The sequence below is a fragment of the Microbulbifer sp. ARAS458-1 genome (assembly GCF_045348205.1).
Lineage (GTDB): Bacteria > Pseudomonadota > Gammaproteobacteria > Pseudomonadales > Cellvibrionaceae > Microbulbifer.
This window is the reverse complement of sequence record NZ_CP155838.1, coordinates 1,555,655-1,786,340: the sequence shown is the minus strand read 5'-3', so window position 1 is coordinate 1,786,340 and position 230,686 is coordinate 1,555,655. Positions and strand designations below refer to the sequence as shown.

The following is a 230,686-nucleotide window of genomic DNA, read 5'->3' as shown; positions in this document are numbered from 1 at the left end:
CAGCTCAAAGCTCAGGCTCGGTCTGATGACCGCTGCCATGCTCACTGCGGGACACGGCTACGCCGCCGTCGACTGCACGTCACTCCCGGTCTGGGAAGCCGCCACCGCCTACTCCGGGGGTGCGGAGGTCCAGCATAACGACAACGCCTACAAGGCAAACTGGTGGACTCAGAATCAGAACCCCGAACAGCACTCCGGCCAGTATCAGGAATGGAGCCTGCTGGGTGTCTGCGAAGATGGCGATCCCCCCCCGCTCGCACCGCCACAGGGATCGATCACCGCGCCGACCGCCGGCTCTACCCACAACGAGAATGACAGCGTTGTCTTGTCCGCATCTGCATCCGACTCCGACGGCACCGTTACCTCCGTTGAATTCTTTATCGACGGAGCACTGGTCGCCACCGACACCGCCGCGCCCTGGCAAACTACCTGGACTGCGGTAGCCGGAGAGCCCACTCTCACCGCCCGCATCACAGATAATGACAATCTCACCACCACCACCGCGCCGGTCACTTTTACCGTGGAAGAAGATGTCGTGGTCGGGCCGGTTGCTCCGGAAATCAGTATTACGGCACCCGCCAACGGCTCTACCCATACCACGGGTGACAGTGTGAATATCAGCGCCAGTGCCTCCGACAGCGACGGCAGCGTAACCCAGGTAGCCTTCTACGTTGACGGCAACCTGATCGGTACCGATTCCACCGCACCGTACACAGCTTCCTGGACCGCAACGCTCGGCAACCACACGATTTCCGCCGTCGCCTCCGATAACGACGAGCTGGAAGCTTCCGCAGAGGTGCCGATTACCGTAGAAGATGAAGCGGTGGTGATCGGGGATCACCCCTGTCGCCCGGATGGGCTCTACACCACACCCGGCACGGCACCCAATTACTGCGCCATTTATGACGCGGACGGGCGCGAAGATATGGGCGCGGACCACCCACGCCGCATCATTGGCTACTTCACCAGCTGGCGTAACGGCGCCAACGGGCAGCCGAGCTATCTGGTTAAAGACATTCCGTGGGGGAAAATCACCCACATCAATTACGCCTTCGCCCACGTAGGCAGCGATTACTCCGTTTCGGTAGGCAATACCAGTGACCCCGGCAACCCCGCAACCGGAATGGAGTGGAATGGTGTCCCCGGTGCCGAAACCGACCCCGACTACCCCTACAAGGGCCACTTCAATCAGCTGTCCAAATTCAAGGACCAGTATCCGGACGTGAAGACTCTGGTCTCCGTGGGTGGATGGGCAGAAACCGGTGGCCACTTCAATGAAAACGGCGACCGAGTGGCCGATGGCGGTTTCTACACCATGACCACCAACGCCGATGGCAGTATCAACCACCAGGGTATCGAGGCCTTCGCCAACTCTTCTGTGGACTTTATTCGCCAGTACGGCTTCGATGGTGTCGACATCGACTACGAATATCCCACCAGCATGAACGATGCCGGCAACCCGCTGGACTTCGGCATATCCAACCCCATGCGCGGCGCCCTGATGGAGTCCTATGTGGAGCTGATGCGCGTTCTGCGAGAAAAACTGGACGAAGCCGGTGAGCAGGATGGCACCCACTACATGCTGACCATCGCATCACCATCTTCCGGCTACCTGCTACGCGGCATGGAGACCATGCAGATCACCCAGTACCTGGATTACGTCAATATCATGACCTATGACCTGCACGGCGCCTGGAATGAATATGTCGGTCACAACTCCGCGCTGTTCGACAACGGCAATGATCCGGAGCTGGCAGCCGCTAGTGTCTACAGCACCTCCCAGTACGGCGGTATCGGCTACCTGAATATCGACTGGGCGGTGAAGTATTTCCGCGGTTCGATGCCCGCAGGCCGTATCAATATCGGCATCCCCTACTACACCCGCGGCTGGCAGGGTGTTTCCGGCGGCACCAATGGCCTCGGCGGCTCGGCACCACTACCGGCTCAGTCAGAATGCCCTGAGGGTACTGGTGGCGCTTCCGATTGCGGGAACGGCGCTGTCGGTATCGACAACATGTGGCACGACAAAAACAGTATCGGTGAAGAGATGGGCGCGGGCTCCAACCCCATGTGGCATGCCAAGAACCTGGAAAACGGCATCCTCGGCAGCTATCTCACCGATTACGGCCTGAACCCGGCCAACGATCCCGAAGATGCCCTGGTAGGCACCTACGAGCGTAACTACGACAGCGTCTCTGAAGCCCCCTGGCTGTGGAATGCTCAGAAGAGCGTCTTTATCTCCACCGAAGACGAAGAGTCCATGGACGCCAAGGTGCAATACGTTATCGACGAGGGCGTCGGCGGCATCATGTTCTGGGAGCTGGCCGGCGACTACGACTGGGATGCGTCCAAAGGTGAGTACTTTATGGGTGACACACTCACTACCCTGGCCTACGACAAGTTCGCCAACGCCAGTGAGTACCGCCACCTGCGTACCGATCGCGTGGTGCCGGATGAAGCACTGGATATCGGCATCGAGATCACGGATTTCAAGTTAGGCGATCAGAACTACCCATTGAATCCGAAGTTGTTTATTACCAACAACACCGGTGGCGTACTGCCCGGCGGTACTGTGTTCGAGTTTGACATGCCCACCTCCACATCCAACATCATCACCGACCAGAGCGGTGCCGGATTGGAAGTCATTGAGGATGGGGCCAACGCCGGTGGGGGTAACGTGGGCGGCCTGGAAAATGAGTTCCACCGTGTGCGCTTCAGCCTTCCAGAGTGGCAGGACCTGGCGGATGGTGAATCCTGGGATATGACTCTGAATTATTACCTGCCGGTCTCCGGCCCTCAGGCTTACACCGCAACGGTCAACGGAACCACCTACGCACTGGCCTTCGAATACCCCGATCTGCCCATTGCCGAGCTCGGCAGCGGTGGCGGTTCCTCCGGTGGCAGTTCTGGGGGCGGTAGCGGTGAGAGCTGTAGCGATGCGGGCGTGGATACCAGTGGCCTGGTCACCTACCCCGAGTGGCCACGGGGTAATCACGCAGCGAGTGGTGACCAGATCATCCACAACAACAGTGTATTCGAGGCCAAGTGGTGGACTCAGTCCGAACCAGGCACTGCGGACGGCAGCTGGAGCTTCGTCTGCAATCTCTGAACTCCGCCAGATAACCAGACTAACCGGGCCGGCGACGCAGCGCCGGTCCAATCTCACAGGATGGGCAGCTCGACAAAACAGATATTCAACAATTCTCTCTCTGCGTTGTGACTGATAGGAACTCCTGTACAGGATTTGCTCCTATGTTCGCCCCGGCTCCGGTCGGGGCTTTTTTTGGTTTTCATCCATGAGAAATCTGAAACAGGGTTACCTTGGGAAATTGCCACAGCGCGTTTACATTCAATTTTTGATTAGCAGTAACAATCATGGTCAGTAAAAAACAACGACTTGCCTCCGTCGATGCCCTGCGCGGCTTCGATATGTTCTGGATTATCGGCGGCGAGGCGCTGTTCCTGCCGCTATTTGCGCTCACCGGCTGGTCCATTTTCCAGTTTGGGCACGGGCAGATGCAGCATACCGAGTGGCACGGCTTCAGTTTTTACGACCTGATCTTTCCACTGTTTATTTTTCTTTCCGGTGTCACCCTCGGACTTGCCAACAAATCTTTACAGGGGCTGCCGATCAGCCAGCGGGCACCAGTTTACCGCAAGGCTATCAAGCGCCTGTTTTTACTGATATTGCTGGGGGTTCTTTATAACCACGGTTGGGGTACCGGCATCCCGGCGGACCTGGGTGAAATCCGCTATGCCAGTGTGTTGGCGCGCATCGGTTTTGCCTGGTTTTTTGCGGCGATGATCGTTTGGCATTTCGGCATTCGTACTCAGTACGCGATTACTGCCGGCATCTTGCTGGGATACTGGCTGATTCAGGCTGCCGCTGGCGATTACACACCGCTGGGCTCGGTGAACGCCTGGGTGGATCAACATTTCCTGCCGGGAATCACTTACCAAAACCGCGCTTACGACCCGGAAGGTGTTCTCTCCACTATCCCAGCCATTTCCAACGCCATGTTCGGCGTCTTCGCCGGCCGTTGGCTCAGCAGGAATGCGGGTGATCACGGAGCCATTCTCAAAGGCCTGTTTATCGGCGCTGCGGCCTGTCTGCTCGTAGGATTTTTATGGCACTGGATTTACCCGGTGAACAAGGAGCTGTGGACCAGCTCGTTTGTATTGATCACCTGCGGTTGCTGCTTGCTTCTTTTAGGTATTTTCTACCTGGTTGTGGATATGTGGCACTGGGAAACCTTCACCTACTTTTTCTCGGTGATTGGTTGTAATGCGATTCTGGTGTATCTCGGTACCAGCCTGGTGAACTGGACATATTCCAGTAAGAGTGTGTTCGGTGGGATTGCTTCAGCCTTGCCCGAAGCGGTGGGGATTTTGGTGATTGCCTGTGGTGTGATTTTGCTGCAGTGGTTGGTGCTGCGGTTCTTGTTCAAGCGTGGGATCTTTATTAGCCCTTGAGTTTCGGGGCTCCGCTTGACTGGATTGGTGGCGGCTGAGCACCAGGTATTCGATTTAAACTCTGTGCACAGATTAAGCAGAATTGAACAATCTCATTGCCGCTACGAAGTGATTATTTTGATGTGAAGGAAAAGTGCTGGGTGCGGGTTTTCAGGAGCGTCGCAAACAGGGATGTTTGCGACGCAGCGTACAGGGACGTATTCACAGCGGTCCTGAAAACCCGTACCCAGTGCTTTTCCGCCACCAATCCTGCAGAAGAACTTAGCGGACCCCGTACTTAACCAAGGCGCTCGAGCAAAGCCTCAACAATAGGCTGATTAGCATCCGGAAAACAAAAATCCGGTAATTCTGAAACAGCAACCCAAGCCAGCTCCTGCCCCTCAACACCGCGCTCTTTTCCGCTGAACTGGGTAACAAACCAGGTATCCAAAAACACCTGCTTATCCCCATAGTCATGGCGAACCTCGATTAGCGGCTCCATGGCTTTCACTTCAATATCGAGCTCTTCTTTCAGCTCTCGACTCATCGCTTGTTGAATGGTCTCACTGTCCTCGACCTTGCCGCCCGGAAACTCCCATCGGCCACCCATATGCAGGTGGTCGGGACGCTTGGCTAACAGGATTCGACCATCGACGCCGAGAATGACACCGACTGCAACGTGAATATGCTTGATCACCGACGCGTCCATCAAGTGCGGTACTCTGCATTGATGGTCACGTACTCGTGGGAGAAATCGCAGGTCCAGATGTGTTCACAAGCATCACCCCGTTGCAGGTCCACGGTAATAGTGAATTCCGCTTGCGCAAAAATTTTCTGCCCAGCTTCCTCGGTGTAACTATCTGCGCGACCGCCGGCTTCTACAATCTGGACATCATCGAGAAACACACTGATCTTACTGGTATCCAGGTTCTCGGCACCCGCATTACCAATCGCCATTACCAGACGACCCCAGTTCGGATCAGATGCGTACATCGCGGTTTTTACCAGTGGTGACTCACCTATTTCAAACGCCATACGCAGTGCTTCAGTTGGGGTGGCCGCGTTGTTCACCCGCACGGTAACAAACTTGGTCGCACCCTCACCGTCTTTCACAATGGCTTGCGCTAGCTCGATATGCACATCCACAATGGCCGCCTTCAACTGTGCAAAGGCCTCGCTACCCCTTTCAATTTCACGGCCGGTGGCGCCACTGGCAATCAGCACGCAGGCGTCGTTGGTGGACGTATCGCCATCCACACTAATGCGGTTGAACGAAGCATTCACCGCTTCCTTAACCAGTTCGTCCAGCACTGACTGCGCAATGCACGCGTCGGTAGCCACATACGCCAGCATGGTCGCCATATTCGGCTGGATCATACCAGCCCCCTTGGCGATACCAGCGATGGTGACGGCCTCACCGCCGATATCGACAGTACGACTGGCCGTCTTGGGACGGGTATCGGTGGTCATGATGGCTCTGGCCGCACTGTCCCAGGCATCCGCCTGCAGGTTATCCACAGCCGCTGGCAACGCGTCGAGAATCTTCTGTACCGGCAGGTGCTCACCAATCACCCCGGTACTAAATGGCAGTACTTGCCGCGCTTTGATTTCAAGCGCGTTCGCGACCCCTTCACAGCTTTGTTGCGCGGTTTTCAGGCCTCGCTCTCCGGTGGCCGCATTGGCATTGCCAGCATTGATCAAAAGCGCGCGAATTTGCCCCTGGCGAATGTGCTCCTTGGCCACCAGCACCGGTGCCGCGCAGAAGGCGTTCTGGGTAAAGGTCGCGGAAACACTGGCACCTTCGGCGATTTCGATCAGCAACAGGTCGTCACGCTGCCAGTTTTTGATTTTGGCGGGAACGGCGGAAAGGCGGATACCGGGAACCGGAGGAAGTGGCTGCGCCATGAGGTTACGTCCTTGAGCAAAAGCGGGTAGTGCGCGAATTATAAATAAAAAGGCCCGCCGGGTAAGGGCGGGCCTTTACAGAATCTAATGCGTCAATAACGACTGCACAATAGTTTTCAGGTAGGAGTGGAGGAAGTCAGCTTGCCGTGGCACTGCTTGTACTTCTTACCCGACCCACAGGGACAAGGGTCGTTGCGGCCAACACGGGGCCCACGACGTACCGGCTCCGGAGTTGCTTCCGCCGTGGCGGTTTCTGTTTCCGGCAATGCTGAAGCCTGGGCATGTTGCAACTCCAGTTGCTGACGGCGCTGAGCCTCCAGACGACGCTGCTCCATTTCTTCCATCTGCTCGCGGGTCATCGGCTCTACATGGGCCAGCACGCGGATTACCTCGTGCTTGAGGTTTTCCAGCAGGGTCTGGAACAACTGGAAAGACTCGCGCTTGAATTCCTGCTTGGGGTTCTTGTTGGCGTAGGCGCGCAGACCGATGCCCGCGCGCAGATGATCCATGCTGGACAAGTGCTCTTTCCACAATTGATCCAGCACCTGCAACATCACCTGACGCTCGATTGTGGGCATCAGGTTTTCATCGCCTGTGCTCTCGGCAATACGTGCGAGCTTCTGCTGATACGCCTTCTGTGACTCTTCAACAATTTTTTCCCGCAGGCTTTCCTCGTGCAGGGTGCGGTCTTCGTCCAGCCACTGCTGTATCGGTAATTGCAGCCCCAACTCGGATGCCAGCTGTTGCTCAAGCGCGGGAATATCCCACTGCTCTTCCACACTCTGCGGGGGCACATGGGCAGAAATCACTTCGTTTACCACATCGTCGCGAATGGCGGTAATGGTGTCACTGATGTTCTCTGCTTCCAGCAACTCGTTGCGCTGTGAGTAGATCACCTGACGCTGGTCATTGGCGACATCATCGTATTCCAGCAGCTGCTTACGGATATCGAAGTTGCGTCCTTCCACACGGCGCTGGGCTTTTTCGATGGCGTTAGACACCATGCGGTGCTCGATGGCTTCGCCGCGCTCCATACCCAGCATCTGCATAAAGTTCTTCACCCGATCGGAGGCAAAGATACGCATCAGGTTGTCTTCGAGGGAAAGGTAGAAGCGGGTCACACCCGGGTCACCCTGTCGACCGGCACGGCCCCGCAGCTGGTTGTCGATGCGGCGGGATTCGTGGCGCTCGGTACCGATGATGTGTAGGCCGCCAGCCTCAATCACGGTTTCGTGGCGCTTCTTCCACTCGAATTTGATCTTCTCGATCTCTTCCGTAGTTGCCTCTCGCCCTTCGCTCTGTTGCAGCTCTTCGACTTCCGCTTCCCAGTTACCCCCCAACACAATGTCAGTACCGCGGCCCGCCATATTGGTGGCGATGGTCACGGTACCCGGGCGACCTGCCTGAGCGATGATCTGGGCTTCTTTTTCGTGGAACTTGGCGTTCAGCACCTGGTGCTCGATCTTGGCTTTCTGCAGCAGTCGGGACATTTCCTCAGAGGTCTCGATGGACGCGGTACCGACGAGAATCGGCGCCTTTTTATCCCGGCAGTACTTGATGTCCTCAATAATGGCTTCGAGCTTCTCTTCCTTGGTGAGGTACACAAGATCATTGAGGTCTTCGCGCTGCTTCTCGCGGTTGGTGGGAATCACCACCACATCCAGACCGTAGATCTGACGGAACTCGAAGGCTTCCGTATCCGCGGTACCGGTCATGCCGGCGAGTTTCGGATAAAAGCGGAAGAGGTTCTGGAATGTTGTGGAGGCGAGCGTCTGGCTCTCACTCTGGATCTGAACGTTCTCTTTGGCCTCCAGCGCCTGATGCAGGCCCTCGGACAGGCGGCGGCCCGGCATGGTGCGGCCGGTGTGCTCATCGATCAGCACCACCTGACCGTTTTGCACAATGTAATCCACATCGCGGTTGAACAGCACGTGGGCACGCAGGGCAGCATTGACATGATGCAGCAGGCCCAGGTTACCGGGAGCATAAAGTGATTCGTCTTCCTTCAGCAGGCCGTTGCGAGTCAGCAGATCTTCGATCAGCTGGTGCCCCTCTTCGGTCATCTCTACCTGACGGCTCTTCTCGTCCACGGTGTAATGACCTTCGCCACCTTCTTCGCCGCGCTCCAGCTGCGGCACAAGCTTGTTCATGGCCATATACAGCTGAGAAGAATCTTCCGCGGCACCGGAGATAATCAGCGGGGTGCGGGCCTCGTCGATCAGGATGGAATCCACCTCATCCACAATGGCGAAATTCTGCGGGCGCTGGGTACGATCTTCCTTGCGCAACACCATATTGTCGCGCAAATAATCGAAGCCGAACTCGTTGTTGGTACCGTAGGTGATGTCTGCCTGGTAGGCCGCTTTCTTGTCTTCCGGATGCTGCTGAGAGACCACGATTCCAACCGTGAGGCCGAGGAACTCGTATACCGGGCGCATCCAGTTGGCGTCGCGGCTGGCGAGATAGTCATTCACGGTTACGATGTGAACACCCTTCCCTTCCAGCGCGTTCAGGTAGGCGGGTAATGTCGCCACCAGGGTTTTACCCTCACCGGTGCGCATCTCGGCGATATGCCCTTCATGAAGGGTCATACCACCAATCATCTGCACGTCGAAGTGGCGCATTCCCAGGGTGCGGTCACTGGCCTCGCGCACCGCGGCAAAGGCTTCCGGCAGGATCTTGTCGAGGGTCTCACCATCCGCCAGACGCTGGCGGAACTCATCGGTCTTGGCTTTCAGCGCGGCGTCGTCCAGCGCTTTGTAGTCGTCTTCCAGCGCGTTAATCTTCGCGACAACCTTGCGCATGCGCTTCAGTTCGCGGTCATTTTTTGAGCCGAAGACCGTTTTTATCAGTTTGCCAATCATTATTCAGAAACCACATTAATGCTGATTATGCCTGCAGGGCCAAAAATGGGGCCTCTGCGCAGAAAAGAGTGCAAGTAAACAGGAAGGCGCCAGACGCCGCAACAGTCTAACTTGGTGCAAACACCAGAGTTGCGGGCGCCATTACGGGATTACAAGGGCCCCGTGCGCAAGAATAGAGGATAGTTGTTATCTGCCGGTACGGCGGATATAGCTGGCAGGATCGACCGGTCGGTCGTTTTTATACACTTCGAAATGCACATGGGGTCCGGTGGAGCGGCCACTGGAACCCATCAGGGCGATCACCTGGCCGCGCTTGACCACATCACCAACCTTGACCTTGAGTTCACTGTTGTGCCCGTAGCGGGTCTTATAGCCATTGCCATGGTTGATTTCCACCAGCTGGCCATAGCCATAACGATCTTCCGCCCAGGTCACCACGCCGGCCGCCACGGACACAACATCAGAGCCCTTCTTGCCGGCGAAATCGACACCTTTGTGCCAGGAGCGGCGGCCGCTGAACGGATCGGTACGGTATCCGTAGCGGGAAGACATCCAACCGCGAGTAATCGGGCGGCCGGCGATAAACTGTTCGTCCTGCAACTGGCGGCGCGCCATCAGGTTATCCAGCGTCTGCAGCTGCATCTGGCGGTCTTCGATTTGATCGGACAGATCGCCGATGACTTCGAGAAACTCGGGGGGCTGGTAGGGGAGCTCGCTGGCACCACTGATACCCGGGTCTTCCGGGCCGCCCACAGCGGGCATACTGCCAAACTGAAACTCACCTTCATCCAGTTTGGCCATGGTAGTAAGCCGCTCACCCAGCGCGTCCAGGCGGGTCAGCCGAGCCTGCATCTCCGCAAGCTTTACCGTCAGTGCGGTGAGCTGCTCACGCGCCTGCTGATCCGCTTCCTGAATCTGATCCTGCTGTTTGCGCAAGGCCTTGTTCCACGCCTTGACCGCGCGGGAGTCGAATACGTCGGATTCTGTAGCGGGAAGGTTGGCCCCGATAAGCAACGCGCCAACGGGCAGGCCCAACAGACAGAGGCCGAGCAGAGCTTTACTCAGGCCACCGAAGTTGAAAGTGCGCGACACACCGCCGCGGTCATTGACGAGGATAACTTTCATTTCAGGCGCATTTCTGACGTACAAGGTTTGCGACAAATTGTTGTTTTAGTATTCGGCCCTCGACAGTCTTTCAGTCACAGCATCGAGACCAGAAGTTTCCAGTCAAAACGCGCACGAGCCCGTTACACACGGCTCTTCAGTGACTTCTGTCGGAGGCCGGGACTGCCGCATCCTGCTTGCCCCGGGCGCCATCCTCATGGCGAGTGCCAGCCAATGTAACACGCACTGGCGGCGAAATAAGAATACTGGCGCACAAATCATTGCTCGCCACAAACAAAAAAGCCGGCAATTTTCGTGCCGGCTTTTGCGTCAAGTGCTTCTTACACCGCCAGAATCGGCTTGACGTAAGAGATTGGCGCTTCCTGTTCATCTTCGAAAGTAACCATTTCCCATGCGTCTTCCTGAGCCATCAGGGTACGCAGGGATTTGTTGTTCAGAGCATGACCGGATTTAAAGGCTTTGAACTCACCGATCACACTGGTACCCAGCAGATACAGGTCGCCGATGGCATCGAGAATCTTGTGCTTCACGAACTCGTCTTCATAGCGCAGACCACCCTCATTGAGGATACGGTACTGGTCGATAACGATGGCGTTATCCACACTGCCGCCCTGCACCAGACCTTTGGAGCGCAAATACTCGATTTCGTGCATGAAGCCAAAGGTACGCGCACGGCTCACTTCCTTCACGAAGGAGGTGCTGGAGAAATCTACAGAGGAGCTGAGGTTGCGCCCCTCGAAAACCGGGTGATCAAAATCAATGGTGAAAGACACCTTGAAGCCGTTAAACGGCAGGAAACTGGCAACCTTATCGCCCTCTTCCACAGTCACCGGCTTCTTGATCCGCAGGAATTTCTTGGGAGCGGCCTGCTCCTGAATACCTGCAGACTGAATCAGAAACACGAAAGGACCGGCACTGCCGTCCATGATCGGCACTTCCTGGGCGGACAGTTCGACAATCGCATTGTCGATACCCAGACCAGCCATGGCGGACAGCAGGTGCTCAACCGTGGCTATACGCACGTCACCCTTCACCAAAGTGGTGGAGAGCAGGGTGTCGCCCACGTTTTCAGCACGCGCTTCAATCTCAACCACCGGATCCAGATCGACCCGACGGAATACGATACCACTGTTCACCGGCGCCGGTTTCAGGGTCAAAATGACCTTCTTACCGGTATGCAGGCCAACACCAGTGGCACGAATAGCGTTTTTGAGAGTGCGCTGTTTGATCATCTATATCTAGGTTCCCAATCGGTGAGCTGCGCACGAACCGCAGCGAGCCGGCGATAGTAACAGAAAATATACGCCAAAACTACAGAAACCCGTTCGGTCATTTCCCGGAGTGTCTGCAGTTACGGCACACCATTTCCACCCTGCTTCCCAAAAGCATAGTCCACTGAGAAGACTATTGCGCCAGATCGGCGCACAGGCCGGAAACAATCTGGTGTTTATTGTACGCCTTTACCAGGCTGCTGGAGGTTAACAAGTGTTAACTTACGCCCAAAACCTGAAGGTCACCACATTTTATGGTCGGGTTGCTGAATTCCCCCTGAATGCCACCGCCTTCCTGCGATGTACTACCAGTTTCTTCCCTGTCTGTTCTTATCCAAAAGCTGCGCTTTCGGCCCTGGGGGGAGCGGTACCTCAGGTTAGGAAGGTTCCGCTCTCCTCGCCGGAGTGGGCGAATGCCCGGAATTTCGCCGGGCACAGACATGAGCAGATGCCGCCGCTGCTCCAGCGAGCCCCTCACAGGGTGATGAATACCCTGCTGGACCCAAAGAGCCAAACGGTATCAGTCCGCCTGACGGCGCAGGAATGCAGGAATATCCAGGTATTCCATATCCTGATCCGGGCTGAGGGACGGCATGGCGCGCTCGCGCTTCACCTCAGCGCGGGCGTTGTTGCGCACTTCTTGCGTCTCGCGGGCAGTCTCTGCCGGCGCCGCTGGACGAACCGACTCACGGGGCTCAGCGCGACGGGTGTTATCAACCACTTTAGTCGGGCGGGCGACCTGGGCACCGGCATCACCGAGGCCCGCGGCCACGACAGTGACACGCATCTCGTCACCCAGCTTGTCGTCCACCGCGGTACCAATAACCACGGTGGCGTCGTCGGAGGCGATCTCCTGAACAATCTGCCCCACTTCGGAGTATTCGCCCAGAGTCAGCTCCTGACAGCCGGCCTCTTCGCTTCCGGTGATGATATTCACCAGAATGCCGCGAGCGCCCTGCAGGTTGACGTTGTCCAAAAGCGGGCTGCGCACCGCTTTTTCTGCCGCCTCGCGGGCACGGTTTTCACCGACCGCAGAGCCGGAGCCCATCATCGCCATACCCATTTCAGACATTACGGTACGCACATCCGCAAAGTCGACGTTCATAATACCGGGACGGATCATCAGGTCGGCAATCCCCTGCACCGCGCCCAGCAGTACATTGTCAGCTTCCTTATAGGCGGCCTTCATGGTGATCTTGTTGCCGAGCACTTCCAGCAGGCGATCGTTGGGGATGGTGATCAGAGAGTCCACTTTGTCGCGCAGCTCGAGGATGCCCTCTTCTGCCACGGTGGTACGCTTGCGCCCCTCGATCATAAACGGACGAGTGACCACAGCAACGGTGAGGATACCCAGGTCCTTGGCAATTTCCGCCACGATTGGAGCACCGCCGGTACCAGTACCCCCCCCCATACCCGCAGTGATAAATACCATGTCTGCACCGGTCAGTACTTCCGCGATGCGCTCGCGATCTTCCAACGCAGACTGACGGCCCACATCCGGATTCGCGCCCGCGCCCAGGCCTCGGGTAATCGTGTTTCCCAACTGCAGGATGGTCTGCGCTTCCACATCTTTCAGCGCCTGAGCATCGGTATTGGCACAGATAAAGTCCACGCCGTCTACTTCACTGGCAATCATGTGCTTGACGGCATTACCGCCGCCACCACCGACTCCAATCACCTTAATGACAGGCTTATCCTGTACGCTATCTACGAGTTCGAACATTGCTGTTCCCCTTTTTTGCTCATGTCCAAATTTATTAATTTGTCCGGGTATTTATTTTCGGCATTAGGGCCCCCTGCTAAAGGTTGCCTCTAAACCAGTGTTTAACCTTGTCCCACCACTGGTTTTCGTCGTGCTTGACTCGGGGCTGGCTACCCTTGCTCTCTTCCGCCTTGATGGCATACATCAGCAAGCCCACCCCAGTGGAATAGATGGGGTTGCTAACGATATCGGTCAGTCCGGCAATACCCTGTGGTACGGCCAGGCGCACAGGCATATGGAAAATTTCTTCCGCCAGTTCGACGGCACCTTCCATTTTTGAAGAACCGCCCGTTAATACAATGCCCGCAGCACACAGGTCTTCAAAACCGCTACGGCGTAACTCCGCCTGCACCAATGTGAACAATTCGTCGTACCGAGGCTCCACCACTTCCGCCAGCGCCTGGCGGGACAGGTCCCGCGGCGCGCGGTCGCCCACGCTCGGCACCTTGATGGTTTCCCCTTCACGGGCGAGCTTTGCCAACGCACAGGCATATTTGATCTTCAGGTCTTCCGCGTGAGGCGTCGGTGTACGCAATGCCATGGCAATGTCATTGGTTACCTGGTCGCCGGCAATAGGAATCACCCCGGTGTGTCGAATAGAGCCACCGGTGAAAACCGCAATATCCGTGGTGCCACCACCGATGTCTACCATGCAGACACCGAGCTCCTTTTCATCATCGGTCAACACCGCATAACTGGAAGCCAATTGCTCCAGAATGATGTCTTCCACTTCAAGGCCACAGCGGCGGATACACTTCTCGATATTCTGCGCCGCATTCACCGCGCCACTGACTAGGTGCACCTTTGCCTCGAGGCGTACACCGGACATCCCCAGAGGTTCTTTCACCCCTTCCTGATTGTCGATCAGGTATTCCTGCGGCAGGGTGTGAAGGATTTTCTGATCCGCGGGGATCGCCACCGCCCGCGCAGCGTCAATTACACGATCCAGATCTTGCTGGGTCACTTCGCGGTCTTTGATCGCCACGATACCGTGGCTATTCAGACTGCGAATATGACTACCGGCAATACCCGCATACACCGAGTGAATCTCACAGCCCGCCATGAGCTCGGCTTCTTCCACCGCGCGCTGAATAGACTGCACTGTGGATTCAATATTCACCACCACGCCCCGCTTCATACCGGTAGAGCGGTGAGAGCCGATTCCGACGATATTCAATTCGCCGTCTCCGGAAACTTCACCAACGATCGCCACCACCTTGGATGTACCGATATCCAACCCGACGATCATGCGTGGTTCTGAGGACTGTGTCATTCGTATTTCAACCTCGCGGAACATTGCGCCGATCCACATTGTGCATGTCGGATCAGGGCCAGGTACCGCTTTTTATCTGCCTGTTTTGTTGTCAGTTTTGTTTGTTTTCCGTTGCCTTCCATTGCACCGCAACTGCGTTGTTATAGCGGGCATCCACCCCCGCGACTTTTTGCAGATGCGGCGCCAGTACGCCGCGTGTCAAACTGAGAAAGCGATCGACCCGCTCCAGCAGTTCATCGTGCCCGAGCTGCAAATGAATACCGCTCACCAGCTCCAGCTGCCAACCCGCCAGGTCATCGAATGAGAGGCGGCGCACTTCCATATCTTTGGTGGTCAACAGTCCAGCCAAGGCCTGGTACTGCATCATGATTCGATCCACCAGATCTGCGTCGCCAGCCAACTCCGGCAACCGCAGGTCTTTCAAATTTTCCGGTCGTGGCAACAAAGCCCCGCTGGCGATCAGAAGTTGGTCTCCGCCCCAGATCGCGAGCGGCTCTGCTTCCTCAACGACGACCTCAATCCCGTTGGGCCACCGGCGACTTACCGTTGCGTTAACAATCCACGGATCGGCCAACAGCGCATTGCGTATCTCATCGATATTCATTGCGAAGAAGCCGTTACTCAGGTGCGGTAGCAATATATCTTCGACCGCTTTCTCACTGACTGCTCGGAACGGCGCCTTCACACGCACATTTTCCAGGGCATCCATGCGGCTCAATTCCACCGCAGGGGCCTTCTGCCAGAGCCAGTGCGCGGTGTAACCCAGCGCACCGGCGACCAGCAACAACATGCAGACCGTACCAAGAACACGCAGCACCCCTGGTGCGGACTGATGATCCGGGTTCGGTAAAGCGCGAGCGCCACGCACCGCCTTCTTCGGTTTTCTATTCTTCGCCACTTTTTCGCGGGACGATTTTGTTTCTCTACCCACTGCCGGCTACCGTTACTTGTCGCCGAGGCGCCATTCCGACAATTGCTGGGCCAGGCCACCAACGTTACCTGCCCCCTGGGTAAGCACGATATCCCCAGGCTCCAGAAGATCCGCAAGGATTGGTGGTACCTGGTCAACTTTTTCAGCAAAAATCGGATCCACCTGCCCGCGATTGCGAATGCTACGCGCCAGAGTTCGCCCATCGGCACCCGGGATTACTGCTTCGCCCGCGCTGTATACATCCAGAAGAACCAGCTTGTCGACCTGTGAAAGCACCTGCACAAAATCTTCGAACAAATCCCGGGTACGGGTATATCGATGGGGCTGGTACACCATCACCAGCCGCCGCTCTGGCCAACCGTCACGCACCGTCTTGATCGTCGCGGCCACTTCTCGGGGATGGTGGCCGTAGTCATCCACCAACATGACCTTGTCCGCATCCGGGTCGTCACTGACTGGGTACTCACCGTATATCTGGAAGCGACGCCCAACGCCCTGGAAGCCTTTCAGCCCTTCGCGGATAGCGGCGTCGCTTACCCCTTCTTCAGACGCCACTGCGATAGCTGCCGTCGCATTCAGTACATTGTGGATACCGGGTACATTGACGCATACATCGATTACGCTGCCATCGGGGCGCAACACATTAAAGAAACTGCGCAGCGGTTCCTGGCGCACATCACTGATGCGAAAGTCATTACCCTCATCGAATCCATAGGTGGCGACCGGTCGCGCCAGCTTAGGAATAATCTCCTGAACATTTGCATCGTCACCACACATCACCGCCAGCCCATAAAATGGCAGGTTGTGAATAAAGTCGATGAAGATCTGTTTGACCTTTTCGAAATCTCCACCATAGGTTTCCATGTGATCCGCATCGATATTGGTCACTACGGTAACCATCGGCTGCAGATGCAGGAAGGAGGCATCGCTCTCATCCGCCTCGGCCACAAGGTAGCGACTCTCACCGAGCGCGGCATTTGCGCCGGCACTGTTCACCAACCCGCCAATCACAAACGTGGGATCCTTGCCGTCAGCGGCAAAAATTGACGCAATCAGACTTGTAGTCGTGGTCTTACCATGGGTTCCGGCAACCGCAATGCCGTAGCGATACCGCATCAATTCACCGAGCATCTCCGCACGGCGCACCACAGGGATGCGGTTCTCCCGCGCCGCAGTCAACTCGGGGTTATCACCGTAGATGGCCGAAGAATTGACCACGACATCAACGTCCCTGACGTTTTCGGCGGTGTGGCCTATCTGCACTTTTACGCCCAGGCCGCGCAGTCGCTCGGTTACCTTGCTGTCGCGCAGGTCCGAGCCTGATACTTCGTAGCCCTGGTTCTGCAGCACTTCTGCAATACCACTCATTCCCGCACCACCCACACCAATAAAGTGGATACGGCGTATACGACGCATAGCGGGTACGTGATAGTGGCGCTCGCCCGTTTCGCTCATAACAATTCCTGATTCGGCGCTTCCGGCTTTTCCGTCAGTCATCTCAGCACCTTAACTCTTCGCGGCACACGGACAGCACTCGACTGGTTGCGTCGGGTTTAGCCACGCGACGCGCAGCTTCAGCCATGGCCAGTAATTTTTTGGGATCGGCGAACAAACTGTTCAACAACTTCGCCAGCTGGTCCGCATCCAGATCATCCTGCTGGATCACACGAGCGGCGCCCGCCTGCTGCAACCACTCTCCGTTTTTTGTCTGGTGGTCATCAATGGCGAAAGGGAAGGGCACCATGATTGCACCCAGCCCCGCCGCCGCAATTTCGGAAACCGTCAGAGCACCTGAGCGACAGATCACCAGGTCGGCCTGGCGATATGCCGCCGCCATATCAGCGATAAACGGCACGACATCCGCCGCCACACCTACACGCTCGTAGGCCTCTTTCGCCACATCCAGGTGTCGCTGCCCGGCCTGATGCACCACCAATGGCCGGCTGTCCGCCGGTATTTTTGCCAGCGCCTGAGGTACCAGCTCATTAATCGCCACCGCTCCCAGGCTGCCCCCCAGAATTAACAGATGTGGAGGCTGCCTGGTGCCAACGCGCTGGGCAGGCTCCGGCAGACTGGAGATTTCCTCACGCACTGGATTTCCGACCTCTTCCGCCTTTGGGAGACCGCTGGGGAATGCTTCCAGCACACGGTTCGCAACTTTGGCCAACAGCCGGTTGGTCGTGCCCGCCACCGCGTTCTGTTCGTGAATAATCAACGGGACTCCGGCAAGCCGTGCGGCCACCCCACCGGGGCCCGTAGCAAAACCGCCGAATCCAAGAACCGCATCTGGTCCCACGGCTTTCACAACCTTGCGCGCCTGCCAAATCGCTTTAGTGATCTGCAGCGGTGCTTTCAGCAGTGCCGCCTTACCTTTGCCGCGAATGCCTTCAACAGTAATAAAGTGCAATGGGATATCCGCCGCCGGAATTAATTGCGACTCAATACCGCGCATAGTCCCCAACCACTCGATCACAGCACCCTGTTCCCGCAGAGCATTGGCCACCGCCAGTGCAGGGAATACATGACCACCGGTGCCACCGGCCATCATTAGGATTTTCTTGCCGGCAAACGGCTTGGCATTGTCGCTCGCGCTCATCACGCTGCCTCCCCGGTTTTCCGATCGCCCAGTTGCAGTGGGTTGAAAATCGGCAACTGACTTATTTTGGCGAGACGACCCTGGTCCTCTCCTTCGTCACTATTCAGTTCTCTCTGCGCGCGCCAGGCGAGTGCAAACAATCCGAAGCACACCACCAGGCTGGAACCACCAGAGCTGACAAACGGCAGCGTCAAACCTTTTGTAGGCAAAAGGCCCGATGCCACCCCCATATTCACGAACGCCTGCCCAGCTAACAGCACGGCAATACCGAAGGTCAGCAGTGCGGCGAAATAAGCCTGCTTTTGCAACGCCTTGCGCACCAGCCTCAGCAGGGACCAGGTCAGTGCGCTGTACAGGGCGATCACCAGCAGGCCACCCACCAGGCCCCACTCTTCCGCGAGAATCGCAAACACGAAGTCGGTGTGCGCCTCGGGCAGGTAAAACAGCTTCTGCACGCTGTTTCCAAGCCCCACGCCAAACCACTCACCACGCCCAAACGCAATCAGCGACTGAGTGAGCTGGTACCCGGCCGCGTACTGCTCGGCCCAGGGGTCCCAGAAAGTCGTCAGGCGCTGTAATCGGTAGGGACTGAAAATCGCCATCATCACCAGGCCACAGGCCGCCAGAGCTACCAGCATAAAGGTGTGCGGCAGGCGCGCACCAGCGAGAAACACCATCGCCAGTGCGGTGCCGGCAATAACCACAACGGAACCAAAATCCGGCTCCAGCAACAGCAGAATCGCCACGATTCCCAGCACGGAAATCGGCACCATAAAGCTGCTCCAATGGCGCAGCTTTTCCTGACGCCGGGTCAGGAAACTGGCGAAAAATACCAGGCAGCAAAATTTGGCAATTTCCGCTGGCTGCACGGTAATCGGCCCCAGTGCAATCCAGCGCATACTGCCGTTGACTGCACGGCCAACACCTGGAATCAGCACTACCACTAACATGGCACAGGCAAAAATCAGCAATGTCCACGACAGGTTTGACCAGGTACTGAGGGAAATTCGGCTCAGCACAAACGCACCCAGCACACCCACAGCAAGAAATACCAGATGCCGCTTTAGAAAGTGCCACTCGTCATTGTATAGATCCGAGGCGTAAGCAACCGACGCTGAGGCGACCATCACCACACCGATACTGGCCAATGCCGCGACACAGAAAGGCAGCACCCAGCCATATGGATCGACTTCCTGATTGGCAGCACTCAGAGGCAACTTACTCACTGCGCACCTCCATTTGCCGGACTGGAATACAAGTGGTCCTCTACAACACGTCGAAAGGCTTCACCACGCGCTTCAAAATTTCGATACATATCAAAACTGGCGCACGCCGGTGACAGCAGTACATAGTCACCAGAATGCGCCAGTGCACGGGCTTTGCTTACCGCATCAGACATATCCACAGCGGTTTGCTGTGGAACCTTGCCATCGAATACCCGAGCGATCGCTGGACCATCCACGCCAATGGTCACCAGCCCACGCAAGGTATCCGCCGCTTCCACCAACGGTGAAAAATCAGCGCCTTTGCCATCGCCGCCAGCAATCAAAACAATCTTACGCGCATCGTCAGCCAAGCCATCGAGTGCCGCGCGCGTGGCACCGACATTGGTACCTTTGGAATCGTTCACATAAATGACGCCGTCTTTCTCGCCCACGCGCTCACAACGATGCGCAAGCCCTGTAAAAGTGCGCAACACGTCAAGCATTGGCGCCATGGGAATTCCCACCGCATTGCCCAGTGCCAGCGCAGCGAGCGCATTGGCCGCGTTGTGACTGCCCACCATGGCCATCTCATCGCTGCGTATCAGTTTCTCAGCGCCTTTGGCCAACCACTGGCCGTTTTCCGCGCTGATCACACCGAACTGACGTAAGTCCGGTCGGTCAAGGCCAAAACTCCACTCGAGCCGATCTTTCCCGAGAGGACCGCGGGTGAGTGGATCTGCCCGGTTGACCACCAGCTGCTCTGCATGACGGTACACTCGCTGCTTCGCTTGGTGGTAAGCCGCAAGATTGGCATAGCGATCCATGTGGTCCGCGCTGATGTTAAGGATGGTGGCGACATCCGGCGCGAGAGTACTGGTCGTTTCGAGTTGAAAGCTGGAAAGCTCCAGAACAAATACATCCGGCAATACGGGGCCACATCGATCCAGCATATCCAGCACCGGCACACCAATGTTCCCACCCACTGCCACACGCATCCCCGCGGCTTCGACCATCTTCCCCATCAGGGTGGTCACGGTGCTTTTACCATTGGACCCGGTTATAGCAATAATCTTCGGTTTTACTTCAGCGCGATTGATTTCCCGCGCGAACAATTCGATATCGCCAACCACCGGGATACCAGCCTTCACCGCAGCCGCAATCGCCGGTTCCGCTACTCCGATACCCGGGCTCACGATGATTTCGCTGGCCGCAAGTAAGGTTTCCTGGTTCAGCGGGCCACACTCCACTGGCACGTCCGGAAATTCTGCGCGGAACTGAACCAGTGCGGGCGGCGCCTCGCGGCTGTCAACGACCACAGGAGAAATACCCTGGCGCAGCAGATAGCACACCACCGATTGTCCGGTAGCGCCCAGTCCGATCACCACTTTTCTCTCTGAAGTTGCGATTAGGCTCATTGGTTTTATATAAATTCCGCGATTTACTTTGTTTTGTTGCTTAACGTAGTTTGAGAGTTGCCAGCCCTGCCAGTACCAGTACTACGGTGATAATCCAGAAGCGCACGATCACGCGCGGTTCCGGCCACCCTTTCAGTTCAAAGTGATGGTGCAGCGGCGCCATGCGAAAAATACGTTTTCCGGTCAATTTGAAAGACGCCACCTGCAGAATGACCGACACAGTTTCCATCACGAAGACACCACCCATGATGAACAGCACTATCTCATGGCGGGTAATCACCGCAATGATGCCGAGCGCCGCACCCAGTGCCAGCGCGCCCACATCGCCCATAAAGACCTGCGCCGGATAGGTGTTGAACCAGAGGAACCCGAGCCCCGCGCCACCCAATGCCGCGCAGAACACCGCCAGCTCACCCGCCCCGGAAATAGACGGAATATGTAGATACGTGGCGAATTCCACATGACCAACCAGGTACGCGATCACACCCAGAGCGCCGCCAACCATGACAGAGGGCATGATCGCCAGACCATCGAGACCATCTGTCAGGTTCACCGCATTACTGGAACCCACTACCACGAAGTAGGTCAGCAGGATAAAAGTGACCGGCCCCAGATTGATCGCTACATCCTTGAAAAAAGGTACGAACAACTGGGTTTCCGCCGGCGAAGTCGCGGTCATATACAGGTAAATCGCCGCTCCAAGCCCCGCCACGGACTGCCAAAAATACTTCCAACGGGCGATCAGCCCCCGGGAGTTCTTCTCCACCACCTTTTTGTAATCATCGACAAACCCCACCGCACCAAATACAAAGGTGACCAGCAGGGTGACCCATACCAGGCGGTTGCTGAGATCAGACCAGAGCAGCGCGCCGGAAAATATCGCCGCGAGAATCAGCGTGCCCCCCATGGTCGGGGTACCAGACTTGCTCAAGTGCGATTGCGGACCGTCGTCACGAACCGCCTGCCCAACCTGCAAACGGTTTAACCAGGTGATCATGCGCGGCCCCACCAGCAGGGATATACCCAATGCGGTGAGGGCACTGAGGATTGCCCGTACGGTCAGGTAGTCAAAGACCGCAAAGCCCTTCTCATATTGTTGTAGATATTCGGCCAGCCAAAGCAGCATGAATTAAACCTTCTCTTGATTCCCGTTGGTCAGTGCCTGCACAACCAGTTCCATTCGCGCACTGCGGGAACCTTTCACCAGCACAGTGGTGCTTCCATCCAGTTCCGACGCCAACGCCTGTATCAGCGATTCGCGTTCAGAAAAATTCCTTTGTCCGTTGTGACGACCGGTCGCAAACTCCACGCTCGCCGCGCGGCTCAATGTGCCCAGAGTAAACAGCTGGTCGATGCCGCGGTCGCGGGCAAGTTCACCCATATCCCGGTGGGCACGGTCCGCTTCTGGCCCCAGCTCCGCCATATCGCCAAGTACCAGAATCCTTTTACCGTCGCGCTGGGCAAGCAGCTCAATGGCTGCACTCACCGATCCTGGGTTGGCGTTGTAGCTGTCGTCGATAACCGTTGCCCCATTGCGTCCCTGTAGCGATTGCATGCGCCCACCTACGCCGCTTGCGGCACTGAGACCACCGGCGATTTCAGCTCCGGGTATTCCCGCCGCATGCGCACAGCCCGCTGCCACCAGCGCGTTGTGAACATTATGCTCACCCAGCACTTGTAACTTGACCGGGTGAGACACGCCTTCGACCACGAGATCAAAAGAGGCGCAACCCAATGCATCCATCTGGATATTATCGGGATGGATCGCACACTGGTGCCCGAAGCCGACTTCCAGGGTGCGAACGCCTTCCGGCATTTCACCGCGCCAGTAATCGGCATAGCTGTCATCTGCGTTCACCACCGCGATCCCATCCGGACCGAGGCTGGTGTATATCTGTCCTTTGGCGGTGGCGATACCATCTACGGATCCGAAGCCTTCCACGTGGGCGGGCATCACATTGTTGACCGCAGTGATGCCGGGCTTTGCAATTCCACACAGATAGCCTATTTCGTCGGGGCCGCTGGCCCCCATCTCAACGATCAGAACTTCGTGCTCCGCGGACAGGGAAAGCAGGGTCATGGGTACACCGAAATGGTTATTCAGGTTCCCTTTTGTCACACAGACACGATGGCGCTGCCCGAAAATGGCCGCCATCATTTCTTTCACCGTTGTCTTACCACAGGAACCGGTAATACCGATCACCGGCCCAGTGAACTGTTCACGGCACAAGCGGCCAATCTGCCCCAGCGCGATATTGGTATCTGCCACCAGCCACTGCGGCATGCTGGAATTTTCCAGGCGCTTTTCGGTAACCACGCCGAGCACCCTGCCGTCGACATCCGCGAGAAAGTCATGCGCATCGAACGTCTCACCACGCAGCGCTACAAACAAGGCTTCCGCGTCCAAGTTGCGCGTATCCGTACACACCGCATCAAAGGTCACCGGGCCATTGATCAGCTCGCCACCGAACCGCTGCTGTAATTGTTCCAGAGAGAGCGGTGCAATCATTGCTCGCTCCCAGCGGTCGCACGCTGCTCCAGAGCGGCAGCGGCCTGTTCGCGATCGCAAAAGTGCAGTTTTTCACTACCGATCAGCTGATAATCCTCATGGCCCTTGCCGGCAATCAGCACGGTATCACCGGGTTCGGCTTGCGCGATCGCATAAGCAATGGCTTCAGCACGATCGACTTTTACTACGCACTGGTGACCATCAACTCCCTGCAAAATGTCATCAATGATTTTCTGAGGGTCTTCACCGCGAGGATTATCGCTGGTGACCACCGCGCTATCGGACAACTCTGCGGCAATTCTTCCCATAGGGGCGCGCTTGCCGGAATCGCGATCCCCACCACAACCAAATACGCACCACAGCTTGCCACGACAATAGGGGCGCGCTGCTTCCAGCGCCGCGCGTAACGCGTCTGGGGTATGGGCGTAATCCACCAGTACGCTGATATCCCCTGCGACGCGACCGGCAACACGCTCCATCCGCCCCGGTACCGGGCGGATATTTTCGAAAGCGACAAGTATTTCCTTGAGTGGTATTCCAGCGGCGCCAGCCGCAGCAACCACTGCCAGGGCGTTGTGAAGATTGAAATCCCCGATCAATGGTGCTTTCAGCTCACCCTCACCCCAGGGAGTGATCAGGTGCACAGAAAAACCGCTATCCAGACGCTTGAGGTCACGGATCTGCAGATCACCGGATTGCAAGCCATACGTGATGGTTTTCAGGCCGCGCAGTCTGCAGCGCTCGACCATCTGCGCACCGAAGGGATCGTCAATATTGATAACGCCACGCTTCAACTTCGGCAGGCCAAACAGTTTTTCCTTGGCGGCACCGTAGGCGGCCATATTGCCGTGGTAATCCAGGTGATCGCGGGTCAGATTGGTGAATACCGCGGTATCAAATTCCAGCCCGTGCACCCGCCCCTGCGCCAGGGAATGGGAAGACACCTCCATTGCGCCAGCGCGGGCACCCTGAGCAAAAAATTCTGCGTAGTCTTTTTGCAGGCGTACCGGGTCGGGGGTAGTGAGACCGGTATCCACCAGTTCGATATCCCCCTCTCGCCACACACCGTTGCCGATGGTGCCCATTACTGCGGCGCTGCCAAAATGTGCCGCCAGCACTTGCGCAGTCAGATAAGCACACGTGGATTTGCCATTCGTGCCGGTCACCCCCACGAGATACATGGATGCACTGGGGTTACCGTAAAAACGTGCAGCAATCTCACCAACCCGGGCTGCGAGACCGGGCACGGTGACGACCTGGACACCACTGCGCTCCTCGGTGCCGAGCGCCTCGCCGTCCGCGAGCACTACGGCTGCTCCGCTGGCAATTGCGCTGTCGATATACTCCCGCCCATCTACCACTGTGCCGCGCAGCGCCATAAACACATCACCCGGCAGCACCTGGCGGCTGTCCAGGGCGACACCGGTGACAGAAATATCAGGAATACCTGCGTAGCCTGGCACCAGTGTGGCCAGGGATACGCTGTGCACCTCAATCCCGCTCGGCGCGCCAGTTTGCGTCTGTTTTTGCTGGGTCACGATGTAGTACCTCTCTCGTCCAGCTGCGTCGCCAACTGCTGATCAGCCGGCGCAATTTTTTCCGGTGGAACCTGCAGCAAGCGCATAGCACCCGTCATCACTTTTCCGAACACCGGCGCGGCGACTTCACCGCCGTAATATTTGGCACTGGTGGGGTCGTCAATCACCACCACCGCCGCGAGCCGCGGATTGTCCGCTGGCACAAACCCGGCAAACACCGAACGATAGCGGTTGTCCGCGTATCCCTCGCTGCCCACCTTGTGCACAGTGCCGGTCTTTCCCGCCACCCGATACCCTTGGACAGCAGCGTGCTTCCCGGTACCCTCGGGGCCAATTACGGTTTCCAGCATCGCGGTCACTTCCCGCGCCAGCTCAGACTCCACAACTCGGTCGGCATCTTGCGACTTTTTGCCGTTCTCCAGAATCAGCGAAACCGGGCGTTTGAGCCCGGCGTTTGCAACGACACTGTAGGCCTGCGCCAGCTGCACGGCGTTCACTGTTAAACCGTAGCCGAAAGCAAAGTTGGCCAGCTCAATGGGGTGCCATCGTCCTCGCGTTGGCAGTATTCCGGGCGCCTCCCCGGGGAATCCACTGCCAACGGCCTCACCCAACCCGAGCCGATAAAAGAGTCCACGCAAGGTTTCCGGCTCCAGATCCATCGCCACCTTGGTGATCCCCACCTGGCTGGACTTGGTAATCACCCGGGTCAGGTCGATTTCGCCGTAGTTGACCGGGTCCAGCAGGGTTTTGCCGGGCAACCGGATATAGCCGGGACTGGTATTGATCCGGGTGTGCGGTTGCCAGCGCCCGGTCTCCAGAGCGGCCAGTGCAGTCAACGGCTTGATCGTAGAACCCGGTTCAAACTGATCAATCAGGGCCCGATTACGCATGGCGGCCGCTTTTACCCCGGCACGATTGTTTGGGTTGAACGAGGGCTGATTGGCCATCGCCAGCACGTCGCCGGTACGCGTATCCAGAATCACCATATAACCCGAGGCGGCACCATTTTCGGTGACCGCTTTTTTCAGCTCGCGATAAGCCAGATACTGCAGGCGCATATCGATGGTGAGCTGCAGGTCACGCCCCGGACGCGCCTCCTGTTTCACCGCGAGATCGCGCACGGTGCGGCCTTTCAGGTCTTTCACCACCTGACGCTTGCCCGGCTCGCCCGCCAGAGACTGCTCGTAGGCAAGCTCGAGCCCCTCCTGCCCAAGGTCGTCAATATTAGTAAAGCCCAGTAGCTGCGCCGTGACTTCACCGGCAGGGTAGAAGCGGCGATATTCTTTTTTGCTGTAGACGCCCGCAAGATCCAGCTGCAGCACCTTTTGCGCGCCCTCCGGCGTCATATGCCGGCGCAGATACATGAACCCCTTATTGCGGTACTTCTCCAGGCGCTTGGCCAGTTTTGCCGGCGGCGTACCCAGCGCAGCCGCAAGGCCGCGCAGTTGCTCGGCATCCGCCTCCTTCAACAGCTGCGGGTTGGCCCAGATGGTGTGTACCGGAGTGCTCACCGCAAGCAATTCGCCATTGCGATCCAGAATACTGCCGCGGTATGCGGCAATCTCTTCGGTCCGGATAGTGCGGGCACGCCCCTGATCCTGTAGGAAGCGGTAACCTTTATCCTGCTCCGGCAACACCTGAAGGCTCGCCAGATGCACCACCAGTGCCGCCGCAAGCGCACACAGCAATCCCGCCACCAACGCAAAGCGCCAGCGGGCGATACCCTGCTGCTGTTGTTGCTGCTTTTTCACGGCACCCATCGAGGCTTCCCTGAATCCCTGTTGTTATCGGCTTGACGACCACTAATTTGCAGTTACCAGCACACGCTCCGACGGTTTGGGCGCATGCATTTTCAGTTTTTCTTTCGCTACCTGCTCGATGCGGCTGTATGCCGACCAGGCGCCGCGCTCCAGAAGCAGGCGCTCCTGCTCGTAGCGCAACTCATCCCGGTAGCGCTGCGCTTGCTCGAGCTGCGCAGTGAGCACCCGGCTCTGATGTGTGGTGTGCACCACTCCCAGAGCGGAAACCATGACGAGCCCCCAGAGGCCTGCCACCCACCACTTACTGTTTGTATTCGCAGCCATGGCCAGTAATCAGTCCGCCAGACGCTCGGCAACTCGCATCACCGCACTGCGCGAGCGCACATTTTCACCCACTTCCTCCGCCTCGGCCTTTACCGCTTTACCAACCGAGCGCAGCGTCTTGCGAATCTGGCTGTCCATCACCGGCAGCCCGCGGGGCAGCTGAGGCCCCTTCTCCTGGTCGCGGATAAATCGCTTCACAATGCGATCCTCCAAAGAGTGGAAACTGATGATCACCAGGCGCCCACCGGGCTTGAGTAACGCCAGAGACTTATCCAGGGCCTGGTACAGGTCGTCCAGCTCTCCATTTATATGAATCCGAATCGCCTGGAACACGCGGGTGGACGGGTGCTTACCCTTTTCCCATGCGGGATTTGCCGCCTTCACCACCTCCGCCAGGTCCAGTGTCCGCTCGAACGGACGCTCCACCCGCCGCCGCGCAATAGCGCCGGCCATACGGCGCGCAAAACGCTCCTCGCCGTACTCCTTGAATACCCGCGCCATTTCGGCTTCGGACTCCGTATTCACCCACTCCGCGGCGCTCATACCGCGGCTGGTGTCCATGCGCATATCCAGCGGGCCGTCCTGCATAAAGCTGAAACCGCGCTCCGCCTGATCCAGCTGGGGCGACGAGACCCCCAGATCCAGCAGGATTCCGGATACCTGCCCAGCACGACCGGCGACGGCCTGATCCATATCCGCAAAAGAGCCATGCCAGATCGCAAAACGCGGCTCGCCAGCGAAGCGTTCACGGGCAAACTCGATGGCCTGCGGGTCTTTATCCACCGCCACCAGACGGCCCGCACCATCCAACTGCTCGAGCACCGACGCACTGTGACCACCGCGACCAAAAGTGCCGTCGATATACAAGCCGCCCGGATCCACCACCAGGGCGTCCACAGCCTCGCGCAACAACACACTGCGATGCAGATCCTGGGACACCCCACTCTCCTGCAATTGATTAGTTTCGGTTACAGGGAAAGAGAAGCCATTTCTTCCGGCATTTCTCCATCCCCCTCACTGTCATCGAGCCAGTCCATCCAACGGTCCTCACTCCACAACTCCAGTTTTTTACCCTGCCCCACCAGCATCAGCTTCTTCTCCAGACCGGCGTATTCGCGCAGGGTCGGCGGAATCAGCACGCGACCGTTGGCATCGACCTGAAGCTCGCAGGCGTATCCGATCAACAGTCGCTGGGCCCGCCGGGCCACCTTGTTGAAGCTGGACAGCGCCTCAATCTTTGGAAGAATTTCACGCCACTGGGCATCAGGATAGACGAGCAGACAACGCTCTTCCGTATGTGCCGTCACAACCAGGCGACCACCACAATCTTCCAGCAGCGAATCTCTCACCCGCGCCGGAATCGCCAGACGCCCTTTGGCGTCCATATTGATTGCGTGACTGCCCAGATACATGGATCAGCGATTGCTCAGTTGGTAAACAGTTATGTGCTTGAGGGCTGGCACTTATTGCCACCGAGCGGCGCGATAATGCGTGAATAACCACTCACCACCACACCAACTCCACTTATACCCACATTTTTCCACTTTTCTCCACTTACGACACTATAAATCTGGGCACAACAAAGTCAAGGAAATAGAAGGGATAAACACGGAAAAAGCCCAGTAATTTCGCGGGCTGCAGGCGAAGTGTTCACATTTCAGGCAGGACACTAACTGTGCAAAACGACAGCAAAGCAAGCACTTACTCTGGCAACTTGATAATTCACTTTAAGTTTACGCGGAAGCCCCATGAGAGACCTCAAAAACTCCAAAGGTAAGCGGGCACTTACAGGCGGTCGCCAACCACACCTCAACACCAGGAAAAACGCGCCAATACAGACTGTCGCGTCACGCCTTAATATTGAGAGCGCGGGGAGAGTTTCAGCGCCAGATAACCTGCAATCAGGCGGATATGGCAGGGGTTAGAACAGGGAGGCATATAAAAATCAGCTTTTATTATTTTTAATGGACATCGACACGCTGTAGCTTTGCCCTATTCAAAATTCAGCAGGAATTTATCGACATGGGCCTAACAGCCGGACTGAGTAAACAAAGCGCGCCCTCCCGCACCTTCCATCACGGTGCCGATCTGGATGCGCTCAACCAGCGATTCAAAGGCAGCAAGCCCAGCGAGATCATGGCGTACACCATAGCGGAAGCGGAAAACCCGGTGGTCTTCACCAACTTCCGCCCACTGGCCGTGGCCTTTCTGCACTTGGTCACCCGTGCAAAACCGGACATCCCGGTCATCTGGGTCGATCACGGCTACAACACGCCGGAGACCTACCGCCATATCGAGAAGGTCATCAAACTCCTGGATCTGAACCTGTACACGTATTCGCCGAAAATGTCCGCAGCCCACTACAACGCCGTATACGGCGGCATCCCGCCCCTGGACACCCCGGAGCACGACTTCTTTTCACGCACGGTGAAGCTGGAACCCTTCAACCGCGCCATGCAGGAGTTGAAGCCGGATGTGTGGCTAAATGGTATCCGTCACGATCAGAACGCGCACCGCAAGGGGCTGGATGTGTTCACCAAGGGCAACCACGGCACCATTCGCGTAGCGCCGATGTTCCACCTCAAGGAAATTGATGTGGAAGAGTATGTTTACGAGAACGATCTGCCGGATAACGATGTGTACTTCGACCCGACGAAGGGTGAGGAGCATCGTGAGTGTGGGTTACTGCTGCAAAAGTAGCACCAAATAGTCGATGCGAAGGGGCTGATATCGGGTATGGCCTTGCGAGACCTTCTGCGACAGGGATGTCGCGGAAGAGCCCCCAGGGATGGGTTCACGGCGTGTCTCGCAAGGCCATGCCCGGTAGCAGCACCGCCACCGGACCTTTCAAGTACTAACACCGCCACCTGATTGAACCAGCAGCAAAATGCACCACTGCTACTAAGAATAAGTCGAGTCAGCCGATAAGCCGGGTTCTGTCGCGGACAATCATTCATCTGGGATGCCTGTCACCAGACACCTCAAGCGACCTACCCGCCCCCAGTGCGGGTCACACCTTTTAGCTTTCGCTATAGGGGGCCTATTTGGTCTTGCTCCGAACGGGGTTTACCGTGCCACGAACTGTTGCCAGTCGCGCGGTGCGCTCTTACCGCACCCTTTCACCCTTACCTGTGCTTCCGAAGAAGCCATCGGCGGTCTACTCTCTGCTGCACTTTCCGTAGGCTCGCGCCCCCCAGGCGTTACCTGGCGTCCCACCCTATGGAGCCCGGACTTTCCTCCATCTCATCGCCCGAAAGCGGTAAAACAGCGATTGTCTGGCTGACTCGGGCGCGAAGGTTAATGAGCACTGACTGAGGATGCAAGCCAAATCCCTTAACGACTTCGAAAAGAGCCTGTGGCGGCACCGCTACCGGGTATCGCCTTTTGAGACCTTCGAAAACAGGGATGTTTTCGCAGAGCCCCCAGGGATGGGTGCACGGCGTGTCTCAAAAGGCGATACCCGGTAGCAGTACCTTCGCATCCAAGCGCAGTCGCACCTCGCTACTTCTGCGACAGTGACCAGTTGTACAAAACCTTTTTATTCACCCCGGTGATCTCCGCGGCCACCGCTGCCGCCCGCTTGGGCGGCAATTCCGCCAACAGCAGCTTCATCACTCGCTCGGACTCACTATCCAATTCCGAGGCCTTCGCCGCCTCTGCACCGCGCACCAACAGCACAATCTCACCGCGCTGCTGATTGCTATCCGCCCTCACCCACTCCACCAGTTCAGCGAGCGGCAACAGCTGAATCGTCTCGAATGCCTTGGTCAGCTCTCGCGCAATCACCGCCTCGCGCTGCCCGCCGAAGCTGTCGACCATCGCCTCCAAGGTCTCCAGCACCCGGTGCGGGGCCTCGTAGAACACCATGGTGCGGGTTTCACCCGCCAGTGCAGAAAGCGCCTTTTCCCGAGCCAGGGATTTGGCAGGCAGGAAACCCTCGAAGGTAAAGCGGTCACTCGGCAGCCCCGCCGCAGACAGGGCAGCAACGAAAGCGCAGGGGCCGGGGATAGGCACGACCTGGAAGCCCTGCTCGCGGGCTTCGCGCACCAGGCGGTACCCCGGGTCGGAGATTAACGGGGTACCGGCGTCGGAGATCAAGGCGACAGTCTGCCCTTGGGCGAGCCGCTCGAGGATCTTTCCGGTACGAACGTCGTCCGAGTGGTCATGGTAGGCAACCAGCGGGGTTTCGATGGAAAAGTGGGAGAAAAGTCTCTGACTGTGACGGGTGTCTTCCGCCGCCACGAGATCCGCGGATTGTAGAACTTCAACGGCTCGCGGTACCATATCCGCCAAATTGCCAATGGGCGTCGCGACGATATAAAGCACCGCTGTATCAAGCCCCATAGTTCACTCCAGAATAAGTTTTGTGGGAGAAGAATATGTCCGCCCTTTCCCGGCGCATTCCTTTCATTTTAAATAGCCTGGCCGCAGGCACCCTGGCGCTGGCCCTGGCCGGCTGCCAGACCCCGAGCACCCGACCGGGAACGCAGATTCCGGCCGCTCCAGGCGATGCGCTCACCGCCAACCGCCAGAGCGCCATGCGCCTGATCGACGAGGCGCGACAGCTGCCATCCCCGGCGAAGGAGCAAACCCAGCTGCAGGCGGCCGCCATTCTATACGGATTGGGCGATAACGCGACGGTCAGACAGACTGCGAGCGATATCGACCCGGAGCAGCTTACCGATCCGGAATACGCCCAGTACGCGCATATTTACGGTAGTGCGCTGGCCGCCGACGACGAGTTTTTCACCGCCCTGGACCTGGTCAGTGCGCCGCGCCTGGAACAGTCCTGGTTCCAGATTCCCGCCACTACCGCCCTGCCCCTGCGCAATCTGCGTGCAGACCTGTGGAGCCTGATGGGAGACATCGACAGCGGAATCAAGGAGCGTCAACGCATCGCCGGTCTGCCCCTGGATGAGCAGACGACCTACACCAACAACAATGGCCTCTGGCAGCTGCTGACACAGCTCCCGTCCAAGGAATTGCGCCTGCGTGCGGAAGAGAGCCTGTCGCCAGAAATGCGAGCCTGGTATCAACTGGCACTCCTCGGGCGCGACACCCAGGCTGATATCAGCACCCAATTGAGTGCGCTCAGTCGCTGGCGCCAGCAATGGCCGACCCACACGGCGGTGCAGTACCCACCCCAGGCGCTGCAGCTACTTGAAAAACTGGCATCGCAGCCGGCGCAGAATGTCGCCCTGCTGCTGCCGTTGTCTGGTCCACTGGGTTCCGCGGGACACGCCATTCGCGACGGTTTTATGGCGGCCTACTACAGCGCACTGGATGCCGGCGCGCCAACGCCCCAGGTACAGGTTTACGACACCGGCACCGAGCAGCCGTTTGAAGAAATCTACCAGACCGCCATCAATAACGGCGCTCAGGCGATTGTTGGCCCACTGGACAAGAGCAAGGTTGCCAACCTGCTGGCCACGGAAAGCCTGCCGGTGCCCACCCTGGCACTCAACTACGGCGATGAAGGGCGCCTGACCGACGATCTGGTGCAGTTTGGCCTTGCAATCGAAGATGAGGCCCGGCAGGTCGCACAGCAGGCCTACCGCCAAGGACATCGCCAAGCGATGATTCTGGCTCCGGAGTCCGGTTGGGGGCAGCGCGGCCTGCAGGCATTTACCGAAGAGTGGAACCGCCTCGGTGGCAGTGTCAGCGTTAGCCGCAACTACAAAGACAGCACCAATTTCTCCCAGCTGGTAAGCGACGCCCTATTGATTCCGGAAAGTAAAGAGCGCGAGCGCGCCCTGCGTAGCAAACTGGCCGCGCCGCTCAAATTCACCCCACGCCGCCGCGGCGATGTAGATATGCTGTTTGTGCTGGCGCAACCGCAACAGGCCCGCCAGATCAAACCCATGCTGTCGTTTTTCTATGCCGGTGAGTTACCGGTGTATTCCACCTCCCAGGTTTTCGCGGGAAATGTCGACCGCCAACGCGACCGGGATATCAACGGTGTGCGCTTTACCGCGCTACCGTGGCTGTTCGAAGACGACAACCAGACCAAGCAGAATATTGTGAAGCAGGCGGCACCGGCCCCGGCGTTTGCGCGCCTCTACGCACTCGGCGCCGATGCTTTCCGCCTCTACCCACGACTGCCAATTCTGCGACAGTTCCCAGATCAACAGGTATATGGCTTGACCGGCGCCCTTAGCCTCACCGCGGATGGGCGTATCGTGCGGGAACAGATTTGGGCGAAAATCGACAAGGGGGCACCGGTGCCGATCACCACAAGCGAGGCCCCGCCGCGGCTCACCGACAACAGCGCGCGCAACTGAACCCTGATTATCTCGGCGTCCCGCCCTTTGGCGGGCACCCAATAAACACTGCTTTCCACGGAACAGGAAAGCCTGGAAAACGCGTATGGATACCACCAGTATTGGCACCCAAATGGAAGCGGAGGCGGAGCGGTTTTTGATTGCTGCGGGCCTGCGCATTGTGCAACGGAATTTTCGTGGCCGCTTCGGTGAGATTGATCTGATCGCGCGCGATGGCAATATGCTGGTTTTTGTGGAGGTACGCTTTCGACGTAACCGGATATTTGGCGGAGCAGGAATGTCCGTTGACCAACGCAAGCAGCGCAAGCTGCTGCTTACCGCCAACAGCTACCTGCAACTGCGCAAGCTGGATTGCCCATGCCGCTTTGATGTCATCAGTATCGAGCAGGAAGGGCCCGGTAAACAGCTGAAACTGGACTGGATACAAAACGCCTTCGGGCAATAAGCTCACCCCCGTTAGTTCACCCACAGGAAAAAACAGAGTACATGGAACAGAGAGTGGTAACGCTGTTTCACCACAGCATTGAAGCAACCATGAATGCGGGTGAACTTTTGGCACCTTACATTGCCGAAGCGAGCGAAATGATCGTGCATACGCTGTTGGCAGAAAACAAGCTCCTGATCTGTGGCAACGGGTTGAGCGGCGCTCTGGCACAGAGCTTTTCCGCACAGCTGATGGGCGGTTTCGAGCGCGAGCGCCCGGGGCTGCCCGCCATTGCCTTGAATGGAGATGCGGTCACCACCAGTACTGTCGCACGCAAACATGGCCGCGCCGAGTCCTACGCGCGCCAGATACGCGCATTGGGGCAACCGGGCGATTTACTGGTGATCATCAGCACAGACGGCCAGGACTCCAATCTGGTCCAGGCAATCCGCGCCGCTCACGACCGGGATATGGGCGTACTCGCTCTGACCGGAGGAGAAGGCGACAGCGACTGTACCGCTCTGCTCGATGTGCACGATATTGAATTGCGCGTACCCTCTCCGGTGGCACCGGAAGTGCACCAGGTACACCTACTGATTCTGTTCTGCCTGTGCGACCTGATAGACAGCAGCCTGTTTGGCGGATTCGAGGAGTAATCCATGCAACCGAGCATCAATAAGAAAGTTTTCACCTCACTGAAGCTGGCCCTGGCCGGCGGTTTACTGGCGGCCCTGAGTGGTTGTGCCACGGTACTGGACGCCACCCACGACGGCCCCATCCAGCCCGATCCCGGCGAACGCAGTTTCGGTACCTATATCGATGACCAGCAGCTGGAAACCATCACCAAGGTCAACCTACGCAAGGCACACCCGGAACTGAAAGAGGCCAATATCGACGTCACCAGCTTCAACGGTGTGATTCTGCTCACCGGCCAGGTTTCCGATAACGAACTTCGCAACCTGGCCGGCCGCACCGCCCAACAAGTTCACTCGGTGCGTCAGGTCTACAACGAAATTCAGGTGCGCGGTACTACCTCGGTACTGGCACGCACCAGCGATACCTGGCTGACCACCAAGGTGAAAAGCGTGCTGCTGACCGATAAGGAAATTGACAGTGGTCGCATCAAGGTAGTGACGGAAAACGGGGTCGTTTATCTGATGGGACTGCTTACCCGGCAGGAGGCTGAGAATGCTGCAGAGAAAACCCGTACCGTTGGCGGGGTGCAGAAAGTTGTAAAAGCCGTGGAATATATCGACTGACTTCCCCCCTACATAGCAACAAAAAAACGGAGGCAATGCCTCCGTTTTTGGTTACACCAGACAAATATATTATCAGGGGGTTACGGGCGTTCGATCGCGATCGCCGTGGCCTCACCACCACCGATACACAGGCTGGCCACGCCTTTTTTCAGGTCGCGATTTTCCAGCGCTGCCAGCAGGGTAACAATCACTCGAGCCCCGCTAGCCCCCAGCGGATGCCCCAACGCGCAGGCGCCACCGTTAACATTGACCTTGTCATGGGCAAGGTCCAGCTCTTTCATGGCCGCCATGGTGACAACGGCAAATGCTTCATTGATTTCATACAGATCGACATCCGCCGCACTCCAGCCGGTCTTATCCAGGAGGCTGTTCATCGCCGATACCGGTGCCGTGGTAAACCACTCCGGCGCATGGGCGAACTGGCTCTGACCGCGCAATACGGCAAGTGTCTTGATACCACGGGCCTTGGCTTCACTCTCACGCATCAGCACCAGAGCGGCGGCGCCATCGGAAATCGAACTGGCGTTGGCCGCAGTGACGGTACCGTCTTTCCGAAACGCCGGCCGCAGCTGGGGAATCTTGTCCGGGCGGGCGCTACCTGGCCCTTCGTCCACGGACACTTCATGGTCACCTTTGCGGGTGCTCACGGTGACCGGAGAAATTTCTCGCTCGAATGCACCGGATGCGATGGCGGCATTGGCACGGGCAAGCGACTCGATGGCAAAGGCGTCCTGCGCTTCCCGGGTAAAGCCATACTTATCGGCGGTACTCTCGGCAAAATTGCCCATCAATTGGCCGTCGTACGCGTTTTCCAGACCATCGGTAAACATATGATCGAGCACCTCCCCGTGCCCGAGGCGCATACCCCCACGCGCTTTGGGCAGCAAATATGGCGCATTGCTCATGCTTTCCATACCACCTGCCACAACCACTTTGGCATCACCAGCAAGCAGGGCGTCACGCGCCATCATCACCGTCTTCATCCCTGAGCCGCAAACCTTGTTGACGGTAGTGGTCGGCGTACTCTCCGGAATACCAGCGCCCAGCGAGGCCTGACGCGCAGGAGCCTGCCCAAGCCCCGCCGGCAGCACACACCCGAGTAAAACTTCATCCACATCCGCCACATCCACTCCGGCGTCAGCAAGGGCACCGCGAATCGCCACCGCGCCCAGCTCCGGGGCACTCAGGCCAGATAAAGCACCCTGCATGGCCCCCATTGGGGTACGGGAGATACCTACGATGACTACAGGGTCTTTTGATTGCTCGCTCATGCTGTTTTCTCTCCATATTTAACGGAAACCGCCGCAAATGGCTGACCAATATTGCGTCAAGTCCTGATTTGGTGGTGAATTATAACCCAGACACCCGGTGAGATTACCATCCACCCTTCGTTGTATTGCTCATGGTAGTATCAGGCGCAATGGTGGAATAAACCGATAAAGATCAATCGCACCGACCGATCTGCCAATCGCGGATTCCACCGGCTTTAGCACTACAAACTGGAAACCGGGACCCTATGGAAATTTCGACCATCATCTGGCTTGTGATCATCGCCGCTCTGATACTGTACGTCATCAGTATTTACAACAAGCTGGTATCACTGAAACACCGATATGAAAATGCCTTTGCACAGATCGAAGTCCAGCTAAAACGCCGCTACGACCTGATCCCCAATCTGGTGGAATCTGCCCGCGGCTACCTCAAGCATGAGCGCGAGACCCTCGAAGCGGTCATTGCGGCCCGCAACTCCGCCCTTGCTGGCCTGAAAGCGGCGGCAAACAACCCCGGCAGCGCGTCTGCGATTGCGGATCTTGGGAATGCCGAAGGGCTGCTCAGCAACGCGCTTGGGCGGCTCAACGTAGTGATGGAAGCCTACCCGGACCTCAAAGCCAACCAGACCATCCAGCAGGTCATGGAGGAGCTGACCAGTACCGAGAACAAGGTGGCCTTCGCCCGCCAGGCATTCAATGATGGGGTCACCACCTACAACATCTTCCGCCAGAGCTTCCCGCCCGTGTTTTTTGCCGGCTTTTTCGGTCACCGTGAGAATGGCGAACTTCTGGAGTTTGCGGACTCCGAGGTTATACAGGCCGCCCCACGGGTAGAATTCTGAGCCGGGACCGGTAACACCAATGAACTTTTTTGAGTATCAGGATCGCGCCAGACGTAACAGCACCCTGCTGATCGCACTGTTTTTTGCCGCGATCATCGGGCTGGTTGCTGTCACGACCCTGTTCGTGGCATTTCTTACCAGCTATTCCGACCTGCGCGACCCATCCACCGAGACATCGCTCATGACGATGCTCAGCAGTCTCGGCTGGGACACTATCGCCGGTATTGCGATCACCATTACTGCAATTATCGGTCTCGCCAGCCTGTTTCGGTTGCGCCAGCTCTCCGCTGGAGGCCAGGCCGTTGCGGAATCTCTCGGTGGACGCAAAATCAACATTTCCCCGGCAAATCCCGCAGAGCAGCGAGCGCTCAATGTCGTAGAAGAGATGGCACTGGCGTCGGGCACCCCGGTGCCGGATGTCTATATCCTCGATGACAACGGGATTAATGCCTTTGCCGCAGGTTATGCCCAGGGCGACGCCGTCATTGGTCTCACCCGAGGCTGTATAGAACAACTGAACCGCGATGAGCTGCAGGGTGTGGTCGCCCACGAGTTCAGCCACATATTCAATGGCGACATGCGCATGAATATCCGTATCGTCGGCCTTCTTCACGGAATCCTCGTGATCGGCCTGCTGGGCAGCTGGCTGCTGCGGGGCAGCTACTGGAGCAGCGGGCGAGATAATCGGGGGCGGGCAGCCCTGTTTGGCATCGGCGCCGGGCTGGTGGTCATAGGCTATACCGGCACTTTCTTTGGCAACCTGATCAAATCGGCAGTGAGCCGCCAGCGCGAGTACCTGGCGGACGCGTCCGCAGTACAGTTCACCCGCAATAGTCAGGGTATCGCTGGCGCGCTGAAAAAGATTGGCCAGCACGCCGGTGGCTCTCGCCTGCAGGCCGCCAATGCCAGTGAATTCAGCCATATGTACTTCGCCAGCGGGTTGAAAAACAGCCTGCTCGGCCTGTTTGCCACCCACCCCCCACTCAATGCCCGAATCACCCGCCTGGACCCGCAATGGAGCGGGAGCGGCGAAACAAGTCCCCCAGGGGAGCTCCCGGCATCTTCAGGTAGCAACGCGGCGTCTGTGCAAGCATCCCAGATACATGCAGGCACAGGCAGCCCGGGTGACGAGAACTACCAGACCCGACTCGAAAAAGTCCTCGAAGTCGTGGATAACAACATTGCCCAGCCCACACACCAGCAACACCTGCTGGGTCAGGCCATACTGGCAGATATTCCATCACCATTGAAAACTGCCGCGCACGATCCATTTTCCGCGCGCGCGCTGGTGTATGGCCTGCTACTGGACAACCGAAGCAATGGTGGCGCGATGCAGGAGCGGAACGATGCGGAGTCTTCGGAAACCGGTCACCGGGAGAAGCAACTCACCCTGCTCACCGAGATTGCCCACCCGGCCGTTCTGCGAGAATTCAACAAGCTGGCGCCACTCCTTTCCAGCACACCACAGCACTATCGCCTGCCGTTGATTGACCTGTGCATCCCGGCTCTCAAGTCCCTTGCGCCGCAACAGTTTCAGATATTCAAACGCAACGTCATCAAACTGCTGCGTGCCGATGGCAAGGTGGAAATCTGGGAGTGGGCTCTTTACCGCGTGCTCATGCACGGCCTGGAGGCGAACCCAGACCGCCACCGCGCGCTGGGCAGCCGAAAGGGGAACAGCCAGGCCATCGCAGATGCGCAACAGTTTCTGCTGGCCACCATGGCACACGCGGACTGCGACAATTATCTGAACGCGAAACGTGCGTTCGAAGCGGGCACTCGTGCGCTGGGGCTGCCTGCGGCCCCTCTGCCCGCCAGGACCGATATTACCCTACAGCGCCTGGACAAGGCGGTGGCCATTGCGCGGGATATCTCACCACTGCAAAAGCCCCGGCTGCTCAAGGCCCTGGCTACAACTCTGGCCCACGATGGCGTGATTGGCGGAGGTGAAGTGGAGTTGCTCAGGGCCATTGCCGATTGCCTGGATTGCCCGATGCCCCCTGTTCCCGGCAGCCACGATCCGATCTCGCCCCAGGCGAGTGTTGCCTCGCCCAGAGAAACAGCCACGGTCAACTGATCGGCCAAGGCCACAATATCCATAAAAGTGAAAGCCGGCATAAATGCCGATTGCTGTTCACTTAACGTAGCCGAGGGCGAAGGTGACGATACCGGGTGTGGTCCTTTGAGACCTTCACCGCCAGGGATGGCGGTGCGGAGCCCCCAGGGATGGGTTACCGGGGGCGCCTAGCTCGTGCCTCACAAGACCGCACACGGTAGCGGTGCTGGAACTGAGCCACGAACTAATAGTGATGCTGATAGACCGGACCGACCCCCATGGTCCAGATGATCACAGAGCAGATCATGATCGTGACCATTCCCACCAGGCCGATGGTCAGCACCGCACTGGCGTAAAGGAATGCACGCTCCTTACTCATATTCATCAGGATGGGGATACCCTCATAGAGCAGATAAACGGAATAAATGGCCGCCAGCCCCATTACTGTCACCACCAGCCACAGATGGGGATAAATCATCACAATCCCCGACAGAAGCACCGGCGTAGTCACAAATACAGCGAGCGCGGTGCCTTCATAGTGACGAGTGGGCTCATCGCCTTCAACACCGTAGGCTTTGGCCATCCAGTTGATAAACTCTCCAACCAGATAAATCCCGATCAATAGCGCTAGATAAGTCACGATCGCCAGGCTACCGGCACTCGCTGGTGTCAGCTTGGACACGTGCCCGCCCAGTTCGAAGCCCACCTGAGTCACACCGATATAACCGGCAATACAGGGAATCAACGCCAGGATAGGTACATGACTGAGAAAAACCTGCAGAAACGAGTGCTTGTCCGCGCGAATGGACTGCCACTCTTTATCCGGATTGGTAAATATGCCAATGGTATGGCTGAGTAATTTCACTTGGGGTCCTCCTGTATACCGCTTGTTTGCAGTATCGGAAGGGCCGGGTCAATTCACCAATGAATAACAGGATTCTGGCGTCAATTTTTACGCCAGCAGATCAAATGCGCCAAAAAGGTGATGAAAAGAGCAACAACGGAGGGGAGAAGAGCGAAGCGCCGGCCGCCGGCTCGTCACAGAGCTTTTGGCCAGCATCGACGTTTGTACTACTTGACGACGCGCAAGGCCGGCTTCTTAGAGGGCTTTTTAAGGGTGGTTGGCGGTGTGGGCTCCGGTGGCTCTGGAGTTTCCTCTGGCTCAAACACCATTCCCTGACCATTCTCGCGGGCATAGATCCCGACCACCGCACCCACCGGCACCTGAATATCGGTAGGCACTCCACCAAAACGCGCATTAAAGCGGATCGCGTAATTGTCCATAGTAAGACCCATCACCGCGGTTTCCGACACATTCAGCACAATCTGACCATCTTCATTAACGTGCTGCTGGGGTACCAGAACGCCGTTCAGGTGAGTATCCACCAGTAGATAGGGAGTGCACTTGTTGTCGGTAATCCACTCGTAAAACGCCCGCAACAGATACGGGCGGTTGGACGTCATTGGCGGTTTATTCAATCAGCACCTCACGCGCGCATTTCGCGTTCGTACTCGGTCAGGCTCTGCTGGAAGGCTTCGCGCGCGAACAGGCGATCCATATAGTCCAACAGGGGTTTGGCCTGCTTGGTCTTCGGCAGGGCAATTTCAAGCTGATCCAGACGCCAAAGCAGCGGCGCCATGCAGCAGTCCACCAGTGAGAACTCTTCGTTGAAGAAGTACGGCAGGTCCGTAAACATTGGCGCAATGCCTACAAAGCTGTCGCGCAGGTCTTTGCGAGCGGCGGCAACATCTTTGCCACCAGCCAGAATCTTATCCACCAGCGGACACCAGTCACGCTCGATCCGGTGCATGATCTGGCGGCTCTGCGCGCGCGCAACCGGGTACACCGGCAACAGCGGGGGATGCGGGAAACGCTCGTCCAGGTACTCCATCATGACCTTGGTCTCAAACAGCACCAGGTCGCGATCCACCAGGGTCGGCAGGGAGTTATACGGGTTGAGGTCGGCGAGTTCCGCCGGCTTATCATCGGGGTCGACGTCGATGATCTCTACGGAAACACCTTTTTCCGCCAGCACGATACGTACCCGATGGCTGAAGTGACAACGACCGTCGGAAAAGAAGGTCATGGAGGAGCGCTTGTTGGTCGGCACACCCATTATGGAACTACCTCAATCTACTGGCCGGAACGATTCCGGGCCAACTATTCAAAACGGAAAACGGGCGGCGGGCTGATACCGGTAAACCGGCGGCCCACCACCCGGAAATGTCACAGGCTTACGTTTAGTGGTGCACGTCTTTCCAGTATTCGCGGTTCAGCAACCAGGCGAAAATAAAGAACACCAAAATAAACGCCAGCACGTAAAAGCCGATACGCTTGCGGGTTTCCGCCATCGGCTCGGCAATGTACTCCATGAAGTTGACCAGATCATAGACGGCCTGATCATACTCCACATCGGTCATGGAGCCCTTTACGCTACCCACCTTCAGGCTGCCACAGTTGGCATCCATAATCGGATTGCCCATCTCATCGCGCACCACCTTGCCGTGATCGCGCTTGGGCCCGGGGGCGCACTCCGGCAGCCCCTGCAGTTCCATCAGCACATGGGGCATACCGACATTCGGAAATACTTTGTTGTTTACACCCAGAGGACGGCTGTCGTCTTTGTAAAAGCTACGCAGGTAAGTGTACAGCCATTCGGGCGAACGGGCGCGAGCCACCAGGGTCAGATCCGGCGGAGTGGCGCCAAACCAGACTTTCGAGTCCTCGGGTTTCATGGCGATCTGCATCAGATCGCCAATCTTGTCGTCCCCCAGCACCAGATTCTGCAGCATCAGTTCATTGGGAATACCCAAGTCTGTCGCCACCCGCTCCCAGCGGGAGAAGTTGGCACTGTGACAGCCCATGCAGTAATTGACGAAGTATTTGGCTCCGCGCTGCAGTGATGGTTTGTCGGTCAGGTCAGTCTTGATGTAATCCAGTTCAACAGAACTCTCCGCGCCCACCGCCTTGATGGGAACAAAGGTCAGCAGCAGCACAGAGATAATACCGGTCATCAGCAGGATGAACGACTTGGTGCTGGACGGGCTGGTAACACGCTCCGGCTCCGGATGCACCACATCACGGCTGGTCAGCCACGGCAGCACCGCAAAGAACACCGCAAACACCATGGACATGGCGAACACAAACAGGCTCGCTTTGAAATTGACCACAGCCATCCACAGGAACAGGAAGCCGAAAGCTCCACTCACAATCCAGGACGCCAGGCCTTTTCGGGTGGTCGGATTGGTCCAGATCGGCATAGTCACGAAGAACGCAAAATAGAACAGGGTTGCCACCTGAGCCAGGAAGTTACGCCCCGGTGTTGGAGATTTCACACCCAGGTAGCCCAGGATAATGAAGATCGCCGCAAACACCATCAGCAGCACTTTTGGCAGCCAGCCCTTGTAGCGGATGGAGCGCACCGGGCTCTTGTCGAGCCAGGGCAGCACGAACAGAACCGCGATCGCCGCACCCATGGCCACCAGGCCGAGGAACTTCGCGGTCAGCGGACCAATATCAATGGTCACCGCGCGCAGAACCGCGTAGAAAGGAGTGAAGTACCACACCGGCGCGATGTGCTCCGGGGTTTTCAGCGGGTTCGCTTCCTCAAAGTTGGCGTACTCAAGGAAGAAACCACCCATCTCCGGGAAGAAGAACACCACCACACAGAAAGCGAACAGGAATACCGCTACACCCACCAGATCGTGCACGGTGTAATAGGGGTGGAAGGCAACGCCGTCTAGCGGTACACCGTTTTCATCTTTGTTCTTTTTGATCTCGATGCCGTCGGGGTTATTGGAACCCACTTCGTGCAGCGCCAGGATGTGCAACACAACCAGCAGCACCAGCACCAGCGGCAGCGCGATCACGTGCAGGGAGAAGAACCGCGTGAGGGTAATACCGGAAATCAGGTAGTCACCGCGAATCCACTGCACCAGGTCTTCTCCCACCACAGGAATAGCACCAAACAGAGATACGATTACCTGTGCACCCCAGTAAGACATCTGTCCCCAGGGCAATACGTACCCCATAAAGGCTTCTGCCATCAGCACCAGGTAGATACACATACCGAATATCCACACCAGCTCACGGGGCGGCTTGTAGGAGCCGTACATGAGGCCCCGGAACATGTGCAGGTAAACCACCACGAAAAAGGCAGAGGCGCCGGTGGAGTGCAGGTAGCGAATTATCCACCCCATTTCCACATCGCGCATGATGTATTCCACAGAGGCAAATGCACCGTCTGCAGTGGGTGAATAGCTCATGACCAGCCAGATACCGGTCAGCAGCTGGTTCACCAGAACCAGCATGGAGAGCACGCCAAAGAAATACCACAGGTTAAAATTCTTGGGCGCGTAGTATTTACCCATATGGGTATCCCACGCGCGATAGATCGGCAGTCGCTGGTCGACCCAGTCCCCCAGTGCGGTTAGCCAGTTCATGCGCTGCCCTCCTGATCCACGCCGATTACGATTACGTCATCCCCTTCATAGGAATAGGGAGGTACTTCCAGGTTATACGGCGCGGGTACACCGGTATATACACGTCCGGCCAGGTCGTACTTGGAACCGTGACAGGCACAGAAGAAGCCGCCCTGCCACTGATCGCCGCCCAGGTCGGCAGTGCCCACTTCAGGGCGATACATGGGCGCGCAGCCCAAGTGGGTACACAGACCGACCAGCACCAGAATCTGCGGTTTGATCGCTCGGTTTTCCGGATTCACGTAGGCGGGCTGAGTAGATTGTTCAGAATTGGGATCGCGCAGATACGGATCCACTTTGACAAGGTTGTCCAGTACTTCCTGGGTGCGGCGAACCACATACACAGGCTTGCCACGCCACTCGACGGTGACCATCTGGCCCGGCTCCAGCTTGGCAATATTGTACTTAACTGGCGCGCCGGCGGCTTTCGCCTTGGCACTCGGATTCCAGGAGGCGACAAAAGGTACAGCGACTCCCACCGCTCCGGCACCACCTACAACGGAGGTAGCAGCGGTCAGGAATCGACGACGCCCCACATTTACACCGTCATCACTCATGACGTAGATCTCCCATCACAGCGCCCCGTAACCTGCAAATACACAGCTCCGAGACTGACTGGCCCAAACCCAAAATTCCGGGAAACCTCTGCCAAGTATCCAAAAGCCACCCATTGCGGTAATCCAGGGTTAACCGCAATTCGGTAGCAACGGTGCAGCCTCAGTGGCCAAAAACCAGAGAGAACAGAGCACCCGCGCAACAACAGCAAGAACCTATTGCCGCGAAATCAGAGACTTAAACAGAAACTCCCCTACAACTGGCCCGCTCGCCTGACCCGAAAACAAATTGGCCAAACCCCATGTGCAAGCGGATAGAAATTCGCGCAATGTTAAAGAAAATGCCAAATCGATACAAGGCGAATGCCGGAGCGAACGTCGGCAATCTCGCGGCGAACTGGCGGGATTTTAAACAGATCACAAAACGCGCACCGACGTACCACCAGAGGTGCAGGCAAAAAAAAGCCCGGCATTTGCCGGGCCAGAAAAAAGTAATTCTCGCTTAACGCTTGGAGAATTGCGGCTTCTTACGCGCTTTACGCAAGCCGACTTTCTTACGCTCGACAGCACGAGCGTCACGCGTTACATAACCAGCCGCACGCAGCGGCTGACGCAGAGACTCGTCGTACTGCATCAGCGCACGGGTCAGACCGTGACGGATCGCACCCGCCTGACCGAAGGAACCACCGCCCTTCACAGTTACGTTGATGTCGAATTTCTCGACCATGTCGACCATTTCCAGCGGCTGACGCACGATCATGCGTGCCACTTCGCGGCCGAAGTATTCGTCCAGGGAACGACCATTAACGCTGATTTTACCCTCACCCTGCGCGATGAATACGCGAGCGGTGGAGGTCTTGCGGCGGCCGGTACCGTAGTATTGAGTAGTTGCCATGAGAATGATTCCGTTTAGATCGACAGTTCAATCGGCTGCTGGGCCGCGTGAGGATGTTCGCTACCCTTGTACACCTTCAGTTTCTTGAACATGGCGCGACCCAGAGGGCCTTTGGGGAGCATGCCTTTCACAGCACTTTGGATGGTGCGCTCAGGCGCCTTGTCGATCAACTTCTCAAAGCTGATGGATTTAAGACCACCAGGGTAGCCAGAGTGGCTATGGTAGATCTTGTCTTTGGCCTTGTTGCCGGTCACGCGGACCTTTTCGGCGTTGATTACTACGATGTAGTCACCGGTGTCCACGTGGGGCGTGTATTCAGGCTTGTGCTTGCCGCGCAGGCGGTGAGCAATCTCGGCGGAAATACGGCCGAGAGTCTTGTCCGCAGCGTCAACAATGTACCAGTCGCGAGTGACCGCTTCCGGCTTGGCACTGTAAGTCTTCATGTTATAAAACACCTGTATATGGCTCCCGAAATGGGGGCCGTCCCACGAAAAGAGCGCGAATACTACATAAGCGCCATGGGCTTTTCAAGCAGAAAATTGAGCAACTTGTGAACAGCCCACTGCGGCCATCCGGACCTCAATCCACCCGGTGCTGTCGCGCCAGATACTCCCGGGACTGCATCTCTTGCAGACGACTGACGGTGCGCTGGAACTCGAAGCGCAAGTGACGGCCGCCGTACAGTGACTCCGCAGGCTCCTCTGCAGAGATCACCAGGTTGACGCAACGGTCATAGAACTCATCGATCAGATTGATGAAGCGCCGCGCCTGACTCTCGGTGCGCTCGTCAAAACACGGCACATTGGCCAACAGTACCGTGTGGAACTCCCGCGCCAGCTCGATGTAATCGTTCTGGGAGCGTGGCCCATCACACAGTTCGGAAAATTCAAACCAGGCCACATCGTCAGACACCCTGGAGGCAACGATCGGACGCCCCTCAATATCCAAAGCGACCTGCTCGCGAATCTCCGCCCCTTCCACCATCAGGCTATTAAAGGAACGGGCGAGACTGGCATCCGCGTCGGCATCCAGCGGGTGATGATAAAGCTCGGCCATTTCCAGCGCCCGCAGCCGATAGTCCACCCCGTTATCCACATTGACCACCTTGGTATGCTCAAGCAGCAGATCAATGGCCGGCAGGAAACGTGCCCGCTGTAGCCCATCTTTATATAACCCCTCAGGGATAATATTGGATGTGGCCACCAGCGTGACCCCGCGCTGGAACAGCGCCTCTAGCAGATTGGCAAGAATCATGGCATCGGTAATATCCGAGACGAAGAATTCGTCAAAGCAGAGCACCCGGGCGCGTTCGGCAATGCGGTCGGCCACCTTTTCCAGAGGATTTTTCTCCCCCGCCAGGCTTTTCAGCTGGCGGTGCACTTCACGCATAAAGCGATGAAAGTGGGTGCGCTGCTTGCGCTCGAACGGCAGCGCCTCATAAAAGGCATCCATCAGATAGGTTTTGCCGCGCCCCACCCCACCCCAGAAATACAGCCCGGTTTCCGGCGCTCCGTCTTTTTTCCACAGGCGACGCAGGCCGCTGAGAAAACCACCACTGCTATGCGCCGCCAGCAGACGCTGGTAGAGATCCTGCAACTCCTCAACCGCCGCCCGCTGCGCCGGATCTTCCACAAAATCCGGGCGCAGCAGGTCCCGCTCGTAGCGCTGCATGGGTGATAGAGGCGAGGATGCCAAGTTTGAGTCAATCTGGTGCTGATCCGTGACCATCTAATTGAAACCGTTCATAACATTTTGTGGCGACACCGCCAGGCGGGAACTGAGAAGTCGACCAACTGCCGATTGGCGCGCACTTTACCAAATCCATCACGCCTTGACACAAACCCCATGACATATGGGATCCGCAGGGCGCGTCGTGCGCGACGGAATTGCGTATAATAAGGTCACCGCCACGGATGGGCTGGTGCCACTTTTACTTTGAGGAGAATGTATCGTGCACTCAACTTCGGTTTTAATTCTGGTCGGCGTTATCGGCCTGGCCCTCGGAGCCCTGCTGGCCTTTCTGGCCACCCGCAGCCGCCAGAGCGTTGACCGCACCCAGGAACTGGAACTGCGACTGAAAGAAGCCAACAGTAAGCTCGAGGACTTCCAGCAGGAGGTTAATGAGCACTTCGACCAGACCTCACAGCTGGTGAACAATCTCACCCAGAGCTATCGCGAGGTGCACGAGTACCTGGCCAACAGCGCCATGCGCCTGTCCAGCCAGGATATCGGCCGCCAGATGCTGGAAGCCGGAAGCGGGCAGCTGAGCGACAACGACGAGAACCTGAGTGTACTCCCTCCCCGGGACTGGGCCCCCAAGGAGCCCGGCGCCAAAGGAACGCTGTCTGAAGAGTTCGGCCTGGAAAAGGAAGCGCAAGCCCCTGCGCCCGCACCGTCATCGGAGCCTGTGATCAATCGCTGATCTCGGCTGGCACACGAAAAAAGGCGGGGTAGCAACCCCGCCTTTTTTGTATACGCGCGCATCCTGACAAAGTACTGCGCGACCGCCAGCCGGATGCATGCAGCCCCGGCCAGCCGCCACCATCGCCTTACAGGCTCTGGTAATAATCCATCAGAATCTGAGCCACTTCCGGACGAGAAAATTCCGGAGGCGGTGCAATACCATTCCCCAACATCTCACGCACCTTGGTGCCAGATAGAAGAATAAAGTCTTCTTTGGTGTGATCGGGCACATCGCGCATCATCACTACACGATTCAACTTCTTCGAGTAAGCGGTATGGTCCGCGCGGAAAATCTGAATCTCCAGCGCCCCTTCCGGCACCTTCTCATCGAAAATGGTCTGTGCATCGAAGGCACCGTAGTAGTCACCGACTCCAGCGTGGTCACGGCCGACGATCAGGTGGCTACAGCCACAGTTCTGGCGGAATACCGCGTGCAGCACCGCTTCGCGCGGGCCAGCGTAAAGCATGTCAAAACCGTAACCAGTCACCATTACGGTGTTTTTGGGGAAGTACTCTTCCACCATCTTGCGGATAGAGGCATCACGCACGTGGGCGGGGATATCACCGGGCTTCAGCTTGCCCAGCAGCATATGAATCAGTACGCCGTCGGCGTCCACCGCTTCGAGAGCCATTTTGCACAGCTCTTCGTGGGCACGGTGCATGGGGTTACGGGTCTGGAAGGCGACAACCTTGCTCCAACCGTGCTCCACAAACTCGTTGCGGATCTCGACCGCGGTGCGGAAGGTGTCCGGGAAGTCGGCCTGGAAGTAGCTGAAGTTCAGCACTTCAATGGAACCGGAGATCAGCTGGCGGCCGGCCGCCTTGAAGGTGGCCACACCCGGGTGCGCATCGTCCAGAGTGCCGAATACGTGCTCGGCAATGGTGTTCACCTGCTCGTCGGACACCGTCTCAATGGCATCTACGTCCATCACCGCCAACACCGGGTTACCCTCGACATTGGGATCGCGCAGGGCGATGCGCTTGGCGCCGGCAATGGCGGAAGCGTCTTCCACCATGTTCACTACCGGCACCGGCCAGAACAGACCGTCTACGGTACGCAGGGTTTCCGCAACACTCAGGGTATCCGCCAGGTTCATGTAGCCGTGCAGTGGGTTGAAGTAACCAGCACCCAGCATTACGGCATTGGCCGCAGCAGCAGAGCTAACCACGATGGACGGCAGGGATTCCGCTTCGTGGGCCAGCTGGTGATGGCGCTCGCTATCGTAAACAAAGCGGGGTTGCAGCTCGACACTGCCGTGTGGACGAACCAGGGACATAGACACTCCTGCGGTAGTTCTGGGAAAGAGAGTTCTGAGGAAAATTTTGAGCGCCACATTATACGGATAACCAGGCACACACCAAGCGCCGAGCGTGACCCGGGTTAGATCATCTGGTGAGGACACAAGAACCTAAAGACGTATAATGATCCCAAACCAAGGAGCCTCAGGTGTCATTACAACGATTTCTGCAAGACTGGGCGATTCCGGCCGCGATTGGCCTGGCGATGGCGGCCGCACTACTTTTCCTGTTTCCCCATTTGCGTGAAAGCACGGGAAGCGACACTCCTCGAGCCATCACCGCCCCAGAATCTTATGCCAGCGCGGTCAATCTGGCAGGGCCGGCGGTGGTAAACGTCTTCAGTAAACGGGCACTGCGCAACCACCCCCTTGCCAGCCATCCTCTGTTTCCCTACTACCTGAACAAAATGACCCCGCTGCAACGGGAACGCATGCAGCAGAACCTCGGCTCGGGCGTTATCGTCGATGAAGCGGGTTATGTGCTCACCAACTTTCACGTAATCTCCGGTGCCGAACAGATCGCTGTGGTGCTGGCCGACGGGCGTGAGGCCCGCGCACAACTGGTCGGGTCGGATGCAGATTTTGACCTGGCGGTACTCAAGATCGACCTCCCCAACCTCACCGCAATTGAAGTTGGCGACCCGGATAGAGCCCAGGTCGGCGACGTGGTGCTGGCCATCGGCAATCCGTTTGGCGTTGGGCAAACGGTGACCCAGGGCATCATCAGTGCAACCGGCAGGGACGTGGGCAATACCGGCGTCGGTGGTTACCTGCAAAATTTCCTGCAAACCGATGCGGCCATCAATCCGGGCAACTCCGGTGGCGCTCTGGTGGACTCCCGGGGTCGACTTCTCGGCATCAACACCACGTCGGTATTGAACCAAACCGGATTGAATCAGAGCGGCACCAGTGGCGGCATCAGCTTCGCGATTCCCGCTACCATCGCCCTCAAGGTCATGCAGGACCTTATCGAGTTTGGCCGGGTGGTACCCGGCTGGCTGGGGATTGAGGCACAGAACCTGAACCCCCTGCTGGCGCGCTCTTTCAATCTCGCCTCCACCGATGGCGTCATCGTCACAGCCATTTACAAGGAAGGGCCGGCGCATCAGGCAGGGCTAAAGCCAGGTGATGTCATCACCCATATCAACGCCACCCCGATCAATGATGGCAAACACGGCAATGCCGCCATGGCCACTCTGCGCCCGGGTGAAGTGGTAACCATTACCTATATTCGCGACGGTGAAACGCTGACCACCCGTGCAACGGTATCCGAACGCCCCCAGGCAGAACGCAACCAGGCACAGGAAGAAGGCTAGCCTCGCGCTTAACACCAGAGGAAAACGTGATCGTGCTATTAAAAGCTCTTGGCCTGAAAGCAATACTGGTGCTGACACTGTTTCACCACAGCGCCGCCGCAGATGACCGCGAGACACTGGACAACCTCTTGAGTCAGTTTCTCACCGGTGCCGCAGATGATATCCAGGTACACGAGCGCTTCTGGGCCGACGACCTGATCTACACCAGCTCATCCGGTCAGCGCTTTGGCAAATCCACGATTATCGAAGGAATGGAAAAGGCGGAACAAAAGGAAGGGAACAAAGAGAAGAAAGCGGCTTCTGCTCCAATACGCTACCGTGCGGAAGACACCGATATCCGCGTGTTGGGCGAGACCGCTATCGTTGCGTTCCGGCTGATTGCAGAGCCGGCTCCGGGTGGTGACAAGCCGGCGGAGAAGATGGAGTTTTTTAACACCGGCACCTTCGTCAAACGCGATGGCGAGTGGCGGGCATTGGCCTGGCAAGCCACGAAAATCCCAGCGCCAGAGCCCGCCAACGGCTAATTTGTTCACGTCACTCTATCCGCGCGAATCAGTCCGCGTCTGGCCGCACCCGGTATTCTGCAGAGCGGGCGTGGGCGTCGAGCCCCTCCCCTTTCGCCAGGGTGGACGCTACCCGACCCAGAGTATCCGCTCCATCCGGCGAACAGAAAATGATCGAGCTGCGCTTCTGGAAATCGTAAACCCCAAGCGGCGAAGAGAAGCGCGCAGTGCCACTGGTAGGTAGCACGTGATTCGGCCCTGCACAATAATCCCCCAGCGCCTCTGCCGTATAACGACCGAGAAAGATGGCCCCGGCGTGGCGAATCTGCGGCAGATATTGCTCCGGATTATCCACAGAGACTTCCAGATGTTCCGGAGCTATCCGGTTGGAGACCTCAATCGCCTGCTCGATATCCCGCACCAGAATCAACGCGCCGCGATCGGCGATAGAGCGACTGGCAATGGCTTCCCGCGGCAGCTCAGCGAGCAGTTTCTGCAACGATACTTCCACTGCCTCCAAAAACTCCGCATCCGGGCTTAACAGGATTGACTGGGCCTGTTCGTCGTGTTCCGCCTGGGAGAGCAGGTCCATGGCAATCCAGTCCGGATCGGTTTTGCCGTCGCAGATTACCAGGATTTCCGAAGGTCCGGCGATCATATCGATGGCCACCTGACCGAAAACCGCGCGTTTCGCAGAGGCCACAAAAATATTGCCAGGCCCCACGATCTTATCGACACGAGCAATGGACTCTGTTCCATAAGCGAGCGCGGCCACAGCCTGAGCACCGCCAATGGTAAAAACCTTATCCACACCCGCAATGGCGGCCGCTGCCAGCACCAGATCACTAAGCTGGTTGTCTGGAGCCGGCACCACCATCAACACCTCCTCAACACCGGCTACCCGGGCGGGAATTGCGTTCATCAGAACCGAGGAAGGATAGCTGGCCTTGCCACCGGGCACGTAGATACCCACGCGCTCCATCGCGCTAATCTGCTGCCCCAACACCGTGCCGTCCGCCTCCTGGTACTGCCAGGAAGATTGCAGCTGATGCTCGTGATAGGCGCGCACACGTTCAGCGGCCGCCTCGAGGGCCGCACGCTTGTCTGCAGGAATTCGCGCCAGCGCTGTCTGCAGCTCCTCCGCCTGTAGGCAGAAATCCCGCGCCTGCCGCAAATCGCGCCGATCAAAGCGATTGGTGTATTCGATTACCGCGGCGTCACCGCGGGATCTCACTTCGCGCAAGATATCCGCCACCGTCGCTTCGACACCAGGATCCGCGACGGACTCCCAGGCTAACAGGGCATCCAGCTCGGAAGAAAACTCGGAATTACCGGCATCCAGCCGGCGCACAGAAAAATCACCCATGGAAATTACCCTGCGCTCCGCGTACGCACCGCTTCAGCCAGCTGTTCAATCAACGCACTGATCGGACCATACTTCATTTTCATGGACGCCTTGTTGACGATGAGTCGACTACTGATGTCCGCAATCTGATCCCGCGCCTCCAGCCCATTGGCCTTGAGGGTGTTGCCGGTATCCACGATATCCACAATCTCATCCGCCAGATCCATCAACGGCGCCAGTTCCATAGCCCCGTATAGCTTGATGATGTCTGCCTGGCGCCCCTGAGCGGCGTAGTAGCGCTTGGCAGACTGTACAAACTTGGTGGCCACCTTGATGCGACCACTGGGGAGCGGGGCGCCCTTGATGCCCGCTGTCATCAGCCGGCAGCGGGCGATATTCAGGTCCAGGGGTTCATAGATATTACTGTCGTCATGTTCCAGCAGGTTATCTTTGCCCGCCACACCCATATCGGCAGCACCATGCTGCACATAGGTCGGTACGTCCGACCCACGCAGGATCAGCAGGCGTACATTTTCCTGATTGGTAGGGAAAATCAGTTTGCGACTCTTGGCAATATCCTCCGCCGGCTCCAGGCCAGCGGCCGCCAGTAGTGGCAGGGTTTCCTTGAGAATTCGGCCCTTGGTCAGGGCAATAGTGATCTGCATAGCGTTTATGGTTGTGTGATATCCGCCCGCTGTCTACGGGCCAAAATGTACGGGCATGCCCCAAATCCCCCGGGAGCTTATCGGCTCTTTACGAACCGCGCCAATACATATCCAGAATAGCGCTAGAAGGAAACGGGTGAACACCCGCTCCCGCTTTTGGCAAAAAAAGAAGTAAAACCGTCAATCAGCCCGGTACACGGCGAATATTCGCCCCCAACTGCTGCAGTTTTTCCTCGATACACTCGTAGCCACGGTCAATATGGTAAATACGATCCACCATTGTGGTGCCCTCAGCCACCATTCCGGCGATGACCAGACTGGCAGAGGCGCGCAGGTCCGACGCCATCACCGGGGCACCTTTCAGCTTCTCTACACCAGTGACAATCGCCGTATTCCCCTCCAGCACAATATTCGCCCCCATGCGATTGAGCTCGTGCACCTGGATCAGACGGTTCTCGAAAATGGTCTCTACTACGGTTCCGGTGCCCTCCGCTACCGCATTCATGGCGGTAAACTGGGATTGCATATCTGTGGGAAACGCAGGGTACGGCGCGGTGCGGAAGCTCACCGCTTTGGGGCGATTGCCCTTCATATCCAGCTCGATCCAGTCGTCACCAATACTCAGGTGCGCGCCGGCCTCCTCAAACTTCACCAGCACAGCATCCAGAATGTCGGCGCGGGTATGAGTCAGGCGTACCTTACCGCGAGCGGCGGCGGCGGCAGCGAGGAAGGTTCCAGTCTCGATCCGGTCAGGCATGACCGAGAAGGTACACGGATGCAGACGCGGTACACCCTGCACACGAATGGTATCGGTACCGGCACCCTCGATCTCGGCCCCCATGGCGATGAGAAACTCCGCAAGGTCGACAATCTCAGGTTCCCGTGCGGCATTTTGCAATACGGTTGTGCCCTCTGCGAGCACAGCCGCCATCAGCAGGTTTTCGGTACCGCCCACGGTGACCTTTTCCATCACGATATCGGCACCCTTCAGGCGGCCATTACTGCGCGCACGGATAAAGCCTTCATCGATCGTGATTTCTGCACCCATGGCTTCCAGCCCCTTGAGGTGGATATCCACCGGGCGGCTACCGATGGCACAACCACCAGGAAATGACACGTTGGCGACCCCGTGGCGGGCCAGCAGCGGGCCCAGTACCAGGATGGACGCGCGCATGGTTTTCACCAACTCATAGGGAGCGGTGAGCTCATTCACCGAACGCGGATCAATCTCCACTCCCAGTTTTTCATCAATGGTGATCTCGGTTCCCATGCACCGCAACAGGGTAATCATGGTGGTGATATCGTTGAGGTGCGGCAGATTGTGGATCTGCACGGGGCCATCCGCCAACAGCGCCGCCGCCAGAATCGGCAGTGCAGAGTTCTTGGCTCCGGAAATTTTCAGGGTTCCGGAAATGGGGCTGCCCCCTTCGATAATCAGTTTATCCATTCGGTCTGGTATTCCTAAACGACGGTGCAAAAATCATTGAACGATCAAAAAAACCCCGGGAATCGGGCCCGGCTACTGGCCTGCTTCTTCCGGGGTAAGTGTTTTCATCTGCACCGCATGCAGGGTGCCATCGGCAATCTTGTCGGAAAGAGCGCCGTAAACCAGCTGCTGTTTCTTGAGGCGGCTGAGGCCATTGAACGCATCACTGACCACGGTGAGCTGCAAGTGACTGCCCTCAAACGCCACTTCTACCTGACTACCGGGAATTTGCCCTTCAATCAGGGACTTGATCTGATCTGGTTGCATAGGTGGGACTACTTATCGGCTAAAAAGAGCGCGCAAGTGTACTGGAATCACCACCGGTGCGCAGCCGCGATACCGCTGAGCACCGGCACATAACATCAACTTCGCATCAGTTGCCGGCAACCTTGTCCGCGGCGGACCAACCGGCAATCACCTTGTCGATATCCCCGTTATTGGCCTGCATCGCCTGGGAGAATTGGCCGCGGAAGGTTTTGCCCAGATTGACTCCGTTCAGAATCACATTGATCAACTTCCACTGGCCACTGCGGTTGCGCACCAGAGTGTAGGAGACTTTGGTCAAGCCTTCCTTGCTACGCACTTCCTGCAATACGTTGACGCGGTTTCCGCTGGGGGCCGAACCCGGGTTGATCACTTTCACATCCAGGTTGCCAAAGGTCGCCACGCCGCGGGCGAAGGTTGCCACCAGGTCGCGGCGGAACGTGCTGGCAAATTTGGCGCGCTGCGCCGGTGTTGCCTGCTTGGCGTAGCCACCCATCACCCCGCGGGCAATAAAATCGAAATCGACCACCGGTTCGAGCACGCGGTCTACCGCAGAATAGTAGCGCTGCGGGTTGGAATTGAGATTTTTGCCTTCGGTCCGGATAACGTTGAGCAACTGTCCGGAAACCCCCTCGATCATGCTATAGGGGTTTTGCGCTGCTGAAGCCATTGGAGCCAGAAAGCAAAGTGCAACAGCAGATACCCACAACGAGAATTTGCGCGCAAGTTTTGCGATAGCAGTAGCGGAATCTCTCCGCACACTGTGCGTAATAAAGGTAAAACGAGAAGTGAGTGCGCTCACAGATAATCTCCCATTGGCAATTCGTCCCTTGGATACCCACAGCGCCAAAAAGTGTCGTGGGACGCCGAAAAAATCATGCTGGCGGTCGTGGATCAGACAAAGCGTACTTCGCCCGGCCTCCACAGCTGACAATAGCGGCGGCAAACTATACCATGGCGGCCCTCCGGACAAGCGGCACTGGGTCACTTTGCATCGAGGCGCCGTTTTTTGAACCAGTATTAATAGGTTAGCACCTATATCCTCCCTGCACGCGGGTCCACCATAGTCGCCCGCGTTCCCAGGTGGGGCGAACACGAGACACACCATGGGTAAAGATCTGATTATCCAGGCCGGACGCCGTACCATCTCCATGGAAGCCGCCGCAGTTACGGCACTGGAGCCCCGCATTGGCGAAGATTTCCACCGCGCCTGCGAGCTGATTCTCAATTGCCCCGGGCGGGTGATCGTCTCCGGCATGGGCAAGTCCGGGCATGTGGGCCGCAAGATAGCCGCCACCCTGGCGAGCACCGGCACCCCCAGTTTTTTTGTCCATCCCGGTGAGGCCAGCCACGGCGACCTGGGCATGATCACGCGCCAGGATCTAGTAATCGCCATCTCAAATTCCGGTACCTCCGCCGAAGTGCTAACGCTGTTGCCGCTACTCAAGCGACTGGGTATTCCGCTAATCAGCATGACCGGCAAACCGGATTCGCCCCTGGCGCAGTCTGCCGACGTCAATCTTGATATCGCGGTAGAGACCGAGGCCTGCCCACTGAACCTGGCCCCGACCTCCTCCACCACCGTCACCCTGGTGATGGGTGACGCCCTCGCCGTTGCGCTGCTGGAGGCACGGGGCTTTACCGCCGAAGACTTTGCCTTTTCCCACCCCGGAGGCGCGCTCGGTCGGCAGCTGCTGCTGAAGGTGGAAGATGTGATGCACGCGGGGGATGAACTTCCGCAGGTCACCCCACAAACACCGCTCTCCAAGGCACTGCTGGAAATGACCAGCAAGGGCTTTGGCATGACCACCGTGGTGGATGATCGCGGCCAATTACTGGGTGTCTTTACCGACGGCGACCTGCGCCGGGTGATTGACCAGAGACTGGAAATGGATACCGCCACCATGGAACAGGTAATGAGCCGCCGCCCCAAGACAGTGAGTGCGCACACGCTCGCGGCGGAAGCACTGCGCATCATGGAAGACAACAAGATTACCGCACTGGTTGTGGAAGACCCGGAACACCACCCCATCGGCCTGCTGCACATGCACGACATACTGCGCGCCGGTGTAATCTGATCCCACAACCGAAGAATGCCACCACCAAAAGGAAAAAAAACCTTGAGCCAGACATCCGTCAGCGACCAGCAGATTCAGGACAAGCTGAGCCGGGTACGCCACCTGATTCTCGATGTGGACGGCGTACTCACCGACGGCCGCCTGTACTTTGACAATCAGGGCAACGAGCAGAAAACCTTCCACACTCTGGACGGCCACGGTATTAAAATGCTGCAGCAGTCTGGCGTTGCGGTTGCTATCATCACCGGCCGGCGCAGCGCCCTGGTTGAAAAACGCGCGCATGACCTTGGTATCACGCGACTGATTCAGGGGCGCGAGGACAAATACACGGCCTTTCTGGAGTTGTTTGACCGCGAACCCTACAGCCTGGAACAGATCGCCTATGTCGGTGACGACTATCCTGATCTGCAACTGATGACCCGCGTGGGCTGCCCGATCGCGGTTCCCAACGCGGCTCCACCGGTACAGGAACGCGCCCTGTTCACCACGGAACGCAGCGGTGGCCTGGGCGCAGTGCGAGAGGTTTGTGATCGCATTATGCGTGCCCAGGGAACCTTCGACGCTGCTCTGGCTCCTTATATAGCGCAGTAAATGAATTACGTTAAAACCTGACACAGGAATAAGGAAGAAATATCGGATGCGCACCTGGCTTCCCCTGGTGATCGTAGTAGCGCTGATCTCCCTCGGGCTCTGGTTTACCGAAAGCCCGCCGGAGCAGTTGTTGGGCAAGCGCCCCACTCAGCAAGAGCACAACCGCGCCGCGGAACTGATTGTCCGCGACGCGCGTACGCGCCATTACAGCATCGAGGGCGACTTGGCCTACGAAGTGGACGCCAAACGTATTACTTTTTTCCAGTTCGCCCGCCGCGACCGAGCTGACCTTACCGAGCCGCGGATGATGTTTTACCAGGGCGATGACACCAAGTGGCGCACAGAGTCCCGCACCGGCGTGGCTTATGACAACGGACAAAAGGTCGTTCTGGAGGGCGATGTCACGGTTATGGAACTGCCCCAACCCGGCATTACGCTGCGCACCCCGAAAATTGTCATCAAACCCCGCGAGGAATTCGCCGAAACGGACAAAGTTGTTACCATTACCGATGGCCCCAACCTGACCACCGGCAAGGGTCTGCGCGCCGATCTTAAAAAAGACAAGGTAGAAATACTGTCCGATGTGGAAAGCCGCTATGAAATCCGTTAGTACCCGCCGTCGCCTGTCCGCACTGGCACTTGCCCTGGCCTGCGCACTGCCGGGCACGCTGGCCCAGGCGCTGCCCGATGACCGCCAGCAGCCCGTGAAAGTCTCCGCCGATAATCTCGAGGCCAATCGCAACAAGAATCTGTCCGTATACAGCGGCAACGTGGTGATTAGCCAGGGCTCGCTGCAGATTCGCGCCGACCGGGTTGAAGTGCACGGCAACAGCAAGGGGGAGATCAACAAGGTGATCGCCACCGGTAAACCTGCGCACTTTCAGCAACAGGTGGAAGAGAGCACCTCGCCGGTAAAGGCCCGCGCCGCGCGCATCGAGTTTCTGGTAGCCAGCGATGCCCTGCAATTAACCGGCGAAGCCTTTGTCGATCGCGATGGCAACACCCTGTCCGCAGAGCGCATTGACTACGACCTCAACAGCGAGCAGATGAAGGCCCGCGGCCAGTCCGAGAAAAAACGTGTGGAAATGATCTGGAAACCCGAAGGGCAGTCCGGAAGTAACGACGAGTAGCGGGGTAGACCGGCACCTTGCCAGCCCCCCCAAAGCAGAATTTTCAGGCGCGGCCTCCAGCCGCCCCTCAGCCGGAATTGAATAATGGCAACGCTCAAGGCGCTTCACCTCGCCAAGCAGTACAAAAAGCGCAAAGTCGTGCAGGACGTGTCCGTCAGTGTCTCCAGCGGCCAGGTTGTCGGCCTGCTCGGCCCCAACGGCGCCGGTAAAACCACCTGTTTCTACATGATTGCCGGCCTGGTGCAGGCGGATGCAGGCCAGGTGATGATCGACAGCGAGGATATTACCGGCCTGTCGATGCACGGCCGCGCACGCAAGGGTATCGGCTACCTGCCCCAGGAGGCCTCGGTCTTTCGCCGCCTGTCAGTCCAGGACAACATTCTTGCGATCCTGCAGACGCGCAAGGACCTGAGTAATACCCAGCGCAAAGAGCAGCTGGAAGCCCTGCTGGAAGAATTCCATATTACCCATATCCGCGAGAGCCTCGGCATGGCCCTGTCCGGGGGTGAGCGGCGACGGGTGGAGATTGCCCGCGCCCTGGCGACCAACCCGGCCTTCGTCCTACTCGATGAACCATTTGCCGGTGTAGACCCGATATCCGTCAACGACATCAAGCAGATCATTCGCCACCTCAAAGACCGCGGCATTGGCGTATTGATTACCGACCACAATGTGCGCGAGACCCTGGATATCTGTGAGACCGCATTTATTGTCAGCGAGGGCCATATCATCGCTTCTGGCGCCCCCCGCGACGTCGCCGAAAACAAACAGGTGAAAGACGTCTACCTGGGACATGAGTTCACGATTTAACCCTGAAAGCGGAAAAATTTCCCCGTTTTGCACTGTGGAGCGGACGTAAGTCACAGGATTTCACCCGTGACCAAATGCTTGCATTTTTTCGGCACACTTATTGCTTAACCGCCCCCTTGTCTTCCGCCCCGCCCCGGGGTAGTCTGCATGAAATGAGCTTTACCCCGCCGCAGGGAACATAAAATTCTCCGCAGCGGATCCACGCCAGACTTTTCTGCCGGCATACCCCTATGAAGCAGTCACTCCAGTTAAAACTCGGCACTCAGCTGACGATGACGCCACAGCTGCAGCAGGCCATCCGTCTTCTGCAACTGTCGACCCTGGACCTGCAACAGGAAATCCAGTCCGCACTCGACAGCAACCCGCTGCTGGAATCGGACTTTGACGAACACGCCGGCGAATCCCATCAGGATCAAAACACTCCCGCCGAGCGCAAAGAGGAAGCCCCGGAACGGTCCACTGAGGCGCAGAGTGAATCCGCCGCAGACGGAGACTGGAACAGCGACATTCCCGACGACCTGCCGGTAGACACGCGCTGGGATGACATCTACTCCAGCGGCAGCCACAGTGGCGGTGAAGGTGACGAATATGCGCTGGAACAGCGCAATGCCGCCTCGGAGAGCCTGCAGGATCACCTGATGTGGCAACTCAACCTTACACCGCTGACCATTGAGGACAAGCTGATCGGCGAAGCCCTGATTGACGCCATTGCACCCAATGGTTTTCTGGATACCCCCATCGAAGAACTGGCGGAATCCATGGAGCTTGAGTTGGATGAAGTAATGGCGGTACTCAAGACCATCCAGCAGTTGGAACCCGTGGGCTGTGGTGCGCGGGACCTGCGGGAAAGCCTGCTGCTGCAACTTCACCAGCTGCCAGAACACACTCCCTGGCTGCCCCAGGCCGTGACCGTTGTCAGTCAGCACCTGGATCTGCTAGGCAAAAGGGATTTCCGCCAACTGAGCCGCCGCACACGTCTCAGTGAATCGCAGCTGGGCGAGGTAATGCGCCTGATCCAGACCCTTACCCCCTACCCCGGCGAAGCGTTTGGCGGTGAAGAGCCCCAGTATGTAGTGCCGGATGTGATCGTCAGCCGCAAACACGACCGCTGGGTAGTAGAACTGAACCCCGAGACCACGCCCAAGCTGCGCATCAACGACGCCTACGCGGCAATGATCAAACGGGCTGACAATTCCAGCGAAAACAATTACCTGCGCGACAATCTGCAGGAGGCCCGCTGGTTTCTGAAGAGTCTGCAAAGCCGCCACGAGACACTACTGAAGGTGGCAAGCAGTATTGTGGAAAAGCAGCAGGGCTTTTTCGAACAGGGCCCTGAAGCCATGAAGCCCATGGTGCTGGCAAATATCGCCGAGACCATTGGCATGCACGAATCCACCATCTCACGGGTAACCACCCAGAAGTACATGCTCACCCCTCGCGGTGTGTTCGAACTCAAGTACTTCTTCTCCAGTCACGTCAGCACCGATTCCGGCGAAGACGCCTCCTCCACCGCCATCCGGGCACTGATCCGCAAGCTGATCGACGGGGAACAGCCGCGCAAGCCGCTATCAGACAACAAAATCACCCAGGAGCTGGACGCCCAAGGCATCAAGGTCGCACGCCGTACCGTGGCCAAATACCGAGAGTCCATGGGCATCCCCTCTTCCAGCGAACGCAAGCGACTGGTTTAACGACTCCGGTCACAGAATGCCTGTGACGCACCTCTGATGTCACCCCAGTCCTCACACTTGCGGTTTGCGCCCCTTTTTTGATCAATTTCCAGGCAACCAATAGCCTTGCGGCGAGTGTATCCTTCCATTCTGACGCACTTCCTAGTAGGGTTGCCGCCCTGTGCGGGGGTGCGACCAGATTGTGTTGTACCCGATGAGGAGAAATCCATGCAGATCAATATCAGTGGCCACCACGTAGACGTTACTCCGGCCATTCGCGATTACTGCCTGACCAAACTGGACAAGCTCTCCCGCCATAATGACCTGATCACCACAACGCAGGTTATCCTGTCCGTCGACAAACTGATCCAGAAAGCCGAAGCCCGCGTTCACGTGAACGGCAATAAGGATATTTTTGCCGATTCGGAATCTGAGGATATGTACGCAGCGATCGACTCGCTCACGGACAAACTCGACCGGCAGCTGCTGAAACACAAAGAGAAGTTACGCGGTCACCGCTAGGCTCATACCCATACGAGCCAACGGCTGATTCGCACCGCTAGATCATCTGTACGTTATGACATTGGAAGCATTACTCTCTCCCCGCCTGAGCCTTTGCCACCTGGCGGGGAGTAGCAAGAAGAAGCTGTTGCTCAATATCGCCCAGGCGATCTCGGATCAATACCCCGAACTGGACACCGACACAGTGTTCAACCAGCTGGTCGCCCGGGAGCGCCTGGGCTCTACCGGCATTGGCGAAGGTGTCGCCATTCCCCACTGCCGCCTGCCTGGCAGTGAAAAGCCAATCGGCGTGCTCTGCACCACTTCACCCGCGGTGGATTTTGATGCGATCGACCGCCAACCGGTAGACCTGCTGTTCGCCCTACTGGTACCGGAGGATTCCGACCAGGAGCACCTGGATACTCTGGCGGAAATTGCCGCTCTGTTCAGCGACAGCCGGGTCCGTGAAAAACTGCGTGAAGCCACCACCAGCGATGAACTCTACGCACTGGCGATCAACAGTGCCGCGGCAGCCTGATTTTTGTTGAGCTAGCGCTCAATGGCGCAGTTTTCGACCCCGCCGGTTGGGGTGACTGATTTATACTGGCCCGACGATTCAACAGAGCCTGCTCAACCTGCAAGGAGCGCGAGTGCAATGCGATTGGTCATCATCAGTGGTCGTTCCGGCTCGGGCAAAAGTTCTGCCCTGCAATTGCTGGAAGACGTCGGCTTCAACTGTATCGACAACTTGCCCGCCAGCCTGCTGCCGGAGCTTGTCCGTCGGGTCAGTGAGCAGACGCCCCAGGAACCCAGTGAAAATACCCAGCTGGCCCTCGGTATCGATGCCCGCAACCTGTGGCAGGATGTCCGCCACGCCCCCCAGGTTATCAATAACCTGCGCGACAGCGGTATCGAGTGCGATGTGGTCTATCTGGATGCGCGCTCGCCGGTGCTGGTTCAGCGCTTTAGCGAGACCCGCCGCAAACACCCCCTCAGCGACAGCCGCACCCACCTGCTGGAAGCCCTGAATCGGGAGAAGGAAGTCCTTGCCCCTCTTGCGGCCATGGCCGATCTGGTCATCGATACCAGCAGCCTCAGCCTGCATCAGTTGCGGGATCAAATTAAAACCCGGGTCGTAGGGAAGGACTCTCCCGGCATGGCGGTGTTGTTCCAGTCCTTTGGGTTCAAACACGGTGTACCGGTAGATGCGGACCTGGTCTTTGATCTGCGCTGCCTGCCCAACCCCTACTGGGTCGCGGAGCTGCGGGAAAAAACCGGGCTGGATCCGGAGGTGGCAGACTTCCTGCGCTCCCACCAGGAAACGGAAGATATGCAGCGGGACATCACGGCCTTCCTCGAGCGCTGGCTACCGTCGTACCAGCAGAGCAACCGCAGCTACACCTCGGTGTCGATCGGGTGTACCGGAGGCCGACACCGCTCGGTCTACATGGTGGAACAATTGGCGAAGCACTTTGCCGACACCTTTGAAAACATCCAAGTTCGCCACCGCGAGCAACAAAAAAAACGCAGCTGACCGCTCCACACCGGCGCCAGCTAAAAATCAGATCAAAGACCATCGAGCATGCCGAAAAGTCGTATCACCATCATTAATAAACTCGGACTACACGCCCGCGCCGCCAGCAAGCTCGCGCAGACCTGCGCTCGCTATTCCTCAGATGTAAAAGTGCACTGTCATGGCAAAGCCGTAGACGGTAAGAGCGTAATGGCACTGATGCTACTCGCCGCTGGCAAAGGCGTGGAACTCGAACTGGAAGTGACAGGTCGAGACGAAGATGCGGCACACGAGGCGATTTGCACCCTGATCAATGACCGGTTTGGCGAAGGCGAATAAAAAGCGAAATAGCCCAGAGAACCAAGAGGCAAACAAGCTGCCATTTGCCGGTTTCGCACTATAATGCCGGCACCCGCCACTCTATCCAGAATCAGGACCCTCCGTGCCCAAACCCGTCAACGCCGACATCAATTTCCGCGCCCAAAACCAGCTCGGTGAGCTGTATGCGGCACTGGATAGCGGTACCGGGCGCGAAGTCCAGCGCATGCTGGCATCCCTCTCCCCCCCCAGCATCGCCCAGCTACTGGAAAGCTCCCCGCCACGTATCCGTCAGGTGCTGTGGAAACTGATCGATCGCCAGATCGAGGGTGAGGTTCTGCAGGAACTCCCGGACGAGGTTCAGAGCCAGATTCTCTCCACCATGGACACCGAGGAAATGGTGGCGGTGATGGAGGGGCTGGACGCGGACGATGTGGCGGACATCCTGCAACAGCTGCCGGATCGGGTGATGGCGGAGGTGCTGTCGGCGATGAGCGAACGCGATCGCCAGCGGGTAGAGAGCGTCCTCTCTTACGATGAGGAAACCGCCGGCGGCCTGATGGACACGGAGATTGTCTCCGTGCGCCCGAACCTGCACCTGGATGTGGTACTGCGTTACCTGCGCCGCCACGAACAACTGCCGGAATCCACCGATAACATCTTTGTAGTCAACCGCAAGGACCGTTTTATCGGCCTGCTGCCTCTGGCCAAGCTGCTGACCACAGACCCGTCGGTTACGGTGCGCGAGATTATGGTGACCGATATCGAGCCGATTCCCGCGGATATGCCGGACGATGAAGTGGCGCGACTGTTCGCCAAGTACGACTGGATTACCGCGCCGGTTGTCGATGAGGAACGTCACCTGTTGGGCCGCATCACCATCGATGACGTGGTGGATGTTATCCGCGAGGATGCGGATCACTCGCTGATGAGCCTGGCGGGTCTCGACGAGGAGGAGGATACCTTTGCCACGGTCAGACGCACGGCGCCGCGCCGCGCCATCTGGCTGGGCATCAACCTGCTCACCGCACTGCTGGCGTCCTGGGTGATCAATCTGTTTCAGGGCACCATCGACAAGGTGGTGGCGCTGGCGGTTCTGATGCCAATTGTGGCGAGCATGGGCGGTGTTGCCGGCAGTCAGACACTGACGGTGGTCATTCGCGGTATGGCACTGGGCCAGGTGGGCCGCAGCAACCTGGGCTGGCTGTTGTCAAGAGAGCTGGGTAGCGGTGCGTTAAACGCGATCCTGTGGTCGGCGGTAATGGGAGTCATTGCGGCACTCTGGTTTGGGGATCCGCGTATCGCCTGGATTATCATTGCGGCCATGGTCATCAATCTGATTACGGCGGCGCTGGCGGGGGCAATTCTGCCGGTGGCGCTGCGGGCGATGCGGATCGATCCGGCGCTGGCGGGTGGTGTGGCACTGACGACGGTGACGGATGTGGTGGGCTTTATGTCTTTCCTTGGACTGGCCACAATATTTTTTGCCTGATGATTGGGTACCCAAATTACCGGGTACTGCCATTATTGGTTGAATTCAGATCTCGAGATTTTCTATGCACAATTCTGATGAACACACTCCGTATGATGAGTTTGATGAGGACCTTCCGAAAAGCAAAACTCAAATCAAGGAGGAGATGCACGAGCTGCAGGCGCTCGGCAAAAAACTGACGGAGCTGAATGCGGCGAAGTTGGCGGAGGTGCCGATGGATGCGACGCTTGAGGAAGGGATTGCGACCTTTCACCGGATCAAGTCGCGGGAGGCGCGGCGGCGCCAGCTTCAGTACATTGGTAAGTTGATGCGCAAGGCGGATGTGGAGGCGATTGAGGCGGTGCTGGAGAAGCACAAGGAGCAGGACCACCACCATTTGCGCTTTGACCGGATGGCGGAGGAATGGCGGGAGCGCTTGCTGACCGAGGGCAAAGAAGGCCAGAGTGCATTTTTTGATGCGTTCCCCGGTGTGGATATCCAGCAATTGCGCACGCTGATTCGCGAGTCCAATAAAGAGATCGCCAATAAAAAAGCCCCGACCAACCAGCGAAAACTGTTTCGCTACTTGCGGGACTTTTTTATGCAGGTGGACTGAGCGGGACTTCAAAGCTCAATTCGCACCTTCTTTTCGCGCCCAGTGGCGGCAAGCCACCGGGGAAGGGTTTTCAGGACCACTGTAAACCCTTCCTTGGGCGTTGCGGCGCAAACGTCCTGTTTGCGACGCTCCTGAAAACCCTTCCCCGGCAGCGTGCCTTCGATTCGAACTTCAGCTGCGATTAAGCGATTTCCAACTTCTCTATCCCGACTTCAACCCGGGCAGGTTTCAGCCGTTAGCGGCTTTCCCGGCTCATTCCCCTCCGCTGGATTCTTCAGCGGCTTGAACAAGACCAGCAGCAATGGCAGCAGTGCCAGTGAGCCCAGCAGGGCCGCCGACATGGCCAGTGCGGTCAGCAATCCGAAGTAAATCGAGGGCACGAATTTGGACAGTGCCAGTATCGAGAAGCCGGCGATAATCGTTATGGCGGTGTAGAACATGGCGCGGCCAATGGTGGCGTGGCTGCGGTGCATGGTGGCGATGTAGTCGCCGTCTTTGGCGAATTCTTCGCGGAACCGGTACAGGTAGTGGATGGCGTGGTCGACCCCGATGCCGACGGTGATGGCGGCAATGGTGATGGTCATCATGTCCAGCGGGATGTTTGCCAGGCCCATGCCGCCGAGGACCACGCAGGCGGCGAGCATATTCGGCACCAGGGCGATAATTGCGATGGGCAGTGAGCGGAACAGCACCAGGAACATCAGCAGGATGCCGGCGAAGACGGCGCCCAACGTGAGGATCTGGGATTTAAACAGGCTCTGCAGCATATTGTTGTACAGCACCAGCATACCGGTCTGGCGGATGTTTTCCGGGGCGATGCCCATTTCATTTTCCGCATAGGTGTAGATACGCTGGATCAGTTCGTCCCGGCGCAGGTTGGGGTCGGTTTCCATCACGCGCATGGTGATACGCGCCTGTTGCTCTTGCGGCGACCAGTAAGGGTTGATCAGTACCTGATTGATTTCCTCCGGCAGGCTCTGGCGGGCAACGGCCAGCTCGAAGTCGTTGAGGCCGCCGTCGTTCAGGTCCTGAGCCACTTTGTACAGGGTGGCGAGAGACTGCACCTTGCCTATTTCCGGCTGGGCCTCGAGGAAGTCGTGCAGTTGCTCAATCTGGTTGAGGCCGGCTACGGTAAACCAGTAGGCATCCGGGGCCTGGCTCTCACCGCCGTCTGCGGCGAAAGGATCGTCCGCAGCGAAGGGGTCTTCGGTGGCAAACGGATCCGCCTCCTCATCCGCGCCCTCCTCTGCAATCTGATCGCCGCCAAAGTCAGCGCCGAACGGGTCTTCTTCCCCAGCATCCGCTCCATCAAAAGCCGGTACCGTGTCTTCCGGTTTATTGAGTATCACATCCAGGTTGATGGTGCCGCCAAGACGCTGATCGATGACCAGCATGCCCTGGTGTATCTCGGTGGAGTCATCAAAGTAATCGATAAAACGGTTTTCCACTTTCAGGCGCGAGATACCCACGGCACTGATGATGGCCGCCACCACCGCAACACCGAGCACGATGCCTTTGTGGTTTTCCGCAAAGCGGGAAAACACCTGAGTGAATGCGTGAGAGTTGTCCGCGCCCTGGCCGCCATCGCGTTTTTTCAGCAGCATAAGGCTGGCGGGAATAATCAGAAAAGACAGTACCAGTGCCATGGTCACACCAATGGTCATCATCCAGCCGAAGTCGATCACCGGGCGAATACCGCTCACGACCAGGGAGATGAACGCGACCATGGTGGTGAGGCCGGTGTACAGGCAGGGTTTGGCCATAAACGCAACGGTGGCAGACGCCAGCTGGAAGCGATCCCACTCCGGGTGCTCGGAGAAATACTCGCGGTAACGCACCGCCAGGTGAATGGTGATGGCCAGTGTAATGATCAGTAGCAGGGCGACAAAGTTGGCGGAGATCACCGTCATGCGCCAGTCGAGCCAGGACAGCAGCCCCAGCATCATCACCGCGGTGGTCACACAGGTAATCAGCGGCAGCAGTACCCAGCGCGGCTGGCGGAAAATCAGCAGTAGGGTGACCACGATGAAAATCAGAATACCAGCGCCGAATACCATCAGGTCACTCTGGATAAACGCGATCATATCCGAGGTGATCATGGTGAGACCGCCGAGGAACAGCTCGGCGTTGTCGTCGTAATGGGCGAGGATCTGCCGCACCTCGTCTACGCGATTCCGCGCGGCGGCTTCCTGGGCGGTGCGATGTTTCAGGTATTCTGCACTTACCGCTTCCAGGCGGCTTGCCTGTTCTGCATCCAGACCCTGCTCATTACGCAGGCGACGGAGCGCATCGCGCTCGCGCACCAGGTCAAGCCCTTCCTTGTCCAGTTCCAGATTGAGCATCATTGCGGTGGTCTCACCATCGGGGCTCAATATCAGTTCTTTGTAAATCGGACTTTCAAGGAATTCTTTACGGGCCAGGCTCTTGTCGACACCAGGGCTCGACAGGGTGCGAATACCACCGGCCACCTCGGTAATGGAAAGCTTGGGACTGTACAACAGCGGTACGTTGAGGATCGACTGCACCCCGGTGACACCGTCCACCATGGCAAGCTCGTCCTGCAGGCGACGCATGGTAGCGAGGGATTCATCGCTGAACAGATCTCCGTTGTTGTAGCGGTAGGTAACCACCAAAAAGTCACCGGAGTTGTAGCGCTCGGAAATCTCGCGGAAATAGTCCAGCGAGTCGTCAGTTTCCAGCGTCAGGGAATCTGCCGAGGCATCCAGTTTGAATTTCGGCAGCCCGGCCGCAGCGGCGATGGTGAGCAGTGCCACCAGTGTCAGAACGGTTTTCGGATGTCCGAGAACCAACTTTTCGTACCAGGTTTTCAAGCCCAACAGCATAATCAATTCGCTTTGTTCTGATCGAAATCAGGCAGCGCGTGATGTTTCCATTGTGCGCGTTGCCGAATATTCGAGAGTCATCTAAAAGTCTGTTTACTTGTCCACGTGACCGAGGTCGCGCTCGGGAAACAGTAGGTCCCGCACTTTCTGCTTCAGTTCTTTCGGCCCGGGAAAGCCGCCATCGCGTTTACGCTCCCAGATCAGCTGGTCGCCTACGTGAATTTCGAACACACCCCCACTGCCCGGCTTCAGTGCAACCTGGTCCAGGTCTTCGGCGAAGGTGTACAGCAGCTCCTGGGTCATCCAGGTGGCGCGCAGCATCCAGTTGCACTGCACGCAGTAATGGATGGTGACGGTCTTTTGCATAGCGCAAGGCTCTCAGCAGTTTCCCCAGGGGGGCAACAGGGTTTGTTCGATCTGCAGCTGACTCAGGATTCTGGCCACCACAAAGTCCACCAGATCCTCGATGGTTTGCGGCTTCTGATAAAACCCCGGGCTCGCCGGCAGAATGACCGCTCCCATGCGGGTGAGCTTCAGCATATTTTCCAGGTGAATTTCTGAATACGGCGCTTCCCGCGGAACCAGAATCAACTGCCGGCGCTCTTTCAGGGCCACATCCGCTGCGCGTTCAATCAGATTATTGGACGCGCCCGTGGCGATGGCAGACAGGGTGCCACCGCTGGCCGGGCAAATCACCAGACTGCTGGCGGCACCGGTGCCCGAGGCGACCGGGGAAAACCAGTCGCGCTTGCCGAACAGGGTTAACTGTCCTGCTTCCGCAGCATACAGTGCACGCAGAAAATCTTCCGTGCGACCTTCGTCTTCCGGCAGGGAAACGTCGGTTTCGGTATCGATCACGATGCGCGCCGCATCCGACAGCAGCAGCCATACCCGCACCCGCGCCGCCAGCAGGCATTGCAACAGGCGCAGGCCGTACTGGGCGCCGGACGCGCCGGTAATTGCCAGGGTTACTGTTTTGGGAAAAGTGGGCTCAGCCAATGAGGTATCCGTCTCCGCCCCGGTGCGGGGCTATTTGCCGTATCTCTGCTCCAGCGCGTGGAGCAGTCGCTGGTGTACTCCGCCAAAGCCGCCGTTGCTCATCACGATAATGTGACTGCCAGGGCCGGACAGTTCGAGCACGGATTCTACCGCAGCGTCGATAGTGTGGAGAACCTTTGCCGGCACGGTGGAATGGTGAACCACCTCATCCAGGGACCAATTCATCCCTTCCGGCTGGTACCAGAGCACCAGATCGGCGCCCGAGCAGGCACGCGCCAGCTGATTCTGATGGTGTCCCATACGCATGGTGTTGGAACGCGGTTCAATCAGGGCGATGACTTTGTCACTCCCGACCTTTGCGCGCAGGCCATTCAATGTGGTCTCTATCGCCGTGGGGTGATGGGCAAAATCATCGTACACGCGAATCCCCTGGATATCTCCAAGGCACTCCATGCGTCGCTTGACACCGCCAAATTTGCCCAGAGCTTCCGCTGCGGTTGCCGGCTCGACCCCCACGTGGCGGGCGGCGGCGATCACCGCGAGGCCGTTTTTCACACTGTGCAGGCCGGTCTGCTGCCACTGCACGCTGGCCACGGTTACGCCTTCCAGCTGGACATCGAAGTGGCTGCCGTCCGCCGACACGTTCACCCCACACCAGTCACCGAATCGCACCCCGTCGGCCTGCTCCACGTCGAAGCGCTGCACCTCACTCCAGCAGCCTTTGTCGAGCACTTGGGATACGGTGTCTTCCTGCGCCGCGATCACCAGCCCGCTGGCGGGCACGGTGCGCACCAGGTGATGGAACTGCTTCTGGATGGCCGCCAGGTCGTCAAAGATGTCCGCGTGGTCAAACTCAAGGTTGTTGATTATCAGGGTGCGTGGGCGGTAGTGGACAAACTTGGAACGCTTGTCGAAAAAGGCCGTGTCGTACTCATCGGCCTCCACCACAAAAAACGGCGTACGGCCGAGGCGCGCCGATACATCAAAATTCTGCGGCACTCCGCCGATCAGAAAACCGGGGTCCATGCCCGCATAGTCGAGCACCCACGCCAGCATACTGGCAGTGGTGGTCTTGCCGTGGGTACCAGAGACCGCCAGTACCCAGCGCCCGCCGAGGAAATGATCGCACAGCCACTGAGCGCCGGAGGTATAGGGCAGGCCCTTTTCCAGCACCGCTTCCACCGCCGGATTACCGCGGGACAGGGCGTTGCCGATAATCACCAGGTCCGGGGCCGGCTCCAGCTGGGCCGGGTCATACCCTTCGGTCAGCACGATCCCGGCATTTTCAAGTTGGGTACTCATGGGCGGATACACATTGGCATCGGAGCCGGTGACGGTGTGCCCCTCAGCCACCGCCAGTTGCGCAAGGCTACCCATAAAGGTGCCGCAAATGCCTAGAATATGAATATGCATGCCAGTTGTTCACTCTGTTCAATACGGATGCGCGCCACCTCCGGGGCCCATAGGCCACACGTGGCGCCGCCTGAGACTGCCCGTTCACGCAATCATTCCCCATATTTGCGGGAATATCCGAGGCCATCTGCGGCCCGGCGCGCTTTTTGCTTCTGCTTTGGTCAACGGCAGGAAGTATCAGCAGTGCTCGAAAAATCGACGACGCGCAAGCTTATCACGGCCTTTTACCACAGTAAGTGTCGAATGCCCGCAATTCCATGCAATTGCCATATGAATACATTAGACTTCGCGCCGCGTGAGGTAGCCGCCAAGAGCCGCCCGCCGCTCCCACCCCACGCTACGGGTGACTTTTGACGAGAAGCCATAGGATAGACATGTCGAAGAAGAACGCTTTTTACGCGCAATCTGGCGGTGTGACCGCCGTTATCAACGCCTCCGCCTGCGGAGTCATCGAGACCGCCCGCCAGCACAGCGACAAGATCGGCAATGTCTACGCCGGCCTCAATGGCATCGTCGGCGCCCTCAAGGAAGAACTCATCGACGTCAGCCAGGAATCCACCGAGACTATCGCAGCCCTGCGCCACACCCCGTCCGGTGCCTTTGGTTCCTGCCGCTATAAACTGAAGAGCCTGGAGCAGAACCGCGCGGAGTACGAGCGCCTGATCGAAGTGTTCAAGGCCCACAACATCGGTTACTTCTTCTATAACGGCGGTGGCGATTCCGCCGATACCTGCCTCAAGATTTCCCAGCTGTCGGAAAAGATGGGCTACCCCATCCAGGCAATCCACATTCCCAAGACGGTGGATAATGACCTGCCGTTTACCGACAACTGCCCGGGCTTTGGCTCCGTGGCCAAGTACGTCGCCGTCTCCACCAAGGAAGCGGCATTAGATGTGGCCTCCATGTGCGCCACCTCCACCAAAGTTTTCATCGTTGAAGTGATGGGCCGTCACGCGGGCTGGATTGCCGCCGCCGGCGCCCTCGCCCAGGAACAGGAAGGCGATGCCCCGCACATTATCCTGTTGCCAGAAGTGGCTTTTGATAAAGAAAAGTTCCTCGCCAAGGTGCAACAGACCGTCAATGAAAAGGGCTACTGCGTGATCGTCGCCTCCGAAGGTGCCCAGTACGAAGACGGCACCTTCCTGGCCGACGCCGGCAGTGTGGATGCCTTCGGCCATAAACAGCTGGGTGGCGTAGCACCCACTCTGGCCAAAATGGTCAAAGACGAACTGGGCCTCAAATACCACTGGGCCCTGGCGGACTACCTGCAGCGCGCTGCGCGCCATATCGCTTCCGCCACCGACGTAGAGCAGGCATACGCTGTGGGCAAGGCGGCGGTGGAAGCGGCGGTGGCCGGCAAGAATGCCATCATGCCGACCATTGAACGCAACGGCACCAGTGCCGCCGACTACAGCTGGACCATTGGCGAGGCTCCGCTTTCCGAGGTGGCCAACGTCGAGAAGTTCATGCCCAAGGAATTTATTTCCGATGACGGCTTCGGCATCACCCAGGCCGGCCGCGACTACCTGGAACCACTGATCCAGGGCGAGGACTACCCGCCTTACAAAAATGGCATTCCGCAATATGCGCGCCTGAAAAAGGCCCTGGTGGATAAAAAACTGAAGGAAGGCTTTGACGTTTAATCGTCACAGGCTTTGCTAATGAAAAAGGCCCCAACCGGAAACGGATGGGGCCTTTTTTGATGGCGACTCTACGTGCAGTAACTATACCTTCAGTAACTAGACGTTCAGCAAAAGGTGTTGCCGCTCCCACGGGGAAATCTCCCGGTGGAACAGGCGCATCTCCTCGTACTTTACCGCCGCGTAGAGCTGGCAGAAGTCCTCCCCCATTGCCTGGCGCAACTCATCGGCGTCGTCAAAGATGCGCAACGCCTCATCAAAAGTCAGCGGGATATAAAAGTTTTCTTCCTGCGCCTCATCCAGTTCCGACGCGGCCGGCGCACTCGGCTCGATACCGTTGATCATGCCGAGATAACCACACACCAGACTTGCCGCAATCGCCAGATAGGGATTCGCATCCACGCCAACCACACGGTTTTCCAGGCGGCGATCCTGGGCGCCGGAGTTGGGTACCCGCAGGCCGGTGGCACGGTTGTCGTAGCCCCAGCCGATGTTGGTGGGCGCACTGGAATTGTCCGACAGCACGTAGCGGCGGTAGGAATTCACGTTAGGCGCGATAAACGGCATGATTTCCCGCAGGTGCTTCTGGGTTCCGCCGATAAAGTAGCGGAACAGATCCGAGGCACTACCGTCTTCGGAGGAAAACACATTTTTGCCGGTATCGATATCCACCACACTCTGGTGAATATGCATGGCGCTGCCCGGCTGGTCGCGCATGGGCTTGGCCATAAAGGTCGCAAACATACCATTCTTGAGCGCCGCTTCACGGATAATACGCTTGAAGTAGAACACCTGGTCCGCCAGTAAAAGCGGGTCGCCGTGGGTGAGGTTGAACTCCACCTGGCCGGCACCGTCTTCCTGAATCACCGAGTCGATATGCAGGCCCGCGGCCTCGGCGAACTCGTAAATGGTATCGATGACCGGGCCATACTCGTCGATGGCGGTCATCGAATAGGACTGCAGGGAAGTTCCCGAGCGTCCGTTGCGACCGATGGGCGGCTGGATAGGCTCATTGGGGTCCACGTTCGGGCGGGTCAGATAGAACTCCAGCTCCGGCGCCACAATCGGCTGCCAGCCCCGCTCCCGGTACATGCCAATCACCCGTTTCAGAACATTGCGCGGCGCACAGGGGATGGGGTTGCCGTCCAGGTCCTGCAGGTCATGAATAATCTGCAGTGCCGGTGTTTTCGCCCAGGGCACCGCCATAGCGGTGGACATATCCGGCACCAGCGCCATATCGCTTTCCGCCCACTGGTTTTCGATATCCATCTCCACATCCTGACCGGTGATGGTCTGGTAAAAGATAGAAATAGGCAGGAAGATCGGCGTTTCCGGAGAGAACTTATTCAGCGGCATCGCCTTGCCCCGGGACATGCCGTTCAGATCCGGGACAATGCACTCCACCTCATCCAGGCGACGGCCGTTCAGATAGGCGAGAAAAGCTTCGGGGAGATTATCCAGCCAGTTACTCACATCGGGCTGACTCATACAGGCTCCAGGACATTAGCCAAGGGATATGGTTAATGAATAGCGTTAATGGATAGAATCATTCGATAGGATCAAAGCACGCAGTGTAATGCAAATTTTCGGTTAAAGATGCTGACCCGATAAAACATTCACTGGCCCAACCCAAGCACCCTTATATCCGCTCGACCCCGTCTTCGGTTACCAGAACCGTATCGATAATTCCGTTGGGTGTATCGGGATCGAGAGTACCGACAAACGTGGCTTCCCGCTGAATGGCAAATACCGCCGGCTTGGGTTCCACACTCGAGCTTTCGCGATGGTATTCCAGCAGCGGGTCGCAAAAGTAAGCGTTGCAAATATCCGAGCGCAAGGTTTTCGGCAGGCTGCATCCACTGGCCGTCTGGTTGATGCAGGCATGCTCGATAGACTCGGACGGTAGGCGGGATAGGTACAAGGAGACTATTTCGGCGGTATCGAGCGCCGGGTAAGCGTCACTCGCCTTGCGTAAACTCAGTGGGGACAGATACGCGGTCTCGCCTCCCGAAGAACAGCATGCCCCCCGGCAGGCAGCGCACAGGCGATCGCTGATTTTCTGAACCCGGGAATCCTGCGTGAAGCGCTGCTCATGTAGGGCCCGGTTGACGGATGGGCGCAGGTTCTGGTCCTCACAAACTTCCGCCACCGACAGGTAAGTTTCGGCTTCCGCGGCCACGGCCAACAGGTGCTCGCGATACTTTTCGATACGCGCACTGGATAGTGGCACCACTTTACTGCGCCCTACGGGAATCACCATCGGATGAACATCACGACGATCCAGGTCTGTGCGCATGGCCAAAAAGGAATCCAGCTGGCGTCGATTCTCGTCCGCCTCCCCCTCGACCCGCGCCAGAATCCTCCGCTCACGGTCCTGCTGGTAAACCTTGCGGTCTCGAATCCGCGACTTTAACCCGGTCAATTGGGCGAGAAACAGCGGTTCCGGCATGCTTTCCCGCTGCGAAAGAAATCGGGCGCATTCGTGGGCACCACAGTGAGGCCAGTCTCTCGAGGCCATGGTTTGCCGCAAGTGAACCGGAATAGGTTCTTCGCAGACACAGCAACGTTTATCCGTGCCGCCCCGCAACCGATCTTTATCGTTCGTAAACTCCATTTACCGTCACCAGCTCCTTTGGCATTACTTGCTCATTTCTATCGACGAGTGTCTTGTACATCACCAGCGCATCCACAAATCCAGCAGTGGGATGATTGAAAGCGCCGGGCAGGCGACCCACCTCGTCAAAACCCAACTTCTTCCACAGGCGCACCGCGCCCTGATTAGTGGAGGCAACAAAGTTGAACTGCATCGCCCGGTACCCCAGCTCACGTGCTACATCTTGGGAGTGTTCACACATGGCGGAGGCCAGTCCCCTGCCGCGGGCAGAGGCTGCCACCATGTAGCCACAGTTACACACATGGGATCCCGGACCGGCCTGATTGGTTTTCAGGTAGTAGGTACCCAGAATCTCCCCGGCCTCTTCGCACACGTAAGTCTTGCGCGGCACGTCCATCCAGATTTTGTAGGCTTGATCCCGTGAAGTGTCCGGCGCATAGGCGTAGGTATCCCCGGCGCTGACCACCTGGAAAAAAATTGGCCAGATTTGTTCGAAATCCGTTGGCAATGCTTTGCGTATTTCCATTTCAGGAGACTTCTTTTTACTGATAAAACGCGCTCGATCTTCTGCACGAGGCAGGGCACACTCCAATTGTTTTCCGAACAAACGATACCGGTTGCGCGCGACCCGGTCGTATATCCAGTCGCGCACCGAGGGTGGTATCAGTCGAAAGCAGCTGAGTGCCGGCCAGGGAAAAGGGAGCAGTTTTAGAATACGCAGTATCGCATCCGATTTTACATACATCTGGCCACTTTCAACCAGAAGCAGGGTTTCGTATTCATCGAGGGGCATAGCGAAAAACGACAGGATCGCCTGCCCCTCTTCCGATTGCACAGTGGCGAGTTTCAGGCGGCGATGGCGATCGAACTTCAGCAGAAAGCGCGCCCAGAAGGAACACAGCCGGCAAACCCCATCGAACAGGACCACGCGTTCGCCTTCCTGAAGATAGGGCACGGTAGCGTTCCGTTTTCCCTTGGACATCTGCGCAGGTCCCTCGCCAGAATCTAGAAGTAATAAACGACTATAACAAAAAAGGCCGCTCCGGAGTTTCCGGAGCGGCCTTTTGAAAGCTGCGCCTGTTTAGCGCGGCTTCACTCAGGAATCCAGCACACTGCGTACGAAGTCGGTCAGCTCCTGGTCCTGGCTGTTTTCAAAGAAACAGGCCTGGAAGCGCTCGCCGGTTACGGCGGTTTTCACCAGCTCCGGATCGATGGCTTTGAGGCCGTCCAGGTAAGCTTTGCCGGTGGCTTCCTTGATGTGGTTCAGGATACCGGCGTTGGCCACCTGGGATTCTTTACGCTCCGGCGGGTAGCCCTGGCCTTTTACGCCGGTGAAGGCTTTTTCGAACATGTAGCGAATATTCAGCTCCGCACCCCAGCCGAAGCCCTTGGCGAAGGGAATGGCCAGCGCGTTGCCGTTGTTGATCTGGGCAAACAGGAAGGCATCTGCCGGGTCAATGCAGTAGCCACAGGTTACGCCAGGATAGGCGTTCAACGACATGAGCGCGCCCTGGCCGGTGCCACAGCCGCTTACCACGAAGTCCACGGCTTTGGAGTTAAGCAGCAGGCTGCCCATGATGCCTAGGTGGATGTAGGTCAGGCGGTGATCGTTGTCGTCGCTCATACCGGTGTTGTACACGGTGTGGCCCAGTTCGCCGGCAACGTCCTGCAGCTCTTTTAGAACCACGGCGTTTTTGGATGCCTGGCTGAATTCGTTCATCAATGCGATTTTCATCAATCGATCTCCTGTTATTCCCGCCTGTGCAGCGAAGTGCGCATCGCGACCGACCCGCTCGAAAAACGAACAGACCAAATCGATGCGGTTTGTTTATTGGGGCAGGATTATACGTGCCTGACCAAAAATTAAAAACCGGCCTGACAGAATAATCGAGGGGGAAGGGCAATCTATCGCCCAGGCCGGGCTAACACGACGCGAGACTGCCCAATCAGGCTGCCAACAGCCACGGCAGCTACCGCAAACAGAGCTCCCCACCAGGGTGCCTCGAGTACCTGCAGGGTGAGTGCAGATAGCGTGATCCACAGCAGGGGGACCAGGCAGGTCAACCACTGAGCCCAGCCGCGCAGGGCGATCATAAAAATACCCAGGCTCACCACCCCTGTGGGGTCCGGATGCAACCCAAAGACTTCCGCCTGTGTCCAGCTGGTATCAAGCACCGGCGCCAGCAACGGAAACATCAGTAAACCAACCAGGGAAATCAGCACACCGGTGATGTTGTTTGCTGAATGGGACTCCACGGGACCCGCAGTGCCGCGCCCTGTCGCCGCAAGCAAAACCAACAGCGCCGCCTGCGCAATCCAGACCCAACCGAGAATTTGCCCAATCCAGTTCAGATTCGCATATCGCTGTGCGAAAAAAGCCACGCCGACAAATACCCATACCGGCGCAAGAAGTAGAAGCGCTATGCGGGATTTTCCGCGCAATGCGAGTAGCAGCGCCGCAACCCCTACCGCCAGAGTGAACAGCTGCAGCGGCCAGAAGGTTTCCCCCATTCGTTCCAGCATGCGGAAGTACACGTCCGCACTGAAGGGAACAAAATCCTGGATCTGGTAGCTATTCCACTCGCTCATGGTGCGCCCACTTATTCGGTACTTTTCTGGGGAGAATGGATTTACAGAGATTCGATATACGCGACCATTTTCTGTCGTGTCTTTGCATCCGGCAGCGGCGCAGCGCCCGCCGCCATATTTTCGTTCATGTGCTCCACCCGCGAGGTTGCCGGAATGGCACAGTTCACCGCAGGATGACTGACAATAAATTTGAGCAGGAAATCCGCCCAGGTGCGACAGCCAAATTCCTCCGCTGCCCAGGCGGGCACTTTTTCCCTGCGCTTCAACCCCTTGATCAGGCTCCCTCCGTCGTAGGGGCGATTGGCGATAACAGCAACTCCTCTCTCCTTCGCCAGCGGCAGCAGCCGCGCCTCCACCTCGCGGTGGGTGATGTTGTAGGTCATCTGGGCGAAATCGATTTCCGTGCTCGCCACCACCTGTTCAAACTCCTGGTGACGGCGGCCGTGGGAGGTGGTGATACCGAGATAGCGGATAACACCACTCGCCTTCAGTTCACGCAGCACTGCCAGGTGTTCCTGCCAATCGTCCAGGTTGTGCACCTGCACCAGATCAAAGGTTTTCAGGCCCCAGCGTTCGGCGAGGCTTGTCACCTGTTCACGGGTGGTGCCACCGGCAGGGCTCCAGACCTTTTCCGCACTGAACAGTGTTCTCGGAATGCCCAGTTGTTTCAGTGCAAAGCCGAGGGTATCGGCTGCGGAGCCATACATGGGAGACGAATCGACCAGGCCACCACCGCTGGCAAAAAATGCCTTCAGTACCTGAGTGCGCGCGGCCAGCAACTCCGGATCGTTGCCCACATTAAACGTGCGCCAGGTACCCATACCGATCACCGGTAATGATTCGCCACTGCTGGGGATCGGCTTGGACAGCAATGCCGGCGACTGAGCACTGGCCAACCCCGGAAAGCCCCAGGCACTGACCACACCCGCCCCGAGCATTTTGAGAAATTGACGGCGTAGCAACTTACCTTCCATGGTGGCTTCCTCCATTTATTGGGCACTTAACGCGCGCGGTCGCGCCAGTGCAGTCGCGAGAACAAGAATAAAACAGGTGAGCACAAAAACCTTGTTAACGAACCAGTTGGTTCGCCAGATATCCCAATCGGGCTCGGCCAGAAACAGCGCAAACTTGGTGACGATAATCACAATCTCCACCACGGACATTACGATAGCCAGAGTGCGCAGGTAACCCGGCTGCCTGAGTAGCGCCCAGCCCAGCCACAGATGCGCCACCGGCCAAAGGTCCCAGTACACATGACTGTCCCAGGGCGCACCGCTGGAATGCGCAACCGCGATGGGGAACAGGTACTTGATAAACAGCGTCCAGGCCACCAGCACAAACAGAAAGTGGGCGAGGAACCATCGCCAGTGCATCGGACGATCGATCTGGGCAGTTTCAGCCATCCACTCGCTCCCGCAATACATCGGCTGCCAGTTCGAAGGAGCGCAGGCGCGCACTGTGATCATAGATAGCACCGGTGACGATCAGCTCGTCCACCCGGGTCCGCGCCACAAAACGATCAATCCACTCGGCGACGGTATCCCTCGTACCCACCGCGCTCTCCGCCAGTGCCTGGGCCACCTGCATGCGTTCGGCGGGGCCGGCGATGGATTCCGGATCGTCCACCGGCGGTTTGATTTTCCCGGGGGTGCCCCGGCGCAGGGCGACAAATTGCTGCTCGATGGAGGTCATCAGCTTGCGCGCCTCAACCGCGTTGTCCGCGGCAAACACATTGATCGCTGCAGCGGCATAGGGTTCAGCAAGCGATTCCGACGGTTGAAACTGAGTCCGGTAGAGATGCAACGCCTGATCCAGCATCGCTGGGGCAAAGTGAGAGGCAAAGGCAAACGGCAGTCCCATGGCCGCAGCCAGCTGCGCGCTGTAGAGACTGGAGCCCAGCAGCCAGATCGGCACCTGAAGCCCTGCCCCCGGCACTGCGCGCACCCGCTGCCCCGGCTTCTCCGGGGCAAAGTAGTGCAACAACTCGCGTACATCTTCCGGGAACTGATCGGCGGCGTGCAGCGGATCCCGGCGCAGTGCGGTCATGGTGGCGCCATCGGTACCAGGCGCCCTGCCCAGCCCCAGATCTACCCGGTCCGGGTAAAGCGCGGCCAGGGTGCCGAACTGCTCGGCAATCACCAGTGGCGCGTGATTGGGGAGCATGACACCACCGGCGGCAACGCGAATCTTGTTGGTGCCCGCGGCGATATGGCCCAGCGCCACTGCCGTCGCTGCACTGGCTACACCGGTCATATTGTGGTGCTCCGCCATCCAGTAGCGCCGGTAACCGAAACGTTCCGCGTGCTGTGCCAGATCCAGGGAGTTCATCAACGCCGTACGGGCGTCACTTCCCTCGGTGATGGGCGAGAGATCCAGTAGTGAAAAAGCGCGCATATCAACTCCTGTACGCGTTTGGCCTTGCGCGAAAAAGCACAGTAGGCGATTCAGATATGACCATCCTATCGAAGCTGTTCTCCGTGCACACCACAGTTCCTGACACTTCGCTTATCTGATAGGATCGCGCCCGCAAAAAACTCATGCACAACCTAAGGGGTGGCGAAAGCCTGAGATGCCTTCATCGGCAAACCCTTGGGAGCCTCTGGCGAAATCAGAGTCTCCCTGAAACCTGATCCGGCTAATACCGGCGTAGGAATAGGTAGTCCACCAGCTCCCCTCTTCACGTCGCGCTCCGGGTCTCTCACTGATTTGTACGAGAGAGCCATGAATACCAATAACGTTTTCAAACCACTCGCCCGCGCTATTGCCGCTGCAACCGCGCTGATCAGCACTGCCGCGCTCGCAGACACCGCCATCGAGGAAGTGGTGGTCACCAGCCAACTGCGCGCCACCAGCCCGCTCGACACCCCCACCAGTGTTTCCGTACTGGATGCAGCCGCCATCGAAACCCGCGGTGCTACCAACCTTGAGCAACTGCTGAATCTGACCCCCAACGTGAATTTCTCCAGCGGTGCATCTCGCGGCCGTTTCATACAGATCCGCGGTATCGGTGAGCGCAGCCAGTTTATCGACCCGGTCAATCCCTCTGTCGGCCTGATCGTCGACGGCATCGACTTTACCGGCCTCGGCCTCGCCGCCAGCACCCTGGATATGCAGCAGGTTGAGATCCTGCGCGGCCCCCAGGGCACCGTGTACGGCGCCAACGCGTTGGCCGGCCTGGTGAGCATGACCAGCAACGCACCGACCGCGGAAACCTTTGCAAAGGTATCCGCCGACGCCGCCCGCTACGGCTCCAGCACTCTGTCTGCCGTGACCAGCGGCCCGCTTTCAGAACAGCTGAGCTACCGCTTCGCGGTGCAGAATCAGCAGTCCGACGGCTATGTTTACAACCGTTACCTGGATCGCAAAGACACCAACAAAATTGACGAGACCGTGGCCCGCGGCAAACTGCGCTATCAGGCCAGCGACGACCTGCAGCTGGACTTCACCCTCTTCTATCTGGACGCGGACAACGGTTACGACGCCTTTACCCTGGATAACTCCCGCAACACCCTGTCCGATCAGCCGGGCTGGGATCGCCAGGAGACCCTCGCCGGTGCGGTAAGTGCACAGTGGAGCGCCAGTGAACTGTTCACCATCAATTCCATACTGAGCGCCGCCAGTTCCGATACCGAATACGGCTACGATGAAGACTGGACCCATGTAGGCTTCCACCCATGGGAGTACGTATCCACCGACAACTACCTGCGCGACCGCGACAACCTGAGCGCCGATGTGCGCCTGGTCTCCACCGAGGAAAGTCGCCTGTTTGGCGGCAGCACTGGCTGGGTGGCCGGTGTTTACCTTCGCACGGAAGAAGAAGCGCTGGAGCGCAACGCCAGCTTCGCCAGCCAGTTCGATACCGATAACGCTGCCGTGTACGGGCAGCTGAATACCGCCCTTGGCGCGCATTTCGAATTGATTACTGGCCTGCGCCTGGAGCAGCGCCGCGCGGATTACAGTGACTCACTCGCGGTGACCAGCGACACCAGCGAAGACCTGTGGGGCGGCAATATCACCCTGCAGTTCAGCGCCACGGACAACACCATGCTGTACGGCACCCTGTCCCGGGGCTACAAGGCGGGCGGCGTCAACGGCCGTATTATTTCCGCCTCAGAAAACAATCCGGCCATCGGCAGCGAGACCTTCCTGTTCGATACCGAGAGCATGATGAACTACGAATTCGGGATAAAAGGTGACTGGCTGGAAAGCCGCCTGCAGGCCCAGGTCGCCGCCTTCTACCAGGACCGCAGCGACGTTCAGGCCAAACAATCCATTTTCAACCCGGAAGACTTTTCCTTCGATGACTACCTGGCCAATGCCGCCGGCGGTCATAGCACCGGTATCGAAGCGGAGATCAACTTCCAGGCCAGCGATAGCCTGCAACTCTTCGCCACCTTCGGTTGGCTGAATGCGGAATTCGAAGATTTTGTCAGCAGCACCCACGTCGACGGCCGCGATGACAACACCGGCGAGACTTCACCGGTTGATCTCAGCGGCCGCGACCTCGCCCACGCGCCCAACTACCAGTATTTCACCGGAGCGGAATACGCGCTGACCAATAACCTGAGCGCGCGCGTAGAACTGGAAGGCAAAGACGACTTTTACTTCTCCAACAGCCACAATGAGAAGTCCACCGCCTACGAACTGGTCAACGCACGCCTCACCTACCGCGGCGACAACTGGGATCTGTCCCTGTGGGGCAGAAACCTGACCGACGAAGTGATCTACACGCGCGGTTTCTACTTCAGCAACCAGTTCGGCAACAATCCGGCCAACGGCTACGCGCCGGAGGCTTACTACCAGCTGGGTGAACCGCGCACCGCGGGTATCTCCGGCAGCTACACCTTTTAATTGGGAGTCTTGATATGCAACTCTCCGTAGAAATCAGCATGTACCCACTGAAAGACGAGTACATCCCGGCGATCAAGGATTTTATCCAGCGCCTGAACGAGCAACCGCAACTGCAAGTCATCTCCAATACCATGAGCACCCAAGTGTTTGGTGATTACGATGTGGTGATGGACGTGCTCAAAGCGGAAATGCGCAAGTCCTGGGAGCAGTTCGGGCGCGCGATCTTCGTGTGCAAGTTTATCGACGGTGACCTGAACCCAAACATTGGGCTCTGATCCATGTTCTCCCCGGAAATCCGCGAAGCCATCGCCTCCGCCTACGCCGCCATGACCCTGTGGGAAGTGGCGGCGGTAGTGCTGGCACTGACCTATCTGCTGCTCGCCATGCGGGAAAATATCCTATGCTGGTACGCCGCCTTTGCCAGCACCGCCATCTATCTGTTCCTGTTCTGGGATGTCAGCCTGTTGATGGAATCGGCGCTGCAGATTTTCTATCTGGTGATCGCAGTGTACGGCTGGTGGCAGTGGCGGCATCGCAATAGAGAAGGTGAAAAGCTGCATATTCACCGCTGGTCTGCAGCCATGCACCTTTACGCATTCGCAGGCGTTGGCGTGCTCACCCTGATATTTGGCTATGTGCTGGATAACTACACCAGCGCCGCCCTGCCCTACCTGGATTCCTTCACCACCTGGGGCGCGGTGGTAACCACCTATATGGTCACCCGCAAGGTACTGGAGAACTGGCTTTACTGGATCGTGATTGATGGCGCAGCCATTTATCTGTATATCGACCGCGGCATGTATCTCACAGCCCTGCTGTTCCTACTGTATGTCGTACTTGTGATCATTGGCTTCTTCCAGTGGTATGCGCTGTATCGCCAGCAACAATCCGAGCCGGAGCAACCGGTCGCGGTATGAATGCACAGGTCGACAAACTGCTCGCTGATGAATGGCGACACTGGAGCGACCAGCAACCGGAGATTATTCGCCCGCTCGGCGGCGGGCTGACCAACCAAAGCTTTCTTGTTCAGGCCGGCAACGACAGACTGGTACTGCGCATCAATGCGAAGAATTCCGGTGCGCTGGACCTGAACCGAGCCACAGAAGCGGAAGCCCTGACACTCGCCAGTGCCGCGGGCCTGAGTACCCCGCTGGTGTACGTCGACCCCACCCACCGTTACCTGGTCACACACTACATTGACGGCGGGCCACTGGAGTTGACCGCGCCGGACGCGATCGCTGAACTGTCGCGGATGCTGCGACGAATACATCAGCTCCCGCCAATCTCAAAACACCTCGACTACGCCGACAAAGACGCAACCTACTGGCAGTCAATCAACATAAATGATCCTCTGTCCCCGTCGCTGAAATTACTGCGGGAAAAACTCCGGCCGCGGCTAATAGAATGCAGCCAGATCACGAACAATTACTGCCTGTGCCACAACGACCTGCTGCCCGCGAACCTGCTCGTGGGTGAATTTGCGGGGCTGCGCGCAATCGACTGGGAATACGCGGCCTGCGGCCACCCCTATTTCGATCTGGCCACGGTAACTCTCGGGTTTGAAATGGAGAATGATCAGCAGCAGGCGCTGCTCGAGGGGTATTTACAACGCCCGGTCACGGACGGGGATCTGGAAAAGCTCAAGCGGTGGCAGCAGGTTTACCGCTATCTGGCGATACTCTGGTACACAATTCAGATTCACAATAAAGAAACGCCGCCAATGTCACGGGCAGCGCTCAAGTCTGAAATTAATGCCCTTTTGGCGGAACTGGCTTGATGCCCTCGACCCGTTAAAGATTCCCACGGCAGGCATCGAGAAAAACGCCCCGGTAGTCGTCCACAGACAGTGGCAGCGGATTCCCCGGTGCCGAAGGATCCACCGCAGCCATATTTGCGATCCGATCCGCGTCTTCCTCACCAATACCGATTTCCACCAGGGTATTCGGGATGCCGAAGTCCCGCCGCAAAAACAATACCCAGTCCAGCACCCCCGCAAAACCCGCACCTGGCAGCGCCAGATAGCGGGACAATCGGCTCATGGGCTCCTCGATGGCCACCCGGTTGGCAGTCAGCACATAGGGCATCAGAATCGCGTTCAACAGACCGTGGTGTTTGTCATAGAGCGCTCCGAGCGGATGGGCCAGCGCGTGCATGGCACCCAGACCACGCTGGAAAGCGGTAGCGCCCATACTGGACGCCACCAGCATCTGCATGCGTGCTTCCAGATCATTGCCATCGGCCACCGCGCGCGGCAGATACACATTGATCAGGCGCATGGCCTCCAGAGCGATCCCTTCCGCCATGGGGTGAAAATTGCTCGCACAGAAGGCTTCCAGATTATGGGAAAGTGCGTCCATTCCGGTCGCGGCGGTAATCGGCGCTGGCAGTCCCAATGTAAGTTCGGGATCGAGGACAACGATTTCCGGCAGCATACGCGGGTGGAAAATAATTTTTTTAAGCTTGGCTTCCTCGTCGGTAATTACCGACGAGCGCCCCACTTCTGAACCGGTTCCTGCGGTGGTGGGTACCGCAATTACCGGCACCATGCCGCGAGTATTTACCTTGAGATAGTTATCCCCCACATCCTCGAATTCCCAGATGGGATGAGTCTGCCCCACCATCAGCGCAATCGCTTTTCCCGCATCCAGTGCAGAGCCACCACCAAAGGCAATCACACCGTCGCAACCGTGGGCCTTGAACACCGCAACACCGTCGCTCACATTTTTGCCGGTGGGATTGCCTTTGATCTCACTGAATACCGTAAGCGGCACACCTGCCACCAGGCAGTTTTCCACAAGACTTTGAATCATTGGCAGCGCTGCAAGGCCCGGGTCGGTGACCAGCATGGGGGTCGCCATGCCCATTTCCCGGCAAAGTTGCGGCAGTTCGCCAACCCGCCCGGGGCCGACACGCATGGCGGTCGGGTAATTCCAGTTGGTAAAAAAATGATTGTCGGACATGGTCTGACTCAGGGCTCTAGTTTGAAGTGGAAAGATTTCGGGCGGGTGAGATGTTCGAAGCCGACACCGGATAGGGTGCAGCCGCGGCCGGAATTTTTGACCCCGGTCCAGGCCAGTGCCGGGTCGAGATAGTCGCAGCGGTTCAGGAATACCGTGCCGGTCTGCAGCTTATCTCCCAGTGCCAGTGTGGCCTCTGGATCTGCGGAATAGATGGCGGCGGTGAGGCCGTATTCGCTGTCATTCATCAGCGACAGTGCGTCGGCATCACCCGCCACCGGCATCACTCCCAACACCGGGCCAAAAGATTCCTCACTCATCACCCGCATATTGTGATTGACGTTGGTAAACAGCTGCGGAGCCATATAGGCACTGCCGCGCTGGTCCAGTTCAAAATCTCCGCCATCAATATGCGCCTGTGCGCCCTGTTCCACGGCCTCATCAATCTGGTCGCGCACGAAGTCCGCCGCACTGGCGCGTACCAGCGGACCCAGTGTTGTAGACTGCTCATCCGGGCGGCCCAGGCGATATTCGCGAATCAGCGCCGTCGCACGCCGCACAAAATCGTCAAAAAGTGACTCGTGCACGTAAGCCCGCTCGATGCCACAGCAGGACTGACCCGAGTTGAAAAAGGCCCCGTCCACAACCGAGGCTACCGCATATTCGAGGTCCGCATCCGCGCGCACGTAGGCCGGATCTTTTCCGCCAAGCTCCAGACCAACAGAGAGAAAACGTCCGGCTGCCGCACTTTCCACCGCAGCCCCACCGGCGACGGACCCGGTAAAGGCCACATGCTGAACGCCGCCGTTGATAATAATCTGCTCGGCATCCCGGTGATCCAGATGCAGGAACTCGAAGACACCGTGCGGCAATCCCGCCTCAATGAAGGCTTCCACCAGGCGCTCCGCACAAAGCGGTGTTTGCGCGGAGTGTTTGAGTATCACGCTGTTGCCGGCCAGTATTGCCGGCACTACGGCATTGACGGCGGTGAGATAGGGGTAATTCCAGGGAGCGATCACAAAGCTGGTGCCCAGTGGCTCCCGGCGAATAAAGCGGGTAAAACCCGGTTTCTCTGGTAACTGTATATCGGCCAGTGGCCCGCCTTTTGTTTCGGCCAGATCTGCCATCATCAGCGCGCGCTCGGCCAGGCCGTCGATTTCACCACCGGCGTATTGAATCGGCCGCCCCATCTGCCAGCAAATTTCTTCGGCCAATTGTGCTTTTTTCTGCTGCAGTATTTTTACCGCTGCCCGTACCAGTGCCGCGCGCTCAGCAACCGGCACCTGCTTCCAGCTGGGCTGGGCGCCGTGCGCGTTGCTCAGCGCATTCTGGATTTCGTATTCTGTTGCCAGTGGGCGCTCGACATAGACGCTGTTGTCGATGGGGGAAATACATTGGAGTTTTTGCATGTGTTTGCCTGGCTTCCTGCCTCAATCGAACGAATTAAATAATCTCGAAGTAACGCTGCAGTTCCCAGTCACCGATATGCTTGCGGTATTCCCGCTCTTCCCACTCGCGACTCGCGGCAAAGTGTTCTACAAACGCATCGCCAAACAGATCTCGCGCCGCCTTGGATTGCTTTAGTCTTTGCGCCGCATCCCAGAGCGTGCGCGGCAACGCCAGCTCCCCGGGGTGCTCCGCCTCGTAGGCATTTCCCTCCACGGCTTCGCCCGGTTCCCAACCCTGCTCGATGCCGTAAAGACCGGAGCCCAGCGCGACGGCCAGGGCAAGATAGGGATTGGCGTCGGCGGCGCCGAGCCGGTACTCCTGACGCTGAGACTTGTCGCTACCCGGAATTACCCGCAGCGCGGCGGTGCGATTTTCCACACCCCAGGTGGCGTCGGTAGGCGCCCAGAAGCCCGGGATCATGCGCCGGTAACTGTTGATGGTGGGCGCGACCATACACAACAATTCCGGCATCAATCGCTGCTGACCGGCGAGAAAGTGCCGCTGGATATCGCTCATGGAGTAGAGCTCGCCTTCGGCATAAAACGCTGAGGCGTTGTCTTTTTTATTGCGCAGAGAGACGTGAATATGGCCGCTCTGGCCGGGATAATCATTGGACCACTTGGCCATAAACGTCGCCATCAAACCGCGCCGTTGCGCCAGCACCTTGATAAAGGTTTTGAACAGCGCCGCCTTGTCACCGGCCGCCTCCGCGTGATCCACCGTGATCGCCGCCTCCAGCACCCCGGGACCGGTTTCTGTGTGCAGCCCCTCGATGGGAAAATCCATCTGCTCGGCAAACGCCAGAATCTCGTGGTACAGGTCCGCGTGCACCGAATTGCGAATCATGGAATAGCCGAACCAGCCAGGTGTAAACGGCTTCAGATCCCGATATCCCTTGGCGCGGGCAGAATCCGGCGTCTCATCAAACAGGAAAAACTCGTATTCCAGCGCCGCAAACGGCACAAACCCCGCCTTCTCGCAGCGCTCGATAACCCTGCGCAACAGAGCCCGCGGACACACCGCCTCCGCCGCCCCCTCAAATTCCGCGAGAAACAGCAACATACCGTCTTCAAACGGCAATTCACGGCAGGTATGGGGCAGAATCCGCACCGGCGCATCCGGGTAGCCGGTATGCCAACCGGTATAGCGGGCGTTGTCGTACAACTGGTCCTGGATATCCCAGCCCAGCACCACATCACAGAAAGCAAAGCCCTTGTCGAGAGCGGAGAAGAACTTCTCCCGGCTCATATACTTGCCGCGCATCACCCCGTCGTTATCGAACAGGCCCACCTTCACATGGGTCAGGTTGCGCGCCTCCACGATTCGCCGGGCGTCGGCCACCGTGCGCACCTCACGGGGATTCAGCGCCCGGGGAGTGCCATTGGCCGCGGGGGACGGGGAAGATACAGGGGTGGTGACAGATGCCGGCGAGGATGGCGGCAGTTCGGTGGACTCGTCCATGAGAAGCTCCGTTATTGTGACCACCGCGTCATGCGATCAAGGCAGGTGGATTCTTGCCCTCAAGCATAGTCAACGCAGCGATCTACCGTGCGAAGCCGCCGATCCCGGGTACAACCTTGCGAGACCTTCACCGCCATGGATGGCGGTGCAGAGCCCCCATGGACGGGTCTACGGCGTGTCTCGCAAGGTTGTACCCGGGAGCGGAGGCGCCACAGGATCTAATAGTAGTGACTATGTTAGCGACCGCTCAGGGTATATAATCCGGCCTCCAAATTTTCCGATCACACATTAGTCAGGACCAGCAATGAGCTTCGACAAGGTTTCTCCAGGCAAAGACCTGCCCAACGATATCAACGTAATCATCGAGATCCCGGCCAACCACGATCCGATCAAATACGAAGTCGACAAGGACGCAGACGCGGTATTCGTAGACCGTTTCGTAGCTACCCCCATGTTCTACCCGGCCAACTATGGCTACGTGCCCCAGACCCTGTCCGAAGACGGCGACCCCCTGGACGTGCTGGTTGTAGCCCCTTACCCGGTAATGGTTGGCTCCGTCATCCGCTCCCGCGTGATCGGCGTGCTGAACATGACCGACGAATCCGGTGTAGACGCCAAACTGCTGGCGGTACCGCACACCAAGCTGACCAAGCTGTACGACCACGTTAACGAAATCGGCGACCTGCCGGAGCTGCTGATCAAGCAGATCGAGCACTACTTCGAAAACTACAAAGCCCTGGAAGCGGGCAAGTGGGTAAAAGTAGACGGCTGGGCCGACGCGGAAGCAGCGCGCAAGGAAGTCATGGCTTCCCGTGAGCGCTACCTGAAAGAAGAGGGCTAAACCGCTTGCAAAGCATCGCTTTGCAAGCGGTTTAGCGACCCGCCAAGGATGGCGGGGCCGGGGCCAGATCGAACACTCTTGAGTCTCGCCATGGATGGCTGTCGAGCGGCTGTTACCCGCACCGTTTACCGGTTGGGTAATCTCCTCGATTACAAGAAGCCGGCCTTGCGCCGGCTTTTTTGTGCCCGTTAAATAGCCGGGTCTATTTATTCGGAGCAGCTTTCATGCCAACCACCATCAATGGTCCCGACGGCAAGCCCCGTTGCGGCTGGTGCGCCGCCACCGACGACTTCTTCCCATACCACGACAATGAATGGGGTTTCCCGGTGGACGACGACCAGCGCCTGTTCGAGAAGATCTGCCTGGAAGGGTTTCAATCGGGGCTGAGCTGGCGAACCATCCTCGCCAAGCGGGAAAATTTTCGCAAAGCGTTCAAGCAGTTCGACTTCAACAAGGTGGCAAGGTTTTCCGAGAGGGACGTGGAACGACTGCTACTGGATGCGGGGATAGTGAGACACCGGGGGAAAATAGAGGCGGTCATCAATAACGCCCAGCGCGCCCGGGAAATGGTGAAAGAGGAAGGGTCACTGGCGGCCTATTTCTGGCGCTTTGAGCCAGAGGAGTCGGAAACTACCGTGCCGCAAAGTGTTTCCACTTCCGATGTCTCCAAGGCCATTTCCAAAGACCTGAAAAAACGCGGCTGGAAGTTCGTCGGCCCCACCACCGTTTACGCTTTTATGCAGGCAATGGGACTGATCAACGACCATGTGGAAGGTTGCGTGACCCGCAGCGCGGTCGACAAGGCGAGAAAACGCTTTAAACGGCCTTCAGTCCGGTAGCTTGAACGACGCCTTGCCAGTGATATGGCTACCCAGCTGCCAGTTGGGCACCTGCACCTGTACAGGTGGGGGCGCCTGCTGCTCACTGGCCTCAACCAGATTTCCACCGGCGGGCTTCAGGCTCAGGTGGCTCACCGGCACCTGAACCGGATCCACCTTGGCGCGCTCGTGGTCCTTGAGCAGATACCCCTCCATCGGGGCCAGAGAGAGACCGGTTTCGGAATCCACCTTCTCGGCTGCTGGCGGCTGGAGCTGCGGTGCGGGGCTGGGCGCCGGGGCAGCTTGCTGCGGCTCACCTTCCGGTTTGAGGGAAGACAGCGCGCCATGACGGGACAGGGTGGCCTGCAGCTGCTCGGCCTGCGCCTGGCTCAGCCCTTTCTTGATGGCGAGCGGACGACCGCTGAACAGTTTTTCCACGGTGTCCGGGCCGGCCTTGAACAGGCGTGCGAAGTTGGCTTTCACGTCCGCCACCGTGTACCCCGGCTCCAGGTCGCCGCGGAAAATCACACTGTACGTTGATTCGGTCATTGCCTTACCTCACTGGTAATCTCGATAGTGATGCCGCTCGTAGTGGGGCCTGCTTATTGTGCTGGCGTCGCTGGCGCGAGCAACAACTATTCAAACCAATTTAATTGTCAGAATCCAGTGTCTGATCCATGGTGTAAGCCGGAGCGCCTTCACACTTGCCTCCCACTACTCGCGCCGGCACACCGGCGACGGTGGAATGGGCCGGCACGTCTCGCAACACCAGGCTGCCCGCGGCGATCTTTACGCCTTCACCGATCTGCACGGGCCCCAGTACCTTGGCGCCAGCACCGATCATCACGCCACGGCCAATTTTCGGGTGGCGATCCCCGCCGCCGCTGCCGGTGCCACCCAGGGTCACCGAGTGCAGAATGGATACATCATCCTCTACCACGCAGGTTTCCCCCACGACAAAGCCCGTGGCGTGATCAATCATGATGCCGCAACCAAACCGCGCCGCCGGGTGGATATCCACAGCAAACTGCTCCGACACCTGACTCTGAAAATACAGCGCCAGGGTATGGCGCCCTTTTTTCCACAACCAGTGCGCAATACGGTGAGACTGCAGGGCGTGAAACCCCTTGAAATACAGAAACGGCATCAGGTACTGATCGCACGCGGGGTCGCGGTCGAACCAGGCGCAGATATCCGCCTGCATGCACTGAGAAATAGTGGGGTCATCCGCAAGCGCTGCGGCGATCACTTCCTGCAGTGCGGTGGCGGTCAGTGCTGCGTGATCCAGGACCGACGCCAACTGGTAGGCCAGAGCTCGATCGATACTGTTGTGACGCAGCACCGTATTATGGAAATAGCTGGCCAGCACCGGTTCCCCAGAAGCGGCCGCTGCCGCTTCCGCTCGCATTGCGGTCCAGATATCACGCCCTTTTAGCGCGCTGCTATTCACGTCGTTAAGAGAAATGGTATTCACTCCTTTACACACTCTATGTCACAGCCGGGTGATATTTGTGGGATAAGCAGAGTCGGGGATGGCGATAAACCGCGGATAGATTTCCGGCATCCGCTCGCAGATGGACTCCGACAGCGACAGCCCCTGGTCGGATTCACAACTGAGAATCATTTCTACCAGAGCCTGCTCGGTCAGCAGATCCTGGAATTCCCGCGCGCGCGGGGCGTAACTCAAGTGCCAGCGCTCTGGCGCCACTCCACCGCGGTCTACGGCATAGGGGCGAAACAGCCCGCGACTTTCACCGGCGGCAATTCTTTCGTCCAGCCAGCGGTGGAAAGGACCAAAAACGCCGTCGTCTGCAACCTCCTCGGGGGTTAGCTGAACCCGGTAACCTTCCTCCACCGCGGCGGCGTCGATCACGTCGAAATCGGTCCCCCAGTGGTGACGCGACGCGCCCGGTAGCGCGGACCAGCGCAATATAGCGAAGAGAATGTCGTCCGGCGACATCTGCGCCACATCCAGAGGCTTTCCTGAACTGTCGAGTAGCGGCCGTTGCCCGCACGCCTTGGCATTCCAGATCATTCTCTGACGCTCAAATCCACGAAACCCGGAAACCACTCTGGGCTCGAAGCCCGCATTGCGCGCGTCGCGTCGCAGCTGGTCAAATGCGCTGAGCGCTTCCGGGTGCATCAGCTGCCCGGATTCGGGTTCCAGGATGACATGCGCATCCGTGAGTCCGAACAACATGTCACGAATTAATCGGTGCATCGAATTCCCAATCTCCAGACTCCAGAACCCGGAGCCTCACCTAACTGACGGCTCCAATCCGAAACGGGTGCCCTGCAAAAAACCAAAATGCAGACTAGGCTTTTTCAACAGGCCTGACTAAATAGCACAATTTTACTCAACAATGGTTTCGACCAATGTCGAGGTATCGTCACTGTACTGTAATTGATAACGTTCGTCAGGCACCGCTCAGGGCCACGCCCGATAGCCGGAAGCAGGACAATGCATCCACAACCTGTGGCGGTTTGGCCTTTTATTTTTTTGTGCTATGTTGAACGCCCGTTACAGTTGAGCTGGTAGGAACACTCGTATCCAAGGTTCTCCGGGTTCACTCAGGCAGGCGCAAAAGGAATCGCGGTTGTCGTACTGTCAAAAAGTTCAGGGAAGAATTTTATGCACCCAAGTCAGTCAGAGTTGTTGAAACTGAAAAACCTGGGACTTGCCTCCGTAAACATCCTGCATTCTATCGGCATCCGCACTCTGGATGATTTGCATCGCGTCGGCCCAGCCGAAGCCTTTGCCAGCATTCGCCGCCGGGGTATCAATGCCTCGCGGGTTCTACTATACGCGCTGCAAGGGGCGATACTCGACATACACTGGAACGATCTCGACCCAGACCTGAAAGCCAATCTGGTCAGTGAAGCTGAGCAGCTGCTGGCACGCAAAGACAGCGCCTGACCTCCTGCGCGCCCTCCGGTCAATTTTGCGCCCTTTCCACTTGTAAATGATCCGACCCGACCCTATCTAGTGCGAGATCCTATCGCGGGGTCATTTCGGAACCACTTTCCCCACACTGAGGTCTTATGCGCCCGGTGGGGCCGGTGGTTTCACCTTATTATTATTCGGTTTCTGCTTACCCTTCGGAGAATGCACATGCTGCGAATAGGGCTTTTCCTGCTAACCAACCTGGCGGTGATGGTGCTGGTTGGCATCATCTTTAACCTGCTGGGCATCCAGGGAATTCTCGATGCCAACGGCGTCAACCTGAACCTGCCCGGACTACTGCTGATGTGCGCCATTTTCGGCATCGGCGGCTCTCTGATTTCCCTGCTGCTGTCGAAAACCCTCGCGCGCATGTCCACCCGCACTCAGATCATCGACCAGCCGCAAACTGCAGACGAGCGCTGGCTGGTGGAAACCGTACGCGAATTGTCACAGAAAGCGGGCATCGGCATGCCAGACGTGGGTATTTTTCCCATGCCACAGGCCAATGCGTTTGCCACAGGCTGGAACCGCAACAACGCCTTGGTGGCAGTAAGCGCAGGCCTTCTGCAACGCTTCAATCGGGATGAGGCCCGCGCGGTGATTGGTCACGAAATCGGCCACGTGGCCAACGGAGATATGATCACGCTGGCCCTGATTCAGGGGGTAGTGAACACCTTTGTCATGTTCTTCGCGCGCCTGGTAGGCTTTTTTGTCGACCGTGTGCTGCTGCGCAACGAACAGGGCCTGGGTATTGGCTACTACATCACTTCCATCGTGATGGACATTGTTTTCGGATTCTTCGCCATGATGGTGGTCGCCTGGTTCAGCCGTCGCCGCGAATACCGCGCGGATGCCGCCGGTGCACACCTGGCGAGCCCGGATGCGATGATTGCGGCACTGGCGCGCATCAAGGCCGAATCGGAAGCGGGCCGCGAGGAGCCGCTGCCGGCCAACATGAAGGCGTTCGGTATTTACGGCAACAGTATGGCCGCCCTCCTGGCCAGCCACCCGCCGCTTGAGGATCGTATCCTGGCGCTGCAAAATTCTGCTCGCTGACCGTATCTTTTGCAGAGCGTCCCTGGTGTGGGCGCTCTGTTTGCTCCGGCCCTGTGGCCACGTAATCTGCGGTCGTATAAATAGCCCACGCAGGAAACCGCCCACACCATGTACCTGACCAGACTCTTATCGCGTTTCGTTTTCGCCACTGTTCTTACCTGCCTCGCCATCGGCGCGACTGCCGATTCCCGCGTTCCCCAGTTCGCTACCGACGATGAAACCAACACCATGCAGGTGTTCAACTTCGCCAGTCCGTCGGTGGTCTTTGTTACCAATGAGACCCTGGTGCGGGACCGCTGGACCCTGCGCCTGCACTCGGTACCCAAGGGTTCCGGCAGTGGGTTTATCTGGGATGACCAGGGCCATGTGGTGACCAACTTCCACGTGATCGAGAAGGCGCGCAAGATCACCATTACCCTGCAGGATCGCAGTGAGTGGCCCGCGCAGTTGGTGGGTTCGGCGCCGGAGAAAGATCTGGCGGTGCTGAAGATCAATGCCCCTCGGGAACTGCTGAAGCCGCTGGTGGCGGGTGAATCTGCGGGCCTTTCCGTTGGCCGTAAGGTGCTGGCGATTGGCAATCCATTCGGGCTGGATACCACTCTGACCACGGGAGTGGTGAGCGCGCTGGGGCGGGAAATTGAGGCCGCGGGAAACCGGACCATTCGCAATGTGATCCAGACGGATGCGGCGATCAATCCAGGCAATTCCGGTGGCCCGCTGCTGGATAGCAGTGGGCGGCTGATTGGAGTGAATACGGCGATTTACAGCCCGAGTGGTGCGAGTGTTGGTATTGGCTTTGCGATTCCGGTGGATACGGTGAAGAAAATCGTGCCGGAGTTGATTGCCCACGGTCGTTTGGTGCGGCCGATTCTGGGGATTGAGTCGGCGCCGGACCAATGGGCGAGTCGCTACGATTTTGAGGGTGTGGCGGTGTTGCGCACGGCGCCTGGGTTGCCGGCGGAGAAGGCTGGGCTGCGTGGGGTTTATCGCGGTAGTCGTGGTGGCTGGCAATTGGGAGATGTGATTGTGGGGATCGATGGTCAGCCGGTGAATAATTACGACGATCTGATGAATTTGCTGGAAAACCGGCAGCCTGGGGATCGGGTGCGGGTGGATTATTTGCGGGATGGGGAAGCTTATCAGACTTCTCTGATTCTAGCGGCTCCCTAATCAGCTTCGATTCAATCTCCGGTGGCGGCGCCGCTACCGGGTAAGGCCTTGTGAGACACGCCGTGCACCCATCCCTGGGGGCTCTGCAAAACACCCTGTTTTTGACAAAACGGTAATCCGTTTTGGACGCCAAAGGCGCCCGCAGGGTGAGGGCAGGAACTGCCCGAATCAACGTCTCGCAAAGCCATCCCCGGCATCGAGACCTTCGCCCCGACTCTCCAGGTAGTTTTCCCTGCCACCTTTTCGCTACACTGCGTGCTCAGTTATCACTTATTAAGCGTTAGTTATCCCCATGCAAAAACATTTCCTCTGCGGCTACGAAGACCTAAACGAAGGCGATTCCAAAGGCTTTTCTCTGGGTGAGAAAAGCGCGGGGATGGACAATGTTTTTGCGGTAAAGAAAGATGGCGAGGTCTACGCCTACAAGAACGTGTGTCCGCACCGTGGGATCAATCTTGAGTGGCAGCCGGATCAGTTTCTGGATTCGGAGAAGGCGTTGATTCAGTGTGCTTCCCACGGTGCCTTGTTTGAGATCAGCACCGGGGAATGCATTGCCGGTCCCTGTGCAGGGGATGCGCTGACTCCAGTGCCGGTGGAGTACGCGCAGGACGGGCTCTATGTGTTGCTGGCGGACTGATTAATCCGCTCGATTATTCGACGGGCCGATAGGGTACCGGCTCGGTGAGGCAGATTTCTTCTGCGTCGAGCTTGGCCCGGTAGGCAATGACTTCTACGCCCGCGGCGACGGCTTCTTTCAAAGCGGTGGCGTAAGCCGGGTCAATTTCGGCGGCAGCTTCTACGGTTTCGATGGCGCTGTGCTGGACGCAATAAAACAGTACCGCGCGGGTACCGCTCTGGGCGAGTTTCTGCAACTCGCGCAGGTGTTTGCTGCCCCGTGCACTGACGGCATCGGGAAAGAGTCCCCGGTTACCTTCCGCGAGAGTGACATTTTTCACTTCCACATAGCAGTCGCCCTGCTCGCCGCTGAGCAGGAAGTCGATGCGGCTGTTTTCCTCTCCGTATTTCACTTCCCGGCGCAGACTGTTGTACCCCTGTAATTCTTCCACTGCACCATTGTTGATGGCTTCTTCCACCAGGTGGTTGGCACGGCCGGTGTTGACGCCGGCGAGAGCGCCTTCAGAAGTGGTACTGATCTCGAGGGTATGGCGGTACTTGCGTTTGGGGTTGCCGGAGTCGGAGTACCAACAGGGGGTGTTTTCTTCCCAACAATTTTTCATCGAGCCGGTATTGGGACAGTGGATGGTTATAATTTCACCATTCGGTAATTCAATATCGGCCAAAAAACGCTTGTAGCGGCGCAGGAGTTTGCCCTGGGCCAGTGGCGGGCTGAGTTTCACGGGGACTTCTCGCTTTTTTGCTCAAAAAGTCATCACTTGTAGATGTGGACGACAAGTTGGGGAAATTTTGGCCGCCAGAATACACCAATCGGGTCATCCGTTGTGGGAGGATCGTCGCCGGCACGCGGGTACGGCAACATTTTGTGGCGCTGTCGGGAGAGATTTGATAGTTTCCACGGCTTGGTCGCGATAGCGGCTTTAATACAGCCTGAGGTCCAGGCTTTCGCCTGCTAGGCTTGAATTTGGTTGTAGTGCCCCTATTAAGTAGGGCCCGATTTACGAGAGAGGCAATGACTATGCCCAATACTGCTGCGAAATCCGATTCTCTGCACGGCTTTGAGCCCTATCAGGAACAGAAGGGCGAGGAGTACATGAATGAGAAGCAGCAGGAGCATTTCCGCAAGCTGCTTCTGGCCTGGAAGGCCGAATTGATGGCAGAGGTGGATCGCACCGTAACTCATATGAAAGATGAAGCTGCGAACTTTCCGGACCCAGCGGATCGCGCCAGCCAGGAGGAAGAATTCAGCCTGGAACTGCGCACCCGCGACCGCGAGCGCAAGCTGATCAAAAAAATCGATTCCACCATCGAGCTGATCGATCAGGACGACTACGGCTTCTGTGAAGCCTGCGGCGTCGAAATCGGCATCCGCCGCCTGGAAGCCCGTCCCACCGCAACCCTGTGTGTGGACTGCAAAACCCTGGCGGAAATCAAAGAGAAGCAGATCTCGGGCTGATCGAACACTCTTCGGGTAGCGTCCAACGGCGCTGCCCGGCTCCCCCTTCCTGCATCAAACACACTCCAACCTTTCCCGTGTCTGTACCCGCTTCACAGCCAGCACACTACACCGGACGCTTCGCGCCCTCCCCCACCGGCCCTCTGCATTTCGGCTCGCTGGTTTGCGCCCTCGGCAGCTACCTCGATGCTATTGCCCACGGCGGACACTGGCTGGTACGCATGGAAGACCTTGACCCACCCCGTGAAATGCCCGGCGCCGCCGAGCGCATCCTCAAATCCCTGCACGCCCACGGCCTGCACAGCCACAGCCCCATTGTCTGGCAAAGCCGACGCCACGCCCTGTATCAACAGGCGCTCGACGGGCTGCGCGCACAGGATCTTGTGTACCCCTGCTCCTGCACTCGGGAACAGGTACGCAAGGCCGGCGGCCACCGCCGCGCCAACTGCATCGGTGAGCAGGGCCCATACGCCCTACGCTTTCACTGCGCCGGCGCTACCGAAAAGTTTCACGATATCTGGCAGGGCGAGCAGATCCAGACGGTTACCGAGGACCCCATCCTCAAACGCAAAGACGGCCTCTACGCCTATCAGCTCGCAGTTGTCGTCGACGATATCGCACAGGGTGTGAACTGCGTGGTGCGCGGCGCCGACCTGCTGGATTGCTCCGGAGTGCAACGCCAACTCTTCCGCGCCCTCGGCGCCGAGCCACCCGAGTTCGGCCACCTGCCGCTGGTGATGAACGAGGGCGGTCAGAAGCTCAGCAAACAGAACCACGCCGCACCGCTGGATGACGACAGGGCATCGGAAAACCTTGTTCTGGCGCTGGGTTTTCTCGGGTTTCACCCGCCACCGGGACTCGAATCCGAAACGCCGGCGCGTGTGCTTTCGTGGGCCAGTGCGCACTGGCATAGAAAAGCCGTTGATATTCGCAACCGATTGCTCAACTAGCAATCAATGGCTCAACGTGGTCAGGGATAAGGTGGCGATACCGGGTATGTCTTTGCAAGCCCTTCACCGCCATGGATGGCGGTGCAGAGCCCCCAGGGACGGGTTCACGGCGTGTCTTGCAAAGACATACCCGGTAGCGGCGCCGCCACTACACCCAAAAGATTCACAAAAGTTGAACTCCACCCCAACCGCGCATTAACATTTTGCGCCAGTTTTCCCGAGATCGATCTGCCTCACCGCAGGACACCCCCCAACAGGCCATCAATGAGCAACCGCACCCTGTTAATCCTGCTGGTACTGGTGGGCTACGTATTCAGCCCCACCGTATTCACCTGGATGATCAACCCCACCGGCGCCTGGTATCGCCCTTTTATCCTCTGGTTCGTCCTGATCCTGCTGGCCATATTTATACAGCGGAGGCGCAAACCCGATGACCTTTGAGATCGTCAATATCGCGCTGATCGGTGTCGCCTACATATTCGCCCTCTTCTTCGTCGCCTTCGCCACCTCCAAAGGCTGGCTGCCGACCAACTGGGTACGCCACCCGTTTTTCTATGTACTGTCCCTCGGCGTCTCTCTCAGCGCCTGGACCTACTACGGCATCATCGACCTCGCCTGGCAACACGGATATGGCGTACTCGCGTACTACCTCGGCACCGGCGCCATGTTCCTGTTTGCCCCCGTCGCCATGGAGCCCCTCGCGCGGCTCGCACAGCGCTATCAGCTCACCTCCCCCGCCGACCTGCTGGTATTCCGCTACCACAGCCGCGAGGCCGGAACGCTCGCAACCCTGTTTATGTTGCTCGGGCTATTACCGCTGATCGCCCTGCAGATTCAGGCCGTCGCCGAAACCCTCGCACTGCTCTCCCGCGACAACGTCGCCGCCATGGCTCTGCCCGATACCGGAGTCACCAGTAAAGACCTCATTGCCTTCTTCTACTGTGTTCTGCTAGCGGTGTTTACCAGTACTTACGGCGCCTCGCGCAAACGGCGGGCCGGCCTCGCCAGTGCCATGGCGCTGGAATCTGTCGTCAAACTGGTGGCCCTGCTCGCGGTAGGTCTCTACGCCGTATACGGCGTCTTTGGCGGACTTGGCGGGCTGGACAACTGGCTGGCAGACAATAGCGATATGCAGCAATTGCTGTATTCCCCCATCAAACAAGGGTCTTCACACACCCTGCTGCTGGTGTTTATCGCGACCGCCGTCGCCATGCCGCACATTTTTTACCTGAGTATTGCCGAGCGCCCCGCCACGCAGGGGTTGCGCACGGCCAGCTGGGGCTTCCCCCTGTTTATGCTGCTGATGGCACTGCCGATTTTCCCGATCATGTGGGCAGGCTTCGCGCTGGATGTGACAGAGCCGGTGCAGTACTTCACACTGGCAGTGCCTCGCGCCAGCGGCTCTGCGACGCTGACCATTCTCGCGTTTGTCGGCGGTCTGTCCGCAGCCACGGGTGCATTAATCATGATTACCCTGGCGCTGGCCACCATGGTGATGAACCACTGGCTGCTGCCCGGCACCCGCTGGCAGTCGGACGACAACATGTACCGTCAGCTGCTGTGGCTGCGCCGGGCCCTGGTGGCCGCGCTGTTCCTGGCCGGCTTCGCTTTTTACCTGCTATTGAACAATCGCCTGTCCCTGTCCGATCTTGCAATTATCGCGTTTATCGCCTCGCTCCAATTTCTGCCGGGCATTTTCGCAGTGATCCACTGGCCCCAGGGCAATCGGCGGGGGTTTATCGGCGGCCTGCTGGCCGGCATGCTGATCTGGGCAGCGGGGCTGCTGTTCCCCGCCATAGTCGGAAACAGCGGGATCGCCATCGGCAGCTATCGGGTTCCGCTGGGTATGGAGATCTGGCCTCAGATCACCACCCTGTCCCTGTCCGCGAACATTCTGCTGTTTGTCTGCCTGTCGATTTTCACCCGCACCTCCAGCCTGGAGCGCTACGCTGCCGACCTGTGCAGCGACGACTCCATCAGCCAGGCCCTGCGCCTGGAACTGGACGTACAGACCGCGGCTGAATTCCGCCTGCGCCTGTCGGAAAGCCTCGGTGCGGCCACCGCCAGCCAGGAAGTCGGGCGCGCCCTGCGCCAGTTAAATCTGACCGAAGAGGAGCGGCGTCCCTATGCCCTGCGCCAGTTGCGCGACCGTCTCGAAGCCAACCTCTCCGGATTACTTGGACGAGTACTCGCCGGCCAGATTCTGGACCGCCACCTGCCGTTTGTGACCGGCGATCAGCCCGCCAATAAGGACATCAACCTGATCGAAACCCGCCTCAGCCGGTATAAAAACCAGTTAACCGGCCTCGCGGCGGAGCTGAACAACCTGCGCCTGTATCACCGACAGATGCTGGAAGAACTGCCCATGGCGGCCTGCTCGCTCGGCCGCGATGGGGAAATACTGCTGTGGAATTACGCCATGGCCGATCTCACCGGTATCGCCGCCAGCGAAGTTATCGGCTCCAAGCCCGAGTATCTTCCGGCGCCCTGGCGTGACCTGCTGACCGAGTTCGCCCGCTCAGAAGAAGGCAGCCAATTCAAACAACAGGTGGATATTGACGGTGCCAGCCACTGGCTGAACCTGCACAAGACGCGACTCAAGCAGCGCGTTGGGAAGTACGGACGCGACAATGCCGGCCGCAATAAAGAAAGCCGCAACAGGGACAACCGCGGCGATGGACAGATGCTACTGGTGGAAGACATCACTGAAACCCAGCTGCTGGAACAAGAGTTGATGCACAGCGAGCGACTGGCATCGGTCGGCCGCCTCGCCGCAGGCGTCGCCCACGAAGTCGGCAACCCGGTTACCGGGATCGCCTGCCTGGCGCAGAACCTCCAGTTCGACTCCGACAATCCGGAGGTACTGGAAACCGCAGATCAGATCCTGAGCCAGACACAGCGCATCAGCCGCATTGTGCATTCGCTGGTGAGCTTCTCTCACAGCGGTAACCAGGACACCGAGAAGGCACCGGTGGATATGCGCGCATGCGTGGAAGAGGCGGTGCAACTACTTTCCCTGCAGCGAGATAAGACCGAGGTCACCTTCGCCAACCAGGTCCCCGAGGGTTTGATTGGCCTGGGGGATAATCAGCGTCTGATCCAGGTTTTTATCAACCTGCTGAGTAACGCCCGCGACGCCAGTCCGGACGGGGGACACATTGAAGTAGACGGCTACACCCGTGCGGGCCTCGCCTGTATCGCCGTCACCGACAATGGCCCCGGCATCTCGCCCGCGCACCGAGAGCGCATTCTCGAGCCCTTCTTTACCACCAAAGAACCGGGAGAAGGCACAGGCCTTGGCCTCGCCATGGTATACAGCATTGTGGAAGAGCACGGCGGACAACTGGAGCTGGTAAGCCCCGCCCACATCGAGACAGGGCGAGGCGCGCGCTTTATCGTGCAAATACCCCTGGCACAGGGGTGAACAGTGAGTCACAGGGCCCAATGGAAGGCACAACAATGACCAAATGGTTACCAATAGACATCAATTTTTGGATATTTTTTGACCATGCAAGCGACTCTGGGTTGCATCGAAACGCCCAAAAGGTAAAACTTAGCTCCCCCTGCACACTTTGTAACCAGGCGTAACACATGAGCCACATTCTGATCGTAGAAGATGAAGCCATTATCCGCACTGCCCTGCGCAAACTGCTGGAGCGGCACCGCTACAAGATCAGTGAAGCTGGCTCGGTCCGCGAGGCCACCACAAAATACCGCCTCGCGGATATGGACCTGATCATTTCAGATCTGCGCCTGCCCGGCGCCCCCGGTACCGACCTGCTCAAACTCGCCGGCGATGTACCGGTGTTGATCATGACCAGCTATGCGAGCCTTCGCTCGGCGGTGGACTCCATGCGTATGGGTGCTGCCGACTATATCGCCAAACCCTTTGATCACGATGAGATGCTCGCCACCGTGCGCCGGGTCATCGGCAAGGCTGAGCAGAATCGTGCCGCCGGTGCCGCTGCCGCAGACAGCAAGGCCGAGGGCCGTGCAATCTCCGGCATGATCGGCGACAGCCCGGTGATGCGCGAGCTCTATGCACGTATTCACAAAGTGGCGCCTACCGATGCCACCGTACTGGTGCATGGCGAAACCGGCACCGGTAAAGAACTGGTGGCGCGCGCGATCCACGAAGAGAGTAAACGCAATGGCAAACCACTGATCTCGGTAAACTGTGCCGCCATCCCGGAAACCCTGATCGAAGCCGAGTTGTTCGGTCACGAGAAGGGGGCCTTTACCGGTGCACAGACTGCCCGCGAGGGGCTGATTGCCGCTGCCGATGGAGGCACCCTGTTCCTGGATGAAATCGGCGAGCTTCCCCTGGAAGCCCAGGCCCGCCTGCTGCGAGTACTGCAGGAAGGCGAGGTTCGCCCCATCGGCGCCATCGAATCGCGCAAAGTGAACGTACGCCTGGTGGCGGCCACTCACCGCAACCTGCGCCAGCTGGCAGCGGAGCACAAGTTCCGGGAGGACCTTTACTACCGCATCAATGTGGTACAGATGACTCTGCCCCCGCTGCGCGAACGCGGTAAAGATGTTCTGACGATCGCGGAAAAGCTGCTGGAGAAGTTCTGCGCCAAGGTCAGTCGCGCCACCCTGAAACTGTCACCGGAAGCGATACAGGCGGTAACGACTTACACCTGGCCCGGTAACGTGCGGGAACTGGAGAACGCGATTCAGCGGGCAGTGATCCTCACCGACGACACCACCGAGATCGACCACCGCACACTGGATATCGACCTGGACCTGGTGCCCATTGATGAAGCAGACCCAGAGCGGCGCCCGCGCAACAGCCTGCGGGAGGACCCGCGTGAAGACCTCTCTCTTGAAGACTACTTTGCCCGTTTCGTTCTCGAGCACCAGGAAACCATGAGTGAGACAGAACTGGCCAAAAAGCTGGGGGTCAGCCGCAAGTGCCTGTGGGAGCGCCGCCAGAAGTTGGGAATACCCCGCAAAAAGGCCAAGCGACTGGCAGAAGCCTGAGATACACCGCTGCACGCAGAAAGCCCGGCAGGAAACTCCCGGGCTTTTTTGTGCCCAAAAAACTCATGATTTTCAATAAGTTAGCGAAACCATAAGCCGCTCCGGAAGCTGTGACAAGACAGTCGCCCAAGAAAAAATTGGTAACAACTGAAAGTGTTACCCCCCGCCGCGAACAAGTAACAACTACCGCACCATGTGTAACGGAATACTGTGTTCCGGCGCCAGATAAAAGTTCCCCAAAAAGTTAAGCAATTGATTTTAAAGGGTTTTTTAAAGTTGGCACGCTATCTGCTTTGTATAGGTCAAACAACAAGAACAGCCAAGAATAAAAATAAATGACTGTTTAAGCCCTAATAACAACTGACAATAAGCGGGCGCCACACAATAAAAATAATAACGGGCAGATCGATAATAAAAGCCAAAGTGATCGATTCCGGAGCAAAACAGGGCCAATAACAATAATAAGGCCCAGGACAACAATAAAAATAAACTAAGAAAGGTTACCTTCGGGTAGCGAACAAAAGCTAATAATAAAAATAAACAATAAGAATAAAGAGAAATAACAAAAACAATAATTTGTAGAAGACAACAAAAATAACGACAAGCACGTGACAAACTGACTGATTGTGCCTGGGAGAGGGTTTGCTGAGAAGCAAATTGATAGCGCAAGGAAGCCGCTGCCTTCATACCGAATAAGAATAATTCCCTTCTTTTCTTCTTTTCATCGATGCACATTGGATGCTGGTCCCCACAGGAGTGGGTCCGGCAGCTGTGCATTGTGCTGCATGTGTTAGAATCCGCCCTCATACCGCATCCGTCGCCCGGTTCCCGATAACCAGCCTGCGGAGCACACCGGTTCCCAATCAGGTATCTTTGACCAATACGCACCCGACGCTACGCGCTCACCGAGCGGGATGCTGAGAGAAGGTACACCGATATAGATACAGCGGCCCCATGCAGAGGGCGCGGACAACACAGATAGACGTATGCTCAATACCCTGATCAGCAGCATCAAGCGCTGGCACAACAAATCCAAAGCCGCCGAAGGCGAAGCCCATGGGGACTCAGGCCAATCCGGTTCCGGTCAGCCCCCTACTTCCTCATCCCGCCCCCCGCGCTCCAGCGGCAAGCCCGCAAATTCTTCCAGCCATTCCCGCACCGTGGTTTCCCGCAGCGACCACTGCCTGTCGCGCCGGGATGTCAGTCGCGCCGCATTGACCGTAATGAAGCGGTTACAGGAAGCGGGTTTCGAGGCCTATATCGTTGGCGGCGGTGTGCGCGATCTGCTGTTGGGCGGTCACCCGAAAGATTTTGACGTAGCCACAGATGCCACACCGGAACAGGCCAAGCAACTGTTTCGCGGGGCGCGTATTGTCGGCCGCCGCTTCCGGATCCTGCACGCTCGCATCGGCCGCGAGGTTATCGAGGTCACGACCTTCCGCGGCCACCACAGCGATGGCGAAGCGCACGAAGCGCAACAGTCAGAGCACGGCATGCTGCTGCGGGACAATGTCTACGGTGATCTGGAAAGTGATGCTGTGCGCAGGGACTTCACCGTCAACGCCCTTTACTACACCACCAACGGTTTCGAGATTCACGATTACACCGGGGGTATCCAGGATATCGAACAACGCCTGATCCGTATGATCGGCGATCCCGAAACCCGCTACAAAGAAGACCCAGTGCGCATGCTCCGTGCGGTACGCTTTGCGGCCAAACTGGATTTCGACATCGAACCCAACACTGCGGCCCCATTGCGAGAGCTGGCACCACTGCTGCGCAACATCGCCCCTGCACGCCTGTTCGATGAGGTATTGAAGCTGTTGATGAGCGGTCACGGTGAGCGCACCTTCGAGCTTCTGCGTGAATACGAGCTGTGGCCCCACCTGTTCCCCGACAACGCGCGCATGCTGGAGCATCCGGAGGCCCTGGCCCTCACCCGCCAGGCGTTGCGCAATACCGACACCCGCATCCGCTCGGATCAGCGTGTTACGCCTGCATTCCTGTATGCGGCGCTTTTATGGCCCGCGGTCAACAGCGAGCAGCAGTTTCTGGAAAGTAAAGGGATTCCGCCGGTACCGGCGCTGGCGCAATCCGCACAGAAAATTACCAGTGCGCAGTTGGCGCACACAGCCATCCCCAAGCGCTTCTCCATGCCCATGCGGGAGATCTGGGACATGCAGTCGCGCCTGCCCCGCCGCGGTGGCGAGCGCGCCTTCCGCCTGATGGAAATGCCGCGTTTCCGCGCCGCTTACGATTTCCTGCTGTTACGGGAAGACAGCGGCGAAATTCCCGCGGGCCTCGGCCAGTGGTGGACAGATTTCCAGCAGGCTGATGAGGAACAGCGCCAGCTGATGGTGCGCGAGGTACCCCGCAACGGTCCCCGTGGAAATAAAAACCGCGGGCGCCGCAGTCGTGGCGGACGCAACCGAAATCGCAGTAAGCGCCCTGGCAGCGGCACGGAACGCCCGGCAGATTGAGCGGAATTCCCAAGTGATTCGCTGTTATATTGGCCTCGGCAGCAACCTGGCCAACCCGCTCGCGCAGTTGCACAGCGCACTGGAGTCTATTGACCGGATTCCAGTGACCCGTGTGGTAGCCAGCTCACCGTTCTACAGCAGTGCGCCGGTCGGCCCCGGCGAACAGCCGGATTACGTCAATGCCGTGGCTGCGCTCGACACGGAGCTGCCCGCAGAATCACTGCTGGATGCGCTTCAGGCCATCGAGAACGATCACGGCCGCGAACGCACCGTGCGCTGGGGAGCACGCACGCTGGACCTGGATATACTGCTGTTTGGCAGCGAAAAACTATCCACAAAGCGACTGACTGTGCCGCACCCGCGTATTCCGGAACGCAATTTTGTACTGGTTCCGCTGGCCGACCTGGCCCCGGACCTGGTCATGCCCGATGGCACACCATTGCAATCACTGCTGCAGCAGTGCCCAGAGAACAGGTTACACCGACTGTAACGCTTACTTGTAACCAGGGAACAATAAGGAGTAATCTCGGTGCCCCCGATTTCCGCCCCAGACGCCCCTGCAGGCGAAGACTACCGAGCAGAAAACCTTTCACACGAACTGGAACTCAATGGCCGCGAACTGCCGCGCTTTATTGCCGTGGAAGGCAACATCGGCGTAGGTAAAACCACGCTGGCCAAAAAGCTCGCTGCCACCTTCAATTACGATACGCTGCTCGAGCTCCCGGAAGACAACCCCTTCCTGGAGCGCTTTTACCGCGACCCGAAAAGCACCGCCCTTCCCACTCAGCTTCACTTCCTGCTGCAGCGCTCGCAACAGATTCAGGCTCTGCGCCAGGACGATATGTTCAAACCGGTGCGGGTAGCGGACTTTTTGATTGAAAAAGATCACCTGTTTGCCGAGGTCACCCTCGACAGCGACGAATTACTGCTCTACCGCCAGGTGTATCAGCACCTCACCCTGGAGGCTCCGAAGCCAGACCTGGTGATCTACCTGCAGGCACCGTTAAACGTACTACAGGAACGTATTCACAAGCGCGGTATCGCAGCCGAGCGCAGCATCAGCAACGATTACCTGGCCACACTAAACGAGGCCTATACCAATTTTTTCCACTACTACGATCAGGCCCCATTGTTGATCGTCAACTGTGCGGAAATCGATATCGTCGATCAGCAAAGTGACTACTTGCAGCTGGTGGAATACCTGTTGAACGTAAAAAGCGGCCGTCACTACTACAATCCCGGGAAATAAACCTCTGACCCGGCGCGCTCGAAGCGCGACGCCCACAAGGCGTTGCAGCCGTTAACCTACAAAGTCAGGGCCGAATGCCCGCAACGCGAGAAAACACCATGCCCTATGGATCCAGCGAGCTGAGTAAACCCGTTACGGTACAGACTCTGCGAAAGATGAAAGCAGACGGCGAGAAATTTATCTGCGTCGCCCTGTATGACGCGCCCATGGCGGCAATGGCCCAGAAAACCGGCGTGGAAACCTTACTCATTGGCGACTCTCTCGGTATGACAGTGCTCGGTTACGACAGCACCATACCTGTCACCATGGAGCAGATGATCTACCACGTGGAAGCGGTGGCGCGAGGCAATAAAAAGTCGCTGATTATGGGCGATCTGCCCTTTATGACTTACGCCACCCCGGAGCAGGCACTCACCAACGCCACCCGGATCATGCAGGCGGGCGCGCACATGGTGAAAATCGAAGGCGGCGCCTGGCTGGCGCCCACAGTAAAAATGCTGACCGAACGCGGAATTCCCGTGTGTGCACACCTGGGGCTCACACCGCAGTCTGTTCACAAGCTGGGAGGCTTCCGCGTGCAAGGACGGGACGACGAACGCGCTGGCGAGATTCTCGATGATGCGGTGCAGCTGGATGAAGCCGGGGCGGACCTGCTGGTACTGGAGTGTGTGCCCTCAGACCTCGGCAAACGGATCACCGAAACCGTCACCATGCCCACCATCGGTATTGGTGCGGGCCCACACACCGATGCCCAGGTCCTGGTAATCAACGACATTCTGGGACTTACCGAAAAGCCGCCAAAATTTTCCAAAAATTTCCTGGTGGAGGCCGGTGATATTCCCGGCGCGCTGCGCAAATATGCCGAAGACGTGAAAAACGGTGTTTTCCCAGACACAGACCACAGCTTCAGCTAACAACAAGATTCCCGATAACAGGTAGGCAGCATGGATTTCGAGACCACTATCCAACATGCGCGCAATAGCGATCAATGGGAGATTCCTCCAGGCTGGAGCCAGGGGCGCGCCACTTTTGGTGGCCTGGTGGCCGCCATGCTGTACCAACCCATCGAAGCAGCCCTGGAAAAAGCCACCGGTGAAGATGCACAAAATACACCGCTGCGCTCCCTGACCCTCTCTTTTGTTGCCCCCGCAGAAGCGGGCCCGTTGAACACCTCGGCGCGCGTTTTGCGCGCCGGTCGCTCAGCGGTGCAGATCGAGGCTCATGGGGCCCAGGGCGACCAGGTAACCACCGCCGCCCTCGCCAGTTTTGGCAAGCCCAGAGAATCTACGATTTCGGTGGGCGCGGGCAAGGCGCCGGACTTTCCGCCGCCTGATGACTGCCAGGCACTACCCTATATCGAGGGACTGGTGCCGGAGTTTACCCAGAAGTTTGATTATCGGCTGGGCGCCGGTGCCCTGCCTTTTACCGGTAGTGATGAAGGGCGTATCGGTGGCTGGATCCGGTTTAAAACAGACGACGAGGAGCCCACAGGCAGGCCCGCCAGTATCAGTCACCTCCTGGCGCTGATCGATGCATGGCCCCCGGCGGCGCTATCGATGCTGAAGACCCTGGCCCCCGCCAGCTCTTTGACCTGGACGGTGGAGTGGATGCCTGTGGCCCACACGATCTCTGCCGGCCCGAGCGACTGGTGGCAATACCTGGCGGAAGTGGAACAGGCAAAAGACGGTTACGCGGTCATTGCGGCACGCCTGTGGGATTCAAATGGGCAACTGATTGCACTCTCCCGCCAGACGGCCACTATTTTCGGGTAAGCAGATATCTTAAACCGTTGTAAGCGGGCGGCTGGTGGTGGCCGCCGGACGCCGCCAGCGCAGTAGGTTTAAAGCCACTTTTTCCAGCGAAATACCACCAGTTGGATAGCCACCGTAACGACCAGTAACGCGCTGAAAATCACAAACGCCTGGGGGTTCTCGGAACCCGGGATCCCTCCGACGTTCACCCCCAACAGGCCGGTTAAAAAGCCAAGCGGCAGGAAGATCGCGGCGATAATCGACAGAACATACATGCGGCTGTTGAGTTGCTCGGAAATACGGCTCATCAGTTCTTCCTGGGTCACCGCTGCGCGCTCGCGCACCGCATCGATGTCTTCGATATGGCGAAGCAGGCGATCGCTCACTTCCCGCAGCTGCAGTCGATCCTGTTCCTCAATCCAGTCCAGTTTCTCCACCATCAGCCGCGCCAGAGCCTCCCGCTGCGGGGACAGATAGCGCCGCAGAGTGATGGTCTGCTTGCGCAGTACAGCGAGATCCAGGCGCAGACTGCCACTGGCGCCGGTCACGACCCGGTCTTCCAGATCGTCGATGGTGTCTTCAAAGGTATCCACGGTGTCGCTCATCCGCCACACCAGCAGATCCGCAAGCTCCACTACCAGTCCAGCGATAGTGCACGGGCCGCGGCCACTTTCGAGCTGCTGGCAAAGGTCGTTAATGGAAAGCAGTTGACGCTTGCGGGTGCTGATGACCCGAGACTCCTCGGCCCACAGGCGAATGGATACCATGTCTTCCGGTTGCGACTCCGGATTGAGATTGACCCCGCGCAGGGCGATCAACAGACCCTCGCCCATGGAGGTGGTGCGCGGGCGGGTTTCCTCGGTGAGCAGTGCTTCGGCCACCAGGGAGTCCAGCCTGGCGCGGCCGCTGATCCAGGCGCGAGCATCAGTATCCGTATAATCCAGGTGCACCCACAGGCGACCTTGTGCCGCGTTCCAGGTCTCGACCTCGGCCCAGCTCAGGCGACGGCCGCGCCCGTTGCCATCGAGTAAATAGGCGTGAATAAGGCCCGTCTGCATGGGATAGCTCCCGCCTTAGCGGCTCAACTGGAGACGCGCGCTGGCGGATTCACCGGCGCCCAGCCGCCAGCTATTGGCAAAGGCGTTGCCGTGCTCGACACATACGAAGCCAGCATAGTCCGCGCCAATATCGCCAATGGTGGCCGCCAGCTCGGCTCCCGGATTCCAGGTGATCACTGTGTGGCAGTTTTCACTGCGGGCCTTGATCGGGTTGGGTGTGATAATGGTCTGTTCTGCCGATGCATGCTCGAACACCCGATCCACCTCGCCGGAAAAAGTCTGCTTCCCTTCAAGTCGGTCGCGGGCGAAGTCCCGGGTTTTATCCAGATACTCTACACCGGACAACCCCTCCACCTGGACCTGATTGACATCGGCAACCGCGAAATAGCTATGCAGCGCCCAGCTAAACTCCACGGTGCGATCAGCGGTATTGGTCAGCTCCAGCTCAAAGGTCAGTGACTGGCCCAGGCCAATGGTCAGCGCGCAGGCAAAGCTGTCCGCAAACAGCGCATCTCCAGTATGCTCGAATGATAATTTCAGCTGCACCTCGCCATCGGCGCGCTCCTCACTAGTGTCCAGGGTCCAAAGGCGCGAGCGCACCAGACCGTGCTTGGGCTTGGATGGGTCACTGCGGTTTTCGCCAAACCAAGGCAGGCACAGGGGCACACCACCACGTACCGCGGATTCTGGAGCAAATGACGCGGAAGGGCTCAGCCACAACAACGGCGCGCGTCCCTGGGCGGTAAATTCCAGTACCTGGGCCCCTTGCAGCGCAATTACTGCGCGGCATTGTCCGGTCTCAACCAATAACAGATCGAGGCCAGGCTTGCCGTACAGGGCGCCACTATCGGTGCGGGTGAGGTAATCGAGTGCGGCCACGGGGAAACTCCTTTTCGCGAGGGGAGGGCAGATCGCCGCCGTCGGAGCGGCTTATGGTGAATGGCTAGTCTAGCGTTTCCAGCAGGGTATTTTCTATCGACGCAGCTGCGGAGGCCGAAGGATGAGTGCCGCGGGCCTCAACCTGAAGCCAGTCGAACCCCTCTTGCTGGCAAGCGTAAATACAGTTTGCCGCTTTGGCGGCGGCTTCTGACAGTGCCGCGCGGGCCAGCTCCAGACTGTTGTTCTTTTCACTGATGTGCGCGACCACAAGGTGCTGCAGCCTCTCACTTCCGACCCGCTGCAGGAATCCGGCAGCCTGCTGATTGCTGAGGTGCCCGTAAGCTCCGCCTACGCGCCGCTTCAGGGAGGGCGGGTAAGGTCCCTGGGCGAGCATCTGGGGATCGTGATTCGCCTCCAATACCAGGGCATCGCAGTCACCGAAGTGAGCCTCCACATGCGGGGTGATGGTACCGAGGTCGGTGAGCAGTCCCAGGCTGCTGCCGCGGCTGCGGAACACAAACTGCGCCGCCTCACGCGCGTCATGGGGAACCGCAACCGGGGTAATCTGGATATCGCCAATCGCAAATGGCTGATGCCCTTCTATGAGCTGGATTGCCGACAACGAGCCAATATCCCTCGCGCGCAGCGTGCCCGGGGTCAGATAAACCGGCAGCCGGTATTTGCGCGCCAGGGGGCCGACACCGCCCATATGATCGCTGTGTTCATGAGTTACGAGGATTGCGGAGAGGTCCGCGGGAGAGATACCGAGCCGCGCCATGCGCCGCTCGGTTTCCTTGATGGTGAAACCGCAGTCCACCAGCAGACAGTGATCACCACAGGCGACCAGAGTGCCATTGCCCTTACTGCCACTTCCCAGGGAGGCAAATCTGATCGCCATAATCGAGGGTACCCGCCGTCAGATCAGGTTCTGACGGATTGCCATCAGCAGTTCGGAGGCTTTTGCTCGCGGCAGCGGCAGGCCGCGGGTGTCCCGCACGCGCACTTCAATGGCCTCATCTACACCTCGCAGCACAACCAAATACCCGGGAATATCGGCATTCGGTGCACCACCAAGGCCCTGAAGATTGCTGAACAGCGCGGGCTGTACCTTGGCATTCAGGTCGATGTTCGCCAGGACCTGTTGCAGGCTGTAGGCATCCGCCTGTTTTGCCAGCTTGTCCTCGCCCTTACCAGGGCGCCAGCTGGAGAACCAGCCATCTTCTTCATCGGACAACTCGCGGTCCACATCGTAGGTCACATAGAAGATGCCGATATCAGAGTCTTCCTTGTGCAGGCGGTATGCGCCGGTGTTCAGTGCATGGGATACCGTTGCCCAGGCGCGGTTCATGGCGAGGCCAAGGGACACGAACGGCTCTTTGCCCGCCGGCTCCATCACCTGCACTTTCACCTTGCCTCCACCGATGGCCTGGGCCACTAGAGAAGCTGCCGCTCCGCTGGAATCTGCCGCCAGGGCGGAAGACATCTCATCGATCATCCAACCTTCGCGCTCATCACTGCTGGACTGCGCAGGCCATTCGACCGCAACACTGGCCGGTGACTCCATAGGTACCGACAGGTGACGCACGTGAATTTCGGTGGTGTCCGGCTGCACGCCGGACTCTACCTGCAGGCGGTACTTGTCTTTGGTATCCGGGTTTTCCCCGAAGGTCAGCCAGGTGGTTTCCATGGTACCGGCGCCAGCATCCGACATGGCGAGCTGCAGGCCGGTGGTACGCAGGAAGTAATGCAGCTGCGGCCAGACTTCATCTGGTGGCTGATTGACCAGCACCCAGCGGCGGTTGCCCAATTTTTGGATTTTTACCCGGTCGAGCCCCACATTGACCGAAAGCGCCTGCGGGCGGGGTACTACAAATTCGCCCCGATCCACATCGGCGCTGATGTGCGGAACCTCGTAGAGTTCTTCCTGATGTTTGGCGGTAACCCCATCCGGCATCTGCAGCGGAGGCAGACTGTTGGCCAGCTGGTAGTCGTCACCGCGGTCGCGGAAATAGCCGTCGTCACCGAAGATGCCACAGCCGCTGAGGGTAGAAACCACGGTGCACAGCAGGGCTCCGGCAGTCAATTTTGTCATTATTCGTACCTTGTCGAATCAATCGCGATCACGTTAGTCCAGTTACGGCGGTGCACGCCACCTCGGGTGTGCACACCCACGCTCGACTGTCAGAGCACCCCGGCGCTGCGCAGTGCGTCACGCACTACACCGTGATACTCGGAAGACAGACCAGTGAGGGGCAGGCGAATTCCGCCGTCAATACGGCCCATTTCCTTCAATGCCCACTTCACCGGTATCGGGTTGGACTCCACAAACAGCGTTTTGTGCAATATTTCGATGCGCTGGTTGATAGCGCGGGCAGTTTCGGCGTCACCCGCCAAGGCCGCTTCACACATTTGCGCGACGGCCGCAGGGGCCACGTTCGCGGTCACACTGATGTTACCGTGGCCGCCCAATAGCATCAGCTCCACCGCAGTAGCATCGTCACCAGAGTAGACGGCGAAGTCCTCGGGCACCAGATCGATCACTGCACGGGCGCGCTCCAGGTCACCTGTCGCTTCCTTGATACCGACAATATTACTGATGGCGCTCAAACGGGCCACGGTATCCGGCAGCATGTCCACCGCTGTTCGCCCCGGCACATTGTAGAGGATCTGTGGGATGGCAACGGCCTTGGCCACTGCCTTGAAGTGCTGATACAGGCCTTCCTGGGTAGGCTTGTTGTAGTAAGGGGTCACCAGCAGGCAGGCATCCGCGCCGCACTTGGCTGCGGTGGTGGTGAGCTCGATGGCTTCGGTAGTGGAATTGGCGCCGGTACCGGCAATCACCGGAATACGGCCCGCAACCTGATCCACAACGCGGCGGATGACTTCCAGGTGCTCGTGCACATCCAGGGTCGCGGATTCACCGGTAGTACCCACCGCTACCAGGGCGCGGGTGCCCTGCTCGATATGCCACTCCACCAGATCGTGCAGCTTGTCCCAATCCAGGCCACCATCTGCAAACATGGGTGTGGCAAGCGCCACCATACTGCCGGAAATCATTGCAACTCCTTCTCTAACCGGCCGGGGGCCGGCTGATACCACCTAAAAATGAATGCGGTATGTTACTGAGCGTGCCAGTTCGATGCCAGCGCAAAAAAGTCATCCCGCTGCGGAGAAACTCACCGCAACAAAATCGGTTAAATTTTGCGCTTTTTCCGCCTTTTTTTGCGCGGGGGGTAGAAGCTGTCCTCCCCTTCCGGACGGGTTTTGAAGCGGCGGTGCACCCACATGTATTGAGAGGGGTTTTCCCGCATGCGCGCTTCCACAAATTGATTCACCAGGACCGCATCTCTGTACTCGTCGCCAGAGGGTATCTCCTCGAGCGGTGGGTGCACCCGGACCAGATAGATTCCCTTTTCTTCCAGGCGGGTGACGGTGTAGGGCACCACCTTGGCTCGGCCGACCCGGGCAAAACGGGAGGTGCCGGTCACCGTCGCCGTCTGAATACCGAACAGCGGCGCGAACACCCCCTGCTTGATACCGTAATCCTGATCCGGGGCGTACCAGACCGCGCGGCCACGCTGTAGGGCGCGCAACATGCCGCGCACATCTTTGCGCTGCAGCACGTTGGAACTTTCCCCGTGGCGCTCACGCCCCTTGCGTTGCATGTAATCGTACACCGGGTTTTTGTGCGGCCTGTACATGCCATCCACCGGGTGGCTCATGCTCATAAAAGCGGCACCAATCTCTAGGGTAGTAAAGTGCATGGCCATCAAAACCACACCTTGCCCCTGCTCGTGCGGCTGCTGCAGATGCTCGAGTCCCTCGATCGTGAAGCGGCGACGCAGCCAGCGACTGGATCGAAACCAGGCCATGCCGGTTTCCATCAGCGCGATACCGTTGGAGGCAAAATTACGACGCAGCAGCTGCTCGCGTTTCATCGGGGAAAGTTCAGGAAAGCACAGGGCGAGGTTGCGCTCGGCGATCAGGCGGCGGCTATTGGCAAAGCGCAGCATCAGGCGACCAATCAGCCGCCCCAGCGATATCTGCCAGCGATATGGCAGCTGGGCCACCAGATACCAGGTCCCGAAGAGGAACCAGGTCAGCCAGTAACGGGGGTGCAGCAAAGCGGCGCGAAAGTGGGGTTTTTCCATAAAATGCGGATAACTGCGATCGGGAACAGGAATTCCGGCCATCACTACGGCCGAAACAAAGCGACGCATTATAGCGCCGCAGCCCCATCGCCGGATATAGCCGGCACCGGGCAACGCCCAGGCCATCACAAATTAGCCCCGCAAGTCTATCCAGACAACCGTGCTTTGCTGCCTGGTAAGTGTTCAATGCCGAAGCAAGACGTCCAGTTCGTCCACGATTTCACACCAATCAGAGTCTTCGAGGATCGCCTCCCGCAGAAACTTGCGCTGGCTGTCACTCCAGAAGGTCGCCCCGGCCAGTTTTTCTTCCCCCGCCAGGTGATGGCGACTCAAGAAATCCTCGATGGCATCGTTATCAGAACCAAGCCCTAACTGGGCAAAGAGATCATTCAGCGTGTGATGTCCGGTTTCCATAACCTTTCCCCTTGGTGTGAGTTGCCGTTGTTGAGCAGCCCGCAGGATCAGCGCATGGCCGCGCCAGATCAGCCGACAGATGTTATCCAGTATAGATAACCATGCGCCAAACCGACCTGGCTTCACGGTCAGCTACCGCACCCCCTGGCTGCCGTCTCACTAACAGTGGGTGCCGGCGCAAGCCGTCAATTTCAAGGGGCGGGGTTAGGGTTACGAGTGTGTATTTCGTCAATGGCCGCCAGCAGTTCATCGCTCAGGGTCAATTCGGCGCTGGCAATATTGGACTTCAACTGCGCCATGGTTGTCGCGCCAATGATGTTACTGGTGACAAAAGGTTGCTGGTTTACGAACGCCAGAGCCATTTGCGCAGCATCCAGACCAAACTCCCTGGCCAAGGCGGCGTAGGCCTCCGTTGCGGCAACCGCCCGTTCGCCGGTATAGCGCTGGAAGCGCTCGAACAGGGTCAGGCGAGCCCCTTCCGGTCGGGCGCCGTTAAGGTACTTTCCGCTCAGGGTACCAAACGCAAGCGGAGAATATGCCAGCAGCCCGCACTGCTCTCGAATCGCCATTTCCGCCAGACCTACTTCAAAGGTACGGTTCAGCAGACTGTAAGGATTCTGGATTGACGCTACCCGCGGCCGGTTGCCATGGGCGGCCAGACGCAGGTAACGGTGCACGCCCCAGGGAGTCTCGTTGGACAGGCCAATATGGCGAACCTTACCCGCCTTGACCAACTCTTCGAGGGCGGCGAGGGTTTCGCTGATGTCCACACCATCATCATCGCCGTGTTGATAGCCGAGCCTGCCAAAGAAGTTGGCCTGGCGCTCTGGCCAGTGCACCTGATAGAGATCGATACAGTCAGTCCTGAGGCGCACCAGGGAATCATCACAGGCCTTGAGTATCTGATCACGATCCAATCGCGGGCCGCCGCGAACATGGCCGACACCGGAGTTTGCTGCACTTCGCCCGGTCACTTTGGTTGCCAACACCACATCGTTACGGCGGCCGGTTTTATGCAGCCAATTACCGATTATTTCCTCGGTACGGCCGTAAGTTTCCGGCTTGGGCGGCACCGGGTACATCTCCGCACAGTCGATAAAATTTACGCCGTTTGCAGTGGCATAGTCCAATTGCTCGAACGCTTCAGTCTCACTGTTCTGTTCGCCAAATGTCATGGTGCCGAGGCAAATCTTGCTGACCTGGAGATCCGTCTTGCCCAGTGTGCGAGTTTCCATTTTCTTCTCCTGAAATCTTGTGGCCGCATTATGCCGATTTGGCTCGCCCGTTCGCAAAAACAAAAACGCCGGGCAATTGCCCGGCGTTTTCATCGGATGGGAAAAACGGCTTATTTGAAGTCCGCTTCCACCAGCGGGCTGGTGTCGGCTTCGTAATCGACACCTTTTACACCAAACCCAAACAGTTTGAGGAAATCGTCTGCATAACCTTTGTAGTCGGTCAGCTCAAACAGGTTTTCCTCGGTCACCTCCGGCCAGAGTTTCTCTATCTTGGCCTGGGTTTCCGGGCGTAGTTCCTTTTCGTCCATACGGAAGCGGTTGGTATCGTCGAGGCGCGGGCTGTCGGTGTACAGGCCTTCGGTGTACAGACGGTACAGCTGCTCGATACAACCTTCGTGGGTGCCCTCTTCCTTCATCACTTTGTAGACGAGGGAAATGTACAGGGGCATTACCGGAATGGCGGAGCTGGACTGGGTAACCAGGGCTTTCAGAACCGCAACGTTGGCACTGGCATTGCCACTGTCACTGATGGCTTTGGCGGCGCGGTCCAGATCTTCTTTGGCTTTGCCGATAGTGGCGTGGCCGTAGATCGGCCAGGTGAGTTTTTCGCCGATATAGGTGTAGGCGACGGTTTTGCAGCCGTCTGCCAGTACGCCCGCATCGCCGAGGGCTTTCATCCACAGTTCCCAGTCTTCACCACCCATGACTTTGACCGTGGCTGCGATTTCTTCTTCGCTCGCCGGGTCAACACTGATGTCGGAGATTTCCAGCTTGTCGGTGTTGAGGTTTTTGGCGGTGTAGGACTTGCCGATGGGCTTCAATACGGAGTTGTACAGTTCACCGGTTTCCGGGTCGGTACGGCGCGGAGAGGCGAGACTGTAGATGACCAGGTCAATCTTGCCGAGATCCTGTTTGATCAGGTCGATGGCCTGGGCTTTGATTTCGTTGGAGAAGGCGTCGCCGTTGATGCTTTTGGCATACAGGCCGGCTTTGTGGGCTTCTTCCTCGAAGGCAGCAGAGTTGTAGTAACCGGCAGAAGCGGTACGTTTTTCTGTGGGCGGTTTTTCGAAGAATACACCGAGGGTGCTGGCGCCACAGCCGAAGGCGGCGGTAATGCGGGAGGCGAGGCCATAGCCGGTGGAGGCGCCGACAACGAGAACGTTTTTGGGGCCGTCTTCGATGGCGGGCTGGGATTTGATGTATTCGATCTGTTCGCGCACGTTGGCGGCGCAGCCCTGCGGATGGGCGTTGGTGCAGATGAATCCGCGAACTTTCGGCTGGATGATCATGCCGGGCTCTCCGTTGGTGATTCTTCGGTCTTTTCAGTCAAAAGTGGCCGACTGAGCAGCCATAAAGCGGGACATTCTAATGGCCTTTAGGGGTAACTCCCATAGTGACAGGTCACGGTTGGGGAGATTAGTGGCCAGAATTTCGGGGGTGGCGGCCAGTTTAGCCAATGATCGATTTTTGACTTGCCCTTTCCTGGTGCGCAACGCTTAATTATTAAGCATAAATGACTACTTCAGATCCAGCGGTCTCGCGCTTTACCTCCTGTGGCGGCAAGGCACCGGGTATAAGGTTTCAGAACCGCTGTGAATACGTCCCTGTACGCTGCGTCGGCAACATCCCTGTTGCCGACGCTTCTGAAACCTTATACCCGGCGCCTTTCCTTACCTTCGAATTTCTGTACCCCCGTTCGTTAGATCGCGCAAACCCTTGGCACACTTAATGCACTTCATATTGTGGGACCGCCATGGAAAGCGGTAAGCATATTCCCAATCAAGGGGTAACCAGCGAGGTAAACACTCATGAAGTACTACTCACGTCATTTTGTAAAACCCGGCGACCTGAACCCAGCCCAACGTCTGTTCGGCGGCCAGGCTCTGGCGTGGATAGATGAGGAGGCCGCCATTTTCGCGGGGTGCCAGATGGGCACGGCAAATATTGTGACCAAGCTGATGTCAGAGATTGATTTCGTCAGCTCGGCGGTTTGCGGGGATATTGTGGAATTCGGTTTTGAGGTTACGGATATCGGCCGCACGTCGCTGACGGTGCATTGCGAGATGCGCAATAAGCAGACGCGGGAGTTGATCGTCAGGGTTGAGCGGATTGTGTTTGTAGCGCTGGATGCGGAGGGCAAGCCGACGCCTCATAAAAAGGCCGGGATGACGGTAGCCGAGGCAGCCAATTCTACCGCGGAGGCCAGCAAGCTCGCGGGCTAGCTCTGGAACTCAAGCAAAATAAAAAAAGCCTGTGGCAGCCCCCTGCCACAGGCTTTTGAATTTAAGTGGCATCAGAAATTAGCGCAGCAACAATAACGGCTGGTTGGTTTCCAGTAGCATTTTTGCGGTAACACTACCCAGCAGAAGATCGCGCAACTTGCTGTGGCTGAAGGCCCCCATCACAGTCAGATCGATATTGTGTTCCTGCTGGTAGGCGATCAATGATTCCACCGTGCGGCCCTCGAGACTGGCGCTAACTACATAAACGCCACCATTACTCAACGCTTCCGCCCCCTCGGTCAACACCGAATCGCCACCGTCGCCCACATACACAAGATGACAGTCCACGCCTTTAAACACAGGGCTCGTTGCCACCATATCCAGTGCTTTGCGTGCTGACTCGCTGCCATCGTAAGCGAGCATGATGGAGTGCGGCACCTTGAACTCACGATTCACCACCAGAATCGGCTTGTGCAGCGAGCGCACAATCGACTCCAGCTGCGCACCCAACCCCTTGTTCGACTCCCCGTGCTCCTCACCGCGAATCCCGAGCACCAGCACGCGGATATGATCTTCCAGCTCCACCAGCGATTCGATCAGAGACCCGTGGCGCTGACAGGTAACCACCCGCTCAGCCCCCGCCTTCACCGCCCGCTCCCGCGCGCTCTCCAGCATCTGCCGACCCTGCTCCAGTAACAGTTTGGATCGCTGCTGCTCCAGACTGGTCAGCTCTTCCAGCAGCTCTTCCTGGCTACCCAGCCCGATACTGCCGGACAGGTCTGCGACGGCTGGCGTGGTTACACGCTCAATATTGTGAAGAAGTTTGATGGGAGCTGATGCGCGGCTGGCGATCCAGGCGGCGTAGTCACAGACAGCACCACTGTAGCGGGAGCCATCAATGCAGGTCAGTACGAGGGGGTCTTTCTGTTCGGCCATTTATTATTTTCTCTCGTTATCGCAGTTCATTTTCGAAGTATAGAAATCAGATGCGAAGCTCGAGTGCAGGGGGAGGGATTTCAAAAGCGTCGGCGACAAGGACGTCGCCGACGCAGCGTACAGGGATGTATTCCCAGGGGGGCGCCTAGCCCGGTTTTGAAATTCCTCACCCGTTGCTTGAGCGCCACAGGGAGAAACTACGAAGCACCCAACCACGGTGCTAGATCAGTGCCCCCCGAGCACCTTTTCAATTTCTTCCGGCTTGTCATGAACACCGAAGCGGTCAACGATGGTGGAGCTGGCTTCGTTCAGGCCAATCAGCTCGACCTCGGCGCCCTCACGGCGGAACTTCACTACCGCCTTGTCGAGGGAATATACCGCCGACACATCCCAGAAGTGCGCCCGGCTCAGGTCAATCACCACCTTGTCCAGCGCCTCTTTAAAATCAAAGGCCGCCACAAACTTGTCCGCCGAATTGAAGAACACCTGCCCCACCACAGTGTAGGTACGGCAATTCTTCTCCTCATCCAACTCTGAGCTCACATACATAAAGTGGCTCACCTTATTGGCGAAGAACAGCGACGCCAGCAGCACACCCACAAACACGCCAAACGCCAGATTATGGGTAAACACTACCACAATCACCGTGGACAGCATCACCAGATTGGTGGACAACGGCAACTTGTTCAGATTGCGGATCGAGCTCCAGTCAAAGGTACCGATGGACACCATGATCATCACCGCCACCAGCGCCGCCATCGGGATCACCGCCACCCAATCGCTCAGGAACACCACCAGGGTCAACAGCCCCACACCAGCGACGAGGGTAGACAGGCGGCCACGGCCACCAGACTTCACATTGATCACGGACTGTCCAATCATCGCACAGCCCGCCATACCGCCGAGCATACCCGCACCGATGTTGGCGATGCCCTGGCCCTTACACTCGCGGTTCTTGTCGCTGTTGGTATCGGTCAGATCGTCCACGATGGTGGCGGTCATCAGAGATTCCAGCAGGCCCACCACGGCGAGGCCGGCGGAGTACGGGAAAATGATCTTCAGAGTCTCGAAGTTCAGCGGAACGTCCGGCCACAGGAACACCGGCAGAGTGTCCGGCAGATCACCCATATCCCCCACGGTGCGGATATCCATGCCCAGGGTTACCGCGACCGCGGTCAGTACCAGGATGCACACTAGCGGTGACGGCAGGATCTTGCCGATCACCGGCACATAGGGGAACAGGTAGATGATGCCGAGGCCGGCGGCGGTCATGGCGTACACGTGCCAGGTGACATCGGTGAGCTCTGGCAGCTGGGCCATAAAGATCAGGATCGCCAGCGCATTCACAAACCCCGTGACCACAGCCCTCGAGACAAAACTCATCAGGCTGCCGAGCTTGAGGTAGCCGGCGATGATCTGCAGCACCCCAGTTAATAGTGTCGCCGCAAGCAGGTACTGGAGGCCGTGCTCTTTGACCAGCGTGACCATGAGCAGGGCCATGGCGCCGGTGGCTGCGGAGATCATGCCGGGGCGGCCACCGACGAAGGCGATGACGACGGCGATACAGAAGGAGGCGTAGAGGCCTACCCGGGGGTCGACACCGGCGATGATGGAGAAGGCGATGGCCTCGGGGATGAGGGCCAGGGCGACGACGAGGCCGGCGAGCACGTCGCGGCGGATGTTGCCGAACCAGTCGTTTCTGGTTGACGACAACAGGGTGTTGGAGAACTGCATAATCAGGGGAGCCTGTCTGGGATGCTGACTTGAGGGTCTTATTCGAGCCCGGCTTTTTGAGCCATAAATTCGGGCGCGGATTCTAGCATCTTGGGGGATCTGGCTAAAGAACAGGCAAGTGGTTTGAGGCACGGATATGGCTCAGCGGCGGCGACGCTACCGGGTGTAGTTTGGTGAGACACGAGCTAGGCGCCCCCCCTTAACCCATCCATGGGGGCTCGGCTGCGGCCGTCCTGGCCGCAGACGGTCTCACCAAACTACACCCAGCATCGCCGCCTTAGCATTTGGCTTAATTACATTAATCTCAGTCCATTGTCGCGCAGTCTCCCCCTGTCCGCCCCAACGGACACAGCCTTTCCGGACACTTTTTGCGGACGCCTCACCCGCCATCCAAAAACTTTCTGAAAATTTATTTTCCTTACATATCAAACACTTAAGACGAATAACCGCCTTGGCACGGCAATTGCGATAAGGCCGCTGCATCCAGAAATTCCGCTTTGCATCCGGACGCGGGAAGACGCGCATCAAAGTGGCAGAAGAACAGATTCTAAGAACTTGGGAACAACATGATCAGAGATACCTCCGGGCAGGACGTCCAACTCACTCCACAGAGCCCGTGGAAGAACCCGCGCCTGTTGAAGCGCGCCGGCCTTGGCATTGGTGCGGCAGCTTTTGTGGTTTGGGGGCTGATGAGCTGGCAGAGCACGAATGCGGTGGATGCAAGTGTGTCGCTGTCGCGGATCAATATCGCGGCGGTGGAGCGAGGGGATCTGGTGCGGGATCTGGTGGTTCAGGGGAAGGTGGTTGCGGCCAATAGCCCTACCCTGTTCAGCCCGGCGCAGGGGATTGTGAAGTTTGCGGTGAAGGCCGGTGATGCGGTTGCAAAGGGGCAGCTGCTGGCAGAAGTCGACAGTCCGCAGTTGCAGAACCAGCTGGCCCAGGAAAGCGCCCTGTATAACAAGCTGAGTGTGGAACTTGCACGGCAGAAGATCCAGGCCAAACGCCAGCGTCTGGAGAATACCCAGAAGGCGGATCTCGCCAGGGTGGACCTGACCGCGGCACAGCGGGAGCTGAAGCGTGCGGAAATTTCCATGGAGAAACAGATCATCTCCCAGCTGGACTTTGAGAAGGCCAGCGACGATCTGGCCCGGGCGGAGTTGGAGTACAAGCAGGCGGTACAGAATTCCCAGCTGGAAAACGAAGCCCTTGCCTTCGAGACCCAGACCCTGCAACTGCAGGTGGACCAGCAGCAGCTTCAGGTAGAGGAACTGCAGCGCAAGGTCAACGAATTGCAGATCGTCTCTCCGGTCGACGGCACCATCGGCAGCCTGGCGGCCACCCAGCGCTCCGCTGTCGCCGCCAATGCGCCATTGCTCACCGTGGTGGACCTCACCAGCTTCGAGCTGGAAGCCGCGGTCCCGGAAAACTACGCCGACGATCTGGGCCTCGCCATGGCTGTGGAAATCAATATGGGTGGTAAAAAGCTGCCCGGCGAAATCACCGCGATCGCCCCGGAAGTTATCAACAACCAGGTCACCGCCCGCGTGCGCTTCACCAACGGCCAGCCTGAAAACCTCCGCCAGAACCTGCGCCTAACCGCCCGCGTGCTGCTGGAAAATCGCAACGACGTCATGCTGGTCAAGCGAGGCGCCTTTCTCGATCAGACCGGCGGCCGCTTCGCTTGGAAACTGAACGATCAGCAGCAGGCAGTAAAGGTGCCCATCACCATTGGCGCGCTGGGACTGAACCAGGTTGAGATTGTTTCCGGCCTGGAGGAAGGGGACCAGATCATTACTTCCTCTGCGGAGGAGCTGGATAAGGCGCAGCTGGTTGCGCTTAAAGATTAACGGCTTGCACTGAACTCAGATGTGCAGGCGCTGCTACAGATTGTTGTTCGCGAGACCTTCTGCGAGAGGGACCTCGCAGAAGAGCCCCCATGGATGGGTTCACGGCGTGTCTCGCGAACAACAATCTGTAGCAGCGCCGCCACGAAATTTTAAAGACATAACAAACTAAAAACTGCGAAGACAAGGAAATCCACCATGCTCAAAATGCACAATATCCGTAAAAGCTATCGCACCGATACCATTGAAACTCACGCACTGCGTGACTTCAGCCTCGAAGTCAATGAAGGGGAATTTGTCTCCGTTACCGGCCCCAGTGGTTCCGGCAAAACCACCTTCCTCAATATCGCCGGCCTGCTCGAAACCCCAACCGGGGGCCAGTACATGCTCGACGGACAGGAAGTCGGCAACCTGTCAGACCGCGACCGCTCGCGACTGCGCAATGAAAAAATCGGCTTTATTTTTCAGGGCTTCAACCTGATTCCCGACCTCAACCTGTTCGATAACATCGACGTTCCCCTGCGCTATCGCGGCTTCAACGCCAAAGAGCGCCGTCGCCGTATCGAAAAATCCCTCGAACAGGTCGGTCTCTCCGCCCGAGCCAAACACCTGCCTGCGCAACTATCCGGCGGTCAGCAACAGCGCGTCGCCATCGCCCGTGCCCTCGCCGGCGAGCCCCGCTTCCTGCTCGCGGACGAACCCACAGGCAACCTCGACTCCTTAATGGCACGTCAAGTCATGGAACTGCTGGAATTTATCAACGAATGGGGCACCACCATCGTCATGGTCACCCACGACCCGGATCTCGCGCGCCGTGCGCAACGCAACATCCAGATCGTGGACGGTCAGGTCTCCGACCTGCGCCAGAGTATCGCGCAGCCAGAAATCGCCAGTGCATAAGCTGAAATCGCACCGCTGAATTAGAGAAAAGGACACCGAAATGATCGGCTACTACATCAGCCTCGCCATACGCAGCTTGCGGGGAACACCTATCCTGAGCGCGCTTATGATCGCCGCCATCGCCGTTGGCGTGGGTGCATCCATGACCGTACTGACATTGAACTATATGATGTCGCAGAACGCCCTGGAGCATAAAGACAAGGTCCTCTATGCCGTACAGCTGGATAGCTGGGATCCGAACCAGGCTGCGGATACCGCCAATGAAATTCCCTGGCAGCTCACCTACCCCGACGCCGTTGCCCTACTGCGCTCGGATATTCCCACCCGTCAGGTGGCCATGCACCGCTTTGGATTTACCGTCAATCTCGACGAATCCGACATGCGCCCGTTTACCGCCAATACCCGCGTAACCACCCGGGATTTCTTTTCACTGTTCGACGTACCATTTGAATACGGCGGCACCTGGAACAAGGAGGCGGATAGCGCTGCCGTTCAATCTGTGGTGCTCAGTAAAGAAACCAACGAAAAACTGTTTGGTGGTGAAAACAGTGTCGGGAAAGTTGTACAACTGAACGGCGAGCCCTTTACCGTCGTCGGTGTGCTCAAGCACTGGAATCCGTCGCCAAAAATTTACGACCTGAACAACAACCCCTTCGCAGACTCCGAAGAGCTGTATATCCCCTTCGGCTTGCACCGCAAGTATGAAATTTACAGTTGGGGCAACACCAATGGCTGGACAAGCAGCGCACCGGAGGGCGCCGAAGGCTACGAGCGATTCCTGCTCGGAGAACACGTGTGGATTCAATTTTGGGTAGAGCTGGATGGCGCCGAGCAGAAAGAAGCGTACGAGCAGTTCCTCACCGGCTATATCCGTGAGCAGAAAGAACAGGGCCGCTTTGAGCGCCCACTGAAGTTCGCCCTGTCGCACCCGTCTGAATGGCTGGTTCTGAATGAAGTACTGGGCAACGACAACCGGGTACTGGGCTGGGCATCGCTAGCCTTCCTGTTAGTGTGCGTGGTCAATGCCGTTGCCCTGCTGCTGGCAAAATTTTTGCGCAAAGCACCGGAGGCCGGCGTGCGCCGGGCCCTGGGCGCAAGTCGTAACGCCATATTCACCCAGCACCTGATTGAAAGCAGCTGTATCGGTGCGCTTGGCGGGTTGCTGGGCATTATCCTCGCGCTGGCCGGCTTGACCGGTATTCGCGCACTGGCGATGGGCCAGGTAGACCAGATCGCCACCATGAACTGGGAAATGATGCTGGCCGCTGTCGGCCTCGCCATCTTCGCGAGTATTCTCGCCGGCCTTTACCCGGCCTGGCGCATCAGCCGCACCAACCCATCCGTTTACCTGAAGACCCAGTAACCCAGAGAAGAGGAAAAGAACATGTTCGAGCTAAAACCCATGTTGTCCGCCCTCTGGCGCAACAAGGTATCCGCGTTGCTGATCGCCCTGCAGCTTGCACTCACTCTTGCCATTGTGAGCAATGCCAGCGTGATCGTAAAAGATCGTATGCAACAGGTAGCGCGCCCCACCGGCATGGATGTGGAAAATATCATCGCCGCAACCTATATGCCCATCCCTACGGAATACGATATGGCAGGAGCCGTCGTAGCTGACCTCGATCTACTGCGCAGTACACCTGGTGTTGTGGACGCCTCGGTAACCAACCAGATTCCACTGTCCGGATCCGGTTCTGCGGGCACCTATTTCACTGAGCCCAATCAGGAGATCGGTGGCGAAAACGCCAACTACTATCAGGTGGACTCACACTTTATTAACACCCTTGGTCTCAATCTGATCGAAGGTCGCAGTTTTGTTCCTGCCGATGAACACGTTATCGGCCCAAATGACCAGTATCACAGCAAAATGGCCGTGGTCAGCAAGCAGTTTGCCGAAAAGCTGTATCCTGGCGAATCGGCTATCGGAAAGTTTTTTTATAGCGGAGCCAATGACAACCCGGTGGAAATCATCGGCGTGGTCGAGCAGCACCTGGGTGCCTGGCCGGGCTGGTCCCGCGCCGGCAACGTGGTTTTCTTCCCCTTGCTGGTCACTGGCAACCACAAACGCTACCTGATCCGAACCGAACCAGGGCAACGGGACGAGGTGTTCAAAAAAGTGGAGGATTTACTCAACGAGCGTGATCCCCAGCGTGTCGTGCATGTGGAAACCCTGAGTGAAAATGTGCAGCGTACCTACATCAGCGACAACATAATGATCAAAGTGCTGTCTCTGGTCATGGCCCTGCTTACCTTCATTGTCGCTCTCGGTATCATCGGTTTGACCATTTTCTGGATCAACCAGCGCACCAAACAGATCGGTATCCGCCGTGCATTGGGTGCCACCCGCGCCAATATCAGCCGCTATTTTCTGGTTGAAAACGCCCTGATTGCCGGTACCGGCCTGGGGCTGGGCACCGCGGGCGCACTGATCATCAATCAGCTGATGGTGAGCGAATTTTCACAACCTGCTCTTACATTACCGCTGCTTGCCGTGTGTGCGATAGTATTGTTGCTCGTGAGTATTGCTGCCGCGTTGATGCCGGCCATGCGCGCTGCGAATATTTCACCGGCAATGGCAACACGTAGCGTGTAATCGCGGGTTCGAAGTTCAATTTGCGATGAGAAGGTCCTGCTGCCGGCAGGACCGCTACAAAATTGACTACAAAGGACAGTTAATTGGATAAGGTCCTAATCATCGACGACAACACCGGCATCATCTCGGCCCTATCCCTGTTGTTGTCCCTGCACGATATCCAGACCCTCTCAGCCATTACCCCACAGGCGGGCCTGCAACTGTTGCGGGAAACCCCGGATGTTGGCCTCGTCATCCAGGACATGAACTTCACAGCGGACACCACATCCGGTGAAGAAGGTCGCGCACTGTTTTTTGCCTTACGTGAAATACAGCCCGATATTCCCATCATCCTGCTCACTGCCTGGACCCAGCTGGAAATGGCGGTGGAGCTGGTCAAGGCCGGTGCCGCCGATTATGTCGGTAAACCCTGGGACGACAACAAACTGATCGCCACCATTAAAAACCTGCTGGAGCTGCACGATCTGCAACAACAGCAGCGGCAGTCCCAGAGCCGTGCGCAGCAGGCGCGGGAACAGCTGCGGCAACAGTTCGACCTGCAGGAGATTGTCTACCGCAGCCAGAGTGTACAGACGCTGCTGGAAATGGCCACCCAGGTGGCCCACTCCGATGTCCCGATATTGATTACCGGGCCCAACGGCGCGGGCAAGGAAAAAATTGCCGATATAGTCCAGGCCAACTCCAGTGTGAAGGATGGCCCCTACATCAAGGTCAATGTGGGCGCCCTGCCGGAAGAGCTAATGGAAGCGGAACTGTTTGGCGCCGAGGCCGGCGCCTACACTGGCTCCGGCAATAAGGTACGTCAGGGCCGGTTTGAAGCAGCCGACGGCGGCACCCTGTTTCTTGACGAAATCGGCGAGCTCTCCGCCAGCGGTCAGGTCAAACTGTTGCGGGTATTACAGACCGGAGAATTCCAGCGCCTCGGCAGCAGCCAGACCCGCAAGGTGCGGGTGCGTGTAATCAGCGCCACCAACAGCAACCTGCAACAGATGATTGAAGATGGCAGTTTCCGTCAGGACCTGTTTTACCGGCTGAATGTGATCGAACTGAAACTGCCGCCGCTGAGTGAGCGCCCGGAAGACATTCTGCCGCTGGCCCGCAACTTCCTCGCCAAGACAGACAAGCAACTGAGTCCACAGGCACAACAATGCCTGATGCGCTACAGTTGGCCCGGTAACGTGCGCGAACTGCAGAATGTGATGCAGCGTGCTGCGGTACTGACCAAAGGCGACACCATCGACGAGGCGACCCTGGCATTGCCGGAAGACACCCGACTCAAGGTACCGGAGCACAGCTTTGAACCGAGCCGCGAACTGCTGGAGCAGACCCTCACCAACTGCAACGGCATCATCGCCCAGGCCGCCCGTGAACTGGGACTGAGTCGACAGGCCCTGTATCGCAGGCTGGATAAATACGGAATTCCCTACTGATGCCTAGCGGCGCAAATCCGAAAACCTCTATCGAAGGAAAGTTGTTCGCCACCGTTCTGCTGTCGGTGGCGCTCGGCTCCGGTATTCCATTTGCCCTGTTGCGACTGGATGCCCAGCCGCTGCTTGCCTGGAGTGCAGGGTTGCTACTGGCACTACTACTGGCCTTCGCCTTGCTGCGCCCCGTGACCCGCAACCTGAATCGCGCACTGCAGAGCCTCGAAGGCGGCCTGCTGAATTTCCGCGATGGGGATTTTTCCATATCCCTGGCACTGAACCGCGACGACCAGCTGGGGCAGCTGGCAGAACTGTATAACGAGGTGGGGGAAATACTGCGGCGGGAAAGAGCTCATATTCACCAACGCGAACTGCTGCTGGATACAGTGATCCAGAGCTCACCACTGGCCCTGCTACTGATCGATCAAAGCAACCACATCATCTACGCCAATACCAGTGCGCGACATCTTTTACACGACGGCAAAGCACTACAAGGGCATCTGCTTAAGCAGATTCTCCCCCATTGCCCGCCGGAACTGTCGGAAGCCATCGAGGGAAAACAGGATGGCCTCATCCGCTACCTTGACGGCGAGCGCAACCACACCCTGCATATCAGCAACAGTACCTTTGTACTGAATGCACAGAAACACCGCCTGATACTGCTCAGAGAAATGACCCGGGAGCTGACCCGAGCGGAAGTTCAGGTGTGGAAAAAAGTGATCCGGCTGATCAGCCACGAACTGAACAATTCCCTTGCCCCCATTTCATCCATGGCCCACAGTGGAAAATTACTGTCGGAAAAAATCGATTCCCGGCAACTGGCCAGCGTGTTTGATGTCATCGCAGAACGCTGCCGCCATCTGACGGATTTTACCCAAGGCTACGCGCGCTTCGCCAAGCTGCCACCACCGGTGTGTGAGGAGGTGCCCTGGTCCGGACTGATCACAAGATTGCAGCCCCTGCATCCTTTTAAAATCCACGGGAGCTTACCCTCGCGCCCCGGCTATTTCGATCCAACGCAACTGGAACAGGCGCTGCTGAACCTGCTCAAGAATGCCGGTGAGTCCGGTAGCGCGGTAGAAGACATTTCTCTCCAGGTAGCCACGGATGCGCACGGTCAGTTGCTGACGGTCAGAGACCGCGGCACCGGTATGAGCGATAAGGTACTGCAACAGGCGCTTTTGCCGTTCTACTCTACCAAGCCGCAGGGCGTCGGCCTCGGTCTGGCCCTATGCCGGGAAATCATCGACGCGCACAACGGACAAATACAACTGCACAACCGCGCCGAGGGCGGTTTACAGGTGAGCCTCTGGCTACCGTGGCCGGGACATCATAATCCGCAGGAATAATCTCACGGCGCAGCGGAACACAGACGGCGTACGACAGGGACGCAGTATGTGCGTCCTCACCGCCGGTGTCCGATACAACAACCAGCCAGTGCCTTACGCCGGCACCCGTTGATCACCGCGTAGCTTGTTCACGTCCGCACGGGGCGGCGCACCAAACATACGGCTATATTCACGGCTGAAATGTGACGGGCTTTCATAACCCACTCGGTAGCTGGCGGAGGCGGCCTCCAACCCTTCACTCAGCATCAGACGGCGTGCCTCGTGCAGTCGCAGTTTTTTTTGAAACTGCAATGGAGACATGCGCGTAACCTGTTTAAAGCTGTGAAACAGGGCCGACTCACTCATGTTGGCCCGCTCCGCCAGCTCGCTAATCCGCAGTGGTTCCGCAAAGCGATCCTGAAGCAGAGCAATAACCTGGGATATGCGGTTTGCCTGGCTATCGGCGACGGCAAATTTGCGGATCCGGGGCCCCATTTCCCCCCTCAGCACCCGGTAGAGAATCTCCTTGCGCACCAGCGGCGCCAGTACCGGTATGTCCGCCGGGCTGTCGAGCAGTTCGACGAGACGGCTCACTGCATTCAGCAACCCCATGTCCATGCGCGCCATACAAAGCCCACAATTGGTTTCCTGGCTGGAACAGTTTTCCACGACCGGAGACCGCACCTGCCCGCCCTGCTCCAGAACCAGATCGGTCACTTCCTGGGGGTCCAGCACCAGTTTGATGGCCAGATACGGCTGTTGCGGTGAGGCGTTTACCACCTGGGCCTGTACTGGCAGGTGCACCGAGGACGCCAGGTAGCTCAACGGGCCGTAAGAGATTTCCCGATCACCCAACTGTAAGACTTTCTCGCCCTGCACGATAAAACCGAGCGAAGGCTCGTACACACCTGAAACACAGCTGGCAGTGGCCATGTCGGAGCGGATCAGGCCGACCCCGCTCTGGGAGAACTCCCGCATGCCTTCCTTGGGTGCCCATCGCAAAACAGTGCGCACAAGCTTTTTGCGGACAGATTCCATTTCTCGGGAAATATCACTGCGGTTTGGGTCCTGCGACATGTGCCCTCCAGTTACCGGCTTAACAGTCGGCCAGTATACGGAGTTTTGGGCAAGGCAATTAGAACTTTGCAGAATTGGGCAAGCACCCGACAGGAATATGCAATCGACTCACGCGGGGGCAACGCAACATAATAGTGCAGGCAATTCGGAAGCTACAGACAGATGACAAATGGATGTACGGCCCGTCCGCCGCAGATTTCCGCTCAACCACCCTCCTCTTTAACGAAAGTAGAATCAGGCAAGCAGAGCACAGTAACCGAATACCGTCTTCCGGTTGCGCTCGGCTAAGGTACGCCCCCGATGGGTCGAGGTTTACTCGCCCGAGCAGAGGAGCAAGTACCCAATGACAAAAAAATTTCTGATCGGTCTGGCAACCCTGATACTCGCAGGCTGCAATACCGGCAACACCGATGGCCAGAGACCGCCGCCCATACCAGTGGAGATTGTGCAAGTGACCAGCGAGCCGGCAACCCTGTGGGGCGACTTTACCGGCCGGGTTGCGGCTCCGGAAACGGTAGCACTGCGCGCACGGGTGAGTGGCTACATCGACAAGGTGGCGTTCACCGAGGGCGAGCTGGTCAAGCGCGGGGATCTGTTATTCCAGATAGATCCGCGCCCCTACCGGGCCCGCGAGCGCGCCGCACAGGCTGCACTGGCACGTGCGCAGAGCCAGCTGGCACTGAGTGAAAGCCGCGCGCAACGGGCCCGTCAGTTGCTGGCGAGCCACGCGATATCCCGCGAGGACCACGACCAACGACAGGCAGCGCTGGAATCCGACCGCGCTGCGGTAAACGCGGCCCAGGCAGCACTGGAGAGTGCACGGCTCGACCTGCAGTTTACCCAGGTCAGATCCCCTATCGACGGTCGCGTGGGACGCGCAGAAATCACCCGAGGCAACCTGGCCAGCGCCGATCAGACGCTGCTCACGACGCTGGTTTCCGTGGACCCCATGTACGTCTATTTCGAAAGTGATCAGGTCAGCTTCGCCGGCAACCGCGGTTTCTTTACGCCCGAGCAGCGCCCGCAGGTCAACGTCGGGCTTGCTGGCGAGGACGGATTTCCACACATCGGAAAGCTCGACTTCGTTGACAACCGCCTCAACAGCCACACCGGCACCATTCAGTTCCGTGCGGTCGTCGCCAACCCGGAAGGACATTTAAAGCCGGGGCAGTTCGCGCGCGTGCAGATGCCCACCGAACAACTGGATAACGCGCTGCTCCTCAACCGCAAGGCGGTACTCACCGATCAGGATCGGCGCTATGTGTACGTGGTAAACGCGGAAAATATTACCGAGCGCCGCGACGTGGAAACCGGCCCGCAACAGCGAGGAATGATACTGATCCGCAAGGGCCTCGAGCCTGGAGAACAGGTGGTGGTCAATGGCCTGCAAAAAATCCTGTTCCCCGGCATGCCGGTAGTACCACAGCCAGTACAGAAGCGTGTGGACGCAACCACACCACAACTCGCCGGGCGCTGAACAGGCTCCGTTACGCCCACCCAGTTCCAATTCGGTTATTTCTTCAGTTTGAGTTTCTGGTGTGATGATCACCATCGCACACGGGGTAGCAGCGTATGAATTTTTCCCGTTTTTTTGTCGACAGACCCATCTTTGCCTCGGTGCTGTCGATCATCATTTTCGTGGTCGGGCTGATCAGTATCCCGGTGCTGCCGGTAAGTGAATATCCCGATGTAGTGCCACCGAGTGTCGCGGTAACAGCGCGCTACCCGGGCGCCAATCCCAAGACCATCTCCGAAACCGTCGCCACGCCACTGGAAGAAGCCATCAATGGTGTGGAGGACATGATCTACATGAAATCCGTCGCCGGCAGCGATGGCACTCTGTCACTGACCGTCACTTTCAAATTGGGAACCGATCCCGATCAGGCTCAGGTTCAGGTACAGAACCGGGTTTCCCAGGCACTGCCACGGCTGCCGGAGGATGTGCGCCGCCAGGGTGTCACCACACAGAAACAGTCGCCCAACCTGATGATGGCGGTACACCTGACTTCGCCGGGTGATCGTTTCGATGCAACGTATATCCGCAACTACGCGGTGTTGCATATCCGCGACGAACTTGCCCGTATTCCCGGGGTCGGTCAGGCCGGATTGTTTGGCGCCGGCGACTACGCCATGCGCGTGTGGGTGGACCCGCAGAAAGCCGCGGCCCTCGATATCACCGCCGCCGATATTGTCGATTCCGTGCGCGAACAGAATGTACAGGTGTCCGCCGGTCAGATCGGCGCCCAGCCGATGCCCGGGGAGAACGACTTTCTGATCTCCATCAACGCCAAGGGGCGACTGACGAGTGTGGAGGAGTTCGGTGATGTAGTGATCAAAACCGGCAACGACGGCGAAATCACCCGCCTGAGCGACGTCGCGCGTATTGAGTTGGCCGCCTCCGAAGATACCCTGCGCGCACTGCTGAACGGACGCCAGGCCGTTGCCCTGCCGATCTTCCAGGCACCCGGCTCCAACTCACTGGAAGTCTCGCAGGCAATTCGGGAAAAAATGGCGGAACTGGACGATCGGTTTCCCGACGGGCTGGAGTGGGAGATCGCCTATGATCCGACGGTGTTTGTCAGCACCTCCATCAAAGCGGTGATAAAAACACTGCTGGAAGCAGTGCTGCTGGTGGTACTGGTGGTGATCCTGTTCCTGCAGACCTGGCGCGCATCTCTGATTCCGCTGCTGGCGGTTCCGGTCTCGATTATCGGTACCTTCGCGGTTCTGCACCTGCTGGGTTTTTCCATCAATACGCTCACATTATTTGGCATGGTGCTGGCAATTGGTATCGTGGTGGACGATGCGATCGTGGTAGTGGAGAACGTGGAGCGCAATATCGAGGAGGGGTTGAGCCCGCTGGCGGCCGCCCACCAGGCCATGCGGGAAGTGAGTGGCCCGATTGTCGCCATCAGCCTTGTGCTGTGTGCGGTGTTCGTGCCTATGGCGTTCCTCGACGGTATCACCGGGCAGTTCTATCGCCAGTTCGCAATGACCATCGCGATCGCCACGGTAATTTCTGCGGTTAATTCGCTGACCCTGTCACCGGCACTATCGGCGACGCTACTGAAGCCCCACGGCGCCGCACCGGATCTGCCAGCGCGAATTATCAATCGGTTGTTCGGCTGGGTGTTCCGCCCGTTCAACCGTTTCTTCAATCGAAGTGCCAACCGCTATCAGGGATTTGTCGGTCGCAGTCTGAATCGGCGCGGCCTCGTATTTGCCGTCTATAGCCTGCTTCTGGTCGGTACCGTGTTCATGTTCAACCAGGTTCCGGGGGGATTTATCCCCACCCAGGACAAAACTTACCTGGTGGGCAGTATCCGCCTGCCAGAGGGCGCCTCGCTGGATAGAACCGAAGCTGTCGCGCGCCGGGTGAGTGAACTGGCACTGGACACGGAGGGCGTATCTCACGCTGCGGCTTTTGTCGGCTTCAATGCCCTGCAACGCACCAACACCCCGAACGTGGGAACCGTGTTCGTGCTCTTCGACGATTTCAGCGAGCGCGATCGCAGCGCGGGTGAAATTGCCGCTGAGCTGAATGGCAAGCTGGCAAATATCAAAGAAGGATTCGCGATCAGCTTTATGCCGCCGCCGATTTTCGGCCTAGGCGCTGGCTCCGGCTACTCGCTGTATGTTCAGGACCGCTCCGGGGCCGGCTATGGCGCCCTGCAGACTGCCACCAACGAACTCGCCGGTGCACTCAGCCAAACACCGGGACTCAGTTACCCCTTCAGTTCCTATCAGGCCAATGTCCCGCAACTGGATGCGGAAGTGGATCGCCTGCAGGCCAAGGCTCAGGGCGTGCGCCTGGATGATCTGTTCGGCACGCTGCAGCTGTATTTCGGCTCGCTGTATATCAACGATTTCAACCTGTTCGGCCGCACCTACCGGGTCATGGCCCAGGCGGACGCCCCTTTCCGCAATGAAGTTGCAGACATCGACCACCTCTACACCCGTAACAATCGCGGCGAGATGGTGCCAATCAACACCATGGTGCAGCTGAAGCAAAGTTACGGGCCCGATCCGGTGATCCGTTACAACGGCTATCCCGCCGCGGACCTGCTCGGCCAGTCCAACCCCTCGATGCTGTCCTCCAGCGAGGCGCTGGCAACGGTGGAGCGGGTGGCAGCGCAGGCATTACCACCGGGTATGACGATTGAGTGGACAGATCTGAGTTTCGAGCAGGTCAACCGCAGCAATGCTTCCATGCTGGTGTTCCCACTGGCCCTGCTACTGGTGTTCCTGGTGCTGGCGGCGCTTTACGAGAGCTGGGTGCTGCCGTTGGCCGTGATCCTGATCGTACCCATGTGCCTGCTGGCCGCCCTTTTCGGCGTCTGGCTGACGGGGGGCGACAACAATGTGTTCGTACAGGTGGGTCTGGTGGTACTGATGGGCCTGGCGTGTAAAAACGCCATTCTGATCGTCGAGTTCGCCCGCGAGCTGGAAATGGAAAAAGGGCTGGATCCAATGCGCGCCGCGCTCGAGGCCTGTCGCCTGCGGCTGAGGCCAATCATCATGACCTCGGTCGCCTTTATTGCCGGCGTGGTACCACTGGTACTGGCCGGCGGCGCCGGCGCCGAAGTACGCAACGCCATGGGGGTCACCGTATTTACCGGCATGATTGGTGTAACGCTGTTCGGATTGCTGCTGACGCCGGTGTTTTACGTGGCCCTGCGTTCGCTCTCCGGGCAACGCAACCCCCAGAGCGAAGGGGTGCCGCCGCGGGAAACAGCCCGGGAACGGCCGGCCGCGGTCGAGCTATCCGGGCAGTAACAATCGATCAGGCACCTGAGGAATAGCAACGCAGGCCTTCACTGTAAATCCTGCATTGCCCGCCTTCCGGACAGGGTGCGTCCATGGTCAACGGTGCACTGCCGACGGGGCACTGGGGCGCGATACCGGCGGTACACCAGTTGCCGGTATCCAGTTGATAACAGACGCTGTCACCGGTGAGGCAAGCATTCGCTGTCGGAATCTGGGTGTCACCGGAAAAGCAGTCGCGGGGATACAGCGGCGTCAGATTTTCCGGCAGGCGCCCCTGATAATAGGTTGCGGGAGAGCCTGTCAGGTCGCACCAGAATCCGTCGAGGCTTTTGACATTGTCAATGTTGCTGGCAGTACCGGCACAGCCGGCGAAAAATGCGGCGGCGAACGGGGCAATCAGGCGCAATTTCATTTCACATCCTCTGTGCGTATGAGAGGGGCTTTCCGCCCCCCAAAGCCCCGCCAATGTCGTGGGCTTACTTCTCGTAAACGATACAGCGGCGCCCGCCGGAAATCTCGTAACACTGGGCGGTGGCCGGGCAAATAGAACCCGGCGCCAGCTCTTCCGCGTCCCCCGGGCAACCGTCATAGTTGGTCTTCTGTTCCGCATGTACCGGCGCGCGGGGAATGGGCGCACTGTTAGGGTAGACCACCTGATCGCGCACGCTGCTGGTACCACAGGCTGACAGTAGCGTCGCCGCCGCCATCACCGATAAAATCATCACTGGTTTGCGCATGGTGTCTCCTTAACTTTCATTTCACATAGCGGCAATAGATCGACAACCCGCCGCCAACTCAATACACCCGCATCACCGGGAAAAACCAGCAAGCAGAGCCTACGCGACTATTTTCCGCATCGGTCGAGCACTGCCGGCTTGCCGCAGGGGGAGCCGCGGCGTTTGGTAGATAATTTCCCACTTCGACAAAGTCTGCACTCTGACTCTGGTCGTCCGGGTTGAAGAAAAATGGATCGTAGCTATTTTCGTTTCCATACGGTACGAACATACAACCCTGCATACACAGTGTGGCGCCCATTGCCACAGCTGTAATCCCTGTGCGCTTCATGACTCACCTACCTCGCAACTTGATCACTACCTGACCACAGCCGGGAACTCCACTTTCCCGACATCCACTCTCTGTTAATTTCAGTTTAGCGCGCAGGAAGCGTTCGACGACGCTGTTCACGTTTTAAACAAAATTAAATACGCGGGATTCAACGCACAAGGGAATGAGGCGACGGCGATCACGTCATGGCGGGCAAAACCTTCAAAAACCGCGAAGCAAGCCGCAACAACTAAGCAAAAAGAGCACACAAAAAAAGCGCCAGAGGGAAAACCCTCTGGCGCTTTTTCTAACGCTGCATTGATCTTGCGATCAAAAATTACAGCAGCAGCTTGCGCACGTCAGCCAGCACGCCCGCCAGATAGGTCAGGAAACGGCCCGCATCACCGCCGTTTACCGCACGGTGGTCGTAAGACAGTGCCAGGGGCAGCATCTTGCGCGGCACAAACTCACTGCCGTTCCATTCCGGTCGAATCGCCAGCTTGGATACACCGAGGATACCCACTTCCGGCGCATTCACGATGGGGGTAAATCCGGTGCCACCAATAGCACCGAGACTGGAGATGGTGAAACAGGCACCCTGCATATCGCGGGGCTTCAGCTTGCCGTCGCGGGCAGCCACCGCCATGGCGGTGGCTTCCTCTGCCAGCTCGTAAAGGCCTTTTTTATCCACATCCCGAATCACCGGGACCACTAGGCCTTTCGGTGTATCCACCGCCATGCCAATGTGCACATAGTCTTTCTTGACGATGTGCTCGCCATCGTTATGCAGGGATACATTGAAGCTCGGCACTTCACGCAGTGCGGCAGCGGCAGCCTTCAGCAGGAACGGCACTGGCGTAATTTTCACGCCGCGTTTTTCCGCTTCAGCCTTCATTGCCTTACGGAAATCTTCCAGATCGGTAATGTCCGCATCGTCGAACTGAGTGACGTGGGGCACGGTCAGCGAGTTCCGCACCATATTCGCCGCGGTGAGCTTGTGGATCTTGCTCATCGGCTCTACACGTACCGGGCCGAACTGACTGAAGTCAATTTCCGGCATGGGCGCAATGCCGATATTGCCGCCGATACCAGCAGCAGCACCGCTTTCGGCTTTTTTCACCTGCTCCTTGATATAGGCGTGCAGGTCGTCTTTGGTCACACGACCGCGCGGACCGGTAGGCTTGACCTTGTTCAGGGTCACGCCCAGTTCGCGGCCCAGTTTGCGCACGGCGGGGCCGGCGTAAACTTCGGCGGACGGGGTGTGGTCGCGCTCTACGTGCGGATCGCGTTTCGGCGCTTCCTGCGGAGCCTCGGCTTCACTGGTCGGCGCGGGAGCAGGGGCTGGCGCTGCAGCTGCCGGAGCAGGAGCCGCGCTCGCGCCACCGCCGCCACTGTCGCCTCCAGACCGGGTCTTGATCACGCCGATCACATCACCGGTAGACACCTTGTCGCCTTCCTTCACGGAGATGGAAACGATGGTACCAGTTGCCGCAGACGGTACGTCCATGGACGCCTTGTCGCCTTCCACCACGATCAGGGCGTCGCCCTCTTCGATTTCATCACCGGCGGAGACGGAGATTTCGATCACGTCCACAGACTCGGCACCCCCGAGATCCGGAACCACGATGTCCTCTTCCTTCTCAACGCCTGCGGCAGCGGCCGGAGCCGGCGCTTCTTCCGCGGCGGGGGCCGGAGCCGGCTCCGCTGCCGGAGCAGGCGCTGGTTCTTCTGACGCGTCGCTACCGGCATCGTCACCAGCGTCCGTTTCCATTTCACCGATAACATCGCCCTCAGATACCTTGTCACCTTCCTTGACGGAGATGCTCAGGATCTTGCCGGCCACCGGCGCGGGGACGTCCATAGAGGCCTTGTCGCCCTCCACTACAATCAGCGCGTCCTCTTCCGCCACCGTGTCACCCACGGCAACGGCGATTTCAATTACATCTACCTGATCGGCGCCGCCGAGATCAGGCACTTTAATGACTTGTTTTGCCATGTCTCTACCTTCCTTACTCAGCGGTGATTAAACCAGGCGCGGGTTTACTTTTTCCGGGTCGATATTGAGCTTCTTGATGGCGTCGGCCACTTCACTCGCTTCGATCACACCCTGGTCCGCCAGGCCTTTCAGCGCGGCAACAGCAACGTAGTTACGGTTCACTTCAAAGAAGCGACGCAGCTGCTCGCGGCTGTCGGAACGACCGAAGCCGTCGGTGCCCAGTGCAATCACATTGCCATCGATAAACTCGCGCAGCGGCTCGACGTAGGCGCGGATGTAGTCGGTGGAGATCACCACCGGCGTCTCGTTGCCTTCGAACTGCTCGCCAATCCAGGATTTACGGGCTTCTTCGGTCGGGTGCAGCATGTTCCAGCGGGCCACGTCCTGGGCTTCACGGGAAGCCTCGGTGGCGGAGGTCAGGTTCCACACGTCGGAGGTCACTCCAAACTGATCCGCCAGAATGTCCGCTGCGGCAAGCACTTCGCGCAGGATAGAGCCGGCACCGATCAGCTGAACGTGCTTCTTCGCCGCTTTGCCCTTGCCGGGCTTGCGGGAATTGTTGTCCAGCTTGTAGATACCGCGGATGATGCCTTCTTCCACGCCCTGCGGCATTTCCGGCTGCAGGTAGTTCTCGTTCTCGATGGTGATGTAGTAGAACAGGTTCTTCTGTTCTTCGTACATTTCCTTCAGGCCGTGACGCATGATCACTGCCAGATCATAACCGTAGGCCGGGTCGTAGCTCTTACAGTTCGGGATGGTGGCAGACAGCACATGGCTGTGGCCGTCCTGGTGCTGCAGACCTTCGCCGTTCAGAGTGGTACGGCCAGCGGTGGCGCCAACGAGGAAGCCGCGCGCCTGCATGTCGCCGGCGGCCCATGCCAGGTCGCCAATGCGCTGGAAACCGAACATGGAGTAGTAGATGTAGAAAGGCACCATCGGCACGCCGTGGTTGCTGTAGGCTGTCGCCAGAGCCATCCATGCGGACATGGCACCGGCTTCGTTGATGCCTTCTTCCAGCACCTGGCCCTTCTTGTCTTCCTTGTAATACATGATCTGGCCGTGGTCGACCGGGGTGTATTTCTGGCCCTGGGAAGAGTAGATACCCAGCTGACGGAACAGACCTTCCATACCGAAGGTACGGGCTTCGTCCGGCACAATCGGCGCGACGTTTTTGCCCATTTTCTTGTCTTTCACCAGCACGGACAGTGCGCGTACGAACGCCATGGTGGTGGAGATTTCGCGGTCGCCGGAGCCCTTGGTCAGGGCGCTGAACGCGTCCAGTTCCGGGATTTCCAGCTTGGCCACCTCGGTGCTGCGGGACGGTACCGGACCACCCAGTGCCTTGCGGCGCTCGGCCATGTACTTCATCTCGGGGCTGTCCGGCGCCGGACGGTAATACGGAACTTCCTCGATTTCCTTGTCGGTAATCGGGATCGCGAAGCGGTCGCGGAAGCGTTTCAGCGCTTCGGTGTCCATTTTCTTGACGTTGTGGGTATCCATCGCCGCTTCACCGGCAGCACCCAGGCCGTAGCCTTTCACGGTCTGCGCCAGGATCACGGTGGGCTGCCCTTTGTGGGCCATGGCTTCGGCGTAGGCGGCGTAGACCTTGTACGGATCGTGGCCACCGCGGTTCAGCTTCATGATCTCTTCGTCGGAGAAGTCTTTGACCATCTCCGCCAGCTCCGGGTATTTACCGAAGAAGTGCTCGCGGGTGTAAGCGCCGCCGTTGGCCTTGAAGTTCTGCATCTCGCCATCGACGGTCTCGTCCATGACTTTTTGCAGCAGACCTTTTTCGTCTTTCTCGAACAGCGGATCCCACAGGCGGCCCCACAAGACCTTGATCACATTCCAGCCGGCACCGCGGAATACGCCTTCCAGCTCCTGCACGATCTTGCCGTTGCCACGTACCGGGCCGTCCAGACGCTGCAGGTTACAGTTGACCACGAACACCAGGTTTTCCAGCTTTTCGCGGCCCGCCAGGGCGATGGCGCCGAGGGATTCCGGCTCGTCACACTCACCGTCACCGAGGAATGCCCACACCTTGCGATCGCCGCGCGGAGACAGGCCGCGGGCAGACAGGTAGCGCATGATGTGCGCCTGGTAGATCGCCTGGATGGGGCCCAGGCCCATGGATACGGTGGGGAACTGCCAGTAGTGCGGCATCAGCCAGGGGTGTGGGTAGGAGGACAGGCCGTTGCCGTTTACTTCGCGGCGGAAGTTGTCCAGCTGCTCTTCATCGAAGCGGCCTTCCAGGTAGGAACGGGCGTAGATACCCGGCGCGCTGTGGCCCTGGAAGAAAATCAGGTCGCCGCGCTCTTCACCCTCGTTACCGCGGAAGAAGTAGTTGAAGGCAACATCGTACAGGGTCGCGGCAGACGAGAAGCTGGCGATGTGGCCGCCGAGGCTGTCGCTGTTGGAGTTGGCGCGAACCACCATGGCCAGCGCGTTCCAGCGGATCAGAGAGCGAATTCGACGCTCCATGAACAGGTCACCCGGCATACGCTTTTCCGCTTCCGGCGGAATGGTGTTGCGGTACGGGGTGGTGATGGCAGCCGGCAGCTGTACGCCGGTATTGGTGGCGCGGTCAGACAGCTGCTTGATCAGGAACGCAGCGCGTTCCTTGCCGCTGTGGCGGATAACCGCCTGCAGCGCGTCCAGCCATTCCTGCGTTTCCTGAATGTCGGTTTCTTCGTGCATCAAATGCTCCTCGGCGAATATACGACGTCGAGTCGGTGTTTTTTATGGTCAGAATTTTTTGCTGCGCAACAGTACCGCAATCACCGGGATTTCCCCGGATTCTGCCGTCTGGTTCGCCAGATCACCGCCTGAAGTGGCGGAAAAGCAGCGAACCCTGCTCAATATTTCAGCAGCACAACAGAAGGTGCGGCGTGAAACAGCTTGAAACAGAGAGTACTGTGCGACCTGAATACCGCCGGCCATAAAGAGCCTGTTGCAGGGCTCGTTAATACCGGCTCGACTTTGAATTCGGCGTTGAATTCTCGGCCCGTCAACTGTAGAGCGGACGCCGTGTGGCGTATTCAAATGCCCTCAATTAACCGGCTGCAAGTGCGTAAGCGGGGGCGATTGTAGTATTACTACAAGCGTTTTTCCAGACAGGACGATTAGTAACAAATAAAACCAATATGTAAAACAATTATTTGCCAGTTGGCGCGATTACCGAAATAAATTGCGGCCTTATCGTATAATTTTATTACATAATTGAGTCCAGAAAATCATTTCTGGTCACGAAAATTCCACGCCCGGCCCATTTCAGGTAACGGATACCGAACGTGTGTACCATCAAATAGTATCCCGCTGCATGCCGTTATCGGGGAGCTGTACCGGTGGCCAGCGGCTCGCCATCGGCTTCTCGAGCCGCTGCCGCTGGCAGGCGCAGTTCAAATCGCGCGCCCCCCAATGCCGTAGATGCACCTGCGGAAATAGACCCACTGTGCCAATCGACCACCTTGCGCACAATGGCAAGCCCGAGCCCATAGCTGGGCAGCTCCTGAACCCCGCTTTCCCGCGCATAGGGTAGAAAAAGGTCTTCGAAATCGATGCCCGCGAGACCCGGTCCATCATCTTCAATCACAAATACCGCGTCGCCGTCTTCCAGGTACAGCCGGATGTGCACCACACTGGCGGAATATTTGACCCCGTTATCGATCAGGTTATTGAATACGCGAACCAGCGAGCGACGGTCGGCTTCCGCCACTACCAGGCTGGCGACATCCAGTTGCGCGCGGCGGCCGCTGATATGGGCCACCTGCTGAAAACGCGGAGATATCAGGTCAAGCAGGTTTACCGGCCCGAAGTCGAGCAGCGGCCGCTCGTGCTCCTGGCGAGCGAAGGTCAGATACTCATCGACCAGTGCGTCCAGCTCATCCAGATCTTCCTGGATTTCCCGCTTCAGATCTGCGTCACTTTCGTGAGGGAGAGAGGCCACCAAAAATCTAAGGCGGGTTATCGGTGTTCGCAACTCGTGAGACAAGGTTGCGGAAAGCTCCTGCTGAAGGGCAACCGCGCGCGCAAGACGCTGACTCATCCACACCATGGCATCCGATACCGGAGTAAAAAAGCTACTGTGGGAAAAATGAAAGTGCGCGGGGTTTCTGTCTCTGGCAAATCGCGCCGCCGCATCCTTGAGCTTCTGTAGATCGCGAATCAACGGCCACAGGCAAACCACGATGGCCACCCCGAGAAGCAGATAAAAAAACCGCGTATACCACCGATGTATCCCGACCAACTCATCCTCAAAAGGACCGAACTGGGCCATATGATCTCCGGCCTGTAAATACAACAGCTGGCTTCCGGCTTCATTTTCAGCGCGCACCAGTCCGCCGCGATTGAGAAGATCGACCTCGGAGGCGGGCAATAGCAACTGATCTTTCGACAGAATACTGAAGTGCCCACGGTGATTCGCTGCGGTTGGTGTACAGGTATTTTTTTCGCAATGTGCGTCGAGTAATTGCCGCAGTGAAATTTCCACCGGCTCCTGAGCGGTTGTCTTCTGCTGCTGACCGAGATACACCTGATCCGCAGCCCACACGGCCGCAGACAAACCCAGCAAAACCAAGAGCAGGTAACGCAGGTAATACCGATTCACAGCCGCTCCGCCAGCATATAGCCTTTCCCCCACACGGTCCTTACAGTCAGAAGCAGTGAGGCGTGCCGCTCCATTTTCTTACGCAACCGACTGATACGACCATCAATGGTTCTATCCAGGCCATCGTAGCGACGCCCGAGTGAATTGATAAACAGGAATTCGCGACTCAACGGCTGCTGCGGATTACTTACCAGTAACCAGAGCAGATCGAACTCACCCGGAGACAGTACAATCAGCTCATCATTGACCCACGCCTTGCGTCCACTCCGGTCAATGCGCAGATTGTCTATCTGAATCGCCGATTTTTGCTGGTTGGGTGGAAAGTTTCGACGCAGGCAGGCGTGAATTCTGGCGAGAAGGATATCCGGGTGAACCGGCTTGACGATAAAGTCGTCCGCGCCGGCATCAAAGGCTTTCAATTGGATCGGTACATCACTGGAAGCAGTCAGAAAAAGGCAGGGACCGTTAAATTCCCTTCGCACCTCTTCAATAATCTCAAAGCCATCGCGGCCGGGCAACATGATGTCGCATAACACAAGGTCGATGACTTCATTACGGAGCAATTGGGAAACGCCAATACCGTCGGCAAGGTGACGTACGACAAACTGTTGTTTTTCAAGAAATTGTACAACCGACCGTGCTAATCGCTGATCGTCTTCGATCAACAGAATGCGTTTGCCATTCATCAGAGAAAGCTCCAGAGGTGCCGACGCCTGACGCGGACGTGATGCCCAACGGCCAGTACTTTTACCGAAGCTGTCGCCAACGAGGTAGTAGTAGACATGGGTCCTCGATCCACGGAAATATCAAAGCGGGTCGTTTTTTCCAAGGTAAGTTCCAGCGCGACCTGGCCTGAAACCGCCGAATTGGAACAAAAGAGCGGGTCACCATTACCCGCACGGAAAATGCAGACTTCTCCAGATTCTGGAAGCGCCCAGGAAAACACAAATTTCGCGCGGCACAACTCACCCTGCTTTACGATGCAACTACGCGGTGACACAGAAAAACCTTCGACCTGTTTTGCTGCGTTCCCATCTGGCACTGCCGCAGCAGATTTTGAACCGATCACCAGTAAAACGCCTGCTAATACGCTGTGACCTGTCATACGCGGATTACTTCCAGCTATATTGCACGCCGGCAAAAAATGCTTTGGGGCTCGCATCAGTCACATAGGGGCTATTGGCAATCGCATCATCCATCCAGTCGATCCGACCCGCCAGTACCATATCCAGATTGCTGGAAAGCGGATACTTGGCTTCCAGGGTCGCATGGGTATTGAGCGCCGCATCAGGCTGATACAGCGGAAAGCTGGACGTTCCCGGCCCGGGTATTTCCACACCATAGTAATAATCCACCAGCTTACGGCTCTGATAGGTTGCCCCCAGCTCAACCCCCAGTAGCAACGAACCAAGAGCAAACTGCTTGCTCAGACTCAGAGGAATCTCGTCTCCACCGTGTACGTCGGTCACATCCCGGTAGGCGCCGAGACCAATGGTCACCGGCCCCAACCATTGTGCGGCGAAACCACCGAGATAGGAGAGATGACGCTTGGGAGGTTCCAGCTTCATCGCGGGTTCGTCGGCCCCCATCAGCCTCCCCGCCAGTACAAAGCCCCGACTGAGTTCACTACCACTGCGCGGGAAATAAAAGCCATCGGTATTCAGGCGCCCGGCGATGTCGAAGGCAAAGCTGGGGGTTTCGTACAGGCTGTAGCCTACGGCAGTATCTTCCAGGTAAAACCGCTTTCCGTAATAACGCACCCTCGGCATGGCGACAACCTCAAGGTCTTGCCCATCGCCCAGCGGGCTCTGTAACACCCCGCGCCCCACTGCCAGTGCCAGTTGCCAGCTACCTGTCTCCGTATATTCGGAATACTGGGCGGCGGTTTCCGCCGCTTCAGCGATCGGAATCATCTGAAAGGCCGCTGCGCTTCCCAGGCACAGAATGGCCGTGACCAACTTATGGAAATAAGTTTCCTGCTCACCCATGGCGCAGGTCCTGTTTAAATCCACCGCTGCTCACAATCACTTCGACCTTTTATAAATCACTGACCCGATATTCTCTGCAATCTATCGAAGCGCTCGCGGTGGCGAAAGACCCTTTCGGGTGATTTGTACAAATTTGTACAAATCCCAAAGCGCCGTACTACGGGGGTGTTGGCCAGTCTTTCCACAAATTTGCACAGTTTCTCCTACCCACCTTTGATATATGAAAAGGGCTATTGCGGTATTTCGCCGCAGTCATACCAATAATTGTTCCTTCCGAGGGAGAAGAAACTTGAAAATAAAAACCCTAGCAACGGTGATCGCCTCCGCGCTGTGTACCAGCAGTGTGACGGCATCCGTGACCAATCACCCCGGACCGGGTCTGCATCAGATCAAAGCCCCACAGATCGCCAAAGTTGTGCAGTCAACGGCGGCATCCCAACAACAAACCAGTGGCCAGACGATTCAGAATCGCCGCCCCGGCGGTCTCAATCAGCAAATTCGCCCGGCCTCCGCCGCGGACAAGTTTGCCCACGAACCGGAGCGCAGTGGCGAAGATGTTTACATTGTTCGCCTGCACGACCTGCCAGTGACTACCTACGATGGACGGGTCAAAGGATTTGAAGCCACGGCATTAAGCGCGCTGCGCAACGAGGTCGCCAGTGGCACCCTGGCAGCACCACATGGCACCCGCGGCCTCAAGGCGATTCAGCGAAACCGGGCCGACAGCTACAAAAACTATCTGATGCAAAAGCATCAAACGGTCGTGCAACAGGCTCGCGCCTTCGGCGTATCACGCGCGCCGCGCCTGCAATTTACCGATGCCATCAACGGCTTCACCATGGAGATGACCCAGGCGCAGGCAAAGCAGCTCGCCGAGCTGCCCCAGGTCGCCTTCGTCCAGCGCTCCGACACAATGCAATTACATACAGATCGCGGCCCGGAATTTATTGGTGCCGATAAAATCTGGAACGGAAATACCGAAACAGGCAGCCTGGACCTGAAGGGTGAAGGCATGATCGTGGGTATTCTGGATACCGGTATCAACACCGATCACGAATCTTTCGCCGATGTGGGCGATGATGGCTACGACCACACCAACCCCTGGGGCGAAGGCAATTACGTGGGCGACTGTGCGACCGGCGCCTCCACCTGTAACGACAAGCTGATCGGTGTGTGGAGCTGGCCAATGATCACCGACACCTACAAAGGTGTACGCCCGGCCAGCGGTGAAGACTACAACGGACACGGGAGTCACACCGCCAGTACCGCAGCCGGCAATGTTATTCATAATGTGCCACTGCTCGGTGGCTCACTGGGAGACGGTGACGGTATTCCCACCGGCTTTGAATTTGAGCAGGCGGCCGGTGTCGCCCCTCACGCCAATATTATTTCTTACCAGGTGTGTTACCCGGATGAACGGGGCTGTCCTTCTGAGGTAATGCTGAAAGCGGTCGACCAGGCCATTGCCGATGGTGTCGACGTGATCAACTTCTCCATCGGCGGCGGCGATCGTTACCCCTGGGACGACGCCATGGCCCTCGCCTTTTTGTCGGCGCGCGAAGCGGGCATTTCCGTCGCAGCATCCGCTGGCAACGCCGGTCCCGGCTTTTACACGCTCTCGCACACCGCACCCTGGTACACGGTGGTGGCGGCCACTACCTCTGACCGCGTAATGGACACAGTGGGCAATGGGATTGAGCTGAGCGGTGGTGCCACGGCTGCACCCAGCTTTTACGTTAACCACGCTGACGAGTGGGACGATATCGCCGGTATCTCGGCTTCCGGCATTGTCGGCACACCAGTGAGTGCGGCTGACTACGGCGATGAGCTGTGCGCGAGCGAATTTGCTGCCGGCACTTTCGAGCCACACCATATCGTCATCTGTAAACGCGGTGAAAATGCCCGTGTCGCAAAGGCGTATAACGTGCAGTCCGGCGGTGCCGGCGGGTTCATTCTGTACAACGCCGGTGACGAGGCCGACCCCAAGCTGGTTGACGACATTTTCCCGATTCCCGGCCTGCACATTGGCAGCTACCGCGGCTCGCAACTGCTGGACTGGATTCAGGACGGAGGCACGGACCACAGTATTTCTATTACCGCTGCCGAGATCAGCCGCACCATTGATGCGGATAAAGGTGACCTGCTGGCGGACTTCTCGTCACGAGGACCCGCGCAGCACTTTATCGGCAGCCTGGCGCCACACATCAGCGCCCCGGGTGTCGACATCCTCGCAGCCTATGCCGATGAGCATCCCTTCCACCCCGATTCCGCGGCATCCCAGGACTGGACCATGATCAGCGGTACCTCCATGGCAAGCCCCCATGTGGCCGGTGCCATGACTCTGGTGAAACAGGCACACCCGGACTGGACCGCTGCAGAAATCCAGTCCGCCCTGCTGATGACCTCCGCGCAAACCGTGCGTGAAAAACCCAATACCTGGAGCGATGACACTCGCCCGGCACACACCTATCGCGCGGGCTCAGGCCGCGTGGACGTGGCCGCCGCAGTAGACGCCGGTCTGGTGATGGATGAAACCGCCGCGAACTTCGAATACGCCAACCCGAACAACGGTGGCGACGTAAAACAGCTGAACCTGCCGCAACTGGTAAACAACCACTGCCGCCGTACCTGCTCCTGGATGCGTACCGTGCGTGCCACGCGCAGCGGTCAGTGGACGGTCACCAACGGCGACTGGACATACGACGTATGGAATACCGGTAAGGGGGAAACACCGATTAACGGCGCCAAGATCGAAGCCTTCCCGAACAGCTTCAGCCTGGAAGCCGGCGAAACCCAGACCATCGTTTTCACTGCGGATCTCACCGACGTGCAGTTCGAACACAATTCCATGCTCGGCGGCGTCAAAGATCTGCCACAACTGGAACTGTGGAGCGAGGTACGTATCACCGCAGAAGATGAAACCATCCCGGATTCGCACTGGCCCGTTTCCATCAACTTTGACCGCGGCGGACTTCCAAGTACGGTCAACGTGGATGTGCACCGTGACAACGGTAGCTACCACCTGAAGGACCTGCCGTTACCGGCGATGAACAGTGTTCAGTATCGTTCGTACGGCCCGGTCAAGGCGAGCGTGGAAGAAGTCACACTGAATCAGGATATCGACCATATCCCGGTGCGCTATGACAACGACTACGAGCCCGGTCATGCCCGCGTCACACTGATGACGGTGCCGGAAAATACCGCCCGCTTCGTGGTTGAAGTTCTGGAAAACCTGCAGAGCCCCGGCTGGAGTGATTTTTACGGTCCGATGCACGGCTGGATGACCGTCTACATCGGTCGCGATAGCGACGGCAATGGCGAAGCGGATTTCGAAAATGAGCTGCTGTGTGCATCCACCACGGAAATCGAGCTGAACTACTGCAGCATCACCAACCCCGATGCGGGCAGTTACTGGGTTGTTGTCGACAACCACCGTATCAATGTCACCGATCACACCGTCATTGATGGCGTGGAGCTGAAAGATACCTACAAGGTGGCCACCGCTCTGGTACCGGCCATCGCTGGAGGCTTTCAGGTTGAAGGACCGGCGACCACCGATGGCAAAAAAGTCGGTGTCGATCTGAACTGGAACCTCAGTGACTTCGAAGTTGGCGATGTTGCCTACGCTGGATTCGACATTGGTACCGGCAATGCGCCCGGCAGCGTCGGTTTTGTGCCGGTCAAGCTGACCCGGGGTGTCAATGATATCAGCCTCACCACCAGCCAGACCCAGGCCAAAGGTGGCGATATCATCGATGTGACGGTTCACATGGTGGAAAACAATTCGGGCATCGACCGCCAGATCGACTTGCTGGGTCAACTACCTGAAGGACTTACCCTGATAGATGGTTCCGTGAGCGTCGATAACCCGATGATGCGCGACCACCTGCAGGTACTTGGAGATGTCATCCAGGTTAGCGGCATTCAGGAAAACTCCGAGCACTGGAAACGGGACTACAAAATCACCAGTAGCGAAACCGACCAGATGTGTCGCACGCCGATCTACACCGCGGGCAGCACCGCCAGTGAAGGTGGCTTTGTCGGCCTGTACGAGCGGTTCGGATTGCTGCCGGATATTGGAGGCTCTGCCGCCGATTGGCTCAACCCGGAATTCAAGATCCCACTCAGTCGCTTCTGGGGTCCTGATGCGAGCATGAGCCTGTTCCACAATGACGCGTTTAAAACCTACCCGGATCTGGTGGTATCGCCCCAGGGCTACGCAACCGTCGAACAGAAATGGGATCCGTCACAGCATATCGTGCACCACGAGTTCCCTTACTACTCCGATCCTTACGCACCGTTTATCGGCGTGCTCTGGAAAGGGGTATTCAATACCGGCGGTTGGTTCAGTGCCAATGTGGATGCACTCGGTACACCACTTAACCTGGATTTCGATCCGGCGGTGACCTCCGGCATGGTGGTTGGTTACGCCTATGACCCCGCCAACAATATCGACGATATTATTGTCGAGTGGCACAACGCGCGTACCCAGAACGTAGAGGTTTCCTGGTCCGGCGGCTCGGTGATGAGTGAAAAGTCCGACCGCTACAGCTTCAACCTCATCGTGCACAAAGGCTATCGCTTTGGCGAGGGTGAATATGAATTCACCATGGCCTATGGCGATCTCGATTTTGCCGGCGAAAGTGGCGCGGGCTCGGTAGGTATCCACGGCCACTACGGACCGCAGGATATTTTCGGCTACCCCTATTACTACGATCAGGAAGTCGGAAAGAGTTTTGCCTTCGACAACCTGGACCGTAAGCTGAAACGTGATCTGGTGGTCTGCTATGACTACGTAGGCCCGGAATCCACCCAATTCGCCCTGAACTTCCAGGTGCGTGTGGCGGAAACCGCAGCAGGTCAGGATCTGGAACTGTCTTTCGTCAGTGACATCGATGGCATGGCGCAGGAAGCAGTGGCTCAGATCATCGTCGTTCCCGGCAATCTGCTACTCACGGAAATTGGTGACCAAACCACCGCGGAAAACACCGCGCTGGAGCTGGAAGTGGTCTACCTGGATAAAGACGCAGCGCCCAACCTCATCTCGGTGAGCGGCGAGAATTTCACTGCGGCAGTATCCGGCCACACCTCCAATTCCACAGTCACCATCACCCCGGACGCCAACTGGCACGGCGAGACGGAAGTCACCATAACGGTTGCCGACGAGCAGGTGCCCTCCGATACGGCCAGCACCAGCTTTATGCTGACAGTCGCCTCGGACGGTGAGGAGCCGGGTTGTACCGACATGGCGGCCAACAACTACGATGAAGACGCTACCGTGGATGACGGCACTTGTGTCTACCCGGAGATTCAGCCAGAACCGGAAAAGAAGAAAAAGAGAAAAGGTGGCTCTACCGGCACCCTTCTGCTGGGCCTGTTGATCGCATTGGGCCTCGTGCGTCGTTCGCGCCGGGTTTCGGCAGCTATCTGACGCCCCTGTGTAATCATTTACCACCAATAAGACGAAGCTGATTTTCGTCATTCGGAGCCCTGGCCAATCGGTCGGGGCTTTTTTATACGGCAATGAATTCACTGTCTAGACTTTCAATTGCGAACAGTGACGGCCCGGCGCCATAACCCTCCCGGCAAGTCTTCACCAAACCTCTCAACGGCATCAGTCAATGTACGACCGAGGAGTCCCCATGAGACGATCGATGACCTGGCGCACGCTTATCAGCGCCATAATGACGCTCTCTGTCAGTTTTTCTACAGCCAACGTGTCCGCACAGTCGACGCTGAGCGCAGACGAGGCGAAACAAATCGCCATCGACGCCTATATTTTTGGTTACTCGCTAATGTCGGTGGAAATGACCCGCAAGGTCATGACCAATGTGGCAAAGCCGACCTCTAAACACGCCCCCATGGGCCAGTTCGCCAATTTGCGGGAATACCCGACAGCGAAATTTCGCGACGTCACCGCGCCCAATGCCGACACCCTTTATTCCAACGCCTTTGTAGATCTCGCCAAAGAGCCCTGGGTCGTTAGCTGGCCGGATATGGGCGACCGCTACTACGTGTGGGAATTTTATGACGCCTGGGTTCCGGTGATCATGAGCCCCGGTTCGCGTACCACCGGCCAGAAAGCCCAGACCTATGCGATTACCGGCCCGGGCTGGAGCGGCAAGCTGCCAGATGGTGTGAAGGAACTGAAATCCCCCACCGACACCGTATGGATTCTCGCGCGGACCTATTCCACCGGTACCCCCGAGGACTACAAAGAGGTCTGGGCGCTGCAGGACCAGTACAAGCTGTACCCGCTCAGTTACTGGGGCAAGGAGTACACTCCGCCGGTAGGCAAAGTGGATCCCAAAGTCGATATGAAAACTGCGGTGCGCAATCAGGTCAACGCCCTCGATGCCCAACAGTATTTTGGCTGGATGGCGTCACTGATGAAAAACAACCCACCGATTGCAGAAGATGCGCCAATGGTGGCGAAGATGAAAAAAATCGGACTGGAACCAGGCAAACCATTTGACCTGAGCAAAATGAACCCTGCAATTGCCGATGCCATCAAGCAGGCGCCGAAAGCCGCCTGGGAACAGATCGTTGCCTACACCAAAGATTCGGGAAAAATGAATAATGGTTGGCTGATCAACATGAAAGTCGGCCATTACGGCACCGACTATATGGCCCGCGCCTGGCTCGCGGCGTTCGGGATTCCCGCCAATCCGCCGAAAGATGCGGTTTATCCGGTGGGTCAGACCGACGCCGATGGCGACCCACTGGATAGCTCAAAGTACAACTACGTTATTAACTTCAAGTCAGAAAAGGATCTGCCACCGGCCAATGGCTTCTGGTCACTGACCATGTATGACGAGGGTTATTTCTTTATTGAAAATCCACTCAATCGATACACCCTCAGTGAGCGGAACAACCTGAAGAAGAATGCCGATGGCTCCATCAGTCTGTACCTGCAAAAAGAAAACCCGGGGCCGAAAAAAGAATCCAACTGGTTACCTGCACCAGACGCGAATTTTATTCCTATGTTCCGCCTGTATTGGCCGAAGGAAAACCCGCCTTCGGTTCTCGATGGCAGCTGGTGGCCACCGGTGATCGAGAAAAACGGCGCGCCCTAGACACGCGCATAGGGTTATTTCGTCTCAGCCCCGGCTCTGCCGGGGCTTTTTTCACTAGCTACCCCTATGCCAATCTGCGCTGCAAGACGTTTCTGTTCACTAAGGTGTGAATACGTTGATAATCCGGCGCCGGCGCGTATGAAAAAGTACACTCTGCTTCCAATACTTATTTTCCGCTGGATATGAACTCCGATTATGCAGATCCTTTACGTCCAGACAGACTGAGGGGTAATCCCGATGAAAATAATGACCAGAGCACTCTCGATATTTATCCTGTTCATCACTTTCGCGCTTACCCCCACTGACGCTGACGAAGGTGGCGTCAGCTTCTGGCTACCAGGGCAATATGGAAGTTTTGCCGCTATTGCACCGACCTCGGAGTGGTCGCTGCCCATGCAAACCTATTACTACTCCGGCAGCGCCGAGTCGACACGCGCTCTCACTCGCGGAAACCTCCTTTCCTTCGGCCTGGATACGAATTTTGCCGCCCAATTCTTCGTACCTACCTATTCTCCTGACAAGCAGATTCTGGGCGCGCGCCCCGGGCTCTCCCTCACTCTACTCCCGGGTTACGCGGAAACCTCGGCAAAGGCAGCCGCAGAACTTTTCCCCCAAAAACAGAGTGACTCGATAACGGGTTTCGGCGACCTATACCCTACCTTCCAATTGTTCTGGAATCACGATATGCACAACTGGATGGCATACATTACGGGCAATATTCCGGTTGGCTCATACAATCCCAACCGTCTTTCCAACCTGGGTATTGGCCACGGTGCTGTGGATATCGGAGGTGGCTACACCTATATGGATACGAAAAGCGGGTGGGAGCTTTCCGCCACCGCGGGGTTTACTTACAATTTAGAAAACTCTGACACGCAATACCAAAGTGGTATCGACTCCCATCTCGACCTTGGCTTGTCACGTTCACTCACCGAGCAGTTTTTTGTCGGTCTTGTCGGCTACGCCTATGTGCAGCTCACACCGGACAGTGGACAGCCTCCTGCGCTGGGGGATTTTAAAAGCCGGACCTCTGCGGTCGGACCTCAGCTCGGATATACCTTCAAGGCCGGAAGTCGGTCGATTTTTTTGAATTTGCGGGGATATGGCGAATTCTCTACAAAGCATCGCCCGGAAGGTGGTGACATTTTTATCACGATAAACATTCCGTTGAGCAGAAGCTAATGACAACAGCAACGCGTTGAGAGAAACGGTAGTTGATCATACACTCCTCGCATACGAGCAACTAGGGGAAGGCAGTGACTTCACTCAAATACACCCAGACGTTTCAACGTGCGTACCGCCTGTGTGCGCCGGGAAACACCAAGCTTTCCGTAGGCGGATTTCAGATGGGTTTTCACCGTATTAATGGAAACGCACAACTGATCTGAAATCTCTTTATTCGAAAGTCCCTCCACCAATAGCGCAAGTGTAGCCAGCTCTTTTTTGGTCAGTTCATTGACCGAAGTGGTCTCAGAAAGCTCGCTGGGACGCCCCGGAACACCTGTGGAGGGCGCACCCTCGAAAGGGGTGATGATCGTTTCGATCTGTCGTTGCCAGATCTGGTGACGCGCGTTATCCGGGGCTTGTCGCAAGTCCACTTTCAGGGAGTGCAGCGCGTCAATAATTTCCTCGCCTTCATCGCGAAAGAGCTGCACCGTACTGTGATCGGTATCCAGAGCGAGGGCATTTTCCAGTGACTGCTTCGCCAGCATGTCGCGTTTGGCCGCCAGGCGAATGCGGGCGAGTAGTAAATGCAACTCCATGGCGCGAAACCGGTTCTCGCCGTTGAGAAACTCACGCAAAACCGGTTGCAGCTGAATCTCCGCGCCCTCGATATCGCCCTCTGCCAGGCGCAGGCGCGTATCTGCAACGCTTGACCAGTAATCCAGGCTATCCCTGGCATGCCCGGGAAGTCCGCTAAACGTGGCCCGCTCGCGCTGCCACTGATCAAATCGGCTTCGTGCCTGAGGCTGTTCGCCCAGCGCCAGTAGAATGCGCACCCGCTCGTGAATCAGGCACGCCAGCAGCCGCTTCCAGCCTCGCGCTTGCGCCAGCTGCTCTGTCTCCCGCAGGTAGTCCAGCAAGGCCTCGTGTTTCTGCTGCCTGAAAAGCAGCTGAACACGCGCGCGGGTGACGGCAATAACCAGGTCTACCGTAGCGATGACACGCTGCGCATCCAGGCCACGCTGAAAGGAGCTCTCCGCCCGCTGCAGATCGCCGCGATAGTAATACAGCACCCCCAGCATGGATTCCATCAAAGCAATCAATTGCGAGCTGGGCAATACGAAGCGCAGTAAGTTACGCAACTGCACTTCCATCGCATCCACGCCCTGCTTGAGCCTGGCACCTACCAGGCAAACCAGAGCGTCAAGACAGCTCGCGTAGGCCTTGTTGTAGACCAGGTCGGCCTCTGTCGGGATTGCCAGTAATTCTTGTGCCACCGTCTGTGCGCCCGCGAAATCCCGCCGGTGATAACACACAAACCCCTGTATCAGGCGAAAAGTAGGCCGTAGATATACCGGATCCTCGGGGGCCTGTGGCAGCCACTGCTCGGCCAATTGGCCGGCTGTTTCCACCTGATCGTCGATGGTATAGAGGTTGGCCTCAATCAGGTGCACCTCTACTTGCTGCGCCAGCTCGAAGGTGGCGCTCCGCGCTTTCAATTCATCCAGCATACGTCGTCCCTGGTGCAACTGATTGCTCAGCACCTGCAGCCAGGTCAATTGAACCAACACCTTCTGGCTTTCCCCCAGCAGCGTTTCTGGCAGACGGCGGATCAGGCCAAGCAATTGGGAAATATGCCCCTGCGCAATCTGGCTGACACCCTGCTCGTCGAGCAGATCCAGGGCTCGACCGTGGTCTCCTGCGCTGATGGCATGCTGGATCGCTTCGGGAATCAGCCCCTCGTCCTCAAACCAGGCGCTGGCCCTGCGATGTAATTCGACCCGCTCGTCGGCACCCGCAGATTCCAGCTGCCGCAACAGAAAATCGCGAAATAGCGGATGCAGTCGATACCAGTATCCGACGTCATCCAGGCTCTGTATCAGCAGCCGCGCATCGCGCAGAAGCGCCAGATCGACACTGTGTTGCCGGTCTCCGGTGACCGCTTCGCACAGGGGTGCACTCAAGCGCTCAAGAACAGATACACGGCGCAGAAAAAAAGCCAGCGATTGCGGCATCTGCGCCACGACCTCTTCGGCGAGAAAGTCGGCGACCGAACCATGGTTACCGGAAAAGGCGCGGGCAAAATGACCGCGATCCACAGAGCCCCGCATCGACAGAGCCGCCAGTTGCAACACCGCAGCCCAGCCACTGGTTCGGGACTGCAGCAACGCCACTTCGTCGTCGCTCACCTGTAGTTGATTGACCTCGCGCAAAAGCGCACCGGTCTCGTCACCATCAAATCCGAGCACGCCACTGTCGATTTCTAACAGCTCTCCCGCTGCACGCAGGCGCGACAACCGGATCGGAGGTAGGCTGCGCGACCCGATAAACAGGCACAGGTTATCCGGCAAATGCTTTAGGAGGTATTGCACCAGTTCGTGCACACGGGGGTTTTCAATATGCTGGTAGTCATCCAGAAACAGCGTGTAGCGTCTGGTGGCATCCAGTGATCCGAGGAACCCGGTTACCAGCCGCCGAACGCCTGCGGGGGTATCGAGATTGCGGTGCGGTTCCGACAGGTTGCGGGTAAAAGATGGGTTCAGCTGGCGAAAAGCCGCTGCCAGATAGTAGAAGAACTGCTCCCCTTCGTTGTCATCCGAATCCAGTGTCAACCAGGCGGTGATCACTCCCAGGCCTTCCAGGTGGTGCAGACACTGGGCCATAAACGTCGACTTGCCATACCCGGCAGGCGCGGTAACCAGGCACAAAGGCGCTACCGGCCCCTTCCGGCTGCAGACACGCCGCAGCAGCCGATCCCGTTGCACGCTGCCCTCTGCCAGTCGCGGCGGAGCCATGCGCGTGGCAATCAGTGCCGGGGGACAGAAACTATTTCCAGGGCCCGAAACCATGGCGTACTCCGTTGGGCGCTGCGTCAGATATTGGCCTGCCGGTATTTAATCAGGAGGCGCGCCCCTTCACCAAAATCACAACAAACGGTGAAGAGCAGCGGAGAGAACTCCCTGGCCTGCATACCCTGTAGGACGTGTGTGCTCAATACCGACCCGTGGGCCGTTTCCATATTATGGACCCATCCAGCCCTGAGCCTCGCTGTCAAAGCCACTGCGATGGGATTCTCGCAAGGTAGTGCGACAAATCGAGGCTGTCATGGATACTGCGCAAAGCACGTGAAAGCCAACAGGAAGTTGGGCCCATTATCCGCAGTGGATCACTCACTGACATATGGCGCCAGTATCAGCGATAGGTCCTATCTCGCGTCAGCCTCAGTGACCAACTCACCATCGAGCGCGTTGAAGCAGTGTTGACGCAGTGAACATTCCGTAGAGCACCCTTCTTGGGGGTCGCAGCATCAAACCAGAATTATTTCCCCGCGAGCATATACCCCTTGCCCCATACCGTGCGCACGGTGAGTGACACATCGCTGCGCGCGTTAAGTTTTTTACGCAGGCGGCTCACGCGCCGATCGATGGTACGGTCCAGTCCGTCATAGGGGCGCCCGAGCGTGTGTGTGAACAGGTACTCACGAGATAAGGCCTGCTGCGGATGCACAGCGAGGGTCCACAACAATTCAAACTCACCGGAAGAAAAAGCCACCGGCGTATCTTTGATAAGGACGCGCCGGTTTTTCCGGTCGATGGTCAGGTTTTTAACCCGGATGGCACTGGCGACTTTTTGCGGGGATGCCTCCGGAAGGTATCTGCGCAGAATAGCGCGGATTCTGGCCAGCAAGATCCGCCGGTCGACGGGCCTTACAATAAAGTCATCCACCCCCAGCTCGAAGGCGCGCAACTGCGTATGGAGGCTGTCGAAGTCGGACATGGCCAACAGGGGACCGGGGAAAACCTGCCGAATTGACCTGACTCGCTCGAAATCATCCGGCGTATTTGCGCTGCTCAGGACAACGTCAAACACCTGATGTTCAAGGGTGCGAACGATGTCCTCCCCGCGCTCATCGTGCCAGACGCTGTACCCCTTCTCCTGCAGGCAGTCAAAAATCCGCCGCGCAAGGCGCTGATTGCTTTCGACCAATAGAATCCGATGAGCGCGCATATCCAATAACCCGAAACCTACAGGCTCAATGCCCACCGCCCCGGATTCTATCCAAACGGTTTATCGACCATTTTTCATTTCACGTCACGAACTATTCATTTCGCGACACATACAGTCTTGATGGCTACATACGCTCAAAGCGGGACAATTTAGGACAGATGGCACCTTCAGACCGTGATACTCATGTTGGCCCCTCCGTGTATCCCAATCGGGTCCATGGAGCCAATAACGATAAACAACCATTCATCGGGAGTACCACGTTGAAAGTTAAAACTCTTGCAACGGTCATCGCCTCCGCGATCTGCGCCAGCAGTGTGGCGGCGGCGGTCAGTAGCCACGCGCCCCCCGGCATGCAGCAAATTCGAGCCGAACAGCTCACGGAATTCACCCAGCCCTCCAACCGCACCTCTACCCCGCAACAGCAACAAAACCAACTGTTGCCACAGCAGCGCCGACCCGGCGGTGTGAATCAGCAGATCCGCCCGGCTTCCGGGGAAGACAAGTTCGCCCATGAACCGCCCCGCAGCGGCGAGGATGTCTATATCATCCGGCTGCAGGATCTCCCAGTAGCAACGTATGACGGCCGCGTCACAGGCTATGCCGCTACCGCCAGAAGCGCACTGCGTGCGGAAGCAGAACAGGGCCTGCTGGCACTGCCACGAGGGCCTCGTGGACTGCAGAGCGTTCAGCAGAGCCGCGCCGCCAGCTACAAAAACTATCTGATGGGCAAGCAGCAGGCCGTGGTACAGGAAGCGCGCGCACTGGGAATAAAACACTCCCCGCGCCTGCAGTTCACCGACGCCATCAATGGCTTCACCATGAAGATGACCCAGGCTCAGGCACAAGAGGTGGCCAAGCTGCCACAGGTGGCCTTTGTACAGCGTTCTGATGTACTGCAATTGCACACAGACCGCGGCCCGGAGTTTATCGGCGCAGACAACATCTGGAATGGCACCACCGCAACAAGCAGCCTGGCGCAGAAAGGCGAAGGCATGATCGTGGGTATCCTGGATACCGGTATCAACACCGACCACGTTTCTTTCGCCGACATTGGCGACGACGGTTACGATCACACCAACCCCTGGGGTGCAGGCAACTACGTGGGCGATTGTGCAACCGGTGCCGCCGCCTGTAACGACAAGCTGATCGGCGTGTGGAGCTGGCCGTTTATCACCGATACCTACGCGGGTGTGCGCCCTGCCAGTGGTGAAGACTACAACGGTCATGGCAGCCACACCGCCAGTACCGCAGCGGGTAACGTGGTGCACAATGTGCCCTACCTGGGTGGCACGCCGGGTGAAGGGGACGGTATCCCCACCGGCTTTGAATTCGAACAGGCGGCCGGTGTCGCCCCCCACGCAAATATTATTTCCTACCAGGTCTGCTTCCCGGATCAGCGCGGCTGTCCCAGTGAGGTAATGCTCAAGGCTATCGACCAGGCCATTGAAGACGGAGTGGACGTCATCAACTTCTCCATCGGTGGCGGTGACCGCTTCCCATGGGAAGACGCCACGGCCATGGCCTTCCTGTCTGCGCGCGAAGCGGGTATTTCCGTGGCGGCTTCCGCCGGCAACGCGGGTAAGGGTTTTCATACGCTGTCGCACACCGCACCCTGGTACACCGTGGTGGCCGCCAGTACCACTGACCGCGTAATGGACGTTACCGCCAATAGTATCGAGATGAGTGGCGGCGCCACTACACCGCCGTCGTTCTGGGTCAATGAGAGCGATCCGTCCAGCGACGACATCGCCGGTTTCTCTCAGGGCAGCGTCACCGGCACACCGGTACTCGCTGCGGATTTCGGCGATGAAATGTGCCTGAGCGAGTTTGCCGCCGATACCTTTACCAGCGATCAGATCGTGATCTGCAAGCGCGGCCAGAATGCCCGCGTGGACAAGGCGTTCAATGTACAGGCCGGCGGCGCCGGCGGCTTCATCCTGTACAACGATTCGTACGCCGGAATGACATTTGAAGAGACCCAAGTCTACGACGATATCTACCCGCTGCCAGGCTTGCATATCAAAAACTACCCGGGCACCAAGTTGGTGAACTGGGTAAACGATGGTGGCAGCGACCACAGCGTTACTATTACTGGTGGCAGTATTTCCCGCACTCTGAATGAAAGCGCCGGCGACATGCTCGCAGACTTCTCCTCCCGCGGCCCGGCTACCCACTTCACCGGCAGCCTGGCACCGCATATCAGCGCGCCGGGTGTAAATATTCTCGCCGCCTACGCTGACGAGCAACCGTTTACCGGTGGCCTCTCCAAAGACTGGACCATGATCAGTGGTACCTCCATGGCCAGCCCCCATGTTGCCGGTGCCATGGCCCTGGTACGCCAGGCACATCCGGACTGGACAGCCGCCGAAGTCCAGTCGGCGCTGCTGATGACCGCCGCACAGACGGTGCGCGAACCCATCGATGCGTATAACGACCCTCGTCCGGCGCACACCTACCGCGCCGGTAGCGGTCGTATAGACGTGGCCGCCGTCGTCGACGCCGGACTCGTAATGGACGAAACCGCAACCAACTTCGAAGTTGCCAACCCCAAAAATGGCGGCGATGTGAAGCAGTTGAACCTTCCACAACTGGTTGATAACAACTGCCGTCGCAACTGTTCCTGGATCCGCACCGTGCGCGCCACCCGCGACGGCAGCTGGACCGTGAGCAACGGCGACTGGACCTACGATGTGTGGAATTCGGGTGAGGGAGAAAGGCCTGTTCAGGGCGCAAAAATCGCCGCCTTCCCGTCGAGCTTCAGCTTAAAAGCGGGTGAGACCCAGACCATCGTATTCCGCGCTGATCTCACCGACGCACAGTGGGAATGGAACGGTGTGCTCGATGTCGAGGATCAGCCGGAAGTGGAGATGTGGAGTGAAGTGCGCCTCGAATCCACCGATAGCAGTATCCCCGATGCCCACTGGCCGGTTTCGATCAACTTCGACCGCGCTGGCCTGCCCAGCATGGTGAATGTTGAAGTTCATCGCGACAATGGCGGTTACCACGTGAAGGATCTGCCGCTGCCGGCGATGAACAGCATCGCCTACCGCGGCTATACCCCGGTAAAAGCCGAGGTCGAGGAAGTTACCCTGCCCCAGGATAACAACCACTACCCCATTTACATGGATGGAGACCACGGGCCGGGCCACACCCGCGTGACCATGCTCGAGGTCCCGGAAAATACTGCACGCCTCGTCGTTGAAGTACTGGAAAACATCAGTGGACCCGGCTGGAACGAGGCCAAGCGACGCTACCTGGACGGATGGGCCACCGTGTTCATCGGTCGCGATGCGGACGCCGATGGTGAAGTGGATATGGACACCGAACTACTGTGCGCCTCATCTACCCAGATCGAGCTCAACTACTGCAGCATCACCAATCCGGACGCGGGCAGCTACTGGGTAATGGTCGAAAACGTCCGCATGAAGGCCGCTGACAACACGGAGTACGAAGGCTTCGAACTGGTGGACACCTACAAGGTCGCCACCGCCATCGTGCCCGCCAATACGGGAGGCCTGCAGATCGACGGGCCGGCCAGCACCGACGGCAGCAAAGCGGTAGGTGTGGATCTGAGCTGGGCCCTGAGTGATTTCAGCGAAGGTGACGTTGCCTACTCCGGCTTCGATATCGGCACCGCCAATGCACCGGGTAATATCGGCTTTGTGCCAGTCAAACTGACCCGCGGCAAAGACGATGTCAGTATCGCCACCAGTCAGACTCAGGCCATCGGTGGCGATATTGTCGATGTCTCCGTGCACGTACTGGAAAATAATTCCGGTATCGACCGGGAAATTGATCTGATCGGCCAACTGCCGGAAGGCCTGACCCTGGTGGAAGGCTCGGTGCAGATCAACAATCCGCGCATGCGCGACAACCTCACCGTAGATGGCAACCTCATCCGCGTAAACAGCGTGCAGGAAAACTCCGGCGACTGGAAACCCGACTACCAAATCACCACCAGTGAAACCGACCAGATGTGCCGTACACCCAATTACGGCGGCACCAGCAACGGTGGCTTTATTGGCCTGTTCCAGAACTACGGTTTCATTCCAGAGCTCGGCGGTAATGCCACCGACTTTGTGAATCCGGAATTCCAGATTCAACTAAGCCGCTTCTGGGGTGAGAACGCGAGCATCAACCTGTTTAACAACAAGGAATACCGCTCCTATCCCTCGCTGGTGCTATCGCCCCAGGGCTACGTCGCGCTGGAAGCCCAGTACGATAGTGCTGCGCATATTGCGCATTGGGAATTCCCCTACTACTCCGCACCGTATACGCCGTTTATCGGCGCATTCTGGAGAGGTACGGTAAATTCTCAGAGCTGGTTCGGTGCTAACGTCGATGCACTTGGCACCCCTCTGAACCAGACGCAAAACAAGACCGAAGGTTCCGGTATCGCACTGGCCTGGGCCCAGGACCCGGAAAATAATATTGACGATATTATTATCGAGTGGGTAAACGCCCGCACCCAGAACCTCGATGTCGGCTGGTCTGGCGGCACCCTGAACAGCGAAAAGGCGGACCGTTACAATTTCAACCTGATCGTGCACAAAGGCTATCGCTATGGTGAGGGTGAATATGAATTCACCATGGCCTACGGCGATATGGATTTTGCCGGCGAGCCGGGTAGTGGTTCTATAGGTCTTCACGGTCACTACGGCCCGCTGGATGTACAGGGTTACCCGTTCTATTTCGGGCAGGAGGTCGGCAAGAGCTTCGCCTTCAACGACCTGGACACCAAACTGAAGAAAGATCTCGTGGTCTGCTACGATTACGTGGGCCCGGAATCCACCCAATTTGATCTCAGCTTCCAGGTGCGCGTGGCGGAGACCGCTGCCGGACAGGATCTGGACCTGGCCTTCGTCAGTGATATCGACGGCATGGCCCAGGAAGTGAAATCCCAGATCATTGTGGTGCCGGGCAACCTGACCCTGGTGGAGATCGCCGACCAGACCACTGCGGAAAATACCCCGGTGGAAGTTGAAGTGATCTATATCGATAAGGACCAGGCGCCAAACCTGATTTCCGTAAGCGGCGAACATATTTCCGCGACGGTTTCCGGTCACGCTTCCGGCTCCTTCATTACCATCACTCCGGAGGCCAACTGGTATGGTGAGACCGAAGTGACGGTAACAGTTGCCGACGAGCAGGTCCCAGCCGACAAGTCGAGCCAGTCGTTTATGATGTCGGTGGAGTCAGACGGCGAGGAACCGGGCTGTACCGATCTCAACGCCGACAACTATGATGAAAACGCCAATGTCGACGACGGCAGCTGTATCTATCCTGAGCCGGAGCCTCAGCCGGAACCAGAACCCAAGCCAGAAGAACCCAAGAAGAAACGGAAAGGCGGTTCCGCCGGTACTTTCCTGCTTGGTTTGCTGGCCCTGCTCGGGCTGGCTCGCCGCTTCCGCGCCACGCGCTAATCCCGTGGATCTAGCATCGATCAGATAGTGCTGAACACTTTTTCCGTTCAGCCCAATCGAGCCCCGGCCCCTGGCCGGAATACTGTTCACTTACCGTAGCTAAGGGCGAAGGTGCCGATACCGGGTTCGGTCTTGTGAGACCTTCACCGCCAGGGATGGCGGTGCAGAGCCCCCAGGGACGGGTTTACGGCGTGTCTCACAAGGCCGCACCCGGTAGCGGCGCCGCCACAAAATTACATAAGTGAACGGCATTGCGGCCCCTAACCGGGGCTTTTTTGTATAACGGCGGCACCACAAGTTTGAGCGATATATATGTGTGGCTATAAATATACGCTCGACACCTGATCTGGCTCCACATATTCCGCGTGGACCAGATAGCGCAGAGGCCCACCAGCGCGCATCGCGTTAAACGGATAACAGGTCACCAGCAGCAGGTCCGGCGCGGCAACGATGGGCAAGCGTTCTTTTTCGCTATCAACCACTTTTGCCCCATTGACCCGAAAGCTGTGCCAGCGTCCGGTTTGATCCTGAAGCTGGATCACATGGCCCGGCTGCAACTTGTCGAGATTTTTGAAGTGGGTATCCCGATGCGCCGCAATCACGGTCGTGCGCGGTGTCGAAAACTGCCCGGGTTCGCCCGCACCATCCAGTATACCGGGGCCAAACGCCAGCGCCTGTCCACTGGTACCGCGCAATACCACCAGCGGCTTCTCCTCACCCATTTTTAATTGTGCCACCGGCCAGGTATCCGCCCAGGGCCAGGGTTTTTGCACTTCCCCACTGGCCAACTGACGCTGCCACGCATCGCTGATCAGGTACTGAGCCAGCTCCGCCTTCGCCAGAATCCAGCCACTGTTCCCCAGCTGCCAGATACCGGCGCCAATCAATAGCACCGGCAACCAGTGTCGCAAAATTCGCAGCACCAACATCTCAAGCCTCCGCATAATCACGCTGAACACTGCGCAGCGGCGCTTCGCGGTATTTCAACGCAGTAACCGTCAGGCGTCGCGCCAGAAACTGATCGAGGCGAGTCCGGCAGCAACGCACATCCGGTATGCACCGACGCAGTATGCGGCGAGCAGCGCGCACCACTTGTGCGCGAACACGCAGCGCACCGCCCAGCCCCAGTAGCAGCAATGCCATCACCAACTGACCGTAAACGCCGGTCGCCGTTGAGGGATAGGTCATACGCTGCAGCACCTGTCCCTGCGCTACGGCGTTAGGCACACCGTGAGACTTCAAGCGCTCTGAAGCCGGACGCACGGGCGTTTCCTCCACCGCCACAAAGCTGGTGTAAGGGCTGGCCAGTTGATAGGCCAGCGCGAGGCCGATAATTTCCTGTCTGATCGGGTCTTCGGCTTTTTCGCCCTCACTGGTTAACGACGTCAGCGGGCCGCGCTGTTGCTGCTCATCACGCAGCGCGCCAATTTTCGAGCGCGCCCACAGGCTGCCAATTTCACGCCCGCCGCTATCGACCGCCAATTGGCCCAGAGAAATGGTGCGGGAAAATCGCTTGCCTGCCAGGCGGCCGCTAACCACGACTTCACCACTGGAAGGTTTACCCAGTTGCTGCCCTTCGACGCGCGCCACCAGCCGTACCGGTTCGCCGCGATACAGGTCCGGCAGCTGCTTTGGATAGGTTTCTACCTTGATGCCCTGCGGCCATTCCACCTGGAGATCGGTGACCAATGGATTTTCCAGCTTTTCAAACAGCTGGCCCATTTTGGTCTGCACTTCACCGAGATCGCCAATCTGCACAAAACTGCCGCGGCCAAACTCCGCAGCCTTGGTCATAAAGAAACTGTTGGGCGCGGAACCTATGCCTACGGTAAACAGGCGCACCTGACCAAGTCGCTGGCGCACAATTTCAAACAGCGCGCGCTCATTGCCTACAGCGCCATCGGTAATAAAAATGACCTGCCGCACCAGCTCGCCGGTCTGTTCGTCCAGCTGCTGGGAAAGTGCTTCCTTCAATGCCGGGGCCATTTCCGTACCGCCGGTAGCCTCCAGGGATTCCACCCAGTCCCGCGCTCGCTGAATATTGTCCGGCGTTGCGCTGACCGGGCGCGGATAAAAAGAGCGGTGGTGACTGTTGAATTCAATCACATTAAAGCGATCCGCAGCGTCAAGCCGAGACAGTGCCAACAACAGACTCTCCTTTGCCTGCCGAATGGAAACGCCGCTCATGGAACCTGAGGTGTCCACCACATAAACCACCTCACGCGGCAGTTTTTGTGTGGCCGCAGACTGGCGTGGAGGCAGCAGCAACAACTGGAGATATTGCGCGGAAGCACCTGCAGACTGCTCCGCAAACACTGCCGCAGATGGCATGGCGGATGTTTGTGGCCGCCAGTGCAGGGCAAAGTCCCGATCCATCGGAACGGAACCCTCTTTCAATTCAATTTGATACTGGTGGTCGCTCTGGCGACGAAAATTGACTTCATGGTAGGGACTGAAAATATCCGCCAGAGGCAGTCCCATACCGAGATCAATGGCAATGGACATTTGGTGGCTGCCGCGCGCTTGCAGCTCGGGCATGGTCACCATGGTGGGGGAAATCAGATCCGCATCAGGGACCTGATCGGTGGGCAGCGACCAGCCGTGCGCATTTAATGCCAAATCCTGTTGTGAGGCCAAAGGCGTGCCGGGCATATAGCGCGGGGTCAGTGTACTGGGCAGGCGCAGGCTGAACTGGCCGCCGTCAAAACGCAGGTTCTGTAAATAGCGGATTTCCACCGCCACCTTCTCACCCGGTGCAATATTCGCCACTCGGCTGGTAAACAGATTGGGGCGCTGCTGCTCCAAAAGGGCGGCGCGTTTGCCCTCCGCCTTCGCCTGCTTGTAGACCTTTTTCGCGGCTTCCCGTTCGCGCACCTTACCCACAATACGGCGCTCGCCGACGACGATTTCCATTCCGTTGACCGCGGCATTTTCCGGCAGCGGCAACACGTACACCGCTTCCTGCCAGTCGTTGCTGGTATTGGAAAAGGACTGCTGGATATGCACCTCGGCCACCAGCCCGCGCACGCGAATATCCACTTCGGTACCCAGGTGAATCGCCGGCACATACTGACCGGGCACATCGCCAGAAAACAGAAGGTCGCCGCTGCCGGCATCGTCCAGCGTTACCGGTTCGTATTCTGTATTCACACCCTCTGTTGCCTTGGCTCCCACCGCCGCGAGCAACACCGCAAGTGCGGTAACCACCAGCAACATCCAGCTGCCGGTGCGATTTTTGCGGTAGCGGCGCCGGTAGTATTCATCGGTGGGGAGAATCAGCAGATCGCGCTCAATGCGCGGCGGGTGGAAAAACGGTCGCTTCACGGGAGCCTCCAGATTGGTTGATGGAGGCATTAAACACAGGTAATCGGGCAGAGCCCGGGGTGAAATCGGGCGGACTGCGGGTCAAATATGGCGAAATGTGGCGGGGTGTATTTTAGTGCCGCATAAAAATAAAAAACCGGCGCGAAGGCCGGTTTCAAAATGACGAGTAGTCACGGGCTTCAGTCGATCAAACCGTACTGATCGCGCAGTACCTGAACGATCTCTGCCTTCGGGTTGTCGGAAATCACCAGCTTCGCGCCAATGATTTTCTCGGCGATACCCACGTAGGTATTGGAGACGTCCATCAGCATGGATTCCGGCAGCTCGTTATCCCGGGCGAGTGCGCTGCGCTCGTCCATGCGATCCTTGTTCAACAGGATATCCGGATCCGGGAAGTGGTTCAGCAGGGCCTGGCGGAAGCCCTCTTTGGAGTTTTCCACAACCTTGCCATTGCGGTACTCGGCGCCGTCCCAGATGCGGGAGGAATCCGGCGTGCCCACCTCGTCCATATAGATCAGCTTCTCATTGCCTTCGGCATCGGTCACGTAACCAAACTCGAACTTGGTGTCGACGAAAACCTGATCCAGCTTTTCCAACGCGGAGGAGATCACATCGAAACCTTCTTTCAGCAGTGTCTCGTAACGGTCGATGTCACCGGCGCAGTTGAAATTGAAGGCGGCAAAGTTTTCTTCGATGTTGTTGCGGGTGATGTTCACATCGTCCGCTTCCGGCACACCGGGGATGCCCTTGAGAATGCCTTTGGTGGACGGAGTGATCAGCAGCTCGGGGAGCTTCTGGTCTTTCTGCAGTCCATCGGGCAGCTGTATGCCACAGAACTCCCGCTCACCCGTGCTGTAGGCGCGCCACATGGAGCCGGTGATGTACTGGCGGGCGATGGCTTCGATCATCACCGGGCGGGCTTTCTGCACGATCCACACCGCCGGGTGCGGGATATCCAGAATATGGCTGTCCGCCAGGCCCTGCTCCTTGAACAGCTTGAACCAGTGGTTGGCCACCGCATTCAGTGCCGCACCCTTGCCGGGCACACCGCGCAGGCCATTTTCGCCCTTCCAGATGCAGTCGAACGCGGACATGCGATCGGAGATCACCATCACCGCCAGGGGCGCATCCGCCGCTACCGGGTAGCCTTTTTCTTTGATTAGGCGCGCGCTGTCGGCTTCGGTCAGCCAGTAGACCGAGCGGACCTTGCCGCTGTGCACGGGCTTGTCGGTGCGGATGGGGAGGTCGTTATTCACCGCCAGGACTTTGTCAGCAAGGCTCATGGGCTTTCCTATGCCGTAATACGGGTACAGACAGATAGTAGATAACAGCCCCGCGAAAGCGGGGCCGGAATTTCAGGCGCGGGATTCTAGCAAACCGCGGATTCTTGAAACAGTAATGAGCGCGCCGGTTTAGCGCTCTTCGCCACCGGTGGTGGCGGCTTCCCGCGCCCATTCCGCCTGGTGCTCACTGGTGGGCCAGGCGTTGAGAATGGCTTTGGCCAGGGTTGCCAGAGGGATGGCGAAGAAAACGCCCCAGAAGCCCCAGATACCACCAAATACCAGTACCGCGAGGATAATCGCCACCGGGTGCAGGTTGACCGCCTCGGAGAACAGGATAGGCACCAGCACGTTACCGTCCAGCAGCTGGATGATGCCGTAGGCGAACATCAACCAGAAAAACTCACTGCTCCAGCCCCACTGGAACAGGCCGATGGCCGCTACCGGGATGGTGACCACCGCCGCGCCGATATAGGGAATCAACACCGACAGTCCCACCGCCACCGCCAGCAGCAGGGCGTAATTCACGCCGAGCAGCAGGAAGGCCACATAACTCACCACCGCAACAATGGCGATCTCTATCACCTTGCCGCGCACGTAGTTGGCTACCTGGTCGTTCATCTCGTACCAGATCTGACGCAGCATCGGGCGCTGGTGTGGCAGAAAAGAGGCGCACCAGCGCAGCAGCTTGTTGGAGTCCTTAAGAAAGAAAAATACCAGAATCGGCACCACCACCAGGTAGATCAGCACCGCCGCCAGTACCGGGATATTCGCAAGGGAAAAGGTCAGCACTGTCTGGCCAAAATTGCCCAGCTCGCTCCCGATCGTGCTGAAGATCTCGTCAATCTGCTCGGCGGTAACCAGGCGCGGGTACTGTTCCGGCAGCAGGATCAGCAGGTCCTGACCACTGGCAATCATATTCGGAAGCTCGGCGAACAGGCGCGCGGTCTGGCGCCAGATAATCGGCATCACCACAAACAACAGGCCGACGATGGTGCCCACCAGCACCAGGCAGGCAATGGTCACCGACAGCCAGTGCGGAACCTTCCACGACTCCAGCCGCTGCACCATGCCCTGCATCAGGAAGGCGATCACCAGTGCCGCAAGCACCGGTGCCAGCACACCACCCAGTGTGGCAAGGACAATCATGGCCGCCAGCAACAGCAGTACCAGCAGTACCACCTCTTCCTGACCGAAATAGCGATTTACCCACCCCTTTACAATCGCATACATAAAAGCTGTTCTCTCGAGACTCCGATTGAAGTGTGTTCGGTTATTTGATGACACAGCGTGGGGCGCCAACGCCCCAGCCGCATGACCGGCGATTCAGCGCATTAAATCTGCTGCAACCAGAAGTGGAAAGCCTCGCCGTCCGTTTCGACACGCGCCAAAGGTACACCACTCAGGTCGCAAAAGCTGCGAATATCCCGCTGGGATACAGGATCTGTGGCGATCAGGTGCAGCAGTTCCCCCGGCGCCAATTGCTTGAGTGCTCGCCGCATGGCGAGCAGCGGCTGCGGGCAAGGAAGCCCACTGGCATCTACCCTTAAGGCATCCTCCCAATGGACATCCTGGCGTTGTGCGGCCTGTTGTGTGGTCGTGGTCATAAAAATGCGGTAAAGAACCGTTAATGCCGCGAATTATACCGGCCGCGTCTGGTCAATGGGTCATGAGGCAGAAGCTTTTGCCCCAGAATTGATCAAAACCTCGACAGTCTCACAGGGTTACGTATAGTGTTAGCCGTAGGAAACCCGGCAGGCGCAGTTAGATTATGACCGAGAACCTCACAGCATTCCGACACCGAATCCGCTTCGGCTGCGCGCGCCTGCGCCGGCGCGCGCGCGGCTTCGCCACCAGCCTGGCTACCGGCCTGTTATTGACCGCCGCGCCTATCGCGGCCACGGCGCAAGACGACCACCATATCCAGCTGCCCATGCTGGGCGACTCCAGCAGTGGCCTGGTATCCCGTGCACGCGAGAAGGAGCTGGGCAGCATGTGGCTGCGGATGTTCCGCAGCCAGGTGCGCACCTCCAGCGACGCCCTGCTCCAGCAGTATGTGGAAAACTCGCTCAAATCACTGGCGGAGTACAGCCCGCTGGAAGACAAATCCCTGGATGTGGTGGTGGTCAACAACGACACCATGAACGCCTTCGCCGTACCCGGCGGTGTGGTCGGTGTACACACCGGCCTGTTTCTGTTTGCCGAGAACGAAGATCAGTTCGCCTCAGTGCTTGCCCACGAACTGGCGCACTTGAGCCAGCGCCACTACGCGCGCTCTCTTGAGGCCCAACGCAACAGCACCCTGCCCACCCTCGCCGGTATGCTCGGCGCCCTGGTACTCGCGGCCACCGCCGGCGGTGATGCGGGACTCGCCGCAATGACAGCCACCCAGGCGGCTGCCCTCGACAATCAACTGCGTTTTTCCCGCCAGAACGAACAGGAAGCCGACCGGGTGGGCATCGAAACCCTGGCCAAGGCCGGGATGGACCCACAGGCCGCCGGTGAAATGTTCGAGCAGATGCTCAAGGCCACCCGCTACTACCGCCGCCCGCCGGAATTCCTGCTGACGCACCCGGTGACGGAAAAGCGGATTGCCGACGCCAAGCTGCGCGCCAACCGCATGGAAAAAGTGCCCCTGCGGGACAGCCGCGAATACCATCTGATGCGCGCCCGCATCCGTGTCGCCGCCGAGGCCACCCCGCAGCAGGCGGTCAAACGCTTCCAGGCGGAATTGCGCGGCATCAACGACAACGAAGACGCCGCCCGCTACGGCCTGGCCCTGGCCCAGGCCGCCGCCGGCAAACCCGACTCCGCCATCGACACCCTGCAGCCACTGCTGGACAAAGAGCCCGATAAGGATGCTTTTATTCTGGCCCGCGCGGATATCGACCTGGCACGCCAGGATTACACCAGCGCCACCAGTCGGCTGCAAAAAGCGGTAAATGAAAGCCCGAAAAACCATGCGCTGATCATGGGCCTGGCTAACGCTCACTTTAAAGCGGGCAACTACCTGGCAGCGGAACGGATACTGAAAAAGCACAGCCGTGTGCGCCGCAAGGATCCAGCGGTGTGGTATTTACTGGCGGAGACCCACGGTCTCGCTGGGGATATCGTGGGTGTGCACGAGGCGCGCGCGGAGTATTACATACTCAATGGCGTGTTCGACAAGGCACTGCAGCACCTGCGCCACGGGGTGCGCCTGGCGAAAAACGATTACCAGACCCACGCGATTCTGGAACAGCGCATGAAAGATGTGATCAAGATGCAGGAGAAAGCTAAGGAGCTTTAAGTTCGAAGCTCAATAGTTTTGACTGAAGGCAGAGTGGCGGGGATCTGTTTTTGAAAGCGTCGGCGACAGGGACGTCGCCGACGCAGCGTACATGGATGTATTCACAGCGGTTTCAAAAACAGATACCCGGTGCTTTGCCGCCACCGGACCAGCTTTAAAACCACCAGGCAAGCCTCAATCCAGGGGCTTGCGGAAATCCAGCATCCGCTGCAGCGGAATCATCGCCCGCTTGCCCAGCTCCGGATCCACAAAGATTTCGTTATCGCCGCGCTCCAGTACACCACACAGATTCTCAAGCGAGTTCATCGCCATCCACGGGCAATTTGCACAGCTGCGGCAGGTGGCACCGGAGCCCGCGGTCGGCGCGATGATCAGCTCCTTGTCCGGACACTGCTGCTGCATTTTGTAGAAAATGCCCTGGTCGGTGGCGACGATAAACTGTTTGTTGGGACGGGTTTTCGCGGCGTTGATGATCTGCGAGGTGGAACCCACTACATCCGCCAATTCAACCACGGCCGCCGGGGATTCCGGGTGTACCAGCACCAGCGCTTCCGGGTACATGGCTTTCAGATCTGCAACGCCCTTCGCCTTGAATTCCTCATGCACGATACAGGCAGCATCCCACAACAACACGTCGGCACCGGTCTGCTTTTGCACGTAACTGCCGAGATGTTTGTCCGGTGCCCACAGAATTTTTTCGCCCTGACTATCCAGGTGATCGACCACGTCCAGCGCGATACTCGAGGTCACTACCCAGTCGGCACGGGCTTTTACCGCCGCCGAGGTATTCGCGTACACCACCACGGTGCGATCAGGGTGCTGGTCGCAAAACGCGGAAAATTCATCGATCGGGCAGCCGAGATCCAGCGAGCAGGTCGCCTCCAGAGTCGGCATCAGTACACGCTTGTTCGGAGTCAGGATCTTAGCGGTCTCTCCCATAAACTTTACCCCGGCAACGATCAGGGTATCCGCCTGGTGCTGGGCGCCAAAACGGGCCATTTCCAGAGAGTCCGAAACGCAGCCCCCCGTCTCTTCCGCCAGAGCCTGAATCAGCGGGTCGGTATAGTAATGTGCAACCAGTACCGCATTCTGCTCCTTCAGCAGGCGCTTGATTCGCTCGCGCCAAAGGTCCAGCTCTTCCGCACTGTATTCATGTGCAGCCGGGTGCGTCAGGTGATCCTGCACAAAATCACGGGCATCAATCGCGTTGGGGGCCGGGGCATTGGAAGCAATTTTCTCGCTGCTGTCTGTCATAGTTTTTTACGTGGGTTAGTACGTGGAGTATCTGCGTAAGTTTTCAGGTTGCTCACGGGAAGGCCGGCATTATACCGGTCCAGAATCAATTCGCCGATCTTCGCGCCACAACCGCCACTCCTGCTTTCGTTTCACAAGTATTTTAGGGTGGCGCAGAAGCGGGTACGACGGCGTGATACAGCGCGCGGACGTATAGAGATCAGCTGAGGGGACTTAAGGAAATGGTGGGTCGTGCTGGACTCGAACCAGCGACCAATTGGTTAAAAGCCAACTGCTCTACCAACTGAGCTAACGACCCTTAAGACTGCCCATCACTCATGGAGTAAGGCAAAACTGCTTGTATATAAATAACCCGTACTTGCTACGAGCCTTATAATAAGCACCGGCTCGACAGCGAATCGGAGTACCGGCACAGGAGGGAAGATGGTGGGTCGTGCTGGATTCGAACCAGCGACCAATTGGTTAAAAGCCAACTGCTCTACCAACTGAGCTAACGACCCTTGACCCCTCTACCTGAGGAGCTGCGTATCTTACGGATCTAATTCGAAAACACAAGTCCCGGTTACAAAAAAATTTCTAGCAAATATAAGGGCTTAGATCCCCCGTTGCCGCCAACTGAGGCACCCGCGCCTTCCGCGAAAATCCACCAGTTCAGGCGTAGACCGTGGGATCCGCCAGGCCTGCCTCGGCAAATCCGGCCGCGCGCAGGCGACAGCTGTCACAACGCCCGCAGGCCGCACCATTCGGTAGTGCCTGATAACAGCTTACCGTCAGGCTGTAATCCACACCCAACTCACTCCCACGCTTGACGATATCCGCCTTGCTCATCTTCATCAGCGGTGCATGGATGCTCAGCCTATTGCCCTCGACCCCGGCGCGGGTGGCCAGATTGGCCATTTTCTCAAAGGCATCGATGTAATCTGGGCGACAATCCGGATACCCAGAGTAGTCAACCGCATTCACACCCACAAAAATATCCTGCGCTCCCAGCACTTCCGCCCAACCAAGGGCAATTGACAGGAACACAGTATTGCGGGCCGGCACATAGGTAACGGGAATACCGGAAGTCTCTTCTTCCGGCACATCGATACTATCGTCAGTTAACGCGGAGCCACCTATGACTCGCAGGTCCAGCTTCACAACCTTGTGCTCGCGGGCGTCCAGATCGGCGGCTACACGCTGGGCAGCCATCAATTCGGCGCTGTGGCGCTGGCCGTAATCAAACCCCAGGGCAAAACACTCGTAGCCCTCTGCCCGGGCCATGGCCAGGACGGTGGCGGAATCCAGACCGCCGGAGAGTAGTACGACTGCTTTTTTGCTGCTCATAGTTCTGCCAATTGGGTTCGGTTTAATAGGGAAGAAGTTGAAACAGGAATCAAACGCCCGGGATATCGCCCCACAGCAGCTTGTGAAGCTGCATCTGCATACGCACCGGCAGCCCGTCCTCCAAAATCCACTCCGCCAGCTGGCGCGGGGCCAGCTGTTCGTAACTGGGGGAGAAAAGCACTTCGCCCACGCGCTCGGCAAGCTGGTACTGGTCCAGGGTAAAGCGCGCCCAGTCGTAATCGCCACGATCACAGATCACAAACTTGATCTGGTCCTTTCGGCCCAGCAACGGGATGTTTTCCATGCGGTTTCGCCCCTGCTCGCCCGAGGCCGGTGTCTTGAGGTCGACCACACGAGATACCCGCTCATCCACTAGATCCACCGGCATGGCGCCACTGGTTTCCAGGGAAACCTGGTAGCCGGCATTGCACAGGGCTTCCATCAGCGGGATGCAGTTGGGCTGCGCAAGTGGCTCGCCACCGGTAACACACACATGGCGCGCCGGATAAGACTGCACTTTTTGCAAGATCTCGGCCAGCGTCATGCGCTCGCCACCGTAAAAGGCGTACTCAGAGTCACAGTAGGTACAGCGCAATGGACAGCCGGTCAGACGCACGAACACCGTGAGCAGACCGCTATCCCGGGCCTCCCCCTGCAGCGAATAGAAAAGCTCACTGATACGCAGAGACTCTGCGGTCAGGTCCACAGCTTTTTCACTTCGGCTTAATTCAGTCTTCAACTCGGCCATATACCGCTCAGATCGTAAAACTTGTCCGGACAGGCGATAACGCGCGCGCCGGCACAAACAAAAACGCCCGGAGGGTTAGTACCCTCCGGGCGCGGGATCATAGAGTTTTTTTGATCACAAAACCAGCACCGCTGGTTTAACCTCCCTCTGCCGGCGAGGTGTCAGGCCACAGAGAAAGCGGCCTTAGAAATTTTCTTTGAGGTACTGCTTCGCCAGATTGGAGGCGCGCTGATCGCTCGCTGCCACCTGCTCCAGCAACTCCTTGGCTTTCGCATTGTCGCCCAGCTGGTGATATACGGTACCGAGCTTATAGCGGCCATCCCATACTTTGCTTGAGTTGGGGTAACCGTCCAGAAGCGCCACAAACCAGGTGCGGGCCTCTTCTATATTCCCCTGCACCAGAGCGATTTCACCCAGCCAGTAGTTGGCATTCGGGGCGTATTGCCCGTTCGGATAATCCTCCAGCAGACTCTTGAACGCTTTACTGGCCCCTGCGTAATCACCATTGCGGGCAAGGCCGAAACTCGCCTGGTAGCGGTCGCGCTCACTTTCGCTCGCCTCTGGGGCTGAACCACCGCCAGCGGTTGGGGCAGGCCCGCTGCTTGACGCACTGGTACCGGATTCACTCCCGGATGGCGCACCATCCGCCGGCGCTGCACCGTCGAGCTTGGATATACGGCGGTCAAGGTTCATGTAGTCTTCGGTGCGCTGCTGGCGCAACCGCTTGACCTCGTGCCTGAGCTCCTCCACCGCGCCACGCAATTCCTGAACTTCCTGCTGCAGTACCTGCATCTGGTAGTAGGCATCCGCCTGCGGGTTCGCCTGCAGGTTACCTGCCGAGGTATTGGTACGTGCCGCCAGCTGTGGATAACTGGGGGGAGGAGGGGTTGCAGTGCCCTGGTTGACGGAGCTGCCACTGGACAGATCCACCACCGGCGCCTGCGCGAATACGGACGAAGCCGCAGCCAAACTGGCTGCGGCTATCGCGATACTTCTAATCAAAAAAGACAATTGCATGCTTCTAGATTAGTTGATTACCACGCGACGGTTCATTGCACGTGCGCTCTCGCTGGAACCTTCCTGAGCCGGGCGCTCTTCACCGTAGCTGATCACTTCCAGGTTGGCAGCGTTTACGCCTTGAAGTACCAGGAAGTCGCGAACCGCGTTGGCGCGACGCTCACCCAGTGCCAGGTTGTATTCACGGGTACCCAGCTCGTCAGCGTGGCCTTCCAGGCGAACGGTGCCAGCGGCGCCGCGCATACGGTCAGCGTGCTTGATCAGCAGCTCACGGGTGGAAGGCTTCAACAGGCTCTGGTCGAAGTCGAAGTAAACGACGTTGTCCAGCGGAACTGCGGTTTCGGTAGCAGTGGTGTCTTCAACCACAGGAGGTGGGGTCTGATCAACTACTTGCTGGTTCGCGCTATCGTCGGTATCGGTGCTGGAACAACCGGCCATTACTGCCAGTACACACGCCAGGCCCAAGCCGGTTTTTACTGATTTGAACATAAACAACTCCGCTTTAGTGTTATCGAGAAATCCTGTAAGGGGTAAAACCCAGGATTAAATCAGGGTTTCGCTTCTTCTTATTTGTTTGATCTCACACTTGCCGCAAAAAAATAAGAAATGCGCCAGGTACTGCATCAATCAAAGTAAGGCGACCACGCCGGCTCGCGGACATTCCCCTGCTGAGAGGGCAGGCTGTATTTCACTCCGGCATCCAGCGACACCGCAGCTAGAATACCCTTGCTCCCCCGCTTGGTGGCGTACATCAGCATCGCGCCATTGGGCGCAATACTCGGGGATTCGTCCAGGCGCGTCTCCGTAAGGACACGCATTTGACCGGATACGATGTCCATCGTAGCGATAGTAAAAACCCCCCTGCTACGATGCACCATAACCAGCGTTTTGCCATCGGGAGATACCCGCGGACGCGCGTTGTAGTCGCCGTCGAAGGTTAAGCGGTCTACTTGACCCGTGGCAAGAGTCAATTGATAAATTTGTGGCTTACCTCCCCTGTCAGAAGTGAAAACCAGCGATTTTCCGTCTGGCATCCAGTTCGGTTCGGTATCAATGGAGAAGTGGCGGGTCATGCGAGTGAAACGGCCGGACGCCAGGTCGAGTACATAAATCTCCGGATTGCCATCTTTCGACAGCACCATGGCCAGCTTGGAGCCATCGGGAGACCAGGTTGGAGAGCTGTTCAGCCCCTTGAAGTTCGTCAGCTGCTGACGGGCGCCGGTGCGGATATTTTCGCGGAAAATAGCCGGACGACCTGTCTCAAATGACACATAGGCCACTTCCTGCCCATTGGGTGACCAGCTTGGTGACATCACCGGTGCACTGAAGCGACGAATCTGTCGAGCGCGGGCCCCATCGATATCCGACAGCATCAGCGCATAACTGGGTTGACCACCGCGCTGCGTTTCCTGCACGTACACCATCTGGGTACCGAAAGCTCCGCGAATACCGGTGATCGCTTCAAAGATCTCGTCGGCGGCACGGTGGGCGATATCCCGCAACTGCTGTGCGCCGCCGGTGACCTGCTTGGTGAAGACCTTGCGCTGACCAAAGATATTGGTGAGATCAAAACTCAGCAGATAGCCATTCGCCTGAGGCTGCATACGGCCGGTGACCACATATTCGGTGCCGAGCATGCGCCAGTCACGAAAACTGACCTCCTCCGGGTTCTTCGGGAATGACAGCATGTCTTCCCGCGGTACCGGGGCGATCAGACCACTGCGACGCAGGTCGGCCGAGATTATGGAAGACACATCTTCCGGCAACACTCCGCTGCCCGCCCAATCAAAGGGCACCACCGCTACCGGGGTAGGATTGTCATTGCCATCATCAATTTCCACCACCAGCTGGGCGCGGGCGGAAACCGCCAGCACGCAGCCAAGCAGTGAGGCGAAGAGAAGAGAGACTGTTTTTTTCATCATTGGCGCAGGCCTTCGACTCTGAATATCAGTTTGGTTGTTCTAATCTGGCGCTCGAACAGTGACGGCTCCTCGCGCGCCACCTTTTCCACTTCCGGGAAGACTTCTACCTTCTTGACCGCAGTCAGTACGGATCTATCCACCGCGGGGTTACCACTGCCTTTGGTAATGGTAGAGGCCACCACGCGTCCGGTGGGCACAAAATTGATCTGCACTTCGACCACCATGCCATTGCGGGCACTGGGCGGGCGACTCCACACCTGCACAATACGCTGGCGGATCGCCTGGGCTACAGACATTACGGCCGCGGAGTCGTCGCTGGCGTCCTGAAGCGCTTCCTCATCCTCAAGCGCATCCTCAAACGCACTTTTGCGTTCCTGCTTGAGCTGCTCTTTACGCTCGGCCTCTTTGCGCTCTTTCTCCTTGCGCGCCTCTTCGGCCTTGCGCTTTTTCTCCGCTTCTTCCTTTTTCTTGCGCTCGGCTGCAGCCTTGCGTTTTTTCTCCGCCTCGGCCCTACGCTGACGCTCCAGCTCCTGCTGGCGGCGCTTCTCGCGCAGATCTACCTTGGGCGGCGCCTTGGGTTTGTCAGACTTGGATTCCAGCTGTACCAGCTTGGCCTGCACAAACTTGGGCATTGGCTTCAGTTCGCGCTTGTGTTCCGCCTCCCAGCCAAAAGTCAGCACCGCGATCAACAACGCGTGCAGTGCGACACTGATAACAATGGCCGGGCCGTAGGAGCGATTCATACTTGCAACTGGCTCCAGGTCATTCCGACGGTGGCTCGGTGACCAGGCCCACACTGGGGGCGCCAGCCTGCTGCAGGTGGGTCATGGCGCCCACGATCAGACCGTATTTGGCATCGGTGTCACCCCATACCAGCACCGGCGTTTTCGGCTTCTGGCGCAGCACCTTGGCCACGGTTTCCTTGATCTCTTTCAACGGTTTGGCGACTTTCTCATCGTCACCGAGATTCAGATAATAAGTGCCGTCGGCCCTCACCGACACGATCAACGGCTCGTCATCGGTATCATCAATCGGGGCCGACGGTGCATCCGGGAGATCCACCTTTACGCCCTGCATCAACAGCGGCGCGGTCACCATAAATACGATCAGCAGCACCAGCATCACATCGATGTAGGGCACCACGTTGATCTCGGAGACCAGCTTGCGCTTCGGGGCTTTGCGAAAATTGCTCATGATTCAGCTCTTTGCACAGCGTTGCGTTCAGCGCCTTAACCGGCGGCATGCACTTTGCGGTGCAGAATGGAAGAGAACTCTTCGGCAAACGTCTCGTAGCTGGATAGCAGCCACTCCGCTTTAGCGGAATACCGGTTGTATGCCATCACCGCTGGTATCGCCGCAAACAGGCCCATGGCGGTGGCGACCAGCGCCTCGGAGATACCCGGCGCGACCGTCGCAATGGTGGCCTGATGCATGGTGGCAAGACCACGGAAGGAATTCATGATCCCCCACACGGTGCCAAACAGGCCAATGTAGGGACTGACGGAGCCGACCGTGGCGAGGAATGGCAGGTTCATTTCCACCTTTTCCTGCTCCCGGGACATGGCCACGCGCATGGCGCGCTCGGTGCCTTCCATAACCGCCGCAGGGCTACTCTTGCCCTGCTGGCGCAGGCGGGTAAATTCGGTGAAGCCGGCGCGGAACAGGGATTCAACACCGTCGACCTTGCCTTTCTCGGCAGCGGCGTTGCCGTCGCGGAACAGCTGGTTCAGATCCGCACCTGACCAGAACTTGCGCTCAAAGTTGATCATGGACTTGCGTGCGCGGGACAGATAGGTTCCGCGCTGAATGATCATTACCCAGGAAATGACCGAGGCCAGTAACAGCATCAGCATGACCAGCTGCACCAGCAGGCTGGCACTGGAAATCAGGCCCCACAGAGAAAGTTGTTCACCGGCATTCATGAATGTTGACTCGCTGCCTTCAAAGCTTGATGGATGGATTCTGGGAGTGCGCAGGGCTTTCGGCTTGCGTCATCCACGCAGGCCACTTTGACCACGCCCTCACAAATAATTTCATTACCGCGCCAGATTTTCTGCTCAAAGGTCACGGCGGCGCGGCCGACCTTGGCCACCGCGGCGCTGGCCCTGAGTTCGTCGTCGAGTATTGCAGAGCGACGGTACTGAACCTCCGCTGAATGCACCACGAGCAACAAACCCTGCTGCGGCATCGCGGGTTTATCATAGCCGAGCACACGGACCAATTCTGTGCGCGCGCGCTCCATATACTTTAAATAATTGACGTAATAAACAATTCCGCCAGCGTCTGTATCCTCGATATAGACACGAATGGGAATACTGAAGGGCTCTGACACGCACCGTCCTTAATTCGCCGACCGCGAACTGACTTTTTCTTGTTGATAGCGGTTTGGGTCACACCGGGAGGATTTCAACTCAAGTGGAGCCCTCCTGGCGATATTAGACGGACATGCTACAGGAACTAGACCGCTTCGTCAGGTGTGGCCAGCGACAATTGCGAGTCAGATTCGGTCGGGCTTGGGAATACCAAAGTGCTGGTAGGCCAGTGCAGTCACCACCCGGCCGCGGGGAGTGCGGGTCAGGTAGCCCTGCTGAATCAGGTAAGGTTCCAGCACATCCTCGATGGTATCGCGCTCCTCGCTGACCGCAGCCGCCAGGCTGTCGACCCCCACCGGACCGCCGTCAAACTTCTCGATCATGGTGAGCAGCATGCGGCGGTCGAGCTGATCGAAGCCGCTGGCATCCACGTTCAGCATGTTCAATGCCAGGTCCGCGGTTTCCGCACACACATGACCGTCGCTTTTCACTTCGGCGTAATCCCGTACCCGGCGCAGCAGACGGTTGGCGATACGCGGGGTGCCACGGGCGCGGCGCGCCACTTCGTGGGCACCCCCCTCATCCATCGCCACACCCATCAATCCGGCGGAGCGGGCGACAATACTGGTGAGATCTTCCACCGAGTAAAACTCGAGGCGCTGCACGATGCCGAAACGGTCGCGCAATGGCGAGGTGAGCAGCCCGGCTCGTGTGGTGGCCCCCACGAGGGTAAAGGGCGGCAAATCCAGCTTGATGGAACGCGCCGCCGGCCCCTCTCCGATCATGATATCCAGCTGATAGTCTTCCATGGCTGGATACAGCACCTCTTCCACATGAGGACTGAGACGGTGGATCTCGTCGATAAACAGCACGTCCCCGGGTTCGAGGTTGGTCATGATGGCGGCGAGATCACCGGCCTTCTCCAGCACCGGGCCGGAAGTGGTCTTGATTGCCACCCCCATTTCCGCGGCAATGATATTCGCCAGAGTGGTTTTACCGAGACCGGGCGGACCAAATACCAGGGTGTGGTCGAGCGCTTCTTTGCGCAGCTTGGCGGCCTGGATAAAGATTTCCATCTGCTCGCGCACCACCGGCTGACCTACATAGTCGGACAGGGTTTTGGGGCGCACGGCACGGTCGTACTGCTCTTCCTGGCCGGCAGGGCCCTGGGGTTCGGGGGCGATCAGGCGGTCGGCTTCAATCACGGGGTGCTCTCAATTTTTGCCAGCTTTTACGGATCAGGCCGGAGCCATGCTTTTCAGCGCCAGACGGATCAGGGTGGCGCTATCGGCTTCAGGCTGCTCTTTGGCAGCGCGGGCGACCATTTTACTGGCGTCTGTGGGTTTGTAACCCAGCGCAGCGAGCGCACTCTCCGCCTCACCGGCGTGGTCTATTTTGGGCTCGGCGTTGGTGGACATCAACGGGATATCGCCGAGGTCGCCGGCCTGTGGGGTAAGCTTGCCACGCAGTTCGATAATCAGCCGTTCGGCAGTTTTCTTGCCCACTCCGGGCACTTTCACCAAGGCCCCCACGTTGTCGTCTGCCACACAACGCGCCAGTGCGGCGCCGTCGAGGCCGGAGAGGATGGCGAGGGCCATTTTGGGGCCGACGCCGTTGACCTTGATGAGGGTGCGGAACAGTTGGCGGTCTGATTCGCGGATAAAGCCGAACAGCTGCTGGGAGGTTTCCGATACCGCCAGGTGGGTATGCAATTGCACATTGCCGCCCAGTTGAGGCAGTTCGAAAATGGTGGTCATGGGGGCCAACACTTCGTAGCCCACGCCCTGCACGTCGACGAGGAGTTGCGGGGGCTGTACTGCGGCCAGCTTGCCGGTGAGTCTTCCTATCATTGTTATTCCGAGGTTCAGTTCCAGTTCCCGGGCCCATTTAATTCAGGCTCCGGGGCGGCACTGCTACCGATATTTGTTCGCGAGACACGCCGTGAACCCATCCATGGGGGCTCTTCCGCGAGGTCCCTCTCGCGGAAGGTCTCGCGAACAAATATCGGTAGCAGCACCTTAATTTCTAACTTCAGTACATTGCCCAACAGCTGGGTAAGCCCCTCAAGCATCAAGCACGCTGAACTCTAATGCGAAGGTGTCACCGGTAGCGGAGCCGCCACCAAACGCCCCGACTGCGCGCCACGAAACCCGCCGCACCACCGAAGCCAAACTCAAGTAACACTAAGCCGCCCTCGCCGAAACCGAGTGCGACTCCCGGCAGAGGTTTGAATCAACGTCTGCATGGTATGCATATGACACAAGGCAACGGCCAGCGCGTCTGCAGCATCCTCCTGCGGAGAAGCGGGCAGCTTGAGCAGGGTTTTGACCATATGCTGCACCTGCAGCTTGTCGGCGCCACCATTACCTACCACCGCCTGCTTCACCTTGCGCGCTTCGTATTCCGAAACCGGTAGATCCGCGTGGGTGGCGGCGACGATGGCGGCGCCTCTGGCCTGGCCCAACTTTAACGCAGAGCCGGCGCTTTTCGACATAAACACGTTTTCGATCGCCATCTGCTGCGGCTGGTACTGCTGGGCAATCTGGCTGACGGCGTCAAATATGAGCTTCAGGCGCTCGGGCAGCGGGCCGTCGGGGAGTTTGATCACACCGCTGGCGACATAGCGGGCATTGGAGCGCTCCACGTCGATCAGGCCGTAACCGGTTTTGCGTGAGCCGGGATCGATGCCCAGAATGCGGGTCACGGCGGGCTGCCCCCTGTACATTTATACAATTGTTGACGGGAAGTTTCCCAAGGTGAGGACTGGGCGTCAAGGCGGGAAGAGGATATGCCCGGTCAGATACAAAAATGCCCCGCGGTGGCGGGGCATTCTGGGAGAAAGTCGGTCAAGGTTCAGCCCAGCTCTGCCATCACCTCTTCCGGGATCTCCGCATTGGAGTACACATTCTGTACGTCGTCCAGGTCCTCCAGCATATCCACCAGTGCCATCACCTTTTCCGCACCGTCTTTATCCATGGGCACAGTAGTAGACGGAATCATGGCGATTTCGGCATTGTCCGGCTTGAAACCCGCTTCGGTCAGTGCATCTTTCACCGACATATAATCGGTGAATTCGGTAGTAACCTCGATACTGCCATCATCGTTGCTCTGAATATCTTCCGCCCCTGCTTCCAGAGCCGCTTCCATCAGAGCATCTTCATCTACGCCTGGCTCGTAGTACATCTGCCCCTTGCGCGAAAACAGATAGGCCACCGAACCATCGGTTCCCAGATTGCCACCGCGCTTGGTGAACGCGTGGCGGACCTCCGCAACCGTGCGATTGCGGTTGTCGGTGAGACACTCCACCAGAATTGCCACACCTCCGACACCGTACCCCTCGTAGGTCACCGCCTCGTAGTTTTCCCCATCGGTATTACCAGCGCCGCGGGCGATGGCCTTGTCGATGGTGTCGCGCTTCATGTTCGCGCCCAGAGCTTTATCAATGGTGGCGCGCAGTGTGGGGTTGTCATCCGGGTTGGCACCGCCTTTCGCGGCTACGGTGAGCTCGCGAATGATCTTGGTGAAAACCTTACCGCGCTTGGCGTCCTGGGCGGCCTTGCGGTGCTTGATGTTGGCCCATTTACTGTGTCCTGCCATCGATAAATCTCCGGTCTTTCTACTATTTCTGGCTATTGCAAAGTTCGTCACCCCGGCGCAGGCCGAGGTCCTGCGCACTGGACTCCCTACCGGATCGAGTCCGGCATGACGCAAAGGCGCCGGAATGACGATGAAGAAAACTTAGCCTTTAACCTACCTGCTCTTCTTTCTGGCGCAGGCGGATGCTCAGCTCGCGCAGCTGCTTGGCGTCAACCGCTCCCGGAGCGTCAGTCATCACACAGGCGGCGCTCTGGGTTTTCGGGAAGGCGATGACGTCGCGGATGGAGTCGCTGTCGGTCATCAGCATCACCAGACGGTCGAGACCGAAGGCCAGGCCGCCGTGGGGCGGAGCACCGTACTTCAGTGCGTCCAGCAGGAAGCCGAACTTTTCGCGCTGCTCTTCGGCGTCGATGCCGAGAGCGCGGAATACGGTCTGTTGCATATCCTGGTTGTGGATACGGATGGAGCCACCGCCCAGCTCGGTGCCGTTTAGCACCATGTCGTAGGCGCGGGACAGAGCTTCCAGCGGGTTCTTTTCCAGCTCCTCTGCGGAACAGGAGGGCGCGGTGAACGGGTGGTGCAGCGCGGTAACACTGCCGTCGTCGTTCTCTTCAAACATCGGGAAGTCCACAACCCACAGGGGTGCCCACTCGGACACGTACAGATTCAGATCTTCACCCAGCTTGCAGCGCAGTGCGCCGAGAGCTTCGGAAACCACCTTGGCCTTGTCGGAGCCGAAGAAGATCAGGTCGCCATTCTCTGCCTGTACACGGTCGAGGATCGCCGCGCGCACGTCGTTGGGCAGGAACTTGACGATCGGGGACTGCAGGCCACCTTCCAGGTCAGACTTATCATTGACCTTAATGTAGGCCAGGCCCTTGGCGCCGTAGATAGACACGTACTTGGTGTAGTCGTCGATCTGCTTGCGGGTCAGCTTGTCGTTGCCACCGGGCAGTTTCAGCGCGGTCACACGGCCTTTCGGATCGTTGGCCGGGCCGGAGAACACCTTGAAGTCCACTTGTGTCATCAGATCCTTGATGTCCACCAGCTCCAGCGGGATGCGCAGATCCGGCTTGTCAGAACCGAATTTCGCCATCGCCTCACTGAACGGCATGCGTGGGAACTCGCCCAACTCGACGCCTTTCAGCTCTTTGAACAGCTTGCGAATCATGTTCTCGGTGATGGACATGATGGCGTTTTCATCGAGGAATGCGGTCTCGATGTCGATCTGGGTAAATTCCGGCTGACGGTCTGCGCGCAGGTCTTCGTCGCGGAAGCACTTGGCGATCTGGTAGTAGCGATCGAAGCCGGACACCATCAGCAGCTGCTTGAACAGCTGCGGGGACTGCGGCAGCGCGAAAAACTTGCCGGCATGAGTGCGGCTCGGCACCAGATAATCACGGGCGCCTTCCGGAGTTGCACGGGTCAGGATCGGGGTTTCGATATCCAAGAAACCTTCACCGTCCAGATAGTTACGGATGGCGTTGGTGATTTGGGAGCGGAAACGCAGGTTGCGCTGCATTTCATTGCGGCGCAGATCCAGGTAGCGGTACTTCAGGCGCACGTCTTCGCCCACCGCAGTGTGCTCATCCAGCTGGAACGGCGGGGTTTCCGCGCTATTGAGGATCTCCAACTGCAGGCCGTAAACCTCGATTTCACCGGTCTGCATGTTCGGATTGACCGCTTCCGGGGCGCGAGCGCGCACACGGCCGGTCACCTTCAGGACGTATTCACTGCGCACGCGGTCGGCGAGTTCAAAGTGCTCTGCGGCGTCAGGATCGAAGACCACCTGGGCGATGCCGTCGCGATCGCGCAGGTCGATAAAGATCACCCCACCGTGATCACGGCGGCGGTCTACCCAGCCACACAGAGTTACTTCGCGGTCAATATCGGCGGATCGCAGGGCGCCACAGTAGTCGGTGCGCATGGAGTCTTATTCCCTTAGTAGTATCGTCTTTGTTCAGCTTTTGCAGCTTAGCTGGCTTTGGCTTCCGAGCCACCGGATTTGCCGGAGGGCTTGGCAGCATCGCCGGCGAGATTTTTCTTGCTGCCGGTTTTGAAGTCGGTTTCGTACCAACCCCCACCCTTGAGGCGGAACCCGGCGGCACTGATTTTCTTGCTCAATTCCGCCTTGTTGCACGCGGGGCAGTCGGTCAGCGGAGCGTCGCTCATACGCTGCAGGGCTTCCATCTGGTGCCCACAGGCCTTGCATTGGTATTCATATATAGGCATGGCTAATACCCGGAATATAAAGGGGCGCAGATTATACATGAGCACTTGCGACGGAAGAAGGAGCCTGTTCACTGAAGCAACCCGGTGCTCGCGGTGCCCCCAGAGCCTGAGGTTTCCGGGCCATTTTTCGGCCAAAACCCTAAAAAAAAGCACTTTTTTTCTGTTTTAACCCCGTGCGCGCGGAAAAAAACTGGATATACTTCAGCTCAGTACTTGGGTATGCCGCGGCGGCGCCGCTGGACAAACCTTGATGTACACCCACTTTCACTGGAAAAAACACTTACATAAGGAAGGAAGCTAACATGGCCGCAAAGAAGAAAGCAGCTAAGAAAGCACCCGCCAAGAAGACTGCAGCCAAAAAGGCTCCAGCCAAGAAAGCAGCAGCCAAGGCCGCTCCGGCCAAGAAAGTGACTGCAATCAAAGAGAAATACACCAAAACCCAGATCCTGAACCAGATCGCCGAGAAGACCGAACTGTCTCGCAAGCAGGTTCAGTCTGTTCTGGACGAGCTGACCGATGTGATCGAAGGTCACGTTAAGAAGCGCGGCGTGGGCGAATTCGCACTGCCGGGCCTGCTGAAAATCACCACCGTGAAGAAGCCGGCCAAGAAAGCGCGCAAAGGCATCAACCCCTTCACCGGCGAAGAGACCATGTTCAAGGCCAAGCCTGCGAGCATCCAGGTTAAGATCCGCCCGCTGAAGAAGCTGAAGGAAATGGCTGAGTCCTGATTCTCGCCCCTTCTGCCACGAAAACCCCGCTTTTGCGGGGTTTTCTGTTTATAAGCCCCTGTTTACCCCCGATATAAAACCACTGCCGGCAGCTCCTCTACCAAAACGGGCCCTCGGCAGCGTAAAATGACCGCTCTAAAAATTTCCCGGACAGAATTAAGAAAGCACTATGCGCGCATCCCGCTACCTGATTGCCACCCAGAAAGAAACCCCTAATGACGCAGTGGTCATCAGCCATCAGCTGATGCTGCGCGCGGGCATGATCCGCCGCCTGTCTTCCGGGCTCTACACCTGGCTGCCTACCGGCCTGCGCGTACTGCGCAAGGTGGAGCGCATTGTGCGCGAAGAGATGAACAATGCCGGCGCACTGGAAGTGCTTATGCCGGTGGTACAGCCCGCCGAGCTGTGGGACGAATCCGGCCGCTGGCAGCAATACGGTCCCGAGCTGCTGCGAATTCAGGATCGTCACGACAATGCCTTCTGTCTGGGCCCCACCCACGAGGAAGTGATCACCGATCTGATTCGCACCGAGGTCAACAGCTACAAGCAGCTGCCGGCAAATTTCTACCAGATCCAGACCAAATTCCGCGATGAGATCCGCCCCCGCTTCGGTGTCATGCGCGCGCGCGAGTTCACCATGAAGGACGCCTACTCATTCCATCTGGGCGCTGATTCCCTGCAGGAAACCTACGATGTGATGCACGATGCCTACTGCCGCATCTTCGATCGCATCGGCCTCGACTACCGCCCGGTACTGGCGGATACCGGATCTATCGGCGGTTCGCACTCCCACGAATTCCACGTGCTGGCCCAGAGCGGCGAAGACGATATCGCCTTCTCTACCGAGAGTCGTTACGCCGCAAACGTAGAACTGGCGGAAGCGGTCGCTCCGACAGGCGAGCGCCCCGCCCCATCCAAAGAAATGGCCGAGCTGCACACCCCCGGCCAGAAGACCATTGCTGCTCTTGAAGAGACTTTCGGCATCGCCGCAAACACTTCGGTGAAAACCCTGATCGTGCTGGGCGAGACCGAAGAAGAGGGCGAGACCGCACCACTGGTGGCGCTCGTACTGCGTGGCGATCACGACCTGAACGAACTGAAGGCGGAAAAACTGGCGGGGGTTGCCAGCCCGCTGCAGTTTGCGCCGGAAGCGCGTATTGCCGAAGAACTGGGCTGTGGTATCGGCTCCCTCGGCCCGGTCGGTATGAAAATCGATGTGATCGTGGATCGCGCCGCGGCGCACCTTGCGGACTTCGTGTGCGGCGCCAACAAAGACGACTACCACCTCACCGGTGTGAACTGGGAGCGGGACGTGGCCATCACTCGCGTCGAGGACCTGCGCAATGTGGTTCCGGGTGATGCCAGCCCCGATGGCCAGGGCACCCTGGAAATCAAGCGCGGCATCGAGGTCGGCCACATCTTCCAGCTTGGCACCAAGTACAGCGAAGCGATGAACGCGACAGTGCTGGACGAGAATGGCAAAGAACAGGTCATGACCATGGGCTGCTATGGTATCGGCGTATCCCGCGTGGTGGCGGCGGCCATCGAGCAAAATCACGACGATGCAGGCATTATCTGGCCTGAGGCCATCGCCCCTTTCCAACTGGCTATTGTGCCGATCAACATGCAGAAAAGTGCGGCGGTGCAGCAGAAATGTGAGCATATCTACGAGGCACTGACCGCCAGGGGCATCGACGTGTTACTGATGGATGAGCCCAAGGCACGCCTGGGTGCCATGCTCGCGGACGTGGAGCTGCTGGGCATCCCGCATCGTATAGTGGTGGGCGACCGCGGCCTTGAAAAAGGCAATATTGAATATAAAGGCCGACGGGATTCCGAAAACCAGGAATTTTCCGCGGATCAGATTCTGGACATCCTGCTCGAGAAAATCCCACATTGATCCGGGCAGCCATCACCTCCGTCCTGCTGGCAATACTCAGCAACCCGGTATCCGCTCAGGCCATTGAAGCGGATCCGCAGCTATTGTTGGCTCTGAAGGACGCTGTCACCGAGGCGGACTCCTTTGTGGACCGCTTCGATGCAGAAGTGTGGTTGATGGCGAAGTCCCAGCCGCTGGCGCGCTACATCAAAGACCCGGAAGAGCGCCTGTACGTGCTCAAGGCGATTCACCGGGAAGCGACCCGCGCGGGATTACAGCCGGAAATCGTACTGGCAGTGATACAGATCGAAAGTGCCTTTGACCCTTATGCGGTTTCCCGTGTAGGGGCCCAAGGCATGATGCAGGTTATGCCCTTCTGGAAAAACGAGATCGGTCGTCCGGAAGACAACCTCATCGATATGGAAACCAATCTCCGTTACGGCTGCACCATCCTTAAGCACTACATCAAAAAGGCCAAGGGCAATATGCCCAATGCGCTGGCCTACTACAACGGCAGCTACGGCCGCCACACATACAGCCGCAAGGTGCTGGATGCGTGGGTAGAGCGCTGGCGCTGATTGCCCGTATTTCCGGGCAACAGCAATTTTCCCAGGGGTAGCCAAACCATGGATTACAGCTTTTTTACCGGCGCAGCCTGTGGATTACTTTTACTCGCCGCAACCAGAATTGCGCTGGGCCCCAAGCGCAAAGACAGCCGGTGGTTGATCGTTCTACTGGCGGGGGTGTTTATCTACTTATTACGCCCCTTATTACAGGACCAGGATTCGCTGCTGGATCTCCTGATCGACTTTCCCACGATCCTGATACCCGGTGCTTTCTGGCTGTTCTGTCACCAACTGTGTAATGATCAGGCGCCTTTCCCTCGCTGGGGCTGGTGGCTCATAGGCGGTGAAATTGCTGTCGACTTTGCCAGCCAATTGCACCTGCACCCTTTTTTCTATCTATTGGCCCAACCTTTCAAGGTGGGAATCATCGGCGCGGGACTGGCAACACTACTGCGACAATTTCAGTCGGACCTGGTCGCCGAGCGTCGCCAATTGCGCGTCAGCCTGTTCATCGCCATCGGTGGGTATATGGTGGTTGTCGTATGCGCGGAGTTTCTATTTACCCTCCTGCCGACACCTAGCGGTGTTCCGACACTGCATGCCATTACCGCCAGCCTGCTGGCCTTTGGCGCCTGTTTTTGGCTGTTGGCACTTTCGCCGAATGCACTGGAAGACTCACTCCCCCAGTGTACCCGGGAGGAACCTCCAGCAAATCCGGAACAGACGAGCCCGCCACCATTAGGTGCGACACAAAGCGCGCTGTTGTCACAACTTCAGCAACATATGGCGACGGGAGGTTACCGGCATACTGGATTGACGATTCGGGAACTGGCGGCGCAATTGGACGCAAAAGAACACGTGCTGCGAGCACTGATCAACAAGCACTTGGGGTTTCGTAATTTCAATGAGTATTTGAACCAGTACCGCATCGACGAGGCCAGCCGTCGGCTCGCCGACCCGGATGAGGCCCACCTGCCGGTGCTGAGTATCGCTCTGGATATCGGCTATGGGTCCGTCAGCCCGTTCAATGCGGCATTCAAACGCCGGCACGATAAAACGCCCACAGAATATCGCCGCGAGCAGTTGCCATCACACTAATAATTGACCGCCTGCGGCGGCACAAGTCGAAAAACAGACATTTGTAAAATGAACTGACGCCCCAGTTCGAGCAATTAGACGTCATAATTTTTTACATAGAGCAAGCCAAATTACGCCTTGTGAACCAAACTAGATCTTGCAGGACCTGCTCTGCAGGCAATTAGCCCAGTCACCACCTCGCTTGTAGTTCAGGCTCCTGCAAACCTTTTCCCACCAAACCGTCTCCCGCCGACCGGCCTCTTCCGACCAAACACCACCCAAAGCTATTGCGCGGCGATTTCACACACCGATCCAGTCCGCCCTAGCCGGCCTATGCCTACTGCTTGGGAGACGACATAAATTTGATCAGCGCCTTGTATTCCTCATCGCTGCAGTCCGGGCACATACCTCCGGGCGGCATGGCTCCGAGCCCGTTTTTCACAGAGTTCAGCAGCGTATCCATCCCTTTATCCAGGCGCGGCTTCCAGGCCTCCACATCGTGCACTTTGGGCGCGTTGGCGACCCCGGTATCGTGGCAGATATGGCAACTTTTCTGGTACCGCTCAGTGACCGCGTCAGCCACCGAAGCGCCACTTGCGAGCATACCGGTCAGTCCGAGCGCGAACATGATTACTGGTTTCATATAGCCACCTTTCTGTTTCTCAGTTTTGTCCCGTCACAAAATTCACCGCTCAGTGTAGTTTCACATTGCCGCGGATTACTACACTTCTTGCTCCCATCAACACCCGCGCCCTTCGCAGCGCGACTATATTGCCTGTCGGGCTTGCCCGCTTCTCGCAATACAGGTCGAACACAGGATCATGAACTACCCTGAGTGGGGTGAGAACATTTTCTCATGTGCTTTACCTGTCCCCAGCAATAACACCCATAAGCCGGAGCTCGCAGATGAAGCTGCATTGGATCAAAGATCCCAGTGTTCAGTTTGCCCTGATCGGGGCCCTTCTATTTGGTATCCACGGCCTCTTTCAGGATAGACAATCCGCCAGTTCCGGCGACATCGTCATCTCCGAGTCACGGATCCAGCATATTTCTGCCATTTTTGCCCGAGGTTGGCAGCGACCACCCAGTGCGCAGGAGCTGCAGGGACTGATCGACGACTATATTCGGGAAGAAGTGCTTTACCGTGAAGCCCTGAATATGGGCCTCGACCAGGGAGATGCGGTAATTCGCCGGCGCCTGCGAACAAAAATGGAGTTTCTGGCCAAAGATCTGGTCGATGCTATTGACCCTCCGGACTCGCTGCTAGAGCAGTACCACCAAACACACCTGGACCGCTACACCCATCCAGCCCGTTACACTTTCGAGCAGATATTTCTCGACAGCAATAAACGCAAAGAAGTAGCTGAGGATGCGCGCATCGTGCTAACCCGCCTGACCGCAGGCAGAGATCCCCGCAAGCAGGGCGATCATTCATTGCTGCAACACCGATTTGATTCGGTTACACCGGCACGTATCGACCGGGTTTTTGGCAGCGATTTTTCCCAGCAACTGGTTGACCTCCCCCTCAACGAGTGGACTGGCCCACTGACCTCCTCCTACGGCGAGCACCTGGTACGCATTCGCCACCTGGATCCGCAGCAGCAGCCAGAGTTTGGCGAGGTCCGCGCAGAGGTCCTGCGCGACTGGCAGGAACAGGAGCGTCGCAAGGTACTGCAGACCCAATACGAGACCCTGCGTAGCAAATACAGAATCTCGGTCGCTGAACTCTCCCCCGAGAGCAACGCCAAAACGGAAAGTGTCGAACCGGGCGATAGCCCGCGGCTATCCGGGGAGGCCGAGTAACCGTGAGATTCATCCTCCTGCTCATTACCCTGTGTCTCTCGTCGTTTGCACACACCCACGAGCTACGCCCGGCATCTCTTTCCCTGGAAGAGAGCGCGCCGGGGGAATTTGAGGTAATCTGGCGGGTACCGGCGAAAGGCGACCTGCGACTCTCACTGGATATAGGGTTTGACCAGCAGACACGCGCTTTGACCATGCCCACGGGGCTGTTCGCAGGTGGATATTATGTGGAACGCTGGAAAACCAGCCACCCGGACGCTTTCCTCAGTAGCCGCATCGTCATAAAAGGTCTGGAAAATACCCTGACCGATACACTGGTAACGGTGCGATGGCTCGACGGGCGGGAGCAGATAACCCGTCTGTTGCCGGATCAACCGCAGATGCGGGTAGAAAACAAAGCGGGCAAAAAGGAGATTGCCAACATGTACTTTGTTTTGGGGGTTGAGCATATTCTTTTGGGTATCGACCACCTGCTGTTTGTACTGGCACTGATGGTGCTGGTAAGCGGCGTGCGCCAGCTGATGATCACCATCACCGCATTCACCCTCGCACACAGCGTCACCCTGGCTGCAGCGGTACTGGGAGCAGTTAAATTGCCACAGGGACCGGTGGAGGCGGTGATCGCACTGAGCATCGTATTTGTCGCCGTCGAGATACTCCACAAGCTGGAAGGCCGCACCACCCTGGCCATCCGCAAACCCTGGCTGGTGGCTTTCGGCTTTGGCCTTCTGCACGGTTTCGGTTTTGCCGGCGCATTGTCGGATATCGGCGTCCCTGCGCACGAAGTCCCGCTTTCTCTTGCGGTGTTCAATTTGGGGGTCGAGGCCGGTCAACTGGCGTTTATTACCGCGGTCAGTCTGGTGATGCTGACACTCAGGAAGCTTCCCGGTGTGCACCGTTGGGAACTGCGTACCGGCCACACCGCAACAATGGCCAGCGCGCTACCTGTGGCCTACCTGGTGGGCGGCGTGGCCGCACTGTGGCTGGTAGACAGAACAATTGCCCTGGTTGTCTGAGGAGCTGCACCCTGGGCAGCGACGCAGGGCGGGAGTGTTTCGCCTAATCCTGAAACAATAGTTCCAGCGGATAACCGTTAAATGGCTTGGTCTTTTCAATGACCAGGTGCGAGGTCATTCGGGTAATCGCCGCATCTTCGTCCGCCAGTAACTGTTCGGAGACACGATTGAAATCGCCCGCATCCGGGCATACAAAGCGCAGCATATAGTCAAATTCCCCGGACATTTTCACACAGGAAACAATCTGCTCTATTTTGTTGATAGCGCGCCGGAAGCTTTCGCTGGTACGCGCGTCCTGCCGTTTCAGCGCCACATTGACGTAGAACTCGGCGTGACGCACTTTGTCCAGGTTTACTTCCGCCTGGTATTCGCGGATAAACTTCTCGCTAGTCAGCTTTTTCACCCGCGCCAGGCAGGCACTTTCCGACAGACCAATCTGATCCGCCAGATTCAGGTTACTAATACGCGCATTTGTCTGCAGAACTTCCAGAATTTTCAGGTTGTGGCGATCTATTTTCACGGCTAATTTTTATCGACTGAATGGTTTAACAGGGTCATTTTTAAAACAGCATAACGGGAAACCCGCCGCGCGGGAACACGCAACCTTTCTGATCTATCACTAACCCGCCTTCAGGCAGCCGCCCACTACAAACCGCTCGATCCGGTCCAGCGCACGGGTCAGCTCCACCTCATCAGCCGCCAGAGTCAAACGCACATGGTTGATGGCACTGGGACCAAAAGGTTTTCCTGGCAATACCGAAACCCGTTCCGCGTCCAGCAAAGCGCTGGCAAATGCTTCCCCATCATCCGCAACAGCGGATACATCCACCATCACAAACATACCCGCTTCCGGGGAGTAACAGTTGAGCCCCGGAATTTTTCCGATACGTTCGACGATCAGGTCTCGGCGCTTTTCATAGGCATCGCGCATTTGTTTTACGAAATAGGTATCAAATTCAAGGGCGAAGGCCGCAGCTTCCTGAATAAACTGAGGTACGCCGAAAATCGTGGCACCGGCGTATTCGATCAGGCGTTCGACGAGCTCTCCCTGAGCCACGGCCCAGCCAAGTCGCCAGCCGCTCATGGCATGGGATTTGGACAGTCCATCAATCACGATCACATTGTCGAGATGTTCAGCCGCGGTACGCAGCGAGGTATGGCGGCGGGCGAAAGTGATCATCGAATACATTTCATCGGAGATAAGCCAGATGTCACGCGCGCGACAATACGCCGCCAGCTCACGCAATTGCTCAGGGGTCGCCATGGCGCCGGTGGGGTTCACCGGCGTATTGATCATCACCACACGGGTATCGTCGGAAATTGCCTGCTTGATTGATTCAACATCAAATGCAAATCCCTGGTCCGCGGGGCAGGACACTTTCCTGACCTCCAGCTGCAGGGCGTCGGCAATAGGCACATAGCCAATGTACATGGGCTCGGGAATGACAATCTGCTCACCGGGATTGAGCAGGCAGGAAAGCACCGCATAAATCGCGTTGGTGCCGCCGGGAAAGACCACCACGTCATTGGGATCGCAGGGGTGAGGACTGACTTTGCTCTCGATATCCGCAATGGCACGGCGCAACATCAGCTCACCAGCCGCCGGTGAATAGTGGGTACGCCCTACGCCCAGACGGGCTCGGGCAAAGTCCAGAATGGGCTCCGGTGTATCAAAGTTCGGATCCCCCACACACAGAAAGATGACATCTTCGCCTTTGTCGGCCAGGGCATGGGCACGGTCACTCACCGCCCATACATCGGCATCCGCGGAGTGAAGGGCCTGGCTCTGATTACTGAATCGCGGGGTGTACATCGTCGGGTCCATGATTGGTGGTTGTTATGGGTAGGAGCCTTTGCACGAGCCCGGAATACACCAGACGTGCGCAAGCTCCCTATATCCATAAGGTAACAACCGGTGGAGCAATCCATCGGGCTTACACCCTGATGATTTCGCAGTAGACCGATTATTTAGCACCCTTCGCCGCAGAAAATTCGGCGACAGTCACGGCTCAGAACCGGTAATTGAGGCTTAACCCGCCCACCGCATCGTCCGGGCGAACCAGCACATCTGCCGCCACCCTCAACTTCTCGTTAATGCTCACGCCCACCATGGCCCCGACACCGTTCTGGAATATCCCTTCATTCTTACTGCGATAAGACGGCAGACGCGCCCAATTGAGGTAGATGGAATTCACCCCGATTCCAAGGTCCTGGTAGTCGTCACCGTCGGTGTGCTCGAGCCAGACCTCCCCAAACCACTGATGCTCTCGATCCTCGGGGCTATTGTAAAAGAACCCCGCTTTGCAGCGCCGATAGTCCCGATCCTGCCCGCGAACCCACAACCCTAGCGGATCAAGTGGCTGCCCCCAGGCACCAGCGTAGGTATAACGATCCGCGGTTCTCTCGTGGAAGCCCTCCACATCAATTCGGGTCCACTCGATCGCCGCAAAAGGTCCCATCCGGCTGCTTAGATTGGGGGTCGCGTCATAGCCACCACGCAGGAACGCGCTGTACCCGTCGCCATCGGTGCTGCCATCGAGGCGATGAGTAAAGTGACTGCCAAGCCGAATGGTACGCTGGACATCATCGTACTGAATGTTCGAGTAGGTCGCGGCCCCATCGACAAACCAGAAATCATCGTCCCAACGGGCGAAGGCACTGAGATTGAAATTACGCGCCTTGAAAAATATATCCGTAGGCTCGTATTCACTGCCCCCGTAGGACATTCCGAGCCCCCACTCCAGGTGCTCAAAGCCCGCGAAGCTCATTCCCAGAAAACCATCCCAGGCCGGATACTCATCGTTGATTGCTGGTGCCACACCCAGTTCGGTATGCCCGACACTGGCACCAAAAAACACCGTGGTATAAGGGTCGTGGTAACGCTGAGAAATCAGGTGATGATCAATGTTAATACGGTGCTGACGAGTGTTTTCATACGCCAGGTCAGGCAGCACCCCAAAGTTCACTGCGGCGGTGAGGGTTTCGTAGTAGTAATCCCCCAGTAATTGCTGGCCCGCCAGTGTGGGGTGAATACTGTCGTAAAAAATCAGCATATCCGCATTGGGGTTGGTGCCATTGGCCCCGTAGACCGGGTGTGGATTGGCACAACCGGTGTAGCAGGTTGCACGCTGATTGATCGCGGCAAAGCCGAATGCAGCCGGATCGTCAACCGCCAGCTCGAGAATCCCTTCCATATCCAGCAAGAGAATATTGCCGATGTCATTGACCTGGCGGCGCAACTGGTTGTTGAAATACTCGGTACCCATATTGGCGTAACGAACCGCCGCAGGGCCCTGTGCATAGACAGCCGGCGTGTTACCGATCCGCGGCGCGTTTGTCATGGCGATATATCTGGCACCGGCGTAACGTAACTCCCGGCCTGCGGCGGAAAGAAATCCGGCCGCCCGCGCCATTGAGTCGCGGGAGATACTGCCATTGCGCACACCATCGAGGATGTTGTTTCCACCCCCATTGAGGAAAAAGAGATCTTTCGAGCGAACGGTATTCTGTGGCAGGTAGCCCTGCCCCGTAGCGAAGGGCACGCCGGTCAAAGTGATATTGTTGTTTGGATCATCCACTAAGGCCTGCAACGCAGCCGGGTCATTGAAAGCGCTGGTGGCGGCGATAACCTCCGCTTCACTCAGGTAAGGGCTTTCCCCCATCAACGGATCGCACACCCCATCGGCACCGCAACGGGTGGAATCCGGCAATATCGTGCTCAGTGTATTGTGGTCGGCCACGGTGGTATCCGGGAACAATTGACGGAAACGCTGGGGGCCAACCAGATCCAGCAATACATCCGCTGTGCGATTGCCACCGACCGCCCAATTTGGGCCGTTAGCCAGCACCGATTGGGTGATCTGCTGCAGCTGTTGCTCGAGCGAGCCCGAGGCGGGGGCACAGGGAATAGCGCCGCCAAAGGCAGGCCCGAGGCCATAACAGGAATTGAGTTTCGCAAGCCCCAGACGATCGGCGAGGAAAGAGACCGCAGGCTGGCGAGGGTAGAGACCGTCGGGGTCGTCAGAAGTAAAGACTCCGGCATTACCGTTATCAGATAGGCTATCACCAAAGACTATCAGAGAGCCGTAGAGCGGCTCTTCCGTCAAGGCGGCGGGCGCGTAAAAACTCCCCATCAGTGCCAGCGCGATCGCCGTTGGTAGCCGCGCCACCTTTCCGCATAGACCCTGACGTTTTTCCGTATCTCGCAACACTGGGCTCTCCTTGCCTTGGCAAAATTCCGTGGCAAGTATAGGTCAGTTGCGGCGACTGGATTTTTCCACCGAAGGAATCAATCAGACCTCATTCCGGACAGGCTCCATCGTCCTCATCAACGTGAGCATTATCCGGCTGACACAAGCAGCAAACAGCCCCCAGACGAGGGAAATAACGAGCAGGCATTGCCAGGTGGGGAGCCCCCAGTTCGCGGGGCCGAAATAAATACTGTTGGCGTAAAAAGCCGGTGCCAGCAACAGACCTGCCAATACACACCAGAGAGGAGCTCCCACCAGCCAGGCAAGTGAGTGCCGAACCGTGATCGACAACATCGCCCAGATACAGATGGACCACGCCGGTGGCAGGTTGGAGCCGTAATCCAGAACGCCACTGGCCATAAAGGCCCATTCAACCCCAAACCCGCAAAATATAAACCCGAGGACCACAAAAATGTCCTGAATGTCACGCCACATCAAAAAGTGCAGCATCAGCACCAGAAACAATGCGATCAAGGCCATGGCATTGCCATACAGTAACGCTGTCCACCACCCGATGACGAACAGGGCAAAATTGACCAGTTTTTTATAATGCATTGGGCGACTCATTTATCAGAAGGATTCTGTACCGCGAGCGCAATTTCCCCGGAATACATCCGTAGGGATACAAGAAATAAATCAGAGGATCGCTATTTCTTCAAGTTTGCAAAGGCTTCAATTGCAGTTTTGCGGGATTCAGTCACATCACATATGGGTGCAGGGTAATCGTGGTCAGCGAAGAGGTCCCGGGGGGGGCAGTGCACATCGCGATCGCTCAATTCTGCAAGTTCAGGAACGTATTTTCGAATGAATGCGCCATCTGGATCGTAGCGCCTGGACTGGCTGTAAGGATTGAAAACTCGGAAATAGGGGGCGGCGTCGGTGCCGGTTGACGCCGCCCACTGCCAGCCACCGTTATTGGCCGCAAAATCCGCATCCACAAGCATCTGCATGAAGTAACGCTCTCCCTTGCGCCAATCGGTCAGCAGGTTTTTCGTAAGGAATGAGGCAACAATCATCCGCAGCCGGTTGTGCATCCAGCCAGTCTGATTCAACTGTCGCATGGCGGCATCCACGATTGGAACACCGGTTTTACCCTTACACCAGGCCGAAAAGTTCTTTTCCCGGTTCGCCCAGGGTACGGACTCGGTTTCGGGCTTGAAAGGTTTGTTCCGACACACTCTCGGGTAATTCACCACAAGGTGCTGGTAAAACTCCCGCCACAGCAATTCGCTTAGCCAGGTCGTGGCACCTTCACTACCTCCGGCCCAACGGCCACCATTGGCTTGCGTCGCCATCTGCACACACTGACGAATGGAAACAGCGCCGCAATTGAGATAGGGCGAAAGGCGCGAGGTATTTTTCCTCGCCGGAAAGTCACGCCAGCGGTGGTAGTCATCAATGATTTCTGCAAATGACGCCAGTGCCTTGGCGCCGGCCACCTCTCCCGTGGGCCAGTCAAGTACGTGGCTATCGCCGCCGGGCGCCACACCGTAGTCACCTACGGTTTCGGGGATGCGCCGCACCAGATTGCTGTCGCCATCGACGGCTATCCACTCAGGCCACTGCTCTGCATGTGCACTGCTACGCGATCGGGGGGCGGGCACAGACGCAAAGGCATCCCCACTGTTGTCATGGGCGGCAATAAATGCACGTTTGAACGGGGTAAACACCTTATAGCCATCCCCCTCCCCTGTGGTAATACTGCCCGGGGGAACCAGCGTGCGATCGGTCAAAAGCTCCACCGATACCTGACACTTTTTCAGCTGCGCGCGGACGTTCTGGTCTCGTTTCAGCTCATTCACCGGGTACTCAGCATTGCCGAACAGTGCATCGACCTTCAATTTTTCAACAATCTGAACCAGGACTGCTGGCACCTCGGAGAAACCCGCCACTTCGATAAAATACAGGGGTATATTTTTTCTCTCGAGCGCCGCTTGTAATTGAGCAAGACTACGCAGACGTAGCGCAATCACATTGTCGCCATCCCCGTGCGCCCGCCAGGTATCCGGGCAGGCGATAAAAATGCCGGCCACACACTCACAGTTTTTCGCCGCACGATACAGCGCGGTATTATCTTTCACCCGTAAATCGTTGCGAAACCACACCAGACCTCGCTGATACGTTTTTTCAGCCATGCAATCTGCTCAAGGTCAAATCGATCAATGGAAATCACAAAGACCGAGCTCCGCGGGCTCGGCGGCAAGTAATACCTGATTGTGAATAAAACTGTGGGGACTCCGCGGCAGAAAATGACGAAGCAGTGTGAGCACCGCCGATAACGGCTTGCGCCCCAACCGATACTCTTCGATCAGCTCGCTGAGCTCGGCTTTTTCGTCTTTGCCCAAAAACTCGCGCAGGTGCCCGGCGCTGTGCATAAGCGCATTGGTGCGATCTTTCCGAGAAGCGGGGCGTGCGAGAATATCCATGATGCGCCCGCGTACCTCAAACGCCAGTTCATCCACGGCCATGGATTTGGCATTTGCCAGCAACCGCCCCAATGCGCGGGTTTTATCCTGATGGTGTGCCAGCAGCAGGTACTTGTAAGCGGTGTAAAATTCAATGATCCGGGCAAGCTGGGATGCAGGCTTTGCCGGGGTGGCGCCCCCGGGCTCTGCCGTCTGCGACGTTGCAGGTTCACTTTGCACTTCCTCTTCCGCCTCTAGCTGGACGTAGCGGAACCAGGCATCGTAGGCAAAGACCCGTGTGAGAAAATTCTCTCTTAACTCGCTGTTGTTCAGTCGGCCGACTTCCTCCATGGGAAGATGAGGGAACTGCTGTTGTAACCGGCGAGCAAAAACCCCAACCCCCTCACTGTCGATACCATGACCATTGTCGAGATACCGACGCACTCCACGCAGACCACAACTGGGGGAGTTCTGCATAAAGATGTAGCCGCGGATTTTTGCCAGTTGTGGCACGACGGAATCCGCATACTCCCGCAAGAGCTCGGTCACATCCACATCCGGATCTTCCACCCCAACCACACGCACCGCATCTACTGGGGCGCTTGCGTGCTCCACCAGCAGGTGTATCGGTTTGCGCGGCACTCCCATGCCGATCGCCACTTCAGGGCATAGGGGCAGATAGTCAAAACACTGACCGAGCAGTTCGGTGCACACCTTGCTGTGCTTGTGACCGCCGTTGAATCGTACCGGGTCGCCCATGGCGCACTGGCTGATACCAATGGGGATTTTTCGACTCTGTCGCTGTATTTTCATCAGATCTCTGGCCCGGGTCACATTGCTCTTTCTATCTAAGTCTACTCTACGACCCGAAAGGTTTTCTGGATGACTGGGAGAGCGGCCACAGGGAAACACCGCAGCACTACCGCAATAATCCGACGCGAACCGGCAAATTTTCCGGTAATTGTTGCGCAGCTCGCCACCGCCGCTAAAATGCGGGTCCTTCTTATATATACCAGTCCTACCAAATCCCGGGGCCCGCAATGATTCCAGCACTGCGCGAAATCAACGATGTACAGGCGCTCTACCTGCAGTTCCTGAAAGCACTCAGACAGGGGGGCTTTCACGGCGATGCGAGCCCCAGCTACGCCAGCCGCACGGTGCTTTCCACGGACAACTCTATCTACCAGGTGCTGCCCCAGGCGGTGGTGTACCCGCGGGACATTCACGATCTGCAACTGCTGATGGAACTGGCGGACCGGGAAGAGTTCCACAAGGTGGTGCTCTCCCCCCGCGGCGGCGGTACCGGCACCAATGGCCAGTCCCTGACCGACGGAATCGTAGTGGACATTTCCCGGCACATGAACCGGATTCTCGAGATCAATGCCGAGGAGGGCTGGGTGCGGGTGCAGACCGGTGTCGTCAAAGACCAGCTGAACGCCGCGCTGAAACCCTACGGCCTGTTTTTTGCCCCGGAACTATCCACCAGTAACCGCGCCACCATCGGCGGCATGATTAACACTGACGCCTCGGGCCAGGGCTCCTGCCTGTATGGCAAAACCCGCGACCACGTGCTGGAGCTGACGACGGTACTGATGGGAGGCGAACTCTGGCACTCCTTGGCCATCGATGATGAAGAACTGGCGGAAATCACGACCGGCGACAGCCGTGTCGGCAGGGTGCACCAGGCGGTGGACCGCGTCGAACGCGACAAGCGCGATCTGATTGAGGCCAAATTCCCCAAGCTGAACCGCTGCCTGACGGGCTACGATCTGGCGCATATCCGGGATCGCGAGAACGGCAAGGATGGGCGATTCAACCTCAACAATATACTTTGTGGTTCCGAGGGCACCCTCGGCTTTATTGCCGAGGCAAAACTCAACCTGCTCAAGATTCCCAAGTGTGCGGCACTGGTCAACCTGAACTACGACCACTTCCAGGATGCCCTCAAGGACGCCACCGATCTGATGAAGGCCGGCCCTACCTCCATCGAAACGGTAGACAGCAAGGTATTGCAGCTGGCCATGGGCGACATCGTGTGGGAGAGCGTGAGCGAATTTTTTCCCCAGGATGACCGGCCGGTGCAGGGCATCAACCTGGTGGAATACACGGCGGACTCCGAAGAGGAGCTCGACGCCGCACTGAATAGGTTTACCGCCCACGTAGACAGCCTGATCGGCCAGCCCGGTAAGAGCTTTGCTTACACCATCGCCCGCGGACACGCCCAGGTAAACAAAATCTGGGGTATGCGCAAGCGCGCCGTGGGGCTGCTGGGCAACGCCAAGGGCGAGCAGCGTCCGATCCCGTTTGTGGAAGACTGCGCGGTGCCACCAGAAAACCTCGCCGACTTTATCGCCGAGTTCCGCGCAGCACTTGACGAAGCCGGTTTTGCGTACGGCATGTTCGGCCATGTGGATGCCGGCGTACTGCACGTGCGCCCCGCCATCGATATGAAAGACCCGGAACAGGCCAAACAGGTACGCATCATCACCGAGAAAGTGGTGGGCCTGGCGCAGAAGTACAACGGCCTGCTGTGGGGCGAGCACGGCAAGGGCGTGCGCTCGGAGTTTGCGCCGGAGTTCTTCGGCGAGCTGTATCCGGAACTGCAAAAGATCAAGGCTGCCTTCGACCCTCGCAACCAATTGAATCCGGGAAAGATCGCCACCCCCAGCGCCGCCTCAGGACTGCTCAAGATTGACGAGGTACCCACCCGCGGCGAGCACGACCGCCAGATCCCGGCACAGGTTTGGGAAGGCTATTCCGAGGGAGTTTACTGCAATGGCAACGGCGCCTGCTTCAACTGGAACCCGGACGATGCTATGTGCCCCTCCTATAAAGGCACCCGCAATCGCATCCATTCGCCCAAGGGCCGCGCCTCCCTGATCCGCGAATGGCTGCGCCTGCTGGCGGACCGCGCCGTAGACCCCGAAGCCGTCGCCCGCAAAAATCGCGAACAGTCATTCCTGATCGGCCTGCCCGGGCGCATCAAGAATTCACTGGCCCGCGCCCGTGGTGAATATGACTTCAATCACGAGGTGAACGACTCCATGCAGGCCTGCCTCGCATGCAAATCCTGCGCCGGCCAGTGCCCGATCAAGGTGGATGTACCCACCTTCCGCGCCAAGTTCCTAGAACTCTACTACAGCCGCTACCTGCGGCCTCTGAAAGACTACTTTGTGGGCGGCCTCGAGTTTGTCATGCCACACCTGGCGCGGGTGCCATTACTCTACAATCTGCCTCTGAAACTGAAACCCGTGCGCTGGCTGATGGAGCGCGGTCTGGGCCTGGTAGATTCCCCCAGTATCTCCGCCACTCGGCTGGACAAGGTGATGCGCGAGCTGGGCGTTCCCTACGCCACGCGCGAAAGCCTGCGGGCCTTGGGGCCGGCCCAGCGGGCCAAATCTGTGGTGATCGTACAGGACGCCTTTACCAGCTATTTTGACGCAGATGTGGTGGCCGATACGCTGCGCCTGCTCAAACTGCTGGACTTCAACCCACTGGTTGCGCCATTTCACGCCAACGGCAAACCCCTGCATGTCCACGGCTTCCTACGCCAGTTTGCGCAGACTGCTGCCAGTAACAGCGCCATGCTCAACAGCCTGGCGGAAAGCGGCGTGCCCCTGGTCGGGATAGACCCATCCATGACCATGACTTACCGGGGGGAATACCAGAAGCTGCTGGGAGAAAAGGCACCGCAGGTACTCCTGTTACAGGAGTGGTTATCCCGACACACCGAGCATCTCGCCGGCAATAGAAACCGATTACAGGCCGGCAGTTTTACCCTGCTGCCCCACTGTACCGAGCAATCCAACGCCGCGGCTTCTACCCGCCAGTGGCAGCAGGTGTTCCGCGCTCTGGGGATGGAGCTTACCAGTCAGGCAGCTGGCTGCTGCGGTATGGCAGGCACCTACGGACACGAAATGGCCAACCGTGAGACCTCCCGGGCCATCTTCCAGCAGTCCTGGGCGCCAAAGCTGAGTGGCGACACCAGCACAACCCTGGCCACCGGCTACTCCTGTCGCTGCCAGAGCAAGCGCTTTGCGGACACAAATTTGCGCCATCCGTTGCAGGCTCTACTGGCACAAATCCAAGATTCAGGGTTTACTGTCAGTAATCACTAACTTGCTTGCGGCGGGCGCCGTCCGCCGCAAGCAGCGACTGAGATAGACTGACCATGCTGCCCTTCGGCCGACACCGCACCCGCCCGTTCTTTTCCCTCGCCGTCCTGCTGGCGGCGCTCTATTTACCGAACTCCGCACCGGTAATGGCGCAGGCGGCCGCAGACCGGACGAATCGTGATGTCGCATTATTGATCAGCGAGGCCGAAGAGTACGCCCTAGAGGGCAATTACGATCGGGCACTTCCCCTCTATGAACGCGCCATTGCGGAACTGAAATCTGACCCTCATCCACAGAATCAGCTGCGCTACCGCTACGGCATCATCCTCAACGCTCTCGGCGGGCAACGCCCGGACCTCTACCCCCTGGCGCGAGGGCAGTTCGAAGCCGTACTCGATTACATCGAATCCTCTCCCGGTATTCCCTTTGAGCACTCTGCCGCGCGGGTACGCTCGGCCATTGCACACACCTTCCATCAGGAATCCGCGCTGCAGGAACACCCCGGCCGCCGGGCGGTGATGCTACGCCATGCCTATCAGTTGTATGCAGGTGCCATCGAACAACTGCGCGCAGAGCAAGACTGGCAAAACCTTGCCATTACCTCATTCAATATCGGCCAGGTGTGCGAGTGGCAGGGGAACCTGGAAGAGGCCATTCAATGGCTGGAGCAGGCGGTAGCGCTGGACCGCCAGCACGGTTTTCCCGACCTGGAGGAAGACCAGGCTTATCTGACCGCACTTAGAGAGCTGGTCAACCCACAGCAACCGACAGGGAATACCGCAATTTGAATACTGGTCACTTTACCTACCTTACGTGGCCGGCGACCGGCGAAAACTTAATTAGACATTGGTACAACTTCCCAGGGCGACCCAACGTCCTCACAAAAACGACATAGCCTAAAAATCGGGATTATCTATCACGCTAATAGGCTAAACCTTGCCCGCGATCGTACATTTTCCCGCTGACACCCCCTTTTTCGCGCCGCCACCAAAACTTTTCGCCCTTTTCGGACAGCGAGTCACAAATAATCGCAAAAAAATTTTGTTCCAGCGAACTACCGGTCTTGACGCCCATATCGCCGATTTTTTCACCAATCCTAGATGACATCGCTGTCAACCTGTTCTTCTGGTCAGGAATTCCTTACCAATAAATTCAAACGTTTGTTTCGCGCCCCGTCATCAATCAGTCACATTCAGAGACAGCATCCCAAGCTTAGGGCACCACACGCAGCGATTGGACTATTTGACTTCGGGAATACGAGAATCTTTACGAGGACTGCCCGGTTCTCTGGATAGGCTTGCGCGAAATCCCCCGCCCCCTAATATTGCCCTCCCTGATCAAACATTGATCACTTATGACGAAATCAACTTGGAGCCACACAGACAGCTTCTGTTTGTGACCAGAGTGCTTCCGGAGGTATAGAACCCATGCGACAGAGTCTTAAACAGTACATCATCGTGCTTGCAGCTTCCCTTGCGGCCCTGGCCGGTGGCGATGCCTTTGCCGCAATCAAGGAGTCCCCGGACAAGAAAAAGAAGTCCATGACCGTCACCGCGACCGCCTACAACTCTGTTGAAGGCCAGACCGATGACGACCCCTGGACTGCGGCCTGGAATAACCGTCTGCGCCCCGGCGACAAAATTATCGCCGTATCTCGCGACCTGGAAAAACATGGCCTGACCAACGGCGCCAAAGTGAAAATTGAAGGTTTGCCCGGCACCTACACCGTGCGCGACCGCATGAACAAGCGGTATAAAAACCGCATCGACGTATGGATGGAAGAAGACATCAAGAAGGCCCGTAAATGGGGTAAGAAAAAGCTGAAGATCATCTGGAACCACAAGAAGTAATGTGCCAGTGATTGACAGAAACCCCCTGGGTATTACCAATACCATCCCACAAAAAAACCCGCTCACGCGGGTTTTTTTGTGCATCCGGTTTTCTCACGGCTCCGTGGTGACCTCGATACCGGGCACCTCTCGACACCCCTCATTTTCAATATTGTAGACACTCGGCTGGTAGGCCTGGTTATACCGGTGCTCGATCCCCTCATCGCGAAACACCAGCAGATACTCTTCCTTTACCCACCCCTTGTCAGTGAGATATTCACTCAACCAGAGCAGTGCCGGGCCATCTTCGTGGCACTTCCCATAGAACATCCGGGTCTTTTCCACTAACTGCTTGGTGAGATAGTCGCGGTATTTCCCCGGATAAGTAAAGCGCTCACCGGACAGGTCGCTATTCAGCACGCCATCCTCATTCCCTTCCAATTGTGCCTGGGAGCGATCGCGCCGCTCAGCGGGAGGCAGATCGCGATTCTCCGGTGCAGGGAATTTCTCAGGCTCCGGTGGTTCGTCGCTGTCTTCATCACGCAGCGGACGCTCACCACCGGAACGCTCAATTTTTTCGAGAAATATTGCCGTGTTCTCATCGCAATCAATACATGTGCGACCAGCAATAATGGCGTAGCCCTTAAGCTCAGAAATCAGTTCCGCTTCTGCAAGATCCACATCGATGACTCGATCGTCGGACAGCTTCAGCTCGATACCGGAAAATGCCGGCATCACAGACGAGAAACAGAGCAGGGGAAGTAAAAGACAGTAAGGGAATATTTTCATGCAGAGCAACCACATTTAATACATCTGCAGACCGCGACCAGTTGGCACCGCCAGGGCAACTTTCCTTGCTGCCCTTGGCGGCACCGCGATTGGGTAGTGCTGTTACACTGTCGCGATTCCCTTCTATGTATAACCATAGCAGAGCAACCCGTTCCTGCTGGCTCCGCCGGTTATTATTTACTCCTGAACCCTCAGGCTGCCAGACCTGGCAGCTAAGGCGCTTCCCAGCTACCGCTTTCCTCAGCCGGGCCAATAAAGGCGCCCACCCCCTCTTCCTTCAACGCATCCAGCGCTTCCCGCAGGGCTTCCTCATCCGTATCGAATATGTCTTCCCACACGGTGGAGTTGTTGTGCTCATCAACAATCTCCAGAAGCCAGCCTCCCTCGCCGTCTTCGTAGATATCGATGCTGACCGTATGGTTTCCGTCACTGTAAGCGCGACTCAGGGGGGAGTCCTGGGAAGTGAAGTCTTCGGCCATGGGGTAACCTCGCTGGCTTAGGGAAGTAAAAATAAGTAGCCGATTGGCAGCGACACCCGCGCAGGAATGCCTTCGTCAAGCAGCGTCCTTCACTGTCGAAAAAGTGTACGCTCCGTGGGAAGAATTTTGTTAAAATGCGCGGCGAATTTTTACCGCTTTTCCCCTGAATGCCCCGGATTTACGCTCCGGCCTGCAAAAGGACACCAAAATGACTGCTTCCTCCACCGAAAGCACAACCGTTGTGGTCTGTGCGCTGTACAAATTTGTCAGCCTCGAAGACTTTGAATCCCTGCGTGAGCCCCTGCTCAAGGTAATGCTCGACAACGAGGTTCGCGGCACACTGCTGCTCGCCGCCGAGGGAATCAACGGCACCGTTGCTGGCGACCGGAAAGGTATCGATGCCCTGCTCGGACACCTGAAATCCGACGCGCGCCTCGCCACGCTGGATTACAAAGAGTCCTACGCCGATGAAATGCCGTTCCTGCGCAGCAAAGTCAAGTTGAAGCGCGAGATCGTAACCATGGGTGTGGAAGGTATCGATCCGCGCCGCACCGTAGGCACATATGTGAAACCTGAAGACTGGAACACGCTGATTTCCGACCCGGAGGTGCTCCTGATTGATACCCGCAATGATTACGAGTACCAGGTGGGTACCTTCGAACACGCGGTGAATCCTAACACCACCTCCTTCCGCGAGTTTCCGGACTACGTGAAGCAGCACCTGGACCCAAACAAGCACAAGAAAGTGGCGATGTTCTGCACCGGTGGTATCCGTTGTGAAAAGTCCACCGCCTACCTGAAAGAACAGGGCTTCGATGAGGTATACCACCTGCAGGGCGGCATTCTCAAATATCTCGAGGAAGTGCCCAAAGAGGAGACTCTGTGGAAAGGGGAGTGTTTCGTCTTCGATGACCGTGTGACCGTCAATCACGACCTGGAACCGGGCTCCTACGCCCAGTGCAATGCCTGCCGTATGCCAATTACCGAAGAGGAGATGGCTTCCGAACTGTTTGAGCAGGGAGTCAGCTGCCCACACTGCCACGACAAGGTGTCCGAGGCCGATAAATCCCGCTTCCGCGAGCGGGAAAAGCAGATTCAACTGGCGAAGATCCGCGGTGAGCAACACCTGGGTGAAGATGCCAAAACAGCCACACTCAATCGCAGGCAGCACAAGCAGGCGCTACGTCGGCAGCAGGCAGAACAGGCACGCAAAGCCTGATATGGCAATCGCTCAGTAGTTAAGCCGGAGTCAACTGGGAACTTCGGCGGTGCTGGTGAGCCATTGCAGTGCTTCCGCTTCTGTGAGAAATGAAAAAAACTCCAGGCCATCCTGCCGCGCCTGGTTGCGCATCACCGCGGTGGTATTCAGGCTGGGATTATTGAGGATCGCAATACGCGCCGCGCGCAGCTCCGGCACACTGGCGACAAACCTGCCGTAGCGCTGCTGTTCCTCCAGCGTCATGGACAGTTTGACGACCTTGCGGACATCCGCGAGTATGCGCAGCGGCTTGAGATGCCCGTACTTGGCCACCAGCTGACGTGCGGCCTGCAGTCGATTTTCATAGGTGGCCTCTCCATACAGCAGCAAAAAGACCACTCGATTCTGATTGTCATACCGGATTTGAAAACTCACAGCTACTACTCGCATCCGTTCCGGCGGAACTACTCCACCGCAAAATTACTTCATTTATTCGGCCCCATCGAGCATGGCCAGATGTTACGGCCAAAGCGCCTCGATTGGCACAAAAATCCAGGTTTCATGGTAAATATGTGAAATCAATCCGGAAAACCGTCCCGCCCTGAAACTTTTCTGCCAGCAACAATTGCAGCGCCCGCTTGCGCGGACCCACTGCGGCCGGTTGATCGTTGATCCGTGCACGGCGCATACCAAGTCTGGCGCACGGGTAGGTGCCGTGCTGGAGAATGCGACGGGGTTCGCGATATAAGGACAGACATCAGACGGCTGCCGATTCAGCACCAGCGCTGGACGATTCGGCAAAAAAAGTGAAAGGCAGGAGTCCTGTGGCGGGATTGGCTGAGCAGCTCAGAGGGTATCAGCGCACCTCGCCAAGGGCGGACTTGGACTTTTCACCCTCAGCCAGCCATTGCAGAGCAGCCTGTTCGGTAACAAACTCCAGTACGTTCAACCCTTCCGCACGGGCCACGCCGTCGATCACCACGTTGGCGTTGTAATCCGGCGCATGCAGCACTGCGATACGCCCGTGTTTGACTCCCTGCAGGTGGGCCACGTAGGTACCAAACGCCTCGCGCTCGGCCACGGACATTTCAATATCAGCCTGGCGCACATCCACCAGCACATTCAGTGGGTGCAAGTGCCCATATTTCTCCGCCATCTGGCGAGCCGCGGCACGCTTTTCCGCCGCATCCACACGATCGAAAAAGATGGCACTGACCACACGCGTCGTTGCGTTAAATCGAACCTGAAAGCCCAACTGCAATCTCCTGAGCCAATACATTCAGGGCGGAGGTGCTTCCCAAGGCGAAACACTGCCGACCACCGTTTACCCGACCTCTGGTCGGGAATCCCAGTGCCTACTGGTAACTTGCGGCCACTGAGTATAGCCCCACGCCGCGATCCACCCGGTTGATGTTGGCAACGACGCCGGTTGCCGCGATCAACCCAGTTCAATCTCCGGCATACCGCCATCACTGGCACCAAGCCACACCTGGGCCGCTGCTGCGCGAGCAATGTCCCGGTAAACTGCTGCCACCTCGCCCTCAGGCTCCGCTGCTACGGTCGGACATCCGCCATCTGTCTGCTGACGGATCGACATTGCCAGTGGCAGTTGACCCAGCACCCGGGTTTGGTAGTCCGCCGCCATTCTGTCACCACCACCGGCCCCGAAGATCGGCTCCTGGTGACCACACTTGGAGCAGGTATGCAGCGCCATGTTTTCCACAATCCCCAGCACCGGTACAGATACCTTACGGAACATCTCTACGCCCTTGATGGCATCGACCAGTGCCAGATCCTGCGGCGTAGTGACGATGACCGCGCCGGCCAGAGCCACTTTCTGGGACAGGGTCAGCTGGATATCACCGGTGCCCGGAGGCATATCCACCACCAGATAATCCAGCGCGCCGTGTTCACTGCCGGCACCCCACAGGGTTTGCGTGAGCATCTGATTCAATGCGCCACTGGCCATGGGTCCCCGCCACACAACCGGTGTATCTTCGGTCAGCAGATACCCCAGGGACATGGTCTGCAGGCCCTGCGCCGGAATCGGCACAAAAAACTTGCCGCCCTGGACCTCTGGACGCAACCCTTCGGTGCCGAGCATGGTGGGCAGGCTGGGACCGTAAATATCCGCATCCAGCAGCCCCACCGCCGCACCTTCAGCGGCCAGTGCGAGGGCCAGGTTCACCGCTGTGGTGGACTTGCCCACACCGCCCTTTCCGGACGCCACGGCGATGATATTCTTCACCGCCCGGAGGGAGTCCGGAACGTCTCCTGCAGCTGTACGCTGGATATCAAAAAACAGATCAAACTGAATTTCACTGCCGGCCAGAGCTCCCTGTAGCAGCGGCTCACAGACCGCCTGCACCCGCTTCGCCCAATGGGACTGCTGGCTGGCACAGGGGTATCCAAGGGTCACACCGACATAAACGGTGTTATCGTCAAAACCCACTTCAATATCCGCATCCAGGGCGTCCAGGACGACCCCGGTAGACGGGTCTTCCAGAGCACCAATGGTCTCCGCAATTCGTTCGAGACCGGCCTGAACATCGGGGGAAAGGTCGTTGTGGTCATGATGGTCATCGGTCACGGCGGAGTCCTCACTAGAATAGATGGGCATTCGGAAGCTGGGGCGGCATTGTGGTCAAGCTTCGCACAGATGACAAGCCGCCCACCTGCGGGTCCCTGTCATCGGGCCGGGTGCCTTACAGCCCCCATTTCTGCTATATTCCGCGCTCTTTTCGGCCCCGGCCGGCTTCGTTCGAAGCAGCCACACAGACTAATCTCGCAGCTTTTGGAATCCATGATGTCTCACACCGACAGTCAGCCCAGAAACATCCTCGTCACCAGTGCCCTGCCCTACGCCAACGGCTCCCTGCACCTGGGCCATATCCTCGAGTATATCCAGACCGACATCTGGGCCCGTTTCCAGCGCGCCCGCGGCAACCAGTGCCTGTATATGTGCGCGGACGACGCCCACGGCACCGCCATCATGTTGAAAGCCGAGCAGCTGGGCCTGACCCCGGAGCAGCACATCGCCAATATGCAGGCGGAGCACGAACGGGATTTTTCAGACTTTCTGATTGGTGTGGACAACTACCACTCCACCCATTCCGCCGAAAACCGCGAGCTTTCGGCGATGATCTACAAACGCCTGCGAGAAAATGGCCATATCGCCTCGCGTACCATTACCCAGGCGTTTGACCCGGAGAAAGAACTGTTTCTGGCGGACCGCTACATCAAAGGCACCTGCCCGAAATGTAAAGCCGAGGATCAGTACGGTGACAACTGTGAAGTCTGCGGCGCGACCTACAGCCCAACAGAGTTGATCAACCCGGTCTCCGCCATCTCCGGCGCCACGCCAATCGAGAAAGAGTCCGAGCACTTCTTCTTTACCCTGCCGGCATTCACCGATTTCCTGAAACAGTGGACCCGCTCCGGCACCCTGCAGAGCGAGGTGGCGAACAAGCTGTCCGAGTGGCTGGATGACGGCCTGCAGGAATGGGACATCTCCCGCGATGCGCCCTACTTTGGCTTCGAGATTCCCGATGCGCCGGGCAAGTATTTCTATGTGTGGCTGGATGCACCCATCGGCTATATGGCCAGCCTGAAAAACTATTTTGACAAGAAGTGCGACGCGAATAGCCAGGACTGGCTGGAATACTGGAAAAAAGACAGTACCGCCGAGGTGTATCACTTTATCGGCAAGGACATCGTCAACTTCCACGCGCTGTTCTGGCCGGCGATGCTGGACTCCGCCGAGTTCCGCACTCCTACCAAGGTGTGTGTGCACGGCTTCCTGACCGTGAACGGCAAGAAGATGTCCAAATCCCGCGGTACTTTTATTAACGCGCGCAATTACCTGGACAACCTGAACCCGGAATATCTGCGCTACTACTTCGCCGCCAAGCTGACCGCAGGTGTGGACGATCTGGATCTTAACCTGGAAGACTTTATTGCCAAGGTGAATTCAGACCTGGTGGGTAAAGTGGTGAACATTGCCTCCCGCACCGCAAAGTTTGTGAGCAAGTCCGGTGGCGCACTGGCCAGTGAACTCGCCGACGCGGCCCTGTGGAGCCAGTTTGTGGAAGCGGCGCCGCGTATTACCGAATTTTTTGAAGCGCGCGAATACAGCCGCGCGACCCGCGAGATCATGGCGCTGGCGGATGCGGCCAATGCCTGGATTGCGGAAAAGGCGCCCTGGTCTCTGGCGAAAGAGGAAGGCAAGGAGGATGAGGTGCTGGCGATCTGTTCTCAGGGCGTGAATATGTTCCGCGCGCTGATTACCTGGCTGGCGCCGGTGCTGCCGGAAACCGCGAAAAAAGCCGAGGAGTTCCTCGGTGTGTCGCTGGACTGGAAGTCGGCAACGGTACCGCTGGCGGGCCACACCATTAACAAGTTCAAACCGTTGATGCAGCGTGTTGAGAAGGCTCAGGTGGAAGCAATGCAGGAAGCGGCGAAGGAATCTCTGGCGCAACTGCAGGCGGAGACCAAGGCTGCCTCAGGGCCACTCGCAGACGATCCGTTGGCGGAGCAGATTGAGTTTGATGATTTTGCCAAGGTGGATCTGCGTATCGCATTGATTGCCAATGCGGAACATGTGGAAGGTGCGGGCAAGCTGTTGCGCCTGACTCTGGATCTGGGTGGTGAGACCCGCAATGTGTTTGCCGGAATCAAAAGCGCTTACAGTCCGGAAGACCTGATCGGTAAGCACACGGTGATGGTGGCCAACCTGGCGCCGCGCAAGATGCGTTTTGGTGTTAGTGAAGGTATGGTGCTGGCGGCGGGCCCCGGCGGCAAGGACCTTTGGATTCTGGAACCCCACGAAGGTGCTCAGCCTGGTATGCGGGTGATGTAATTCCACTTTCTCCCGGGGCTTTTTTAAGTCCCAGGTCTAAGTCCCGGGCGGCCGTCCGGGGCCATTCCCTGCTCCGCAACCTCATGGGCAATCGCTCCACAGGAAATGGCCCCAGAGGGCCTATCTTCGACTTAATTTGGTTTAAAAGGACTTTGTTATGCGTGGGGTTTTTCTTGATGCGTTGACGATGAAGCTGGACGAACTGGATACGTCCGCGCTGGAAAGTTCGCTGGAACAGTGGGCGTTTTTTGACACGACTTCGCCGGAACAGACGGCGCAGCGTATCGCTGAAGCAGATGTAGTGATTACCAACAAGGTGGTGCTTGATCGGAATCTGATTGAAGGCGCTGCTAATCTGAAGTTGATTTGTGTGTGTGCCACCGGCACCAATAACATTGATCTGGATGCGGCAGCTGCTCGAAACATCCCGGTCAAGAATGTGGCCGGCTATACCGGTACCTCTCTCGCACAGCATACTCTCGCGCTGATTCTCGCCCTGGCCACTCGTTGGCACCAATACAACAACGATGTGCGCGATGGCCTCTGGAGCCAATCGCCGGTTTTCTGTCGCCTGGATTACCCGGTAATGGAACTGGATGGGAAGTCTCTGGGAATCATCGGTTACGGGGATCTGGGCAAGAAAGTCGCGCGGCTGGGTGAGGCGCTGGGGATGCGTGTTCTGGTGGCGGATTCGTTTACCGGTGAGACAAAGCCTGGCCGTGTGCCGCTGGATCAGCTACTGGCGGAATCCGATATTGTCAGCCTGCATTGCCCGCTGACGGAACAGACGGGTCGACTGGTGAACGGTGCATTTCTTGCGACCATGAAAAACTCCGCATTTCTTATCAATACCGCTCGCGGTGGGCTGGTAGACGAGAATGCTCTGGTACAGGCACTCAGAAAGGGCGAGATTGCCGGTGCTGCGCTGGATGTGTTGAGTGTGGAACCACCACCCGCAGATCACCCGTTGCTTGCTGGAGAAATTCCCAACCTTATTATCACACCGCACAATGCCTGGATCAGTCGCGAGAGTCGCCAGCGACTGCTGGACGGCGTGGTCAGAAACATTATCACCGCATTCACGAATTGATCTATTCCAACTGACTTATTCCAACCGACTCTGGGATGGTCTCCCGCGGTCTCACTAAGACCTGACTGTTCTGTCGCCATAGCTGCTCATACCGTTTTTTCTCAAAGCGCGCTTTGCGCTTCGATATCCCCGATCCTCGCCTTATCCTTCTGGCTCACCTTGATTGCTATCGGAGGGTTAAACCATGGCAACCGCAAAAGCCCCAAACTCAGGCACCGCCAACACGGGTAGTACCCGGGACAAACTGCATCAGGCATATCATCTCGCCGGTGAGGCCGCGCACGATACCGCCTCCAACGTCAAAATGCGCGCGCGGGAAACTGCCGATACCGTCAAAGCACGTACCCGGCATGGCATGGAAAAAGGCAAGCAGCGCGCGCAGGATGTGGCCGAAAAAGCGGAAAACTCTATCAAGGCACACCCATTGGTCAGTATCGGTTGCGCGTTTGCGGCGGGCTGGCTGATCGCGAAAATCCTGAAGTAGCATTTCCGTCGCAGTTTTGTTGCGAAGATGCAATGAACAATACCCGGCAACGATGGCCGGGTGTTTCTATTTCCGGTCAGATAACGTGGCATCGAACATTGGGGTAATTACATGGCGGGTCCGCACGATTCAGAGAGACCACAATGGCGGGATCATCAGGCAGATGACGACAAGCGTCAGACAGACCACGCACACAATAGTTTCGATCAGATGGAAAGCCTGACGCAGGAGTTCAATGCGATACGCGATCGAGCCGAGGCGACCCTGACGCTGGCATCCGCCTGGGCGGAAAACTTTACCAATCTGGTACAGCTGGAATTCAGACGTTCGTTACAGGCGGGCTCACGCATTTTCGTAATGCTGCTGATTCTTTTTTTTCTGGTGATCTCAGTGATTGTCAGCCTGTGTGGCGGGCTGGGCCTTCTGGGTTATTACTACTTTCAATCAATCTATGTCGCCTTTGGCATATTTTTGTTTTCGCAAATCCTGATCATAGGCGGGCTGCTGCTCACGGCAAACAACCTGAAAAAGCTACTGGGATTTGATGAATCCCGCAGGCAGGCTAAAGAGGCTCTGGAAGATGTCACTGCGCTCTTTAAACAACCAGATTGAACAACGCCGCCAGACGATGCAGAAGCAACGTCATTGTGCGCTCGCACTCATGCAGCAACAGCGGGCTCAAGCGCTAGCACAGGCCCAGCGTGTTCCCCTGCCCGCAGCCATGCTCGGCGCTTTCGCTGCGGGCTTTGCCATTCAGCGGTTTTTAAATCGCCCCACTACCCACACTCTGGTGAACTGGTACCTCACGCTACGGGCTATTTAACAGATGCAAGTCGCTCAAACGGCTCGCACTGCACTGCCTGGACACCGATGATTTGTGTCAAGGTTCCAGCAGTACCGCATCTCGGCGGGCCCCTATGGCTTTCCCCGGCGCTCCAGTGGGCAGGCGCTGCGCCGCGCTGGCGGCAATAATCCGTTCGGCCACATCTGCCAGCTTCAGATTCATATCCATCGCTCTCTGTTGCAGGGTGCGATAAGCGGCGTCTTCACTCATTCTCAGACTTTTCATCAGTATTCCTTTTGCCCGCTCTACCAGCTTGCGCTCGGTCAGGGATTTTCGGGTCTCTTCCAGTTCGGCACTCACCCTTTGGATATGCGCCACCTGGGAGCGAATCAGGTCGTACAGGGAATGCGCCAGCGGCTGACCGCGCAGGGTACCAAAATCACTGGCCCCGACACTGCCATATAAGCCCGGCACTTCCGGGTCAAACAATACCGTCAGCGCCGGCAGTTTATGCCATTGCGCGGCTTTCATCTGCTGTAGCTGCGCGTAGTGATGGCCAAGTTCGGATTGTGCATCGGAGACCCGCTGGCGGCTCACATGCAACAGGCGCGCGGCCATGGCATCCTCAAGACGGTGCATGGCATCAATACGTGCGGTGGCCAGCTGATACCAGACCTCACTGATTTCTGAAGCAATCGGCTCACCATTTTTCAGCCCCGCAATCACCAGCCTGAGTCGCCGCAAATCTCGTGACTCCTGACTGTTTTCGATCGATTGCCAGCGCAAGGATTCGCTCTCCCCGGCGTATTCCGCAAACACAGCCAGGCTTCTTGTCTGGCAGTCTTGTAGCCGCTGTAAGCGCTCATGCACCTTCGCATCAAACTGGCTACTGGCAAACCCGATGGCCCCCCAGGCTCGCTCCTGACCGGAAAACTCTTTCGCTTGCATGAAATTGAACAGGGCAACCAGTAGACGTGTCACTTCCGGGTCGTCAGCGACATCCGCCGCTTCAAAAACCACGCTAAGCAGCCCGGCAATCAGGCGACAGTAGGCGTCGGTAGATTCCAGCGCGCTGACTTCAAACGCATCGATATGCCTGCGCAGTTCCATCAGTTCATCCAATCCATGCAATGAATAGGCGATACTGTTCAGTAGCCGCATATCGGCCGATGCATCATTGGGCCCATTCTGCAGATAGCGATTGTGCAACAGTGCGCGAAAACGCCCTTCACTGCACTGACAGTTCCGAACCTGGGTATCGCGCTGTTCATGGAAACGAAAACCTGCCGATACCAGATAGATATTGCTGATACCGCGCTCGCGCTGCAGTTGATGAACGAGGTCCGAAACGGTAGTTACCAGCTCACAACTCCCGGCGAGTCGCTCCAGCGCCTGAATTTCCGCACGCTTGGCAGCAAGCAGGAATTTTTCCGCATCTTCACTGTGGTTGTGCATGGTAGCGCCTCCGCATGCCACTGCTGGGGGAGTGAAATATCGAGTCAACGAATATGCAGTTAACCCAGCAATTTATATTCCACACGACACCGGGAGACAGTTAAATCCACGGTCCGGCCAAACCTCCCCTACACAATGCACCAGACTTGATCACCGCCAACTAAAAGCACCAAATTGGCGCACCCCGCCAGCCTCTTGTGGCGCCCAAGTGTGAGACTCAGCGCTACACGTAAAGATATCGGGGGCCCGTACACAGGAAATGCTGCGGCTGACTCCCGTTAAAACTGGCATTGAGTTTGCTACATATAACCCGTGCGAGCAGGTGCAATGCTGCACTCACGGGTTTACCCGAACAATCAGAACACTCTGGATAAAGGCGTCCACCACTTTCCGATGCGTATCGGTCTGTGTGGGCGCTTTTTTTGTGCCCAAAATCCGCCGGCCCGCGGAAGACCGCAGAAATGGTTTAGCCTCCAGCACTTAATAAAGGAAACGATTATGGCTTATCTCGCTCCTACCGAATTTGTGACCAAAATGGTCGATGCCGGGGAATCGAAAATATACATGTCCACGCGGGACACCCTGGTGCGCGCCTATATGGCCGGCGCCATTCTCGCGCTGGCCGCGGTGTTTGCGGTAACCGTCGGCACCATGACCGGCTCCCATCTGATCGGTTCGATCCTGTTCCCGGTGGGCTTCTGCATGCTTTACCTGATGGGGTTTGACCTGCTGACCGGTGTATTCGTGCTGGCGCCGCTGGCCTGGCTGGACCGTCGACCGGGAGTGACCTGGGGCGGGATCCTGCGGAACTGGGGGCTGGTCTTCCTGGGCAATTTTGCCGGCGCCCTCACCGTCGCGGTCATGATGGCGTTTGTCTTCACGATGGGCTTCAACACCGAACCCGGTGCGGTGGGTGCCAAGCTTTCCTCAATCGGTGAAGCGCGCACTCTGGGTTACGCGGAGTACGGTGCCGCCGGTTGGTTTACTATTTTTATCCGCGGCATGCTGTGCAACTGGATGGTTTCCATGGGTGTAGTGGGCGCAATGATTTCCACCAATGTGAGCGGCAAGGTGATCGCCATGTGGATGCCCATCATGCTGTTCTTCTTTATGGCGTTCGAGCACTCGGTGGTAAACATGTTCCTGTTCCCCACCGCGATCATGATGGGTGGTGACTTCTCGGTGATGGATTACCTGATCTGGAATGAGATTCCCACCGCACTGGGTAACCTGGTTGGCGGTCTGGCCTTTACTGGCCTGACGCTCTACAGCACCCACTACAAAACGGCACCCAAGCGTCAGCTGAAAACGGAAAACGGCGCTGCCGGCAAAGAGGCTCTGGCCTGATCGCAATACAGCCCCGCACTCCGCGGGGCTATTTTTATGGCTGTTTCTATGACGGGCTCCATAAATAGTTCCCTCGCCCTGGAGGCGGGCCAGCACAGTAGCGCCGGCCTAAAACCGGAAAACCAGGACAGTTGCGGCGCCTTTTTGCCGGCGGAACCGCAGCTGGCCGTCAAGGGCGCCGCCTTTGCCATTGCCGATGGCATCAGCTCCAGTACGGTCAGTGCTGTGGCCAGTGAAACGGCAGTGAAAAGTTTTCTCGACGACTACTACTGCACGTCCGACGGCTGGAGTGTACAGAACGCTGCCGAACAGGTGATCAAGGCCACCAACGCCTGGCTATTCGAGCAGACCCGCCAGAGCCCGTACCGCTTCGATAAAGACAAGGGCTACGTATGTACCTTCAGCGCGGCCGTTTTCCGAGGTAGCGAGGCGCACCTGTTTCACCTCGGAGACTCCCGTATCTACCGCCTGCGCGGTGACTCTCTGGAACAACTCACCCACGACCACCGTCTGTGGCAAGGGGAGCACCACAGTTATCTGAGTCGCGCGCTGGGCGCGGACGCACAAACAGAAATTGATTACCGACGACTTTCCCTGCAGGCCGGCGATCTGTTTATTCTGAGTACCGATGGGGTGCACGATTCCCTCTCGCAACGCACGCTGATTGAGCACCTGCAACAGGAAAGCGCGTGTCTCGATCGCGCAGCAAAAAACCTGGTGGCCGCGGCACTGGCCAACGGCAGTAGCGACAACCTTACGGTGCAACTGGTGCGAGTGGACAAACTCCCCCACACAACCCCGGCACTGATCGACCAGGCCGGCAAATTGCCATTGCCCCCCATTCTCAAATCCGGCGACAGCTTCGACGGCTTCACCATCGAGCGGGATATTCACGCGAGCCACCGCAGCCATGTCTATCTGGCTACCGACCTGGCTACTGGTAACCGGGTAATCCTCAAGGCGCCCTCCGTCGACCAGAGTGAAGATCCCGCACATCTGGAGCGGCTGTTGATGGAGGAATGGCTGGCGCGACGGGTGGACAGCGTCCATGTGGTGCGGGCAGCGGCAACTCATCGCCCGCGCAATTTTCTCTACACCACGCTGGAAGTGGTGGAGGGGCGGACATTGCGCCAGTGGATGACCGACAACCCCGCGCCGAGCGTGGAAACCGTACGCGGCATCGTCGAGCAAATCGCGCGCGGGCTGCAGGCCCTGCATCGCGCCGAAATACTGCACCAGGATCTGCGCCCGGAAAATATCATGATCAGCGATGCGGGTACCGTTACGCTGATTGATCTGGGCTCGGCGAAAGTGGCGGGGATTGCGGAAACCGCACAGGAAAATGGCCAATTGATCCTGGGCACCGCCCTGTACAGCGCACCGGAATATTTTCTCGGCGACGGCGGCACGCCACGCTCGGATCTGTTTTCCCTGGCGGTTCTCACCTACCACCTGCTTTCCGGCGAATTTCCCTACGGCACACAGGTCGCGCGCAGCAATACGGTAGCGGCGCAACACAAGTTGCGCTATCGCAGTGTATTGAGCGAGTCCCGTGCAATTCCCGCGTGGATTGATGCCACTCTGAAAAAAGCGCTACAACCCAATCCACTGCGCCGCCACGAGGCGCTGTCGGAATTTATTTTTGAGCTGCGTCATCCCAACCCGGACTACCTAAACAGTACCCGGCCGCCACTGATGGAGCGCTACCCGGTGCGTTTCTGGCAGTCGGTGAGCGGTGTTCTACTGCTTGTTATTTTTTATCTATTGAGCCTGATTTCCCAGGCAACCTGATTATCAAATCGACCCAACCATCGCAAATGGAGAGCAAACATGATCAGCAACCGCCAGCAGGTTACCGACCTCATTCTGGTCGCCAAGGTACAGAAAGATTTGAAATGGGCGCAGGTGGCGGATGCCATCGGCCAATCGAAGGAGTGGACCACCGCGGCCTGTCTTGGCCAGATGACGTTTACCAAACAACAGGCGGCCGTAGTTGGCGAACTATTTGACCTCAGTGATGAGGCGGTGGCCTGGCTGCAAATTGCCCCTTACAAGGGCTCCCTACCCACTGCGGTGCCGACAGATCCGCTGATTTACCGCCTGTACGAACTGGTAAGTGTGTATGGCACCACCATCAAGGAGCTGATCCACGAGGAGTTCGGTGATGGCATCATGAGCGCCATCGACTTTTCCATGGATATTCAGCGGGAAGAAGACCCGAAGGGTGATCGGGTGAATATGGTGATGTCCGGCAAGTTCCTGCCCTACAAGACCTACTGATTTACTCTGCCTGAATCACTACGCTGGCGGGAACAGTCTCGCCGGCGTAATCCCGGTGCAACCTTCTACTGCCAGACTCGTTACAATAGCGGTTCCGATCCCATTTTTTGCGAGCCCAAGCGATCAGCGCCATGAGTTTGAGCACACTTTCCTCCCCTTCTCATTCAGAAAGCGACGTTGTTGCGGATTCGCCGTTACCGAGCACGGAGGCGGCGGAGCAGCTGGCGGCGTTTATTCGTCGCTATCCGCGATTGACGGTGCTGACCGGTGCCGGGGTGAGTACGGATTCCGGCATTCCCGACTACCGTGACCGCAACGGCCAGTGGAAGCGCAAGCCGCCGGTGGATCATCGCGAGTTCATGAAGTGTGCGGCGACAAGACAGCGCTACTGGGGACGGGCGTTGATCGGCTGGCCGGTAATCCGCAATTCTGCGCCGAACCCGGCGCATTTTCATCTGGCGGGGCTGGAGCGGCGCGGGCATATCAACCTGTTGATTACCCAGAATGTGGATCGGCTGCACCAGCGGGCAGGCAGTGAGCGGGTGATGGATTTGCACGGGCGGGCGGATGAGATTCGCTGTATGAGCTGCGACTACCGGGCGGTTCGGCAGCTGGTGCACGATCGGAGTTACGCGCTGAACCCTACCTTCCGCCATTACACGGCGGAGGTGGCGCCGGATGGGGATGCGGATCTGGAGGTAGATTTTTCCAGCTTTCAGGTGGCGGATTGTCCGGACTGTGCGGGGATTCTGAAGCCGGATGTGGTGTTCTTTGGGGATAATGTGCCGCGGGAGCGGGTGCAGTTGGCGATGGATACGTTGCGGGAGAGTGATGCTCTGCTGGTGGTGGGTTCTTCGTTGATGGTGTATTCGGGGTTTCGTTTCTGTCGCTATGCGAAGGAATGGGGCAAGCCGATGGCGGCGCTTAACCTGGGAAAGACCCGGGCTGACGATTTGATTGATCTGAAATTGAATGCGGGGATTGGGGAAACCCTCGCGGAAACCCTATCGCTCCTCCAAGGTCCCGTCCCCTTCGTAAGGTGATTTTGTGGTGGCCGGTCACTGGGCCGGGTATTTCAAAACCGCTGTGAATACATCCCTGTACGCTCTGTCGGAAACATCCCTGTTTCCGACAGTTTTGAAATACCCGGCCCAGCGCCCGACCTTCTCGTCGGGCTCCACAATTCTTAATCGCCGCTAGGGTCCCCAATTTTATCCTGCGTACGCAATTCAAAATCACTGGCATCGTGCCGCTCATGCAATTGCTCAGAAGGCTCGCCCCAGGTGCGGTTAACCATGCTTCCGCGCTTCACTGCCGGGCGCTCGCCCACTTCGTCGACCCAGCGGATTACGTTTTTGTACGTGTGGGCTTCGAGGAATTCCGCAGCATCGTAGGCTTTGTTTTTTACCACCGCGCCATACCAGGGCCAGATGGCCATGTCGGCGATGGTGTATTCCTTGCCGGCGATAAATTCGTGTTCGGCGAGCTGGCGGTCGAGGACATCGAGCTGGCGTTTGACTTCCATGGTGTAGCGGTTGATGGGGTATTCGTATTTTTCCGGGGCGTAGGCGTAGAAGTGACCGAAGCCGCCGCCGAGGAAGGGGGCGGCGCCCATTTGCCAGAAGAGCCAGTTGAGGGTTTCGGTGCGCTGCTCGGGGGTATGCGGGAGGAAGGCGCCGAATTTTTCTGCGAGGTACAGCAGTATGGAGCCGGATTCGAATACTCGAATGGGCGGGGTGGTGCTGTGGTCGACGAGGGCGGGGATTTTGGAGTTGGGGTTGATGTCGACGAAGCCACTGCTGAACTGGTCGCCTTCGGTGATGCGGATCAGGTGGGCGTCGTACTCGGCGCCGTCATGGCCCAGCGCCAGCAGCTCTTCGAGCATGATGGTGGCTTTGACGCCGTTGGGTGTGGCGAGGGAGTAGAGCTGCATGGGGTGTTTGCCCACGGGCAGATCTTTGTCATGGGTGGGGCCAGCGATGGGGCGGTTGATGTTGGCGAACTGGCCGCCGCTTTCGGAATCCCATTTCCACACTTTGGGCGGGGTGTAGCTTGCGTCCGACATGATGACTCCTCTTCGCACTTTAATGGATGCGTAAGAGTAAGCCGGTGGCGGTGAAATTCAAATGTCTGGCAGGTTTTCGATCACGGCCTGGTAGCTGTCGCTGGTTTCCAGCAACTGGATAACCTGCGGCAGGGGTTCCACATAATTTTGCGGCAGATCTTGTTCACCGTCTTCCATCGGGGTATAGGCAAGGCGCTCCTGTGGTGGGATAAATTCCGCAACGATTCCTGCCGCCGGTTTATTGCCGCGGGCGTCGATGCGGAACCAGCCATAACGCTCAAGGTAAATGCTGTTGAGGCCATGCAGGCAATAGCGGCCTGCCGCCTTATCCAGCAAGAGCCTCTGATAGCGGAAGCCCGCGGGAATCTGATTGGCCCGCAGCAGTGCGGCCAGCAGATGGCTTTTGGCAAAACAGAAGCCGGTGCCGGCGATCAACACATCAGACGCTTTGCAGGTGACCGGGTTCAGGGCGAAATCGCCGCTGTGGCGGATTTCATCGCGCACGAATTCAAAGGTATTGCGGGCGGTGCCAAATTTGGCTCCGGAACGGCATTTGAGATCGCTGGCGGCGTCGAGGATGTCCGGGTGCTGCCAGTCGATGATTGGAGTGGATTGTAGGTACGCTTGCATGCTCGGGTCGTTAGTATGGAAGGCGGGTCAGAGGTCCAGACTCATATATACGCTATTTGGATCATCTGTATATGCGGCGAAGGGAGGACACTCTGTGAACCCATGGCGCCGGTAAAGCCGGTGAGCAGGGTGAAAAAAGGTCATCGAGCCGGTTTCCAGGCTGAGTCGGGTATAGCCCCTGGCGCGAGATTCATCAATTATATGTGCCAGCATCGCGCTGCCAACCCCTTTTCCCCGAGCGGAGGCGCCGGTGCGCATGGATTTGATCTCACCGTGATCGGGTGCAAGCTCTTTGAGTGCCCCACACCCCAGCAGCTGGTCGCCGTCATAGAGTGTCCAGAAGGTAATATCCGGTTGGCGCAGGCCCTCGAGGCCCAGGGCGTGAACACTCTCAGGTGGGGATGTCGCACGCATGTCATCAATATGTGCTTGAAGAAAGGCCGCGATAGTGGGGCCGCTGAGGTCGTCGGTCGCTATTTTCATTGAACGATCTTCTTTCGAGGTGCAGCCTGGCTGGAGCCTGCGGTCAGGTATACACGGGTTTCACAGGGCAGTAGCCACAGCGACGGGCCGGGCAAGTTGAACGCCCCTACCCTCTCGCCCATAATACCGCCCCCTGATCAGGCAACACAGATTTGTGCTGAGACCGGCGGTGTCAGTAAGCGCCTGCAAACTTTGCGCCAGCACGGCAATTTCGACGCCAGCCCAGCACATCATTCCCGAGCCAGCCTGTTGCTCAAACCGCGGCCCGGCCAGTGGGCAGAATGGAATCTCTATGACCGAATTTACCGTCATTCTTCTCAGCACCATCCTGGTGAACAATTACGTGCTGGTACAGTTCCTCGGCCTGTGCCCGTTTATGGGGGTATCCAACAAGCTGGAGACTGCCATCGGCATGGCCGGCGCCACCACCTTTGTGCTGACCCTGGCAGCCATCTGCTCTTACCTGGTGAACACCTACTTACTCGAGCCCTTCGGCATGGAGTACCTGCGCACCATTTCCTTCATTCTGGTGATCGCGGTGGTGGTGCAATTCGCGCGCATGTTTATCGAGAAGACCAGCCCTCTACTGCACCGGGTGCTCGGGGTCTTCCTGCCGCTTATCACCACCAACTGCGCGGTGCTTGGGGTTGCGCTGCAAAATACCCTGAAGGCAAACAACTTCTTCCAGTCCACCCTCTACGGCTTTGGCGCCGCTGTGGGCTTCTCTCTGGTACTGATCCTGTTTTCGGCGATGCGCGAGCGCCTGGCCGTGGCGGACGTGCCCAGGCCTTTCAAGGGCGCGGCTATTGGCATGATGACCGCGGGGTTGATGTCCCTGGCCTTTATGGGCTTTAGCGGGTTGGTATAAGGAGGAGCGACGATGGAATGGTTATCGGAAGTATCCACGCCGCTGCTGATTCTCGGCGGTATGGCTCTCGTCTTCGGCGCCCTGCTGGGCTTTGCCGCAGTGCGCTTCAAGGTCGAGGGCGATCCCATTGTGGATCAGATCGACGCCATACTTCCGCAGACCCAGTGTGGCCAGTGCGGCCACCCGGGCTGCCGCCCCTACGCCGAAGCCATCGCCAACGGCGAGGCCATCAACAAGTGCCCACCGGGGGGCCAGGCCACCATCAACGAACTGGCCAACCTGCTGGATGTCGAGCCGACACCCCTGGATGCCGAACACGGGGTGGAAGACGTCAAGAAGGTGGCATTTATTCGCGAGGCGGAATGTATCGGCTGCACCAAGTGCATCCAGGCCTGCCCGGTGGATGCCATTGTCGGCGCCGCCAAACAGATGCACACGGTGATAGTGGACGAGTGCACCGGCTGTGACCTGTGCGTCGAGCCCTGCCCGGTGGACTGCATCGATATGGTTCCGCTGGAGACCAGCCTGCAACAGTGGCATCCGAACAAACCCAAAGACGGTATCCAATTGATCGCCAGTGACAGACCCGACCTGCACACCGACGACCGGAGTGCAGCATGAGCCAGGTAGACCATCGACAGAACGCGAACGAGCATCGCGCGGCCCGCGAAGCCCATCTGATTGCCAGTGAAAAGGCAAGGGATCTGTCCCGCGAGCTGAAGATCAATGATTTCCACGGCGGCATTCACCCGCCGGAAAACAAGCACCAGTCCACCGGCGAACCCATCGGCAGCATCCCCTTGGCAGAAGATCTGATCGTGCCGTTGAACCAGCATATCGGCGGCACCGCTATTCCCCTGGTCAAGCTGGGAGATCTGGTTAAGAAAGGCCAGAAGATCGCTGAAGCCGACGGCCCGGTAAGCTGCCCGGTGCACGCGCCGTCATCCGGCAAGGTGGTCGCCATCGAGCCTTTTTCCGTGCCCCACCCCTCCGGCATGGTGGCGGACTGTATCCAGATCCGCACCGACGGCCGCGACGAGTGGTGTGCACTCACTCCGCTTGCAGACTACGCACACCGAGAGATCGACGAGGTGCTGGAACAGATCCGCGATTGCGGCATCGCCGGCATGGGCGGCGCCGGCTTCCCCACCGCGGTAAAGCTGAACCCCCGCGGTGGTGCGGAGATTGACACCCTGATCATCAACGGCACCGAGTGTGAGCCCTATATCACCGCCGACGATATGCTGATGCGTGAGCGCGCCAGCGAGATCATCGGTGGTGTGGAAATACTCGCGCACCTGCTGGACCAGCCGGAGCGGGTATTGATCGGTATCGAGGACAACAAGCCAGAAGCCATCAAGGCCATGAAGCAGGCCGCCGTGGGCACCCGCTTCCATGTGGTGGTGTTCCCCACCAAATATCCTTCTGGGGGCGAAAAACAGCTGATCGAAATCCTTACCGGGCGCGAAGTGCCCAACGAGGGCCTGCCGGCCAATGTGGGCATTGTGTGCCAGAACGTGGGCACCGCGCGCGCCGTATTCCGCGCGGTCACCCTGGGCGAACCACTGATCAGCCGTGTCACCACCGTGGTGGGCGAATCCCTGGAGCGCCAGCGCAACATCGAGGTGCCGCTGGGCACCCCCATCCGTCATATCCTGGAACATCACGGTCTCGACCGTAAACAGCTCCAACGTATTGTCATTGGCGGGCCCATGATGGGTTACACCATCGAAGACGAAAACGCGCCAGTGGTAAAAACCACCAACTGTATCCTCGCGCCCACCAATAATGAGCTGCCGCCACCACCACCGGCCCAGGCCTGTATCCGCTGCGGCCTTTGTGCCGAGGTCTGCCCGGCGAGGCTGCTGCCACAACAGCTTTACTGGTACGCGCGCGCGGAAGACCGCGAGAAGCTGCAGGCCTACAACCTGTTTGATTGCATCGAGTGCGGTGCCTGCTCCTACGTGTGCCCATCCAGCATTCCGCTGGTGCAGTACTACCGCGCCGCCAAAGGCGATATTCGCGAAGCGCGACTGGAAAAAGAAAAAGCCGACCGCGCCCGCGAGCGCTTCGAATACCGCAAGCTGCGCCTGGAAAAGGCGGAGCAGGAAAAAGAAGCCAAGCGCCTGGCGCGCAAGAAAGCCGCCGAAGAGGCGCGCAGGCAACGCGAGCAGAACGCCGACACTCCAGAAGCCAAAGCCGCCAAGGAAGAGTCCGACGTGGTGGCCGCGGCCCTGGCCCGGGTAAAAGCCAAGCAGGCCACCCCGGAACAGCAACTGGCCCGCGCCCAGCGCACCCTCACCAGTGCCGAGCACCGGGTAGAGCGGATGCAGAGCAAGCTGAATGAAGCCGAAGAGGCACAGAAGCCGCAGCTGGAAGCCCAGCTGAAAACTGCCGAGCTGAAGCTGAAGGAAGCGCGGGAAAAACTCGCGGAAACGGAAAAGTTGGCCGCATCAGCACCGGTGCAACAAACGCCCAGCGCCGAACAATCGGAGCCGACCGTTACCCAGGACAAGCTGACCGTAGCGGGGGCATCGTCGTCCGCCGCCGGCGCCGCCATCGAAAAGGCCAAGGCCGCCGCGGCCGCCCGCGCCAGCATGAGCCCGCAAGAAAAACTCGCCACGGAAATCGACGCACTGAAAAAACGGGTCGAGAAAGCCGAAGCGCGCCTGATCAAGGCCCGTGAGGAAGACGACCCGAACACCGGCGCTTTTGAGACCGCACTGGAAAAAATGCAGGGCAAGCTGCAGGAAAAACTGACTCAACAGAGCCAGAACGGAAACGGGAGCGGAGAGTAACCCCATGTCCCTGATGCGAATCACCTCCCCCCACGCCCACTCCGGTCAGAGCACCTCAAAAGTGATGCTGCAGGTAGCCGCCGCCACCATTCCCGGCGTTCTGGCCCTGGTGATCTACTTTGGCCCCGGCGTCCTGATCAATATCGCCCTGTGTATCGCCACCGCGCTGGCCACAGAAGCCGCGGTGATGAAACTGCGCAATCGCCCGATTGCCTTCTATCTGAAAGACTACAGCGCCCTGGTCACCGCCCTGCTGCTGGGTATCGCCCTGCCACCCTACTGCCCCTGGTGGATTCCGGTGATCGGCAGCGTGAGTGCGATACTGCTGGCCAAACAGCTCTACGGCGGTATGGGGTACAACCCGTTCAACCCGGCGATGGTGGGCTACGTGGTGCTGCTGATCAGCTTTCCGGTGGAAATGACCCGCTGGGCCGGCGCCGCGGACCTGATCCAGGGTGCGCCGGGGCTGGATGAGACCTTTGCGCTGATCTTCGGCAATATGAATGTGGACGGTTTTACCCGCGCCACGCCGCTGGAAATCGTGCGCCACAATGAGTCCACGATCCTCGCCCAGCTGTACCAGATGGAACCGGTGTTCAATCAGGGTTCTGTGGCCGGGCTCGGTTGGGAAATGGCCAACTTCGGCTTCCTGCTGGGCGGCCTGTTCCTGCTGTTCCGCGGCCTAATTACCTGGCACGGCCCGGTGGCGATGCTCGCCACCCTGACGGTTCTCTCCATCGTGTTCTACGATGGCGGCAGCTCCCTGAGTGAGGGCTCACCCCTGCTGCACCTGTTCTCCGGTGCCACCATGCTCGGCGCCTTCTTTATCGTCACCGACCCGGTGAGCGGCTGTACCAGCAACAAGGGCCGGCTGATCTTTGGCGCCGGCGTGGGCCTGCTGGTCTTTGTGATCCGCGCCTGGGGCGCCTACCCGGATGCGGTGGCCTTTGCGGTGCTGCTGATGAACTTCGCCGCACCCTTTATCGACAACTACACACTGCCGCGCACCTACGGCCACAAAGCCCCGCGCAAGGCCACCGACCTGGAGGAACAGTAATGCTGAAGCGCTCCATCGGTAGCAATGCCGCCATTCTTGCCCTGTTCGCCCTGGTTACCGCCGGCACTCTGGCGGTAACCCAGATCACCACCCGTGAGCCCATCGAGCGCGCCATCCGCGAGGCCGCTGCCAAGGCCCTGCTGGAGATCATCCCCATCGAGCGTCACAGCAACGACCTGCTGGTGGATACCTACCCCATTCCCAAACAGTACTGGGCCATGCTCGGACTGAGACAGGGGGGCGATATCAATCTGGCACGGGAAGGTGACGGCACCATTGATGCGGTCATCATCCCCACCGTGGCACCGGACGGTTACTCAGGGCCCATTCAAATGCTGGTAGGTGTAAACCGCGACGGCACCGTGGCCGGCGTGCGGGTGACCAGCCACGCGGAAACCCCCGGTCTCGGCGACAAGGTGGAAGTGAAGAAGAGCGACTGGATACTGTCCTTTAACGGTACCTCCCTCGAGGACCCGGGCCGCGATATGTGGAAGGTGGAAAAAGACGGCGGTGCCTTCGATCAGTTCACCGGTGCCACCATTACCCCGCGGGCGGTGGTAAACCAGGTGCGCACCGTGCTCGACTTTGTCGCCGAGCACCAACAGGAAATCTTCAGTGCGCCGGTGTCCAAGCGCGCGGTAGAAGTCGAACAGCCCCAGGACAACCAGGGGGAGAAGAACTGATGACCACACCTGACTCTTCGCACAACTATGGCGAGATTACCCACAACGGCCTGTGGAAGAACAATCCCGCACTGGTGCAATTACTCGGTCTGTGCCCGCTACTCGCGGTCACCGGCTCCGTAGTCAATGCGATCGGTCTCGGTCTCGCCACCACCGCGGTACTCACTTGCTCCAACCTGGCGGTGTCCCTGGTGCGCCACCAGATGCCGGAAACCGTGCGCCTACCGGCGTCGGTGATGATCATCGCCACCTTCGTGACCTGTGCCGAACTGCTGATGAAAGCATTCACTTACGAGCTGTATCTGGTACTGGGTATTTTCATTCCGCTGATTGTGACCAACTGCGCGATCCTGGGTCGCGCAGATGCGTTTGCCAGTAAAAACCCGGTGTTGCCGTCGCTGCTGGATGGACTGATGATGGGCGTCGGGTTCAGTGCGGTGCTGATCGTGATCGGCGCAGTGCGCGAGGTCATTGGCCGCGGAACCCTGTTCAGCGATATGGACCTGTTACTGGGCCCCATGGCGGCGGACTGGACGCTGCCGGTATTGGGACAGGATTATTCCGGATTTCTGGTTGCCGTATTGCCCCCCGGTGCTTTTCTCGTGGCGGGGTTACTGATCGCAGCCAAAAATGCCATCGACGCCGGAATCGAGGGCCGCAAAAAAGCCAATGCCAGCGTTGTCACCGGGAGTAAACGCGTGCGCACCACAGGAAAGATTTCGTGAATTCAACGAAAGAGCCCGAGGAATAACGGCCACCGGTATTTCGCTAATAAATCTTCGCCACAGGCAAAAAAATACCGGCCCTGCGCCGGTATTTTTTTGCCTGATTTTGAGACCCGTATCCGCTAACGGTTCAAACCTGTTCCACCAGCACAATGAACAGACTCTGTTAATTCAGACTGTAAATTCACCAGTTTCCCGAAGCATACTTCAACTAATTCCGCGTGTAATAAAACGTAATGGGATTTTCCTCACAATCCGCGATTCCTCGCTGGCTAACCTGACTCATATCGATAAAATAGAGCGACCGTCCCAAGCTGTCTTGTCAGTCATAAGTACGCATGGCCATGAACGTGTGACATTCGGTAGACTGGATACAAACGATAAGACCAATAAACGACGGGAGCGGAAAACATGAACGGGCTCTATTGCCGACAACCTTTTAACCGCGCTATTTTCATCTGGAACGAGTATTTCCCGATTCCCGATAGCTGTTCGCCCCAAATTGCAAAGGAATTCTCGCAACCATGACGTTAGACAACGGAAAGTCTGAACTGGTCTATCAAGGCCGTCGCGCCCAACGCGCCGACAGCCGACAGCGTCGCAAAGCTATTTTAGAGGCTACCCTTCGCCTGATTGTGAAAGAGGGCATTCGCGGCATCCGCCATCGCGCCGTGGCAAAAGAGGCCGCAGTACCACTGGCAGCCACCACTTACTACTTCAAACAACTGGACGACCTGATAAGCGATGCGTTCACATATTTTGTAGAACAGAATATTGACCAGACTCGCCACCTGCAGGAAGAAAGCTTTTCCGCCGTTCGACAGCTCACACCGGAGCAGATGCATTCAGCCACCGGACGCCGCCAGCTTATCCAACAGTTGACCCGCTTCGTGCTAAACCACATTCGCTCGCAGGCGGGCAGCCGCGATAACCGGATTATTGAGCTTGCATTCAAAAATGAAGCGCTACGCAATCCACAACTCACCCGTGCGGTGCGTATGGCCAACCAATCCACCGAGAATCTGATCGTTGAGTTCTTTGAACTGCTTCAGCTGGCCGACCCACTGGCCGCCGCCCAAATTGTGCACGGTACAATTCTGAACCTGGAGTTCCAGATTCTCAGTGGCGCAATATCTGTGGACTCTCCACTCCTAGAGCGCACCGTCACCCTGATGGTAAAAGGCGTGATTCCGGCGTCTGATGCCACTGCGCTGCACAATAGCAATAGCCTCCATACCCAGAGCGCATAAGCCAAGACTCTCCCACCCTGCATCACCTGCGCCACCCTGACCAACGACTGGCCAGGGTGCGCCTCTCAACTTGCAATAATTTTTGCGCCCAGCCCGGCGCGATACACCCCACGATACACCATAGCTGCGCCAGCGATTCAGCCTACGGCTTCCCAGTCACCGGCACGAATATCCGGGATAAAAAAGCATTCCAACTACGGACAGGCCCCGCGCAAGCTAGAATTTTAACAACTACATCGGATGTATCTGCAGAAGTACCATGGGATTGTTTGTGCTTGGGCGTAAGTTTTTCTGCCTCCTGGTTATCCTTCTCGCTATTGGCGCCTGCCAGCGGGAAGAAGGTGGCCCCTCCGCCCCCGCTGAGGCGGGCACAGAAACGGAAAATAACGAAGAAGTCGAAGCAGGCGAAGCTGAGTCGGCTGGTTCCCCTTCCACCGCAGCGGTTGACGATCCGCACATGCACCCCGCGTCCCGTGAAGACCTCCGTCGCGAAGCCGAATGGCCACAGGAAACCAGTGGTGAATACCCAATCCACGCCTATGACAATTACACCGAGACCGGCGACCTTCCAGGCCTGCTGAAGCAGGGCAAGCTACGAATCCTCGTAGACATCTCCAATAGTGATTCGCTGCACAGGGAGGCCACCATTCAAGACCTGGAACTGAGCGAAGCCAAGCGCATGGCCACCAGGTTGGGGCTGGAACCGGTGGTTCTGTACGCCAATAACTTTGATCAGCTGATTCCGTTGCTGAATGAAGGGAAAGGCGATCTTATCGCCAATTACATGGTGATCAACGAAGCCCGCAAGAAAAAGGTCGACTTCTCAATCCCAACCGCGAGCACACAGCTGGTACTGATTTCACGTGATGACGTAAAACCTATCTCAGACTCCACCGACCTTTCAGGTAAAACACTGGCTGTAACCAAAGGCACCGTTTTCGAAACCGCCGCACAAAAATTTGTAGAGAAGTATCCCGGACTTAAACTCAAAGTCGCCGAGAAAAACTATGTGGAACTGGTGATTGACGTTGCAGAGGGGCACATCGACCTCACCATCGCAGAAAACCATATTTTCAAGCAGGTTTCCCAGTTTAAAGAAAATATTATCGAGAACTATACCTTCCCCGGGGAATTTGAGGTGGGCTGGGCCATTCGAAAAAATTCACCTGAGCTGTTGCAGGCGATGGATGATTTTATCCGGCACAGCAAACTCACCCGGACTGTCAACCGATCCATTGGGGATCTGGACGAGATCCGTGAGCGAGGCTATATCCGCATACTAACTCGCAACCACCCTGGCACCTACTACATGTGGAAGGGCCGCATTATGGGCTACGAGTTC

General features: G+C 57.8%; 203 protein-coding genes, 2 tRNA genes, 1 other RNA gene and 1 riboswitch (2 of these 207 cut by a window edge). Of the genes, 86 read left to right on the top strand and 120 right to left on the bottom strand.

Going from position 1 to position 230,686, the window contains the following annotated elements:
• Nucleotides 1–3,109 carry the 3' portion of a glycosyl hydrolase family 18 protein gene (locus AAFH99_RS07335; RefSeq protein ID WP_406829058.1) on the top strand. It extends 5 nt beyond the left edge of the window, so the window shows 3,109 of its 3,114 coding nt (coding positions 6–3,114); its start codon lies beyond the left edge, outside the window; it ends in the stop codon at nucleotides 3,107–3,109.
• Nucleotides 3,110–3,375: 266 nt separating this feature from the next.
• A complete protein-coding gene (gene nagX / locus AAFH99_RS07330) occupies nucleotides 3,376–4,473 on the top strand; it encodes a transmembrane glucosamine N-acetyltransferase NagX (RefSeq protein ID WP_406829056.1) in 1,098 nt (365 codons plus the stop codon).
• A 277-nt stretch (nucleotides 4,474–4,750) separates the two neighbouring features.
• Here nagX and mutT read toward each other — a convergent pair whose 3' ends face one another.
• The 19 genes from mutT to mraZ form a co-directional block, all read right to left on the bottom strand.
• Nucleotides 4,751–5,149 carry an 8-oxo-dGTP diphosphatase MutT gene (gene mutT, locus AAFH99_RS07325; protein WP_406829055.1) on the bottom strand — a complete coding sequence of 133 codons (399 nt, stop codon included), beginning with the start codon at nucleotides 5,147–5,149 and terminating at the stop codon, nucleotides 4,751–4,753.
• An 11-nt stretch (nucleotides 5,150–5,160) separates the two neighbouring features.
• Nucleotides 5,161–6,357: a bifunctional glutamate N-acetyltransferase/amino-acid acetyltransferase ArgJ gene (argJ, locus tag AAFH99_RS07320; RefSeq protein ID WP_406829054.1), complete on the bottom strand. Its 1,197-nt coding sequence runs from the start codon at nucleotides 6,355–6,357 to the stop codon at nucleotides 5,161–5,163.
• A gap of 116 nt (nucleotides 6,358–6,473) precedes the next feature.
• Entirely contained in the window at nucleotides 6,474–9,221 is a 2,748-nt protein-coding gene (gene secA, locus AAFH99_RS07315) for a preprotein translocase subunit SecA (RefSeq protein ID WP_043317376.1), read from the bottom strand.
• 186 nt (nucleotides 9,222–9,407) lie between these two features.
• On the bottom strand, nucleotides 9,408–10,346 hold the full coding sequence (locus tag AAFH99_RS07310; RefSeq protein ID WP_043317377.1) for a M23 family metallopeptidase: 939 nt from the start codon (nucleotides 10,344–10,346) through the stop codon (nucleotides 9,408–9,410).
• Between the two features lie 320 nt (nucleotides 10,347–10,666).
• Nucleotides 10,667–11,578, bottom strand: a complete 912-nt coding sequence (gene lpxC / locus AAFH99_RS07305; RefSeq protein ID WP_043317379.1) for a UDP-3-O-acyl-N-acetylglucosamine deacetylase — start codon at nucleotides 11,576–11,578, stop codon at nucleotides 10,667–10,669.
• A gap of 559 nt (nucleotides 11,579–12,137) precedes the next feature.
• Nucleotides 12,138–13,340: a cell division protein FtsZ gene (gene ftsZ / locus AAFH99_RS07300; RefSeq protein WP_043317381.1), complete on the bottom strand. Its 1,203-nt coding sequence runs from the start codon at nucleotides 13,338–13,340 to the stop codon at nucleotides 12,138–12,140.
• A 76-nt stretch (nucleotides 13,341–13,416) separates the two neighbouring features.
• Complete coding sequence (ftsA, locus tag AAFH99_RS07295; protein WP_043318403.1) at nucleotides 13,417–14,652, bottom strand: cell division protein FtsA; 1,236 nt, start codon at nucleotides 14,650–14,652, stop codon at nucleotides 13,417–13,419.
• 91 nt (nucleotides 14,653–14,743) lie between these two features.
• A complete protein-coding gene (locus AAFH99_RS07290; RefSeq protein ID WP_043317383.1) occupies nucleotides 14,744–15,583 on the bottom strand; it encodes a cell division protein FtsQ/DivIB in 840 nt (279 codons plus the stop codon).
• Between the two features lie 12 nt (nucleotides 15,584–15,595).
• Nucleotides 15,596–17,038, bottom strand: coding sequence for a UDP-N-acetylmuramate--L-alanine ligase (gene murC / locus AAFH99_RS07285; protein ID WP_043317385.1), 1,443 nt, complete (start codon nucleotides 17,036–17,038; stop codon nucleotides 15,596–15,598).
• 43 nt (nucleotides 17,039–17,081) lie between these two features.
• Entirely contained in the window at nucleotides 17,082–18,179 is a 1,098-nt protein-coding gene (murG, locus tag AAFH99_RS07280) for an undecaprenyldiphospho-muramoylpentapeptide beta-N-acetylglucosaminyltransferase (RefSeq protein WP_406829053.1), read from the bottom strand.
• Entirely contained in the window at nucleotides 18,179–19,405 is a 1,227-nt protein-coding gene (gene ftsW, locus AAFH99_RS07275) for a putative lipid II flippase FtsW (protein ID WP_406829052.1), read from the bottom strand. The genes murG and ftsW overlap by 1 nt, the downstream gene beginning before the upstream one ends.
• Entirely contained in the window at nucleotides 19,402–20,799 is a 1,398-nt protein-coding gene (gene murD, locus AAFH99_RS07270) for a UDP-N-acetylmuramoyl-L-alanine--D-glutamate ligase (protein WP_406829051.1), read from the bottom strand. The genes ftsW and murD overlap by 4 nt, the downstream gene beginning before the upstream one ends.
• Before the next feature lie 40 nt (nucleotides 20,800–20,839).
• The gene (gene mraY / locus AAFH99_RS07265; RefSeq protein WP_043317389.1) at nucleotides 20,840–21,925 is read right to left on the bottom strand and encodes a phospho-N-acetylmuramoyl-pentapeptide-transferase; all 1,086 of its coding nucleotides are present in this window, start codon (nucleotides 21,923–21,925) and stop codon (nucleotides 20,840–20,842) included.
• Between the two features lie 3 nt (nucleotides 21,926–21,928).
• Entirely contained in the window at nucleotides 21,929–23,308 is a 1,380-nt protein-coding gene (gene murF / locus AAFH99_RS07260) for a UDP-N-acetylmuramoyl-tripeptide--D-alanyl-D-alanine ligase (protein WP_043317390.1), read from the bottom strand.
• Nucleotides 23,305–24,846, bottom strand: a complete 1,542-nt coding sequence (locus AAFH99_RS07255; protein ID WP_231491661.1) for a UDP-N-acetylmuramoyl-L-alanyl-D-glutamate--2,6-diaminopimelate ligase — start codon at nucleotides 24,844–24,846, stop codon at nucleotides 23,305–23,307. The genes murF and AAFH99_RS07255 overlap by 4 nt, the downstream gene beginning before the upstream one ends.
• On the bottom strand, nucleotides 24,843–26,606 hold the full coding sequence (locus AAFH99_RS07250) for a peptidoglycan D,D-transpeptidase FtsI family protein (protein ID WP_406829050.1): 1,764 nt from the start codon (nucleotides 26,604–26,606) through the stop codon (nucleotides 24,843–24,845). Before AAFH99_RS07250 ends, AAFH99_RS07255 begins: the two co-directional genes overlap by 4 nt.
• A 42-nt stretch (nucleotides 26,607–26,648) precedes the next feature.
• Nucleotides 26,649–26,930 (bottom strand): cell division protein FtsL, encoded by a 282-nt coding sequence (gene ftsL, locus AAFH99_RS07245; RefSeq protein ID WP_043317393.1) that lies wholly within the window; start codon nucleotides 26,928–26,930, stop codon nucleotides 26,649–26,651.
• 9 nt (nucleotides 26,931–26,939) lie between these two features.
• Nucleotides 26,940–27,869, bottom strand: coding sequence for a 16S rRNA (cytosine(1402)-N(4))-methyltransferase RsmH (gene rsmH / locus AAFH99_RS07240; protein WP_043317394.1), 930 nt, complete (start codon nucleotides 27,867–27,869; stop codon nucleotides 26,940–26,942).
• Nucleotides 27,870–27,898: 29 nt separating this feature from the next.
• Nucleotides 27,899–28,342 carry a division/cell wall cluster transcriptional repressor MraZ gene (gene mraZ, locus AAFH99_RS07235; protein ID WP_043317396.1) on the bottom strand — a complete coding sequence of 148 codons (444 nt, stop codon included), beginning with the start codon at nucleotides 28,340–28,342 and terminating at the stop codon, nucleotides 27,899–27,901.
• Nucleotides 28,343–28,952: 610 nt separating this feature from the next.
• Here mraZ and AAFH99_RS07230 point away from each other — a divergent pair.
• On the top strand, nucleotides 28,953–29,630 hold the full coding sequence (locus AAFH99_RS07230) for a phosphoadenosine phosphosulfate reductase family protein (protein WP_197023778.1): 678 nt from the start codon (nucleotides 28,953–28,955) through the stop codon (nucleotides 29,628–29,630).
• 209 nt (nucleotides 29,631–29,839) lie between these two features.
• On the opposite strand, the gene rnpB is transcribed toward AAFH99_RS07230, so the two are convergent.
• Both rnpB and rsmI read right to left on the bottom strand, forming a co-directional pair.
• Nucleotides 29,840–30,217: RNase P RNA component class A (gene rnpB, locus AAFH99_RS07225), an RNA gene on the bottom strand.
• A 214-nt stretch (nucleotides 30,218–30,431) separates the two neighbouring features.
• The gene (gene rsmI / locus AAFH99_RS07220) at nucleotides 30,432–31,274 is read right to left on the bottom strand and encodes a 16S rRNA (cytidine(1402)-2'-O)-methyltransferase (protein WP_043317398.1); all 843 of its coding nucleotides are present in this window, start codon (nucleotides 31,272–31,274) and stop codon (nucleotides 30,432–30,434) included.
• Nucleotides 31,275–31,309: 35 nt separating this feature from the next.
• On the opposite strand from rsmI, the gene AAFH99_RS07215 reads away from it, so the two are divergent.
• The 4 genes from AAFH99_RS07215 (at nucleotide 31,310) to AAFH99_RS07200 (ending at nucleotide 34,894) form a co-directional block, all read left to right on the top strand.
• Nucleotides 31,310–33,211, top strand: coding sequence for a penicillin-binding protein activator (locus AAFH99_RS07215; RefSeq protein ID WP_406829049.1), 1,902 nt, complete (start codon nucleotides 31,310–31,312; stop codon nucleotides 33,209–33,211).
• 85 nt (nucleotides 33,212–33,296) lie between these two features.
• Nucleotides 33,297–33,656, top strand: a complete 360-nt coding sequence (locus AAFH99_RS07210) for a YraN family protein (RefSeq protein WP_043317399.1) — start codon at nucleotides 33,297–33,299, stop codon at nucleotides 33,654–33,656.
• A 41-nt stretch (nucleotides 33,657–33,697) separates the two neighbouring features.
• The gene (locus AAFH99_RS07205; protein ID WP_043317400.1) at nucleotides 33,698–34,291 is read left to right on the top strand and encodes an SIS domain-containing protein; all 594 of its coding nucleotides are present in this window, start codon (nucleotides 33,698–33,700) and stop codon (nucleotides 34,289–34,291) included.
• Between the two features lie 3 nt (nucleotides 34,292–34,294).
• Complete coding sequence (locus AAFH99_RS07200) at nucleotides 34,295–34,894, top strand: BON domain-containing protein (protein WP_043317401.1); 600 nt, start codon at nucleotides 34,295–34,297, stop codon at nucleotides 34,892–34,894.
• Between the two features lie 80 nt (nucleotides 34,895–34,974).
• Here AAFH99_RS07200 and AAFH99_RS07195 read toward each other — a convergent pair whose 3' ends face one another.
• The gene (locus AAFH99_RS07195) at nucleotides 34,975–36,165 is read right to left on the bottom strand and encodes an acetyl-CoA C-acyltransferase (RefSeq protein ID WP_043317404.1); all 1,191 of its coding nucleotides are present in this window, start codon (nucleotides 36,163–36,165) and stop codon (nucleotides 34,975–34,977) included.
• Nucleotides 36,166–36,410: 245 nt separating this feature from the next.
• Here AAFH99_RS07195 and AAFH99_RS07190 point away from each other — a divergent pair, with 245 nt between their 5' ends.
• Together AAFH99_RS07190 and AAFH99_RS07185 are read left to right on the top strand one after the other, a co-directional pair.
• Nucleotides 36,411–37,007 carry a LemA family protein gene (locus AAFH99_RS07190; RefSeq protein WP_406829048.1) on the top strand — a complete coding sequence of 199 codons (597 nt, stop codon included), beginning with the start codon at nucleotides 36,411–36,413 and terminating at the stop codon, nucleotides 37,005–37,007.
• 19 nt (nucleotides 37,008–37,026) lie between these two features.
• The gene (locus AAFH99_RS07185) at nucleotides 37,027–39,084 is read left to right on the top strand and encodes a M48 family metallopeptidase (protein WP_043317407.1); all 2,058 of its coding nucleotides are present in this window, start codon (nucleotides 37,027–37,029) and stop codon (nucleotides 39,082–39,084) included.
• A 223-nt stretch (nucleotides 39,085–39,307) separates the two neighbouring features.
• On the opposite strand, the gene AAFH99_RS07180 is transcribed toward AAFH99_RS07185, so the two are convergent.
• The 8 genes from AAFH99_RS07180 to zapE all read right to left on the bottom strand — a co-directional run bounded on the left by AAFH99_RS07180 (nucleotide 39,308) and on the right by zapE (nucleotide 46,665).
• Nucleotides 39,308–39,928: a Yip1 family protein gene (locus tag AAFH99_RS07180; RefSeq protein ID WP_043317409.1), complete on the bottom strand. Its 621-nt coding sequence runs from the start codon at nucleotides 39,926–39,928 to the stop codon at nucleotides 39,308–39,310.
• 206 nt (nucleotides 39,929–40,134) lie between these two features.
• Nucleotides 40,135–40,527: a ClpXP protease specificity-enhancing factor gene (locus AAFH99_RS07175; RefSeq protein ID WP_043317410.1), complete on the bottom strand. Its 393-nt coding sequence runs from the start codon at nucleotides 40,525–40,527 to the stop codon at nucleotides 40,135–40,137.
• A gap of 23 nt (nucleotides 40,528–40,550) precedes the next feature.
• Entirely contained in the window at nucleotides 40,551–41,180 is a 630-nt protein-coding gene (locus AAFH99_RS07170; RefSeq protein WP_043317412.1) for a glutathione S-transferase N-terminal domain-containing protein, read from the bottom strand.
• Nucleotides 41,181–41,304: 124 nt separating this feature from the next.
• A complete protein-coding gene (locus AAFH99_RS07165) occupies nucleotides 41,305–43,506 on the bottom strand; it encodes a ubiquinol-cytochrome c reductase (protein WP_043317414.1) in 2,202 nt (733 codons plus the stop codon).
• Complete coding sequence (petA, locus tag AAFH99_RS07160; RefSeq protein WP_043317415.1) at nucleotides 43,503–44,102, bottom strand: ubiquinol-cytochrome c reductase iron-sulfur subunit; 600 nt, start codon at nucleotides 44,100–44,102, stop codon at nucleotides 43,503–43,505. Before petA ends, AAFH99_RS07165 begins: the two co-directional genes overlap by 4 nt.
• A gap of 499 nt (nucleotides 44,103–44,601) precedes the next feature.
• The gene (gene rpsI / locus AAFH99_RS07155; RefSeq protein WP_043317418.1) at nucleotides 44,602–44,994 is read right to left on the bottom strand and encodes a 30S ribosomal protein S9; all 393 of its coding nucleotides are present in this window, start codon (nucleotides 44,992–44,994) and stop codon (nucleotides 44,602–44,604) included.
• Between the two features lie 14 nt (nucleotides 44,995–45,008).
• Entirely contained in the window at nucleotides 45,009–45,437 is a 429-nt protein-coding gene (gene rplM, locus AAFH99_RS07150) for a 50S ribosomal protein L13 (protein ID WP_010132512.1), read from the bottom strand.
• A gap of 136 nt (nucleotides 45,438–45,573) precedes the next feature.
• Nucleotides 45,574–46,665 carry a cell division protein ZapE gene (zapE, locus tag AAFH99_RS07145; protein ID WP_406829168.1) on the bottom strand — a complete coding sequence of 364 codons (1,092 nt, stop codon included), beginning with the start codon at nucleotides 46,663–46,665 and terminating at the stop codon, nucleotides 45,574–45,576.
• Between the two features lie 280 nt (nucleotides 46,666–46,945).
• Between zapE and AAFH99_RS07140 the strand changes: the two genes are divergently transcribed.
• A complete protein-coding gene (locus AAFH99_RS07140) occupies nucleotides 46,946–47,416 on the top strand; it encodes a YhcB family protein (RefSeq protein ID WP_043317423.1) in 471 nt (156 codons plus the stop codon).
• Between the two features lie 127 nt (nucleotides 47,417–47,543).
• Here AAFH99_RS07140 and sat read toward each other — a convergent pair whose 3' ends face one another.
• Nucleotides 47,544–48,734: a sulfate adenylyltransferase gene (sat, locus tag AAFH99_RS07135; RefSeq protein ID WP_197023779.1), complete on the bottom strand. Its 1,191-nt coding sequence runs from the start codon at nucleotides 48,732–48,734 to the stop codon at nucleotides 47,544–47,546.
• A gap of 170 nt (nucleotides 48,735–48,904) precedes the next feature.
• Here sat and AAFH99_RS07130 point away from each other — a divergent pair, with 170 nt between their 5' ends.
• Both AAFH99_RS07130 and AAFH99_RS07125 read left to right on the top strand, forming a co-directional pair.
• Nucleotides 48,905–50,071 (top strand): S1C family serine protease, encoded by a 1,167-nt coding sequence (locus tag AAFH99_RS07130; RefSeq protein ID WP_231491663.1) that lies wholly within the window; start codon nucleotides 48,905–48,907, stop codon nucleotides 50,069–50,071.
• Between the two features lie 32 nt (nucleotides 50,072–50,103).
• The gene (locus AAFH99_RS07125) at nucleotides 50,104–50,595 is read left to right on the top strand and encodes a nuclear transport factor 2 family protein (protein ID WP_406829047.1); all 492 of its coding nucleotides are present in this window, start codon (nucleotides 50,104–50,106) and stop codon (nucleotides 50,593–50,595) included.
• A gap of 28 nt (nucleotides 50,596–50,623) precedes the next feature.
• On the opposite strand, the gene hisD is transcribed toward AAFH99_RS07125, so the two are convergent.
• From hisD to AAFH99_RS07100, 5 genes are all read right to left on the bottom strand, one after another.
• A complete protein-coding gene (gene hisD / locus AAFH99_RS07120) occupies nucleotides 50,624–51,940 on the bottom strand; it encodes a histidinol dehydrogenase (RefSeq protein WP_043317425.1) in 1,317 nt (438 codons plus the stop codon).
• A gap of 5 nt (nucleotides 51,941–51,945) precedes the next feature.
• Nucleotides 51,946–52,584 (bottom strand): ATP phosphoribosyltransferase, encoded by a 639-nt coding sequence (hisG, locus tag AAFH99_RS07115; RefSeq protein WP_043317427.1) that lies wholly within the window; start codon nucleotides 52,582–52,584, stop codon nucleotides 51,946–51,948.
• A 184-nt stretch (nucleotides 52,585–52,768) separates the two neighbouring features.
• Entirely contained in the window at nucleotides 52,769–54,031 is a 1,263-nt protein-coding gene (gene murA, locus AAFH99_RS07110; protein ID WP_043317428.1) for a UDP-N-acetylglucosamine 1-carboxyvinyltransferase, read from the bottom strand.
• Nucleotides 54,032–54,103: 72 nt separating this feature from the next.
• Nucleotides 54,104–54,337, bottom strand: coding sequence for a BolA family protein (locus tag AAFH99_RS07105; RefSeq protein ID WP_043317430.1), 234 nt, complete (start codon nucleotides 54,335–54,337; stop codon nucleotides 54,104–54,106).
• Between the two features lie 106 nt (nucleotides 54,338–54,443).
• Nucleotides 54,444–55,136: a phospholipid-binding protein MlaC gene (locus AAFH99_RS07100; protein ID WP_231491667.1), complete on the bottom strand. Its 693-nt coding sequence runs from the start codon at nucleotides 55,134–55,136 to the stop codon at nucleotides 54,444–54,446.
• A 304-nt stretch (nucleotides 55,137–55,440) separates the two neighbouring features.
• On the opposite strand from AAFH99_RS07100, the gene AAFH99_RS07095 reads away from it, so the two are divergent.
• The 12 genes from AAFH99_RS07095 to yjgA all read left to right on the top strand — a co-directional run bounded on the left by AAFH99_RS07095 (nucleotide 55,441) and on the right by yjgA (nucleotide 65,032).
• Nucleotides 55,441–56,412: a KpsF/GutQ family sugar-phosphate isomerase gene (locus AAFH99_RS07095; protein ID WP_043317432.1), complete on the top strand. Its 972-nt coding sequence runs from the start codon at nucleotides 55,441–55,443 to the stop codon at nucleotides 56,410–56,412.
• A 42-nt stretch (nucleotides 56,413–56,454) separates the two neighbouring features.
• Nucleotides 56,455–57,003, top strand: coding sequence for a KdsC family phosphatase (locus AAFH99_RS07090; protein ID WP_406829046.1), 549 nt, complete (start codon nucleotides 56,455–56,457; stop codon nucleotides 57,001–57,003).
• 46 nt (nucleotides 57,004–57,049) lie between these two features.
• A complete protein-coding gene (gene lptC, locus AAFH99_RS07085; protein ID WP_406829045.1) occupies nucleotides 57,050–57,613 on the top strand; it encodes an LPS export ABC transporter periplasmic protein LptC in 564 nt (187 codons plus the stop codon).
• On the top strand, nucleotides 57,600–58,133 hold the full coding sequence (gene lptA, locus AAFH99_RS07080) for a lipopolysaccharide transport periplasmic protein LptA (protein WP_043317438.1): 534 nt from the start codon (nucleotides 57,600–57,602) through the stop codon (nucleotides 58,131–58,133). The genes lptC and lptA overlap by 14 nt, the downstream gene beginning before the upstream one ends.
• An 84-nt stretch (nucleotides 58,134–58,217) precedes the next feature.
• A complete protein-coding gene (gene lptB / locus AAFH99_RS07075) occupies nucleotides 58,218–58,943 on the top strand; it encodes an LPS export ABC transporter ATP-binding protein (RefSeq protein ID WP_406829044.1) in 726 nt (241 codons plus the stop codon).
• Between the two features lie 230 nt (nucleotides 58,944–59,173).
• Nucleotides 59,174–60,634 (top strand): RNA polymerase factor sigma-54, encoded by a 1,461-nt coding sequence (locus tag AAFH99_RS07070; protein WP_043317442.1) that lies wholly within the window; start codon nucleotides 59,174–59,176, stop codon nucleotides 60,632–60,634.
• A 207-nt stretch (nucleotides 60,635–60,841) separates the two neighbouring features.
• Nucleotides 60,842–61,135 carry a ribosome hibernation-promoting factor, HPF/YfiA family gene (hpf, locus tag AAFH99_RS07065; protein WP_043317444.1) on the top strand — a complete coding sequence of 98 codons (294 nt, stop codon included), beginning with the start codon at nucleotides 60,842–60,844 and terminating at the stop codon, nucleotides 61,133–61,135.
• A gap of 55 nt (nucleotides 61,136–61,190) precedes the next feature.
• Nucleotides 61,191–61,652: a PTS IIA-like nitrogen regulatory protein PtsN gene (gene ptsN / locus AAFH99_RS07060; protein WP_043317446.1), complete on the top strand. Its 462-nt coding sequence runs from the start codon at nucleotides 61,191–61,193 to the stop codon at nucleotides 61,650–61,652.
• 117 nt (nucleotides 61,653–61,769) lie between these two features.
• Nucleotides 61,770–62,648 carry an RNase adapter RapZ gene (gene rapZ, locus AAFH99_RS07055; protein WP_043317447.1) on the top strand — a complete coding sequence of 293 codons (879 nt, stop codon included), beginning with the start codon at nucleotides 61,770–61,772 and terminating at the stop codon, nucleotides 62,646–62,648.
• 48 nt (nucleotides 62,649–62,696) lie between these two features.
• Complete coding sequence (locus AAFH99_RS07050; RefSeq protein ID WP_043317449.1) at nucleotides 62,697–62,966, top strand: HPr family phosphocarrier protein; 270 nt, start codon at nucleotides 62,697–62,699, stop codon at nucleotides 62,964–62,966.
• A 127-nt stretch (nucleotides 62,967–63,093) separates the two neighbouring features.
• Entirely contained in the window at nucleotides 63,094–64,437 is a 1,344-nt protein-coding gene (gene mgtE / locus AAFH99_RS07045; RefSeq protein WP_406829167.1) for a magnesium transporter, read from the top strand.
• 64 nt (nucleotides 64,438–64,501) lie between these two features.
• The gene (yjgA, locus tag AAFH99_RS07040; RefSeq protein WP_043317451.1) at nucleotides 64,502–65,032 is read left to right on the top strand and encodes a ribosome biogenesis factor YjgA; all 531 of its coding nucleotides are present in this window, start codon (nucleotides 64,502–64,504) and stop codon (nucleotides 65,030–65,032) included.
• 212 nt (nucleotides 65,033–65,244) lie between these two features.
• Here yjgA and AAFH99_RS07035 read toward each other — a convergent pair whose 3' ends face one another.
• From AAFH99_RS07035 to mpl, 4 genes are all read right to left on the bottom strand, one after another.
• The gene (locus AAFH99_RS07035; RefSeq protein WP_406829043.1) at nucleotides 65,245–67,875 is read right to left on the bottom strand and encodes an RND family transporter; all 2,631 of its coding nucleotides are present in this window, start codon (nucleotides 67,873–67,875) and stop codon (nucleotides 65,245–65,247) included.
• Between the two features lie 93 nt (nucleotides 67,876–67,968).
• Complete coding sequence (locus AAFH99_RS07030; protein WP_043317455.1) at nucleotides 67,969–68,241, bottom strand: SelT/SelW/SelH family protein; 273 nt, start codon at nucleotides 68,239–68,241, stop codon at nucleotides 67,969–67,971.
• Between the two features lie 12 nt (nucleotides 68,242–68,253).
• Nucleotides 68,254–68,874, bottom strand: a complete 621-nt coding sequence (locus AAFH99_RS07025; RefSeq protein ID WP_043317456.1) for a flavin prenyltransferase UbiX — start codon at nucleotides 68,872–68,874, stop codon at nucleotides 68,254–68,256.
• A 30-nt stretch (nucleotides 68,875–68,904) separates the two neighbouring features.
• A complete protein-coding gene (gene mpl / locus AAFH99_RS07020; RefSeq protein WP_406829042.1) occupies nucleotides 68,905–70,287 on the bottom strand; it encodes a UDP-N-acetylmuramate:L-alanyl-gamma-D-glutamyl-meso-diaminopimelate ligase in 1,383 nt (460 codons plus the stop codon).
• A 374-nt stretch (nucleotides 70,288–70,661) separates the two neighbouring features.
• Between mpl and AAFH99_RS07015 the strand changes: the two genes are divergently transcribed.
• Nucleotides 70,662–71,930, top strand: coding sequence for a 6-phosphofructokinase (locus AAFH99_RS07015; RefSeq protein WP_043317460.1), 1,269 nt, complete (start codon nucleotides 70,662–70,664; stop codon nucleotides 71,928–71,930).
• Nucleotides 71,931–72,026: 96 nt separating this feature from the next.
• Here AAFH99_RS07015 and AAFH99_RS07010 read toward each other — a convergent pair whose 3' ends face one another.
• From AAFH99_RS07010 to AAFH99_RS06975, 8 genes are all read right to left on the bottom strand, one after another.
• A complete protein-coding gene (locus tag AAFH99_RS07010; RefSeq protein WP_081847973.1) occupies nucleotides 72,027–73,415 on the bottom strand; it encodes a glutamine synthetase family protein in 1,389 nt (462 codons plus the stop codon).
• Between the two features lie 151 nt (nucleotides 73,416–73,566).
• Entirely contained in the window at nucleotides 73,567–74,376 is an 810-nt protein-coding gene (locus AAFH99_RS07005) for a hypothetical protein (protein ID WP_406829041.1), read from the bottom strand.
• A 145-nt stretch (nucleotides 74,377–74,521) separates the two neighbouring features.
• Nucleotides 74,522–75,523 (bottom strand): GNAT family N-acetyltransferase, encoded by a 1,002-nt coding sequence (locus AAFH99_RS07000; RefSeq protein ID WP_406829040.1) that lies wholly within the window; start codon nucleotides 75,521–75,523, stop codon nucleotides 74,522–74,524.
• Between the two features lie 114 nt (nucleotides 75,524–75,637).
• Nucleotides 75,638–76,276 (bottom strand): RpiB/LacA/LacB family sugar-phosphate isomerase, encoded by a 639-nt coding sequence (locus AAFH99_RS06995; protein ID WP_043317464.1) that lies wholly within the window; start codon nucleotides 76,274–76,276, stop codon nucleotides 75,638–75,640.
• A gap of 170 nt (nucleotides 76,277–76,446) precedes the next feature.
• A complete protein-coding gene (locus AAFH99_RS06990; protein WP_406829039.1) occupies nucleotides 76,447–77,130 on the bottom strand; it encodes a DUF6064 family protein in 684 nt (227 codons plus the stop codon).
• A 41-nt stretch (nucleotides 77,131–77,171) separates the two neighbouring features.
• Nucleotides 77,172–78,104, bottom strand: coding sequence for an aldo/keto reductase (locus AAFH99_RS06985; protein WP_406829038.1), 933 nt, complete (start codon nucleotides 78,102–78,104; stop codon nucleotides 77,172–77,174).
• A 15-nt stretch (nucleotides 78,105–78,119) separates the two neighbouring features.
• A complete protein-coding gene (locus AAFH99_RS06980; RefSeq protein WP_406829037.1) occupies nucleotides 78,120–78,533 on the bottom strand; it encodes a hypothetical protein in 414 nt (137 codons plus the stop codon).
• A complete protein-coding gene (locus tag AAFH99_RS06975) occupies nucleotides 78,526–79,524 on the bottom strand; it encodes an LLM class flavin-dependent oxidoreductase (RefSeq protein WP_043317470.1) in 999 nt (332 codons plus the stop codon). Before AAFH99_RS06975 ends, AAFH99_RS06980 begins: the two co-directional genes overlap by 8 nt.
• Before the next feature lie 145 nt (nucleotides 79,525–79,669).
• Nucleotides 79,670–79,800, top strand: a riboswitch (TPP riboswitch).
• Nucleotides 79,801–79,851: 51 nt separating this feature from the next.
• On the opposite strand from AAFH99_RS06975, the gene AAFH99_RS06970 reads away from it, so the two are divergent.
• Genes AAFH99_RS06970 through AAFH99_RS06955 form a run of 4 tightly spaced genes read left to right on the top strand, consistent with a single transcriptional unit; the run spans nucleotide 79,852 to nucleotide 83,758 of the window.
• A complete protein-coding gene (locus tag AAFH99_RS06970; protein WP_406829036.1) occupies nucleotides 79,852–81,981 on the top strand; it encodes a TonB-dependent receptor in 2,130 nt (709 codons plus the stop codon).
• A 14-nt stretch (nucleotides 81,982–81,995) separates the two neighbouring features.
• A complete protein-coding gene (locus AAFH99_RS06965) occupies nucleotides 81,996–82,256 on the top strand; it encodes a YkoF family thiamine/hydroxymethylpyrimidine-binding protein (RefSeq protein ID WP_066966529.1) in 261 nt (86 codons plus the stop codon).
• A 3-nt stretch (nucleotides 82,257–82,259) separates the two neighbouring features.
• Nucleotides 82,260–82,898, top strand: coding sequence for a nicotinamide riboside transporter PnuC (pnuC, locus tag AAFH99_RS06960; protein WP_406829035.1), 639 nt, complete (start codon nucleotides 82,260–82,262; stop codon nucleotides 82,896–82,898).
• Entirely contained in the window at nucleotides 82,895–83,758 is an 864-nt protein-coding gene (locus AAFH99_RS06955; protein WP_406829034.1) for a phosphotransferase, read from the top strand. The genes pnuC and AAFH99_RS06955 overlap by 4 nt, the downstream gene beginning before the upstream one ends.
• Before the next feature lie 13 nt (nucleotides 83,759–83,771).
• On the opposite strand, the gene AAFH99_RS06950 is transcribed toward AAFH99_RS06955, so the two are convergent.
• From AAFH99_RS06950 to AAFH99_RS06940, 3 genes are read right to left on the bottom strand one after another with little or no spacing between them, the layout of a single operon-like run.
• Nucleotides 83,772–84,941 carry an iron-containing alcohol dehydrogenase gene (locus tag AAFH99_RS06950; protein ID WP_043317479.1) on the bottom strand — a complete coding sequence of 390 codons (1,170 nt, stop codon included), beginning with the start codon at nucleotides 84,939–84,941 and terminating at the stop codon, nucleotides 83,772–83,774.
• An 8-nt stretch (nucleotides 84,942–84,949) separates the two neighbouring features.
• Complete coding sequence (locus AAFH99_RS06945; RefSeq protein WP_406829033.1) at nucleotides 84,950–86,347, bottom strand: aldehyde dehydrogenase family protein; 1,398 nt, start codon at nucleotides 86,345–86,347, stop codon at nucleotides 84,950–84,952.
• 34 nt (nucleotides 86,348–86,381) lie between these two features.
• Nucleotides 86,382–87,848: a glutamine synthetase family protein gene (locus AAFH99_RS06940; RefSeq protein ID WP_406829032.1), complete on the bottom strand. Its 1,467-nt coding sequence runs from the start codon at nucleotides 87,846–87,848 to the stop codon at nucleotides 86,382–86,384.
• Nucleotides 87,849–88,152: 304 nt separating this feature from the next.
• Here AAFH99_RS06940 and ppa point away from each other — a divergent pair, with 304 nt between their 5' ends.
• On the top strand, nucleotides 88,153–88,689 hold the full coding sequence (gene ppa / locus AAFH99_RS06935) for an inorganic diphosphatase (protein ID WP_043317483.1): 537 nt from the start codon (nucleotides 88,153–88,155) through the stop codon (nucleotides 88,687–88,689).
• 224 nt (nucleotides 88,690–88,913) lie between these two features.
• Nucleotides 88,914–89,528 (top strand): DNA-3-methyladenine glycosylase I, encoded by a 615-nt coding sequence (locus tag AAFH99_RS06930; protein WP_406829031.1) that lies wholly within the window; start codon nucleotides 88,914–88,916, stop codon nucleotides 89,526–89,528.
• On the opposite strand, the gene AAFH99_RS06925 is transcribed toward AAFH99_RS06930, so the two are convergent.
• The 3 genes from AAFH99_RS06925 to AAFH99_RS06915 all read right to left on the bottom strand — a co-directional run bounded on the left by AAFH99_RS06925 (nucleotide 89,517) and on the right by AAFH99_RS06915 (nucleotide 91,728).
• Nucleotides 89,517–90,056, bottom strand: coding sequence for a hypothetical protein (locus tag AAFH99_RS06925; protein ID WP_043317486.1), 540 nt, complete (start codon nucleotides 90,054–90,056; stop codon nucleotides 89,517–89,519). The two genes, AAFH99_RS06930 and AAFH99_RS06925, sit on opposite strands and share 12 nt — an antisense overlap.
• Before the next feature lie 100 nt (nucleotides 90,057–90,156).
• Nucleotides 90,157–90,915: a serine O-acetyltransferase gene (cysE, locus tag AAFH99_RS06920; protein ID WP_051687088.1), complete on the bottom strand. Its 759-nt coding sequence runs from the start codon at nucleotides 90,913–90,915 to the stop codon at nucleotides 90,157–90,159.
• An 84-nt stretch (nucleotides 90,916–90,999) separates the two neighbouring features.
• The gene (locus AAFH99_RS06915; RefSeq protein WP_406829030.1) at nucleotides 91,000–91,728 is read right to left on the bottom strand and encodes a M15 family metallopeptidase; all 729 of its coding nucleotides are present in this window, start codon (nucleotides 91,726–91,728) and stop codon (nucleotides 91,000–91,002) included.
• A 411-nt stretch (nucleotides 91,729–92,139) separates the two neighbouring features.
• On the opposite strand from AAFH99_RS06915, the gene AAFH99_RS06910 reads away from it, so the two are divergent.
• The 4 genes from AAFH99_RS06910 to AAFH99_RS06895 all read left to right on the top strand — a co-directional run bounded on the left by AAFH99_RS06910 (nucleotide 92,140) and on the right by AAFH99_RS06895 (nucleotide 95,314).
• Nucleotides 92,140–92,424 (top strand): TfoX/Sxy family protein, encoded by a 285-nt coding sequence (locus AAFH99_RS06910; protein WP_043317492.1) that lies wholly within the window; start codon nucleotides 92,140–92,142, stop codon nucleotides 92,422–92,424.
• A gap of 195 nt (nucleotides 92,425–92,619) precedes the next feature.
• Nucleotides 92,620–93,507, top strand: a complete 888-nt coding sequence (htpX, locus tag AAFH99_RS06905; protein ID WP_043317494.1) for a protease HtpX — start codon at nucleotides 92,620–92,622, stop codon at nucleotides 93,505–93,507.
• A gap of 108 nt (nucleotides 93,508–93,615) precedes the next feature.
• The gene (locus AAFH99_RS06900; protein ID WP_043317496.1) at nucleotides 93,616–94,677 is read left to right on the top strand and encodes a S1C family serine protease; all 1,062 of its coding nucleotides are present in this window, start codon (nucleotides 93,616–93,618) and stop codon (nucleotides 94,675–94,677) included.
• A gap of 292 nt (nucleotides 94,678–94,969) precedes the next feature.
• Entirely contained in the window at nucleotides 94,970–95,314 is a 345-nt protein-coding gene (locus tag AAFH99_RS06895) for a Rieske (2Fe-2S) protein (protein ID WP_043317498.1), read from the top strand.
• 13 nt (nucleotides 95,315–95,327) lie between these two features.
• Here the strand turns inward: AAFH99_RS06895 and sfsA are convergent, their stop codons facing one another.
• Nucleotides 95,328–96,035: a DNA/RNA nuclease SfsA gene (gene sfsA, locus AAFH99_RS06890; RefSeq protein WP_043317500.1), complete on the bottom strand. Its 708-nt coding sequence runs from the start codon at nucleotides 96,033–96,035 to the stop codon at nucleotides 95,328–95,330.
• A gap of 296 nt (nucleotides 96,036–96,331) precedes the next feature.
• Between sfsA and dksA the strand changes: the two genes are divergently transcribed.
• The 5 genes from dksA to AAFH99_RS06865 all read left to right on the top strand — a co-directional run bounded on the left by dksA (nucleotide 96,332) and on the right by AAFH99_RS06865 (nucleotide 102,705).
• Nucleotides 96,332–96,769: an RNA polymerase-binding protein DksA gene (dksA, locus tag AAFH99_RS06885; protein ID WP_043317502.1), complete on the top strand. Its 438-nt coding sequence runs from the start codon at nucleotides 96,332–96,334 to the stop codon at nucleotides 96,767–96,769.
• A gap of 77 nt (nucleotides 96,770–96,846) precedes the next feature.
• Nucleotides 96,847–97,719, top strand: coding sequence for a tRNA glutamyl-Q(34) synthetase GluQRS (gene gluQRS, locus AAFH99_RS06880; protein WP_406829029.1), 873 nt, complete (start codon nucleotides 96,847–96,849; stop codon nucleotides 97,717–97,719).
• Between the two features lie 264 nt (nucleotides 97,720–97,983).
• On the top strand, nucleotides 97,984–98,160 hold the full coding sequence (locus AAFH99_RS06875) for a hypothetical protein (protein WP_197023780.1): 177 nt from the start codon (nucleotides 97,984–97,986) through the stop codon (nucleotides 98,158–98,160).
• A complete protein-coding gene (locus AAFH99_RS06870; RefSeq protein WP_406829028.1) occupies nucleotides 98,150–101,143 on the top strand; it encodes an ATP-binding protein in 2,994 nt (997 codons plus the stop codon). Before AAFH99_RS06875 ends, AAFH99_RS06870 begins: the two co-directional genes overlap by 11 nt.
• 167 nt (nucleotides 101,144–101,310) lie before the next feature.
• A complete protein-coding gene (locus tag AAFH99_RS06865) occupies nucleotides 101,311–102,705 on the top strand; it encodes a sigma-54 dependent transcriptional regulator (RefSeq protein ID WP_043317509.1) in 1,395 nt (464 codons plus the stop codon).
• A gap of 270 nt (nucleotides 102,706–102,975) precedes the next feature.
• Here AAFH99_RS06865 and AAFH99_RS06860 read toward each other — a convergent pair whose 3' ends face one another.
• A complete protein-coding gene (locus AAFH99_RS06860; RefSeq protein ID WP_156035167.1) occupies nucleotides 102,976–103,440 on the bottom strand; it encodes a hypothetical protein in 465 nt (154 codons plus the stop codon).
• A 251-nt stretch (nucleotides 103,441–103,691) separates the two neighbouring features.
• Here AAFH99_RS06860 and pcnB point away from each other — a divergent pair, with 251 nt between their 5' ends.
• The 5 genes from pcnB (at nucleotide 103,692) to AAFH99_RS06835 (ending at nucleotide 108,206) form a co-directional block, all read left to right on the top strand.
• Complete coding sequence (pcnB, locus tag AAFH99_RS06855; protein ID WP_043317511.1) at nucleotides 103,692–105,185, top strand: polynucleotide adenylyltransferase PcnB; 1,494 nt, start codon at nucleotides 103,692–103,694, stop codon at nucleotides 105,183–105,185.
• Nucleotides 105,186–105,201: 16 nt separating this feature from the next.
• Nucleotides 105,202–105,675 (top strand): 2-amino-4-hydroxy-6-hydroxymethyldihydropteridine diphosphokinase, encoded by a 474-nt coding sequence (gene folK, locus AAFH99_RS06850; RefSeq protein ID WP_231491733.1) that lies wholly within the window; start codon nucleotides 105,202–105,204, stop codon nucleotides 105,673–105,675.
• Between the two features lie 108 nt (nucleotides 105,676–105,783).
• Entirely contained in the window at nucleotides 105,784–106,434 is a 651-nt protein-coding gene (locus AAFH99_RS06845; protein WP_043318423.1) for a deoxynucleoside kinase, read from the top strand.
• A 98-nt stretch (nucleotides 106,435–106,532) separates the two neighbouring features.
• Complete coding sequence (gene panB, locus AAFH99_RS06840) at nucleotides 106,533–107,348, top strand: 3-methyl-2-oxobutanoate hydroxymethyltransferase (RefSeq protein WP_043317515.1); 816 nt, start codon at nucleotides 106,533–106,535, stop codon at nucleotides 107,346–107,348.
• A gap of 30 nt (nucleotides 107,349–107,378) precedes the next feature.
• Nucleotides 107,379–108,206, top strand: coding sequence for a thioesterase family protein (locus tag AAFH99_RS06835; RefSeq protein ID WP_043317517.1), 828 nt, complete (start codon nucleotides 107,379–107,381; stop codon nucleotides 108,204–108,206).
• Between the two features lie 68 nt (nucleotides 108,207–108,274).
• Here the strand turns inward: AAFH99_RS06835 and zntB are convergent, their stop codons facing one another.
• The 9 genes from zntB to fabV all read right to left on the bottom strand — a co-directional run bounded on the left by zntB (nucleotide 108,275) and on the right by fabV (nucleotide 117,211).
• Nucleotides 108,275–109,243: a zinc transporter ZntB gene (gene zntB / locus AAFH99_RS06830; protein ID WP_043317518.1), complete on the bottom strand. Its 969-nt coding sequence runs from the start codon at nucleotides 109,241–109,243 to the stop codon at nucleotides 108,275–108,277.
• 15 nt (nucleotides 109,244–109,258) lie between these two features.
• A complete protein-coding gene (locus AAFH99_RS06825) occupies nucleotides 109,259–110,122 on the bottom strand; it encodes a D-hexose-6-phosphate mutarotase (protein ID WP_051687015.1) in 864 nt (287 codons plus the stop codon).
• A 64-nt stretch (nucleotides 110,123–110,186) separates the two neighbouring features.
• Nucleotides 110,187–111,020 (bottom strand): MBL fold metallo-hydrolase, encoded by an 834-nt coding sequence (locus AAFH99_RS06820; RefSeq protein ID WP_406829027.1) that lies wholly within the window; start codon nucleotides 111,018–111,020, stop codon nucleotides 110,187–110,189.
• Between the two features lie 18 nt (nucleotides 111,021–111,038).
• Nucleotides 111,039–112,214: an outer membrane protein assembly factor BamC gene (gene bamC / locus AAFH99_RS06815; RefSeq protein WP_406829026.1), complete on the bottom strand. Its 1,176-nt coding sequence runs from the start codon at nucleotides 112,212–112,214 to the stop codon at nucleotides 111,039–111,041.
• 89 nt (nucleotides 112,215–112,303) lie between these two features.
• The gene (gene dapA / locus AAFH99_RS06810) at nucleotides 112,304–113,179 is read right to left on the bottom strand and encodes a 4-hydroxy-tetrahydrodipicolinate synthase (RefSeq protein WP_043317524.1); all 876 of its coding nucleotides are present in this window, start codon (nucleotides 113,177–113,179) and stop codon (nucleotides 112,304–112,306) included.
• Nucleotides 113,180–113,316: 137 nt separating this feature from the next.
• The gene (gene lpxL / locus AAFH99_RS06805; protein WP_231491670.1) at nucleotides 113,317–114,342 is read right to left on the bottom strand and encodes an LpxL/LpxP family Kdo(2)-lipid IV(A) lauroyl/palmitoleoyl acyltransferase; all 1,026 of its coding nucleotides are present in this window, start codon (nucleotides 114,340–114,342) and stop codon (nucleotides 113,317–113,319) included.
• 114 nt (nucleotides 114,343–114,456) lie between these two features.
• Nucleotides 114,457–114,687, bottom strand: a complete 231-nt coding sequence (locus tag AAFH99_RS06800; RefSeq protein WP_043317526.1) for a DUF2789 domain-containing protein — start codon at nucleotides 114,685–114,687, stop codon at nucleotides 114,457–114,459.
• Between the two features lie 191 nt (nucleotides 114,688–114,878).
• Complete coding sequence (locus AAFH99_RS06795; RefSeq protein WP_043317528.1) at nucleotides 114,879–115,922, bottom strand: NADP(H)-dependent aldo-keto reductase; 1,044 nt, start codon at nucleotides 115,920–115,922, stop codon at nucleotides 114,879–114,881.
• Nucleotides 115,923–116,032: 110 nt separating this feature from the next.
• On the bottom strand, nucleotides 116,033–117,211 hold the full coding sequence (gene fabV / locus AAFH99_RS06790) for an enoyl-ACP reductase FabV (RefSeq protein ID WP_043317530.1): 1,179 nt from the start codon (nucleotides 117,209–117,211) through the stop codon (nucleotides 116,033–116,035).
• Between the two features lie 519 nt (nucleotides 117,212–117,730).
• Between fabV and AAFH99_RS06785 the strand changes: the two genes are divergently transcribed.
• Complete coding sequence (locus AAFH99_RS06785) at nucleotides 117,731–118,144, top strand: acyl-CoA thioesterase (RefSeq protein ID WP_043317531.1); 414 nt, start codon at nucleotides 117,731–117,733, stop codon at nucleotides 118,142–118,144.
• A gap of 78 nt (nucleotides 118,145–118,222) precedes the next feature.
• Here the strand turns inward: AAFH99_RS06785 and AAFH99_RS06780 are convergent, their stop codons facing one another.
• Together AAFH99_RS06780 and AAFH99_RS06775 are read right to left on the bottom strand one after the other, a co-directional pair.
• Nucleotides 118,223–119,080, bottom strand: a complete 858-nt coding sequence (locus AAFH99_RS06780) for a universal stress protein (RefSeq protein ID WP_406829025.1) — start codon at nucleotides 119,078–119,080, stop codon at nucleotides 118,223–118,225.
• Nucleotides 119,081–119,305: 225 nt separating this feature from the next.
• Complete coding sequence (locus tag AAFH99_RS06775; protein WP_406829024.1) at nucleotides 119,306–120,814, bottom strand: SulP family inorganic anion transporter; 1,509 nt, start codon at nucleotides 120,812–120,814, stop codon at nucleotides 119,306–119,308.
• Nucleotides 120,815–121,380: 566 nt separating this feature from the next.
• On the opposite strand from AAFH99_RS06775, the gene AAFH99_RS06770 reads away from it, so the two are divergent.
• The 6 genes from AAFH99_RS06770 to AAFH99_RS06745 all read left to right on the top strand — a co-directional run bounded on the left by AAFH99_RS06770 (nucleotide 121,381) and on the right by AAFH99_RS06745 (nucleotide 128,924).
• Complete coding sequence (locus AAFH99_RS06770; protein WP_406829023.1) at nucleotides 121,381–122,661, top strand: efflux RND transporter periplasmic adaptor subunit; 1,281 nt, start codon at nucleotides 121,381–121,383, stop codon at nucleotides 122,659–122,661.
• Between the two features lie 195 nt (nucleotides 122,662–122,856).
• A complete protein-coding gene (locus AAFH99_RS06765) occupies nucleotides 122,857–123,558 on the top strand; it encodes an ABC transporter ATP-binding protein (RefSeq protein WP_406829022.1) in 702 nt (233 codons plus the stop codon).
• A 40-nt stretch (nucleotides 123,559–123,598) separates the two neighbouring features.
• On the top strand, nucleotides 123,599–124,921 hold the full coding sequence (locus AAFH99_RS06760; protein WP_406829021.1) for an ABC transporter permease: 1,323 nt from the start codon (nucleotides 123,599–123,601) through the stop codon (nucleotides 124,919–124,921).
• A gap of 21 nt (nucleotides 124,922–124,942) precedes the next feature.
• Nucleotides 124,943–126,151: an ABC transporter permease gene (locus AAFH99_RS06755; protein WP_406829020.1), complete on the top strand. Its 1,209-nt coding sequence runs from the start codon at nucleotides 124,943–124,945 to the stop codon at nucleotides 126,149–126,151.
• 83 nt (nucleotides 126,152–126,234) lie between these two features.
• Nucleotides 126,235–127,581, top strand: coding sequence for a sigma-54-dependent transcriptional regulator (locus AAFH99_RS06750; RefSeq protein ID WP_406829019.1), 1,347 nt, complete (start codon nucleotides 126,235–126,237; stop codon nucleotides 127,579–127,581).
• The gene (locus tag AAFH99_RS06745) at nucleotides 127,581–128,924 is read left to right on the top strand and encodes a PAS domain-containing sensor histidine kinase (RefSeq protein ID WP_043317547.1); all 1,344 of its coding nucleotides are present in this window, start codon (nucleotides 127,581–127,583) and stop codon (nucleotides 128,922–128,924) included. Before AAFH99_RS06750 ends, AAFH99_RS06745 begins: the two co-directional genes overlap by 1 nt.
• 93 nt (nucleotides 128,925–129,017) lie before the next feature.
• Here the strand turns inward: AAFH99_RS06745 and AAFH99_RS06740 are convergent, their stop codons facing one another.
• Nucleotides 129,018–129,980, bottom strand: a complete 963-nt coding sequence (locus AAFH99_RS06740) for an AraC family transcriptional regulator (RefSeq protein ID WP_043317549.1) — start codon at nucleotides 129,978–129,980, stop codon at nucleotides 129,018–129,020.
• 343 nt (nucleotides 129,981–130,323) lie between these two features.
• Here AAFH99_RS06740 and AAFH99_RS06735 point away from each other — a divergent pair, with 343 nt between their 5' ends.
• Nucleotides 130,324–131,457: an efflux RND transporter periplasmic adaptor subunit gene (locus AAFH99_RS06735; RefSeq protein ID WP_043317550.1), complete on the top strand. Its 1,134-nt coding sequence runs from the start codon at nucleotides 130,324–130,326 to the stop codon at nucleotides 131,455–131,457.
• Nucleotides 131,458–131,552: 95 nt separating this feature from the next.
• Nucleotides 131,553–134,756: an efflux RND transporter permease subunit gene (locus tag AAFH99_RS06730; protein WP_406829018.1), complete on the top strand. Its 3,204-nt coding sequence runs from the start codon at nucleotides 131,553–131,555 to the stop codon at nucleotides 134,754–134,756.
• A gap of 7 nt (nucleotides 134,757–134,763) precedes the next feature.
• On the opposite strand, the gene AAFH99_RS06725 is transcribed toward AAFH99_RS06730, so the two are convergent.
• From AAFH99_RS06725 to AAFH99_RS06680, 10 genes are all read right to left on the bottom strand, one after another.
• Complete coding sequence (locus tag AAFH99_RS06725; RefSeq protein ID WP_406829017.1) at nucleotides 134,764–135,159, bottom strand: hypothetical protein; 396 nt, start codon at nucleotides 135,157–135,159, stop codon at nucleotides 134,764–134,766.
• 64 nt (nucleotides 135,160–135,223) lie between these two features.
• Nucleotides 135,224–135,484 (bottom strand): hypothetical protein, encoded by a 261-nt coding sequence (locus AAFH99_RS06720; protein ID WP_043317554.1) that lies wholly within the window; start codon nucleotides 135,482–135,484, stop codon nucleotides 135,224–135,226.
• Nucleotides 135,485–135,542: 58 nt separating this feature from the next.
• On the bottom strand, nucleotides 135,543–135,752 hold the full coding sequence (locus AAFH99_RS06715; RefSeq protein ID WP_156035171.1) for a hypothetical protein: 210 nt from the start codon (nucleotides 135,750–135,752) through the stop codon (nucleotides 135,543–135,545).
• Between the two features lie 376 nt (nucleotides 135,753–136,128).
• Nucleotides 136,129–137,787, bottom strand: coding sequence for a dihydrolipoyllysine-residue acetyltransferase (gene aceF / locus AAFH99_RS06710; protein WP_406829015.1), 1,659 nt, complete (start codon nucleotides 137,785–137,787; stop codon nucleotides 136,129–136,131).
• A gap of 27 nt (nucleotides 137,788–137,814) precedes the next feature.
• On the bottom strand, nucleotides 137,815–140,484 hold the full coding sequence (gene aceE / locus AAFH99_RS06705; RefSeq protein ID WP_406829014.1) for a pyruvate dehydrogenase (acetyl-transferring), homodimeric type: 2,670 nt from the start codon (nucleotides 140,482–140,484) through the stop codon (nucleotides 137,815–137,817).
• A gap of 48 nt (nucleotides 140,485–140,532) precedes the next feature.
• Entirely contained in the window at nucleotides 140,533–140,727 is a 195-nt protein-coding gene (locus AAFH99_RS06700) for a hypothetical protein (RefSeq protein ID WP_043317562.1), read from the bottom strand.
• 385 nt (nucleotides 140,728–141,112) lie between these two features.
• Nucleotides 141,113–142,393: a sensor histidine kinase gene (locus AAFH99_RS06695; protein ID WP_406829013.1), complete on the bottom strand. Its 1,281-nt coding sequence runs from the start codon at nucleotides 142,391–142,393 to the stop codon at nucleotides 141,113–141,115.
• Nucleotides 142,390–143,079, bottom strand: coding sequence for a response regulator transcription factor (locus AAFH99_RS06690; RefSeq protein ID WP_406829012.1), 690 nt, complete (start codon nucleotides 143,077–143,079; stop codon nucleotides 142,390–142,392). The genes AAFH99_RS06695 and AAFH99_RS06690 overlap by 4 nt, the downstream gene beginning before the upstream one ends.
• On the bottom strand, nucleotides 143,079–143,498 hold the full coding sequence (locus AAFH99_RS06685; protein WP_197023781.1) for a DUF3019 domain-containing protein: 420 nt from the start codon (nucleotides 143,496–143,498) through the stop codon (nucleotides 143,079–143,081). Before AAFH99_RS06685 ends, AAFH99_RS06690 begins: the two co-directional genes overlap by 1 nt.
• A gap of 7 nt (nucleotides 143,499–143,505) precedes the next feature.
• Nucleotides 143,506–144,381 (bottom strand): MipA/OmpV family protein, encoded by an 876-nt coding sequence (locus AAFH99_RS06680; protein ID WP_043317568.1) that lies wholly within the window; start codon nucleotides 144,379–144,381, stop codon nucleotides 143,506–143,508.
• Between the two features lie 289 nt (nucleotides 144,382–144,670).
• Between AAFH99_RS06680 and AAFH99_RS06675 the strand changes: the two genes are divergently transcribed.
• The 3 genes from AAFH99_RS06675 to AAFH99_RS06665 all read left to right on the top strand — a co-directional run bounded on the left by AAFH99_RS06675 (nucleotide 144,671) and on the right by AAFH99_RS06665 (nucleotide 152,639).
• Nucleotides 144,671–149,812 (top strand): S8 family serine peptidase, encoded by a 5,142-nt coding sequence (locus tag AAFH99_RS06675; protein ID WP_406829010.1) that lies wholly within the window; start codon nucleotides 144,671–144,673, stop codon nucleotides 149,810–149,812.
• 211 nt (nucleotides 149,813–150,023) lie between these two features.
• Nucleotides 150,024–151,457 carry a DUF1254 domain-containing protein gene (locus tag AAFH99_RS06670; protein WP_406829009.1) on the top strand — a complete coding sequence of 478 codons (1,434 nt, stop codon included), beginning with the start codon at nucleotides 150,024–150,026 and terminating at the stop codon, nucleotides 151,455–151,457.
• A 237-nt stretch (nucleotides 151,458–151,694) separates the two neighbouring features.
• Entirely contained in the window at nucleotides 151,695–152,639 is a 945-nt protein-coding gene (locus tag AAFH99_RS06665) for a transporter (RefSeq protein ID WP_406829008.1), read from the top strand.
• A gap of 80 nt (nucleotides 152,640–152,719) precedes the next feature.
• On the opposite strand, the gene AAFH99_RS06660 is transcribed toward AAFH99_RS06665, so the two are convergent.
• Complete coding sequence (locus AAFH99_RS06660; protein ID WP_406829007.1) at nucleotides 152,720–155,470, bottom strand: LuxR C-terminal-related transcriptional regulator; 2,751 nt, start codon at nucleotides 155,468–155,470, stop codon at nucleotides 152,720–152,722.
• Nucleotides 155,471–155,939: 469 nt separating this feature from the next.
• Nucleotides 155,940–156,629, bottom strand: a complete 690-nt coding sequence (locus tag AAFH99_RS06655; protein WP_406829006.1) for a response regulator transcription factor — start codon at nucleotides 156,627–156,629, stop codon at nucleotides 155,940–155,942.
• Nucleotides 156,630–156,889: 260 nt separating this feature from the next.
• Between AAFH99_RS06655 and AAFH99_RS06650 the strand changes: the two genes are divergently transcribed.
• Nucleotides 156,890–162,052 (top strand): S8 family serine peptidase, encoded by a 5,163-nt coding sequence (locus AAFH99_RS06650; protein WP_406829005.1) that lies wholly within the window; start codon nucleotides 156,890–156,892, stop codon nucleotides 162,050–162,052.
• A 320-nt stretch (nucleotides 162,053–162,372) separates the two neighbouring features.
• On the opposite strand, the gene AAFH99_RS06645 is transcribed toward AAFH99_RS06650, so the two are convergent.
• The 5 genes from AAFH99_RS06645 to AAFH99_RS06625 all read right to left on the bottom strand — a co-directional run bounded on the left by AAFH99_RS06645 (nucleotide 162,373) and on the right by AAFH99_RS06625 (nucleotide 168,263).
• Complete coding sequence (locus AAFH99_RS06645; protein ID WP_406829004.1) at nucleotides 162,373–162,981, bottom strand: class GN sortase; 609 nt, start codon at nucleotides 162,979–162,981, stop codon at nucleotides 162,373–162,375.
• A gap of 1 nt (nucleotide 162,982) precedes the next feature.
• Entirely contained in the window at nucleotides 162,983–165,376 is a 2,394-nt protein-coding gene (locus tag AAFH99_RS06640; RefSeq protein ID WP_406829003.1) for a marine proteobacterial sortase target protein, read from the bottom strand.
• Between the two features lie 179 nt (nucleotides 165,377–165,555).
• On the bottom strand, nucleotides 165,556–166,659 hold the full coding sequence (locus AAFH99_RS06635) for a phosphoribosylaminoimidazolesuccinocarboxamide synthase (RefSeq protein ID WP_406829002.1): 1,104 nt from the start codon (nucleotides 166,657–166,659) through the stop codon (nucleotides 165,556–165,558).
• Between the two features lie 129 nt (nucleotides 166,660–166,788).
• Complete coding sequence (locus tag AAFH99_RS06630; protein WP_043317579.1) at nucleotides 166,789–167,889, bottom strand: AI-2E family transporter; 1,101 nt, start codon at nucleotides 167,887–167,889, stop codon at nucleotides 166,789–166,791.
• Between the two features lie 101 nt (nucleotides 167,890–167,990).
• Nucleotides 167,991–168,263, bottom strand: coding sequence for a sulfurtransferase TusA family protein (locus tag AAFH99_RS06625; RefSeq protein ID WP_406829001.1), 273 nt, complete (start codon nucleotides 168,261–168,263; stop codon nucleotides 167,991–167,993).
• Nucleotides 168,264–168,427: 164 nt separating this feature from the next.
• Between AAFH99_RS06625 and AAFH99_RS06620 the strand changes: the two genes are divergently transcribed.
• Nucleotides 168,428–169,945 carry a M48 family metalloprotease gene (locus tag AAFH99_RS06620; RefSeq protein WP_406829000.1) on the top strand — a complete coding sequence of 506 codons (1,518 nt, stop codon included), beginning with the start codon at nucleotides 168,428–168,430 and terminating at the stop codon, nucleotides 169,943–169,945.
• Nucleotides 169,946–170,119: 174 nt separating this feature from the next.
• Here the strand turns inward: AAFH99_RS06620 and nadA are convergent, their stop codons facing one another.
• The 18 genes from nadA to AAFH99_RS06530 all read right to left on the bottom strand — a co-directional run bounded on the left by nadA (nucleotide 170,120) and on the right by AAFH99_RS06530 (nucleotide 184,353).
• On the bottom strand, nucleotides 170,120–171,199 hold the full coding sequence (gene nadA / locus AAFH99_RS06615) for a quinolinate synthase NadA (protein WP_043317583.1): 1,080 nt from the start codon (nucleotides 171,197–171,199) through the stop codon (nucleotides 170,120–170,122).
• A 222-nt stretch (nucleotides 171,200–171,421) separates the two neighbouring features.
• Nucleotides 171,422–171,497: transfer RNA gene (locus AAFH99_RS06610), tRNA-Lys, on the bottom strand.
• Between the two features lie 126 nt (nucleotides 171,498–171,623).
• A tRNA-Lys gene (locus AAFH99_RS06605) sits at nucleotides 171,624–171,699 on the bottom strand.
• A 151-nt stretch (nucleotides 171,700–171,850) separates the two neighbouring features.
• A complete protein-coding gene (queC, locus tag AAFH99_RS06600) occupies nucleotides 171,851–172,525 on the bottom strand; it encodes a 7-cyano-7-deazaguanine synthase QueC (protein ID WP_043317585.1) in 675 nt (224 codons plus the stop codon).
• Nucleotides 172,526–172,574: 49 nt separating this feature from the next.
• Complete coding sequence (gene queE, locus AAFH99_RS06595; RefSeq protein WP_081847981.1) at nucleotides 172,575–173,273, bottom strand: 7-carboxy-7-deazaguanine synthase QueE; 699 nt, start codon at nucleotides 173,271–173,273, stop codon at nucleotides 172,575–172,577.
• Nucleotides 173,274–173,456: 183 nt separating this feature from the next.
• Complete coding sequence (ybgF, locus tag AAFH99_RS06590) at nucleotides 173,457–174,284, bottom strand: tol-pal system protein YbgF (protein WP_231491673.1); 828 nt, start codon at nucleotides 174,282–174,284, stop codon at nucleotides 173,457–173,459.
• A gap of 15 nt (nucleotides 174,285–174,299) precedes the next feature.
• Nucleotides 174,300–174,779 (bottom strand): OmpA family protein, encoded by a 480-nt coding sequence (locus AAFH99_RS06585; RefSeq protein ID WP_043317587.1) that lies wholly within the window; start codon nucleotides 174,777–174,779, stop codon nucleotides 174,300–174,302.
• A 134-nt stretch (nucleotides 174,780–174,913) separates the two neighbouring features.
• Nucleotides 174,914–176,209, bottom strand: a complete 1,296-nt coding sequence (tolB, locus tag AAFH99_RS06580) for a Tol-Pal system beta propeller repeat protein TolB (RefSeq protein ID WP_369797801.1) — start codon at nucleotides 176,207–176,209, stop codon at nucleotides 174,914–174,916.
• Nucleotides 176,209–176,955, bottom strand: a complete 747-nt coding sequence (gene tolA, locus AAFH99_RS06575) for a cell envelope integrity protein TolA (protein ID WP_043317591.1) — start codon at nucleotides 176,953–176,955, stop codon at nucleotides 176,209–176,211. The genes tolB and tolA overlap by 1 nt, the downstream gene beginning before the upstream one ends.
• A 19-nt stretch (nucleotides 176,956–176,974) precedes the next feature.
• The gene (gene tolR, locus AAFH99_RS06570; protein WP_043317593.1) at nucleotides 176,975–177,406 is read right to left on the bottom strand and encodes a protein TolR; all 432 of its coding nucleotides are present in this window, start codon (nucleotides 177,404–177,406) and stop codon (nucleotides 176,975–176,977) included.
• A 35-nt stretch (nucleotides 177,407–177,441) separates the two neighbouring features.
• Entirely contained in the window at nucleotides 177,442–178,134 is a 693-nt protein-coding gene (gene tolQ, locus AAFH99_RS06565; protein WP_406828999.1) for a protein TolQ, read from the bottom strand.
• Nucleotides 178,131–178,544 carry a tol-pal system-associated acyl-CoA thioesterase gene (gene ybgC, locus AAFH99_RS06560; protein WP_406828998.1) on the bottom strand — a complete coding sequence of 138 codons (414 nt, stop codon included), beginning with the start codon at nucleotides 178,542–178,544 and terminating at the stop codon, nucleotides 178,131–178,133. Before ybgC ends, tolQ begins: the two co-directional genes overlap by 4 nt.
• Nucleotides 178,545–178,709: 165 nt before the next feature.
• A complete protein-coding gene (gene ruvB / locus AAFH99_RS06555) occupies nucleotides 178,710–179,729 on the bottom strand; it encodes a Holliday junction branch migration DNA helicase RuvB (RefSeq protein WP_406828997.1) in 1,020 nt (339 codons plus the stop codon).
• 33 nt (nucleotides 179,730–179,762) lie between these two features.
• A complete protein-coding gene (gene ruvA, locus AAFH99_RS06550; RefSeq protein WP_406828996.1) occupies nucleotides 179,763–180,374 on the bottom strand; it encodes a Holliday junction branch migration protein RuvA in 612 nt (203 codons plus the stop codon).
• Nucleotides 180,375–180,697: 323 nt separating this feature from the next.
• Nucleotides 180,698–181,228, bottom strand: a complete 531-nt coding sequence (ruvC, locus tag AAFH99_RS06545) for a crossover junction endodeoxyribonuclease RuvC (RefSeq protein ID WP_156035173.1) — start codon at nucleotides 181,226–181,228, stop codon at nucleotides 180,698–180,700.
• Between the two features lie 149 nt (nucleotides 181,229–181,377).
• A complete protein-coding gene (locus AAFH99_RS06540) occupies nucleotides 181,378–182,121 on the bottom strand; it encodes a YebC/PmpR family DNA-binding transcriptional regulator (RefSeq protein ID WP_043317606.1) in 744 nt (247 codons plus the stop codon).
• Between the two features lie 148 nt (nucleotides 182,122–182,269).
• Nucleotides 182,270–184,048, bottom strand: a complete 1,779-nt coding sequence (gene aspS / locus AAFH99_RS06535; protein WP_406828995.1) for an aspartate--tRNA ligase — start codon at nucleotides 184,046–184,048, stop codon at nucleotides 182,270–182,272.
• 47 nt (nucleotides 184,049–184,095) lie between these two features.
• Nucleotides 184,096–184,353: an FmdB family zinc ribbon protein gene (locus AAFH99_RS06530; protein WP_043317610.1), complete on the bottom strand. Its 258-nt coding sequence runs from the start codon at nucleotides 184,351–184,353 to the stop codon at nucleotides 184,096–184,098.
• Between the two features lie 302 nt (nucleotides 184,354–184,655).
• On the opposite strand from AAFH99_RS06530, the gene AAFH99_RS06525 reads away from it, so the two are divergent.
• From AAFH99_RS06525 to AAFH99_RS06510, 4 genes are all read left to right on the top strand, one after another.
• Nucleotides 184,656–185,081: an HU family DNA-binding protein gene (locus tag AAFH99_RS06525; RefSeq protein ID WP_043317612.1), complete on the top strand. Its 426-nt coding sequence runs from the start codon at nucleotides 184,656–184,658 to the stop codon at nucleotides 185,079–185,081.
• A 169-nt stretch (nucleotides 185,082–185,250) separates the two neighbouring features.
• Entirely contained in the window at nucleotides 185,251–186,981 is a 1,731-nt protein-coding gene (locus tag AAFH99_RS06520; RefSeq protein ID WP_043317614.1) for a proline--tRNA ligase, read from the top strand.
• Complete coding sequence (locus AAFH99_RS06515) at nucleotides 186,978–187,538, top strand: transglycosylase SLT domain-containing protein (protein WP_043317615.1); 561 nt, start codon at nucleotides 186,978–186,980, stop codon at nucleotides 187,536–187,538. Before AAFH99_RS06520 ends, AAFH99_RS06515 begins: the two co-directional genes overlap by 4 nt.
• Nucleotides 187,539–187,586: 48 nt before the next feature.
• Nucleotides 187,587–188,624, top strand: a complete 1,038-nt coding sequence (locus AAFH99_RS06510; protein WP_406828994.1) for a helix-turn-helix domain-containing protein — start codon at nucleotides 187,587–187,589, stop codon at nucleotides 188,622–188,624.
• A gap of 316 nt (nucleotides 188,625–188,940) precedes the next feature.
• Here the strand turns inward: AAFH99_RS06510 and AAFH99_RS06505 are convergent, their stop codons facing one another.
• Nucleotides 188,941–189,246 (bottom strand): c-type cytochrome, encoded by a 306-nt coding sequence (locus AAFH99_RS06505; protein ID WP_406828993.1) that lies wholly within the window; start codon nucleotides 189,244–189,246, stop codon nucleotides 188,941–188,943.
• Nucleotides 189,247–189,509: 263 nt separating this feature from the next.
• Between AAFH99_RS06505 and AAFH99_RS06500 the strand changes: the two genes are divergently transcribed.
• Nucleotides 189,510–190,406: a peptidyl-prolyl cis-trans isomerase gene (locus AAFH99_RS06500; RefSeq protein ID WP_406828992.1), complete on the top strand. Its 897-nt coding sequence runs from the start codon at nucleotides 189,510–189,512 to the stop codon at nucleotides 190,404–190,406.
• Nucleotides 190,407–190,408: 2 nt separating this feature from the next.
• Nucleotides 190,409–191,422 carry a HupE/UreJ family protein gene (locus tag AAFH99_RS06495; RefSeq protein WP_406828991.1) on the top strand — a complete coding sequence of 338 codons (1,014 nt, stop codon included), beginning with the start codon at nucleotides 190,409–190,411 and terminating at the stop codon, nucleotides 191,420–191,422.
• A gap of 43 nt (nucleotides 191,423–191,465) precedes the next feature.
• Here the strand turns inward: AAFH99_RS06495 and AAFH99_RS06490 are convergent, their stop codons facing one another.
• The 6 genes from AAFH99_RS06490 to AAFH99_RS06465 form a co-directional block, all read right to left on the bottom strand.
• Entirely contained in the window at nucleotides 191,466–191,942 is a 477-nt protein-coding gene (locus tag AAFH99_RS06490; protein ID WP_043317624.1) for an Lrp/AsnC family transcriptional regulator, read from the bottom strand.
• Between the two features lie 99 nt (nucleotides 191,943–192,041).
• Nucleotides 192,042–193,235 carry a pyridoxal phosphate-dependent aminotransferase gene (locus AAFH99_RS06485; RefSeq protein ID WP_406828990.1) on the bottom strand — a complete coding sequence of 398 codons (1,194 nt, stop codon included), beginning with the start codon at nucleotides 193,233–193,235 and terminating at the stop codon, nucleotides 192,042–192,044.
• A gap of 196 nt (nucleotides 193,236–193,431) precedes the next feature.
• Nucleotides 193,432–195,633, bottom strand: coding sequence for an autotransporter outer membrane beta-barrel domain-containing protein (locus AAFH99_RS06480; RefSeq protein ID WP_406828989.1), 2,202 nt, complete (start codon nucleotides 195,631–195,633; stop codon nucleotides 193,432–193,434).
• Nucleotides 195,634–195,714: 81 nt separating this feature from the next.
• Nucleotides 195,715–196,227, bottom strand: a complete 513-nt coding sequence (locus AAFH99_RS06475; protein WP_043317631.1) for a DUF2878 domain-containing protein — start codon at nucleotides 196,225–196,227, stop codon at nucleotides 195,715–195,717.
• Between the two features lie 92 nt (nucleotides 196,228–196,319).
• Nucleotides 196,320–197,807 carry a deoxyribodipyrimidine photo-lyase gene (gene phrB, locus AAFH99_RS06470; RefSeq protein WP_406828988.1) on the bottom strand — a complete coding sequence of 496 codons (1,488 nt, stop codon included), beginning with the start codon at nucleotides 197,805–197,807 and terminating at the stop codon, nucleotides 196,320–196,322.
• Nucleotides 197,808–197,831: 24 nt separating this feature from the next.
• On the bottom strand, nucleotides 197,832–198,890 hold the full coding sequence (locus tag AAFH99_RS06465) for a DUF523 and DUF1722 domain-containing protein (RefSeq protein WP_043317634.1): 1,059 nt from the start codon (nucleotides 198,888–198,890) through the stop codon (nucleotides 197,832–197,834).
• Between the two features lie 227 nt (nucleotides 198,891–199,117).
• Between AAFH99_RS06465 and AAFH99_RS06460 the strand changes: the two genes are divergently transcribed.
• Together AAFH99_RS06460 and AAFH99_RS06455 are read left to right on the top strand one after the other, a co-directional pair.
• Nucleotides 199,118–202,195 carry an FAD-linked oxidase C-terminal domain-containing protein gene (locus AAFH99_RS06460; protein ID WP_406828987.1) on the top strand — a complete coding sequence of 1,026 codons (3,078 nt, stop codon included), beginning with the start codon at nucleotides 199,118–199,120 and terminating at the stop codon, nucleotides 202,193–202,195.
• 53 nt (nucleotides 202,196–202,248) lie between these two features.
• The gene (locus tag AAFH99_RS06455) at nucleotides 202,249–202,980 is read left to right on the top strand and encodes a tetratricopeptide repeat protein (RefSeq protein WP_406828986.1); all 732 of its coding nucleotides are present in this window, start codon (nucleotides 202,249–202,251) and stop codon (nucleotides 202,978–202,980) included.
• A gap of 133 nt (nucleotides 202,981–203,113) precedes the next feature.
• Here AAFH99_RS06455 and AAFH99_RS06450 read toward each other — a convergent pair whose 3' ends face one another.
• Nucleotides 203,114–203,299 carry a hypothetical protein gene (locus AAFH99_RS06450; RefSeq protein WP_043317638.1) on the bottom strand — a complete coding sequence of 62 codons (186 nt, stop codon included), beginning with the start codon at nucleotides 203,297–203,299 and terminating at the stop codon, nucleotides 203,114–203,116.
• Between the two features lie 320 nt (nucleotides 203,300–203,619).
• Between AAFH99_RS06450 and AAFH99_RS06445 the strand changes: the two genes are divergently transcribed.
• Nucleotides 203,620–204,042, top strand: a complete 423-nt coding sequence (locus AAFH99_RS06445; protein ID WP_043317640.1) for a 3D domain-containing protein — start codon at nucleotides 203,620–203,622, stop codon at nucleotides 204,040–204,042.
• Between the two features lie 93 nt (nucleotides 204,043–204,135).
• Here AAFH99_RS06445 and AAFH99_RS06440 read toward each other — a convergent pair whose 3' ends face one another.
• Nucleotides 204,136–204,810, bottom strand: coding sequence for a hypothetical protein (locus AAFH99_RS06440; protein ID WP_156035177.1), 675 nt, complete (start codon nucleotides 204,808–204,810; stop codon nucleotides 204,136–204,138).
• Nucleotides 204,811–205,022: 212 nt separating this feature from the next.
• Nucleotides 205,023–205,289 (bottom strand): hypothetical protein, encoded by a 267-nt coding sequence (locus AAFH99_RS06435; RefSeq protein ID WP_043317643.1) that lies wholly within the window; start codon nucleotides 205,287–205,289, stop codon nucleotides 205,023–205,025.
• A 208-nt stretch (nucleotides 205,290–205,497) separates the two neighbouring features.
• Here AAFH99_RS06435 and AAFH99_RS06430 point away from each other — a divergent pair, with 208 nt between their 5' ends.
• Nucleotides 205,498–206,508 carry a rhodanese-related sulfurtransferase gene (locus AAFH99_RS06430; protein WP_406828985.1) on the top strand — a complete coding sequence of 337 codons (1,011 nt, stop codon included), beginning with the start codon at nucleotides 205,498–205,500 and terminating at the stop codon, nucleotides 206,506–206,508.
• A 30-nt stretch (nucleotides 206,509–206,538) separates the two neighbouring features.
• Here AAFH99_RS06430 and AAFH99_RS06425 read toward each other — a convergent pair whose 3' ends face one another.
• The 3 genes from AAFH99_RS06425 to apbC all read right to left on the bottom strand — a co-directional run bounded on the left by AAFH99_RS06425 (nucleotide 206,539) and on the right by apbC (nucleotide 209,107).
• Complete coding sequence (locus tag AAFH99_RS06425) at nucleotides 206,539–206,922, bottom strand: hypothetical protein (RefSeq protein WP_043317647.1); 384 nt, start codon at nucleotides 206,920–206,922, stop codon at nucleotides 206,539–206,541.
• 421 nt (nucleotides 206,923–207,343) lie between these two features.
• Entirely contained in the window at nucleotides 207,344–207,742 is a 399-nt protein-coding gene (locus AAFH99_RS06420) for a hypothetical protein (protein WP_043317649.1), read from the bottom strand.
• A gap of 183 nt (nucleotides 207,743–207,925) precedes the next feature.
• Nucleotides 207,926–209,107 carry an iron-sulfur cluster carrier protein ApbC gene (gene apbC / locus AAFH99_RS06415; RefSeq protein WP_406828984.1) on the bottom strand — a complete coding sequence of 394 codons (1,182 nt, stop codon included), beginning with the start codon at nucleotides 209,105–209,107 and terminating at the stop codon, nucleotides 207,926–207,928.
• 183 nt (nucleotides 209,108–209,290) lie between these two features.
• Between apbC and metG the strand changes: the two genes are divergently transcribed.
• The 5 genes from metG to AAFH99_RS06390 all read left to right on the top strand — a co-directional run bounded on the left by metG (nucleotide 209,291) and on the right by AAFH99_RS06390 (nucleotide 213,742).
• On the top strand, nucleotides 209,291–211,345 hold the full coding sequence (gene metG / locus AAFH99_RS06410) for a methionine--tRNA ligase (RefSeq protein WP_406828983.1): 2,055 nt from the start codon (nucleotides 209,291–209,293) through the stop codon (nucleotides 211,343–211,345).
• A gap of 157 nt (nucleotides 211,346–211,502) precedes the next feature.
• A complete protein-coding gene (locus tag AAFH99_RS06405) occupies nucleotides 211,503–212,435 on the top strand; it encodes a D-2-hydroxyacid dehydrogenase (protein ID WP_406828982.1) in 933 nt (310 codons plus the stop codon).
• A 184-nt stretch (nucleotides 212,436–212,619) separates the two neighbouring features.
• Entirely contained in the window at nucleotides 212,620–212,919 is a 300-nt protein-coding gene (locus tag AAFH99_RS06400) for a YqjD family protein (RefSeq protein ID WP_406828981.1), read from the top strand.
• Nucleotides 212,920–213,030: 111 nt separating this feature from the next.
• On the top strand, nucleotides 213,031–213,531 hold the full coding sequence (locus AAFH99_RS06395; RefSeq protein WP_043317655.1) for a hypothetical protein: 501 nt from the start codon (nucleotides 213,031–213,033) through the stop codon (nucleotides 213,529–213,531).
• Complete coding sequence (locus AAFH99_RS06390; RefSeq protein ID WP_406828980.1) at nucleotides 213,500–213,742, top strand: hypothetical protein; 243 nt, start codon at nucleotides 213,500–213,502, stop codon at nucleotides 213,740–213,742. Before AAFH99_RS06395 ends, AAFH99_RS06390 begins: the two co-directional genes overlap by 32 nt.
• Nucleotides 213,743–213,799: 57 nt before the next feature.
• Here the strand turns inward: AAFH99_RS06390 and AAFH99_RS06385 are convergent, their stop codons facing one another.
• A complete protein-coding gene (locus AAFH99_RS06385) occupies nucleotides 213,800–215,158 on the bottom strand; it encodes a nitrate regulatory protein (protein ID WP_051687025.1) in 1,359 nt (452 codons plus the stop codon).
• Between the two features lie 498 nt (nucleotides 215,159–215,656).
• On the opposite strand from AAFH99_RS06385, the gene AAFH99_RS06380 reads away from it, so the two are divergent.
• From AAFH99_RS06380 to AAFH99_RS06365, 4 genes are all read left to right on the top strand, one after another.
• Nucleotides 215,657–216,505: a formate/nitrite transporter family protein gene (locus AAFH99_RS06380; protein ID WP_043318451.1), complete on the top strand. Its 849-nt coding sequence runs from the start codon at nucleotides 215,657–215,659 to the stop codon at nucleotides 216,503–216,505.
• A gap of 48 nt (nucleotides 216,506–216,553) precedes the next feature.
• Nucleotides 216,554–218,296 carry a protein kinase domain-containing protein gene (locus AAFH99_RS06375; RefSeq protein WP_406828979.1) on the top strand — a complete coding sequence of 581 codons (1,743 nt, stop codon included), beginning with the start codon at nucleotides 216,554–216,556 and terminating at the stop codon, nucleotides 218,294–218,296.
• A 39-nt stretch (nucleotides 218,297–218,335) separates the two neighbouring features.
• Nucleotides 218,336–218,785, top strand: a complete 450-nt coding sequence (cynS, locus tag AAFH99_RS06370) for a cyanase (RefSeq protein WP_406828978.1) — start codon at nucleotides 218,336–218,338, stop codon at nucleotides 218,783–218,785.
• A gap of 131 nt (nucleotides 218,786–218,916) precedes the next feature.
• Entirely contained in the window at nucleotides 218,917–219,828 is a 912-nt protein-coding gene (locus tag AAFH99_RS06365) for an NAD-dependent protein deacetylase (protein ID WP_406828977.1), read from the top strand.
• Nucleotides 219,829–219,971: 143 nt separating this feature from the next.
• Here the strand turns inward: AAFH99_RS06365 and yghU are convergent, their stop codons facing one another.
• Genes yghU through AAFH99_RS06350 form a run of 3 tightly spaced genes read right to left on the bottom strand, consistent with a single transcriptional unit; the run spans nucleotide 219,972 to nucleotide 221,963 of the window.
• Nucleotides 219,972–220,850, bottom strand: a complete 879-nt coding sequence (yghU, locus tag AAFH99_RS06360; RefSeq protein WP_406828976.1) for a glutathione-dependent disulfide-bond oxidoreductase — start codon at nucleotides 220,848–220,850, stop codon at nucleotides 219,972–219,974.
• Nucleotides 220,851–220,907: 57 nt separating this feature from the next.
• On the bottom strand, nucleotides 220,908–221,480 hold the full coding sequence (locus AAFH99_RS06355; protein ID WP_043317658.1) for a transglutaminase family protein: 573 nt from the start codon (nucleotides 221,478–221,480) through the stop codon (nucleotides 220,908–220,910).
• A gap of 27 nt (nucleotides 221,481–221,507) precedes the next feature.
• Nucleotides 221,508–221,963, bottom strand: coding sequence for a GNAT family N-acetyltransferase (locus AAFH99_RS06350; RefSeq protein WP_406828975.1), 456 nt, complete (start codon nucleotides 221,961–221,963; stop codon nucleotides 221,508–221,510).
• Between the two features lie 292 nt (nucleotides 221,964–222,255).
• Here AAFH99_RS06350 and rsxA point away from each other — a divergent pair, with 292 nt between their 5' ends.
• The 8 genes from rsxA to AAFH99_RS06310 all read left to right on the top strand — a co-directional run.
• On the top strand, nucleotides 222,256–222,831 hold the full coding sequence (gene rsxA, locus AAFH99_RS06345; protein ID WP_043317662.1) for an electron transport complex subunit RsxA: 576 nt from the start codon (nucleotides 222,256–222,258) through the stop codon (nucleotides 222,829–222,831).
• A gap of 12 nt (nucleotides 222,832–222,843) precedes the next feature.
• Nucleotides 222,844–223,452 carry an electron transport complex subunit RsxB gene (gene rsxB / locus AAFH99_RS06340; protein ID WP_406828974.1) on the top strand — a complete coding sequence of 203 codons (609 nt, stop codon included), beginning with the start codon at nucleotides 222,844–222,846 and terminating at the stop codon, nucleotides 223,450–223,452.
• A complete protein-coding gene (gene rsxC / locus AAFH99_RS06335) occupies nucleotides 223,449–225,629 on the top strand; it encodes an electron transport complex subunit RsxC (RefSeq protein WP_406828973.1) in 2,181 nt (726 codons plus the stop codon). The genes rsxB and rsxC overlap by 4 nt, the downstream gene beginning before the upstream one ends.
• Nucleotides 225,630–225,633: 4 nt before the next feature.
• The gene (gene rsxD, locus AAFH99_RS06330; protein ID WP_043317666.1) at nucleotides 225,634–226,686 is read left to right on the top strand and encodes an electron transport complex subunit RsxD; all 1,053 of its coding nucleotides are present in this window, start codon (nucleotides 225,634–225,636) and stop codon (nucleotides 226,684–226,686) included.
• On the top strand, nucleotides 226,686–227,369 hold the full coding sequence (gene rsxG, locus AAFH99_RS06325; protein WP_406828972.1) for an electron transport complex subunit RsxG: 684 nt from the start codon (nucleotides 226,686–226,688) through the stop codon (nucleotides 227,367–227,369). Before rsxD ends, rsxG begins: the two co-directional genes overlap by 1 nt.
• Nucleotides 227,369–228,094, top strand: coding sequence for an electron transport complex subunit E (locus AAFH99_RS06320; RefSeq protein WP_406828971.1), 726 nt, complete (start codon nucleotides 227,369–227,371; stop codon nucleotides 228,092–228,094). Before rsxG ends, AAFH99_RS06320 begins: the two co-directional genes overlap by 1 nt.
• A gap of 524 nt (nucleotides 228,095–228,618) precedes the next feature.
• Entirely contained in the window at nucleotides 228,619–229,344 is a 726-nt protein-coding gene (locus tag AAFH99_RS06315; RefSeq protein WP_406828970.1) for a TetR/AcrR family transcriptional regulator, read from the top strand.
• Between the two features lie 259 nt (nucleotides 229,345–229,603).
• Nucleotides 229,604–230,686: the start of a transporter substrate-binding domain-containing protein gene (locus AAFH99_RS06310; RefSeq protein WP_406828969.1), read on the top strand. Its footprint extends 1,296 nt past the window's final position; only the first 1,083 of its 2,379 coding nucleotides appear in the window; it begins with the start codon at nucleotides 229,604–229,606; its stop codon lies beyond the right edge, outside the window.

Coding starts and splice junctions, on each gene's coding strand:
- queE (WP_081847981.1), bottom strand. CDS start 173,273: ATGGCCGAGTTGAAGACTGAATTAAGCCGAAGTGAAAAAGCTGTGGAC.
- aspS (WP_406828995.1), bottom strand. CDS start 184,048: ATGCGCACCGACTACTGTGGCGCCCTGCGATCCGCCGATATTGACCGC.
- AAFH99_RS06655 (WP_406829006.1), bottom strand. CDS start 156,629: ATGCGCGCTCATCGGATTCTATTGGTCGAAAGCAATCAGCGCCTTGCG.
- AAFH99_RS06485 (WP_406828990.1), bottom strand. CDS start 193,235: ATGTACACCCCGCGATTCAGTAATCAGAGCCAGGCCCTTCACTCCGCG.
- hisD (WP_043317425.1), bottom strand. CDS start 51,940: ATGGGTGATTTTTCTGTGCGCCGGCTGGATGCCGGTAATTCCGAGTTT.
- mpl (WP_406829042.1), bottom strand. CDS start 70,287: ATGCATATTCATATTCTAGGCATTTGCGGCACCTTTATGGGTAGCCTT.
- zapE (WP_406829168.1), bottom strand. CDS start 46,665: ATGCAGCGCTACGAGCGGGACCTGCTGCGCCCGGATTTTGTGGAAGAT.
- AAFH99_RS06530 (WP_043317610.1), bottom strand. CDS start 184,353: ATGCCTATATATGAATACCAATGCAAGGCCTGTGGGCACCAGATGGAA.
- tolA (WP_043317591.1), bottom strand. CDS start 176,955: ATGAATCGCTCCTACGGCCCGGCCATTGTTATCAGTGTCGCACTGCAC.
- AAFH99_RS06740 (WP_043317549.1), bottom strand. CDS start 129,980: ATGTCGCAGGACCCAAACCGCAGTGATATTTCCCGAGAAATGGAATCT.
- AAFH99_RS06715 (WP_156035171.1), bottom strand. CDS start 135,752: ATGTTCGTACCGTATGGAAACGAAAATAGCTACGATCCATTTTTCTTC.
- aceE (WP_406829014.1), bottom strand. CDS start 140,484: ATGCACGAAGAAACCGACATTCAGGAAACGCAGGAATGGCTGGACGCG.
- yghU (WP_406828976.1), bottom strand. CDS start 220,850: ATGTCGGACGCAAGCTACACCCCGCCCAAAGTGTGGAAATGGGATTCC.
- tolQ (WP_406828999.1), bottom strand. CDS start 178,134: ATGAATGCCGGTGAACAACTTTCTCTGTGGGGCCTGATTTCCAGTGCC.
- tolR (WP_043317593.1), bottom strand. CDS start 177,406: ATGAGCAATTTTCGCAAAGCCCCGAAGCGCAAGCTGGTCTCCGAGATC.
- AAFH99_RS06690 (WP_406829012.1), bottom strand. CDS start 143,079: ATGAATGGCAAACGCATTCTGTTGATCGAAGACGATCAGCGATTAGCA.
- AAFH99_RS07230 (WP_197023778.1), top strand. CDS start 28,953: ATGGGCCTAACAGCCGGACTGAGTAAACAAAGCGCGCCCTCCCGCACC.
- AAFH99_RS07170 (WP_043317412.1), bottom strand. CDS start 41,180: ATGGGTGTGCCGACCAACAAGCGCTCCTCCATGACCTTCTTTTCCGAC.
- AAFH99_RS06970 (WP_406829036.1), top strand. CDS start 79,852: ATGAATACCAATAACGTTTTCAAACCACTCGCCCGCGCTATTGCCGCT.
- AAFH99_RS06900 (WP_043317496.1), top strand. CDS start 93,616: ATGTACCTGACCAGACTCTTATCGCGTTTCGTTTTCGCCACTGTTCTT.
- AAFH99_RS06995 (WP_043317464.1), bottom strand. CDS start 76,276: ATGAAAATCGCATTGATGAACGAATTCAGCCAGGCATCCAAAAACGCC.
- petA (WP_043317415.1), bottom strand. CDS start 44,102: ATGAGTGATGACGGTGTAAATGTGGGGCGTCGTCGATTCCTGACCGCT.
- AAFH99_RS07015 (WP_043317460.1), top strand. CDS start 70,662: ATGTCGAAGAAGAACGCTTTTTACGCGCAATCTGGCGGTGTGACCGCC.
- AAFH99_RS07010 (WP_081847973.1), bottom strand. CDS start 73,415: ATGAGTCAGCCCGATGTGAGTAACTGGCTGGATAATCTCCCCGAAGCT.
- AAFH99_RS06375 (WP_406828979.1), top strand. CDS start 216,554: ATGACGGGCTCCATAAATAGTTCCCTCGCCCTGGAGGCGGGCCAGCAC.
- AAFH99_RS06405 (WP_406828982.1), top strand. CDS start 211,503: ATGCGTGGGGTTTTTCTTGATGCGTTGACGATGAAGCTGGACGAACTG.
- cynS (WP_406828978.1), top strand. CDS start 218,336: ATGATCAGCAACCGCCAGCAGGTTACCGACCTCATTCTGGTCGCCAAG.
- cysE (WP_051687088.1), bottom strand. CDS start 90,915: ATGCGAGCGGAAGCGGCAGCGGCCGCTTCTGGGGAACCGGTGCTGGCC.
- AAFH99_RS07005 (WP_406829041.1), bottom strand. CDS start 74,376: ATGCCGGAACCGCTGTTTCTCGCCCAATTGACCGGGTTAAAGTCGCGG.
- ftsA (WP_043318403.1), bottom strand. CDS start 14,652: ATGACACAGTCCTCAGAACCACGCATGATCGTCGGGTTGGATATCGGT.
- murF (WP_043317390.1), bottom strand. CDS start 23,308: ATGATTGCACCGCTCTCTCTGGAACAATTACAGCAGCGGTTCGGTGGC.
- AAFH99_RS07215 (WP_406829049.1), top strand. CDS start 31,310: ATGTCCGCCCTTTCCCGGCGCATTCCTTTCATTTTAAATAGCCTGGCC.
- dksA (WP_043317502.1), top strand. CDS start 96,332: ATGCCCAATACTGCTGCGAAATCCGATTCTCTGCACGGCTTTGAGCCC.
- AAFH99_RS06660 (WP_406829007.1), bottom strand. CDS start 155,470: ATGGTTTCGGGCCCTGGAAATAGTTTCTGTCCCCCGGCACTGATTGCC.
- AAFH99_RS06385 (WP_051687025.1), bottom strand. CDS start 215,158: ATGCACAACCACAGTGAAGATGCGGAAAAATTCCTGCTTGCTGCCAAG.
- AAFH99_RS06925 (WP_043317486.1), bottom strand. CDS start 90,056: ATGACCGAATCAACGTACAGTGTGATTTTCCGCGGCGACCTGGAGCCG.
- AAFH99_RS06730 (WP_406829018.1), top strand. CDS start 131,553: ATGAATTTTTCCCGTTTTTTTGTCGACAGACCCATCTTTGCCTCGGTG.
- AAFH99_RS06540 (WP_043317606.1), bottom strand. CDS start 182,121: ATGGCAGGACACAGTAAATGGGCCAACATCAAGCACCGCAAGGCCGCC.
- hpf (WP_043317444.1), top strand. CDS start 60,842: ATGCAGATCAATATCAGTGGCCACCACGTAGACGTTACTCCGGCCATT.
- rapZ (WP_043317447.1), top strand. CDS start 61,770: ATGCGATTGGTCATCATCAGTGGTCGTTCCGGCTCGGGCAAAAGTTCT.
- ppa (WP_043317483.1), top strand. CDS start 88,153: ATGAGCTTCGACAAGGTTTCTCCAGGCAAAGACCTGCCCAACGATATC.
- AAFH99_RS07165 (WP_043317414.1), bottom strand. CDS start 43,506: ATGAACTGGCTAACCGCACTGGGGGACTGGGTCGACCAGCGACTGCCG.
- AAFH99_RS06820 (WP_406829027.1), bottom strand. CDS start 111,020: ATGGCGATCAGATTTGCCTCCCTGGGAAGTGGCAGTAAGGGCAATGGC.
- AAFH99_RS06630 (WP_043317579.1), bottom strand. CDS start 167,889: ATGTATGCGATTGTAAAGGGGTGGGTAAATCGCTATTTCGGTCAGGAA.
- pcnB (WP_043317511.1), top strand. CDS start 103,692: ATGCTCAATACCCTGATCAGCAGCATCAAGCGCTGGCACAACAAATCC.
- lpxL (WP_231491670.1), bottom strand. CDS start 114,342: ATGCGTCGCTTTGTTTCGGCCGTAGTGATGGCCGGAATTCCTGTTCCC.
- AAFH99_RS06355 (WP_043317658.1), bottom strand. CDS start 221,480: ATGCAAGCGTACCTACAATCCACTCCAATCATCGACTGGCAGCACCCG.
- AAFH99_RS07070 (WP_043317442.1), top strand. CDS start 59,174: ATGAAGCAGTCACTCCAGTTAAAACTCGGCACTCAGCTGACGATGACG.
- AAFH99_RS06500 (WP_406828992.1), top strand. CDS start 189,510: ATGAAGCTGCATTGGATCAAAGATCCCAGTGTTCAGTTTGCCCTGATC.
- AAFH99_RS06440 (WP_156035177.1), bottom strand. CDS start 204,810: ATGAAAATATTCCCTTACTGTCTTTTACTTCCCCTGCTCTGTTTCTCG.
- AAFH99_RS06980 (WP_406829037.1), bottom strand. CDS start 78,533: ATGGCTGAAACTGCCCAGATCGATCGTCCGATGCACTGGCGATGGTTC.
- hisG (WP_043317427.1), bottom strand. CDS start 52,584: ATGCAGATCACTATTGCCCTGACCAAGGGCCGAATTCTCAAGGAAACC.
- AAFH99_RS06780 (WP_406829025.1), bottom strand. CDS start 119,080: ATGGCCGAACAGAAAGACCCCCTCGTACTGACCTGCATTGATGGCTCC.
- AAFH99_RS06315 (WP_406828970.1), top strand. CDS start 228,619: ATGACGTTAGACAACGGAAAGTCTGAACTGGTCTATCAAGGCCGTCGC.
- ruvA (WP_406828996.1), bottom strand. CDS start 180,374: ATGATAGGAAGACTCACCGGCAAGCTGGCCGCAGTACAGCCCCCGCAA.
- AAFH99_RS06930 (WP_406829031.1), top strand. CDS start 88,914: ATGCCAACCACCATCAATGGTCCCGACGGCAAGCCCCGTTGCGGCTGG.
- AAFH99_RS06835 (WP_043317517.1), top strand. CDS start 107,379: ATGGATTTCGAGACCACTATCCAACATGCGCGCAATAGCGATCAATGG.
- AAFH99_RS06680 (WP_043317568.1), bottom strand. CDS start 144,381: ATGGGTGAGCAGGAAACTTATTTCCATAAGTTGGTCACGGCCATTCTG.
- nagX (WP_406829056.1), top strand. CDS start 3,376: ATGGTCAGTAAAAAACAACGACTTGCCTCCGTCGATGCCCTGCGCGGC.
- ftsZ (WP_043317381.1), bottom strand. CDS start 13,340: ATGTTCGAACTCGTAGATAGCGTACAGGATAAGCCTGTCATTAAGGTG.
- AAFH99_RS07200 (WP_043317401.1), top strand. CDS start 34,295: ATGCAACCGAGCATCAATAAGAAAGTTTTCACCTCACTGAAGCTGGCC.
- murC (WP_043317385.1), bottom strand. CDS start 17,038: ATGAGCGAAACGGGCGAGCGCCACTATCACGTACCCGCTATGCGTCGT.
- rsxD (WP_043317666.1), top strand. CDS start 225,634: ATGTCCCTGATGCGAATCACCTCCCCCCACGCCCACTCCGGTCAGAGC.
- AAFH99_RS06955 (WP_406829034.1), top strand. CDS start 82,895: ATGAATGCACAGGTCGACAAACTGCTCGCTGATGAATGGCGACACTGG.
- rpsI (WP_043317418.1), bottom strand. CDS start 44,994: ATGGCAACTACTCAATACTACGGTACCGGCCGCCGCAAGACCTCCACC.
- rsxB (WP_406828974.1), top strand. CDS start 222,844: ATGGAATGGTTATCGGAAGTATCCACGCCGCTGCTGATTCTCGGCGGT.
- AAFH99_RS06700 (WP_043317562.1), bottom strand. CDS start 140,727: ATGGCCGGCGGTATTCAGGTCGCACAGTACTCTCTGTTTCAAGCTGTT.
- lptA (WP_043317438.1), top strand. CDS start 57,600: ATGAAATCCGTTAGTACCCGCCGTCGCCTGTCCGCACTGGCACTTGCC.
- rsxG (WP_406828972.1), top strand. CDS start 226,686: ATGCTGAAGCGCTCCATCGGTAGCAATGCCGCCATTCTTGCCCTGTTC.
- rsmI (WP_043317398.1), bottom strand. CDS start 31,274: ATGGGGCTTGATACAGCGGTGCTTTATATCGTCGCGACGCCCATTGGC.
- rplM (WP_010132512.1), bottom strand. CDS start 45,437: ATGAAGACTTACAGTGCCAAGCCGGAAGCGGTCACTCGCGACTGGTAC.
- AAFH99_RS06450 (WP_043317638.1), bottom strand. CDS start 203,299: ATGTCATCTAGGATTGGTGAAAAAATCGGCGATATGGGCGTCAAGACC.
- AAFH99_RS07035 (WP_406829043.1), bottom strand. CDS start 67,875: ATGCTGTTGGGCTTGAAAACCTGGTACGAAAAGTTGGTTCTCGGACAT.
- AAFH99_RS06760 (WP_406829021.1), top strand. CDS start 123,599: ATGATCGGCTACTACATCAGCCTCGCCATACGCAGCTTGCGGGGAACA.
- mraZ (WP_043317396.1), bottom strand. CDS start 28,342: ATGTATCTGGGCAGTCACGCAATCAATATGGACGCCAAAGGGCGTCTG.
- AAFH99_RS06685 (WP_197023781.1), bottom strand. CDS start 143,498: ATGACAGGTCACAGCGTATTAGCAGGCGTTTTACTGGTGATCGGTTCA.
- AAFH99_RS06365 (WP_406828977.1), top strand. CDS start 218,917: ATGAGTTTGAGCACACTTTCCTCCCCTTCTCATTCAGAAAGCGACGTT.
- AAFH99_RS06860 (WP_156035167.1), bottom strand. CDS start 103,440: ATGTGCATCGATGAAAAGAAGAAAAGAAGGGAATTATTCTTATTCGGT.
- murA (WP_043317428.1), bottom strand. CDS start 54,031: ATGGATAAACTGATTATCGAAGGGGGCAGCCCCATTTCCGGAACCCTG.
- AAFH99_RS06985 (WP_406829038.1), bottom strand. CDS start 78,104: ATGGAAGGTAAGTTGCTACGCCGTCAATTTCTCAAAATGCTCGGGGCG.
- tolB (WP_369797801.1), bottom strand. CDS start 176,209: ATGAAAAAAACAGTCTCTCTTCTCTTCGCCTCACTGCTTGGCTGCGTG.
- AAFH99_RS06625 (WP_406829001.1), bottom strand. CDS start 168,263: ATGACCACGACCACACAACAGGCCGCACAACGCCAGGATGTCCATTGG.
- AAFH99_RS06350 (WP_406828975.1), bottom strand. CDS start 221,963: ATGAAAATAGCGACCGACGACCTCAGCGGCCCCACTATCGCGGCCTTT.
- AAFH99_RS06950 (WP_043317479.1), bottom strand. CDS start 84,941: ATGTCCGACAATCATTTTTTTACCAACTGGAATTACCCGACCGCCATG.
- metG (WP_406828983.1), top strand. CDS start 209,291: ATGATGTCTCACACCGACAGTCAGCCCAGAAACATCCTCGTCACCAGT.
- AAFH99_RS07000 (WP_406829040.1), bottom strand. CDS start 75,523: ATGTCCAAGGGAAAACGGAACGCTACCGTGCCCTATCTTCAGGAAGGC.
- ftsL (WP_043317393.1), bottom strand. CDS start 26,930: ATGGCTGCGAATACAAACAGTAAGTGGTGGGTGGCAGGCCTCTGGGGG.
- mraY (WP_043317389.1), bottom strand. CDS start 21,925: ATGCTGCTTTGGCTGGCCGAATATCTACAACAATATGAGAAGGGCTTT.
- murG (WP_406829053.1), bottom strand. CDS start 18,179: ATGAGCGCGAGCGACAATGCCAAGCCGTTTGCCGGCAAGAAAATCCTA.
- AAFH99_RS07050 (WP_043317449.1), top strand. CDS start 62,697: ATGCCGAAAAGTCGTATCACCATCATTAATAAACTCGGACTACACGCC.
- AAFH99_RS06745 (WP_043317547.1), top strand. CDS start 127,581: ATGCCTAGCGGCGCAAATCCGAAAACCTCTATCGAAGGAAAGTTGTTC.
- AAFH99_RS06800 (WP_043317526.1), bottom strand. CDS start 114,687: ATGGAAACCGGACATCACACGCTGAATGATCTCTTTGCCCAGTTAGGG.
- AAFH99_RS07030 (WP_043317455.1), bottom strand. CDS start 68,241: ATGCAAAAGACCGTCACCATCCATTACTGCGTGCAGTGCAACTGGATG.
- AAFH99_RS07310 (WP_043317377.1), bottom strand. CDS start 10,346: ATGAAAGTTATCCTCGTCAATGACCGCGGCGGTGTGTCGCGCACTTTC.
- AAFH99_RS06430 (WP_406828985.1), top strand. CDS start 205,498: ATGACTGCTTCCTCCACCGAAAGCACAACCGTTGTGGTCTGTGCGCTG.
- AAFH99_RS06445 (WP_043317640.1), top strand. CDS start 203,620: ATGCGACAGAGTCTTAAACAGTACATCATCGTGCTTGCAGCTTCCCTT.
- AAFH99_RS06865 (WP_043317509.1), top strand. CDS start 101,311: ATGAGCCACATTCTGATCGTAGAAGATGAAGCCATTATCCGCACTGCC.
- AAFH99_RS06435 (WP_043317643.1), bottom strand. CDS start 205,289: ATGGCCGAAGACTTCACTTCCCAGGACTCCCCCCTGAGTCGCGCTTAC.
- AAFH99_RS06785 (WP_043317531.1), top strand. CDS start 117,731: ATGAAGTACTACTCACGTCATTTTGTAAAACCCGGCGACCTGAACCCA.
- ptsN (WP_043317446.1), top strand. CDS start 61,191: ATGACATTGGAAGCATTACTCTCTCCCCGCCTGAGCCTTTGCCACCTG.
- lptB (WP_406829044.1), top strand. CDS start 58,218: ATGGCAACGCTCAAGGCGCTTCACCTCGCCAAGCAGTACAAAAAGCGC.
- dapA (WP_043317524.1), bottom strand. CDS start 113,179: ATGATTTCCGGCAGTATGGTGGCGCTTGCCACACCCATGTTTGCAGAT.
- fabV (WP_043317530.1), bottom strand. CDS start 117,211: ATGATCATCCAGCCGAAAGTTCGCGGATTCATCTGCACCAACGCCCAT.
- queC (WP_043317585.1), bottom strand. CDS start 172,525: ATGAGCAGCAAAAAAGCAGTCGTACTACTCTCCGGCGGTCTGGATTCC.
- AAFH99_RS06390 (WP_406828980.1), top strand. CDS start 213,500: ATGTCACTGCGCTCTTTAAACAACCAGATTGAACAACGCCGCCAGACG.
- AAFH99_RS07095 (WP_043317432.1), top strand. CDS start 55,441: ATGGGTAAAGATCTGATTATCCAGGCCGGACGCCGTACCATCTCCATG.
- AAFH99_RS06455 (WP_406828986.1), top strand. CDS start 202,249: ATGCTGCCCTTCGGCCGACACCGCACCCGCCCGTTCTTTTCCCTCGCC.
- bamC (WP_406829026.1), bottom strand. CDS start 112,214: ATGACAAAATTGACTGCCGGAGCCCTGCTGTGCACCGTGGTTTCTACC.
- AAFH99_RS06320 (WP_406828971.1), top strand. CDS start 227,369: ATGACCACACCTGACTCTTCGCACAACTATGGCGAGATTACCCACAAC.
- AAFH99_RS06975 (WP_043317470.1), bottom strand. CDS start 79,524: ATGCGCGCTTTTTCACTACTGGATCTCTCGCCCATCACCGAGGGAAGT.
- AAFH99_RS06875 (WP_197023780.1), top strand. CDS start 97,984: ATGAGCAACCGCACCCTGTTAATCCTGCTGGTACTGGTGGGCTACGTA.
- AAFH99_RS07175 (WP_043317410.1), bottom strand. CDS start 40,527: ATGACGTCCAACCGCCCGTATCTGTTGCGGGCGTTTTACGAGTGGATT.
- AAFH99_RS07205 (WP_043317400.1), top strand. CDS start 33,698: ATGGAACAGAGAGTGGTAACGCTGTTTCACCACAGCATTGAAGCAACC.
- AAFH99_RS06755 (WP_406829020.1), top strand. CDS start 124,943: ATGTTCGAGCTAAAACCCATGTTGTCCGCCCTCTGGCGCAACAAGGTA.
- nadA (WP_043317583.1), bottom strand. CDS start 171,199: ATGACAGACAGCAGCGAGAAAATTGCTTCCAATGCCCCGGCCCCCAAC.
- AAFH99_RS06665 (WP_406829008.1), top strand. CDS start 151,695: ATGAAAATAATGACCAGAGCACTCTCGATATTTATCCTGTTCATCACT.
- AAFH99_RS06670 (WP_406829009.1), top strand. CDS start 150,024: ATGAGACGATCGATGACCTGGCGCACGCTTATCAGCGCCATAATGACG.
- argJ (WP_406829054.1), bottom strand. CDS start 6,357: ATGGCGCAGCCACTTCCTCCGGTTCCCGGTATCCGCCTTTCCGCCGTT.
- AAFH99_RS06400 (WP_406828981.1), top strand. CDS start 212,620: ATGGCAACCGCAAAAGCCCCAAACTCAGGCACCGCCAACACGGGTAGT.
- AAFH99_RS06770 (WP_406829023.1), top strand. CDS start 121,381: ATGATCAGAGATACCTCCGGGCAGGACGTCCAACTCACTCCACAGAGC.
- AAFH99_RS06635 (WP_406829002.1), bottom strand. CDS start 166,659: ATGAGCCTTGCTGACAAAGTCCTGGCGGTGAATAACGACCTCCCCATC.
- rsxA (WP_043317662.1), top strand. CDS start 222,256: ATGACCGAATTTACCGTCATTCTTCTCAGCACCATCCTGGTGAACAAT.
- AAFH99_RS07105 (WP_043317430.1), bottom strand. CDS start 54,337: ATGCAACCAGATCAGATCAAGTCCCTGATTGAAGGGCAAATTCCCGGT.
- AAFH99_RS07195 (WP_043317404.1), bottom strand. CDS start 36,165: ATGAGCGAGCAATCAAAAGACCCTGTAGTCATCGTAGGTATCTCCCGT.
- AAFH99_RS06525 (WP_043317612.1), top strand. CDS start 184,656: ATGGCCGCAAAGAAGAAAGCAGCTAAGAAAGCACCCGCCAAGAAGACT.
- lpxC (WP_043317379.1), bottom strand. CDS start 11,578: ATGATCAAACAGCGCACTCTCAAAAACGCTATTCGTGCCACTGGTGTT.
- lptC (WP_406829045.1), top strand. CDS start 57,050: ATGCGCACCTGGCTTCCCCTGGTGATCGTAGTAGCGCTGATCTCCCTC.
- AAFH99_RS06945 (WP_406829033.1), bottom strand. CDS start 86,347: ATGCAAAAACTCCAATGTATTTCCCCCATCGACAACAGCGTCTATGTC.
- AAFH99_RS06895 (WP_043317498.1), top strand. CDS start 94,970: ATGCAAAAACATTTCCTCTGCGGCTACGAAGACCTAAACGAAGGCGAT.
- AAFH99_RS06475 (WP_043317631.1), bottom strand. CDS start 196,227: ATGCATTATAAAAAACTGGTCAATTTTGCCCTGTTCGTCATCGGGTGG.
- sat (WP_197023779.1), bottom strand. CDS start 48,734: ATGTCCCTGGTTCGTCCACACGGCAGTGTCGAGCTGCAACCCCGCTTT.
- AAFH99_RS06965 (WP_066966529.1), top strand. CDS start 81,996: ATGCAACTCTCCGTAGAAATCAGCATGTACCCACTGAAAGACGAGTAC.
- AAFH99_RS06915 (WP_406829030.1), bottom strand. CDS start 91,728: ATGCACCGATTAATTCGTGACATGTTGTTCGGACTCACGGATGCGCAT.
- AAFH99_RS06620 (WP_406829000.1), top strand. CDS start 168,428: ATGACCGAGAACCTCACAGCATTCCGACACCGAATCCGCTTCGGCTGC.
- AAFH99_RS06465 (WP_043317634.1), bottom strand. CDS start 198,890: ATGAAAATACAGCGACAGAGTCGAAAAATCCCCATTGGTATCAGCCAG.
- AAFH99_RS06520 (WP_043317614.1), top strand. CDS start 185,251: ATGCGCGCATCCCGCTACCTGATTGCCACCCAGAAAGAAACCCCTAAT.
- AAFH99_RS06795 (WP_043317528.1), bottom strand. CDS start 115,922: ATGGAAACTCGCACACTGGGCAAGACGGATCTCCAGGTCAGCAAGATT.
- AAFH99_RS06585 (WP_043317587.1), bottom strand. CDS start 174,779: ATGTTCAAATCAGTAAAAACCGGCTTGGGCCTGGCGTGTGTACTGGCA.
- murD (WP_406829051.1), bottom strand. CDS start 20,799: ATGAGCCTAATCGCAACTTCAGAGAGAAAAGTGGTGATCGGACTGGGC.
- AAFH99_RS07210 (WP_043317399.1), top strand. CDS start 33,297: ATGGATACCACCAGTATTGGCACCCAAATGGAAGCGGAGGCGGAGCGG.
- htpX (WP_043317494.1), top strand. CDS start 92,620: ATGCTGCGAATAGGGCTTTTCCTGCTAACCAACCTGGCGGTGATGGTG.
- AAFH99_RS06460 (WP_406828987.1), top strand. CDS start 199,118: ATGATTCCAGCACTGCGCGAAATCAACGATGTACAGGCGCTCTACCTG.
- AAFH99_RS06505 (WP_406828993.1), bottom strand. CDS start 189,246: ATGAAACCAGTAATCATGTTCGCGCTCGGACTGACCGGTATGCTCGCA.
- AAFH99_RS06870 (WP_406829028.1), top strand. CDS start 98,150: ATGACCTTTGAGATCGTCAATATCGCGCTGATCGGTGTCGCCTACATA.
- pnuC (WP_406829035.1), top strand. CDS start 82,260: ATGTTCTCCCCGGAAATCCGCGAAGCCATCGCCTCCGCCTACGCCGCC.
- AAFH99_RS06775 (WP_406829024.1), bottom strand. CDS start 120,814: ATGCAGTTCTCCAACACCCTGTTGTCGTCAACCAGAAACGACTGGTTC.
- AAFH99_RS06940 (WP_406829032.1), bottom strand. CDS start 87,848: ATGGACGAGTCCACCGAACTGCCGCCATCCTCGCCGGCATCTGTCACC.
- AAFH99_RS07185 (WP_043317407.1), top strand. CDS start 37,027: ATGAACTTTTTTGAGTATCAGGATCGCGCCAGACGTAACAGCACCCTG.
- AAFH99_RS07190 (WP_406829048.1), top strand. CDS start 36,411: ATGGAAATTTCGACCATCATCTGGCTTGTGATCATCGCCGCTCTGATA.
- apbC (WP_406828984.1), bottom strand. CDS start 209,107: ATGCCCATCTATTCTAGTGAGGACTCCGCCGTGACCGATGACCATCAT.
- aceF (WP_406829015.1), bottom strand. CDS start 137,787: ATGGCAAAACAAGTCATTAAAGTGCCTGATCTCGGCGGCGCCGATCAG.
- AAFH99_RS06725 (WP_406829017.1), bottom strand. CDS start 135,159: ATGAAATTGCGCCTGATTGCCCCGTTCGCCGCCGCATTTTTCGCCGGC.
- AAFH99_RS06735 (WP_043317550.1), top strand. CDS start 130,324: ATGACAAAAAAATTTCTGATCGGTCTGGCAACCCTGATACTCGCAGGC.
- AAFH99_RS06910 (WP_043317492.1), top strand. CDS start 92,140: ATGCACCCAAGTCAGTCAGAGTTGTTGAAACTGAAAAACCTGGGACTT.
- panB (WP_043317515.1), top strand. CDS start 106,533: ATGCCCTATGGATCCAGCGAGCTGAGTAAACCCGTTACGGTACAGACT.
- secA (WP_043317376.1), bottom strand. CDS start 9,221: ATGATTGGCAAACTGATAAAAACGGTCTTCGGCTCAAAAAATGACCGC.
- AAFH99_RS06765 (WP_406829022.1), top strand. CDS start 122,857: ATGCTCAAAATGCACAATATCCGTAAAAGCTATCGCACCGATACCATT.
- zntB (WP_043317518.1), bottom strand. CDS start 109,243: ATGCAGACGGGCCTTATTCACGCCTATTTACTCGATGGCAACGGGCGC.
- rsxC (WP_406828973.1), top strand. CDS start 223,449: ATGAGCCAGGTAGACCATCGACAGAACGCGAACGAGCATCGCGCGGCC.
- AAFH99_RS06720 (WP_043317554.1), bottom strand. CDS start 135,484: ATGCGCAAACCAGTGATGATTTTATCGGTGATGGCGGCGGCGACGCTA.
- yjgA (WP_043317451.1), top strand. CDS start 64,502: ATGCACAATTCTGATGAACACACTCCGTATGATGAGTTTGATGAGGAC.
- AAFH99_RS06645 (WP_406829004.1), bottom strand. CDS start 162,981: ATGTTGGTGCTGCGAATTTTGCGACACTGGTTGCCGGTGCTATTGATT.
- AAFH99_RS06395 (WP_043317655.1), top strand. CDS start 213,031: ATGGCGGGTCCGCACGATTCAGAGAGACCACAATGGCGGGATCATCAG.
- phrB (WP_406828988.1), bottom strand. CDS start 197,807: ATGGCTGAAAAAACGTATCAGCGAGGTCTGGTGTGGTTTCGCAACGAT.
- AAFH99_RS06510 (WP_406828994.1), top strand. CDS start 187,587: ATGGATTACAGCTTTTTTACCGGCGCAGCCTGTGGATTACTTTTACTC.
- AAFH99_RS06380 (WP_043318451.1), top strand. CDS start 215,657: ATGGCTTATCTCGCTCCTACCGAATTTGTGACCAAAATGGTCGATGCC.
- AAFH99_RS07250 (WP_406829050.1), bottom strand. CDS start 26,606: ATGGGTGCCGTGAAAAAGCAGCAACAACAGCAGCAGGGTATCGCCCGC.
- AAFH99_RS06990 (WP_406829039.1), bottom strand. CDS start 77,130: ATGAGCGAGTGGAATAGCTACCAGATCCAGGATTTTGTTCCCTTCAGT.